The following is a 229,195-nucleotide window of genomic DNA, read 5'->3' on the forward strand; positions in this document are numbered from 1 at the left end:
CGTACCCAGATGGGGGCGATCTCGGTCGGCGCCGCCGCGGGTGTGTCGGCGGCGCTGAACGCCGGTGCCGCGTACGGCCGGGTCGAGAACAGCCTCAAGAACGACGGCTCGGTCGAACTCGACATCCACGCGACCACCTCGTACGGCGACATCGTCGCCCGCAGCCTCTGACGCTCAGGCCCCAGGCCGGGCGCACAATGCCGCCGCGTTCGGCCTGATCACAACCGCGCGTTGTCGGCGGTAGGTGGAGGGACGCCGCCGGGGTGTGGGGGCCGCCGACCGCCGTGTCGTCTAGACATTTATGTTGATCAATGATTTGCTCGGTGCACCCGCGACAGCGTTGTGCTCGGGTGGGCGGAGGTTGCCGCTGATGAAAATCGTGGTGCTGGTCAAACATGTGCCGTGCACGCTGCGCGGCATGACGTTCGGTGTGGATCACACGCTGGACCGCGCCGCCCGGCGTGGCCAGCTCAACGAGGCCGACGAGTACGCGGTCGACCAGGCGCTGCGGATCGCGCGACGGCGGCGTGACGTGCAGATCACCGCGGTGACCATGGGCCCGGCCGCGGCCGTCGGGGCGCTGCGCAAGGCGTTGATTCTCGGCGCAGACGACGCGGTCCACGTCCTTGACGACCGGCTGCATGGCAGCCACGCGCTCGCCACCGCGCGGGTTCTGGCCGCAGCCGTGGGCCGGCTCGGGTTCGACCTGGTGCTGTCCGGCTCGGCGTCGTCGGACTCCGGCATGTCCGCGGTGCCGGCCATGGTCGCGGAGCTGCTCGGGGTCCCGGTGCTTTGCTTCGCCGACACCCTGCGGGTCGGGGAGCACCGGGTCCAGATCGGGCGGGACGACGGCGCCGGCCTGCAGGTGTTCGCCGCCGCGCTGCCCGCCGTGGTCGCGGTCACCGAACGCTGCGGCGAGCCCCGGTGGCCCACGTTCACGGCCACCGCCGACGCCCACCACAAACTGATCCGGACCTGGACGCTGGCCGACCTCGGCGTCGCCGGGAACGACGCCACCACGACCGTCGTACGCGCCGTGACCGCGCAGCCAGGAGGCGCCACACCGGTCCTGCTCGCCGGCGACCCCACGGTCGCGGCCATTCGGGTGGCGGACTTCCTGGCGGTCCACCAATTCCTGTAGTCGCTGCGCACCCGTGAGGAGGCGTCATGGGATCGGTACTGGTGCTCGTGGACCGCGCGGCGACCGACGGTAGCGTGTGCGGCTCCACCTGCGCGCTGCTCACCCTCGCTCGCCGGCTCGGCTCGCCCACGGCGGTCCTGTGCGGTCCGGCCGACGCGGCCAGCGTCGCCCGGCTGGGCCGGTTCGGCGCGGACACCATCAAGACCATCACCAGCACCGACCTCGACGAGCATCCCGCCGCCGCCCGCGTCGAGCTGCTGTCCTACCTGGTACGCCGGACAGCGCCCGATGCCGTTCTGATCACCTCCCACCGGCTCGGCCGGGAGATTGCCGCCCGACTCACCGCTCGGCTGGGATCCGGTCTCATCAGTGACGCCATCGACCTGCGGATGGACGCCGACGGGCCGGTCGCCGTCCAGTCGGCGCTGCTGGGCGCGTACCGGGTGGAGTCCAGGGTGCCGTGCGGTACCCCGGTGTTCACCGTGCGCGCCGATGCCGTCCGGGCGGTGGCCGCGCCGGCGCGGCCCGACGTCCAGCGGCTCCATCTCGCCTTCTCGCCCGGTGTCCGCGCTGTGCGCCGGATCGCCCGGCGGCCGGTCGGTGGCGAACTGCGACCGGATTTGGCCACGGCGGCCATCGTCGTCGCCGGCGGTCGCGGGCTGGGCTCACAGCAGTCTTTCGGCCTGGTCGGCGCGCTCGCCGAGGCGCTGAGCGGGACCGCCGGTGGCTCGCACGCCGCGACCGAGCTGGGCTGGTGCGCACGGCGCGAACAGATCGATCAGCTGGGCACGATCGTCCATCCCCGCCTGTACCTGGCGCTCGGCATCTCCGGTTCGGTCCGTCATCGGGCCGCCATGCAGCACGCGGAGACGATCGTGGCGATAGACCGGAACCCGGCCGCCCCCATCTTCGACCTGGCCGACCTCGGTGTGGTCGGCGACGTGCACCAGGTGGTGCCCGAGTTGCTCGCCGAGATTCGCCGACGCAGGGCCGACCCGATGATCAGCCACAGCGAGGAGACGACGTGACGATGCGACTGGTGCTCGGGTTGACGCTGACCGCGGTCGCTTTCGCGCTGGCGGGGCGGCGGATCTTCACCCTGGTCCGGCTGGCCCGTACCGGGCAGCCGACCGAACCCGAGCGCACCAGGGAGCGGGGCGTCCGTCTGTGGGCGATCGTGACCGAGGTGCTCGGCCAGCGCAAGCTGCTGACGTGGAGCGTGCCCGGCCTCGCGCACTTCGCGGTGTTCTGGGGGTTCGTGATCCTCGGCGCGACCATCGTGGAGGGCTACGGCGCGCTGTTCGACCCGGACTTCCACCTGCCGTTCATCGGTACCCAGGCGTGGCTCGGCTTCCTCGAGGACTTCTTCATCGTGGCGGTGCTCGTCGGGCTCGTGGCCTTCGCGATGATCCGCCTTCGGCACCGGCCGCGGAGCGAAGGACGGCGGTCCCGGTTCTTCGGGTCCCACCTGGGCGCGGCGTGGCTCGTACTGTTCATGATCTTCAACGTGATGTGGACGTTGCTGCTCTACCGTGGCGCCCAGGTCAACACCGGCACCTTCCCGTTCCCCGACGGCGCGTTCGCCTCGGAGGCGGCCGGCCGGCTGCTGGAGCCGCTGGGACCCGACGTCAACCAGGTCCTCGAGACGGTCGGCCTGCTGGTCTCGCTCGGCGTCGTGCTGGCGTTCCTGGTCCTCGTCGTGCACTCCAAGCACCTGCACATCGGGCTCGCTCCGCTCAACGTGCTGTTCTCCCGCCGCCCGCGCGGGCTCGGGCCGCTGCTGCCGGTGTACTCGGCCGGCGTGCCGGTGGACTTCGAGGACCCGGACGAGGACGACAAGATCGGCCGCGGCGCGATCGAGGACTTCACCTGGAAGGGCATGCTCGACTTCGGCTCCTGCACCGAGTGCGGCCGGTGTCAGTCGCAGTGCCCGGCCTGGCACACCGACAAGCCGCTCAGCCCCAAACTGCTCATCATGAGCCTGCGCGACCACGCGCTGGCGAAGGCGCCGTACCTGCTCGCATCCTCCGACGCCGAGCGGGACAAGCTGCCCCGTGACGTCCTCGCGGAGGCGGCCCGGCCGCTGGTCGGGTCGGCGCAGGACGGCGGCGTCATCGACCCCGACGTGCTGTGGTCCTGCGTGACCTGCGGCGCTTGCGTCGAGCAGTGCCCCGTCGACATCGAGCACGTCGACCACATCGTCGACATACGGCGATACCAGGTGCTCATCGAGTCGCAGTTCCCGAAGGAGGCCAACGTCCTGCTGCGCAACCTCGAGCGGGCCGGAGACCCGTGGGGCCGCGGTGCCAATGCTCGTCTGGAGTGGACGGCGGGGCTGCCCTTCGAGGTGCGCGTCTTCGGTGCCGGCGGCGAGGAACGGCTCCCCGACGACGTCGAATACCTTTTCTGGGTGGGCTGCGCGGGTGCGCTGGACGAGAACGCCAAGCGCACCACTCGCGCTGTCGCGCAACTGCTGCACGAGGCCGGCGTCGAGTTCATGGTGCTCGGCGGCGGCGAGACGTGTACGGGCGACTCCGCCCGCCGTCTCGGTCAGGAACTGCTGTTCCAGGAGCTGGGACGGCAGAACGTGGAGACTCTCGATACCGTCGGTGCGCGCAAGATCGTGGTTACCTGCGCGCACTGCTTCAACACGATCGGTAACGAGTACCGCCAGCTCGGTGGCGACTACGAGGTGGTCCACCACACCCAGCTGCTTTCTCAGCTGGTGGCCGACGGCCGGCTGCGCCCGGCGCACCCCGTCGACACCGCGGTCACCTACCACGACCCCTGCTATCTCGGGCGGCACAACCGAGTCTTCACCCCGCCCCGTGAGGTGCTGGGCAGCGTGCCCGGACTGCGGTTCACCGAGATGGAACGCAGCCGCGAGACATCGTTCTGCTGCGGGGCCGGCGGCGCTCGGATGTGGATGGAGGAGCCGATCGGCACCCGTATCAACGAGACCCGCACCGACCAGGCGCTGGATACCGGGGCGAGCGTGGTCGCCGGCGCATGCCCGTTCTGCATCAGCATGCTGACCGACGGTGTCGCGACCCGCAAGCAGCAGGGCAGGGCGGCAGAGGAGGTCCGGGTCGCGGACGTGTCCGAGCTGCTGCTGCGATCCGTGCGCGGTGACGGCACGACACCCGGTACGCCGCAGTGACGTGGCGTCCGGAGGGCAGGCGGGCAGGCCGGCTCAGGCCGTAGCGGCGATCCCTCGTAGAGCTGCCGTCAAGGCGTTCGCCGTTGCGGTGCGCTGGCAGGAACCGCTGGCCGGCGGCGGGATGCTGCGATGGGTGCCCCGTCACAGTCGCCCGAGGGGGTGTCGGTGTGCCGGGACGCCGGTGGCAACGTACGGGGCAAGCGTGGCCGGGTCGGCCGGCCCTCGGTACCGGCGAGGCAACACCATGAGCTTGTCCTACGTCACTCACTGCGCGGCGATCGAGCGGGAGACGCACCGGATGGTGCGGGTCGTGTCCGGTGCCGACCCCACGACTGCGGTACCCACCTGCCCGGACTGGAACCTGGCCGCCCTGATGCGGCACACCGGAAGTCTCCAGCGCTGGTTCACGGTCCTGCTGCGTGATCGGGTGCGGGAGCGGCCTGCCCGTCCCACGGCCGTTCCGGACGTGCCGACCGATCCGTCGGCGTATCCCCGCTGGTTGACCGAGGGCGCCGCGGCGGCCGGCGCGGTGTTGCGGGTCACCGACCCGGACACGCCCATGTGGGCGTGGGGCCCTGACCAGCATGCGCGGTTCTGGGCCCGCCGGATGCTGTTCGAGACGCTGGTCCACCGGGCCGACGCGGAACTGGCCCTGAGCCTGCCCGTCGACATCGACCCGGTGCTCGCCGCCGACGGTGTCGACGAGTTCCTCACCAACCTGCCGTCCGCCGCGGCATTCGCGCCGCAGGTGGCAGGGCTGCGCGGCGCCGACGAGGTGATCCGTTTCGAGTGCGTCGATCTCGACCGGCAGTGGGCAGTGCGGCTGCGCCCCGACGGGTTCGGCCTGGACCCGGACGCTGCCTCTGCGCACGCGACGGTCCGGGCGGACGCCGCCGAGCTGCTGCTGTTCGTGTACGGCCGACGCGACAACACCGTCACCCGCAGCGGCGACGCGGCGCTGCTGTCTCGCTGGTCTGCGAACTCGCGGTTCTGACCGGTACCCGGGTCCGCGAAGGTCACGCGGCTGCCATCCGGGTTCTGCAGGGGGACGGAAACCCTCGCCGTCCGCTGTGTCGTCGGCTGGGTGGCCGTCGGGATGGGGGACCAGATGGCTCAGTAGCATTCCCGATCATGATCGAATTTCCGGTGATCACGGCAGGGTCGCGGGTCGCTCCCGAACATTTCCACGCCCGATGGTGTGACGTGTCGACGCATCCGGAGTGGGCACCCGGCATGGAATACATCCGGCTCGACGGGCCGGTGCGTCCCGGCGCCCGCGGGGTGATGAAGACCCGGGCAGGGCAAGAGACTCCGATGCTGGTCAGCGATGTCGTTCCCGGGGTGGCCTTCCAGGACACCGTCTTCCTCGACGGCGGTACCTTGACAGTCCGCCACGAGTCGCACCGTGACGGCACGGGCAGCCGGCTGGAACTGCGCGCCTGGATCGACGGGCCGCAGGCGGCGGAACTCGCGGCGAGAATGGCCGGCCTCGAGGAAGTGCTTGCTGCCGACCTGGCCGGCTTGATCGCCCTGGTCGAACGCGAACACTGAACCGACGAGGGTGGCTACGGCACGGTGGGTACCACCGGCCCGAGCGGCAGCCGCTCGCCGAGCGCAGTCTCGCTGCTGGAGCGGCATGCCCTGGAAGCGCTGCACGTGGAACTCGCCGTTGAACCGGTGATCCGGGACTTCACCGGCACGGCGCCAGCGGATAGGGTTCGCCGATGACCTCGTTCGCGGTGGTGGGCGCCGGGTGGCGGGCCGAGATGTTCTGGCGGATCGCGGACGGCCTGCCCGGCCTGCGGTGCGTCGGCGCGGTCGTGCGCAGCCCGCGGGAACTACCCGTGCCGGCCTTCACATCGCTGTCGGCCTGCGTGGCCGAGGCGGCGCCGGACTTCGTGGTGACCGCCGTGCCGTGGCCGGCCACCCCATCGGTGATCGTCGAGGCCGTCGAGCGCGGCCTGCCGGTTCTGGCCGAGACGCCGCCCGCGCCGGACGCCGCCGGGCTGCGCGCGCTGTGGGCCGCCGTCGGTGACTCCGGCCTGGTCCAGGTCGCCGAGCAGTACCTGCTGATGCCCTCGCACGCGGCCCGGGCCGCCGCGGTGCGCGCCGGGCTGATCGGCACCCCCACCCAGGTCCAGGTCTCCTCGACCCATCAGTACCACGCGGTCTCGCTGATCCGCGGCCTGCTCGGCGCCGGGCGCGGGCCGGTCCGGGTGCGGGCCACCCGCAGCACGGCGCCGCTGGTCGACCCGCTGACCCGGGACGGCTGGACCGAAGACCCCGACCCGAGGCCCGCCACCACCACGATCGCGACCCTCGACTTCGGCGACGGCCGCTCCGGGGTGTACGACTTCACCGACAACCAGTGGCACAACCACCTGCGCTTCCGGCGGCTGCTGGTGCGCGGCAGCCACGGCGAGTTGCGCGACGACGAGCTGATCCGGCTCAGCCAGCCGCGCACCCTGATCCGGTCCGCGCTGGTACGCCGTCAGACCGGCTACGACCTGGACCTCGACGGCTTCGACACGGACACCATCACCCTCGACGGCGAGGTGCTCTACCGCAACCCGTACCCGGGGCGCCGGTGGAGCGACGAGGAGATCGCCATCGCGACGCTGCTGGACGCCACGGCGGCCTGGGTGCGCGGCAGCGCCCCGGCGCCGTACCCGCTGTCGGACGGGGCTCAGGACCACCTCGTCGCGCTGGCCATCGAGGAGGCCGCCGACACCGATCGCACGGTCACCACCGCGGTGGAGGCTTGGGGATAGCCGGCCTGGGCTCACGACCGGTGAAGGCCGCGCGCTCTCCGATCTATTGAGCCTTTCCACCCTGCATGGCGGTTGGTGTCCAGGCGTCGCCATCTGGATCGATGCTGGTTGCGGTGGTTCCGGATGAGTTCGGCGAGTACGAGATCAGGTGGCCAGACCGAGCATTTCGTACGTCTGCGGGTGACGAAGGCCCGTCAGCGATCGTGGTGGAGCCGGAGAGTGGCGAGCGCGGCGACAGAGCAGACCACCATGGTGACGCCCATGGCGGTGGCGGTCACCTGGCCGGAAACGGTCATGGCGGAGGCGGCGAGGCTGCCGACCAGGAACTGCAGCAGGCCCTGCAGCGACGAGGCGGCGCCGGCGGCCGAGCCGTGCCCGGCCAGAGCCAGCGAGGTGGCGTTGGCCAGCACGATGCCGAGCATGGAGACGAGCAGGAACAGGCAGACCAGCAACAGCGCCAGGGGAAGGTGGAGCAGGGCGCAGGCCAGCACCCCGGCCGAGCCGAGGACGGCCACCGACAGGCTGACGCGCAGCAGGGCGTGCTCGTCGGCGACCCGGCCCACGAGCACGCCGCCGATCTGCCCGAAGACGACGATGCCGATACCGTTGAGGCCGAAGACGAGGCTGAACTGCTGCGCGGAGAGTCCATAGGCGTCCTGCAGGACGAACGAGGATCCGCTGATGTACGCGAAGACGGCCGCGAACATCAGCGCGGCGGCGAGGACGTGGCGCAGGTAGTACCGGTCGGTGCCGAGCGTGCGGAACGACCGCAGGATCGCGCGCGGGTGGGCCGGTGTCCGGCGCTCGTCCGGCAACGACTCGGGCAGCGTGAAGGCCACCGCGACCAGCAGGATCGCCCCGATCGCGCCGAGGACCAGGAACACGGCCCGCCAGGTGGTGAACGTCAGAAGCTGGCCGCCGAGGACCGGCGCGATGATCGGCGCCATCCCGTTGACGACCATCAGGGTGGAGAAGAAGCGGGTCATGGCGGTGCCCTGGTACAGGTCGCGCACGATGGCCCGGGCCAGGACGGTGCCCGCCGCGGCACCCAGCGCCTGCAGGATCCGCCCGGCGAGCAGCCAGCCGACGCTCGGTGCGAGCGCGCACCACAGGGAGCCGGTCACGTACAGCGCCATCCCCGCCAGCAGGGGGCGGCGCCGGCCCCAGGTGTCCGACAGCGGTCCGACGATCACCTGGCCGACGGCCAGTCCGACGACGAAGACCGTCAGCGTGAGCTGGACGAGCAGCGCGCTGGTGCGCAGCTCGTGGGCCATGCCGGGCATCGCGGGCAGGTACATGTCGATGGTCAGCGCGCCGAACGCGCTCAGCGAGCCCAGCACCAGGGCCAGCCACGCCCGACGCCCGGGCCGGGCCGGAGCCGTCACTTCGCGGTCCTGAGTTATGCGCACATAATTATGCTGCCATAATCCACTAGCATGGCGCCATGCCCCGTGAAGAAGCCGACGCCGCCCTGGCGGACCTGGCCGATCTGATCCTCAACGTCGGCCGGCTGGTGCGCGCCCGGACTCCCGACGAGAGCCCGGGCGTGGTGCCGTTGACCGAGACCGAGCGGCAGGTCATGCGGGTCGTCGACCTCCACCCGGGCGCCGCGCCCAGCGAGATCGCCCGGCGAACCCGGCTGCAGCGCACCAACGTCAGTGCGGCGCTGCGGAGTCTGGAGAGCAAGGGGATGGTCTCGCGGGCCGCCACCGTGGGTCGCGGCGTCGCCGTGCATCCGACCGAGCTCGCCGCGTCCAACCTGCGGGTGCTGCGCGCCGCCTGGGCGCGGGAACTCGCCGGCGGCCTCGGCGACGACCTCGACGCGGTCCGGCAGTGCACCGGACTGCTCAGCCGGTTGGAACGGCAGCTCACCGCTGACGAGCCCTGACGGGCCCTGACCTGCCGGGGGATCGGCCGGCTACCCGGAATGGCCGTGGGCGGAGGCGTACCGCGGTAGCGCCGGGGCCTGGGTCCGGTAGCGCCGTTCGAGGGCGGACGCCGCACGTAGCAGCGGCAGCCGGGCGGCGGCGTTGCGCAGCGCGATCCCGGCCGGTGTCCTGGGCGCCATGAGCTTCAGGTTCGGACCGATCCGCTGCCGATCGCCGACGAGTTCGCGGTGGCCCTCGTGGTAGCGCGAAAAGGCGGTGCGGTGGTCACCGCGGGCGGCCGCCAGCTCTCCGGCGAGCCGGTACGCGCCCACGAGCGCCAGTTCGGCGCCCGCTCCGGAGACCGGGGAGGCGCACCAGGCGGCGTCCCCGACCAGCGTCACGCGCCCGGCCGACCACGAGTCCAGGTGGACCTGACTGAGGGCGTCGAAGTAGAAGTCCGGATCGTCCACGGCGGTGGCGAGCAACTGCGGGACGCGCCAGCCGGTCTCGCGCGCGAACGCCTCGCGGACGATCCGCTTGTGCGCGTCGAGGTCGCGGTGGTCGTAGGTGATCGGCGTGGACCGGAACACGAAGTAGGCCTTGGCCTGCGCGTGGTTTCCGGAGCGGTAGAGGCCCGCCATCCGGCCGGGCCGGTTGAACATGCTGACCCAGCGGTCCTCACCCAGCGCCGCGTCGGCATCGGCGAACGCGAAGTAGTGGTCGCGGTGCCGGACGAAGTCCGATTCCGGCCCGAACGCCAGCCGCCGGACCGTGGAGTGCAGGCCGTCGGCGCCGACGACCAGGTCGAAGCGGCGGTCGGGCCCGTGCTCGAACGAGACCGTCACGCCGTCGTCGTCCTGGGTCAGGCCCCGGACGGCGTCGCCGAAGACGTACTCGACGCCGTCGCCCGCCCGGTGCAGGAGGGCGACGAGGTCGCCGCGCATGATCTCGATCTCGCCGGCGCCGGTGATGTCGATCCGGGCGACGGTGTTGTCGCGTGCGTCGACGAACCTCATCCCCTGGACGTCGGCGGCGGCGGCGCGGATCCGCGGCAGGATGCCCATCCGGTCGACCACCTCGACGGCGTTCTCCCGGACGTCCACGCCGTTGCCGCCGGGGCGTGGGGCGCGGGCGCGTTCGACGACGGTGGGCCGGAAGCCGTACCGCGCGAGCCAGTGCGCGGTGGTGAGGCCGGCGATGCTGGCTCCGGCGATGAGGATCCGCTCGTTCATCGGCGCACCATCTTCCCGTACGATAAATGGAATAGCTGTTCCAGTTGACTATGTGGAAGGAGCGTTCCAGATGTCAAGCGCGCCCGTGGGTGGACGCAGGGCGGACGCGGTACGCAACCGGCACCTGGCCCTCGAGGCGGCCACCGCGTTGGTGAGCGAATCGACGGCGACCTTGACGGTCGAGGCGATCGCCAAGCGGGCCGGTCTCGGTGCGGGCACCGTCGTGCGGGCCTTCGGCAGCAAGGACGCCCTGCTCGACGCCGCGGTCTCGGATCTGTTGCGACCCGTCGTCGACCGGGCGAGGGAGCTGCTCGCGCGGGCCGAACCCGACCGGGCGCTGCGTACCTTCCTGGCCGAGCTGATGGACTTCCAGTCGGCCCACCACGGCATCAGCAACGAGCTTCGAGGACTGGCCGTGCCCACGACCACCGAGCTGCGCGCGGAGCTGGAGCAGGCGGTACGAGCGATGATCGCCGGCGCGCAGCGGACCGGGACGATCCGCACCGACCTGGCCCCGGACATCCTGGCCGACCTCATCGGGCAGACAGCGTTCGCGATCGCACGACTCGGCACCGGCCTCGCCGACGCCTACCTCACCGTCCTGATGGACGGCCTACGCCCACCCACGAGCGCAAATGCGGAACCGACGGTCAGCCCGGCCTGACAACCTCGGCTGGGCCCGCTGTCGCCCGATCCGCGGTCGCGCCGAACCATCGCTCGGCCGAGCGCTCGAACCCCGCACCGTCCCCATCGTCCGCGGCTGCCCAGGCGACGACGCCGTCCGGGCGGACCAGCACGGCCCGCAGCCCGAGGTCGTCGCGGGCCGGACCGGCGACATATCGGATCCGGTCCGGCCAGCGGCCCGCCGCCGCACGCAACGGCCGGTCGGCGTCGAAGTCCAGCACCACACCGAGTCCCCGCTGCAGCAGCTCACCGAGCGCGGTGCCGTCGACGAGCCGCAACTCCGGAGCGTTCCGGCCGATCAGCGGCCGGTCGGAGCCCAGGTCGTAGCGCAGCGACGTCCCGGACAGCCGGTCGTACACATAGGTTGTCGCGTCCCGGGTCTCGAGCAGTTCACGGAGCAACCCCTGCAGGGCGGGGGCGTGCGCGCCCGGCCGCATGACCGCCACCTGGGCCCGGGACCAGTCGAGGACCCGCGCGCCGACCGGATGCCGCTCGGCGGTGTAGGTGTCCAGCAACCCCGCCGGCGCGTGCCCCCGAACGGTCGCCGCCAGTTTCCAGCCCAGGTTCATCGCGTCGCCGATCCCGAGGTTGAGCCCCTGCCCGCCGAGCGGCGAGTGGATGTGCGCGGCGTCGCCGGCCAGCAGCACCCGTCCCCGCCGGTAGCTGGTCGTCTGTTTGGCCCGGTCGGTGAAGCTCGACGCGAGCCGCACCCCGGTCAGCGTCACGTCGGTCCCGGAGATCCGCCGCAGCACCGCCTGCAGATGCTCGCGGGCCGGCGGCCGCGACCGGTCGTACGCTCCGCCGTCGAAGTCCATCATCCCGAGATGCCCCGGCGTCCGCATCCGCAGGTACATCCCGTGCGGTGTCAGATTGAACCCGGGCCGCAGCTTCTCCAGGTCGGCGACGTCGGCGAGCGCGACATAGCCGGTGAGCTGCGGTTCGGTGCCGACGAAGGCGAAGCCCGCGAGCCGCCGCACCGTGCTGCGCCCGCCGTCGCAGCCGACCAGCCAGCGCGCCCGGTACTCGTCCTCGCCGGCCCGCGCCGTCGCACCCTCGTCGTCCTGCGCGATCGCGGTGACCGGCACACCGCGCCGGATCTCCACACCGAGCTTCACGGCCCGCTCGGCGAGCACCGTCTCGACGGCGTCGAGGCTGGTCATCATGCCTTCCATGGCCGGGCTCGGCAGCCGGAACGGCAACGCGCCGTCGTCGATCGCGGCGGGATCGAGCATCATGCCGGCGAAATGGCCCGCGGCCCTCGGCGACGGACCCCGCACGTCCGAGGCCGCCAGCAGAGCGGGCAGCATGCCACGCCGGTAGAACGCCTCGACCGACCCGGCGGACAGCCCTCGCATGCCGAGCGGCATCACCCGCGACGGGCTGTGCGGCTCCGCCTGGCGTTCCAGCACCAGCACCGAGCACCCGGCCAGGCCGAGCTCACCCGCGAGGAACAGCCCGACCGGCCCGGCGCCCGCGATCATCACGTCGTACATCTCAAAGCTCCTTTGTGAACAGCGACAGGTCGATGGAGTCGGCGAGCGCGCGATAACCCGCGTCGCTGCCGTGCACGTCACCCGCGTGGAAGCCGTCGAGGACCCGGCTGGGGTCCGCCGGATCGCGCCACACAGCGTCGAAGTCCAGCACCGCGTCGAAGGCCCCACCGGTCCGGATCCAGGCGTTGACCGCCTGCCGCACGCTCTCCCCGGAGACCGAGAAGATCTCATCCCTTCCGTACGGGGTGAGCGTCGCGCCGTACACCCTGATTCCGCGCTCCCGAGCCCGGGCGATCAGCTGCCGGTACCCGCCGATGAGGTCGTCCGCCGTGACCGGCTCCCCGGGAAACATCCTCAGGAAATCGGTCAGCGGACCGTCCGGGTCCCGCGGCGCGTAGGAGATGCCGAGGTCACCGAGCCCGATCGCCACCACCAGATGACCCAGCCCCGGAGTGGCCAGCACATCCCGGTCGAACCGGGCCAGTGCCGCGTCCCCGTGCCCCTCGTTCAACAGCCGGTTACCGCTGATGCCCTGGTTCACCACGCAGATCCCGGCGAGCCGCTCGGCCAGCCGATCCGGCCAGCTGTGGTCGGCGTCCGGCGCGGAGCCGATCCCGTCGGCGATGGAGTCGCCGAGCACCACCACGACCTGCGTCGGCCTGTCCGGGAGCACCTCCACCGCCGAGATCAGGGCCCGCACCGGCAGCGGCGTGGCGTTCTGCGGGAGCGTCCGGGCGTCGACGGCGTTGCCCGGGATCATCCAGCTCGCCTCGACCGGCCTGCCGTGACCCGTGCAGACCTCCACCCGGCCCGGCAGGTAGAGGCTGATCGTCAGCCGGGCCAGATCGGGCACCGGCAGGTCCACCGGATCGCTGAGCAGCGGCGCGCCGACCGGCACGGTCACCGACTCGCGGCCCGCGAAGGTCAGCACCCGGTCGCCGGCCCGGGCCGCGCCGATGGTGAGCGGCGTCGTGCCGTACTCGTTGGTGAAGCGGACCCGCACCCGGCTGCCGCCGCCGCTGACCCGCACCACCTGGCGCAGCGTCGCGTCGGCGAACGGATCCAGCGCGGCGACCGCCGCGCCGGGCGCCTGCGGTGCGGCGCCCCAGGTCCGGACCCAGCCATGGTCCGTGGTCTCCGTCATCGATACCTCCCTGGTTCGTGTGCCGGGAAGACTGTTCCGGCCCGCTCACACGGCGCTGGCACGGCGCTGGTTTGCGATGATCGCGGGATGGACCGGCTTCGAATCGCGGCGCTGGGGACCCTCCGGGTCTCTCGCGACGAGACGGATCTGACCGTTGCCGGCTCACGACTGAGAGCGCTTCTGATCCGCCTGGCGCTGGCCGGCGGTCACCCCGTCGCACCGCCCGTCCTGGCCGGCGCGATCTGGTCCGGGGAGTCTCCCGCCGACCCCGCCCACGCGCTGCAGGCTCTCGTCTCCCGCCTGCGCCGCGCGCTCGGCGAACCCGGCGACGTCGTCCAGGTGGCCGGCGGCTACCGGCTCGCCGTGGACCCGGCCGACGTGGACGTACTGCGCTTCGAACAGCTGGCCGCCGCCGGTCGCAGCCGGCTGCACGCCGGTGATCCGCGGGCCGCCGCGGCCGCGCTCACCGAGGCCGTGGCGCTCTGGGGCGACCAGCCCGGTCTCGAACCGGCTCCGGTCGCCGCGGCGGCACCCGCCGTTGCGACCCGCCTCGCACGCCTTTCGGCCGAGGTGGTCGCCGACCTCGCCGAGGCGAAGGCGCTCACCGACCGCGTCGAGGCCGAGACGACGCCGGCCCGCGCCGAGGTGGCCGTTCCCGGTCGCCTGCCGGCGCCGTCGACCAGCTTCGTCGGCCGCGTCGGCGACCTGGCCCGGATCGGCCTGCTGCTCGACGCCGGCCGCCTGGTCACGGTGGTCGGGCCCGGCGGCGCCGGCAAGACGCGGCTCGCCGTCGAGGCCGCTCGCCGGCGCCGCCACGACTACCGGGACGGGGCCTGGCTGGTAGACCTCGCCTCGATCACCGAGCCGGCCAAGGTCGGCGCGGCGGTGCTGGCCGGGATCGGGCTGCGCGGCGCGACGATGTTCGAGGCGCGCGGGCGGGCGCCGGGCGACGAGCCGGCGGTGCTGGCCGAGCGGCTCGCCGGGCGGGAGATCCTGCTGTTGCTGGACAATTGCGAGCACCTGATCGACGCGGCGGCACGGCTGGTCGAGGGGCTGCTGATCCGGTGTCCCGGGGTGCGGGTGCTGGCCACCAGCCGCGAGCCGCTCGCGATCGGCGGGGAGGCGCTGGTGCCGCTCGGCCCGCTCACCCTGCCCGGCCCCGACGACGGGGTCACCGAGGCACGGCGGGCGGCGGCGGTGCGGTTGTTCGTCGAGCGCGCCGCGGCCGTACGTCCGAAATTTGTTCTTGATCGAAAGACGCTGCCCGACGTGCTCCGGGTGGTCCGGGGGCTCGACGGGATGCCGCTCGCGCTGGAGCTGGCCGCGGCCCGGCTGCGCGCACTGTCGCCGCGCGAGCTGGCTGACCGGCTGACCGATCGGCTGGGCCTGCTCAGCGGGGACGACGCCTCGCCCGCGCGGCATCGCACGCTGCGCGCGGTGATCGGGTGGAGCTGGGAACTGCTGGGCGAGCCGGAACGTACCGTCGCGGAACGTGTCGCGATGCTGCCCGGCGGCGTGACGGCGGCCTCGGCCACCGCGATCTGTGCCGGCACCGCGGTGCCGCCGGCTGAGGTTCCCGAGGTGCTGGCCGGGCTCGTCGATCGGTCGCTGCTGCAGCTGGTGCCCGATTCTGATCGCTACCGGATGCTGGAGACGATCCGCGACTACGGCATCGCCCAGCTGGCCGATCCCGGTGTCGTCCGGGACCTGGCCGCCGGCTACTTCGAGGCGCTGGCCGGCCGGCACGACTCGCGGTTGCGCGGACCCGGCCAGCTCACGGCCCTGCGACTCGTCACCGCCGAGTACGACAACGTGCTTGCCGCCCTGCGCCGGCGGTGCGACATCGGCGACGCCGGCGCGGCGGTCCGTCTCGCGCTGCGGCTCGCCTGGTACTGGCAGCTGGTCGGCCGCGAGGCGGACGCGGTCTACTGGCTGGGCGAGGCGCTCGCGGCGCCGGGCGGCGAGCCGACGGCCGACCGTGCCTGCGCCGAGGCGATCCACCTGCTGAGCCGGGCCGTGGCGGGGACCGCCGACCGATCGCGGATGCGGGAACTGGCCGATCGACTGTCCGCGGAGACGGAGCTGCCGGGCCATCACCGGGCGCTCGGGCCGGTCCTGCTGATGTTCCTGGACGAGGACGCGGCGGCGCTCGCCGGATTCGCGGAGCTCGCCGCCGGCGATGACCTCTGGCTGGCCGGGCTCGCCCGGCTGTTCCGGGCTCAGCTCGCCGAGAACGCCGGTGAGCTCGAGCAGGTGCGCACCGATGTGGAGGCGGCGCTTGCCGGTTTCCGGCGGGCCGGCGACCGCTGGGGACAGGCCGCGGCGCTGCCGCTGCGCGCCCAGCTGCGGCAGTACGCCGGCGACCTGGACGGGGCGCTGACCGATCTGCGGGAGGCCCGGGCACTGGCCGCGGAGTTCGGGTCGCTCGGCCTCGCCGACCAGGTGCACAGCGACCTGCGGTGGATCGATCTGCACCTGCGGCGCGGGGAGGCCGGGACGGCCGAGGCGATGCTCGACGCGGCACGGGAACGGGCGGTGCGGGCGGCCTCCGCGGAGATGCTGGTGCTGCTCGACACGCGGGAGGCCGAGTTCCGGCTGCGGCTGGGTGACCCGGTCCGGGCCCGGCGGCTGCTCGACGACGCCGAGCGCGGACTGCCCGGCGCGACCGGGCTCTCGAGCAACCACGCCCGGACGCTGATCGGCTGTGTGCGGGCCGCGCTGTGCCTGGAACGGGCCGATGCGGCCGGCGCGGAACAGGCGTTGCGGACCGCGTACGCGGCCGGGACGGCAGCCCGGGACCTGCCGATTCTCGGGGTGGTGGCGGTTCACTCGGCGGCGCTCGCGCAGCTGCGCGAGCGGCATCGCGAGGCCGCCGTTCTGCTCGGCGTCGCCTCGCGGCTGCGCGGCGCGCACGATCACAGCGATCCGCTCGGCAACCGGATCGACCGCCGGGCACGGGCCGCTCTGGGGGACGACGGCTTCGGTACGGCGTACGCGGAAGGCTGGAACCTCGACCCGAGAACCGCCGCGGCCGCCGCTGATCCCGACCGCGGTGACCGAATCTGATCGAATCCGACCAGGTCACCGGGTAGGTCGGGTGCTCGCATCCTTGTGAGCCGGACCCACCCGCACTGAAGGATCGGTCCACTGCTCGAGCTCGGTGAAAGCGGTGACGAACCGTGGCAGCACCGGCTGGAACACGGCCGGAGCGAGGGCAACCAGCCCATCGGTGTGGGCCCCGCCCGGCACACGGTGCTCGCGGTGCAGGGCGGTCCGGCCGGCCTTCGCGATCAGGCGGTCATAGGTGTCCGCATAGCGCGACGGCGGGGTCAGCGCGTCGAGGGTTCCCTGCACGCTGACGAGGGGCCGGCGCAGGTGGCCCGACAGGCTGAGGCGGGCGACGGCCGCCCGGACCGACGCCGGCCGGGACGCCAGATCGTAGGCCGCCTCGTCGCCGTCGTAGGACGGGTCGAGCTCGGCACGAATCTGATGCTGGAGCGGTGCCCACAGATTGGTGTAGCTGAAGCCCCAGGCCGGTTCCGAACCGGCGGGATATCCCGCGGCCAGCAGTGCGCCGTGCCCGGCCGTATCGCCGTTCGCGTACGCGGGGTAGGCGCGCAGTGCGGGCGGCAGGGTGGTGAGCAGGTTCGTCCCAGGGGTGAAGATCAGAGCGTTCCAGTCGATGCCGCCGGTATAGAGCTCTGGATGGTGCTCGAGCTGCCACCGCACCAGGTAACCACCCGCGGACAGTCCAGCCGCGTAGGTCCGGGCCGGCGTGCGTCCGTAGTGGCGTGCGGTCACGATGCGAGCGGCACGCGTCAGTTGGGTGAGGCGCCGGTGCCACTCGAGGATCGCGTCACCCGGGCGTGCCCCGTCGGACGCCACGTCCGGGCCGGTGTTGCCTTTGTCGGTCGCGGCGTAGGCGTATCCGCTGGCGAGCACCGGGTCCGAGATGATCGGATCGTTGGCGTACTGCTCGCGTGTGCCGGGTGGGCCCGCGACGACCAGCCCACCGTTCCAGCGATCCGGTAACCGCAGCACGAACTGGGCGTCGTGATTCCAGCCGTGGTTGGTATTGGTGCGCGAGGTGTCGGGAAAGAAGCCGTCGACCTGGACTCCCGGTATCCCGGACGGAGGGACCGCGCTGGGCGTCACCAACCCGGCCCAGTCGGCCGGGTCGGTGAACCCGGCCGGGGTGGTGCCGGTCGTGGTCAGATCGGCGAGGCAGGCGGTGACAGCCCGCTCGGCGCCGGGCACCGTCACCCCGGGACAGCCCTTCTCCACAGTGGTGGCGGCGACCGGGACCGCTCGCCCTGGTGGGATCCTGACGCAGCGAACACGACAGCCGACACGGTCGCCGCCAGCGCGGCGGCGAGGAGTCGTGCGGGACCGGCACGCAATCGCATGATGTGGCCTTTCTTGTTCCGGTATCGGGCTTGTCCCGGCATCGGGCGTACCGATGTCCGGACTGCGCCGTCAGACCGTCGACAGGACGCCCCAAACGCTAGGAACCGCTGGTCATGCCGAGTAAGTGCGCCGCGACACCGTCCACATCCGCCGTTCGGCACATGCCCTTCGGCACTGCTGCCGCGGGTGACAGCTCGCCTAGGCTGGTCGACGACACCGGAGGAGGCCGAATGTCGCACCCTGTTCCCTGGGTGCCGCCAATCCTGTACGGCGTGGTCCTCGTCGGCGGCCTCTACTACGCGTCGATCAGTCACGCGCCGATCCACCGCATCGCCGCGTTCGCCGCGCTCCTGATCATCCTGATCGGGCTGGACTCTGCCGCCGGCCGCCCGCGGGCTGCCCGGATCCGGCTGCCGTGGCCGTCCGGGCCCACCCTTTTCGCGGCTCGGATCGTGCTGCTGGGCGCCGTGGCGGCGGTCGACGTCTCCGGCTTGGCCCGGATCCTGTTCGTCCTGGTGCCCTTCCTCGGCCTCTTCGTGTTCGGGATCCGCGCGGCGGTCGCGCTCGGCGTGGGATGCGTGCTGGTCCTGGCGTCGGTGTTCACCGTGTCGGTCCCGTCCTGGTGGTACCGCGAGGACTACATCACTGATCTGCTGATGTTCACCCTCGGCATCGCGCTGGCGACGAGCATGGCGGCGGTGGCCCTCCAGGAGCGGCAGGCGCGGGAGCGGGTCGCGGACCTGTCGGCGGAGCGGGAGCGGAACCGGATGGCCCGGGAGATCCACGACAGCCTCGGACACCACCTGACCGCTGTCGGCGTGCAGCTGGAGACGGCCGAGGCGTTCGCGGGGATCGACGCCGAGAGGTCCGCCCGGGCAGTCGCCGGCGCCCGCTGGTCGGCGACGCAGGCGCTGGAGGAGGTCCGTACGTCGATACGGGCCCTGGGCGAGGGGCCCACCGATGTCGGTGGGGCGCTGGCCGATCTCGTCCAGCGGCTGGACGGCGGAGGCCGCAAGGTCACCCTGACGGTCACCGGGGTGGAACGCCGGCCGATGCTCGTGTTGTACCGAGTAGCGCAGGAGGGCCTGGCCAACGCCCTCCGGCACTCGGAGGCGACCGAGATCGAACTGGTTGTCACCTACGACGAACGGGGCGCTCGGCTGCGACTCAGCGACAACGGCCACGGCTTCGCGGACACGGCCGAAGCCGGCAAGCCGGCCGTGACCGCGGTCGGCACCACGACCGGGGACGGTGTCTCAAGCGGGTTCGGGCTGCGTGGCTTGCGGGAGCGGGTGCGTCTGGCGGACGGCACCTTCGAGATCGCCACCTCCCGAACCGGAACAGTGCTGGAGGTGGTAATCCCATGGTGAGTACGGTGAGTGTGCTTGTCGTGGACGACCAGGATCTCGTCCGCGACGGGATCGCCGCGCTGCTCAGCCTGCAGCAGGGCGTTGAGGTGGTGGGAACCGCGAGCGACGGCTCGGCGGCGGTCGAGATGGCGCTGCGAGTCCGGCCCGATGTCGTTCTCATGGACGTGCGGATGCCCGTGATGGACGGTGTCGCCGCCGCGGCGGCCCTCCGCCGGTCGCTGCCCGAGACCCGTGTACTGATGTTGACCACCTTCGACGACGACGAGTACGTGAACCGGGCGCTGAGAGCTGGCGCTGCCGGCTACCTGCTGAAGAACCTGCCCGCCGCGGAACTGGCCGCTGCGATCCGCCTGGTCAACGCCGGCGTCGCGCAGTTGGATGCGTCCGTCGCCGGTCGTCTTGCCGCCGGGTTGACCGATCCCGAACCGCTCACGCCGCGCGAGACCGACGTGCTGCGCCAGGTTGCCGCTGGAGCGACCAACAGGGAGATCGCCGCCCGCCTCTACCTCAGCGAGGGGACGGTCAAGAACCACATCTCCCGCATCCTCACCCGGCTCGGCCTGCGCGACCGCACTCAGGCCGCCCTCTACGCGAGAGACAATGGCCTGCTCTGAGCGGGGTTCAGGTAGACCGATGCGGTGTACTGCCTGATCAGGGTCGGTCCGGGTCGATGGCGTGCAGGATGCGACGGCCGATCCGGTCCAGTTGTCGTTGCTGGGCCTTGGTCAGTGAGTCGAAGACCAGGCGTCGCACCTCGGCGACGTGCCCCGGAGCGGTGGCGACGAGTTTGCCGAGACCGCTGTCGGTGAGGGCGGTCAGGGTGGTCCGGCCGTCCTCCGGGTCCGGGTGGCGTTCGACCCAGCCGCGTTTCTCCAGGCGGGAGACGACCTGGGAGAGCCGGGACAGCGAACCGTCGGCCATCGTCGCGAGGGCGCTCATCCGCAGCGTGTGGCCGGGCGCGGCGGAGAGGCAGGCGAGGACCTGGTACTCGAAGTGGGTCAGCCCGGCGCCGCGCTGCAGTTGTGCGCCGAGCGCCGCCGGGAGCCGGGTGAGCAGCAGGACGAGCGTGAACCAGGTTTGTTGCTGGTCGGCCTCCAGCCATCGCTCGTCTCCCACGTCATGATCATAACTTCACTTCAGGTCTTAAGTAATTCTTAGCCGGGAAAGCTTGAGGCTTGAAGTTACGGCGGCTTAGTTTCACTTCAAGGTTGAAGCGATTGAGAGGGGCTCCAGATGGCCGCCACCGCACTGCCCGCCACCCGCGTGACCTGGAAAGCGACCCTGACCGCGCTCGGCATCGCCGTGGCCGGTGCCCTGGTGGTCAACACGGTGATCGCGCTGGTGGCCCGCGCGCTCGGGGCGCCGAGCGAGTTCATGCAGCTCACCCTGCCGGTCTACGGACCGCTGACGGTGATCGGGACGCTGATCTCGGCGATCGTCTGGCGCGAGGTGGTCAACCGTAGCGCCGACGCCGGCCGGGTGCTGCGCGTGCTGGTGCCGCTCGTCCTGGTCCTGTCGCTCATCCCGGACGTCATGCTGCTGGTCTCCAAGTCGCAGCCGGGCACCACCACGGGCGGCGTGATCGCGCTGATGCTGATGCACTTCGGCGTGGCCGCGGCGGCCGTCCCGGCCTACCGGAAGCTGATGCCGCCGCGCGGCTGAGGTACCGCGAACGCGTAGGTGAGTCGAATCGGGTGGAGGGTAGGGCGGCGGCCGCCGATTCCGGGGGTGTCGGCGGCTCTGAACGCCGGTGCCGGTTACGGCCGGGTCGAGAACAGCCTCAAGAGCGACGGCTCGGTCGAACTCGACATCCACGCGACCACCTCGTACGGCGACATCATCGCCCGCAGCCTCTGACGCTCGACCCGGACAGGCAGTGGGCGCGGATCGGCGTTCCGGACCATCGGAACGCCGATCGCCGCGACTCATTCGCTCAGGGGATGGCGTCCGAGGTCTTGGACGGTCCGGGCGAAGGCTCGGATGAGATCGTTCTCCGACTCGCTGTGCCATAAGATCGCGTACGGCAGCGGGGTGATGTCCCGGATGGGCCGGTAGACGATGTCCGGACGGGCCGAGTACCGGATCATATGGGCCGGATAGGGCGTGACGAGCTCTCCCGTACTGATCAGGGTGAGGACCTCTTCGTTGTTGCTGACGGTGCGGCTGCGCTCGATTCTGCGGCCGCGCGGGCTGTAGGGCGGAATGTAGGCGTCGAACCAGTAGTCCGGTGCGTTCACACCGCCGGGAAGCTGAAAGTCGCCGGCCATCTCCAGGGTGACCGAGGTATGACGGGCGAGTTCGTGCTCCGCGGCCACGGCGAGCACCCGGGGCTCGGCGATCAGGACCGGCCCCACGGTGAGGTCGGGCTCCTCGACGGGAAGCCAGCCGACCAGAACGTCGATGTCACCGCGGCGAAGCCCGGCGAACGGGTCGGTGAAGGGCGCGTGCTGGATCCGCAGCTTCCACTGCGGGTGCCGGGTGCGGAACGTCTCCCAGTAGGCCCGATAGTCGTGGGCGTTGATCGGCAGCATGCCGACGCGCAGGACGCCCGTGATGCCCTGAGCGGCCAGGCGGGCGCGTTCCATCGTCTTCTGCAGACCGGCGTACACCGGCTGAAGGTCGTCGCGCAGCTGCTGGCCGAATGGGGTCAATTGGGTCTGGCGGCGATTGGACCGGTCGAACAATGGGGCGCCGAGAAGCCGCTCCTGCCGGCTGATCGCCTGGCTGACCCGGGCCTGGGACACGTGCAGCCGAGCGGCGGTACGGCCGAAGTGCAGCTCCTCGGCCAAGGTGAGGAACAATTCGATGTCCCGCAGCTCCACCCGCACCCCTCACCCGGTTCGATCCCGAAACGCTACCAAGGCGACAGCGCCGCAGACCGCCCCTGTCGAGGCGCTCAGACCTTAGCCCACAGTGGATGGACCCGCGGGCTCAGATCAATCGGAATCGTTCGCGAGTTCGACCGAGCGGTATGCCGGTGGCCCTGGCGGTGGCGAGTGCGGTCGGCCCTATCCGAAACCCGGTACGCCGCTTGCCGCGTACATCCTCGATGGCGGCCGGCCGAGTGGCGGAGTTTGAGACCGAGGCAGCGGTCCGGTGGGCGAAACAGATTCGCAGAATGGTGGATTCTCGCCGGGCACCGCTGAGACTCCCGGGGTGAGGCCCTGCTGTCCTGACCGCTGACCGGGGCCGCGAGGATCCGACTCTTGGGCCGGGATATCGCTCGTTCGGGTGGCGGGTCGCGGTTCGGTCGGTCGGTACGGTGGTTCGGGCGGTCCACAGTGGGATGCGGCTGGTCGGGGAGGGGATGGCTCGTGCCGGTGGTGGAGGCTTCGGTGGTCGCCGGGATGGTGATCGCTTGGGCGGTGCGCAAGGCGCGGCGGGCCGCGGGCCGGATGGACGAGACGGTGGACGCGGCGATCGACGCGGGCGCGGATCGGTTGCACGAGGTGGTGCTGGCCCGGTTGGGTGAGCCGGTGCAGGAGGATCTGGCGGCGGAGGCTGCCAGCGAGTCGGGGCAGGTCAGTGAGTTGACTCGGCAGCAGGTCGAGCTGGCGGTGACCGCGGCCGCGCGCCGGGACGAGAAGTTCGCCGTGATGGTGGCGGAGTTGGTGGCACAGGTGCGGGCGACGCAGCACCCGGCGGGTACACAGGTGCTGGCCGGGCCGGGATCGACGGTCTTCACCGGGGCGGCGAGCGCGACCGCGCATGATCACGGGACCGCGTTCGCGCAGGTCAGCACGGTCAACATCGGCCAGGTCGGGCCGGGTGACGGGGCGGGCCCTCAGATGCCGGGTCGGCCCGGCCACTGACCGGACCCGGTGACGGCGGCACCCTTGACGGGCGGCCGCGGTGGCGGGCTGCGGCGGCCGGCGGGCCGGCCGTGGTCGGGTATGGCGAGCACGGCGGGATCGGGGTCGGTACGGCCGGGGTCGTGAATGTGTTTCTGTCCGGGGCGGGGCCGTCGGCGGCGGCGCGGTCGGCCTATCTGGCGCAGGTACGCCGGATCGCCCCACCCGAGTTGCAGGACCGAGACCCGGAGTTGGCCGAGCTGGCCCGGTTCTGTCTGGACGACCATCGGGGCCCGTATGTGTGGTGGCAGGCGGGGCCGTGGGCGGGTAAGTCGGCGCTGCTGTCGACCTTCGTGCTGAACCCGCCCGCGCAGGTCCGGGAGCGGGTGCGGGTGGTGGTGTTCTTCATCACCGCCCGGCTGGCCGGTTCCGACACCCGGGCGGCGTTCACGGCGGCGGTGACCGAGCAACTGGTGGCGTTGACCGGCGAGAAGCCGCCCCCGGTGGTCGATGAGGGGTCGCGGGAGAGGTGGATGCTGGACCTGCTGACGCGGGCGGCCGCGACCTGCCTGCGGCGGGAGACGCGGCTGGTGTTGCTGGTGGACGGCCTGGACGAGGACCGCAGCACCACCGGCGGCGACGGCGCGCACAGCATCGCCGGGCTGCTGCCCGCGAACCCGCCGGCCGGGATGCGGATCGTCGTGGCCGGCCGGCCGGACCCGCCGATCCCCGACGACGTGCCGCACTGGCATCCGCTGCGGGATCCGGGCATCGTGCGCCGGCTCACGGCGTCCCCGTACGCACAGAATCTGCAACATCTCGGCAGGGACGAACTCAGACGTCTCCTCAACGGCACCCGCGTCGAGCAGGACCTACTCGGTCTGCTGACCGCGGCCCGTGGGGGCCTGTCCGGTGCGGATCTGCGGGAGTTGACCGAAGCCGATCCGCTCGACATCGAGGACGTGCTGCACACCGTGGCCGGGCGTACCTTCACCCGCCGCGCCGCGCACTGGGATCCGGTCGCCGGACCGGAGGTGTATCTGCTCGGCCATGAGGAACTGCAGCAGACCGCCGCCGGCTACCTCGGCGAGTCCCGGCTCGCCGCCTATCGTGCCCGCCTGCACGCCTGGGCCGACAACTACCGCACCCCCGGCGACACGCGTCCGGCCTGGCCGGCCGGTACCCCGGAATACCTGATGCGCGGCTACCCACGCGTGCTCGCCGACACCCGGGATCTGCCCCGGCTGGTCGACCTGGCCACCGACTCGGTCCGGCACGACCGGATGTTCGACCTCTCCGGCGGAGACACCACCGCCATCAACGAGATCATCCTTGCCCAGAACCTCGTGCTCGCCGAACCCGAACCCGACCTCGAAGTCATGGCGCTGCTCTCGATCCGCCGCAACAGCCTGGCCGACCGCAACACCAAGATCCCCACCGATCTGCCCGCCGTGTGGGCGCAACTCGGCCATCCCGCCCGCGCCGACGCGTTCGCCCGGTCCATCCCCGGCCCGGACCAGCAGGCGGAGGCGCTGGCCGCGGTGGTGCCGGCGGTAGCCGCTGCCGGCGACCCCGACCACGCCGAAGCCCTCGCCCGTTCCATCCCCGACCAGTCCCGGCAGGCCGCGGCGTTGACCATGCTGGTCAAGGCGGCGGCCGCGGCCGGCGACCACGGCCGGGCCTGGCGGCTCGCCGCCGACGCCGAGCAGATCGCCCGGTCCATCCCCGTCTGGTACCACCAGGCCACCGCCTTGACCATGCTGGTCAAGGCGGTGGCCGTGGCCGGCGACCCCGATCGGGCCGAGCAGATCGCCCGGTCCGGCCCCGACCCGTACCAGCGGGTCGAAGTGCTGACCGCGCTGGCCGTCTCCGGCGACCACGACCGGGCACGACGGCTGGCCGCCGACGCGGAGCAGATCGCCCGGTCCATTGCCGACTCCTACTGGCGGGACCAGGCGTTGAGCGAGGTGGCCCCGGTGCTGGCCGCGGCCGGTGACCGCGATCGCGCTGAGCGGATCGCCCGCGCTCTCACCGATACGGGTATGCGGGAGTCGGCACTGACCGAGGTGGCCCGGGAGATGGCCGCCGCTGGTGAACACGACCGGGCCGAGCGTGTCGCCCGCTCCATCACCGACCGGATCCAGCAGGTGCTGGCACTGGCCGATGTGGTCCGGGAGGTGGCCGCGGCCGGTGACCACGGCCGCGCTGAGCAGATCGCTCGCTCCATCCCCGACCCGTACCTTCCGGGGCGGGCGCAAGCGCTGGCCGATGTGGTCCGGGAGATGGCCGTGGCCGGTGATCACGATCGTGCTGAGCAGATCGCCCGCTCCGTCCCCGACCCGTACTGGCAGGTCCAAGCGCTGGTCATGGTGATCGGTGCGGTGGCCGGGACCGGTGACGACGACCGGGTCCGACGGCTGGCCGCCGACGCGGAGCAGATCGCCTGGTCCGTCTCCGACCCGAAGGAGCAGAGGCAGGCACTGATCGTCGTGCTCCGGAAGGTGGCGGCGGTCGGCGACCACGATCGCGCCGAGCAGATCGCCCGTGGTCTCACCGAGCCGTACCAGCAGGCCGAGGCGTTGACCGTGGTGGCCCGAGCGGCGGCCACGGCCGGCGACCACGATCGGGGACGGAGGCTGGCCGCCGACGCCGGACGGATCGCACGGTCCGTCGCTGACCCGTACCGGCAGACCGAGGCGTTGATCGCGGTGGTCCGAGCGGTGGCCGTGACCGGTGATCACGCTCGCGCTGAGCAGATCGCCCGCGGACTCACCGACCCGAACCGGCAGGCCAGGGCGCTGGCCGTCGTCGCCGGGGAAGTGGCCGGGACTGGTGACTACGATCGCGCCGAGCAGGCCGGCCTGGTCCACAACGCCCTTCCGATCAGCCCGCTCGAGGCGTTGCTCGCGAATATCGAGGCGGTGGCCGGGGCCGGCGAGCATGACCGGGCCGAGCAGATCGCCCGCGCCACCACCGACCCGCACGATCAGGCCAGGGCGTTGGCCACACTGGCCGGCGCCTTGGCGGTGGCCGGCGAGCATGACCGGGCCGAGCAGACCGCCCTCTCCATCACCGACCCGTACGAGCAGGGGAAGGCGCTGACCGCGCTGGCGCGGGTCGTCGGTCCGCCGGGCGCGTATCGATTGTTGGGCGAGGCGTTCGCGGCAGGTCCGTGGTGGATACCGTTGCCGGTGGTGGCGCGGATCGCGCCGGACGTGGTGATCAGCGTTGCGGATGTGGCGACCGAAGACGCGATCTTGCCTGCCGCGTAGCCGGCGCCGCATGCTCGTTCGATGAACGGCCCGGCCGCTTGCTCGTCGTGGCGGCCTACCGGGCCTGGCCGCCCAGGAATCGTTCGGCGACTATCCTGAGCGGCCCCGGCAAGCTGCCTACAGGGCGTAGATCTGTCCGGTCTGGGCGCCCTCGACGGAGCGGATGTAGGCCTGGGCGACGCGGGCCAGATCGACCGATTCCATGCCGGGGAAGAAGTCCGCGTACGCGTCGAGGCTCTCGGTGAACACGGTGGGGCTGATGGCGTTGACCCGTTGCGGAGCGATCTCGATGGCGGCGGCCCGGACGAAGGCTTCGATCGCGCCGTTGGCCATGGAGGCGGCGGTGCCGGTGGGGATCGGCTCACGTGCCAGGACGCCGGTGATCAGCGTGAAGGAGCCGCGTTCGGCGACGCGCGAGATCCCCTGGCGTACCAGTTCGATCTGGCCGGCCACCTTGCCGTGGAAGGCGGCCAGATAGTCGTCCGGGGTCATCTCGGCGATCGTCCTGTACGGCACGTGGCCGGCGGCACTGACCACCGCGTCCAGCTCGCCGGCCGCCTGGTACATCGCGGCGACCTGGGCCGGGTCGGTGATGTCGTAGCGCAGGGCGCCGCCGCTGCGGGCCACCGTCACGATCTCGTGTCCGCGGTCGGCGAGCGCCGTGTGGAGGAACGCACCGAGTTTGCCGGTCGCCCCGGCGAGAAGAATCCGCATGCCGACGACGGTAGCGCCGCCTTCGAGCGGCGGGGAAATGCTCGGCGCTGTGTCGTCGCTCCTGGTTGGCCCGGCGGATGGGCCGACCGTCGCGCGCCGTCCTGATGCCGGCGACTGCGGTGTTTCACAGTTTTCTGCTCCTCGCTTCGGCGGCGAGGGTCCAGAACGTTGACGCGGGTCGATGAGGCCGGAAGGATTTCCGTTCAGTTTCTTAACTATTTCGACTCAGTCGAGAGGCCCGTCGAATGACCCGTCCCCGTTCTGCCGGCCTGTTGGTGGGCCTGCTCGCCACCGCGGGCCTGTTCGTCCCGCAAGCCGCCCAGGCGGCCCCCGCCGCGAGCGTGCAGGCCTGGTTCAGCTCCGAGTCGCGCACCGCGGGCTACGAGCCGAAGAACGCCAACTGGTACACCAGCCCCGCCACCGGCCTGGCCGGCACCCCGTACCAGCTCAGCAGGCAGGCCGACATCGCCACCGCGGCGGCCGGCGGCACCGCCACGATCTCGGTCGACACCGATCAGAAGTTCCAGACCGTGCTCGGCGTCGGGTCCTCGCTGGAGGAGTCGACGATCTTCAACCTGGCCCGGATGAGCGCGGCCGGCCGCACGAACGCCCTGCGCGCACTGGTCGACCCGAACGCCGGGGCGGGCTTCAACGTCGCCCGGATCACGTTCGGCACCAGCGACTTCACCTCGCACGATTTCTACACCTACGACGACGGCGCCGCCGATCCGTCGCTGTCGCGCTTCTCGATCCAGCGGGACCTCGATTACAAGATCATTTCGACGGTACGCGAGGCGCTCGCGATCAACCCGAACCTGAAGATCTTCGCGAGCGCGTGGTCGGCTCCACCGTGGATGAAGTCCAGCAACGCGATCATCACGGGCAGCCTGCTCGACCAGTACATCCCCACGCTGGCGACCTACTACCGCAAGGCGATTCAGGCGTACGCGGCACAGGGCATCCCGATCTACGGCCTGACCCTGCAGAACGAGCCGCTGTTCGAGCCCGCCGACTACCCGGGCATGAAGGTCACGGCCGATCAGGAACGGCGTCTCGCGATCGCGCTGCGCGCCGAACTCACGAACAACGGGCTGGGCGCCACCAGGATCTGGGCTTTCGATCATAACTTCAGCGAGGGTGTGTCGTACGCCCAAGGGGTCTTGACCAATGACGCACGGTCCTCGGTCGACGGGATCGCCTTCCACGACTACGCCGGTGACCCGTCCGCGATGGCGACCGTCAAGGCGCAGTTCCCCGACAAGGACGTGCTGATGACCGAGCGCTCGGTCTGGGGCACCTCGGGCGCGGACCGGGTCGTCCAGTATTTCCGCAACCAGTCCACCCTCTACCAGGGCTGGGTCTCGATGCTCGACCAGAACCGCTCGCCGGAGCGCTGGAGCGGCTCGCCCGACCCGACGATGCTGGTGCAGAGCACGTCGAACCCCGACACGTTCTGGAAGACCCCCGACTACAACATGATCGCCCAGTTCTCGAAGTTCGTGCAGCCCGGCGCGAAGCGCGTCGCCACCGGCTACGGCTCGACCGGAACGGTCACCGATGTGGCGTTCGTGAACCCGGACAACTCCCTGGTCACCGTCGTGGTCAACCAGACCGCGTCGAACCAGACCTTCACGCTGCGCGCCGGTAGCCGCCAGTTCACCAGCACCCTGCCGGCGAAGACCACCGGCACCTACGTGTGGGCGGGCGCGGGCGACGCCGGCACGAGCCCGTCGCGTTCGGGTCAGATCACCGGCTACGGCGGCAAGTGCGTCGACGTTCCCGGCGCGTCTTCCGCCAACGGCACCCAGGTGCAGCTTTACACCTGCAACGGCACCTCGGCGCAGACCTGGACCGTCGGCTCGGACGGCACGATCCGCGCTCTCGGCAAGTGCCTCGACGTCAACGCCGCGTCCAGCGCGAACGGCACCAAGGTCCAGATCTACGACTGCAACGGCACCGCGGCCCAGCAGTGGACCGCGGGAACCGACGGCACCCTGCGATCCCTGGGCAAGTGCCTGGACGCCACCGGCCCGTCCTCGGCCGACGGCACGAAGCTGCAGATCTGGGACTGCTTCGCCGGCGACAATCAGCGCTGGACCCTTCCGTAGGTCGGCCTCCGGCGCCGCCCACCAGGGGCGGCGCCGGACCGCTCGCGGCTCTCGCCCAGGTAGCCGAGCGGCGCTTGATCACCGCGCGATATGCCGTTGCGCCAGGGGCCGTTCAGCTGTCGAGGAACTCGGTGCCGGCACGACAACAGCGAGACGGTCCCGTTCGGCGCGGCGCTGGACGTGGTCCGGGAGCTGATCGACCACAACCGGTGGCCGGCCACGGTGGCCTGGCAGGGCGATCGCGGCTGAACGCTCCCGCCGGCTCGCCTGATCAGAACGACAAAACCCGGACAAAATGGGTTTAAACTGCCGGTTGTCGGCAATCACTGGGGGAGGGCGTCGAGGGTCGGGAGACGTGGTGCGCGTGAGCGACGACGGACGGCGGCGCGGCGAGCGCCGTCCCGCGACACCGGAGCCGGACGACGCCTGGCTGGTCGGCGTGGCCGAAGGGGCCAGTGGCGACGCCGGTGGGGTCCCGGTGGAGTTGCTCGGCGACTACCTGCCCCTGCTGGCCGGCGCCGCGACGTACGGGCGCCAGGCCGAGCGTCGCGAACTCGACGCGGTGGCCCTGCTCGGCCGCCAGGCCGCTGAGCAGGGCGTGTCCGCGGGCCGGGTGGTGCAGCTCTACCTGTCCGCGGCGCGGCGGCTGTGGAACGAGTTGCCGATGGTGGTGCGCTCCCGTGACCGGGAGGCGGTGCGTGCGGCCGCGGCGGCGGTGCTCCAGGTCGTCGACGACGCGGTCGCGACGCTCGCCGAGGGGTACGCGGTCGCCCGTCGTGACCTGGTGCGCCGGGAGGAATCGCTGCGCCGGGAGTTGATCGACGACCTGCTGCGCGGCGACTCCGATCTGGGCACGCTGGTGGAGCGGGCCGAACCGTTCGGGCTCGACCTCGCCCGGGTTCATCAGGTGGTGCTGGCCGCGCCTCGCCGGCGGCTGCCGGACACCGACGCGGCGATCAGCTCCTTGGAGGCGGTCGTCCTCGACCGGCTCGGCGACCGTGACGTGCTCGTCGCGGCCAAGGACGGTCTGCTGGTCGTGCTGGCCCCGGCCGACGCCGGGGTGGTGGGGCGGCTGTCGCCCGCGCTGGAGGCGGCCGACGAACTGGGCCGGCTCACGTACCGGGAGCTGAGCCGGCTGCCCCGTGGACGGCCCTGGCGCGTCGCTGTCGGGCGGCCCTACCCCGGTCTGTACGGCATCGCCCGCTCCTACGAGGAGGCCCGCGAGGCGCTCACCATGGCCGGCAGGTTGCGCACGGACACGCCGGTCATCAATGCGCAGGACGTGCTCATCTATCGCGTTCTGGTGCGCGACCAGCCGGCCATGATCGACCTGGTGCAGGCCGTGCTCACTCCGCTCGGCCAGGCGCGCGGGGGAGCGGGGCCGCTGATCGACACGTTGCACGCCTACTTCGAGACCGGGGCGGTCGCGACCGAGTCGGCGAAGCGGCTGCATGTGTCGGTGCGTACGGTCACCTACCGTCTCGACCGGGTCAAGACGCTGACCGGGTACGACCCGGCGGACCCCGCGCACCGGTTCACGCTGCAGACGGCGGTGCTCGGTGCCAAAGTGCTCAACTGGCCGCAGGAGCCACTGCCCGTACCGGCGTGATCCGGCACCGCCCGGGCCTAGCCTGCCGCAGCGAACGGCCTGCGGCGCTCGCAGGAGGCGCACCGAGTTGCCTGCGGCCTGGCTCGCAGCCGGCCGAGCGGGATCGCCTGATCGCAGTCCCCGCAAAGGCCGTAGGAGCCCTCGGACATGCGCCTGAGCGCCTGTGCCGTCTCGGCGATCCGCCGCCGGACGGACGTGGTCTGGATGGCCAGCGTGCGCAGGTCACGACCGAAGCGCTGGGGGAGCGCGGCGTGCACCGTCATCCGCGTCAGCCGGTCGGTGTCCACGGCGTACTGCTCCTCGAGCATGCCGCGCAGCAGCTCCATCAGCTCGGCTGAAGCAACGCCTGGCGCCTGCAGTGTGGTGGTCATCATGCCTCCCGAAGCGTGATCCGAGTCCGGTGTCATCTCGCCGCGGCGTCCTGGCGCCGCGGGCACCGGCTGCCTGTCCCCGACCGCCGGTTGATGCCGGCCGGCGGGGGCGAATCGGCGCTGAACGGGTGGAACGGGAGGTCGGCACCCACGGTCTTCGTCTCGTGTCTGGCCTCGCCCTGCATGTCGGCACCTCCTGGAACTGCCGCGGCCCGCGGTCGCGCGCGGACCGACAGTCGAAAGGAAAGCGGATGGCTCCCGTCAAGCATCGCCGCCCGGTCACTCGGTGACCACGTTCCGCAACGGCGACAAATCGCGCCATTGGTTGCCGACCGTCGGCAACCAGCGGCGGCCCGCGAGTGCCAGCGGCGAATATGGGATGAACAAGATCTTAATCATGAACTGCGCATATTGATGTTGATGAGTGTCGCTGCGAGGGTCTGCGAGGAAGGCCAGATTCGGGGACCGAGATCAATTCCCGCTCGGTAACGGTCGACTTGGAGGGCTCTTGAAGGCACTGACGGTTCAACGGGGTTCATTCGCCCAGCGTGTTCGCACCTGGGCGGCGATGACTGTCTCGACGATCGTGGTGGTCATCGGCGCGTTCGGGACGCCGGCGCAGGCGGCGTCGGTGGTCTGGCAAGGCCGGCTCGTCAGCTGGTACTACGAGGACAAGTGCCTCAGCAACAACCTCAGCACCGACGTTTACACGACGCTCTGCAGCGGCGTGCAGTACCACGTCTGGAACCTGATGTCGGACGGCCAGTTGATCAACACGGGTAGTGGGGACTGCCTCAGCAGCAACCCCAACGGCACGGTGTACTCGGTTGCCGCCAGCACCTGCGCCACTCATACCACCTGGCACAAGTGGAAGAAGGCGTACTACACCGGCAACCTCACCCTGATCCAGAACACCGACTCGAGGCTGTGTCTGTCCAGCAACGCCACGGATGTCTTCGGCACCTCCTGCGACACCACCCACGACCAGCAGTTCTGGTGGTGGAGCTGACCCGCTGTGGGGTGAGATCCCGCCGCCCGTCCCCGACCTCGGGGACGGGCGGCGCCTCACACGGCACGGCCCGCCGTTCACCTCGCGGGGGCCTGAACCACCCGGGGAGCGTTCGCCGGCCCGAACGCCAGCGCACCGATCGGTGCGGGGACGCCGGGCTGTGGTGGCCCGAGGACCGCAAGCGTCTCGATCCAGTAGCGGACCAGCGCCCGGCTGGTGCTCTCCTCCCGGGTGACACCCGCGTCGAGCCGCCCGCGGGCGGCGCCCGGATCGGACAGGGCGAGGTCGGCGGCGAACAGGTCACCCCAGACGCTGGGCCGGCTGCCCAGCTCCCGCTCGCGGGTGGCCGACGGCCCGCGGTAGAACGCGCCGAAGGTCAACGGCAGCAGCTGGATTCCGAGGACGGACTCCGGCTTCGGGTCGAACCACGTCGCGTAGTCGATCTTCGCGTCCCAGACGATGCCGGCTGTGGTGTGCGCGTATCCGGGCTGGCGGGTCAGCCCCACACCGAGCCAGTACATCCGGGCGGTAGCGGCCTCGAGGGCGTAGTGGCCGACCCCGTACGCGATCATCTCCGGGTTGCCGCGGACCGTGCCCCAGCGGACCACGGCCTCCCAGGCGGCCACCGCCTCGCCGGACGACTCCTGGTTGTTGCCGTCCGCGAAGGGTGCGAACCCGGAGGCGGCGGAGCTTCCCAGGTAGGCGTTGAAGGCGCGGAACGGCGGCAGCCCGCTCGCCGGGCCGATCGCCAGGGACCCGGCGTAGTCGCGGACGATCAGGTCGACCACGTCGCCGTAGTCGCGGGCGAACGCGGGGTCCGCGGTGGCCAGGACGGCCGCGGCGCGAACCAGGTAGCCGTACTGGAAATGATGGTCGTTGTAGTCCTGGGCGCCGAACTCGGCCGGTACCGCGATCAGCCCGCCCCAGCTCCGGTCGTAGCCGAAGTAGCGTCCGTCGGTGGGTCCTCCGTAGGTCAACCAGTCGACCAGTTGCGGCCTCAGCCGGGCGAGCGCCGTCGTACGCTGGGCGTCCGCACCGGCGGCGGCCGCCACTTCGGCGATGCTGGCCAGCCGGCCGAGCTCCTTGAGGCCGAAGTAACTGCCGCCGGCGCCGGGTGGGTCGGCCAGGTCCCGGTCCAGATCGGCCCGCACGGCCCGCTTCGGGGCCGAGTCCAACGGCGTTTCCGGTACGCCGGTGAGCAGCCCCGGCATCGGCACCTCGATCCGCACCGAGGCCGCCACGACGAGGGACATCGACCCACGCGCGTCCGGATAGGAGCCGGCCAGCGGGGCCGGTCCGGCGACCAGGCCGGCCCGCTGGTGCGGCAACAGGGCCCAGACCCCCGTGCCGCCCGAGGCTCGCCGGGCGGTGAGCGTCTGGGTGACCGTCCCGCGCACCGCGTCGTACGCCGTCGTGGCCGTGGTCTGCACGACCGGATCGCCGGTGCCGGCCTGTTCCCAGCTCGCCCGGTCGGCCCCGTCGGGCACCCGGGCGACGGCGAGTTGGTCACCCGAGCCGATGATGGTGGTGCCGGTGAGCGTCAGGCCGGCGCCGAGAACGTCCCAGCGTCCGCCCGCGATGTCGAGGCGGGCCCGGGTCGCCGAGCTGCCGAGGTCGCGGAACGCGCCGGTCACGGTCGGTGCCGCCGCGTGGAAGCGCAGCCAGAGAACCGGGCTGCCCTGGGTGAGCGTGACGTCGACCCGGCCGCCACCGGTCAGCTCGACCCGCAGGACGACGTGGAACGCGCCGTAGCCCGCGACGCTGACGGCGCCGGTGGCGGAGCCGACGGTGAGGGCGGGCAGGAACGCGGTGGTGATGGCGTTCGCGGTGGCGGTGACGGCTCCGCCGCTGATCTGCAGACCGTCGGCCGTGGCCCGGACCGCCAGCGGGTGGGTCCAGATCGGCTGGGTGCGGGGTCCGGTCAGCGCGGAACTCCACCACTGGTTGGTCGGCACCGCCTGGCCCGTGAGGTCGCCGGCCTGGGTGGGTGCCCTGGTCGGCGCGGAGCCCGCCGGCAGGGTGCCCGCGATGCTGCCGCGGCCGGTCACCGCGGGAACGGCGAGCCGCGTCGTCGCGGCGTCCTCCGTGACCTGGCCACCCTTCTGCGCCGGCGGGTCCGGGCGGTCGCCGTCCGGTGCGGGGGCGAAGCTGCACGCGGTCAGCGCGATGAGCGCCGCGACGGCGGTCGCGATCATCCGGGATCGCATCACGCGCTGTTCACCGCGGGGGTACCGCCGACCGCCGTGGTGGTGTCGACGACCACGTCGAACCGCAGCCCGGGCACCAGCGTCCGTACGGTCGTGAGATCCGCCGCCTCGGGCCGGAGCACGACGGTGAGCCGGTCGGATGCGGCCGTGGGCCGGTCGGTGTCGACCTTCGGCTTGACCTGCTGCAGCGTCGTGGCGATCCGGCCGGGCAGGCCGGGCCCGGCCACGTAGGCGGTCATCCCGAGCCGCAGTTCACGGAGCGTCTCGAGCGGCACGTCGACCTGGAAGTCCAGTTTGGTCGGGTCGTACAGGGTCACGATCGGTTCGCCGGCGCGGGCGATCTGCCCGGGTGCGACGTTGATCTCGGTGACGATGCCCGCGGCGGGGACCCGCAGCTGCTGCACCCGCGGCGCGCGGCCGTCAGCGGTCAGTGTGATCGTCGCCAGCACCGCCCCGGCGGTCACGCTCTGGCGCTCGGTGACCAGCACCCGGGTGACGACGGCGGCGTCGGCCGAACCCGCGGTGATCGGCTGTGCGGTCAGCACGGCGGTGCCGGCGTCCACGAACGCCCGGTCGGCGAGGCGCTGGCGCACGATGTAGGTGCCGCCGGCCACGGCCGCGCCGACCAGGCTCAGGACCACGACGAGCGTACGCAGGAACCGCAGTGCCGTGCGCAGCCGGCGTCGCCGTGGCGCGGCCGGCGCCGGGCCGGGCGCGACCTCGCGGCTCTGCGCGGTGGCGGGGTTGTCGTCCTGGTCGGTGACGGTGTCGATCGCTGTGCTCATGACGTGCCTTTCTCGGCCGTTGTGGCCTGCTCAGCGGTTGTCGCCGGGGTGGTCGGGATCAAGCGGCAGCGGCGACCGGGCGCGGCTGTGCGCCGGCGGGCGGCTGGTCGCTCGGGGATGACGCCGTGGGCGGGGCCGCGTGGTGCCGGATCCGGCCGCCCGTGACCGATTCGAGGATCATCCGGCCCAGGATCAGCACGATCATGGCGGCCCAGCCGACGGACAACCAGGTCGGCGCCGGGTCGGCCATGACCAGCACGCCGACGACGATCGCGGTGACGTTCAGCACCAGGAGCGCGACCAGGGGCATGACCGCCCACAGTGACCGGGTGCCGTCGCCCCCGGCGTTGGTGACCTTCCACTTCGCCGGCCGGCCGAGCAGCACGCCGCCGAGCGCCCGCAGGTGAACGGGTGCGGCGCCGATGCTGGCCACGATCGCCGACAGCTTGAACCCGCCCGACTGAAGCCAGGTGACCAGCAGCACGGTCGCCTGGAACGGCAGGTAATGGACGGCCCAGACGACGCCGTCGGCCCTGATCGGGCTCAGCGCGAAAAGCAGATAGAGCGCCGGGAACAGCATGAAGGTCAGCATTGCCATGGACAGCAGGTAATGCGTTCCGCAGAACAGATATTGCAGGCGCTGGTCGATGGTCAGGCCGCTTCCGCGTTTGAACAGCCGGCCACGCAGCAGAACCTCGAATCCGCCACCGGCCCAGCGCAACTGCTGTTTCAGGTACGACGGGACGTCCTGCGGCGCCAGCCCGCGAGCCAGTACCTGCGGCACGTAAATCGATTTCCAACCGCGCTTGTGCAGCTCGATCGACGTCCAGATGTCCTCGGAGTTGCTGCCCGTCCAGATGCCGCCGATGCTGTCCAGTGCCGCCCGCCGGAACATCACGTTGGTGCCGACGCAGAACGCGGCGTTGAAATGGTTCTTGCCCGGGCAGACGAGCTCGTAGAAGATCCGCTGGGCCTCGCCGGAGCCGGTGGCGACCAGGTTGACGTTGTTCGTGTACGACTGTGGGGACTGGACGAACGCGACGTCCGGGTCCTGGAAGTGCGGCAGGATGCTGATCAGGAAGTTCGGCTCCGGCACGTGGTCGGCGTCGAAGATGACCACGAACTCGCCGTCGGTGCGGGCCAGCCCGGCGTTGACGTTGCCGGCCTTGGCGTGCGCGCCGCCCGCGCGCCGCAGGTAACCGACGCCCGCCTCGTCCGCGATCCGGCGCAGCTCGTCGCTGTCGCCGTCGTCGAGCAGGAAGGTGCCGTGCGCCAGGTTCATGTCGCGCGCCGCGACCACGGTGCGGCGGACCAGCGCCGGCTCCTCCCCGTACGCGGTGATGAACACGTCGATGGACGGGACCTCGCCGCCGGCCAGCAGCCGGTTGCGCCAGACCGTGGCGTTCACCGGCTCGGACCGGTCGTCGTGGGCCAGGATGGTCCACCACGTGCCGACCAGGTGCAGGGCGGTCAGGCCCTCGGCGGCCAGCATGGTCACCCACAGCCAGCCCGGTCCGCGGTACGCCGGGTTGAGCAGGAACAGTTGGTAGAACACGGTGGCGGCGAGCGCGCCGATGATCGCGACGCGCGTCGAGCGCTGCAGCGGCCGCCATGCCAGGCGCGTGCCGGGCCGGGCCGGTGATGCGGACGGTGTCGTCATGGATGCTCCCGGAAACCTTGATGCCCGGCACCGTGGATTCGGTGCCGCCATCCAGACAACAGGAAGATCCGGCGATTCGCGAGCGGGCGGCGGAACATTTCATTCAGGTCACCGATTTGATATTCGAAAATGAACTACAAATTTGTTCATCGCAGTTTCTTGCTTCGTGCTCCAGGCTTCGCTGAGCTGCGGCTAAACCTCGCCGGAGTTGAAATCAGCAAGAACCGATAACATTTTCGACTCGCCGTGAACAGTCGATCAGTGAGCGACGTTACAGTGGCGCGAGAACCTGGCGGCCGGCTTTATCAACGCACCAGAAACATTGACGCAACCTAATTCCTTCGGGGGGTGGCCATCGGCTTCGGAGGTTCGGCTGAGCCCGAGGTCGTTCCCCGCGTACGCCCGCCGTGCGCGCCGGCAGGTGGTGGCGTGAGCCGTCGCTATGGCTGACCCGCTGAACCCTACGCCGGCACCGAACGGGTTGAACGTGAAGTGGGTAGCATGCTGCCATGCAGCCTGTCACCGGACCGGAACGCCGGATGGTGACCGCGGTGGCAGGACCGTTGGCGGCTGTGGCAGACCGGCTCCGCCGGCTGCCGCCGGTGGTGGTCGACAGTGGACTGGCGCTGGCCGCGCTGGCCGCGCAGCTTGCGCCGTTCGTCTCGGCGGATCCGCCGGCCGGCCGGTCGTGGCCGGTGGGCGGTTACCTGGTGGCGGTCGCCGTGTCGTTGCCGGTGATCCTGCGGCGCCGGTTCCCGTTCTGGATGCTGATGGCGAGCGAACTCGCCGCGGCGGCGTACACCCTGGTCCCGGACGGTCCGCGGCAGCCACTCTGGTACGGCGCGCTGATCGCCATGTTCACCGTCGGCGCGCGGGCGCCGAGATGGCAGCGGATCAGCGCCATCGTGATCATCGCGTGGGGCGCGTTCATCTTCACCGGCTCGCTGGAGACGGCCGCCCGCGGCGCGTTGTTGTGGACCGCGGCGTACGCGATGGGCCGCGCCTGGGCCTCCCGTCAGGAGCACGTCCGGATCCTGCAGGAACGCGCGCTGCACCTGGAACGCGAGCGGGAACTCGAGGCCGAGCGGGAACGGTCCCGGATCGCCCGCGACATGCATGACATCCTCGCGCACGGGGTGAGCATCATGATCGCCCAGGCGGAGGCCGGCCCGGTCCTGATGGGCAAGGGCCCGGAGCGCGCCGAGGCCGCCTTCGACGCGATCGCCGCGGCCGGCCGGGACGCCATGGGCCAGCTCCGGCGCATCCTCGGCGTGCTGGAGGCCGGCGGGGAGAGCCTCCGCGCTCCGCAGCCGACCCTGGCCGACATCCCGGAGCTGGTCGAACGGGTGTCGAGCAACGGTTCCGTACCGGTGACGCTCACCGTGTCCGGAAACCCTGGAAAGCTGACCGCCGACGCCGAGATCGCGGCGTACCGGATCGTGCAGGAGGCGTTGACCAACGTGATGAAGCATGCGCGGGCCCGCACGGTGACCGTGGCCCTCGACTGGAGCGGCGGCGACCTGGCCGTCACCGTCGTCGACGACGGTGACGGCGCGGTGGCGGGTGACGGTCTGGGCCGTGGGCTGAACGGCATCCGGGAACGCGCGGTGAGCTGCGGCGGATCGGCGACGGCGGGCGCTGTGCCGGACGGCCGTGGCTTCCGGGTCCGGGCGCTGCTGCCGGTGGCGGCGGCCCGATGAGCATCCGCGTCGTCGTCGCCGACGACCAGGAGCTGATCCGCGGCGCGTTCGCCATGATCCTCGACGCGGAGCCGGACCTGGAGGTCGTCGCCGAGGCGTCCGACGGCGCCGAGGCGATCGCCGCGGTCGTCGAGCACGCGCCGGACGTGCTGGTGCTCGACATCCGGATGCCCGGCATGGACGGGATCGAGGCCACCCGGCGGCTCAACGGCGAGCCGGTCCGGGTGCTCATGCTGACCACTTTCGGCCAGGACGACTATGTCTACGACGCGTTGCGGGCCGGGGCGAGCGGCTTCCTGCTCAAGGACGTCCGGCGGGCGGAGCTGGTCCAGGCGGTCCGGGTGGTCGCGGCCGGCGAGTCCCTGCTCGCCCCGGCGATCACCACCCGGCTGATCGAGACGGCGGTCCGCGGGCAGAGCGCGCCGGCCGGGTCGTGGGCGGGGCTCGACCGGCTCACCCCGCGAGAGCGGGAGACCCTGCGGATGCTCGGCCGGGGGCTGTCCAACACCGAGATCGCGGCCGCCATGGTGGTCAGCGAGCACACCGTGAAGACGCACGTCAGCAGTGTGCTGGCGAAGCTCGGGCTGCGCGACCGGGCGCAGGCGGTGGTGGCCGCCTACGAATCGGGTCTCGTGGTGGCCGGTCGGCCGTCTCCCTCTGGAGAGTGAGAGCGGAATCCCTCTCGCCACCGATCGGAGTCCGCTCCCGGCGGCGATGGAACGGCATGTGAATTCTTCGATGATCGTTCCATGTTCAGACGATGCCTTCGAGTCCTGGCCCTCCTGCCGCTGGTCCTGGTCGCGGCGCTCACGCTGACCGCCGGTCCGGCGGCCGCCGATTCCGCCGCCGGCCTGACCACGGTGGAGGTCGCGATTCCGGTCTCCGGTGGCAAGACCCTCGCCGGTACGGTCTACGCGCCCCGCGACGCGGCCGGCCCGCTGCCCGGTCTCGTGCTCGTGCACGGCTCCGGCAACGGACGGCGGGCCGGAGTCACCCCCGAGGCGATCGCCTTCGCCCGGCAGGGCCTCGCCGTCCTCGCCTACGACAAGCGCCCCCTCGACCAGCCCGACTACTCCCTGCTCGCCGACGACGTGGTGGCCGCGGCCGGTGTGCTGCGCGCCCACCCCGGCGTGAACCCGGCCGCGGTCGGCGTGTGGGGCATCAGCGAGGGCGGCTGGGTCGAACCGATCGCCGCCGGACGCTCCGCCGACATCGCCTTCCTGGTGCTGGCGTCCGCGCCGGCGCAGTCCCCGCTGCGCGTCCAGAACTGGAACATGCGCAACAAGCTGGCCGCGGCCGGCGTCACCGGCGCCCTCGCCGACACCCTGTCGGACCGGCTCTATCGGCTCGCGAACGACGCCGGCCTGTTCGCCGAGGCCGATCACGACCCGATCCCGGCCCTGTCGGCGCTCACGAAGCCGGTCCTCGCGGTCTACGGCACCGACGACACCCAGGTCCCGCCCGCCGAAGGCGCCGCGCAGCTGCGCCGCACCGTCACCACGCCGCTGACCGTGCGGTTCCTTCCCGGGGCCGGGCACACGCTGCGGGTCCTCGATGAGGACGGCATGTTCACCGACACCCTCTTCCCGGGCTACGCGGAGATCGTCGGCGAGTGGGTCCGCGCGGTGGCCGCGGGGGAGGTCCCGCCCGCGCATTCCGACCCGGCTCCGGCCCAGTCGGCGCTCAGCACCGCCCTCAGCCCGTCGGCGTGGTGGGAGTCGTGGCCCGCGCAGCTGGCCGTGCTCGCCGTCCTGCTCGTGACCTTCCTGGCCTACCCGATCATCGCGGCGGCCCGCCGGATCCGGCGGCGCACGGTCGCCGTGACCCGGCCCGCCCGGGTCCTGGCCTGCACGGGCGTGCTGGCGGTCCTCGGCTTCACCGGCTACTTCGTCACGGTCGTCGACAGCGCGAACTGGCGCGGCGTCTCCCCGGGGCCGATGCTCGCCGGGCGTCCGGTGCTCTGGCTGGCGCTGCAGGTCCTCGCCCTGATCACTCTGATCGCCACGGCGAGGACGGCCTTCGCCTGGCGTACCGCGACCGGCGACCGGCTGCGTCTCGGTCTGCTGATCACCGGCGGCGCCCTCTTCCTGCCGTGGTCCCTCTACTGGGGCCTGCTGCTTCCCTGACCCGCCCGCTCCCCGCGCCCGCCTCCCGGAAGGATCACCATGAACCCCGTCCGCTTCACCATCCCGGCCCTCCTCACGGCGATGCTCCTCCCGCTCACCGCCTGCGAAGATCAAAAGCGGACCGAGACCAGGTCGTACGACCTGAGCAGCGCCGTCACCGCGATGGCCGTCCACAGCTTCGGCGGCCGGATCACCGTCACGGCCGCCGCCGGCGGCACGATCCACGTCACCGAGACGCTGCGCTACACCGGTGCCCGGCCCGCACCCGAGTACCGACTCGACGCGGGCCAGCTGACGTTCACCTCCGGCTGTCAGGGACACCAGGGCGATTGCGGAGTCGACTACCGCATCGAGGTGCCGGCCGGCGTGCACACCACGATGGACAGTGCCGGCGGCGCGATCGCCGTCGACGGGCTCGCCGGCCGTCTCGACCTGTCCTCCGGCGGCGGCACGATCGACGCGACCCGGATCGCCTCGGCGAGCCTCACCGCCCGTACCGGCGGTGGCGCCTCGGTCCTGGATTTCGCCGTGCCGCCCGGCGCGGTGCGCACCGACAGCGCCGGGGGCGATGTCACCGTCCGCCTTCCCGCGGAGCGTTACGCGGTCGACGCCCGGTCCGACGGTGGCGACACCCGCATCGAGGTCACCGTCGACCCGGCCGCCTCGCACCGGATCGACGTGCGGGCCGGCGGCGGCGACATCCTGGTCGCTCCGGCCGTCCGTTGACCCGCAAGGCGCGGTCAGTCGACCGGCCTTGCGAGAAGGCATTGGTAACCTTCAGCGTCGCCCGGCAGGTGACCGGGCGTACACGGGGGAGGAACATCGATGCGTCGTATGCTGGCGCGATTCTTGGTACCACTGTTGGCGGCATCCGCGGCGGTCGTCGCCGGCCCGGCCACGCCCGGCCGGGCCGCGGATCCGTACACCTTCACGTCCGCCGATGTCGGCTTCATCGACGGCAGTCACGAGGCGGCCCGGGCGGCCCGGATCCCGGCGATGGACGACTACGCCGGCGACAAGAAGCCGATCATCCGCCTCGACCTGAGCTGGGACCGGGTGCAGCCGAACGCCCCGGTCGAGGCGGCGGACTGGGACGATCTCTACTGGGGTCACCTCGACGGCGTGATCGACGCCGCCTACCAGCGGGGCATGCGGGTCCTGTTGATCCTCGACTACACACCGGCCTGGGCCAATGGCAATCGGGAGTCGAACTGGCTGCCGACCGGCGATGCCGACTGGGCTCAGATCGTCCGCAAGACGGTCGAGCACTTCGGCCCCAAGGTGCAGGCGTACGAGATCTGGAACGAGCCGAACTTCGCCCGGTTCGCCAGTTACGGGGACAACAGGACCGAGACGCGGATGGCTCGCTACTGGGACCTGACCGAGATCGCCTACCCGGTCATCAAGCAGGGCTGCCCGCAGTGTCCGGTGCTGGCCGGCGGATCCGGCGGCGGTGACGCGTACGAGTCCGGTGGCGTGATCTACAACGACAACGAGGCCATCGACTGGCTGGAGTACGCGTACCGCACCGGCCAGGCCCGCTTCATGGACGCGGTCACCTATCACCCCTACCCGGATTGGACCGGCGGCAACCTGCCCTCCTACGCGCAGGACCCCTGTCACGGCACCGTCAACTGGTACCGGTACTGGTCCGGATTCGGTCCGGACGACCCGACGTGTGGCGGGCTGGCCATGCTGCGCGACGTCATGGTGCGCAACGGCGACGCGGACAAGAAGATCTGGGGCACCGAGTTCGGCTTCCCCACCGAGGGATCGCGTTCGCCGCAGTCGATCGAACAGGTCCGGGACGCCTTCGAGGAGGGCATCCGGAGCTGGCGGGCGCGTCCCTACACCGGCCCGCTGTTCCTCTACTCCTTCCAGGACACCGAGAAGACCCATCCGATGTGTGTCGCGAACCCGCACGACGGCGAGTGTCACTTCGGGCTGCGCGACGCCGACGGCAAGCCCAAGGAACCGCTCTACAGCGACGTCCGGGAGGTGCTGATCGGGGAGAACTGGCTGCCGGCGCTCGCCCCGGGCCGGTCGCTGTTCCGCGGCGCGGCGTTGAAGTCGGTCAACGGCCAGTTCACGTTGTGGCTGCAGTCCGACGGCAACCTGGTCCTCTACGACGTACGATCCGGAACCCCGAAGGCGATCTGGTCGCAGGGGAACCTCAAGGCCTACCGGCTGGTGAACCAGCAGGACGGCAACCTGGTCCTGTACGACTACGCCAAGCGGGTGCTCTGGGCGACCGACACGGCCGGCCGAGGCACCTCCACACTGGCGCTGAGCGACGACGGCGCGCTCGCCCTCACCCCCGCCGGTCAGACCGAGCCGACCTGGAACTCCACCGACCTGTTCGCCAGCGGGCTGGAGCCCCACCAGGCCGGCAACACCTGGACCAGCACGGTCTCGGTCGACGCGCCGGGCGGCGGGATTCGCAACGTGGTCGGGGTCTGTTGCTCGTTGACCGGTCCGGAGCTGTTCAACGGGACCAGCCCGACCGGCGCCCACACGGGTGACCGGGTGTTGATGTACTCCGGCAAGGACAACAGTGGGACCTCATCGTTGGCGTACACCAAAGTGTTCCGCCTCGACGGCCTGGCGGTCACCTCGACCAGTCGGCTGTCGTACTGGATCTACCCGCAGAGCAACGCGCAGAGCTACGGGTACGCCACCGGCAAGAACAGCAGCTGCGTGGCGGTCGACCTGATCTTCGCCAGCACAGCGGGAGTCAAGAACAGCCTGCGTGATTCCGGCGCCACCGACCAGCGCGGCAACCGGGCGCATCCGGCCTACCAGTGCGCCAAGCTGACCCTGGACGTCTGGAACCATGTCAGCGTCCCCATCGGCACGGTCGCCGCGGGCAAGCGTGTCGTCCAGCTCGACATCGGCTACGACCAGCCCACTTCGACCGGCGGTTACCGCGGTTTCGTCGACGACATCAGGATCACCCGGTAGCTGATCAGTTGCCGCCGGGCTCATAGGCCCACCTCGACGGCAGCCGGCCGAACCGGACGGCCGGCTGCCCTTCACCGGACCAACCGTCCACCGAGGCTGCGCAGTGCGTCCCGAGGCACCGCGCAACGGACAGATCCGGATGATCACCTTGGTGGGTGGATCGTCGACCGGCAAGACCCGGTCCTGCTGGGAGTTCACACCGGCCCGTCCTCGGCCGACGGCACGAAGCTGCCGATCTGGGACCAGCGCTTTTGTAGCTGTCCGGGCTATTCGTCGCGGACGGCGCGTGTGAGCAGGTGGCGTAGCAGCCTGGTGGCCACGTCCCGGTCCCGGCTGAATCGGTAGGTGTAGGTGTCCTCTGTGTCCGGATCGGCGGTGGCGACCAGCGCCGCGGCGGTGGACGGGGTGAGCACGGCCATGACAGTGTGGTTGAACAGCGAGTCGTCGTTCGGCAAAGTCGCCATGTGCACGCGTCGAATCGGGCGTAGCTCCGCGTCGGGAGCGAGCAGGACGGTCATCGCGCTGGTACGGGCGAGGTGGCTCGCGGCGGCGAACGGCGCTCCGGAAGGGAAACGGCCGTCTGGGCAGACGATGGCCATCGCGGCCGGGACCTCGCTGCTTGCGGCGGTTCGTTCCAGGCGCGCGGCGAGTTCCCGCACCAGGGATCCCGGTGCGACGATCTCCTGGCCGGGCAGAACGAGCGATTCGGGGTCGGTGCTGTCGACCGCGGCCAGTGGCGGCAGGGTGATGTGTCCGACGCTTTCGCTGGACAGCTGGGGTACCGTCGCGGCCGCGCCGAACAGGTAGCCCTGCCCGAGCCGCGCACCCAGGCCGGCGGCGAACGGCATTTGGTGGTCGTGTTCGACGCCTTGGGCGACGACGAGCGCGCCGGTGGTTTGGCGATAACTGGCCACGGCGTCCAGCACCATCGCGGCGTGGGCGTTGGGGGCATGAGCCAGCAGGCCCATGTCGAGTTTGATCACGTCAGGTGCCAGTAGCGGCAGCAACGCCAGCGCGTCGGCGCTTGCGCCGAAGTTGTCGATGGCCACCCGTACGCCGAGGGCGCGGACCTGGTCGGCTGCGACCAACGCGAGGAGCGGGTCGCCGGTGAGCACCGCATCGTCGATCTCGGCGACGACCGTATGCCGGTCGATGGCCCTGCGCAGCAGGCCGGCAAGGTCGTCGGGGATGTCGGCGAGCAGCCCTTGGGGCAGGGCGTTGACGAACAGCAGCGTGTCGTCGGGCAGGTCCACCTTGAGAACGGCGTCCGCCGCGACCGAACGGGCGACCGTGTCGAGCTGGGCGAGCAGGTCCGACGCCGCCGCGGCGGTGAACAACGCGGCAGGAGAGGCGAACGGGGTGTTGACCGGGCCCCGGGCGAGGGCCTCGAAGCCGATCACGCGCCGGTTGTCCAGACTGACCACCGGCTGGAACTCGGCGGTCAACAGCCGCTGCTCCACGATCTTCTCGATCGTCGTGCCTTCGGTTGGCCGCGGTGTCCCCATCCGGCCGGCTGCGGCGGTCACCGAGGTGGGCAGTGGCGCCTCGCGCCGGAAGAGCACTGTCATGACGGTCTTCCGCCCCTTCGTCTGCAGATTGCGGCCGCGCCTGGGTCGCGCCCGGCCCACTGCCAGTTCCGCTCTCCCCTCTATCGGCATACCCCCGACTCGCCTGCGACGCGGGCGAGTGACCTCTCGCACAGCCGAACGCCTCCTACCGGGGGACGGCCAGGACTTCCAAGCGCTGGGGCACGACGAGCCAGGTGGCCCGGGCCGCAGGTCGACGGCGACCGGCCGGTAGCGGCCGGGCCGATGCCGCAGGGCGGTCCGCCCTGCGGCATCGGCCGGTCGGTGTCAGCTGACGGTGAGGGCGGTGTCGTCGACGACGAAGGACGTCTTCAGGCCGGAATCCTCGACCCCGGTGAAGGTGAGGGTGACGGTCTGCCCGGCGAAGGCCGCCAGGTTGTACGAGCGCAGGGTGTAGGCGCCGGCGTTGAGGTTGGAGAACACCTGCAACGTGGTGCCGCCGACCTTCACGGTCAGCTTGTCGTACTGGCTGGTGGTGGTGGTCTCCGCGGTGACGATCTTCAGATAGAACGACAGGGCGTAGGAGCTGCAGCCGCTGGGCAGGGTCACCGACTGGGACAGGGTGTCGGTGTGCGTCGAACCGTAGCCGTTGAGCCACGCGTCACGGGTGCCGGTTCGCGGCGCTCCGTCGCCGGTGTTCGCGCCGATGACTCCGCTCGAAGCGGTCCACGATGTCGTGGTGTTCTCGAAGCCGGGATCGCCGAGCTTCTGGCCGGCGCCGGTGCACCCGCCGCCGGTGCCGTTGACCGTCAGCGTGTACGAGGCGGTGTGGGTCGCGGAGCCTGTTCCCGTCACCGTGATGGTGTACGAACCAGCTGCGGCGGCCGTGGTGGTCGCGACGGTCATTGTGGACGACCCGCCGGACGTGACCGACGCCGGGCTGAAGCTCACCGTGACACCGGTGGGCGCACCGGAGCTGGTCAGCGCGACGGTCTGCGCGCTGCCGGAGGTGGTGGCGGTGCTCACGGTGGCCGTGGCCGAGGCGCCCGGGGTCACCGAGGCCGCACTCGGGCTGAGCGACACCGAGAAGTCGTTGGCCGGCGACGTGCCCGTGGTGAGGTTCCAGACGGCGTACAACTCGGCGTTTGCCCAGCGGCCCAGCGAGGTGCTGTTGATGTTCGACGGGTAGGAGTCGCAGGCCTTGTGGTAGCAGGAGTCGTACGCCTTCCCGGCGGTGCCGCCCCACTTGGTCACCTGGGCACTGGTCTTGGTGTAGCTGGCCCCGGTGGAGTTGATCGACGACGCGATGCCGGCGTTGCGGAACGAGTCGTCGTCGCTGCAGCACTCGGTCGACGTCTCGGTGGCCACGCTGATCGAGGTGAAGTACGCGCGCAGCTTCACGGCGATCGCGTCGGTGCCGGTCACGAAGTAGCCGCCGTTGGTGGAGGCGACCATGTCGAAGGTGCCGTACGCCTTGATCGCCGTCTTCTGGGCCGTGGTCAGCGAGTTGACGTAGAACTTGGAGCCGATCAGTCCCTGCTCCTCGCCGGCCCACCAGCCGAACCGCACGTGGTTGGTCATGGTCGGATTGTTCGCGGCCAGTTGGAGCGCGGCTTCCAGCAGTGTGGCCGTACCGGAGCCGTCGTCGTTGATGCCCGGCCCGGCCGACACGCCGTCGGAGTGCGCTCCGAACAGGTAGGTGTTGCTGGTGTCGCCGCCCGGCCAGTCGGCGATGATGTTCTTCGCGGAGCCGCTGCAGGTGGTGCAGGTCTGTGTGGTGACGGTGAAGCCGGCCGCCTGCAGCTTCTGCTGCAGATAGGTGGTCGTCGCGGTGTGCCCCGCCGTGCCGGTCGCCCGGTTGCCGCCGTTGTTGGTGGCGAAGGTCTGCAGTTGCTGCAGGTGGGCGTTGACGTTGTTGACGTCGACGGTCGGCGCGGCGGCCAACAGGGCGGCGCTGTTCGCCGCCGCGGGTGAGCCGGACGATCGCGCACCGGTCGAGGCCGTTGCCGGCAGGGCGCTGAGCGCTACCGTCGCCGCGACGAAAACAGCTAGGGCAGATCCTGCCGTCACCGTTCTGTGTCTCATGGGGGGCTCCTAGAGTCGAGGCCGATTCACGGCCGGCCCGTAGGAGAACAGGAAAATGCCACCAAGCACAAGATATCGAAATACTTATATTCTTTTGCCGGTACGGGCCGCAGTGCCGGTGCTCTGGTGGATCGGATCAGCGTCACGGCGCTGCGGCGGTACGGGCAGTTACTGGAGACGGAACGACTGAGCGGCGGTGCCGTTGCAGGCGTACTGCACCAGTTGCACGCCGTCGGTCCGGCTCGCGGCCGGGGTGTCCAGGCACTTGCCGCTGTTGCGGTTGATGAAGTGGTACACGCCGTCGCCCTCGGCGACCGGTTCCCATTGCTGGTTGGCGCCACCGCCGTAGGACCAGGTCTGGATCGGTGCGTTGTCGGCGGTGGAGACGCCGGTGACGTCCAGGACCTGGGCGCTGTTGCCGCGGTTGCTGATCCGGACGTACCGGTCGGTGATTGTCTCGAACCGGTACTGCTGTGCGTTCGTACCGTTGCAGGTGTACTGCTGGATCGCTGTGCCGCTGGTGGTGCCGGCCGCCCGGGCGTCGACGCACTTGCCGCTGTTCACGTTGACCACGGAGTACCAGGTGGTCGGCGAGATCGGGCCGGTGCTCGGCGGAGTCGTCGGCGTGCCGGTGCTGCCGCCGAGCCAGAGCAGGCTCTGGGTCAGCCACTGGTTCTGCTGGGCGCTGTCGAAGGTCGACGACGTGCGGGTGTTGGTGCTGTAGTTCATCGCGTTGTGGCCGAAGTTGGTGTACACCATCTTGTACTTCTTGTTCGTCCAGCTGATCGGGTAGAACCCGCTGCGCCACTGCTGGTTCGGGTCGGTGCCGACCGGGAAACTGCCGGCGTCGATCGACGTCAGGATGTCGATGTCCGGGTTCTGCCGCAGGTCCCTGCTCCACGAGTACCACTCGCTGACCGAGGACTGGATCGTCGCGGGCAGCCCGGCGGTGGTCGGGTGGTCGCGGTCCTCGATCTTGAGAGTCTCGGCGGTCGGGCCCCAGGTGTTGGTGGCGAAGTTGCCCGAGCCCAGGAACGTGTTGTAGTACCAGTTCCACTCGCCGGCGGCGTCGGTGGTGAACGCGCTGACGTGGAAACCGAGCCAGCCCCCGCCGTTGTTCATGTACCGCTGGAAGCCGGCCCGGTCGGCGGCCGCGTGCGGCGCGTCGTCCAGGAACATCACGACCTGGTAGGCGGAGAGGTCACCGGCGAGGCGGCCCCAGTCGGTGGTGGCCTCGAACGTGAAGCCGTTCTGTGATCCGGTCCGGGGGAACCAGGTGAGTGCTTCCTTCACGTAGTCGTTGTGGGCCGCGTCGCCGCTGTCGGTGTCGTGGAAAGCGAGCACCCTGAACGAGGCGGCGGCGGTCGCGGGCGGGGTGGAGATCCCGACGACAGCGGCGGTGGCGGCGAGAACCGTGGCGAGGGCATGCCTGAGCAGCTTTGTGGACATGGGGATCCTTGCTCGAGATCGGGGGAGCATCCGTTCGGTAAGGATTGTTAACTCTTAAGATGCTTTATGAACAGCATTCGTCGATGGCTGACCGGCTCGATCGGCGGAAATCGATGAAACACCGCAGCGGCCCCGGCCGGCCGCCGGGCTCACCCGTCCGCCAGAGGCTGATAGGGCGAGCCTTCCCGGACTCCAGGAGCCGACATGATCATCCCTGAACGACCCTCATGGGGGCACAATCGGTGTGTGATCCGCACCATCGACCTCGGGCGGCGGCTCTGATGGGCCGCCTTCCCCCGGAGCGGCTCGAGCTGATCCGGCAGGTCCTCGAAGAGGAACTCCGGAAGGCGTACGGCGACGCGCTCGATCGTGGCGTTCCCGCGACCGCGGTGGAGGACGTGATCGCCGACCGCGCCCGGGTGCTGGGGGCGTTAGCGCTGCGGTTCGCCGCGGACGATCCCGAGCACCCGGTCGACGATGCCGGTGAGGGCGACGGGGTCGTCCAGAAGCGCTGAGAGACGCCGGTGACGCTGGTCGTCGCCGGCCGAGGGTGTCCGGTCGAATTCGTCGGACCCGGCGCCGCCGAGGAACAGCCGCGTCAGCACCTCGATCACGGTTTCGGTCGGATCGTGGTGATGGTCGAGGCCGATCCGGATGGCCTCGACGGCCGTCCAGGCCAGTTCGCTGATCCGCCGGTCCTCGATCTCCTCGGGCGTCACGGTGACCAGCGGGCGGGGGTCGGTGACGCCGTCGCCCGGCGGTGCGGCGAGCGGGGCAACTTTGCGGCCGAGCGGCCGCTCGACAAAGTCCTCGTACCACTGTGGCCGGCGACGCATCGCGGCCAGCACCCGCTCCACATCGGCCGCCACGCGCGCGGGCGTGCTGCCGGCGTGGTCACCGGTCCGCTCGGCCCGCATCTGCGCCCACCGGTCGAGCGGCCACAACTCGGCGCCGGCGCCGGTGGGCAGGCCCACCCACACCAGGATCTTCAGCGCGAGCTCGCTCAGCCACGGGTCGTCGTTCAGGTCGGTGGCAAGGGCCCGGGTCATCCGGGGTCGCTGCAGGGCTCCGCGCTCCCCGCGCCGGCGCCGATGGCCGTCGATGGCCGCCTTGGGTGCCCAGTGCGCCAGCCAGCCCTCGAGGTCCTCGATCGGCTTGGTGCAGGCCAGGAGGTAGTCGATCAGTGCCTCGACGTCGTCGTAGTAGCCATCGAGGCAGGCGCCGTCCATGAACGGGACGCACCACGTGTGCCCACGGTTGCTCAGCTCGAGCCTGCGGGTGACGACGTCGAAGACGATCTGGTAGCTCACCGCGAACGCCGCCCGGCTCAGACGCGCGCCCTGACCGGCGGCGATGGCGGGGCCCAGCTCGCCGCGGCGGGCCAGGTCGCGCAACCAGGCCACGTCGTTCCCCCCGTCGCCCGGTCCGGACGGGACCGGACGCGCGTACCGGTTCCGCTGGTTGGGGATGCGGGTGGAGACCGGCCCGGCGGCAACGCCGGGCCGGTTGGTGTTGCCGGGGGCCGACGACGCCCCGTCCGTACTTCTCACCGTTGCCGTCCTATCGTCGGACCGTGCCGTTGCGGCAAAGCGGTCATTTGCACTGAGTAGTGATATTCCGCAGTCGAGTGTCGAAGTCCGATGCGCTTGGTCGCCATGGACCGGGCCGAGGTCTGACCTTCTGCTCCGAATGAATGACGGACAGGATCAGCGCGTCAGCCGGGCCGGGCTCGTGCCAACCATCTCGGGCTAACCCGTTCGGTGGTCCACACGCGTTTCGCCGGTCCTGCGATCGGCCGGTCACCCGGCCATCGTGGAGGAACTCGATCGGCGACTTTCCGCCAAACGGCGGGGTCCACCGGCCTCCCGGCGTGACCTTGACGGTTGGTGACCACGCGGTCGCCCAAGGTCCCGAATCCGGTGATTTTCCGGGCGCCCATACCAGCTTCCCGGAACGACGAGAAGTCGCGTATCCGACAGGCCCGCGGGGCAGCCCGACCGCCGGTCCGTCAGAGACAGGTGACGTCCACTGCGGAAGGTGAATCAGGATGGCCGACGAGGAACCGCTGGCCGACGGCGATCTGCTGGCTGTCTGCCCGCTGGAGCCGCTCGATGACCGTGGCGCGCCCGGACCGGCCGACGGGCGGTCGAGCCGGGTCCGGTGCGGACGCCCGCTGGTCTATCCGGTGCCGGTACGGGACCTGCCGCAGCCGCTGCGCCGACGGGCCGAGCAGGGCAACGATCGGTACGCCGGGGTCTTCTTCGCATTCGATCTCGACGTGCTGCCGCCCGGCCTGCGGTACACCGGCGCCCGGCTCGACGTGACGCTGGCCGCTCCCGGGGCCAGGGCCGTCCAGTTGGCCGCCGACGGTGACGAGTTCGGGCTGGTGCACGGCGAGGCCGCGTCCGCGCTGGCGTTGCGCGCGATCTCCGCCGCTCGCTCGCGCCCGGCCTGGCTCCGACGCCTGGCCCGCCGGTCCGGTTCGCCACGGGCGTGGACGACGGGCGTGCAGTCCGGGACCTTCGGCTGGGTGTATGACGATCCCCGCGGCGCCACGCTGCTGCCCCGTACCTACGGGATGCATGCCCTGATCGAACTTCCGTCCCCGGTGACCGAGCTCGCCGGCCTTCTCACCGTGCAGGCCGAGGTGTCCGGCGCGACGCTGATGACCGCCGCCGTCGACTTCCGTGAGGCGTTCACCGGCGCCGAGGTGCCGTCCGGCGCCGCCGTCCGCCTGTGCCTGGCCGCCGACGTCGTGGGTTACAGCCGGCGCCGGGGCCCCGGGACCGAGAAGCTCCAGCGTGACCTGGTCGATGTGCTGGCCCGGGCCCGCCGGGCGGCCGGCATCGCCGACTCCGCGGTCCGCCCGCAACCGCAGGGCGACGGCCAGTTCACCGTGCTGCCGGTCGGCATCGACGAGTCGGTGGTGATGCCGCGGATGATCGGCGCGCTGCGGGCCGGTCTGCTGGACCGTGATCGGGGCCGCGCGCCCGATGAACGGATGCGGCTGCGGGTCGCCCTGCACCGGGGGCTCGTCAAGGAGGCGGCCAACGGCTGGGTCGGCACGGCGGCCATCGCTGTTCACCGCATTCTCGACAGCCCGCCCCTGCGTGCCGCGATCACGGAGAATCCGGAGGCCCCGTACGTCCTCGGGCTTCCCGACGTGCTCTACCAGGACGTCATCGCCCACGCCGTCGAGCCGCCGCTGGCCGTCGACTTCCAGCCGATGACCGTACGGCTGCCGGAGAAGGATTTCACCGAGCGGGGCTGGCTGACCGTCGGAAGGGCCCGATGACCACGCTGTACGCGCTACTGGTCGGCATCAACCGGTACGCCGCGCCGGACGTGCCGGATCTGCGCGGCTGCGTCCGCGACGTGGAGAGCGCGCACGCCTACCTGACCCGGACGGCCGGAGGCGCGCGGCTGTGCGTCAAGACCCTGCACGACGGCCAGGCCACCCGGGACGCTGTGGTCGAGGCCATCCGGACGCATCTCGGGCAGGCCACGTCCGAGGACACCGTGCTGTTCTGGTTCAGTGGGCACGGGTCCTCCGCGCCGTGCCCGCAGTGGGCCTGGTTCGCCGAGCCGACCGAGCGGCTGCAGACCCTGGTGTGCGCGGACAGCCGCACCAGAACGGTCCCTGACCTGTGGGACAAGGAGCTGTCGGTGCTGCTCGACGAGGTGGCCCGGCACTGCGCCCACACGGCTGTGGTGCTGGACAGCTGTCACTCCGACGGCGCCACCCGTGAGTCGCCCTCGGACGAGACGTCGGTCCGCTCCGTGCCCGAGGCCGCGCCGCGGGGCCTCGCGTCGCTGATCCCGGAGTTGATTCGCGCGACCGCCGACCCCGATCGGCCCGAGCACGTCGCGGTGGCCGCCTGCCGCTCGACCGAACAGGCCAGGGAGGCCACGCTCGACGGCGCGATCCGCGGCGTGTTCAGCTGGTCCCTACTGCGCGCCCTGGATCGTCTGGGCCCGCTCGCCACGTACCGGGAACTGGTCCTGGCCGCCCGGACCGAGGTCGAGCAACGGGTGCCCGGCCAGACGCCGCAGCTGCGACCGGCGGCCTCGGCACTGGCCGGCCACGCCTTCCTGTCGCCGAGGCCCGGGAGCTCCGGCACGGCGATCCGGATGCGGTTCCTGCGCGGCGACTGGGAGATCGACGCGGGCGCGGTGCACGGGCTGCCGCCGGACCACGGGCTCAGGGTCGGGGTACACGGCGGGTCGCCGGCGCAGGAGGCCGCGGTGACCACCGTGCAGGCCCACCGCAGCCTCGTGATGCCGGTCAGCGGCTGGGCGCCGGCCCGCGACCGGCAGTACTCCATGGTGGTGACCCACGTACCGATGCCGCGCCGCACCGTGTCGGTGAGCGGGCGCGACACCGAGGCGGTCCGGAGGCTGCTGCTGGATCTGCACACCTGCGGGCCGGGCGGCGGCCCCTCGCCGCACATCCGCGACGTCGCACCCGGGTCGGCCGCCGATCTGCGGGCCGAGGCCGATTCGACCGGGATGGTGCGGGTCGCCGACGACCGCTCCCACCGACTGGCCGAGGTCCGCGCCGAGGAGGCGGTCGCCACGCTGGAGCACATCGCCCGGTGGACCCTGCTGTCCACACTGACCAATCCGAGGTCCGAGCTGACCGGAGCTGTCCGGATCGAGGTCGTCACGGCCGATACGCCGGTCGCGCCGCGGACGGGTGGACGACTGCTGGAACCGGCCGGCGGCGCGCTCACGCTGAGCTACGTGCGGGACGGTTCGGGCTGGCGGGCGCCCGAGGTGTTCATCAGGCTGCACAACACCTCGCAACGCCCCCTGTTCTGCGTGTTGCTCGACCTCACGCCGCGGTTCCGCGTTCATGCCGAGCTCTTCGCCGGTGACTTCATCGCGCCACAGGCTCGCGGCGCGGCCTTGGCGGGCCGGCGCATCCGGGCTCACCTCCCGGACGACCTGTCCCCGGCGCCCGGGGTACGCGTTCGCGACAAGCTCGTCCTGCTCGTGGCCGAGCAACAGTTCAGTGCCGAGCCGTTCCTGCTGCCGGCGCTGGGTGGACGGGTGACGCCCGAGCGCGGGGCCCTGACCTCCCGCGGGCTGCTGGAGCGGCTCGGCGGTCGAGTGGTGCTGCGCGACCTCGGCGACGCCGAGCCGGACGGTGCCGCCTACGACTGGACCACCGAGACGGTCACGCTCCTCATCGAGGTACCCGGCTGAGCCGTGATCATCGCCATTCGGCCTCGTCGGCCAGCGCCCGCAGACCCGCCACGTCCAGCACCACGATCCGCTTGTACCCGGTCCGCAGCAGGGCGAGCCGGCGAAGCGTCCGCAGCCCCCGCTGCACGGTGTCCTCGCGCGCCCCGACCAGCGTGGCCAGCTCGGTCTGGCTGAGCTCGACGCCGATCAGCAGACCGTCGCCGATCGCCTCACCGCAGCTGGCCGCGATCTCGCTGAGCACCCGGGCCAGCCGTACGTGCACCGGGAACGCGGAGAATTCCGAGCGCCGTTCGTTGGCCCAGCGCAGACGCCGCCCGACGGTCACCGTGACCTGGGCGGCCACGTTCGGGTTGTGACCGATGAAGTCCAGGAACTCCATCTGGTGAATCACGGTGGACACCACCTCGCCGCAGGTGGTGACCGTGGCGCTGCGACCGCCGCCGTTGAACGCGGCCAACTCCCCGACCAGGTCGCCGGGCAACCGGATGGCCAGCAGCTGCGGCATTCCACCGACCGAGGTGGAGACCTTGACGTGTCCCTGGCGGATGACCTCCACGTGCGCGTCGAGACGACCCTCGACCAGCATCTGGCGGCCGGGCGGCAGCCGCCGCGTGGTACCCAGGGCCAGCAGTTGCTCCCGCTCGTCGTCGCCGATCAGCGAGAGGAACGATCCGGGCGCCCAGACCGGGTCGGGGCCGGTCATGATCGGGCCGTCGCCTCGTCGCCCTCGGCGATGATGGACAGCGCGGTCGTCACGATCCGGTCCAGCCGCCCGCGGCTGGCCAGCGCACCGGTCACGCCGCCGACCGGGTCGGCCACGCTGTGCGGCGCCCGGTCGAGCGTGCCGGTGAAGACGCCGCCGAAGACGTCGCGGATCACGTCGGTCACGGTCGCGTGGGCCTCCTCGCCCTGGGCGACCCGGCGATCGATGAGGCTTACCGCCCGCCTGGCCAGCCGGAGCAACTCGAGGTCCACCTCCTGGTCGGGCTCACCGAGCGCGAGGGGAGTGGTCTGCTCGCCGTACCGGTCGGCGGCGGCCGAGACCACCGGCGCCCGCTTGGCGCCGAGCGGACGCTCGACGAACGACTCGTACCAGGCCGGGCGCTTGCGCATGGCCCCCAGCACGGCCTCGATCTCGCGGGCGACGGTGGCCCGGTCGCTGCCCGGCCAGTCGCCGACGCACCGGGCCCGCTCCTGCGCCCAGGACTCCAAGGGCCACACCTCGCTGCCGGCCGTATCGTCCACGCCCACCCAGACCAGGACCTGCGTCGCCAGCGTGGTCAGCCACGGGTCCCGGCCCAGTTCGTCGGCCAGCCAACCCGGCAGCCTCGGACGCTGCAGCGCGCCACGCTCCCCGCGCCGGCGGCGATGGGCGTCGACGGTGGCCGCACCGAGCCGAGCCGCCACCCAGGCCTCGAGGTTCTCGACGGGCCGGCGGGCGTGGGTCAGGAGGTCTTCGACGACCGCCTCGACATCGTCGTGGAAGCGGTCGAGGCACTCGTCGGCCAGCTTTCCCACGCCGGAGGCGCAGGCCATGTGTCCCCGCATCTGCTCGAAGCGACGGGTCAGTCGAGTGAAGACGATCGGCCAGACCAGGTCGTACGCGGCGCTGGAAAGCTCCAGCCGGTCATATCCCCGGGCCGCCGCGGCGTGCTGGGCCAGGACGCCCTCCGTGGCCAGGCGGCGCAGCCGCTCGCCGGCGAGGCGGCCGTCGGGCCGCACTCGGGCGGCACGGGACCGGTACAGGCTGCCGCGGGCGTTGCCGGGCCGGCCCGATACGGTCCTGATCTGGTCGTATCTCAGACGCACGGTTTCTCCGCCGGGACCGCCCATCGACAGCTCCTTCCGAGGCTTCGCACAGCAAATGCGAAACGGCGTACGAGACACTGCCAAAGGCGACAAGCGTCAATGAATCAAGCTTGGCCCAGGCGCCTACCGCGCTCCAGAGATCACCGGTGGTTACACCGGTTCGCCGACCTATTGCGGACAAAGAGGCGAACGCGGGGCGGATGATCGTCCTTCGTCGATCACCGGGTGAGGACCGCCTGAACGAGCCGATCGGTGGATGTTCAGGATGTTCCGTACTGCTCGCCCCGGCGCAGCAGGATCGCGGTGAAGGTTAGGCCCTTCAGCGCGGCCGCGCCCTTGCCCTCGGCGTACGCGTCCGGGACGTCCCGCCCGGCGCCGAGCGCGTCGTAGAAGCCCCGCGTGAACTCGATCGCGGCCGGGTCCGACAGCGGGCCGTCGGTCGCGATCGTGAACTCGGTACCGATCGCGCTGATCCGGCCGACCGACAGCGAGTAACAGGCGTTGAGCACGGCAACCTTGATTCCGCGACGCGCGAAGAGCTCGGCCAGCGCCGAGCTGGGCGGCTGGAAGATCCGGCCGGCGTCGTCCTCGAAGACCAGCCCCCGCCTCGTGCCGTGCCCGGAGAAGTGCACGATGTCGAACCGCCGGTTCAGCAGGGCCCGGCGCAGATCATCGATCGTGACCGCGTTGAGGGTCTCGATGTCGATCCGGTCCCGCTCGGCCGACAACCTGATCGACTGTCGCAGCGTCCGGTCCTCCTCGCCGGTGCGCAGCGCCTCGCTGCCGCGCGGATTGGCGCACGCGAGCAGGATGTTCAGCCTGGGCCCGGCCGCGGCGGCCGGACCGGCCGGGGACGAGGTGGTGTTGAACGAGCCCGAGACGGTACTACGGTTCACGAACGTCGCGTTGTCGCCGACGTTGATGACGTCGCCCGTCACCGACACGAACATCGGACGGTCGCCGGCCACGGGCGCGGGCGGCAGACGCCAGGCTGACGCCGCCTCGCCCGCGTCCATCGTCTCGGCCAGCAGCCGCAGGCCGGTCGGGACCTCGAGGTGCCCCAGATAGCGCCGGTCCCAGCGTGCGTTGTCCAGGGTCGTCACGTTGCGCCAGGCGACCTCCCGCTCGTCGGGCTCGGGCGCGACGACGACGTGTGTGGTCTCCTGATCGCCGCGCGGCGCGCAGATCGTCGCCGCGACCCGCGCGACGAGCGGTTCCGGAAGCGGAGCGGGTGAGGCGAGGGTGATCCGGGCCCGGAAGACCGCCGACTGGTAGCGCCGCCAGGCGTCCTCGAAGTGCCCGGAGGCGTACCTCGCGAACGGGTCGGCGGGCAACTCGTAGGTCCGCTGCCGCAACGCACTCGGCCCGGACCGGCCCGGTACGGCCAGCCGGCCGTACCGGGTGGCCAGGTCGGCGAGCATGCCGACGAACGGGGCCGGCGGCGCGTACGGTTCCAGTCCGACCGTCAGCATGAACGGCTGCGGCAGATCGGCGACGCTCTGCCAGAGCGGGTCCCAGCTCGTCGCCCCGGCGGCGAGCCTCGGCACGGCGAGGTAGTAGTGGACACCCGCGTCCGGGCGGACCGGCCGCCCCGCCCGGATCTGCTTGCGCACCTCGACCAGGCCGGCCGGGTCCGCCCGGAACGGATCCAGCAGCTTCAGCACGTCGGCCGCCGACTCGACCGGCACGGCACGCACATGCGCCGGCAGCGCGCCGAGCCGGTCACGCAACCGCAGGGCCGCGCCGATCGCGGCGTCCCGTGTCGGCGCCTGCACCCGGCCGAGCAGCACACATCGCAGCCGTTCGCCGGGCCGGTGCAGATAGCGCAGCTCCAGCCGGGCCCCGGCGGACGGGTCCCACTGTCCGGCGAGCCATCCCGCGTCGGCGATGGCCTCGTCGGCACGGCGTCGCTCCCTCGAAGGGTCGCCGGACTCCCGGCCGGACACCGGTTCCACGAGCAGGGCGACCCACGAGCAGAAGCCGTACGGGCCGGCCACGGTCAGCGCACCCGCGGCCGGCTCCGGACTGTCCGGGACCCCCTGCAGATCCCGGTCGAACATCGCCGTCATTCCCGTCAGCCCGCCCGGTGAGCCGGCCCGCCCGGGGGCATCGCGGGAACCGCCGCCGTGGCCGACATGGATTCGATCGGAATGTCATAGCCGAACGTGGTGGTGATCGGCAGCTGGAGGTCCTCGACGGCCGCGTCCACACCCTCACGCACGGCGGAGTGCACGGCCTCGCGCGTCGCCCGGACACGTTCGGTACGCAGCATCTGGTTGATGATCCCGGTACGCCCGAGCATCCTGCCGAGCAGATCCTTGAGGAACTGGCCGATGAGCGAGTAACCCCGGCGGTCGCGCCACATCGTCCAGCCGACGTAGAGCGAGGTCCCGAAGGCGAACACCGAAACGTACGCCACGTAGGAGCGCTCGGTGATGATCAGCCGGTTGTTGACCGCCTCGGCCATCACGTCGCTGCGGATCCGGCGGGCCGACACGCCGACCGGGATCCGGCGGCGGGCCAGCGACCGGTAGATCGCCGCGTAGGACGACTCGGCCGCGGTCGCCTTGCCCTCGATCAGCGTCTTCCACTCGGCGACCGGCTCCTGGATCTTGACGAAGAGCAGCACCGCCCAGAAGACCCCGACCGCGACGACGGTGCCGAAACCGAACAGGCCAGAGAAGATCGAGAAGGCCCCGGTCCCAGCCGACGCACTGCCGAGCAGTGTGAAGATGGAGAGCACGAAGAACACCGCGTACACCAGCATGCTGGCGAGCACGGCGTAGAGCCACAGCTGGAACATCGCCCGGAACGACACCGACTCGTCCAGGGCGGTTTCCATTTGGGTGAACCTGAGATTCTGCGTACGGTAGGCGATGTCCTCATCGGCTGGACCGTTCGAGGACCATCGATCGCCCATCGGGTTCGAGATGGTCAACATTCCCCCCTTGTCATCAGTAGCCGAGCGCGATGGCGATCGCGCCGTCCTCGCCGATTCCGACGCTGCCACTGACATCGATCGGCACGGTGCCGGTCTCGGTCTTCTTGGCCCCGCTGAAATCGGTGTAGGTGATCGTGTAATCCGCCGAGCCCGAGGTCCCGGTGGCGAATCGCATCCGGGCCCGCCCCTGATCCCCCGAGGAAACCTGGACCTGCGGGTACGCCGTGATGGCCCAGGAGGTGGTCTGACTCCACGACATGGACGGCGCCTGCAGCGGGCACTGGGACGTATACGACGAGGTTGACGTCGACGGGTTGACGCAGTTCCCGTCCAGGTACTTCTCGGTCGCCGCCTGCACGGCCCCCTGCGCGCCCGGCGCCACGTCCAGTCGCGCGAGATCGATCTCGACCGTGTCGCCCTGGTTCCCGACGCTGTACGTCGCGGCCCGGGTGGTCCCTTCGAACAGTGCGTTGCCGCTGGTGGTCGCCTGGTACGCCGCCGGGAACACGGGCGTGCCCCGAGCCACCGTCGCCGCGTCGACCGCGACCCCGTTCACCGCGACGTCCAGCCCGCCGGGCAGGGCCACGGTCAGGTACAGGAAGGGCTTCTGCAGCAGGTACGGCGTCTCGTCGTCCCCGGTCTCGACGACCGCGAAATCCTGCTCCACCGGCTGCTCGCCGATCGTGTACCTGGCCGTCACCACCGTGTAGCGGCTGCCGGCCAGGTACGGCTGCGCGGCCGTGACCTCGACGTCGGCCGGCCGGTTCCCGGCGTTCGCCAGCGCGGCCGCCACCAGCAGCGGCGCTTCGTCCGGCGAGAACGTCCGGCCGGTATCGACCAGCGCCAGCGCGGCCTCGGTGTCACCGGAACCGAGGCGGTCGAAGTATTCCTCAACGGTTCCGGCCGGGCTCGGCGGATCCGGCCAGAACAGCACGAAGGCCACCAGTGCGAGCACCACGGCCGTCCCGGCGGCGCCGACGGTGAGCCAGCCCTTCGGGCTCAGTCGCGGCCCCGGCGCGACCACCGCCGGCTCGAACCGGTAGTCGGACCCGTCAGCCGTCGTGACCGGCGCCGACCGTCCCTCCGTCGCGGCCCGCGCTCCGCCCGTCGCGGCGAGGTAGTGGGCGGCTTCGCCCGGGTCGCGTCCTGAAGGGCCGGCCGCGCCGTTCAGCGGCGAGCCGCAGTGCGGGCAGGTCCCCGAGTCGCCGGTAGCGATCTGACCGCATCGCCGGCACAGCGTTGGCGTAGCACTCGTCGATCCGTTCATCCGTCCACCGATCCTCGCCCCGACGCCCTCGGTGACTTCTGACGGACAGAGTTCAATCCCGCGTCGCGAGCCTCTGGGGAGGGCGCCGGCAGCGCGGTCAGTAGGGGGATGCCGTGTTGCTCTCAGCCCAGAGTTTCTCGGCGTCGGAGCCCGCCGGTGGCGGTGCGATCCCGTTGATCATCCAGAGGTCCTCGCTGGTCTCGTCGACGTGGAACTCCCAGTGCAGCCCCGCGTGCCGTTCGAGGTAGGGCTGCAGCATGCCCTTGATCCACTGGGTGTTCCGGCGCCGGCTGTCCCGATCGGGGCTGCGGCGGGCGATGTGGTCGATGGCGATGCGGACCCCGGCCGGGGTGGGTTCCCCGCCGACGTAGAAATCTTCGGCCCGGGTCTCGTGGAACACCGTGACCACATAGAACCGGGGCAATCCGGCTCGTTGGTAGTGGTCGGCTATGTGCGAGGCGAGCCGGCGCTTCTCCTCGGCGGTGAAGATCCCGGGTGTGTGATGAATGGCCCAGAACGGCATGACGGCACCCCATCTGAATAACGATCTCGTTACCCAGATCGAATCACTCCCTGCTGGATAACACAAGCGTTAGTTACAGTGGCGGGGTGGCGATGAACTTCGAGGAGCGGCTGAGCGACCGGGAGGCGTGGTCGATCGGCGACGGATGCTCGGCCGGACGGGTGCTGGACCTGCTCAGCACCAAGACGGTGTTCCTGGTGGTCCGCGAATGCCTCTACGGCACAACCAGGTTCGACGACTTCGTGGCACGGGTCGGGACCTCGGCACCCGCGGTGTCGCGAGCACTCAAACAGCTGAAGGCCGCCGGTGTCGTCGAGCCCGTTCCCTACCGGGAGCCGGGCAACCGGGCCCGCGACGGGTACCGGCTGACGCGGGCCGGCGAGGACCTGCTGCCGGTGTTCCTGTCGCTGATGCAGTGGGGCGACAAATACCTGCAGGACGGCCGCCCGCCGCTGTCGTTCGTCGAGGCCGGGACCGGCCGTCCGGTGCGGGCCCGGGTAACGGCCGAGCCGGCGCCGGAGGCGATCTCCGACGCCATCGAGATCCGGCTGAACCCCGCCTGGCGGCGCGGCTAGTCGGCGATCCGAGCCAGGCGTCCGGCAGCGGGGGACGGCGGGCACCGTTCGAGGGCGGTGCGCAGGGACCGCTCGGCGGCGGTGGCCCCCAGGGTGTCCAGGGCGAGCAGGGCGGCGCCGGCCACCGGCGGGGTGGACAGCACCGTGACGTCCACCGAGGGAGCCAGCGCCCGGGCACCCGCGACGATCTGGTCGTGCAGCTGGGGATGGCGGGCCTGCAGTACGCCGCCGCCCAGGACCAGGGCGTGCCGGGTCGCGAGCAGGTCCAGCCGGGTGGCGGCGACCCGGTACTGCGCCAGGATCTCCTCGGCCTGCCGGGTGACCAGCGCGGACGCCACCTCGTCACCCTGCGCGGCGACCGCGAACAGCAGTGGTGCCAGTTCCGGGATCCGCTCCATCGGCAGGTCGCCGAAGTGCAGGGCGAGGCTCACCGCCTCGACCGTGGGCAGGTCGAAGTGCGCGGCGACCGCGGCGGACAACGCGGTCGGGCGACCACGGCCGTCCTCGCCCCGGGCGGCGTCCCGCAGGGCCTGTTCGGCCAGGTCGTGGCCGCCACCCCAGTCTCCCGAGATCGGGCCGAGGGCGACGAACCGCGCGGTGCACCCATCGGCCGCCCGGCCCACGGCGTTCGTCCCGGCGCCGCAGACCACCGTGACCGCGTCCGGCATCGAGGTGCCGGCCCGGAGCAGGGCGAAGCAGTCGTTGTCGACCTGCGTACGACGTGCCCAGCCCCGCGCGGCGACGGCCTCGTGCAGGCGGGCCACCTCGATCGGCAGGTCGGCGCCGGCCAGGTAGACCGCGACGGCCTCGATCGGCTCGTCCGGCGGCAGACCGGCCTGGGCGCGGGCGGCCGCGATCAGCGCGCCGAGCACCTCGACGGTGCCGGTCAGGCCGACGTTGTGCGGGGAGGACGTGCCGCCGCGGACGAGGGCCAGCACCTCGCCGGACGTGTCGCCGAGGAGCACGTCCGTCTTCGAGTTGCCGCCGTCGATCGCCAGGTAGCGAGCGCTCATCTGGCCCACGCGAGGTGCGCGCGGCCGGCGGCGATGAGCCGGTCGGCGAGGGCGTCGGCGGGTTCGTGCTGACCGATCAGCGGGTGGGCGAGCAGCGCCCGGTAGACCCGGTCGCGGCCGCCGCGCAGCGCCGCGTCGAGCGCCAGTTCCTCGTACCCCCAGGTGTGTGCGATGAGGCCGGCCAGGTCCGGCGGCAGTGCGGTGACCGGCAGCGGTGCCGGGCCGTCGAGGCCCGCCCGGGCCGAGACCTCGATGACCGCGTCGGCCGGGAGGAACGGCAGAACGCCGTCGTTGCGGACGTTGACCGAGTGGACGGCGCGGTCATCGAGGCCGAAGAGTGAGGCGAGCAGGCCGACCGCGGCCTCCGAGTAGTAGGCGCCGCCGCGCTCGGCGAGCAGGGCCGGCTTCTCGACGAGGGTGACGTCGCGATACAGGTCGAGCAGGGTGGCCTCGATCTCGGCGACGCGCCGGCCCCGGGTGGGGGCGCCGAGCGCGTCGCGAACATGACGATCGTGTCCGTAGAAATACGACAAATAGTAGGAAGGGACCGCGCCCAGCATCGAGATGATCGAGGCGGGGATGTCCACTTCACCGGAGATTTCGGACAGGTGCTCCTCGAGGAGCGCGGGCAGTCGATCGACGCCGTCGACATAGGCCGCCCGCTCCCAGGTCAGATGGTTCAGCCCCACATGATCGAGCACGACCGAGGCCGGATCGACGTCGAGGTAGTTCGCGAACCGCCGCTGGAACCCGATCGCCACGTTGCACAGGCCGACCGCCTGGTGACCGGCGTCGAGCAACGCCCGCGTCACGATCCCCACCGGGTTGGTGAAGTCGACGATCCACGCGCCGGGCTTGGCCCGGGCCCGCACACGTTCGGCCACGTCCAGGACCACCGGGACGGTCCGTAGCGCCTTGGCCAGTCCTCCGGCCCCGGTCGTCTCCTGCCCCACGCAACCGCAGTCCAGCGGGAACGTCTCGTCGGTGATCCGCGCCCGCTGCCCACCCACCCGCAGTTGGATCAGCGCGGCGTCCGCGTCGGTGACGCCGGCGTCCAGGTCGGACGTCCAGGTGACCTTGCCGGGGTGGCCGTGGTGCGCGAGGATTCGCGCCGCGAACGCCCCGACGACGTCGAGCCGCTCGGCTGCCGGATCGATCAGGACAAGCTCGGAGACCATCGTGCCGAGCCGGGCGAACCCGTCCACGAGCTCCGGTGTGTAGGTGGATCCACCACCGATGACAGCGATTTTCAACCCTTGAACCCCGTGAGCGTGATGCCCTGCACGAACGCGCGCTGGGCGAAGAAGAAGATGATGATCAGTGGCGCCATGGCCAGCACCGTCGCGGCGGTGACCAGGTTCCAGTCGATGTGGTGGACGGTCCGGAACGACGCCAGGCCGAGCGTCAGGGTCCAGGAGTTCTCGTTCTCGCTGGTGTAGAGCAGCGGCCCGTAGTAGTCGTTCCAGCAGAAGAAGAACTGGAACAGGCCGGCCGCCGCGATGCCCGGCCGGGCCATCGGCAGCACCACCCGCAGCAGCGTGCGCCACTCGCCGCAGCCGTCGACCCGGGCCGCGTCCAGATATTCGCCCGGGATTGTCAGCAGGAACTGGCGCAGCAGGAAGATGCAGAACGCGTCACCGAACAGCGCCGGGATGATCAGCGGCGCGAGCGAGCCGGTCAGGCCGTAGCGCGCCCACATCAGGTAGAGCGGGACGGTCACCACCTGCGGTGGCAGCATCATCACGCAGATCACGACGAGGAAGAGGGCGTTGCGGCCGCGGAATCTCAACTTCGCGAGGGCGTACGCGGCGGGCACGCTCGACGCCAGCGTCAGCACCGTCGCCGTCACTGCGTAGAGGACCGTGTTGAGCAGGTAGTGCGGCAGCGGGGTCGCTTCGAAGACCTTGACGTAGTTCTCCGGGTGCCACGTGTTCGGCCAGTAGTCGCTGGTCAGCGCCTGGTTGCTGGTCATCAGCGAGAGCAGGACGAGGTAGGCGACCGGGGTGATGAACATGACGGCCAGCGCGATCGCGATGCTGTGCCGCGCGACCCAGGCGAGCCGGATCTGCCGTCTCTCCCGGACCGCGACGCGCGGCCGTTCCAGGACCATGGTCACGATTCCTCCCCGGAGAACGCCTTCGCGCGGCGCAGCAGGATGACGGTGACCGCGAGCGCGACCACGAAGAGCGCGATGGCCAGGGCGTTCGCGTAGCCCAGCGCGTTGTAGCGGAACCCGGAGGTGTAGAGCCAGAGCGGGTAGGTGAACGTGGAGCCCTCCGGATAGCCGAAGGACTGGGAGATGCCGGCGCCGACGGTGGCCTGCCCGCTGGCGATCGAGCCGGCCACCGCCGCCTGGTCGAAGTACTGCAGCGTGTAGATCACGCCGGTGACCGCCGCGAAGAGGATCACCGGGCGGATCGACGGCAGCGTGATCGACCGGAACTTGTGCCAGGCGTTCGCGCCGTCGAGTGACGCGGCCTCGTAGAGGCTCTCCGGGACGCCCAGCACCGCCGCCAGGAAGATGATCATCAGGTCGCCGCAGGCCCACAGGCCGAGCAGGACCAGCGACGGCTTCGCCCAGGCCGGAGAGTTGAACCAGAGCGGGCCGTTGATGCCGATCTTCTCCAGCAGATGGTTCACCGGGCCGGTGCCCGGTTTGAGGAGGTAGACGAAGGCGATGGTGGCGGCCACCGACGGGACCAGCGACGGCAGGTACAGGATCGTACGGAAGAAGCCCGCCCCTCGCTTGAGCTGCGCCAGCAGCATCGCCAGCCCGATGGTGAAGATGATCCGCACCGGAACGAAGACCATCACCATCCACAGCGTGTTACGCACCGCCTGGAGCAGGAACGGGTCGTCCGCCATCTGCCGGTAGTTGCTCAGCCCCACCCACTGCGGCACGGAGAGCAGGTCGAACTTCGTGAACGAGAAGTAGACCGCCGAGATCAGGGGATAGCCGAAGAACACCGCGATGCCGATCAGCGCGGGCGCCAGGAACGAGAACGTGGTCAGCCCCCGGCGCAGCCGTACGCCGTCCATGGCTCAGCCGCCCAGCGTCATGACGCTGTTGATCTGCTTGTCCGCGTCGGCCAGCCCGCCGTCCAGGTCGGCCACCTTGCCGGACTGGTACTTGATCAGGAACTGCTGGAACGTCTCCTGATAGGCGGGGCCGGACGCGGACGGCGGCGAGGTCATCGAGTTCGGGTTGTTGAAGATGTCGATGAACGCCTTGAAGTCCGGGTCCGCGTTCAGGGCCGGGTCGGCGATCGACTTCGTGGTGGTCGGCACGTTCTTGATCAGCCCGGCGAGCTTGGTGACCGCCGCGTCGTCCGTGGTCAGGTACTTGATCAGCTCCCAGGCCGCCTCGGGGTTCTTGGCGTTCTTGGAGATGCCCATGATGTTGCCGGTGACGTAGCCGCCGCCGTAGCGGGCCGGGTCGCTGGTCGGCAGCGGGGCCACGCCGTACTTCAGCTTCGGCGCCTGGTCCTTGAGGAACGCCAGGCGGTACTCGGCATCGATGTTGATCGCCACCTGACCCTTCTGGAACGCGTTGTCGGCGCTGAACTCGTCGCCGAGGCCGGCCTTGAATTTGGTCAGGTTGTCGTAGCCGTACCAGTCGACCAGGTCTTTCTGCCAGGTCAGCAGCGTCTTCCAGTTCGGGTCGGTGCCGACCGCGCTCTTGCCGTCGCCGGTCAGCCACTTGGCGCCGGTGGCCGGTGCCAGGTGCGCGGCCGCGTTCTCGTAGAAGTCGTAGAGCGGCAGGAAGCCGACCTGCTTGAGCGAGCCGTCCGGGTTCCTGACGGTCAGCTTCTTGGCGTCCTCGGTGAGCTCGGCGAGGGTCTTCGGCGGTCCGGCGATCCCGGCCTTGGCGAACAGGTCCTTGTTGTAGTACATCCCGTACGCGTCGGCCAGGAACGGCATCGCGCACCGCTTGCCGTCGAACTCGGTGTACGACCTGGTGGTCACGTTGAGCTGCCCGAGATCCACCCTGTCCCGCTCGAGGTAGGGCTTCAGGTCCACCCACGCCCCGGACGAGCAGAACTTGCCGACGATGTCGGTGGAGTAGGAGAGCCCGACGTCCGGCCCGTTGCCGGCGCCGATCGCCTGGGTGACCTTCGAGTCGTCCTGTCCGGACTTGACGGTCACCTTGATGGCCGGGTGGCCGGTCTGGAAGTCCGCCACGACCTGCTCGATGGCCTGGGCCTCACGCTCGGTGAAGAAGTGCCACAGCTCGACGTTCCCGGCGACCCGGGTCCCGGGATCGGCGACCTTGTTCTCCTTCGGGGCGGGGGTGCAGGCGGTGGTCAACAGAACGGCGGTACCCAGGGCGAAAAGGGTACGAGGGATCCTTGTGTTCACTTTGACCTCTCAGAGGTGAGGGTTCAGCTGTCGCGGATGGCGGCGATCAGGGCGTCACGTACCGTGGCGAGTCCGGCGTCGAGCGCGCCGAGCAGCACGGCGTCGTCGTCGACGGTGGTGACCGCGACCGAGCACTCCAGCGGGGCGGCCCGGCGGAACGCGTCGGTCACGGCGGTGAGCAGCGGGGCGCCGCCGGCCTGGGCGATCGGGCCGGCCAGCACCACGAGGTAGGGGTCGAGGACCGCGGTGACCGCGGCCAGACCGATCACGATCCGGTCGGCCAGGGCGGTCAGGAACTCGCCGGGCTCGGCCGCCGCGACGGCGACCACCTCGGCGGGGGTGTCGCCGCTGATCCCGTTCTCCCGGGCCAGGTCCAGGATCGCGCCACCGCCGAACAGGTCCTGCAGGTCGAGCTTGCGGTGGCTGGAGTCGGGGGAGTAGAGCGGCATGTAGCCGATCTCGCCGGCGCCGCCGCGGGTGCCGCGCAGCAGCGTTCCGTTGATGTCGATGGCCAGACCGAGGCCGTCCTGGCCGATCCAGAGCAGCGCGAAGCCCTCGGCGTCGCGGCCGGTGCCGCGTTCGCGCTCGGCGACCGCGGCCAGGTTGACGTCGTTGTCGACGCCGACATCCGTGCCGAGCGCGGCGGCGATCTCCGGCACCAGGCCGGGGCGGGCGAAACCGGGCACGTCGACGAGGCGGATGGTCTCGGTCTTCGGGTCGTACGAACCGGGAACGCCCAGTCGCACGTGCCGGATCCGGTCGCCCGGCACCGCGGCCCGCTCGCGAAGTTGGTCGACCACGTCGGCCAGGGCGGCCACCGGGTCGGCGGCGAGGAAGTCGACGCGGGACTCGAACCGGGCCCGAACCGCGCCGGTCAGGTCGCAGAGCGCGGCCGCGACCGACGGGGTGCGGCTGGTGCCGATGTCACGCACGGAGACGGCCGCCACGTACGCCGCGTCCGGGTTGGCCGAGTAGATCTCCGCGTTCGGCCCCGGGCGGCCGCTGTCGTGCCCGACGATGTGGACCAGTCCGGCCTCGGTCAACCGGCGCAGCATCTCGGAGATGGTCGGTGTGGACAGCGCGGTCAGCTTGCGCAGATCGGTCCGGGTGAGCATGCCCGGGTCGAGCAGAAGCGCCAGCGCCGCGCTCTCGTTCATGGCGCGGAGCAGCTTGGACGAGCCGGCCAGACGCGTCAACGGGGCCCCCGGAGAGATAGGCAAACTGTTTAACAGTTGGCTCATAGTTAGGCACTGCTCGATCCGTGTCAAGAGCCGAACCCATCGACGGTTCAGGATTGATAAAGCTACTTAACAGTCGTAGAGTCCGTCCCCAACGCGCGCGCCGTCCCCCTCACCCCCTCCATCGAGGAGCGCCATGAATCGCGTCAGGACAGTCGCCTACGCCGCATTGTCCCTGGTCATCCCGGGTGCCGCCGTGGTCTTCGGACTACTCCCGGCCAGCGCTGCCACGGCCGGGCCGATCAGGGGCCTGGGCGGCAAATGCATCGACGTCGCCGGCTCCGCCACCGCCAATGGAACCGCCGTTCAGCTCTACGACTGCAACGGCACCGCCGCGCAGCAGTGGACCGTCGGGAACACCGACGCGACCATCCGCGCGCTGGGCAAGTGCATGGACGTCACCGCCGCCTCGACGGCCAACGGCGCCAAGATCCAGCTGTACGACTGCAACGCCACCGGCGCGCAGAAATGGACCGTCAGCAACGGCACACTGATCAACACCGCGTCGGGCAAGTGCCTCGACGTCACCGGAAAGAGCACCGCCAACGGGACCAGGTTACAGATCTGGACGTGCGCCGGTGGCACGAACCAGACTTGGACCATGCCCGGTGGATCCACCCCGACCGGTAAGAATCTGGACGATCCCGCGAAGAAGGACGTCGCCATGCAGATCGTCTCCGCGGCCGAGAACTCCTCGCTCGACTGGCGGGCCCAGTTCTCCTACATCGAGGACATCGGCGACGGCCGCGGCTACACGGCCGGCATCATCGGCTTCTGCTCGGGCACCGGCGACATGCTGGAACTGGTCGAGGCGTACACCGCCACGAAGCCGTCCAACGTGCTCGCCAGATACCTGCCCGCGCTGCGCGCCGTCAACGGCACCGACTCGCACGCCGGCCTCGACCCGAACTTCCCGAGGGACTGGCGGACCGCGGCGGCCGACCCGGTGTTCCAGGCCGCGCAGGAGTCCGAGCGGGACCGGGTGTACTTCAACCCGTCGGTCCGCGACGGCAAGTCCGACGGCGTCCGGGCGCTCGGCCAGTTCGCCTACTACGACGCCGCGGTCGTGCACGGGTACGAGGGCATGCGGGCGATCCGCAGCCGGGCCCTGGCCAAGGCCAGGCCGCCGGCCCAGGGCGGCGACGAGCGCGCCTGGCTCAACGCGTTCCTGGACGAACGGGTGGTCGAGATGAAGAAGGAGGAGGCGCACTCGGACACCAGCCGGATCGACACCGCCCAGCGGGTCTTCCTCAACAACGGCAACTTCGACCTGAACACACCGCTGGACTTCAAGGTCTACGGGGATCCGTACCACATCGGCTGACCGGCCTGAACGTGCCGATCGGGGGCCGGGGAACACCTCGGCCCCCGGTATCCGGTCCACTCTCACGTCAGTCACAGGCGGTGCCGTCGCCGTCGGCGTCGAGCCCCTGAACGTCCCGGCCGGCCACGATCAGGCCGGTGAAGCCGTGCGCCGCGAGCCAGGAGCACTTGCCCGCGGCGCCGGTGACACCGTCGGGGAAGGCCAGCGGGACGCACTGGGTCCGCGTTCCGTAGTTGTGGTCGCAGCCGTCGACGAAGGCCGGGACCTTCAGCGGGGCCGTCGGGGATCTCCGCATGGGCTGCGGGCCGGCGGTGGGTCCGTCGGCGAAGTGCTGGACGAACGGGGCCGGCGAGACGGCGGGCACGGCGGAAGCCGTCGCGGTCCGGCCCGGCCGCGCGGCCGGCGGCGGTGAGCCCGATTCGGCCGGTGCGGGCGAATAGTACGGCCAGGTCGAATCGGTGACAGCCGGAGCGGCCGCCACCGAGGACGGCGTGAGCGCGGCCCGGCCCAGCGTCACCAGCACCGCCGCGGCGGCTGCCACCAGGGCGACCACCCCGGCCAGCGTCAGCACGCGCCGGATCCTCATCCGACGTGGACCCACCGGGCGACCGACGGGACCCCGTTCGTGCCGACCACGAACAGCATGTACCAGCCGGGCGGCGCGATGTTCGGGTTCGAGGTCAGGTTGAGCCCGATCGTGTCGCCGTTCACCGACATCGGCAGGTCGACGAACCGCTGGTTCGGGTCGCTGGAGTGGGTCACGGCCCCGGGGCGGATCAGTTCGGCCCTGAGGATCGGGTCGTCGACCGTGATGGTGTGGGTGGACCCGTACGCCCACTCGTTCTCCGAAATGTGAAGGATCTGCGGCCGGGCGCCGTGGAACAGGTACGGCGGCGAGTAGATCGACAGGCGCATGTCGAACGAGCCGTTGCCCGGGTTGTCGCCGACCGACATGACCCGGCCGTCGGGCAGCAGGAACGCGGACGAGTGGTAGGTGCGCGGCACCGGATCGGTGGCCAGGCCGGGAGTGAACGTGTTGGTGGCCGGGTCGTACATGGACGCCTCATACACCGGATCGGCTCGGTTGTGCAGTCCACCGCCGGTCTCGAAGACCTTGCCGTCGGGCAGCAGGACGGCTGAGACGTACATCTTGCCCTGGGTCGAGGTCTGCGGGACGCCGCCGGTCAGCGTTCCGGTCGGCAGCGGCGGCCCGGCCGTGTAGGCGGGATCGGCCCGCTTCAGGTCGATGAGGTCGGTGAGCCGGTTGGCGTCCGGGTTGCTGTCGATGTTGCCACCGCCGATCGTGAGCACCTTCTGGTCCTGGGCGGGCGGGAGCAGCACGCTCATCGACTGGTCGCGCTGGTCCTTGTTCTGCAGGCCACCGACCGGTGTGATGGTGTTCGCGTCGTAGTCGTAGATCGACGAGCCGGTGCCCGGCAGCCCGTTGCCGAACACGTGGCTGCCCGTGTAGAACAGCCGTCCGTCCTGCATGAGGATCATCGACGGGTACAGGCCCCAGAAGTTCCACGTCTGGTTCGCCTCGTTCAGGCTCAGCCACCGCGACTCGCTGGTCTTGAAGTACTGGGTGGCGACCGTGCCGGACGAGTCCTCGCCGAGACCGCCCAGCGCGATCACGTCGCCGTTGCCCATGATCGTGGCCGACGGGTACCAGGAGCCGGCGGTCATGTCGTTGACCCGCGAGTACGAGCCGGTGGCCGGATCGAAGACGTACGAGTTCTTCAGGCCCTTGTAGCCATGGCTGCCGTCCGCGGCCGGATAGTCCTTGTTGCCGCCCATGATCAGCACCCGGCCGTCGGCCAACTGCACATGGCCGGAGCAGAACAGGTCGGCCGGTGTCGGCACGTTGCTGAACGTCCCGGTCTCGGGACGGTAGACGGCCGTGGTGAACGTCCCGGCCGCGAACGCGTCGGGGTCGTTGCCGGAGCCGGCCACCAGGAGCACGTTGCCGTTCTTGAGCACGACCGCGTGGATGGCGCGGACCGGGGAGTTGAACGGCAGCACCTGCCAGACGCCCCTGGTGCAGGCGTCGCCGGCGCTGCAGGACTGCTCGGGCGCCGGCTGGGTGGCGTCGTTCATCTCGTAGTCGTCGGTCTGCAGGGTGCCGACACCGTAGATGGTGACGCCCCAGACGATCTGGTCGGTGCCGGCCGGCACCTCCGGCGTGCGGACGGTCTTCCGCGTCCAGGTCGAGGTGACCGGCAGCGTGGCCAGGTCGGTCCAGTACACCCAGCCCTGCGCGACGTCGTGCCGGAACATGGTCATGACCGTGTTCGCGGTGGTCGTCGTGTACCAGGCGGAGAGGTCGTACCGGTGTCCCGGCGTGACGTTCGGCGCGCACGACGGATTCTCCAGCATCATCGCCTTGCGGTCGCCGTTCGGCGAGGTCGTGAGCGTGACCCGGATGGCGTTGGCGCCGGTGTGACCGGGGCTGGCCAGGCCGAAGGTGAAGCTCTGGTCACCCCAGCCGGACCTCTCCCAGCACACCGGGAACCCGGTCGGATCCAGCCCCTCGAGGCCCGGATTGGCGATCAGGTTGGCGCTCGCCCGCGCCGCCCCGGCCGGGACGACCGCGGCTGTCGCCGCGATGAGCACGAGGATCAGGGCCTGCGCGATTCGCCCGCGGTCCGCGCGACTCAGCCATGGTCGATTCCGGTACGCGATCAGCACCGTCCCACCGCTGCTCACGCCGTCACCTGTTGCAGGACCCGGGCCCGGTAGATGACCTTGTCGGAGATGAGGAAACGGGCCACGAAGGAGATCATGAGCGTGACCAGGTTCGCCCAGAGGACCCCGAGGTGCGCGCCGCCGACCAGCAGCGCCAGCAGCGGGATGCGCAGCAGCAGGTCGGCGTTGCCGAGCAGGAAGAACCGGCTGAACCGGCCCGAGAAACTGCGGTGCGACCGGCGGGAGCGGTAGAGCAGCGTGTCGGTGAGGGCGAAGTTCCACCCGACCGCCACCATGTTCGCGAGCACGGCCGCCGGCAGGTAGTGCACCCCGGCCAGGTGGTTGAGCGCCCAGAGCGCGGCCTGGTTGGGCAGCAGCCCGGAGACGCCGATCAGCCCGAACATCAGCATCCGCGACCGCTGGGCGCCGAAGCGCAGCATCCCGAGGTGCTTCAGGAAGCGGACGCCCTCGGCCATCGACGACTTGGACTCGCCGGCGTGCCGCGGCTGGAACGAGTACGGCACCTCGACGATCCGGCCGGGACGGTTGCGTACGACCAGCTCCAGCAGGATCTTGTAGCCGAGCGGGCGTAGCTCCTCGACCCCGAGCGAGCTGGCGCGGATCGCGAATAAGCCGCTCATCGGGTCACTCACCCGCGACAGCGAGTTCCGGAAGAGCATCTTGGTGACGACGGTCGAGCCGCCGGAGACGATCCGCCGGTATCCGCCGGACAGGCCACCGCGGCTGCCGCCGCCCGCGTACCGGCTGCCGACAACCAGGTCGGCGCCGTCCCGAGCACCCGCCGCGACCAGGTCGGGCACGATCTCCGGCGGGTGCTGCAGGTCGGCGTCCATGACCACGATCCACTCGCCGCGGGCCAGGCGCATGCCCTCGACGACCGCGCCGCCGAGCCCGCCGGCGCCGTTCGCACGGTGGTGCACGGTCACCGGGATCGGGCAGGCCTCCGCCACCTGCCTGATCACCTCGGGGGTGTCGTCGGTGCTGTCGTCCACGAACACGATCTCGGTCTCGCCGGCCGGCAGCGCCGCGGTGAGCCGTTCGAGCAGCGTGGCGATGTTCTCCCGCTCGTTGAAGGTCGGCACCACGATGGTCTGGCGCGGCGTGGTCCGCACTGGCAGCTCGCCGATGGTCCCGCGCAGCCTCGCGCGGACCCGATCGGGTCGGATCTCGGTCGGGTCGCTGGTGATGGTCAACAGGGTGTCTCCTTGTCCACACGGCGGATCTCGATCCGGCCGTCCTGCGGGCCGAACGAGGCGATCACGGTCGAGTTCGTCAGCAGGGTCCGCACGGTGGGCAGGCTGTTCGGGTCCTGGCGCATGGCCGGCGTCGAGACGATGTAGTCGACGTCGCACCAGCCGCCGGGCAGCCGCTTCGCGACCGCCGAATCGAGATCGATCTTGTAGAACCAGATGACCCTGTCAGGAGGGTGTCCGGCGTTGACATAGTCGAGCCAGAGCACGTCGTCGACCACGACGGTCGCGTCGTCCCGCCCCGGCCACTGAGCGCGGATGTAGTCGGCGGCCTGCGCGTACGGCGCGTTGTCGTCCGTGCTCAGCGCCCGGCGGTCCCCCACGTACCAGCGCGGGGCCACCACCGCGACCGCCAGCGTGATCGCCGCACCGAGCACGGCCCACCGCCACCAGACGAGCCCCGGGCGCAGGGCGACGACGGCCCAGGCGATCACGCCGGCGATCGCCATCGCGAAGAGCGGGAGGACCTGGACGACGTACATGGCGGGGAGGTAGCCACCCGGTCGCAGGGCGACCAGGACGAGGATGACACCCGCCAGGGCGATCGGCCGCACCCGGCGCAGCGCGAGACCGGCGAAGCTCGCCACCGCCCCCGCGATCAGGATCACCGAGTCGTAGTAGAGCCACGAGTGCAGCAGCGACGACGCGCCCGACCCGGACGTGAAGACGCTGCCCGAACTCGAGCGGGAGCCGAGCTGGAACTGCCACGCGCCGATCAGCGAGACGTGCCCCGGGCCGGGGAACAGCTCGCCGCGCAGCATCGCGTAGAGCGGATAGAAACAGCCGACCAGCACGAGGCCGCTCACGAAGGCGCCGAGCGCCCAGGGCCGGGTCGAGCTGCGGGCCGAGTTCTGCCACAGGGCCACGAGCACGGCCGGCAGGATGACGGCGATCGTCTCCTTCGACAGGACGGCCACCGCGGCCGCGCCGCCGGCCGCCGCGAAGTGCCACAGGTGCTTGCGCGGTGACAGGGCCAGCGCGAGCGCCCCGAGGAGCCAGACGACCGCGAACGAATCGAGGTAGATCTGCCGGCCCATGGTCAGGTAGAGCGGCGACAGGCCGTACGTGATCAGGGCCAGCGAGGCCGCCCAGCGCGGCATGCCGACGCGCCGGCTCACCAGGTAGACCAGCAGCAGGCCGACCGCCTGGACCGGCAGCATCGCGATCCGTCCGGCGGCCACCGCGGTCAGCGTGGGGGCGAGCAGCGCCGGGATCCAGGAGAGTCCGGCCAGCTGGATCCAGGCCAGCGGCGGATGGTCGTACCAGTAGGTGTAGTGGGCCAGCCCTCGGCCGTGCTGCACGGCCCAGGCCTGCGCCAGATAGGTTCCCTCGTCGTCGCTGGCCGCCGGGAAGCCGGTGATGTTCCAGGCCAGCAGCGTGACGATCATCGCGGTGAGACCCACGGCGATGACCAGGTCGGTGTTTGCCTTGCGCTTCTTCGCGCGTACGTCGTCGGTCCCCGCCACGACGACGGAGGGTGGCTCGGCGAGCTCGATCGTGGTCACGCCGGCGCCGCCTCACGCAGGTGCGCCCCCACGTGGGAGGTCAGCTCCCAGTTGCGGCGGCCCGTGTACTCGCGCCAGACGGCTCGTAGCGCCGCCAGGGCCAGGACAATGGCGTACGGGAAGGCGCCGAGGATCAGGCGGGCGTAGTGGTGCCACCTGATCCTCAGGTCGTACTCCTTGCCGAAGTCGCGCAGGCCGATCACCTGGAACAGCAGCGTGGCCGCCATCGGCAGCACCGGCAGGAAGGTGAACAGGGCGACGAGCACGGGCAGTTCGGCCCAGAGCGCGATCGCCACGCCGACCGGGATGACCACGCCGGAGAACGCCTGCACGAACGGGCCGGTCAGCGTGTAGCGGGCCAGCAGCCGCTGGCGCAGCGCGGGCAGCCGCCGCCACTCGCCCTTGCGCAGGACCTGGAGGAAGCCCTGGTGCCACCGGGTGCGCTGTTTGAGCAGGCCGTGCAACGAGTGCGGCGTCTCCTCGCGGGTGACGATCGTCGAGTCGTAGGCCACGACCACCTTGGACCCCCGGCTCGACAGGCGCACCCCCAGGTCACAGTCCTCGGCCAGGCAGGTGCCGTCCCAGCCGTTCGCCCGGCGCAGCACGTCGGTGCGAACGAAGACCGTGTTGCCGCCGAGCGGGATGAAGCCTTTCTTGGCGTGCAGGTGCAGCCGGCTGCGGAACCAGAAGAAGTACTCCAGGCAGTTGTGCAGGCTGTACCAGCTCGAATGGAAGTTGATCAGCTGGACGCCGCCCTGGACGACGTCGGCGTCCGTCGCGCGGAACGCGTGGTCCACATGCTCCAGCAACTCGGGGTGCACCTGATCCTCGGCGTCGAACACGCCGACGACGTCGCCGCGCGCGTACGGAAGCGCGGTGTTGAGCGCCCGGGGCTTGTTCTTCACCTCGTTGTGGTCGGTCACCACCAGGATCCGCCCCGGTGCCGTGCGTGCGACCCGGTCGGCCACCTCGGCTGTCTCCGGGTCGTCGTGCCCGACGATGATGATGATCTCGAAGGCCTCGTGCGTGGACTGGAGCAACCTCTCCACGGTGTGCTCCAGGACGGCCTGCTCGTGCCGGGCCGGAACCAGGAGCGAAAAGGTCAGGTGTTGTTCCCCGTCCGGCGGTGCGAACCGCGTGGCGGCCAGGGTCTCCGGCGTGCGCCAAGCGTGCATCGTCCACCACAGCGTGACCGCTGCGAAGGCCGAGAGAACCACCGAGACGAAAACCATGACGGCGGCAGCCAATGTCTTATGCCTCTTCCCGAAATCGGCGGGCCCCACTCCCGCCGTTCAGGAAATACACTAACCGTCGTACGTCGATGCCTTTCAAGTCCGCTGTCGACAATTTTGCAGTACGCTCTGAAAGGTTTTCGAAGCCGAAACATGGCCGCAACGCTAACTCGGACATCCCGGAAATGGTCGGTCAAATGCGCTGGTAGATCCCCTCTCGGGAGAGCGGATTCCACTGTTGAACTGCGGTAATTGGGCCGAACGGATGACCGGGCATCGATACTTTAGCGGATCTCGGCAGGGCTCGGCCGTTAATTTCAGAAATGTTGCGCCAGATGGCGTCGGATCTTCTTTCCGAAACATTCGATGAGTATGGCCGAGCCTTTTTCGTGCTCCCGCACCTGGCTCGTCGTCATGGGTGCGTCCGCCGCCCGCAGCGCGGTCATCACGGCCGCTTCCAGCGCGCCCGGCCGTCGCCTGTCCCTCGGCACGATCCCGACCTCCGGCATCAGGATCTCGGGCAGCCGGGAATGGTCCTGCCGGTCCAGAGGTCCGATTACCGCCAGCGACTTCCTCCGATACTGAGCATGATCCTCGGCATGCATGTCGCCATTGACCTGAAAGTGCTGTACTTCGGAACTCCCGTCGTGCTCATCGGCTCCCGCAATCCCGATGGCACCGCCAACATCGCCCCGATGTCGTCGGCCTGGTGGCTGGGGCGCAGTTGCATGCTGGGTCTGGGTAACAGCGCGCAGACCACCGCCAACCTGCTGCGTGAACGCCAGTGCGTGCTCAACCTGGCGCCGTCGACGATGGCCGGTGCGGTGGACCGGCTCGCGTTGACCACGTCGGCACCCCTCGTCCCCGTCCACAAGGCGGCGATCGGATACCGGTACGAGAGCGACAAGTTCGCCACCGCCGGGCTGACCGAACAGGCCGGCGAGGTCGTCGCGGCACCGCGCGTCGCCGAGTGCCCCATCCAGCTGGAGTGCGAGGTGGCCGCGGCGCATCCGTTCGGCGTACCCGAATCGCACGCCACGGCGTTCCAGGTGAATGTGGTCCGGGCACATGTCGAGGAAGATCTGCTGGTGCCGGGAACGCATTACGTCGACCCGTTGCGCTGGGACCCGCTCATCATGAAGTTCTGTGAGTTCTTCGGCGGTGGCGCCGATGTGTATCCGTCACGCCTGGCCGCCGGATGGCGCATGCCGCACCGACTCCGGCCGGCCCCCGCCTGAGGGACTCGACCTCCTCAGCGGCCGCCTTCACGGGTCAGCCAGCGGACGATCGACGGGGTCAGCAGGACCACGACGAGCAACCGGATGCAGAGCTCTGGTCAGCCGATGCTGATCCAGGCATCGTCGAGCGCCCCCTGGAACGGGTCGCTGTCCGGGCCCAGTCCCTTGCCGCCGAGAGTCAGCGGGGCGGTGTTGTCGACCGTCAGATCGGCCGGCAGGACGGTGCGGCCATGGACCACACCGTCGACCAGGACACTCAGAGCGGTGCCCGAACGGACGCACTCCACGGCGTGCCACGCGCCATCCGCGATCGTCACCTCGCTCTTCGCGAAATGGATTCGCCTGCTCTCCTGCGACGACCCGGTGCCGTCGCTGACCATGGTGCAGCTGGGATGGCCGGGAAGCTTGTCGACCTGCAGTTTGTACTGCCCGCCGCTTTCGGAGTAGCCCTTCTGCAGGATGTTCTGGCCGTCGCTGGTCTGCCCCGGCGCGAGCCAGACGGTGGCACCGAACCGGATCGGCAGGGTCCCCGGATTCAACTCCGGGCTGCTCGGGGTCTGCAGCACCAGCCGCGGGCAGCGTGACTGCCCACAGGCCTGCGGGAACAGCATCGCCTGCCCCGTGCCGTGGGCGACCAGGCGCGGCAGGCCCCCGTACCGGGCTCGCGCGGAAAGCGGATGACCGTGTCCGCTGCTGTCGGCCAGCGTGCCGTCCGGCTCGAAGGCGTAGGACGCGACGAGGGACGGTGTCGTGGGCGGTGTCGTGGGCGGTACGGCGTCCTCGAGGATCGGGCTGACCTGGCGGGATTCGACGCGGACCAGGCTGGCGTACCGTTTGCGGATCCGGCCGGCGATGGTGGTGAAGTCGCCACCCGCACTGACCTGCCCGAGCGACGGAATGGCGGTCATGGTGCGGACGCCGACGATGCCGTTGGCCTGCGGCGCCCACCCGGTCAACCGGCCCTGCCGGTCCAGCGCCGCGAGCTTGACCCGGGGCACCGAGCCGTCGATGCATACGCCGTGCAGGCCGTTGTTCGGGGTGGTGCAGGCGTGATCGAAGTGCCCGCCCACGTAGACGTCGTCGCCCAGGACCGTGACCGCCTGCGCGTCACCGTCGAAGACCCGGACCCAGCGGGTCGCACCGCCGGGGCCGTAGGCGGTGACCCGGCCGCCCCGCCCACCCTGCGCGGCGTACACCGTGCCGGAGTCGGCGGCGATCCCGTGAACGACCATCGTCGGATTCGGCCGGAACGACGGATCCAGCGCACCGGTGACCCGGTCGACCGCGGTCAGCCGCATCGTCGTACTGACGCCGTTGGTCTTGTGGAAATTGCCACCCACATAGACGCGGTTGCCGGCAACGGCCAGGGCGTTCACGGTGTCGTCCGTTCTGGCGCGCCACGGCGCCACCGTGCCGCTGGGCAGTGAAAAGGCGACGAGGTTGTTTCGCGCCTGACCGTCGACCGCGGTGAACCGGCCGCCCGCATAGAGCCGGTCACCGGCGACCGCCAGAGTGTTGACGTCGCCGGAGAAGCCGTGCCGGAAACCGCGTACCGTCCCGGAGCCGGCGTCTATTCCGACAAGGCCGACGCCGTCGACGTCACCGGCCGCATAAACCGTCTTCTCGGCGATCGCCAGCGCTCGCACCGAACCGCCCGCATCCGGGTTCCACGGCAGCAGTGCTCCGGTGCGAGCGTCGAACGCCGCGAGCCCGCGCCGCGCGATCCGCCGGCCCGCCACGATCGCCACGGTGAACGCTCCACCCACATACACCGTGGTCCCCAGCGAGGCCACCGCCTGCACCGACGCGTCGAACCCCGGGGACTGGCCGACGAGCTCACTAAGCGGCGAACTCGCCGCTGCGACCACGGGGGACCCGCACAGGGCCAGCGTGGCCAGCGCCGCCAGGGTTTTCCGAAGTCCCATCAATGACCGCAAACGTTCAACCAGCACGTAACCGTTGGTAACACGGCCTTTCCCGCCGCTGGGCACAAACGCCAGACGGTTGCACCTATCGGTAACGCTTTGGGCAGGCGCGATGGGCTGAGACACGATCGGGCCGCCAAGGCGAACCTTGGCGGCCCGATCGCCGGGGGAACAGGTGGCTCAGGAGAGCGCGGCCAAGCTGTCCACCAGGACGGTCGGCCGGCCGGCGGTGCCGACCACGACGATCTTGATCGTGTGCGTGCCGGGGGTAGCGGCACCGAGCCACAGCACCTGACGGTTCGCGGCCGTCCCACGGGTGTCCACGGTGGCGACCTTCTTGTCGTCCAGGTAGACGGTGGCCGCGCCGGAGGTCGTACTCCGGGATCCGATCCAGGCGATCTGGCTGCCCGTGAAGGTCATCAACACGGCCGCGCCGGCCGTCGACGCGGAGGCCGCCTTACCGCCGTCGTAGTCAGCCCCGCTCAGCGAGGTCCAGGCTCCGCTGAACTGCCCGGCCGTCTCCGCCGCCGAGGTCATCGACACGGGGTCGGTCCGGGTGCTCACGTTGCCGGCGCAGTCCGTGGCGGTTACCACGACACTCGCGCCGGCGGGCAGCACGGCGGACACACTCAGCGTGGCCGTCTTGGCCGTTCCGATCGTCGTACCGTTCGCGGTGGCGGTGATCGCGCACACGCCGCCGGCGTCGGTCGCCGAGGCGGTCAGGGTGACCGGCACCCCGCCGGCGGCCGATCCGGTGCGCAGCTTGACGGTCGACGCGGCGATCGTGGGCGCGACGGTGTCTGCGGTGATCTTCACTGCCGCTGACGTGCTGACCAGCCCGGTGGGGTCGACCGCCCGGATGGCGATGGTGTGCGCGCCCGGGGCGAGCGGCACGGTGGCGGTGGTCGCGGTGGCCTCGGCGGTGCCGGCCGGCTGACCGTCCAGCAGGATCTCGTAACGGGCGAGCCCGCCACCGTCGATCGCCGGTGCCCAGGTCACGGCCACACTGGCGGCGTTGGTCAGCTTGCCCGAGGAGGGCGAGGTGATCCGCGCGGCAGTCGGTGCCGTCGCCGTGGCCTTGACGGTGGTACCGAGCGCGTCGGCGACCGTCGAACGCAGACCGTTGCCGTTGACCGCGATCACCCCGATGTGGTGGTCGCCGTCCGGCACCACGACCGTCGCGGTGCGCACGGTGCCGGCCACGCGGGCGACCTGCACGTGATCGACCTCGACGACGTACGCCGCGATCCCCGACTGTGAGTCGGTGGCGGCGACCCAGCCGACAACGGCCTTGTTGCCGGTGACCACCGCGCCCGCCCGGGGCGAGGACACCTTGGGCTGGCTCGGTCCGGTGGTGTCCAGGACGGCCTTGACGATCGCAGTGCTGGACACGTTGCCGATCTCGTCGCGGGCCCGAACGCCCACGACGTGCGCGCCGTCGGCCAGGCCGTTGGCCAACCGCCAGCTGATCGCCGTCCCCGGCACCGTCGCCTTGGCGACCCCGTCGACGAAGATGTCGTAGCCGGTCGGCTGGGTACCGATGGGCGCGGTCCACGAGACGAGCGAGCCGTCCGGGTCGCCCACCGCCTTCAACCCGGTGGGCGCGTTGACGACCCGGGCCAGCGTCAGGGTGGCCGTCGCCGGCTTGCTGCGGTTGCCCGCCCGGTCGATCGCGGTGACGGTCAGCGTGCGCTGGCCGTTGGTGATCGGCGGGAAGGTCACGTTCGCCTCGGTGGCGGGCGCGTTCACGGTGCTCACCGTGGTCCCGTCCAGCAGGATCTCGTAGCTGGCGACACCGGAGCCGGCGTCGGTCGACGCCGTCCAGCGGACCGTCGCGGTGCCGGCGACCCTCTGACCGCTGAGCGGCGCCTTGATGACGGGTGCGGTCGGGGGAGTGATGTCGCCGAGCTCACGGATGCGTACGTCCGCTCCGGAGGCGTCGATCCGCTCCACGGTGAGGGTGAGCGTCGTGTCCGGAACGGCCCAGGTGGCGCCGACCGGCAGCGCGCGGCTGTCGCCCGCCGACGGGTTCATGTTGAGGATGCGGGACTGGTTGTCGGCGTTGAGCAGCTGCCGGACCTGAAGGCCTCCCCAGCCGCTCGGCTGGCTCGCGTCACGGCCGGTGGCCGGCCGGTACTCCAGGTAGAGGGTCGACCCGGTCAGCGGCACCTTGACCGCCCGGGCGGCGGTGATCGACGTGACCGCGGGCAGTTTGACCAGGCTTCCGGCGCTGGCCGTCACCGGGTTGTTCAGCGTGCCGAGCACGTCGGAGAGCGCCGTGTTCAAGCTGTAGCCGTCGCCGTAGCGGGCGTAGCCCATCACGTCGTAGTCCGAGTACGCGCTGACGGTGCAGGACGTGCTGAACGTGACCGTCGCCGTGCTCTGCGTGCAGTTGAGGGCGTTCGCGTGGCCGAGGCCGAGGTTGTGCCCGAACTCGTGCTCCCAGGCGTCGCCATAGCTGTAGCCGTTGATCCAGATCTGACCGCCCGGCATGCTGCCGAGGCCGGTCCAACCGCAGGAGCTGTATTTCGGGAAGTAGACGAGCACGTGGTTGCGGCTGTCCACGGCCGGTGTGCCGTTCGCGGCGCGCGCCGCGTTGAAGATCGTCGAATAGTCGCAGGAACCCGGGTTGGCGATCTGCACCCAGTTCCGCACGTCGATCGTGGGCACGGTGATCCCGGCGGCGGTCTGCTCGGTCCAGTACGCGGCGGTCTTGTCGGCCGTCGCGCGCAGGGACGCCGGGGTCTGCGAGTCGGGCGCGGTCCAGTACACCGGCAGCACGGTCAGCGTGTGTGCGCCCGCCTTGCCGGCCGGCAGCGCGGGGGCGACCACGACGGGATCGGCGTCGAGGATCCGCGCCTTCCCGTCGTCGACCGCGGCGGCGACCTCGGCGGGCGTGTCGACGCCGGCCGGGGCGCTCACCGTCACCTCGACCTCGGAATCAGGGCGCAACCCCGCCGCGGCGGTGACGGGCAGCGGCAGCACGGTGTCGTCGATCGTGACGATCGGCTGCGTCACCGTGCCGGTGGCCTGCTCCCCACCAGGGGTGGACAGGTCACCGTCGACCACGACACGGGAGAAGGTGCCGGTCACGGTGGTCGTATAAGTAGCGGTGGCCGCAATGGCGGCGGTCGGGGCGACGAACACACCGAGCGCGGCCGCTGTGACGACGGCGATATTCCGGGAGGTCGGGCGCATGGCGCGACCATCGGAGAGCCTGTGCCGGACCTGAGAACTTTCTCAGGCTCGCCGGGCCGGTGGCGGAATTCCCGAAATCCTTGCTTGAACCCTGGATGCAACCGATAGAGAACGCGAAACCCGTACTGGCTCATTCGGAAGGACCGTCCAGGTCATGAAGCGTCAGATCACCGCAGGCTTTCTCGCGGCCGCGGTAGGGGTGTTCGGGCTCAGCCCGGCCGCCTACGCCGACACCACCACCACGCTGACCGCCACCGAGATGGCCGCCGCGGTGGACGCGATCGTCACCGCGACGAAAGCGGCGAGTGTTCCGGGCTGGACGGCGGATGTGCGGTTCGCCGGCGACGACGTTCAGAGCAAGCTCAGCGTCGATGCGCCCAACGGGCACGCCTCCGTGAGCTACAACGGTCAGGTCCAGGTGTACGCCGTCGACCACCAGGGCATGTACGGCGTCATCAGCAACGCGACGCAGCGTGCCGCGCTGAAGTCGATCGGCCGTCCGGGGGTGCGCTATGTCTACGAGGTGGACAAGAGTGTCGACCTCGGCACCCCGGTCTCCTTCGCCGGCTCGGACACGTTCAGCACGATCAGCGCGTCGAAGGTGTCGCACGACGACGGCACCACCGACTACACCGGCGAACTGGACGAGCAGAGCACCATGACCTGGCGGGTCGACGCCGCCGGCGTGCTCACCGGCGTGGACCTGACCGACGAGTTCACCTTCGCGTTCAGCTACGGCCCGCAGGCCGTGACGATGCCGACCGCGGCCCAGTCCATCAGCACCAGCGGCCTGCAGCGGGTGACGGCCGCCTACCAGATGCCGGCGAACCTCAAGAACGCCGCGAACAGCGCCGCGTCCGCCGGACGCGCGAAGTCCGGCAGCCGTACGACCAAGGTCGCCGCGGTTCGCGCGCAGGCCCGCAAGCTGGCCCAGCGCCTCGGCGGCGCGGACGCGGGCACGGACATCGTCCGGGTCACGAACATCAGCAATGGCGTGCGCATCTACGGCACGAACCCCTACACCAAGCAGAAGATCAGCTACCAGGTGACCGTCTCCTCGTCGAAGAAGGTCTCGGTAAAGAAGGGCTGAACCCGTCCGGTAGGCCCGGCTCCAACCGCACAGCCCCTTCGAACCGGCGAATCATTCCGAGTTCTCAACCAGGTGGGGCGGCGATCGGCTACCGCGTCGACGAGAGGCTGTGGCCGGTAAATACCCGGGTCGCCTGCTCGCAGTGCTACCAGGGGTGCTTCGACACCCTCGAACCGGTAACCCTCGGTCGGGCGGGGTGCGGTGCTTCCCTTCGGCGTCGCGTCCCGCCGCGCCGAAGGGAAGCACCGCACTTGCGGGAACTCGCCGACGCTGCTGACCGCTGGGCTCGCCATCGGGGTACTGGTTCCACGAGGTGAGGCTCGCGTAGCGATTGACTTCGAGGTGGGGTCGACGAGCGATCTCGTTCGCCGAGGCCGCTGGCCGGTAATCGGTCGAATACCCTCGCGAGCCTGATGGCGGGGCCTACCGTCGATGTGTGGCTGTCGTGGTTCAGGGTCGGATGGTGCACGTCAGAACCGGCCCCAAGACACAGACCGTCAACATCTGCACCGAGGCGAACCGCAAGGGGATCTACGAGAGCGTCTACGAACTCGACGTGCGGGAGAAGGTGACCGACGACCAGGTCGCCCGGCGGAGCGATCTGGCGGACCTGCGGGCCTGGCTGGAGAGTCTGGGCGGTTTCGACCGCGGGCCACGGGGCGGCGAGCCGCCGGCCGGTCGACCGAAACTCGAGCCCAGGCTGATCGGTGCCGACGTCGACGATGAATGGTTCGACAACGCGCGCCGGGTGGTCGAGGTCGCCATCGACTCGCTCGTGCTGGAGTTCATCGACTTGCCATACCTGCACCGGGTCGAACATTCGCTGCACGCGCGCCTCTACGGCATCCTCGCGGCGCACCCGATGTTCGCGCATCTGCTGCCCATCGGCGACACCGGGTACTCGACTCAGCCCGTACACAAGGAATGGCCAGAAACGACGGCCCGCGAGTCGAAGGACGGTCGTCGGGGGAATTTCGATCTGGCGATCCTGAGCCGCCGTCAGCTCGAATCCGCGACTCTGGACGATTTCCGCGAGGGCCGGATCGCGGCCGCGATCGTCATCGAGATGGGCCTGGACTACCGGTTCGACCACCTCAGGCAGGACCACGACAAGCTGATCAACAGCAAGGTGTCCGCGGGGTACCTGGTCGATCTGCTGCGCAACCGTCCGGCGGACGAACGCACCGAGCAGCTGATCCTCAACCCGAGCGCGAACGTGCGGACCGCCTACGCCCGGCACGCCCCGACCGGAGAGTGCGTCTACAAGACAGTCGGTGCCGCAGCCCTCCAGCGTCGAGCCGGCGGTGACGGTGGTGGCATGCGACCCGGCCCGCGCCGGTGACCTTCACTTGGACCCGGACCAAATTGGACCCTCGGTACCGCTGCCGCGGCTGCACACACGTAATCTGTGCCACGATGCCGGACATCAATCGATCTTGACGGCGTACGCTGACGGCCCGTCGAGGAGTCTGGATGAATTGGTACCTGGCAGCGTTACGTAACTTCGCGAACTTCAATGGTCGTACCCGTCGGAGCGAGTACTGGATCTTCCGCCTCGTCGACTTTCTGATCGGCGCCGGTCTGCTGGCGATGGCCATCGTGGTGAGCAGGATCCTCCACGATCGTGCACCCGCGGTCGGAGTCAGCGTCACCGTGCTCTTCCTCGCGTACGAACTGATCATGGTGCTGCCCAACTGGGCGGCGAGCGTTCGTCGTCTGCACGATACGAACCGGTCCGGTGCGGCCCTCCTGCTCGGCCTGATTCCGTTCGTCGGCGGCATCATCCTGCTGGTCCTGCTCAGCACGGCCGGAACCCGGGGACCCAACAGCTATGGCCCGGATCCCACGATGCCCTTCGACCCCAACCAGGCGGGGTGGCCGGGTCTGGGTCCGGCGCAGGCGAGCGCCGCGTCGCCCTATTCGGGATATGACGCTTCCGTGCCCGGACCGCCGGCCTACGCCGCCCAGCCTTACCCCTACACGCCGCCCCAGCCCTTCATCCAGTCGGTGCCGAAGTTTCTGCTGCGTCTGGTCCTCGTCCCGGTACTCCTCTTGCTCCTGTGCATGTTCGGCGGTGCGGCCCTGTCCGATCTGGCGCGAGGGCACTGAGGAGCACGCACCCGGCGCGCTGAGTCCTATTCCGCGCGGTAGACGGCTCGGTCGAAGTCGGCGTAGCCGCCCTCGGCGCCCAGGTCCTGTACCCAGAGTCCGACGAAGGCACCGGTGAAGCCCCAGGCCTCGGGCTCACCGGGGACCGCGGTGGCGACGTACTCGTCGGAGAGGGTGGTGGCGTCGAAGGCCCGGCCAAGCTCGTGCCAGCCGGATCCGGCGTCAGGGCTGGTCGTATAAGCGAAGGTCAGGGCCGGCCCGTCCATGCGAAGACGAAGACCGATCCGCCGTACGTCGCCGAGCGGGATCCGCATGCCCGGTGCCGCCGTGACGCGGCCGGTGTCGCAGCACAGCACGTCGAGTACCGGTGTGCCGTCGTCGTCGGCGGTCACGTGCAGGTAGTACCAGTTGCGGGTGTTGTAGTACGCGGTGATACCCGCCAACTGCCGATAGTTGTGCGGCTCGAACTCGCAGACGGCTTCGAAGGTGCACCGTTGTGCTGTCACCCGCCGAGCCACCAGACTCGGCCGGTGCCGGCTCATCGGCGACTGACCGCCCCGGATCCGCAGGTACGAGGGGCGGGCGGACAGCTCGACCCAGTCCGGTGTGGCCGGCCGGCGCAGCGTCGACCAGTTGGCGCCCAGCGTGGGGGCGTCGAAATGGTCGTCCTCGGCCTGCTCGGTGGAGACCGGCCGGGGCGCCGTGGTGACGCCGGCAGGGGCCGGAATCTGCTCGGCCGGTGTGCCGCCCTGGACGCGGGGCCATCCGCCAGCCGGCCATTCCACCTTCTGCAGGGCGGTCTCGCGTCCGAGGACACACCGGCGCGACGGCTGGTACGGCCGGGCGGCCAGGTGCGCCAGATACCACTCACCGGCCGGGGTCTGCACCAGACTGCCGTGTCCGGCTTTCTGCAGCGTGAGGTCCGGATCTCCGGCTGAGGTCAGCATCGGCCCGGCCGGATCCACCTCGTACTCGCCGAGTAGCCGCCGGGATCGAGCGACGGTGACCTGATGCGTCCAGGTCGTGCCGCCTTCCGCGGTGACCAGGTAGTACCAGCCGTCCTTGCGGTAGATGTTGGGCGCTTCGGTGAGCCCGACCTCGGTGCCTTCGAAGATGATTTGTTCGGGACCGACCAGCCGGCGTTCCCGATGGTCGTACCGCTGAATGGAGATGCCCGCGAAGCGGTTACGGCCGGGCCGCCAGTCGGCCCGCATCGACAGCATCCAGGTCGTGCCGTCCTCATCATGGAACAGCGACGCGTCGAAGCCCCGACCGTGCAAGACCACCGGGTCGGACCACGGGCCGGTGATGTGCCGTGCGGTGACCAGATAGTTCTGTGGGTCCCAGTATCCGCCCGCGAACGTCGCCACGTCGGTGTACAGCAGGTGGAACAGCCCGTAGGCGTAGGTGAGGTTGGGCGCCCAGACACCGCCCGAGTCCGCGGCGCCGGTGAGATCCAGAAGACGCTTCTCGCTCAGCACACCGCCCAGCGGCCGCCAGTCGACCAGGTCGGTCGAGTGATGCACCCGCACGCCCGGATACCACTCGAACGTCGACGTCGCGATGTAGTAATCGGACCCGACCCGCAGGATCGACGGATCCGGATGGAAGCCCGGCAGTACCGGATTCTGGATCATGTGGTGGCCGGTCCCGCCATCACCGTCGATGGAGGTAGCTGTTTTGGCGATCGTCATCGAGGAACCTCCACGGAGGGTGGCGCGGCGGTCGAGGCCGCCGCGCCACAGGTTGTGATGTCAGGGAGCGGGTCGTTGTCAGCCGGCTCGGCAGGTGATCGTCGGCCAGGTCCAGTTGCCGTTGGCCATGATGGTCACGCCGAAGTTGTTGCCGCTGCCGTTGGGCCGGGCGGTGATGGCGCCGCTCGTGCCGGTGACCGAGGCGTTCCAGCTGTTCTGCAGGGTCTGGCCGCCGTTGAGGTTGAGCGTGACGGTCCAGTTGGTGGTGCCACTGACGGCGACGTTGAGGTTGAACCGGTCGCCGAACTGCTGGCCGGCCGAGAGCGTGGCGGTGCAGTTGCTGCCGCCCGTGGGTGGGGTGGTCGGGTTGGTGGGGTTCGTGGTTCCGCCCTCGCTGACGGTGATGTCCGAGCTGCCGCTGCTCTGGTACCCCTCGGTCGCCATGATCTGGTAGGCCCAGCTGCTGCCGAGGTTCAGGCCGGCGCGGGCCCACGCGTCGAAGTGGTTGGCCGTGGTGATGGTGCCGGAGCTGCGCTTCTGCTGGCGCACGCTCCAGTACTGGTAGAACGTGGCGGTGCCGTCGATCGACGGCTGGTTGACCCGCTGGGTGCGGTAGATGTCGTACGTGCTGCCGTCGGTGGTGACCGAGCCCATCCGGGTGGCGCCGGTGCTCGGGTTGTACGTGCCGAAGTTCTCCACCACGTAGTACTCGATGAGCGGGTTGCGCGTCCATCCGTACAGCGCGAGGTAGCTGTTGCCGCTCGGGTTGTAGCTGCCCGAGTAGCTGACGGTCCGGCGGCTGCCGGTGGCCCAGCCCTTGCCGCCGACCCAGTTGTTGGTGCTGTTGCTCCAACTGCTGGAGTACCGGCCGTCGGCGCGCAGCGTCATGCTGGCGTTGCCGCTGTCCTTCCAGAACGAGAAGTAGTAGCCGTTGTGGGTGCCGGTGGTGTTCGAGCTGACGGTCCGGTCGGACTCGGCCTGCGCGGCGCCGGGCAGCGTCATTCCGGCGACGGCCAGCGCTAAGGCGCAGGCGGCGCCGGCGAGCAGGCGGATGCGGCCGCGCCGGCGGGGCTTCGGGTGGACGAGATCTGCGGTCATGTGAGTGCGTCCTCCTGGTGGAAAGGCTGACGGGGAACAGCCCCACGGACACGACGACCACATCGGGGAAATGCCGGTGACGAAGACGGTGCCACCGGTGGATCGGTGTCGTCCCTCGTGGCGGGGGTGGCGGCCATCGAGGGCCGTCATTGCGAGATGGTGGCCCGCCGGTTGCCGGCTTGTCAACAACTTCTGTCCAAAACTATCGGCCGAAATTTCGTAACTTCCGAAAGCTTGGCATGCGACAACCACCCCCGCTGCCGGCAAGGAGTTTCCGACTATTTACCCCCTTTGGTCGTACGCGAAATGGAGTAATTGGGGCGACGGCTGGTTACGTACCGTCTTCATTGCGTTCGGATGAACATCTTGACATGCACATCTCCCTATCCCTAACTTGAGCGCCATCTCCCGAAAATCTACCGAAACTTTCGATAACGGAAGGTGAGCTTCATGGCACCTCATAAGACCTTCGCAGTGGCTGCCGTGCTGGCGTTGAGCGTCATGGGCCTGGCCGCCTGCGGGGGAGACGACGACGAAGGTGGCTCCGGTTCCGGCGGCAACGTCACGATGGAGCTGTGGCAGAACGCCACGACCGGTCCCGGCAAGGCGTTCTGGGAGAAGACGGTCGCTGACTATCACACCGCCCACCCGAACGTGACGATCAAGCTGCAGTCGATTCAGAACGAGGACCTCGACGGCAAGCTGCAGACCGCGCTGAACTCGGGTTCGGCGCCGGACATCTTCATGCAGCGTGGCGGTGGGAAGATGGCCGCGATGGTCGAGGCGGGCCAGCTCAAGGACATCACCGGCGAGATCACCGACGCGACCAAGCAGGCGGTCGGTGAGGCCGCGCTCAAGACGGGGCAGGTCGACGGCAAGGCGTACGAGATCCCGGTCTCGATCCTGCCCGGCGGTCTCTGGTACAGCAAAGACCTGTTCCAGAAGGCCGGCATCACGGCACCACCGGCCACCCTCGACGACCTGAACACGGCGGTGAGCAAGCTCAAGGCCGCCGGCACACCGATCGCGCTCGGCGCCAAGGACGCGTGGCCGGCCGCCCACTGGTACTACTTCTTCGCCCTGCGCGCCTGCAGCCCGGCCACGCTCGACGCGACCGCCAAGAGCAAGACCTTCGACGATCCGTGCTGGACCAAGGCTGGTGAGGACCTCAAGGCCTTCGCCGACACCAAGCCGTTCGCCGAGGGGTTCCTGACCACCTCGGCCCAGCAGGGCGCGGGCAGCTCGGCCGGTCTGGTGGCCAACCACAAGGCGAGCATGGAGCTGATGGGCGCCTGGAACCCGGGCGTCATCGCCTCCCTGACCAAGGACGCCAAACCGCTGCCCGACCTGGGCTTCTTCCCGTTCCCGGCAGTTGCCGGCGGGCAGGGCGACCCGGCCGCGGTGATGGGCGGCGCCGACGGTTACTCCTGCTCGGCCCAGGCGCCGAAGGAGTGCGCCGACTTCCTCAACTACATCGTCACCAAGGACGTTCAGGAGGCGTTCTACAAGGGCTTCAACGCGCTGCCGGTCAACAAGCAGGCCCAGGGCGCGATCACCGAGGACTACCTCAAGGCGGTCCTCGACGCCTACAACAAGGCGCCGTACGTCTCGCAGTGGCTCGACACGCTCTACGGCCAGAACGTCGGCAACGCCCTGAACGTCAGCGTCGTGAACCTGCTCGCCGGCAAGGGTGACGTCGCCGGAATCGTCAAGGCCGTGAACGACGCGGCCAAGAAGGGCTGAGGGTGACCGGCAGCTCCGTGGCCGCCGACCAGGTACGCGCCGGGGGTGGCGTGCAGCCGCCGGCCCCGGCGCGTCGGCGCCGGCGCGGCATCGGCTGGGCGCAACGTCTGGAGATCGCGGCGCTGTCCGGTCCGGCGATCCTGATGTTCCTCGGCTTCGTGATCTTCCCGGTGCTGATGGCCGGCTACTACGGCTTCTACAAGTGGAAGGGCTTCGGGCGGCCCACCAACTTCGTCGGGCTCGACAACTACCGCACCATCCTGCAGGACACGTCGTTCCACGAGGCCCTGTTGCACAACGGCCTGATCGTCGTGCTGTCGCTCGTCCTGCAGGGACCGATCGCGCTCGCCCTCGCCCTGCTGCTCAACCGGCGGATGCGGGGCCGATCGATCATCCGGGTGCTGATCTTCGTCCCGTACGTGATCGCCGAGGTCATCGTCGGGACGTCCTGGAGTCTGCTGCTGCAGACGAACGGGGCGGTCAACGGCGTCCTGAGGTCGATCGGCCTGGACGGCCTGACCCAGGACTGGCTGGCGAACCCGAAACTCGCCATCTGGTCCCTGATGCTCATCCTGACCTGGAAATACATCGGGTTCGCCGTGATCCTGTTCCTCGCCGGAATGCAGAACATCCCGGAGGAGCTGTCCGAGGCGGCCGCGGTCGACGGCGCGTCCTACTGGCAGACCCAGCGACGGATCACCCTGCCGCTGCTCGGGCCGACCATCCGGATCTGGGCCTTCCTGTCGATCATCGGGGCCCTGCAGCTGTTCGACCTCGTCTACATCATCTGGGGCCAGTACGTCGCGTCGACCGCCGGCACCTCGACCATGGCGACGTACATGGTCACCGAAGGCCGGAACGCCGGCAATTACGGGTACGGCAACGCGGTGGCGGTCGTGCTCTTCGCAATCTCCATGATCATCGCGTTGCTGTACCAGCGTTTCGTGCTGCGCCGGGACACTCAGGGCGCACTCACCGAAGGACGGTAGGACATGCCCGGATCGAAGAGGGACAGCGTGATCGTCTATGCCGCCGCCCTGACCCTGATCGGCTTCATGCTCGGACCCGTCCTCTACATCATCACCGGCGGCTTCCGGACCAACTCACAGATCACCATCGACCCGGCGGGCCTGCCCGACCCGTGGGAGTTCGGCAACTACACCGACGTCCTGACCGGCGACGTCTTCTGGCGCCAGGTCGGCAACTCGGCGATCGTCGCGATCGCCACGACCGTCGGCGTCGTCGTGCTGGGTGTGATGGCCAGCTACGTCCTGGCCCGCTACCGATTCCGGGGCCGGGCGGCGATGTACGCGCTGTTCGCCGCGGGCCTGATGTTTCCGGCGACAGTGGCCATCACCCCGCTGTACATCCTGGTGAAGAACCTGGGACTGGTGAACACCCTGCCCGGCGTCATCCTGCCGCAGATCGCCTTCGGACTGCCCACGACGATCATCATCCTGGTCCCGTTCCTGCAGGCGATCCCCAAGGAGATCGAGGAGGCCGCCGCCATCGACCGGTGCAGCCGGCTCGGCTTCTTCTGGCGGATGGTGCTCCCGCTCTCGGTGCCCGGACTGATCACGACCGGGATCCTGGCGTTCATCGGCAGCTGGAACAGCTACCTGCTGCCGCTGTTCATCCTCAACGATCAGGACACGTTCACGCTGCCGCTGGGTGTGCAGGCGTTCGCGTCACAGTACTCGGTCGACACCGCGAAGGTGCTGGCCTTCACCTCACTGTCGATGATCCCGGCGCTGATCTTCTTCAGCCTGTTCGAACGCCGCATCGTCGGCGGCCTCACCGGCGCGGTCAAAGGCTGAGCCCGTAGCCGGACAGCCGCCGGCGGACCATGAGAACCAGGTGAGGACGGCCGCGGGCTGCTCCGGACCGGGTGGCCGGTCAGCCCTGACTAAGGTGGGCTCCATGCCCGAGCGCCGAAGCGATGCGGAAGCCGTCGATTGGGCCTCGCTCGAGGTGTACGGTCCGCCCGAAGAGGTACCCGTGGCCCTGACCGCGATCTGGTCGAGTGACCAGTCGCGGCGGATGCTCGGCTACCGGTACCTCGGCGATCGGCTCGTGCACCAGGGATCCCGCTATCCCGCCTCGGCCGCGGCGGCACCGTTCCTCATCGACGTGGTCGCCGATCCGGCCGCGCCGGACCGGTTCGCCGCTTGTCAGGTGCTGCTGCTGATCGCCCTGGGCGAGGAGGAGTTCACGCTCAACGTGCGGCCGGACTTCGCGCACCTGCGGCAGGAGACAGCCCGCCGGGCCACCATGACCGTCGACGAGTTGGAAGCGGAGCGGGCCGCCTGGGTTGCCGCCGCCACGGATCCGAAGGTACGCGCCGCTCGCGCACTGACTGCCCTCTCCGCGGACGTCGAACTCGACCGGTTGGGTGAGCGCTGGAACGTCGAGGCCTATGACGCCGTGCGAGCCGGCGTGCCCGTCTATCTCGCCGCGCTGTCCGCCGACCACCCCGGCACGCAGATCTACGCTGCTCAGCTACTGGCGTACTTCCCGGAGGACGCGGCGTCGGTGATCCCGGGCCTGCTCCCGCTGATCGGCGGGGAGGACCCGATCGTGGCGTCGGCCGCCATGGTGGCGGCCGGAATCTGCGCCCGTGGCACCGAGGACCCGCACGCCGCAGCGGCGCTCACCGCCCGCCGGGAGCGTACCGAGAACCTGGCCGAACGCTGGGCCGCCGCGATCGGCCTGGGCCAACTGCTGAACAACCTCAGCCCCGAGATCCTGACGGACATCAAGGCCGCCATGGAGGCACCGGCGCCGGTCCCGCACTTCCCGTTCCTCGACGGCGACATCGCGGCGGTCGCCGCGTACACACTGGACCGCCTCGAGGATCGGCACACCCTCCCGTCCGGCCCCTGGTCCGCCTGATCGCTGGAGAACGCCAAGCGCCGAGACCGTACGGCCTCGTTCACAAGAATGGGGTTTTGGTACATGAAATGTGGAGGTGCCACCCGGTTTGTTCTAGGCCGCAGGCATACTGCCGATTGTGGGGGTCATCGTGCGAGTCTTTGAGTACTCCGGGCAGCTCGTCTCGGAGGTCGCCGGCGAGTGCGATGTGAAGGCCATCTGCCAGGCCGCGTCCTCGAATCCAGCTCGATACCCGCTCTTGGCCGGGGTGGACGAGTACGACGATACGACGTTCAATCCGCGTCAGGCGGTCATGTTGATCGCTGAGTTGGGGAGATTGACGGCTGCGGCGGACGATCCGTATTTGAGTGACGCCGTCGCGGCACTGATCACCTTGGCGGAGCTGCTCCTGCCGGCTCGGCGACGACCACCCCACAGGCGATTGGTTTTCAACGGCGACTAACGAGAGCAGGCAGCGATCACCTGCGACTCCTGCTGGCCTCAGTGCGGGAACTGCTCGGCCTCATCGTGGCGAGCGACCACGCCGCGGCCAAGCGTCCCACCAAGGATTGACCGCACCTCTCCCGCCGGCGGGCGGGAGACCTCGAACACCGGCCCCGGACCGGTAGGTTGATCCCGCTGGTCAGGGCCCGAGTTCGACCGGGGCGCCGTGGTCGTCCTTCGCCGTGTACCGCCAGGTTTCGGTGTCGTCAGGAAACGCGATGACGAAGAACTTGGCCGCTCCGGAACCCGCGGGCATCGACTTGGCCGACACGGTCACCGCGTTCTGCCCGGGTGCCGTCGCGGTCACCGTCGCCACCGGTGCCTTCAGCAGCCCGTAGGCGAATTCGCTCCGGCCCGGGCCTTTGCCGTCCATGTAGCGCCCGCCTGTGGGGTCGTCGTTCCACGGGCCGCACCCGCCGCTGAGGTCCGGATTCTCACGCATGCCGGCGTCACGCAGCTCCAGGCACGTCTCGCCGTCGGCATTGTGGAAGGTGACCAGCGTCCAGCCGGCGCCGTCCACGGCACCCTCGTCGATCTTCACCACATCGGTCGGCTGAAATGGCTCGGGATCTCCGGCAGTAGAGCAACCGGCCAGTGCCGTGACCGTCATGAGGACGGCGACGGCCGGGGAACGTTTCATAACTACTCCACTCGTGATCCGGGCTCGGGCTGACCGCCGACGATTATTGCGGAGGATGTCCAGGTCCTTTCAAGATCGAAAGACCGGCAATTCCCTCAGCCGTACGATCACGCCCAGAGCGGGACTAGCCTGGAAGGCATGGCGGCCGCCGAGCTCAGCCTCCGCGACCCGTACACGGTGCCCACGAACCACTGGCACCACCTGGACGACGGGCGGGTCCAATGCGACGTCTGCCCACGCGCCTGCAAGCTGCGCGAGGGGCAGCGCGGGCTGTGCTTCGTCCGGGGCCGGGTGGACGACCAGGTGGTCCTGGCCAGCTACGGCCGGTCGTCCGGCTTCTGCGTGGATCCGATCGAGAAGAAGCCGCTCAACCACTTCCTGCCCGGCTCCGCGGTGCTGTCGTTCGGCACCGCCGGCTGCAACCTCGCCTGCCGCTTCTGCCAGAACTGGGACATCTCCAAGTCCCGTGAGACAGACACGCTGTCCCAGACCGCATCACCGCAGGCCATAGCGGCACAGGCGGAGCAACTGGGCTGCCGCAGCGTCGCCTTCACGTACAACGATCCGGTGATCTTCATGGAGTACGCGATGGACGTCGCGGACGCCTGTCGCGAGCGTGGCATCAGGGCGGTCGCGGTGAGCGCCGGCTACATGAACCCGGCACCCCGGGCGGAGTTCTACCGCCACATGGACGCGGCCAACATCGACCTCAAGTCCTTCACCGACGCGTTCTACCAGAAGGTCACCTTCGCCAAGTTGTCCGCGGTCCTGGACACCCTGGAGTTCCTCGCGCGCAGCCCCGTCTGGTTCGAGATCACCACGTTGCTCATCCCCGGGCACAACGACTCGGACACCGAGATCGCCGCGGAGTGCGAGTGGCTGATCACCCACCTCGGACCTGACGTACCGCTGCATTTCACCGCGTTCCACCCCGACTTCAAGATGCGCGACGTGCCGCCCACCCCGCCGGCGACCCTGACCCGCGCGCGACGGATCGCCCTCGATGCCGGACTGCGATACGTCTACACCGGCAACGTCCACGACCGGGACGGGCAGACCACCACCTGCACCGGCTGCGGCGCGGCGGTCATCGTGCGCGACTGGTTCCTGCTCGAGACGTACGCGCTCGACGACGACGGCCGCTGCCAGCGCTGCCACACCCGGACACCGGGACGGTTCGACGGGCCGGCGGGTAGCTGGGGGCCACGACGCCTACCGATACAGCTGGCGGGGAGAGGCGTCCACTGAGCCTGTTCTTACAGCTCAGCGGTGCTGCAGATATCGACCGTCCGGGACCACCGGGGAGCGGACCCGCTCGGCGGCGCCGCCACTGACCAACCCGAGAAAGATCAATCGGATTAGGCCTATCAGGGGACTACGCCCTGACGCTTCCGTCGGTTATTCGGGCCAGTGAGCTATGGCACCATTCGGTGGATGAACGGCGCATCCTCCACTCCGGATTCCGAGACGCTCGTCGCGCTGGTGAGGGTCACCGACCGGGGCGACGATCCGGAGCATCTCGTCGCTGTGACCGACAGCCTGCGGCTCGACATCCTTGCGATCGACACTGTCAAGGTTTCGCCCCTCGCAGCCGATCCCGATGGCATACCGGACGGTGCCCGCGCCGTCGACCCGGCAGCGGTTGGCCAGTTGATCGTCCAAGTGGGATCCTCGGCCGAGGTAATTCGGCAGCTCGTCACGACAGTCGCCAACTGGTGGGGTTCGAGGCAGGGCGCACGCAGCGGCTCCGTCGAGGTGCAGATCGGGGATGCCCGCATCGCCATCGCCCATCCCACGCCCGAGCAGCAGGAGCGTCTGGTCAACGCGTTTGTCAGCGAAGTGAGCGACGCCGATCGATGACCGGACGCCGTCTTGCCCTGCTGATCGCGGTCGACACCTACCTCAACCCAGGGCTGAGCCAGCTGTATGCACCGTTGGTGGACGCCGCGGCGCTCGCCGATGTCCTCGGAGACGAGTCGCTCGGCGGGTTCACGGTCGAGATCTCTCACAACGAGAGCACCGAGGACATCACCGGGCGGATCGAGAACCTTCTCGCCGACCTGATCGCGGACGACACCGTCCTGTTGCACTTCGCCGGGCATGGCCTGCGCAGTGACGAGAACGAGCTTTACCTGGCGGCCACCAATACGCGGCCGGACCGTCTGTTGACCACCGGCATCGACTCACGTCTCGTGTCGCGCCTGATTCGTCGCAGCCGGGCCGGGAGTGTCGTGCTTCTGCTCGACTGCTGTTACGGGGCGGCGTTCGCCAAGGATTTCGTCGGACGCGCCGGCGACGAGGTCGACGTGGGATCGCGGTTCCGGGTCGACGATCTGTCCGGTGGCCGGGGATACGTGGTCATCACCGCCGCCCGGGAGACCGAGTTCGCGGTCGAAAGCGGCGGAGCGGTCGAAACGACAGGGGGAAGGTCGTCCATCTTCACAGAGGCGCTGATTCATGGCATCGCCACGGGCGAGGCCGACTTCGATCAGGATGGCCGTGTCGCGGTCAACGAGCTCTACGAATACGTCTATCACCGGGTCCGCGCCGCCCGCCCACAGCAGACGCCCAATAAGTGGGAGTTCGGCGTCCGAGGTGGCCTGTTCGTCTCGCACAGCCCGCGCCGCCGGATCCTGCCGGCCGTGTTGCCGCCCCACCTGCGAGAACTCCTCGATGACGATCGGTCCACGGCTCGACAGGTGGCCGTGCACGAGCTGGTGGAGCTCCTGGACGCTGGCGACCTTCCGCTCGCGGCCACCGCACGTGCGACATTGGAGAAGCTGGTCGGCGACGACAGCCGAAAAGTGTCGGCGGCCGCGGCCGCCGCCCTCGGCGAATCGGCGATCAGCCTGGCGGTGGCCGAGGTCGACCTGGGCGTCCTGGCCGGTCGCACCGTCCGTCGCACCGTCGACGTCCCGATCGGCGGTGGACCGTTGGCCCTCGCTTCGTCGGTCCGCCCGGCCGCCGGGATACGGGCTCGCATCGTCGACGGCGTTCTGCGCGTCGCCATCAGCGAGTCCCGGCCCGGACCGGTGGACACCGTGCTGACGATCAGTGGCCTGGCAGGAGAGGCTGAGCTACGGGTTCGCGGCTACGTCGCCTTGTCGCCTCGGCACGCGGCCGACTCGGCGGCTGTCATCGCGCGAGAGCCCACCGACGACCCGATCGAACAGGTGGTGCGGCTGATCGCGGCGGGCTGGGCCGCGTTCGTCACCGGCAGCCACGGCGATGCGATGGCACTCCTGGCCGCGGCTGAGGAGGCCGCGCAGCGAATTCCGGAATACGAATTGCACTTCGGCGCGCTCACGGCGATCCACTGGATAGGCGCTCGCTGCGGGGATGAGCGGCGCTCGGTCCAAGTCCTGGACAACGTTGCCGCCCTCATTCGCACGCTCCTGCTGGAACCGGCCGACCGGGCAGCCGCCCTCGCGGCGCTGGCCTGGCTCGGGCATCTGGCCAAGCCGCCGGCGGCCGGCGAGCACCCGTGGACCGTTGCACTCGCCGGCGTCGTCCGGGCTGTGGCGGGTCCCATCGGCATGTCACCTCGCCTCGACAGTTTGCTGCCGGAGGCGGACCGGACGGCCGATGCCATCGAGTCGGACGAGACCAAGACCTTCATCAAGATCTTGGTCGACTGGTGCGGTGCGCTCAGCGGTCGGCAGGATCGCGCGGATCGGCTTCTGCCTCGCCTCGCCGATTCGGTGCTGGGCCTTGATGAAACCCCGGCGTTCACAGCCGCGATCCTGCTGCCCATCGTGCTGGCTGAGGTGGCCGCCGCCGCGCCCGCCACGGCGCTCGCGGCACGGCCGGAAGATCAGCTACTGCTACAAGCCGCGAACGAGGACCTCATCGCGTTCGTCGCCGGCAGTCGGCAGATCGCCGCCGATCGAGATCAGGTCATCGCGCAGGTGGCGTCGCTGACCGCCAAGCTCGCGGAAGGTTCGCCACTACTGAGCCAGTTGGCCGACGCCCTCGTCCTTCACCTGCGTGGCGATGCGGCCGGCAGCGCACGTGCGGTCGAACGTGTATCAACTGATGACGACACGGAGGTGGGCAGACTGCCGATGCTGACGGCTCTGGCCGCCATCCAGCACGCGGGCGGTGACAGCGCCGCAGCCCGTGCGAGCCTCGGGTCGGCCTACGCCGCGGCGGCACGAGTCGAGGACAAGACAACCCTGTGCCTTCAGCTTCTCCTGGGCTCCGTCGTCGCCCGTCTGATCGGGGACGACGGCATTGCGCGGCATTTCGCGCTCACCGCCAAGGACGCGGCGGCCCAGGAAGATCCGGCTTCCCGGTCGATAGCACACGTCTTCGCCGCCTTGGCGTCCGCCGCCGCTGGTGTCGGCAACAACAAGCTCCTCAAGGCTGCAATGGCTGACCTGAAGGAGATCAGCCATCCAAGAGCGCGCGCGATGACCCTCGTGCTGATCACCTGGGCGGGCCGCCGCGATGCCGGCGCGGAGTGGAGCCAACGTCTGTTCGACGGTCTCGCCGACGCCTTCGAAACGAGCGCCGAAGGGGAGAAGGACGACCAGCACCTCAGCGCGGTTCTTCTCGCCGTCGTCGCTCTACTGGCCGCGTTGTCCGCCGCCGGCCAGGTCGCCGACTTCCCGGGCTCTCGGTTGCTCGCCTGGCTCGTCGGTTCCCACGAGGACCGCGAGCACGCGACGGTGCTGTTCTCTCGGGCAATGGACGCGGTCAAGAAGCTGGAGACGAACGAGCGGCTGCCGGCGGTGCTCGTCCTCGCCTTGGCCGCGCACTGCCTCAAGGCCGAAGACCTGCGCTCGACGCTGCTGGAGGAGGCCAGCGCCCTGCTCGGCTCCACGTTGAACATCTACCCAGCCGGCTGTTGGGCCATCAGGGTGGGATTCGCCTGGATCATGACACTGGTCGGTGAAATCACGGTGTTGCCAAGAACGGCCGAGGCCCTTTTGGCACACATCAGCGACATCGACGACGATGAAGAAGCTGCCCTGCTTCTGACGCTCGCCGCCCTCGCCTTGGCCGCGGCCGGGCAGGGAGACCGGGCACAGCAGGCGCTCGTCACCGCTCAGACGGCGATCACCGAGCTAGACGATCCGACCGGGAAGGCGGTGCTGCTGGCCCTGGCCGCATGGGCCGGAACCCTCGTCGCCGACTGAGCGCTGTGCGCAACCTTTGGCGGGCATGGGGCCGGGGGCTCTCACCGCGTGAGCTCACGCATCCAGGCGACCGGCAGGGCCCGGGTTGCCGCCGGCTGTCTGTACCAGGCCACCACCTGCACCGGCCGCGGCGCGGCGATCATTGACGGCCGAAGTCGGCCGGAACCTCGATCGCCTTCGCTTGGAAAGCACTGTCCAACACGTCGCCGTCGATCAGATCATCGAAGTCGTCGTCGGTCGGCCACGAGTCGGAGCTCTCGCCCTTGAGACTGCGCCCCAGGATGTCTTCCAGAAGCTCGGCAGTCGCCGTCAGCCCGAAATAATGCAGGGCCTCGACGGCGCGCCTGACCCGGAAAGGTTCGTTGACCTCCAAGGCGAAGGCCAGGCCCCCACCCATCACGGAACCGTGGATGCGCAGCAAGGAAGCAAGGTGCTCGATACCTGGGGGAGTGTCTTCAGGAACTTCCCCGTCCGCCCCGTAGTCGCAGGCGTCATTCCAGATCACGTCGAGGTCATCCAACATGCTGACATGGGCAAGTACCTGCGAGAGCACGGCGATCGTCTGACTTGCCCCGGCGGCGTCAGGGTCCTTCGACCGTTCCTGGCGCCACCGGTCGGCGACAGAGTCGAGTGCTTCGAGCGCTGCACTGAATGCCAGGCCCTGCGCCGGCGTGGGCAGTCGAGCATCGAGGGCGGGATCATTCGCGGCCAACGCTTGGAGACGCTCGTCGAACTGCTCTCCTCCGAGAGAAGTCGCCGCGACGATCGCGGCAGCGGCGACTACCTGATCCGGAAGGAAGTTACGTCCGACCAACTCGGGCTGGTTCTTCACGGAGTGGAACAGACGTTCCAGCACTCCGACACGCCGCTCAGGGGTCTCTTCGGCGAGTTCCTTCAGGAACTCCATGGCCCTATCGCTGGAGAAGGCGCCGGCTCCGAACACTGTCATGCCTCGCAACCTCCTCCCGCAAGACGGTCACCGACGTGAACCTACAAGATCAGACCGATCGGCAACGGCCTTCCCCATCATGCTTGGTACGCTTCGCGCTCCAATAAGGAGGGACGCCGTGGGCATCCTGGACCGGTTCCGCAAGCGCGCTGACCCGACCGACGCGCAGACGGCCGACGCCATGCGCGGTCTCGCGGAAGCTTTCAGGGGCGGGATGACGGCAGAAGGCGTGCCGTTCGGGTGGGAGTCGACCGAGGCATCACGACTGGACGACATCTGCGACGCCTTCCTCGCGGACAAGCCTCCCGCCGCCTACCGCCACAGCATGATCATGAGCATGGGGGCGTACCTGGGCGAGTTGCTGGTACGTCACGGCGGCGGTCGCTGGACGTATGACCCCAAGGAGAACGCGGCGGTAGTCGAGATGCCGGACGGGATGCGCGCCTACCCCCACAACAAGGTGGCCAAGCGACTCAGCCACGGCCCCGAGCACAATCTCTTCCAGTTCTACTGGTACGGCCTGACCAAGGAGACGCCTCCGGGCACGAACGTCAGGACAGAGCCTGGGGAGTCACCCGCAGGGCCGTCCACGAGCCATTAGCCGACCAGTCGGTGCGTTCTTTCAAACCGGATGCTTGGTCGTACGTCCGGGGCTATCCGTCGACTGACCTGCGGGTCGCCACGACATATCCGGCGGTGGTCACGCCGACGGCCACGCCCCAGCTTAGGAAGACCAGCAGCGTGGCGACCGTCGCCCAGCCCTCACGGACCTGCGCCCAGCTCTGCTCCCCGTCCAGCACCTGCCCGGCGAACACCCCGAAACTCAGCACTCCGTAGGTCACCAGCGTGATCGCCACGGTCCCGGCGGGCAGCACCGCCAGCAGCCGCGGAACCCGCCGGCCGCCCAGCCCCGGCACCCACCGCGGGAACCGCTGCCCCCACCGCTGCACCAGCCCGAGTACGAGCAGCCCGGCCAGGGGCGGCACCACGGTGATCGCCACCCCGGTCGCCGTCGACAGGTCCCCGTCGGCGCCGCGCAGCTTCTGCTCGGAGATCCCGAACGGCACCCCGAGCACCCACAGCCCGTGCGGCACGGCCCAGCCCACGATCGGCAGCGCCACCGCCACGTGGGCCCAGCGTCGCGCCCACCCCGGCGCCGGCCGGAACTCGGTCGGCGCCGGTCCGCGCGGTGGCCCCACCGCGTTCGCCAGCCCGGCGAAGGCGATGCCGCCGGCCAGCAACGCGACCCGGCCACCGATATCCCGCCAGTCGGTGGGATGCCCCGCGACTCCGGCCGGAATCTCGAAGAGCAGATGCAGCGGAAAAGCCAGGACCAGCAGAATCGCGGCCGCGACCCAGGTGACGGCGGCTTTCCACCGATCCGCGTACGCGATGAGCACCGCAAGGGCGACACAGAAGCCGAGCGCGCCCCACCCGGCCCCGAACGGCACCGTGGCAACCTGGTCGGCGCCACACCCGCCGGCCGGATGATCTCCGAGGTCGGTCCGGTCGCAGGCGGTGTACCCCCAGCGACCACCGGCGATCCAGGACAGCCGGAGCACCACCTCACCGACGACGAACACCCCGCAGGCGACCGCAGAAACACGACGTAACGACATGCGCCGATCCTGTGACGTGCCCGCTGGGAACCGGCTGAGCCGTCCTCAGCCGATTCCCAGCGTCGACTGGTTGTGCGCGTCGCAGCAGTTCTGCCCCGGCCGCCGGCGTGCGCAGGCAGGCGGTCACGGTCAGCCGGTGATCTATGGACGTACGGCCAGGTCGTGTCGCCCGCCGACTGGCTCGAGGTCGGGCGCGGCCGGCGCCGAAGGGCCGGTTCCGGCCAGTACCCAGCGCCCACGCCCGAGCCGCTTGGCCTGATACATCGCCTCGTCGGCGGCGCGCAGTGCCCCCGTCGAGCCCCCGGCCCCTCCGTCGTGCATCGCGATGCCCACGCTCGCGCCGACCACCAGGCGTTCCCCGGCGAACGGCACCGGCGGCGCCACGGCGCGCAGGATCCGCTCGGCGAGATCGGTTCCTTCGGCCATGGACGCGCCAGGGCAGGCGACCACGAACTCGTCGCCGCCGATCCGCGCGACGAGATCGTCCGCCCGGACCGCGGTCGAGATTCGTGCCGCGATCGCGGTCAGCACGGCGTCTCCGGCTTCGTGCCCGTGCAGGTCGTTGACCGCCTTGAAGCCGTCCAGATCGAGATAGAGCAGTACGGCGGGTCCACCGCTGCCGAGGATCTCACCGAGGACCGTACGATTCGCCAGCCCGGTCAACGGGTCGAGCCGAGCCTGGACGGCCAGTTGTGCCCGGCCGCGTTCCTGCTCCCGTACGGCGATCATGAACCGGATCAGTACCAGGGCCGAGCACACGGCGGTGGCGACCAGTACGGCGATTCGTTCGCCGGTGTGCAGATCGGTCCGTACGGTGCCCAGAACCGGAGCGGTGAGCAGGGCGACGCCGAGAAAGACCAGCCGCGCGGGGTGCATCCGGCTCAACTGGGCGCCGGCCACCGTCAGCTCCCCCCGGTCGGGATGCAGGACGACGGCGGCCATCAGCACGAGTCCCACCACCGCCAGGTTGGAGACCAGGCCCACCCACTCGTCCGCACCCACACTCGGCAGGAGGTTGAAGGCGACGTTCGCTGTCAAGCCCAGGCCGGCCGAGGCCAGTTGCAGAAGAACCGGCGCCCCACGGCGCCCCGGTGTGAACAGCAGAACCAGGACGGCGGCCAGCAAGAGCACGTCGCATATCGGATAGGCGGCCGGAACGATCGTCTCGAGCAGGGTCGTTCCCCCATCGGCGAACAGCGGTTCGATGAAGAAGAGGTACGAGCCCAGGGCCGCCGCGGTCGTCATGGTCAGCGCGTCCAGGGTCACCGCGCTCAGCTGGCCGGCTCCTCGCCGGCGGGCCATCATCGCCATGGCGGTGATCTGCGGCGCGTACGAAATCAGCCACAGCACGTCGGCGAGCCCGACCACCGGGACCTCACCGAAGTAGTGCTGCCACGCCTGGACGCAGTCACCGGCGACGGTCAGGTTCAGCGTCAGTGCGAGCAGACCCCACACCTGCCGGGCGTTGTCCCGGCGCGGGCGCAGCGCAGCCCACCACGCCACCCCACAGAGCGGTACGACGAACGCGAAGTACAGCAAGTGACCGGAGACCGGACCGAGGACGAACGCCCGCACCAGGAACACGACGACGCTCAGCAGGATGAGGGCCCATACGCCGCGCCTGGTCATGCCGGTTCCTGTCGGCACCCGGGGTCCGCGGTTGAGCCGAATGGTCGCCCTCGAGGCGGAGAGCTCGCCAAGAGCCTGGAACACGTGCCTGCAGCCTGTAGTCCGACCTGTCCTGCGGTGACGCCGGGGGACCGCCTGACACGGCGCCCCGGGCGTCACGGCCTGGTGCTACTGAGCCCCGCCACGTAGAGCCGGGCGAGCTCGGTCAGCATCCGGCGTGGCTCGACTCCCTGCTCATCGGCGAGACGGTCACCCATGCCGTAGACCCGTTGGGCGAGGCCCAGGTAGGCGTTGGTCAGGGTGGAGGCGGTCAGTTCGGGTGACGAGGTCAGGGTCAGGGTGCCGTCGCGCTCGCCGTCGCGGAGGATCTCCACGATCGGCCTGAGCAGGTCACGGACGGTGGCCCGGAACTGCACGCCGAGGTCGGTGTCGTCGTCGCCCGCCGGTTGGGCGTCGAACACGCGGGTGAACCGGACTTCGTCGGCGATGTCGTCCATGAGCTGCTCGATGTCGGCGAGCGCGGCGCGGAGACGGTCGGCGCCGGTGCCTTGCCAATCGGCGCTGCGCTGGTCCAGCATGCGCGCCCATCCTTGCAGGACGTTGACCTCGACGGCGAGGGCGACCTGCTCGCGAGTGGCGAAGTAGCGGTAGACGGTGCGCCGGGTGACGTTGCACCGGTCGGCGATGTCGTCGATCGTGACGTGTTCGACGCCGCGATCGAGGAAGAGCTCATGCGCGGCCGCGATCAGCGCTTCGCGCCTTCTCTCTCGTACGCCCACGGCTCAGCCGACCACCCGTCCGCTGCCGCGCCTCGACGACATGGTGCGCTTCAGGGCGCGTTGCACTGGGTCCTCCCACCTGATGGCGACGTCGGCGCCGACTCGGCAGTACTCTACGAGCCCGGCGGCGCCGACCCGGGGTAGCCCGCACGCCGCATCGGGCCGGTCACCCGACGGACTGTTCCTCCAGCTCACGAACCAGCTCTGCGTGGCGCTGTTCGTCCAGTCGATACCAGATCAGCGGGATCGCGGCGAGGGCGCCGATCACCCCGGGAACGATCGTCATCGTCGCGTGCAGGCCGTCGAGCGTCGTGGTGCTCTGTCGCGCTCCGGCCACGTACCCGAAGGCGGCCAGTAGCGCGAGGCCCAGCGACGCGCCCAGCGCCGAGGCGACCTTGGTCTTGAAGATGTTGCTGGAGAAGACCAGCCCTTCCGTACGGCGGCCGGTCCGCCAGTGGCCGAACTCCACGGTGTCGGCGAGCATCGACAGCAGCGTGATGTTGGTGACGCCGTAGCCGATTCCGGTCACCGCGATCCAGGCCATCATCGGCGGGAGCGACTGGTACCCGGTGAGCCAGGAGCCGACCGCCGTGATCGTGGTGACGGCGAGCCCGGCCAGGGCGGCCTGACGTTTGCCCCAGAGCCGTGCGGCGACCGGGCTCAGCAGCGAACCGGCGATCGTGGTGACGGCGAAGACGCCGACGAACACCGGCACCAGAGCCTCGGCGTCGAAGTTGTACCGCAGGTAGTAGGCCGGGATGATGCTGCGTACGGTGAAGGCGATCTCGGTCATCAGCATGGCGGCCAGCAGCAGTTGCAGCGGCCTGTTGCGCAGGAACAGGCGCAGCATCTCCACCGCCTCGTACCGCGGCGACGGTACGTAGTCCTCGCGTTCACGCACCCGGGCGAAGGTGATCCAGGTCAGCGCGACGGCCGTCAGCGCGTAGAGGACCGCGACGTTGCGCCACCCCTGTTGCGCGCCGGCGCCGAAGGAGAGCGCGGTGACCAGCGGCAGCGTCACGATGTTCACGCCGATGAAGCCGATGCTGGCCAGCGTGCGGGGGACCATCACGAGCGACGTTCGCTCCCGGGTGTCGAGCGTGAGCGCCGCCGACATCGACCAGTACGGCACGTCCATCGCCGAGAACGAGATACCCCACAGCAGGTACGTCACATACGCCAGCACGAGGGTCGTCGAGTGGTCCAGCCGCGGGACCGAGAACGCGATCACCGTGAGAAGCGCCAGTACCGGCGGCGTGAACAGCAGGTACGGCCGGAACCGGCCCCACCGCGACGTCGTGCGGTCCACGAGCATGCCCATGATCGGGTCGAACAGGGCGTCGACCACCCGTACGACGAGGAACAGCATTGCCGCCGCCGCGGCGGCGATGCCGAGCACGTCGGTGTAGAAGAGCGCGAGATACGTCGCGACGAAGCCGTACAGGATGTTGTTGCCCAGGCTTCCCCACCCGTAGGCGAGCTTGGTCCGCCAGCTCACTGTCACGATCGCCTCCGCTATGACTGTCACGCAGCGGCCAGAAAAATAACACACGTGTGACATTTTCCGGAGCCCGAGTTTCGGCGCCTCGCACGCCTCACCGGTGAGTGCCCGTCCACCTATGCCGAGCGGGCACAACAGGTGCTCGCGGCGCTCGTGGTCGTGGCCGCCACCGGCGACACCGCCGAGGTCCTGCCCAGCTTGCGCGCGCTGCTCGTCCGCGACTTCTACGGCGTCGCCGACACCGCGGAACTGCTCGCCGATCTCGCCGGCCCCGACCACGAACTACTGCACCGCATCGACTTGCTGCTCGACGGCGACCGCATCATCCGGGGTGGGCTGGCCGTCGACTTCATCTGGATCGACGAGGCGATCAGCGTCCGCCTGGCAGCGGTACGCGACCGCCTCCGGGCGCACACCTGATTCTGACGGTCTCCGCTGGGTTCTGGCCCACATTTAGGGAGCCGAGGCGGCCCCGTCGAGGCCTGCTCTTGTCCACTGTGTAGCTTCTCGGGGTCGTGGATCTTGACCTGACGGTGCTTCTGCCTCATCTCAGCGAGGTCGAGCTCGAGCAGGTCGAGGTCACCGAGGACAGGGTGGTGATCCACTTCACCTGCTGCCGGCGAAGCGGGCCGCGCCCGGTGGCGAGCGACGTTGTGACTTGATGGATCAACGCCAAGGGCAACAAAACCTGCGATGACTACGCTGAGCTACGGGTTGGAGAAGTTCCTGGCGCGCGACTCGCGGCAGATGCGGTTACTCCTTCGAAGAGCCGGCATAGCGCTGCACACGGACAGTTGATCACGCGCCCATGCTGCCAACGCCGGCGGCTTCAACCGACCCCACTGGCGACCGCGATTCGACATCCGGACATGCCGTGATTCGCTCATTACGGAGCAATCGTGACCATTCGTGTCGACGCCACCGGCACAGCTCGTCCCACCGCGCGCGAGGAACCGCAAGGCAGCAAAGCCATACGCCGCCACTTGGCGCCCCGCGGGTTGGTGAGGATCCGCATCCATCGAAATCGTCCAGTCTTCAGCACAGATCTGACCCCAAGGGTTTCGAAGTCTTCGTCGGTACGGGACAGGGCGCGGGTTCGAGGAACGGGACACCACAGTCCCGGCCGAGCTGCAAAATGAAATAACCGGCAAGGAGTCCACCAAAACGGACCGTTCGCTCGACGACAGCACGGTATCGGCTTGACGAACGGGCGCGCTGCCTGCCCTGTTGCCGACTCGGGCCAATCGCGCACAAACCACTTCAGGAGTCGCAATGCGTCGCTATGCTGCCGAGGCCATCGGCACGTTCTTCCTGATGTTCGTCATCACCACCACTGGCCTGCTCGCCACCGGTGCCGCACCGTTCGCCATCGCGGCCGTGTTGGCGGTCATGGTCTACGCGGGTGGGCACCTCTCAGGCGCGCACTACAACCCGGCAGTCACGATCGCCGTGGCCGTACGCAATCGGCTCCCCTGGCGCAACGTCCCGGCCTACTGGACCGCCCAGATCCTCGGAGCCCTTGGTGGTGCCGTCGTCGCCCGGTATATCGTCGTCGACCACGCCGCCGCGCCGGCGTTCACCGCGAGCGGCAGGGCACTCTCCGCGGCCGCCACGGCGGAACTCCTGCTGACCTTCGCCCTCGCCTACGTGGTGCTGAACGTGGCTACCAGCAAAGAAACGTCGGGCAACTCGTTCTACGGCCTCGCCATCGGGGGCACGGTCCTAGCCGGCGCGTTGGCGGTCGGCGGCGTCTCCGGTGGCGCATTCAACCCGGCCGTCACCGTCGGTGCCGCCACCGCCGGCCTGCTGAATTGGGGCCTGGTGGCGCTCTACCTCGCCGTCCAACTCGCCGCAGGCGCCCTCGCCGGACTGGTGTTCCGGGCACTGAACCCGGACGACATCGCCGAGGTCGTGGCCCCGGAAACGGACCTGGAAACACAGCTGGCCGACATAACCACCGGCCTCGAGTCGCTCACCATGGCCTTTCAGGGGCTGCCAGAACGGCGAGCCGACAGCCCCCGCGGCCCTGTATTCCCAGAACTGTCGCACGGCGATCGCTGACACCACGTGACACCAGCGCAGGCCGCGGTCGACGCGCCGGACGATGCTTCACCACCCGGCTCTGCCGGGCGCGGTGCGCACCGCGCCCGGCCCATATCCACACCAAATTTGAGCCGGTGCCGGGGTTAAAGGACGTAAAACGCCGGTTCCTCGCGTAGTCCTCTCCAGTTCGCCCACCGAACCCGCATCATCTGGCAGTACTGACACGTCCCGGTTTTGTCAGGGCTGCTGCGCCCTCCCAGGCAAAGCCCTGGACCAGGCTGCCCTCAGCTCCTGCCCACCTGCTGCGACAGGCGAACGGCGAAGGTCTCTCACCCTCCACTCGAATCACGGCGTAAGCATTACTTTCGGCATGTCCAGACGCCAGCAGCACGGCCGGAGTGTTACCCAGGGTAAATCCGAGACGCCCTTGACCTGCGCGGCAGGGCATCTCGACGGACAGAGTTCACTGGCAAGAACCCCACGTCGCCCGCTCTTCATTGGCGCGGACACACTTCGTTGGCAAAGAACAAAAGTGTTGATCAGGGTGCGGGTTCGGCGGTTTGGTTCTGACGCTCTCCCGTGGCCCCACCCGGACGGTTTAGGTTCGAGCGGTCGTCGCAACACCTGACCCCGTTCAGGAGTTGCCGTGCCAAAGCCCCGGCGTCCGCGTAAGCCACCAGGTGCCGGTCCGGAGCAAGCGAAACGTGATCACTACCTTCGCCTCATGGCGCAGGGCATGAACAACTCGGCGGCCTGCCGGGAGGTCGGGATCAACCGTCGCACCGGCACCCGCTGGCGATACGGCCGGACCATCAACAGCGCGGACGGCGAGCCCAGGATCTACCCGCCGATCGCTGCACCGAAGCGGGCCGTCTCGACCCGCTACCTGTTCGAGGACGAGCGCATCACCATCGCCGATGAGCGCCGGGCCGGCAGCTCAATCCGGGCCATCGCCGCGCTGCTGGACCGAGCGCCATCCACAATCAGCCGGGAGATCAATTGCAACAACGAAAACACCAGCGGCCTGCTCCGCCAAGACTTCCCGAAGAGCAGCGACCTCAGCGTGCACACCGCCGAGGACCTGGCCGCGGTGGCCGCCGAACTCAACAACCGTCCGCACAAGATCCTCGGTTGGGACACCCCTGCCTAACGGTTCACCCGATTGCTCGCCGGAGCCTCATGATCACATTTACTGATCCGATGAGCGGACACTCGATTATGCTGCTGGTTCCTGTGATGTCCTGGGCCATGGAAGCTGAGGACGCCCGACGGATCGTCGCGATCCCGTTGGGGCAGGCTATTGGAATCGCACGTGTCCTGGAGAGCGCCGTGATCTCGCTGGATCGGATCGGCTGCCGTCCACAGGGCACGGATGACCTAGGTCAATCCCACCAGAACGTCCAGCGCGAGGCCGGCGCCTGCCGACTGGCCACGTCGCGCACGTCGCCGAGAGTTTGCGCCAGGTCGTAGCAGTAGGCGGACTGTTCGATCGCGCAGACCGCGGCGGAAAGCGGGTCGCTTGGCGGGCGCTCGACGGCGAGCTCCAGCGTGCCCTCGACCCGGCCGTAGAGCTGGGCGCCCCATCGCCGCTCCCAGTACTGCAGGACGAGGATGTGGTCCATGTACTCGAGATCAGGGTGGGACGGGCCGCCGCTCCAGTTGTTGATGATCGCGATGATCTCGGCGGGGACCAGGGCCAGGACCTCGTGCCCGGCCGCAGCCGGCACGAGCAGCACGTCGGTGGGCGGGTACACCCAGTCGGTGCCGCCGGAGTTCCGGGCCGGTGTCTCGCCGAGGTCGCCGACCGCTGCGGCGACGCGGACCGGGTCGAAGTCGGCCTCGAACTCGAGGTAGAACGGGTCCGTCGGCTCCATGCCCTTGACGCAGTCTTCCCAGACGGATCGAACGATCAGCGCCATCCGCTCGGCGGGGTCGATTCGCCGGGTCAGGGCGAGCAGTTCGGCGCCCTGGGGCCCCACGGAGGTCCAGGCATACGAGCACTCGGCGGCGCCGTGAGCTGTCGAGCCGAGCACCGGCCAGAGACCGGTGCGGCTGTGCTCCGCGCGCAGGGCCCGCCAGACCCGGTCGTGCTCACCGGGTGGGAACGAGCCGCTCACCAGTGGCACACCAGTCACCGTCTCGGCCCGCTGGATCTTGGACAACCGGCTCAGCACACTCTCCACGGTGCCGCAGCCTACGCGGGTGGTCCGGCGATCAAGAGCGCGGAGACCGGAAGCCAGCCGATACGCCAGGCCTGGTCGAGCAGGTCACGTAACCGCAGCCGGAAGTCGCCGCACCAGCATCCGACTCTGCCGCGATCCGCGCACTACAAGGTGTGACGGCGCGGTGAGGCATCCGTTTTTCCCCCGTTCGCGGGGACGGCTGGGGACCAAGCTCTGCGTTTTGGGCTATTCGTGCGCCGGTAGCCTCAGCGCGTGCAGATGCAGCTTGGCCGCGGCGATGACTCCAGCGGAGTTGTCCGAACCGATCCGTTACTGGTGACACGGCTGACCATTGTGACCATGGTGGAGGCCGGTGACTGGGCAGTCGAGCTGCCGCACCCGTTACTCTTTCATCCCGGTGAGCATGTCTGGGTTGCCGGCGCAGCAGTCTACGTTCGGCGGCCGGGTGGGGAGGTTACCCGACACGACGGAGACGGCGTCTGGCTATGCCGGTAGCAACTCCACTCGCTCTATCGACATACGGATCTGCTGCGATCCGCGCGTCTGGCGAGCCGGCGATGGCCCGTCGACGAGGGTGCTGTGGCCGCATCGCTAAACTCAGCCTCGAAGCTGCTCAGCTGGAGTGTTGCGACGACCGCCAGAATCCGCCCGGCTTGAAGTGGCCCCACTGGTCGAGTGAATCGGAATTTGTGCCAGCTTGATTTGGCCCCACCGCGCGGGGAACTGGGAGGATCGACTCTCTGTAGTGGAGAGGCTGTCGGATGGCCCGTTCGCGTGTGGAGCTGTCCGAGGCGATTCGCCGGGACTACCGGCGGGGCGTCTCGCTTCGTGGCCTCGCGGAGCGGTATGGGGTGCATCGGCGGGTGGTGCGGCAGGCGGTCGATTCGGCGGAGCCGCCGTAGGCGCGGAAGGCAAGAGTGCCGGTGGCGCCGAGGCTGGAGCCGTTCAAGGCATCGATCGACGCGATGTTGACGGCGGATCTGACCGCGCCGCGCAAGCCGCGCCATACGGTGCGCCGGGTGCTGGCGCGGTTGGTCGCGGAGAACGCGGCCGGTGATCTGTCGTACTCGACGGTGCGCGACTACGTCGCGGTGCGGCGGCGGGAAGCGTCCAGATACCCGATCACTGCGGAAGGGGACACCACGCGGATGCCGTCGCCGGGAAGTCCGGCTGTCCGACGGCGCCTCGGCAACCAGTCCGGGCAGTGGGGAATTCAGGCTGTCCCGGCTGTGGCGCGTGGTCGAGCATGCGGCCTGCTGAGTCGCCCGTGAGGTCTCAGAATGTCGGAGCGGGGACGTATGGTGCCGGGGTGACGCAACCCATGAATGCTCCCCACCGTAGCCGACCGGCCATGCCGGCCGGCTACGGTCTGCCGACCACCGACGATGGCATGCTGGCCTGGGCGGATGTGGAAGCCAGACTGGTGACGGCCACCGCCTACTGGCTGGCCACCGTCCGGCCCGACGGGACCCCGCACGTGGTACCCCGCTGGGGCGTGTGGCTCGATCACCGTTTCTGGTATGACGGCGCCCCCACCACCCGACACGTCAGGAACCTGGTGGGCAACTCGGCGTGCGTACTGCACCTGGAGAGCGGCACTGAGGCCGTGATCGTCGAGGGGACCTCTACGGCGACCCAGGCACCAGTCGCGACACTCGGCACTCGGCTGGCTGAGGCGTTCGTGAAATACCACGACCTCGGGTATCAGCCGGCCGCTGACGCCTGGGCCGGGGTCGACGGCGGTGGTCTGCGGGTGCTCACCCCACGGCGGGCCCTTGCCTGGTTCAGCTTCCCGAGCGACGCCACTCGGTTCACCTTCCCCTCTCCCGCGGCAGCGTCCTCCTGACCGCTGCCTCGACGGACGGACTCGCCTGCCCAATCCACTCCGTCAAACCGGGAAATGCATCCTCATGCCCATGCGCGGATTTGCCGCGAGCCGCTTGCACGGCAAGTTCAGGTTTCCGGCTCGTCCAGGCCGAATGTGGCAACCCGCGCATGACGCGATCCCTCGTCGTCGAGCCATCGGACTTGCAGGACTTCATCGCGATAGGGAAACCGGCCGTCTTGCCAGCTGTCGAGTTCGTCGGCGATGGTGTCCGCATCCTCGACAAAGTCATCGAATCCGCCGGAGGTAAGCACGATATATCCGTGTACCTGCTCACGCGGTTCGGACCATCTGCGCCACCAGAGTCGTCCGCCGGTCTGCCACCAGCAAGTTTCTATGCGAAGGTAGATGATCCCAAAGTCATCGCCCTCGGCGGAGAGTAAACCGGCTCGCTCTCGGTAAGGGTCCAGGCGAGGATCCGGTTCGGCACGGCCAGGCGGCGGGCGAAACGGCACGCCATTCATGGTGTCGTACATACCGTTCGGTGGCCGCCGAACGCTTGACATCGGCAACTGGATCTGCCGCGATCCGCGCGCCCAGCGGGCCACTATCGACCCGTCGCTGATGGCGCTGCGACCGTACTCGCTAGGCTCAGGGTTGTAGTCGTTCACCAGCAGTGTTGCGAGGACCGCCTGAATCCGCCCCGTCCGGGTGGGGCCACGGGAGCGTCAGAACCACACACCCGCTGACCGGTGTCGAATACGCCGGCGTGCAGTCAGGGTCGCTGGTGGCCACAGTCGAGCTCATTGCCGTCAGGGCCGGTGACCCACCCGACGGCGCCGTTGAAGTGCACCTGGATGAAGTCAGGGTGAAAGTCGACGCCGAACGGTTCGCTTTCCCGCGTGGTGCCCGCAGTGTGAACGATCAGTGTCTCATCGGACCGAAGGTGGTAGTCACGACCGTACGGCTCGAGCACCACTTCGAGCAGTTCACTGCCGTGATTGTGAATCGGCAACCGAGCCACTGTCTCATCCACCACGCGCGCCATTGTCGCAGAGGCCACTTCAAGGGTGCTGGCGCTTCTTCCGCGGCAGTCCAGGGCGCCCGGGCTGCCTCGACCAGGATTCTCCGGGTGCCACGCAGGCGGCTTCGCGGCAGTTCAAGCGCCATGGTCATCCCGGCCACGCAGAGCAACCCGATACCCCATAGGTCAGTGACGAAGAACCACGTCGGGCGCTCAGCCGCGAGCTGCGGCCCTGTGGAGACCGCCTGCCCGGCATCGCCTCCGAGTGCCCAGTATGAAGTGCAGGATCGCGAAATCGCCGGCCCAATTCCCGCCACCAAGCTACATCGCCGGCGCGGCCCGGTGCTATCGTGAGCGGCTCGTTTCTGCAGGTGGGAGGCTATTTCGTGACGGGTTTCCCAGAGGATTCCGGCCGGTGGCGCGCGGCTGCGGCCGCTCTGGCGATGGCCGGCGTCGTCGTCCAGGCCGTTGCCTCGCTGCGCCCGATCCTCTTCGAGGCGGTGTTCGCGGTGCGCGCCCCGGGTTCGCCTTTCGCCGTGCCGGTCCCGATGTGGTTGCGGGCGGCCGTCTGGGTGGCGATTGCCGCCGCCGTGGTGCCGCGGCGGCGGGTCCTGGCAGTGCCGGCCGTCTGGGCCGGCGTGGTGTTCGAGTTCGCCGTTGTCGATCGCGTCGCCAACGACGGTCTGAGTGACGGCGTGCTTCACGATCCGAGATGGTGGCCGGTGCTGGTCTCCGTGGTCGTCGCGTTGTTGTTGAGCGTCGCCGGCCCGCTCGGTGCCGTGGCCCATCACCTCGGGCCTCGCGGTCGTCGACTGCTGGCGGCAACCGCGGGGGTGATCGGGTTGACCGCGGCGGTGGAGCCTCTGCTGTGGGATTACTACGGCTCGCCAGACCCGCCGTCGGTCGAAGAGCCGATCGATGCCGGGTTCGTTGCGATCGCTTCGATCGACTCGAGTTCGTACCTGACGATCTTCTGGGTCACGGTCGTGGCGGTGGGGATCCTGATGGGCATGACAGTTCTGGCCGTGGACCCGAGAGTTCGGTCCCGCGTGGTTGTGCTGCTGGCGGCCGGCATGACCGTCCTCGCCGTGGTGCGGCTGGGATTCACGTGGCCCGTCGAGGAGGTGCTGGCCGGGCCGGTGTTGTCCTACCGAACCCAGCCGGTCGTGCTAGGGGTCGCGCTGGGCCTGATCGGCGGCCTGGGATGGTGGTGGATCCGCCGTACGGAGCGCGTCGTACCTGGAGCCTCGTGAGCGGCGGGCCGTTGTCTAGCCCTCCGGGTGCCGGGCTGTCGGCTGCGATCGGATGGCCTCCGGCGCGTTCCACATCGCCAGCAGTTGCATGGCACGCTGCGCTTCGCTGCCGGGCTCGGGGAAGAACACGACCAGGCGCTGCCCGCCGTCGGGCAGGTTGAAGTTCTCGAAGCGCAGCGGGACCTCGCCCACCAGCGGATGATGGAACCGCTTCACTCCGTGGGTGCGTTCACGCACGTCGCGCTGGGACCACAGGCGGCGGAAGGTTTCGCTGCGCATGGTGAGCTCGCCCAGCAGGGTGGCAAGGCCCTCGTCGTGCGGGTGCCGCCCGGCGGCGAGGCGTAACTGGCCCACTGTGGCGCGGGCGACGTCGTACCAGTCGACGAAGCGCTGCTGCGCGAGCGGATCGAGGAATCCGAAGCGGGCGAGGTTGCGGCCCTTGGGGGAGGCTGTCTCGAAGTCGAAGAAGAGCGTGGCGGCCAGCCGGTTCCAGGCAAGCACGTCGAACCGGTAATTGATCAGGAGGGCGGGCACCGCCTCGAACGTCGCCAGGAGCTGGACGAGTTCGGCGCGGGCGGTGTCGGTAGCGGTCCGCCCGCGTGGCACGGCGCGCCGCGCGCGGGACAGGTCCTGCAGGTGGAGGCGCTCGGTGTCGTCAAGCTCGAGCGCGTGGGTCAGGGCGGCCAGCACCTCGTCGGACGGCCGGTTGGCCCGGCCCTGTTCGAGCCGGACGTAGTACTCCACGCTGATGCCGGCCAGCTGGGCGACTTCCTCACGGCGCAGACCCGGCACGCGCCGCCGGCCGCCGGTCAGGCCGTGGTCCGCCGGTTTGACACGAGCACGACGGGACTTCAGGAAGCTTCCCAGTTCGCGGTGTCCATCCATGGCGAGAAGTATGCCGATCCCGGCACCGGGGAGGATGACCCTGCCAGTACCAGGATCGGCCGGTACCGGTTCTGGCAGTGGTCTGGTTACCTCGCGCCGGCGGCCGCAGGGTGTGGTCATGTGCCATTCCACTGACAGCAAGCCGCCCGCCGCGCCGGTCCTCGGGACCGTGACGCACTCGGAGCATCTCGCGCTGACCTCACCCGACGGAACCAAGGTCGGCGCGTACCTGGCCCTCCCGGCCGAGCCCAACGGCCGCAACGTGGTGATCCTGCCGGATGTCCGCGGCCTGCACGCCTACTACCAGGAGCTCGCCGAGCGGTTTGCCGAGGCCGGCTTCGGGGCGATCGTCGTCGACTACTACGGCCGTACGGCCGGCGTCGGCGTGCGCGACGACGAGTTCGACTGGCAGTCGTACCTGACGCAGGTGAAGCCTGAAGAGGTCGCGCTCGATGTGCGGGCCGCTATCGACCAGCTAGGGCGAGCGAACCCCAGCTCCTTCTTCACCGTGGGTTTCTGCTTCGGCGGCGGCCTGTCGTGGCGCCTGGCCGCCGGCGACCTGCCGCTCGCCGGGACCATCGGCTTCTACGGCCGTCCCGCCCTTGTCACCGACGTGCTCGACCGAATCCAGCGGCCGATGCTGCTGCTCGTCGCGGGCGACGACGTCGCGACGCCGCAGGAGGATTTCCGGGCCCTCGACGCGGGCCTCACCGCCGCCGGCGCCGACTACGAGCTGGTCACCTACGACGGCGCGCCGCACTCCTTCTTCGATCGCGCGTACGGCGAATGGCGCGAGACCTGCGACGATGCGTGGCGGCAGATCATCGCCTTCACCGAACGACACGGCGCCTCGCGGTGACCGGCACGGATGGTGCCGAGCGTGGCCGTTTCGCCCGGGGAGCGGCGCGGATCGCGGAACTCGAGGGAGACCGCCCGCAGCCGCGGCGGGAGGCGTATCGCCTGCTCGCCGAGGTCGCCCCCGATCTGCCGAGACTCGCCGTCGAGTTCGCGTACGGTGACGTGCACAGCAGACCGGGCCTCGACGCCGCCCGCCGCGAACTGGTCACGATCGGCGTGCTGATCGCGCTGGGCGACACCGAGCGACAGCTGGTCTCGCACCTCACCGGTGGCCTGAACGCGGGGCTGACCTCCGGTGAGCTGGTCGAGGCGGTCCTGCAGGCCCTGCCGTACGCGGGCTTCCCGCGCACGATCAACGCCATGCTGGTCGTCCGTCAGGTCCTGCAGGACCGCGCTGACCCGCCGGTGCCGGCACCCCCGACCACGGAAGCGCCGCCGACATAGATCAAATGCGCTCGTAAACCTGAGCCTTCGGTGGTCAGCCCGCCAGGCCGTCTGGGCCGAACGCCTCCTCGATCATCTCCGCGTACTCGGCGTCGGTCGCGCCGCGCCACTCGCCGGTCGTCGGGTCCTGGACCAGCCACGGCTGGTACAGCGTGCCCTCGACCCACTTGGAGAACCAGTCGACGATCGTCATGTGCTGCGGGAACGTGCAGGACACGCCGTCTGGAGCTGGGTTCGGGTCGTAGCCCCAGATCTGGCCGTCGGCGAGATTGAGCTCACTGCTGATGCCACAACCCCAGTCGCACAGAGTGAGGTAACCGCCCTTGAGCCCGGCCAGTGCGTCCGTACCGCCGGTTCGGTGCCCGTCCCTGAGGCCGAGGAGACCGTAACCGGGGCCGAAGCCCCCGTTGCCGACCTCCAGGTAGAGCCGGCGCAGCAGCGATGGCAGTGGCCGGCCGGCCAACTCCTCGGCCTCCACGACCGCGGCAGGCGGCGCGGGTCGCAGCGGCGCCAAGCTGTCGGCCGCTACCTCGTCGATGTATCCGCCAGCGGCGATCCGTCGGACCACCGCATCGAACACCTGACCCTCGCCTGTCGACATGGCCCGCAGCGTAGCGGCACCGGTCAGGTGGTGGTGAAGTGGCGAAGCGCCTCGACGACGAGCGCGTGGTCGTCGGCCTGCGGCAGGCCGGACACCGTCACCGTTCCCACGGCGCCGACCCCGGCGATGACGATCGGGACCGAGCCGCCGTGATCGGCGTACTGCAGCGGGTCCATTCCGCGTTCCAGCGGCGACCGGCCGGCCAGTCGGCCCCGGGCACCGACGAGGTACGAACTGTCGCCGAACCGGGCGACGACCCTGCACTTGCGCTCGATCCAGGAGTCGTTGTCGGCCGAGGTGCCGGGCAGCGCGTAGTGGAACAGTTGGTGGCTGCCACGACGGATGTCGATGGTCACCGCGGCGCCGCGCTCGCGGGCCAGATCGACCAGCAGGACGCCGAGACGCCAGGCGTCGTCGTTGTCGAAGCGGGTGAGCACGAGCTCCCGCTGTTCGGCTTCCAGCTGGACGATCAGCTCGGCCACTGCCGTGCTTCCGGTCGCTGTCATCGGCCGGCTCCGGGAAGTGTGACGACGCGCTGTTCGTCGGCCGAGCGGCGTGCGGCTTCCAGAACGGTGAGTGTGGCGATCGCGTCGGCGGGATCGACCGGGGGCGGTGCGCCGTCGCGAAGCATGGGTACGACCTTCGCGTAGAAGTCCGGGTAGGCCCCGGGCAGGCTGGGCACCGGCTCGCTGTGGCCGTCGACGATCAGTCGTCCCCATCGATCGACCGGTTCCTGTCCCCAGTCCGGCCCGGGCAGCCGCCCGGCGCGCAGCGCCTCCTCCTGGCCGTCCATGCCGAAGGTGACGTAGGCACCCCGGTCGCCGAGCAGCCGTAGGCGCGGCCCGGGCTCCGCGGCGACGGAACTCATCCACAGATGCGACTGCGCGCCGCCCGCGTGGTGCAGTGCCACGAAGACGTCGTCGTCCACGCGTGCCCCCGGGCGTCGCCGGTCGAGCTCGGCGTAGACCTGAGTCGCGGGCCCGAGCAGTTGCAGCGCCTGATCGACGAGGTGACTGCCGAGGTCGTAGAGCAGACCACCGGCCTCGGCCGGGTCGCCGTGCTCCCGCCAGCCGCTGCCCGGCACCGGCCGCCATCGCTCGTAGCGCGACTCCAGGCGGTGCACCCGGCCGAGGCTGCCGTCGGCCACCAGCTGCCGGACGGTACGAAAATCGCTGTCCCACCGCCTGTTCTGGTACACCGTCAGCGGCACGCCGCGGGCAGTGGCGAGCTCGACCAGGGCAAGCCCGTCGGCCGCGGTGGCCGCCAGCGGCTTGTCCACCACGACCGGCAGCCCCGCCTCGACGGCGGCCCTGGCCAGCGGCACGTGGCTGCGGTTCGGCGTGGCGATCACGACCAGGTCGAGATGTTCGGATCCGGCCCACAGGTCTTCGACGCGGTCGAGCACCTGGGCGCCGGGATGGTCGCGGCGGACCTCGTCCTGCCGGTCGCGCTGGGAGGTGACCACGGCGCTCAGGCGCAGGCCGGCGGTCGTACTGATCAATGGGGCGTGGAAGGTCGAGCCGGCCAGGCCGTAGCCGACCAGACCGACCCGTAACGGCTCGCTCATGCCAACCAGTTAATCAACAGCGTGTACTTACGGCAAGTAGGGGTGAGAATAGGCTCATGCCTGTTCCCGTGCGCCGCCTCGCCGGGGCGAACCTGCCCCTTGTGCGTGATCACAACTCCGCTCTCGTCCTCGACCTGGTCCGGCGCAACGGCGCGATCAGCCGGGTCGAACTGGCGGCCGGCACCGGCCTCAGCGCTCAGGCCATCACCAAGATCGTGAACCGGTTACTGGCCGACGGGCTCGTCACGGAGGCCGGTCGCACCGGCGCGACCGGCGGCAAGCCACGCACCCTGCTGCGGCTGGAGCCCACCGCCCGCTACGCCGTCGGGGTCCACCTCGACCGCGCCGACACCACCGTCGTACTGACCGATCTGACCGCGCACCCGGTGGCCCGGCGGCGGCTCCCGCAGGGCATGGCCGCCACCCCCGAGGACGCCCTCACCGCGATCGCCGACGCCGTGCACTCCGTCCTCGCCGAAATCCCCGACACCCGGCGCCTCGTCGGCGTGGGCATCGCCTGCCCCGGCCCGCTCGACCACACCACCGGGATCCTGCACCGGGTGACCGGGCTGCCCGCGTGGGACGGCTTCCCGCTGCGGGCCAGGGCCGCCGGCCGGTTCGGCGTGCCCACCGTCGTGGACAAGGACTCCAACGCCGCCGCGCTCGGGGAATCCCTGTCGGCCGCGGGCACGCCGGACGACTTCGGGTACCTGTATCACGGACAGGGGCTCGGCGCCGGCTTCGTGCTCGGCGGCCGTGTCTACCGCGGCCGGCGGACCAACGCGGGCGAGTTCGGCCACCAGATCATGGACCTGGACGGACCCCGGTGCCCATGCGGCAACCGCGGCTGCCTCGAAGCGCTGTGCCGGGCGGCCCTCGAGGCCGGCGATCCCGCCCGCGCGGCCCGCCTGGTAGGAACCGCCGCGGTGAATCTGGTGCGCCTGCTCGACTTCGAGCATCTCGTGCTCGGCGGCCCGGTCGTCCTCGCCGACCCTGAGCGATACCTCCGCGAGGTGACCACCACCATCGGTGCTCTGCTGCCCGAGCCGACCTGGCAGCGGGTGACCGTCACCCTCACCGGCGCCCGCGCGGATGCCACCGCGGTGGGCGCGGCCGCGTTGATCCTCGCGCCGCTGTTCGACACCGGCGTCGCCCCGGCCGCCAGCTGCTGAATCCGCCCGAAGCCCGCCAGTTCACCCCCGTGGTGGGCCAGTGACGAAAACTGCGCGACCCGGGCCTGGTGGCTCGGTCGAGAAGGTAGGCGGCCGGATCGGGATCCAACCACCGACATGAGTGCGCAGGTACGAGACCCTGCCCGCGTACGGCATGGATGCCCCCGGCAACGCCTGCTTTCGTATCATCGACCGATGATCAACATCCGCAGGGCAACCGCCGCCGACGCCGCAGAACTGGTCCGGCTCCGCGGCATCCTGATCGCCGCCATGCAGGGCCATCAGTCGGAGAACGATGAGTGGCGGCAGCGGGCGCGGATGACGCTCGAGAAGCGCCTGATCGCACCCGAGCCGACCCTGGTCGCCTTCGTCGTGGAACAGCCCGACGCCCCGAGCCGGCTCGCCGCCTGCGCCGTGGGCACGGTCGAAGAGCGGCTCGGCGGGCCGGGCAACCCCAGTGGACTGACCGGGTACGTCTTCAACGTCGCGACCGACCCTGCCCACCGCCGTCGCGGCTACTCCCGCCTCTGCACCACGGCCCTTCTCGACTGGTACCGGGATCACGGCATCGCCACCGTCGATCTGCGCGCCACCGCACCGGCCGAACCGCTCTATCGATCTCTCGGCTTCGTCCGAACGACCGACCCTGCGATGCGTCTTCACATCACGGCCACGATCTGAAGCCGGCACGCGTTTCAATCACGGTGCCTTCCGGCAATTACGCGGGTCGCCGCGCCACCTCATGGTGGGTCACCGTGGTTTCCCGGTCGACCAGATACTCGTCGTCCTGAGGATAGAACACCGCCTGGGAGATGTCGTCACCGGCAAAGGCACGAATGTGGTCGAGCGACTCCCACCAGCTCAGCGTCGTCACCTCGGTCCGGCCGTCACCCAGATCCCTGGTCCACATCTCGGCGCCGAGATTCCCTGACGTCTCCCGGTATCCGACGAGCCCGGTACGAGCGATGTAGTCGACATACTCGTGAACTCGCTCGGTCCTGACCCAGCCTCGCCACATCCGCGCTATCACGCGAGGAGTCTACGAAAGGGACGATGCCGGCCAGGAGACGGCGCGCACGCGAGAATCTTGCCTATCGGCGGCGAAATCGTCCATCGCCGCCACTCGCAGTCCACACCCTGGCACCCGATCATGGCAGCGGCCGGCCAGGACCGCTGATCGCGCGGTGAGATCGCCTTGATCACGCGGTGGGATCCAGCGGCCAGGGTCCCATTTGCGGCAGTGGTCCTGCCGGGGGAGTGGCGCTCGGCAGGTTGTGAAGTGCCTGGCATAGGTGCGCTAGAAAGGGCTCGTGAGTACCGATATCGATCGAGGTGGCCCGAGTTTGTCGTACACCAAGTTGGGTGGCCTTCGGTGACCTGGTCCGACAGCGGTCTGAATCGTGAGGCCACGCGGGTGGACCGGTTGCCGCGATACGGGATCGCTGTGCTGGTGTCCTTCATCTGGCATTTCGCGGCGTTTGCGGCAGTCTGGCTGAACACCCTGGTCGACCGCGAGGATACGTCCTGTGACGACGCCCCCAGCTTCTGCTTCACCGCGAAGGACGGTGCGGAGCTGCTCCTGATGGCGGGCGGCGTGTTCCTGGTCTCGTCGATGGTCGTGTCGCTGATGACCGCGGCGTGGCTCTCACGCCGGATCCGTTCGGCGGTACTGGCCGGAACCGTGGCGGCCCTCGTCGCGGGCGTCGTCGTCATCGCGATCCTGATCGCACTGTTCCTCGCCAACATCCTGCTGTGAGCCGGCCGGCGCGGGGGGAGCGCCGGCTGGTCTGGACGGAGGCCGGGCTCATGCAGCGCGGCTGGACCATCCCCGGCGCGTGATCTCGGCGGGCGTCGGCGATGCTGTGAGCGTGGAGTACGTGTCCAGAGTGCCGCGACCGCCGCTGGACGGGCTGATCGACGACCTTTACTACCTGGCGGGTACGCCGCCGTACGCCCTGCTGACGCTGCCGCCCGCGCCGTCGGCGCTGCTCATCGTCAACCTCGGGGCGCCGTTCCGCATCCGGGCCGGCACCGACATCGAGACGGCCGAGTACGCCGACGGCTGCGTGGTCACCATGCCCACCCGCGCGTGGGAGTTCGGCTACCCACTCCGGACCCGGTCGGTCGGCGTGCACTTCAAGCCGTGGGGGCTGGCGCCGTTCCTGCCGATGCCCGCGGCCGAGCTGCGTGACCGGCCGGTGACGGTGGAGCAGGTCTGGGGCCGGCCCGCCAGTGCCGAGCTGCGAGACCGGCTGGCCACAGCGGACGGACCGCACGAGATGCTGACGTTGCTCGAGGAGGAGCTGACGCGACGGCTGTGCGACACCGCCGGCCTGGGACTGGTCCGCCATATGAGCAGCGTCATCGCGGCGACCAATGGGGCGGCGGCGATCGGCGACCTGAGCGCGGCAGCCGGTGTCAGCAGCACTCATCTGACACAACGGTTCAAGGAGCTGATCGGCGTCACGCCGAAGCGGCTGGCCCGCACCCACCGTTTCACCGCCACCGTGTTCGCGATCAACCCCGCCGGACCGATCGACTGGGGCGAGCTCGCCTATGACGCGGGCTACTTCGACCAGGCCCACTTCGGCCACGAGTTCCGGGCGTTCACCGGGCTCACGCCGACCCGGTACCTCGAAGTCCGGCGACGCTTCCTGCGCGAACATCCCGGCCACGCGATGGAGGGCTGGCCGCTGCCGGCCGATTGATTTCTTACAAGAGCGACAGCTCACGAAACGCTAGTTTGGGGCACCCCAGAGCAGAGGAGGCCCCCGTGGGCAAAGTGGTCATGTACAGCTCGGTGTCGGTGGACGGCTTCATCGCGGACGAGAACGATCAGCCCGGGCCGCTGTTCGACTGGTTGTCCAGCGGTGACGTCCCGTTGGACGAGAGCGGCGTGCTGAAGGTGTCGCAGGTGTCCTACGACTACACCCGGCCGTACTGGGACCAGATCGGGGTGACAATCGCCGGCCGTCACGTCTTCGACATGACGGACGGCTGGGACGGGACGCCTCCGAGCGGGATCGACCACGTCGTCGTCGTGACCCACCGGGGCAGGCCCGAGGGCTGGCACCCCGAGGCGCCGTTCCACTTCGTCGACGGCGTCGAGGCGGCCGTGGCCAAGGCACAGGAGCTTGCGGGTGACCGCACGGTCGAGGTCGCCGCCGGCGACGTCGGTGGCCAGGCGCTTGCCGCGGGCCTGATCGACGAGGTGCGCATGGACGTCGTGCCCGTCGTGTTCGGATCCGGCAAGCGCTACTTCGGGTCGGTCCACGCGCAGCACCTGCTGGCCGATCCCGAGGTGGTGATTCAGGGAAATCGGGTGCTTCACCTGCGCTATCGTGTGCGCCGTTCCTTGAACGCGAGCCTGCCGTCGGAGTTGATCCAGGCCGAGGTGTGAACCTCGCCGACCGTCTGAGCCCGACCGTGAAGGCCGTCGTCGCGATCGTCGCGGCGAACGGACAAGCGTCACCTTTGCGGGCGATTGGTTGAGACTCCCAGCTGACCCATCATTGGCGTACGGCCGAGGCCCGCGTCTCTGCGGGAAGCGTGGGCAGCGCCGCACGCAACGACTCAGCCGCCGCTGAACCCACAGGGTCGTGGGCGTTTTCCTACTTCGCTGGAATTGGTCGCGTCGATCGGCGCGGTCGCCGCCGGCTCCTCATTCTCAGATCTGGCCGCAAGGCGCGAACAAGCCCACGTCACACCGGCAACGGTGACCGTCCGCCGAAATTCAGCAGGAGGAACGATGCCACCTACACCGACATCCACGAGGATCGCCATGCTGGGCGCCGGCGTGCTCACCGTGGCCGCCCTCGTCGCCGGCGCGGCGTCACCGGCATCCGCGGCTTCGGCGGCGACCATCGACCCGGCGGCGGACTCGGCCGGTCTGGCCCTGGCGCCCGGCACCGTTACGGTCCTGCGAGCGGGTGACTCGCCCTTCCTTTTCAGCTACAGCTACAACAGTCACCTGAAGATCGCCGGTGGCTACTTCACCGACGGCGGCAAGGTCTATGTGGTCGTGAAACTGAACGGCGGGACCAAGAAGTTCAGCAAGAACGTGACCGCGCACACCCACCCCATCACGCCGGGCGGTGCCATCTACGTGGAAACGACAGTCGCGTCCCCGTGCGGGGCCGGCAACAACGGCTATGCCCGAGCGTACGACTACACCACCGGCCGGTGGTCACCGAGACTGCCCGTCCCGATCTGCCAGCGCATCGACTGACGTACGTCCACTAAGGGCCTTGACGCCGGCCGGAGCCGTGAACCACCGGCGGCAGATCCGGATGGGCGGTCTCAGCACAGCCACAGCCCGCGGAGGCGATGATCCGTCGCGGGGTCGATCGCTCTAGGTATAGGTCTTTCGTCGCGGTGACCGGCCCCCGGAATGGGGGCTCCGGTGAGTGTCGAGCAAGGCGAAAGTCGTGGGGTTTCGGTGCGTGCGGTATTCGCCTATGGTGCCGCCCTGGCGATGACGCAGTACCTGCTGATCAAAATCTCCTGGGTGATCGGCGCCCTGTTCGGACTGATTCCCCGGGACGAGCATTTCAGTGTGGCGGGCTTCGTGCTGCTCAACACGGTGACGATCGGTATGGCCGCGGCGGCGATAGCGCTCGCGCTGGCTCTGGTCCGGCCATGGGGCGAACGGATTCCCGCGTTCGTGGTGTTGTCGTGCGCGTGGATCGGCTGCGGATTCCTGGTTCCGATGCTTCCCTACGCTCTACTGGACACATTGATCTCCGCGACCAGCGATTCGTCCGGCAGCGCGGCTCCCGTCATGCCGGCCTGGGAATACTCGTTGCTGCAGGTCAGCTTTCTCGGGATGGGTGCGGGGCTGGCCGTCGCCCTGCCGTTCTATTTGAAGGCCCGCTGGCCCGCCGCCTTCGACGGCAGAATCGGCGCCGGCGGGACAGCGGTACGTCCGACCCGGGTGTTTCGCCTGGGAGCCGGATTGATCGCGCTGGTCGGCGCCTCTTCGGTCGGCGTGCTGAATCTGTATTGGGCGATGGGCGGCACCATCGGGTTGGATCAACCTGCCGCACGCGAGTCGAGCTGGTATCTCCAAGTGGGCAACACCGGGATCTGGTCGCTTGCCGGCGCGTGGAGCATCTGGGTGGTGACCCGTGGCCGCCCGGCGATGCCGCTCTGGATACCGGTCAGTGTGAGCTGGCTGGCGTCGGGGTTTCTCGTCGCCTGGGGTGGCTGGAAACTCCCGCTCGCGGTGATTCAGATCCTCGAGGACGATACGGGTACGGTGTGGCCGGAACAGCTCGGTGTCGCGGTAGCGCAGTTCCTGCTCAGCGTTGTCGCGGGCGCCGGGATGCTCAGCGCACTTCTGACGTTCTGTCGTTCGCGGCTGAGCCCCGCCGACGCGTCCAGGCGTGTTGGCGCGAAAGCTGGGCCGAAGAAGCGCACGGAGAGGCGGTAGTGCGGATCTGTCCGCGGCAGGAGCGGACGCCGTAAAGATCGCCGAGCAGCGTCAGCCCGTGCAACCGGGCGGTGAGCCGGGTGTTTACGAAACCCGTGCTCGGTAACCCAGGCCGGTGAGCGCAACGTCGTTGGTCTCGGTGAAATCCCGGTATCGCTCTCGTCCAGCGCGCTGAGCGCGAATCGTCCGTCATCGTCGGGCCGGCCGAGGACGACTTCGATCGTGCTGTCGTCTCCGAACCGGAGCGTGAGCGCTGGATCGAGATCATGCGCCTGCCGCAGACCGCGGCTCGGACATCGATGTTTCGCGGCACCGGCCATCCGCTCGATCAGGAGGCCGACGCCGACCGGTGGCCGGCCCGAATCGGGCCGGCCACCGGTGGGGTGGATCGTGAATTTCGGTGGGTGTGACCTCAGGTCTGGTAGGTGGAGACCAACTGCTGCAGCTCCGTCGCCATCGCCGCCAGGCTGTTCGCCGTCGCCTGGGTCTCCGAGGCACCCGACGCCGCCGAGTCCGCCGCTGTCGCCACTCCCGAGATGTTCCCGGCGATCTCGCCAGTACCCGACGCCGCCTCCGCCACGTTGCGCACCATCTCACTGGTCGTCGCGGTCTGCTCCTCCACCGCCGCCGCGATGGTCGACGCGTAGTCGTTGATCCGGCCGGTCACCTCGGCGATCTCCCCGATCGCCGAAACCGCCTGCGTGGTCTCATCCTGAATCGCCGAGATCCGTGCCGCGATGTCCCCGGTGGCCCGCGCCGTCTCCTGCGCCAAGTCCTTCACCTCGCTCGCCACCACCGCGAATCCCTTACCGTGCTCACCGGCGCGCGCCGCCTCGATGGTCGCGTTCAACGCCAGCAGATTCGTCTGCTCGGCGATCGACGTGATCAGCTGCACCACACCGGAGATCTGCGCCGAGGACTGCCCCAGCTGCATCACGATCTTGTTCGTCCGGGTGGCCGCCTCCGCCGCCTCGGTGGCCACCTTCGCCGCCTCACCCGCGTTACCCGCGATCTCGCCGATGGAGGCCGACATCTGCTCAGCGCCGGCCGCCACGGTCTGCACGTTGCCCGACACCCGATCCGCGGCCGCCGAGACCGTCCCGGCCTGCGCCGAGGTCTCCTCTGACGCCGCCGACAACTGCGTCGACACCGCCGACAGCTCCTCTGCGGCCGCCGCCACCTGCGTGGCGTTGTCGGTCACCTCACGTACCATCGCCGCCGTCGACTCGGTCGAGGCGTCCAGTGCCACGGCCAGCTGAGCCACCTCGTCGCGGCCGGTGAGCCCGGTCCGCTGGGTGAGGTCCCCGCCCTGTACCCGGATGAGCACGGAGACGCAGCGCGACAGCGGGCCGGTGATCCCACGGGCGATGAGCCAGCTCGCGAGGCCGGCCAGCAGCATCCCGAGGACGACGAACGCGATCACCATGGTCTGGGCGCTGTCGGAGGTGGCGCGCGATTCGTCGTTGCGGGCCTGCGCGGCGGCGGTTTCGGTCTCGATGAGGTCTTCCATCCCGCTGTTGAGGGCGGCGAGGAGCGGTTTGGCCTCTTTATCGCGGATGTGGGCGAACGTCTGCCGGTCGTCCTGCTCGGCGGCAGGGGCGAGCTTCGTGTCGCGCAGCTGCCGTACGGCGGCAACGGCCTGTTCGACCTGGGCGACCGCCTTCTCCCTGCCCGTCATGTCCGTGCTGGTGTAGGCCGCGAACGCCTTGTCGAAGACCGCGTCCTGGTCCTTGCTGTTCTGCAGGAACTGGCGCACCTGGGTGGAGTCGATGGACACCGCGGCGTTGAGCACGCTGTTCTGCATGAGCTGAGACGCGTATTGCATGCGTGCGAGGTCGGTGATCGGCACCAGGGTCTGGCCGTACATGTAGTCGGACTGGCTCTGCATCGCGTTCATGTTGGTCAGCGCGGCGGTGGCCACCCCGGCGGCAGCCAAAGCCATCGCGCCCACAGCCATCCCGATCTTGGTGCCGACCTTCCGGTCGGTCACCAGCCGCGCCCACTGGCCGCCGAACCTACGCGCCTCGTCTGACCTGCTCATGTGCCCCCCGCACTCGTGACCGGCCGGTAGCCGGACGTGGTGTGCACCACGTTGCGACACAGATCGGACGGGTGGCGGAATCACTGAACACTTCGGCCCTGAAATTTCGGGCACAACCGCGGCGAGTTGGGTCGGACGGCCCCTTGACAGGGCGCCTTCGCCGCTGACGGCGGTAACACGCGAACTCGAGAAAGTGCTCGGCCGGCCAGTTCAGCCGGTGGTCAGTCGCCGGTTGCGCCGTCGATCTGTTCGCGGAGGATGTCGGCGTGGCCCGCGTGCCGGGCCATCTCCTCGATCATGTGGACGTAGGTCCAGCGCAGGGACACTCGGCCGAGGTGGGGATGCGGCACGGTGTCGTCGATTGCCATGCGGGCCGCGATCCGCCTCGACTCGGTGCACGCCATTTCGTATTCGGCGACCACGTCGGCGATCGTCTCGTCCGCGGCGACCTCCCAACTGGCGTCATCGCCGCGGGAGTTCGCGTCGATCTGTTCGCGTGGCCGCTGAGCGAGATGGTGGTGGAACCAGCCGCGCTCCACGGCAGCGGCGTGTTTGACCAGGCCGATCAGAGTGGTCCGGGAAGGGACCAGACGGCAGCGGACGTCGTCGTCGGAGAGCCCGGCGAGCTTGCCGACGAGCACCTGACGGTAGTAGTCGACGAACGCTTCGAGAACCTCCCGTTCACCGGCGGTGGCGACAACTTCTTCGGCGGCGAGGGGCCGGTTGGCGCTCATCGCGATACCGTACCGGCTCACGACCAGACGCATGGGGACCAAGCCGGGTGGATTCACGCGGCGTCCGCCCGGCCCCAGCCAGGCGCCGGCGGCAGCGGCCAGATCGGAGGGTCGGGGAGCGGCGGAGCAGGCGCGGGCGTGCGGCCCGCGAGCCAGCCGAGCAGGACATGTGCCGGAGCGCGGACCACCGGGCCGCCGCCCGTGAGCTTCCAGATCCGCCCGAGGTCGGTCGCCTCGGCGCGAGCAAGCGGAAAGTCCCGTTCGGCCAGTGTGGCGAAGGTCTGGTCCAGAGCCCAGGCGACGTACGCGGCGGGCCAATCGGCGGGCTCATAGCCGGCATCCAGGTCGACGTGATGGGTTTCCAGTTCGCGCCAGCAGCGCAGAAGAGTGAACCAGGCCGGATGACGCCAGCCCGCGCGCGCCGTGACCAGGTTCTGCCAGGCGGGCACGGGCAGGGCCGGCACGCGTGCGAACAGTCGCGTCAGACTCGCGTCCAGGTCCGCGTCGGGCCCGCTGGAGTCCTCGATGCCGGCTTCGGTTCCGGTGCGGGCGACGTCCAGCAGGCGTACGTAGGCGTCGGCCGCGCCGGCCACATGGACGAGTACCTGACCGCGGCTCCAACCGTCCAGTCGAGAGGGTCCCCGCACTTCTGCGCCGGTGAGACCCGAGGCGCTCCGCATCAGCCGTTCACCCGACGATCGGATCTGCTCCAGAAGTTCCCCGGGGGACCATCCCGCGGCTATTGCATCGAAGCTCGACACTACGTACTCCTCCGGAGAATCGGCCGTGAGATCAGCGGTGCAGCCATCGGCCTTGATCATGACAGTCGTATGTGGGCGTCGTTCCCGGCCTCCGGCAGCAACACGCGGTGTTCGACCATATGTGCGAATGCTGTGCCGGATCGGCGGAGTCAGTCGCGCGCCCGACACCGCAGCGGCCCCGCTGTCCGGTACCCCTTGGACATGACCAGAATCTGGTACGACGCGCAGCACCTCAGCCCACGCCCACCCGAGCCGGCCGATCGGGCACCCCGACACCCGGTGGACATGTTTCTGCTGCTCATCGACGGTGACCAGGTTCTGCTCGCGCTGCGAGAGGGAACGGGATACGCCGACGGACAATGGAACGCGCCGTCCGGCAAGCTTGAACTCGGTGAGGACGCTTTCACCGGAATCCGGCGGGAAGCAGCCGAGGAGATCGGCGTGCGATTCGGCGGGGACGAGCCGCACTTCGCCGCCGTCGTGCATCACCGCAACCTCAAGCACGGCCGGATCGGGCTGGTGTTCACCGCCCGGTTCGACGTCCACCGCCACGGCGAGCCGGTCAACCGGGAGCCGCACAAGTGCGGCGAGATCCGCTGGTTCCCGCTCGACGCGATGCCGTCGAACACCTATCCGTCCACCGTCGCCGCCATTTCCGCGTGGCGGGCCGGTACCCCTCTGCTGTTGAGCGGCTGGCATTAGCGGCCAAACTGATGCTCGCGCCACGGCTGACCGACAGAGCCCGGAACGGAGACCGCGGAATGGCCTCGGCAACCTTCGCCATCGGCGCGACGGCGGTGCGGCGTGACGTCCTCGACGGCCGCGTCTGGAGCGCGGCCGCGCACCGGGTCCTCGACGACGACGGGCAGCGGCTGACCCTCTGCTGCTGGCCCGGCGTCACCACCTACGCGCCGACCACCTGGATCGAGTGGCTCGGCAACCGCGACGACGCCGTCCGCAAACAAGGCATCCCCGATCTGGCCGCGGGCCGGTGGGACCTCGGCGAATGGATCTGGCGAGACACGGTGCTCCTGACCTGGGTCGGTCTCGACCCGGACTTCAGCGTCCAGCGTTTCCAGGCCGTCAGCGGTGGGTCGACCCAGTGGAAGATCAACTTTGAGCGGCCGGTTCGGCGCACCGCCATCGGCATCGACACCTTCGATCTGTTGCTGGACCTGATCGCCGATCCGGCCCGCGACCGATGGAGCTGGAAGGACGAGGATGTGCGCCACGAGGCGCTGTTGTATCGAGTGGGGGTGAAAGACCCCTGCCGAGGTTCTGTCGCAGCAGAGCCTTGAAGCTGAGGGCAGCCGGACTCCGGGAACGCGGAGAACGGTGGGAGCAGCCCTGACAACGCCGGGACGGCCTGGCACTACCAGACAGGCCGGGTCCGGCAAGCAAGACGCAAAGGCGTACGCATAGAAATCGGTGTTAACGCTCCTTAAGCTTTCCGCCGACTCAAATCTGGTGGATATGGGTCGGTCAACGGTCAAGCCCTGCTTGTTTGTTCGAAGTGGGGTCGCCAGGTTTGGGCTTCATCGCTGGGCCTGGTGGGCGTGGGGAATGTCTGCGGCGTACCCACGTCGAGGGCCGTAGGGGCACAGCCGGACGCCTCCTGTGTCAATCGATCAGCAGTGAACGTGGGAACCACCGGACGTGAACCCGCCGTCGTCGCAACCTGCGGGGACGGAGATGGGAGGGCGCGTTGCCATGCCGGGGCGTTGCGGTGGGACGGAGTCCGCGTAGTAGTCCGAGGGCGGGAAAGCCGTCCACATGGCGAAGGCGGACAGCGAGGTACGTGCAGAAAGGAGACTGTCATGCCAGGAGAGACGCTGGTGAATACCGGCGTGCCGTGGCCGTCGGCGGAAGATGCTGCGGCTCGGGTACTGGAGATTCAGACCAAGCTGCATCGGTGGGCGGGCAACGATCCGTCGGCCAAGTTCGATGACTTGTTCAATCTCGTCGCTGACCCCGGCTTCCTGATGGTGGCCTGGGGTCGGGTACGCAGCAACACCGGTGCTCGTACGGCTGGGGTGGACGGCTGGACCGCCCGCCAGGTCGAGCAGCACTACGGTGTGGAGCAGTTCCTGAGCACGATCAGGGAGCTGCTGCGGTCGGGGCAGTTCACACCAAAGCCGGTGCGAGAGCGGCTGATCCCGAAGCCGGGAACCGCGAAGTTTCGCCGGCTGGGAATCCCGACCGTGATCGATAGGACGGTGCAGGCCGCGCTCAAGCTCGTGCTGGAGCCCATCTTCGAGGCGGAGTTCCAGCCGTGCTCGTACGGGTTCAGGCCGGGCCGACGCGCGCAGGACGCGATCGCCGAGATCCAACTATTCACCACCCTCCGCTACAAATGGGTGCTGGAAGCGGACATCGAGGCGTGCTTCGACACGATCGACCACACAGCCCTGATGGACCGGGTGCGTCGACGAGTTGGGGATAAGCGGGTCCTGGCCCTGGTGAAAGCCTTCTTGAAGGCCGGAGTCCTTACGGAAACCGATCAAGCATCGGGAACCTTCACCGGCACCCCGCAAGGGGGCATCCTGTCACCGCTGCTGGCCAACATCGCTCTGTCCGTGCTGGACGACCGGCTTCATGCCGGTTGGCTGCACGGCGGTCCGATGTCAACCGACTCTCGCAGGCAGACGCGGCGTCGCAAGGGTTTGCCGAACTGGCGGCTGGTTCGCTACGCCGACGATTTCGTCGTGCTGGTGACCGGTACCCGCGAGGACGCCGAGCAGTTACGAGAGGAAGTGGCCGCGACTCTGGCACCGATGGGCTTGCGCTTGTCGGAGGCCAAGACCGCGGTGGTCCACATCGACGAGGGCTTCGACTTTCTAGGGTTTCGCATCCAGCGTCACCGCAAACGAGGCACGAGCAAGCACTACGTCTACACCTACCCGTCGAAGAAATCGCTCAACTCGATTACGGCGAAGGTGCGGGCGATAACCTGGCGGAACAAGCCGGGTGACCTGGCCGAACTTCTGGGATGGGTCAACGCGGCCACACGCGGGTGGTGCAACTACTTTAAGCACGGCGTGTCGAAAGCGACCTTCAGCTACCTACGCGCCTTCACCTGGCGCCGGGTGGTCTACTGGATTCGCAAACGGCACCCGCGCCTGAACTGGGCAACCACCCGAAGGCGGTTCTTACCCGAGTGGGTGCCGACCGCCGACGGGGTCTCCTTGTTCAACCCCGGGTCGGTGGCGGTCACCCGCTACCGATATCGAGGGGCGATCCCGGCACCGTGGGCCACCGCGTGAAGCGCTCACCGAAGAACCTCGTGGAGAGCCGGATGCTCGGAAACGGGCACGTCCGGTTCGGGAGGCGGCATGGGAAACGGACCAGCAGGAATGCTGGCACCGCGCCCCATGCCGACCTTACGAGTACGACCAGGCTCGCCGACTGGGAGTGATCACCGATGCCGACCATCGGCGGGTCGGGCGGGCCCGGCACCGCGCGGTCCACCTCGTCGAAACCCGCGGGGGACCACTGGCCCAGGACTGGTCGACCTGGCGGCCCGACAGCGGGTGGCCGACACCCGTACTGCCGTCCGGGGTGAAGGATGCCGGAGCGGCCCGATGATCGAGGACACCGACCACGAAGGTCCGAAACCGATCCTGGTCGTCCTCCGAGGCAACTCCGGCTCCGGGAAGACCACCACTGCCCGCGAGGTTCGCCGCCGGTTCGGCCGCGGGTGCGCTTTGATCGAGCACGACCAGATCCGCCGCGTCGTCCTGCGCGAGCACGGCAGCAGCCGGATCGATCCGGTCGCGCCCGCCTTCATCGCCGGGATGGCACGGATGGCACTGGACGCCGGCTACCACGTGATCCTGGAGGGCATCCTGCCCGCCGCCGAGTACGGCGAGTCCCTGAGGAACCTGATCGCCGGACACCCGGGGCCGGTCGCCTGCTTCTACATGGCCGTCTCGTTCGACGAAACGGTCCGCCGTCACCAGCGCCGAGCGGAGCCGATCCCGGTCACCGCGGAAACGATGCGCGGCTGGTACGCCGAGCGGGACCTGCTCGGCATCGACGGCGAACAGATCATCCCGGAGACCGTCGACTTCGAGGGCGTCGTAACGACGATCCTGAACGCGAGCGGCCTCGGCCGGGCAAGACCCCTCACCCCATGCCCGACGAAGTGCCCAAGGTGCGCGGAGAAAGCCGCACCGCGGTGACGAAGCCGCCGGCCTCACACCGGGTGATCATGGGCGGGTGTAGCGGTGTTTCACGCCGGGCGGGAAGTACTCCGGGTCGCCCGGCGCGCGCAGCTCCACCTCCGGCAGCTGATAGCCGGCCGGTACATAGTGGGCGAACTCGCTGTTGAGCCGCACCAGCTCGGTGCGGATCGACTCGGCGACGGCGGCGGCCAGCTCGGCGGAGCCGGTCACGCCGGGTGCGAGCTCCACGACGACGGACAGCCGCCGGTCGCGGTCGGCGTCCTCGATGCTGCGTACCACGAACTTGCCGGTGACCCGCGCCGCGATGTGCGGGCGCTCGAGGCCGACCGTCACGTTTTCCGGGTAGATGTTCGCCCCGAAGAACGAGACCGTGAACAGGGACCGGCCGAAGACGTACACGAACGGGAGGTCCGGGCCGTCGCCCGGGTCGAAGCCGTGGTCGCGGCAGAGCGTGACCAGCTCGGCCCGGCCGATCAGGCCGCCCTCGTCGGCGATGTGGTACCGCATCAGCGGCACTCCGCCGTCGCCGGTGAAGGCGAGGGTGCCGTCGACGGTCTCGAAGAACCGGGTCGCCGGGTCGTACTGGACCAGGGTGGGCAGGCGGGCGTCGCCGAACAGCGGCACGGCGATCTCCGGGCGGTCGGCGAGGAACCGCCGGATGCGTACGCTCAACGGGGTCTCGTTGCCCAGCACCCCGGCGTCGGCGGTGCCGTAGAGCGAGGCCGCGTCCGTCGCCGGGTCATGCAGGCCGGCGCGGGCCGCGACAAGGTCCCGCCAGGCCTCGCTGAAGACCTCACCGGCAAGAACAATCTTGATTTTGTACGCCGGCCAGTCGACGCCCGCGGCGATCCCGGCGTCGATCACATTCTTGACGAACGGCGGATAGCCGAGCAGGACCACCTGGTCGAAGAGCGGGCCGAGTTCACCGACCACCCGCAGGATCTCGGCGACGTCGTTGCCCGGTGTGGCGACGGTGATCGGGTAGCCCTTGGCGGTCAGGTGCCGGCAGGCGGCGGTCGTGTACATGCCGCCGACCCAGTTGCCGAGCGCGAAACAGACCACGGCCAGGGTGCCGCGCTCGGCGGCCCGGAAACCGTCGGCGAAGACCTGCTCGAAGCGGGCCGCGACCGCCCGCTCGTCGAGCACCGACCGGGGCCAGACGGTGGGCCGGCCCGAGGAGCCGGAGGAGACCGCCACCATGTCGCAGCCGCTGAGGGTGCCGCCGTGGCAGCGCTGCGGTAGGTCGTACCGCGAATGGTAATTGATCTTTGTCATGAGCGGGATCTCGGAGAGGGACCGCACCGCTCCCGCCTCGATGCCGTGCCCACGCAGGAAATCGGCGTAGGCGGGCACGCCCGCCGCCATCCGGCGGAACAGCTCGAGGGGGTCGAGTGCCGGCAGCCGCCCGGTGTAGAAGTCGCGCATCCCGGCGCTGACCCGCATCCCGCTCTCCGCGTCGAACATCGGCTCCTCCTCGGCGATCCGGGCGACGCGCATCGCGCCCCGCCCGGATCGTCTCAGGTTTCGCTCCGTACGAGCGGCAATGCTCGGTAGCGGACGGTCACGCGCGTGTCAGCCACCGCGAGATTCCGGATCTGCTGGACGGCGGCACGCCGGGGGAGTCAGGGGTGACCCTCAGGCAGCGGGCGTCTCCGCGGTGGCCACGATGGTGGCGCGGCCGAGGATGTGGCCGGCCATGGTGAAGCTGAGGACGGCCGGAGTGCTCTCGGCCGGCACGCCGATCTCCTCGACGTCAAGGGCGTGCACCGTGATGAAGTACCGGTGCCGGCCGTGACCGGCGGGCGGGGCCGCGCCGATGTACTGAGCCAGGCCAGCATCGTTCGGGAATTGGACCGCCCCCTGCGGCAATCCCGGGCCCGCGCCGTCACCGGCGCCCGCGGGCAGAGCGGTCACGGCGGCCGGGATGTCGGCGACGGCCCAGTGCCAGAAGCCCGACATCGTCGGCGCGTCGGGATCGAAAACGGTCACCGCGAAGCTCCTGGTGCCTTCGGGCGCGCCGGACCAGGTCAGGTCGGGGGAGATGTCCCGGCCGCCGGGGATCCCGAAAGCACCGGACATCTGGGACGGGAGCAGGGGCTGACCGTCGGCGACCGCGGTGCTCTTGACCTCGAAGCTCGGCACCCGCGGAAGGCGGGCGAACGGGTTGTTGGCGGCAGTCATGGCGATTGCACTCCTCTAACTGGTGGACTGCGAACGCTGGAAAGCCTGCGCCGCGCGGCTACGGGCAGGGAGATCCTCGGCATGCTGGTGCCCGCAGTGCCACCCTCAGCGGTCGACGCACGGCACCGTGCCGCAGCAGACTGGGGCGATGCCAGCGCCCAGAGCCACGAACCGGCCCGAGCTGTCCGCGTTCCTGCGGGCGATGCGATCGCGCGTACGACCGGAGGACGTGGACCTGCCGGAGACGAGCCGGCGCCGGACGCCGGGTCTGCGGCGTCAGGAGGTCGCACAACTCGCGGCCGTCAGCATCGACTGGTACATCCGGCTGGAGCAGGGCCGGGTCGGCGTTCCCGGCGCCGCCGTCCTGGACGCGGTGGGCCGGGCCCTGAAACTGTCCGAGGCCGAACGTCACCACCTGCACTTGATCGCCCGGGGCGAAGCCCCGCCCGCCCGGCACGTGGCGGCGCCGGTGAGCCGGTCGCTACGGACCCTGCTGCACAGCATGCCGACGACTCCCGCCTGGATCCTGGACTTCCGGTTCGACGTCCTCGCGCACAACGCGGCCGCGGTGGCCCTGTTCGGCCCGGGCTTCGCGGTGGGGATCAACACGGCGGAACCACTCTTCCTCGACCCCGGCGCCCGCGACTTCCAGCTGGACTGGACCCGGATCGCACGCGAGCACGTCGGAAACCTGAGAGCGAACCTGGCCCGGCACCCGGACGACCCGCGGCTCAGGGCTGTGGTCGGTGAACTACGCCGGCAGAGCGGAGACTTCGCGGGCTGGTGGGACGACCAGACCGTGGAGAAGCGTACGAACGGGACCAAGCGCGTTCTGCACCCGGCCGCCGGAATGATGACCCTGCACTACGATGTGCTGGCCGTCCAGGATGGATCCGACCAGCGACTCTCGGTCGTCACTCCGGCCGACACGGAGGCCGAGAACGCTCTGCGCTCGCTCATTTTTCCGCAGAACGGACTGCGTGCGGTGAATTGAAGGCGTCGTGGTCGTCGCCGAACTCGGGCGGCAGGTCGTCGCAGAGCAGATCCTCGGCACGGCCCTCGAGCAGTTTGGCGGTCTCGGTGGAGCGCGGCAGCATGATGCCCTCGTAGGCGCGAACAGCCTCGTCGACGCTCGCGCAGCCGGCGAGCGCGAGCGCGAGGTCGCCGGCGTCGAGCATGGCGAGGTTGACGCCGACGCCGAGCGGGGGCATGAGATGGGCGGCGTCACCGAGCAGTGTGACGGTGGGATCGTGCTCCCAGGTGTGTGGAACGGGAAGCGCGAAGATCGGCCGGTCGACGTACGGACCGTCGTTGTCGTTGATCATCTGCCGCAGGCCGGGAGACCAGTCGGCGAACTCGTCGAGCAGGCGGGCGCGGAGGCCGGCGGTGTCGTCGGGCCGCAAGCCGGCGGCAGCGATCCAGTCGGCCGGGACCTTGCGGATGACGTAGACGCGGATGTGATCACCGCTGTTGCGCTGGCCCCACAGTGCGCGCCGGCCGTCGGCTCCTGTGGCGCTGCCCTGGCCGACCAGCGCGGACAGCTCGGGGTGCCGATCCTCCACGTCATGGAACCAGGCTTCGGTGAAGCTGACGCCGGTGTACCGCGGGGTGGCGGGTGAGACGACCGGGCGAACCCGGGAGAACGCGCCGTCGGCGCCGATGACCAGGTCCGTCTCGACGGCGGTGCCGTCGGCGAAGTGCAGGGTGCGAGGACCGGCGGCGGGTCCGCTGACACCGGCCAGGGTGTGACCCCACCGTACGGTGCCGGGCGTCAGGGAATCGAGCAGGAGGTCGCGTAGCTGACCGCGGTCGATCTCGGGTTTGAACAGTTCGCCCTCCTCCGGGACGAGGTGGGCCCGCAGCTCGCCGTCGGTGCCGAGGACGCGCATCTCCTGGCCCTCCGGGCGGCACAGCCGGAGGAATTCGTCGAGCAGGCCGGCCTCCCGCAGGGCGAGCTGGCCGCTGTCGGCGTGCAGGTCGAGGGTGCCGCCCTGGTTGCGGGCCTCCCGGCTGGGATCGCGGTCGTAGACGGTGACGGCGATGCCGTGCCGCTGCAGGATGCGGGCGCAGGTGAGCCCGGCGGGCCCGGCGCCGATGACGCTGATGCGGGCTTGCCTGGGTGAGGTCATGGTTCTTCTCCTTCTGGGTGACCCGGGTTGCCATCCCAGAAAAGCAGAACGAGTTCAAAAGTGCAACGAGTCAACTTAGTGCTCGGTACCACTTACCCCTATACTCGGCTCATGACCCAGACCCCTGTCGGCCGGAGAGAACGCAAGAAGGCGGCCACCCGGCAGGCGATCGCCGACGCGGCCCTTCGCCTCTTCCTCGAGCACGGCTACGACCGGGTGAGCCTGCGCGAGATCGCCGACGCGGCCGACGTGTCGACCACGACGCTGTTCAAGCACTTCTCCGGCAAGGAAGCGCTGGTCTTCGACCAGGAGCAGGACAACGAGGCGCGACTGATCGCGGCAGTGCGTGAGCGAGCCGGCGGCCAGGGCATCGTCGACGCTCTGCGCGAGCACCTCCTGAGCGCCTATCTTCCCTTCGCCCGGCATCCCCAGGCGGCCGAGTTCGTCGCCCTGGTCGACGCGACGCCGGCGCTGCGCTCGTACGCCGAACGCATGTGGACCCGGCACACCGAGACGCTCAGCGCCGCCATCGCCGCGGAGTGCGGCGCGGACCACGACGACCTGGCCTGCGTGGCACTGGCCAGATTCGTACTCGAAATCCCCGCCCTCGTCCGCGGCCGACCGGATCCTCGCGCCGCTGTCGAGGCGATCTTCGACATCCTGGCGCGCGGATGGACGCGACCGGACGGACCGCGAGCGTCGCCAGCCCGTCCGGCAGCGGGCACCTAGACCGTCACGACGATCTTGCCCTCGGGCGTTCCCTTCTCCAGGTAGCGGTGCGCCTCGACGATGTCGTCCAGGCCGAAGACCCGGTCGACCCTGGGACGCAGCGCGCCGGTGCGGACGCCGGCGGACAGGAAGGCCGCCACCCGCGACACGGTCTGCGGATCGGTCATGTCCGCGAACGCCATGTAGCGGTGAATGGTCAGCGACGGGTTCGCCGGGAACGACGCCGGCCTCGGATCCAGCCAGCCCACCACGGCCAGAGTGCCGCCGAGCCTGGCGGCCAGGGACAACTCGGCCAGGCCCGGGCCCAGGACGGCGTCCAGGATGATGTCGGCGCCCGCCCCCGCGGTGTGCCGGCGGGTGGACTCGGCCACATCCTCGCGGTCGGTGGCGATGACCGCGGCGGCACCGGCGTCGAGCAGGCTCCGGACTTTCGCGGTGTGCCGGGTGACCGCGATCGGAACGGCACCGATCTGGTTGGCGATCTGGATCGCGGCGCGGCCGACACCGCCCGAGGCCGCGGTGATCAGCACCTGGTCACCGGGCCGCATCCCGGCCCTCTCGACAAGCGCGCCGTACGCGGTGAAGTACGTGACCCAGAACGCGGCCGCATCGGTGACGTCCAGTCCGGCGGGCCGGGGCACCACCTGGCTCGCCGACACCGTGATGTACTCGGCGTACGCACCCTTGGTCGCGAATTCGGGGAGAGCGGCGAGGATGACCGGATCGCCGACCGCCAGGCCGGTGACGCCGGAACCGAGCGCGTCGATGACGCCGGTTCCCTCGACACCCAGCCGGGCGTTCGGCAGCCGCACCGGCCGCGGGCTCTGTCCGGCGCGGACCATCTGGTCGAGCGGGTTGACGGCGAAAGCCTCGATCCGGACGCGTACCTCACCCGTTGCGGGTTCGACGACCGGCTCCTCGACGACGCGCAGGACTTCCGGACCGCCGGTCTCATCGAACACGACTACCCGTGGCATGGATGACTCCTTCTGCTTCCAGTGCGATTCGACAAGCGACGCTACGGAGCTGATAGGAACCCGCTGGTAACTTTCGGTTTGTGCACGACACCTCCGGACAGGTCTTCCTCGCCGACTGCCCCACCCGCCTGGCAGTCGAGATCCTCGCCGAGAAGTGGGCGGTGATCGTACTGTTCGCCCTCAGTCTCAAGCCGCAACGGCCCAGCGATCTGGCCGAACTCATCGGCGGCATCTCGGGCAAGGTCCTCACCCAGACGCTGCGCCGGCTGCAGCGGTACGGCCTGGTCGAGCGGCACGCGTACGCGGAAGCGCCGCCACGCGTCGAGTACAGCCTGACCGCGCTCGGCGGCACCCTGATCGAGCCGATCCAAGTGCTCACCGAATGGGCACGGGACAACGGCGAGGCGATCGTCGATTTTCAGGAGAACGAGGGCCGCGAAGCCTGATCGTCAGGTGACCAGGCCGCGGCGGTAGGCGTAGACCACAGCTTGGACCCGGTCGCGCAGATCCAGCTTGGTCAGGATCCGCGAGACGTACGTCTTGACCGTCTCGTGGCTGATCACCAGCGTCGCCGCGATCTCGCTGTTGGACAGGCCGCTCGCGATCAGGCACAGCACCTCAAGCTCGCGCACGCTCAGCGGCACGTCGCCGGGGGAGTCCACGGCCGGGCGGATCCGGGCCGCGTACCGGCCGACGAGCTGACGGGTGACCTCGGGGGCGAGCAGCGCCGCGCCGGCGGCCACGGTGCGGATCCCGTGCAGCAGTTGTGCGGGCGGGGCGTCCTTCAGCAGGAAGCCGCTGGCACCGGCCCGCAACGACTCGTAGACGTACTCGTCGAGGTTGAACGTCGTCACGACCAGGACCTTGACCGGATGCGGCACGCCGGCGCCGGCCAGCTGGGCGGTGGCCTCGATGCCACCCAGACCCGGCATGCGTATGTCCATCACCACCACATCCGGCTCGAGTTCGCGGGCGAGCGCGACCGCGGTGTGGCCGTCGCCGCAGTCACCGACCACCGCCAGGTCCGGCTGGGCGTCGATGATCGTGGCGAATCCGGTCCGGATCAGCGGCTGGTCGTCACAGACGAGCACCCGGATCACGAACTCACCCCGACCGGGATCCGTGCGGTGACCAGGAAACCACCCTCCGCCTGTGGACCTGCGGTGAAGTCGCCGCCCAGCGTGCCGACGCGCTCGCGCAGCCCGGCCAGGCCGCGCCCGCTCCCGCCGGGCGACGCCGTACCCGACCCCGATCCGTCCGTGCTGATCCGCACTTCTATCTCCCTCGCCCTGTAGCGCACCGTGACGCTGGTTCGCGCGCCATGGTCGTACTTGAGGGCGTTCGTCAACGCCTCCTGCGCGACGCGGTAGACGGTGGCGTCCGCACCGCCGGGGGTGCCCGGCGAGCTGCCCTGCTCGACCAGCTCCACCGGCTGCCCGGCCCGCCGGGTCTGCTCGACCAGCACCCGCAGCTCACCGCCGTGAGCCGGGTTGAGCAGGTCGAGCAGGTGCCGCAGGTCGGTGATCGCGTGCCGCCCGGTGTCCGAGACCGCGGTCAGCGCCTCGTCGAGCCGCTCGGGTGCCGCGGTCAGGTATCGCGCCGCCTCGGCCTGCACCACCATCGCGGTCACATGGTGGGTCACCACGTCGTGCAGCTCCCGTGCGATCCGGGTGCGTTCGGCGGCCCGAGCCGTCTCCTCCGCATGCCGGCGATATTCCATCTCGGCCAGTTGGTTGCGCCGCATCCCGGCCCCGACCGCCCACATCGAAGCCAGCACCGCGTAGAACAGCACCACCACGTCGATTCCGAGCTGCCCCAGCCGAGCCAGCACGGCGGCCAGCGCGAAGAACCCGGCGGACGCCGCGATCACCGTCTCCCGGCGGTGGTGCGCCAGGTGGATGCCCGCGCTGATCAGCGCGACCGACAGCGCGGTGCCGCCGAGCGTGTTCCAACCGCAGAGCTGGTCGGCGGCGAAGCCAATGGACACCAGGGCCAGAGTGGTTATGGGCTGTTTGCGGCGGATCGCCAGCGGCAGGCACTCGACGGCGATCGCCAGCACGCCCCAGCCGTCGAACGGCCGGGCCGGCACCAGGTCGGCGAGCTGGGTGCCGTGCCGGTGCCAGGCCGGGACCAGGGCCAGCGCGGTGATCAGGAGCGCGAGCGGAAGGTCCTGGACGGTGACGTCGAGGCGGCGCCACCGCTCCCGTAGCTCGGCAACGCTGATCATCGATCGATTTTAGAGGCCGGCTCGGCGGCTCGGGTGAGCCCGGTCGGCTCGGCCCCGCGGCGCCTCGGCATCAGGTTGCCGCGGCGGCGGGCCAGCACCAGGAACGCCGCCGTGACCAGCACACCGGCCAGCACGGTGAAGATGCTCGCCTCCGGGCCGAACTGCCCGCCGCTGACCAGCGCGTTGCCGGTCGATTCCGAATTCAGGACCGCCTGTTGCACGCCGTTTCCGGAGACCTCGGAGCCGAAGATCGCGGACTGCGCGTAGTTCCAGCCGAAATGCAGGCCGATCGGCAGCCACAGGCTACGGGTGGCGACGTACGCGGAAGTCATGATGCCGCCACCGGCGATCGCGACGCAGAGCGCGCCCCACAGCGTGGCATCCTGATTGAGCAGATGTACGCCGCCGAACACCAATGCGGACACGAGCAGCGCCAGCCCCGTGCCGGTGACCTTCTCCAGATGCCGGAACAGCACGCCCCGGAAGATCAGCTCCTCGGTCGTCGCGGCCGCCGCCATGAACCCGATCAGGCCGATCGCGTTGCCCGGGTCGTCGCCGAGCCCGAGGATCCGGTAGCCGCCGCTGACCGCGATCACGCCGATCACCGCCGCGAAGATCACGACCCCCAGCAGCGTTCCCCTGATCAGCCCGGACGCGGCCCCCTGCCGCGCCAGTTCGGTCACCGTACGTTTCTCGGTGACCCGGACCACGCCGTAGTAGGCCGCCGTCAAGAACACCGAGGCGAGCACCCCTACGGACAGCGAGAGCCAGACGTTGCCGTCGGCCAGACGGACCGCCTGACCGGCCAGGAACGAGGCCGCGACCACCGTGACCAACTGGATGATGAACCGCATGACACACCCTTCGCAGAATCCGCGGCAGGCCGCCGCGGCTGCGAAGAAAATTACGGATCGGCACGGCGAAAAACGTCACCGCACGGTGGACACTTGCGTGTAGCTCGACCGAGCTACACGCCGGTACAAGGAGATTTCATGAGCATTCTCGGCTCACTTGCCCGCGTGTCTCCGGAACTGCTGGAACAATTGCGGGCTCCAGATGCGCAACCGTATGCGGTGCTCAGCGACCATGAAACGCAAATCGACCTGGACCGGTACTGGGACGTACTGCGGTTCCTCCTCGATGCGGGAGGCGTTCCGATCAACCCGATGCGCAGTGGTCGACTTTATCCCAGCGTAGAACGGGCCTGGGGCGGGCCCGATGGCGATTCGTGTCTCCTCGCTGTCGAGGAGGCCCGGCAGGTCAGCGAATTTCTTGACGCCAGGCCGTTCTCGGATCTCGCGATCCATCTGCGCGCGGCGGGGGAAGCGCCGCTGTACGGGAACAAGCAATGGGACAGGCCGGATATTCGCGACCGAGTCGAACTTCTGTACGAGGAAATGGTGCAGCTGTTCCGCGATGCCGCGGACGCAGGTGAATGCACGGTTTTTTGGGCGGCATGACCTGAATCGACCGCTCATCGCCGTGGCTCCCAGCGAAACGCCCGCACCGCGAGGGCCACGGCGGCGGTGGTCAGAACTGCCGTGGCGCTCAGCGCGGGCCAGATCGGCGTGCCGTCCTGCCATGCGGCTCGGGCCAGCTCGGCCACCGGGACGCCCGGCACCGCTCGCATCGGCCACGAGGCGTCGCCGGTGTGCAACAGCCACATGCCGCCGCCGAAGAACGCGAGCACGCCCGGTGTGGTGGTCAGCTGGGCGAGCTCGGGCACCGGTGTGAAGGCCGCGGTGGCGAAGGCCAGCGCCACGGCGAGCACGGTGCCCGTCACGGCGGTGACCAGCAGCGGCCACCACCGCGGTGGTGGGTGCAGCGCCGTCAGGACGGCGATCTGCCCGGCCGTGAGCACGGCGTACGGCGCGGCCAGACCGGAGATCACGGCGAGCGGGGGCAGCGCGGTGGTACGCATGCGCTTGAGGACCAGGTCGGCGCGGCGCGCGGCGAGCGCGGTGGTGACACCTGCGTACGGCGTGAAGGACAGCAGCATCAGCAGCTGCATGGCGGTGGTGTCGCCGTCGGTGCCCTTGCCGGTGTTCTCGGCGAGCAGCAGCCAGCCGACGCCGAGCGCCAGTGGGAGCAGCAGCGCGTTGACGACCGCGAGAGGGCTGCGGCGCAGCAGGGTGAGTTCCGCCCACACCAGGGACATCAGACGGCCGATCATGACGATCCCGCCAGCCGGCGCAGGACGTCGCCGATCGACGGCGGGGTGACGGCGAGCCGATCGAGCGGCACGGGACTCCAGCCGCGTAGCGCGGCCGTATCGGCGCCGGGCTCGGGCGTCGTCACCACCAGCTCCGCCTGCCCGCCGGGCAGCTCACGCCACGTCGCCTGCCCGCGGAGGCGGGGCGGCTCGAGCCGGCGCAGGCGGGCCGGAACGACCGTGGTGATGCGATGCGCGAGACCCGCGGTGATCTCCGCGGCGGTGCCGGCCGCGGCAACCGCACCCCCGTGTACGACGACGTAGCGGTCGGCCAGCGTCTCCGCCTCCTCCACGGCGTGGGTGGTGAGCAACACCGCGGCGCCCGCCGCCCGGCGCTCGCGGATCAGCGTCCACGCGCGCTCGCGGGCCTCCAGGTCGAGCCCGGCAGTGGGCTCGTCGAGCAGCAGGACCGGCGGATGACCGGCCAGCGCGATCGCCAGATCGAGCCGGCGCCGTTCGCCGCCGGAGAGCTGGCGTACCGGGACCCGGCGGCGGTGGGCGAGACCGGCCTCCGCCAAGCCCCGATGGGGCCGGTGCCCGCGCAGGCGGGTCCACAGCGCGTACGTCTCCTCGGTGGTGAGGCCGCCGGCGAAGCCGGGATCCTGCGGTACGACACCGACGCGCGCCGCGAGGCGGTGACGATGCCGAGCCGGGTCCAGGCCCAGCAGCCGGGCGCGGCCACCGACCGGCCGGCGATGCCCGCACAGCGTGTCCACGATGGTCGTCTTACCGGCGCCGTTCGTGCCGGCCAGGCAGAGCAGCTCACCGCGGCGTACCGCGAGACCGACCCCACCGACCGCTTCGAAGTCTCCGTATCGGCAGCGCAGGTCGTGCGCCGCGATGGCGATGTCGTCCATGCCGGAAAGGGTCCGGGCCGCAGCGTGGTGGCGGCAGTGCCGTGCTGCACGAGTCGTGATGACATCTGTCATCGATCCTGGTAGCCGGCTCGCTCGCGGTGCCGGGAGCCGGGCATCATGTGCCGGTGACCGCCGCCGGATCGGATGCCATCGTGACCGCCCCACGTGCTGCGGGCCGGCTCGCGTTGCGGCACCTGACCGGCGTGTCGCTCGTCGCCGTCTGCGCCATCGTCGCCGGGCTGTGCCTGGCCGACCTGCCCGAGTCCCCGCTCGCGGCATGGACCGCGAGCGTGGGCATGTCGCTGACCGCGGTGGCCGCGGCGGGCGCCTTTCTCGTGGCGGTCTATCGGCCAGCCCGCTACCGGTGGATCGGGCCGGTGCTCGCGCCGGCCGGGGCGGCCTCGCTCGCCGCGTGCATCGCCGGTCAGGCTGGTGGCGGCGACCTGTGGCCCTGGGTCACCCCGCCCGCGTTGGCGGCCGCCGCCGCGCTGGCCGTCGTCCCGGTGCCCCGTGTGCCCGCGACGCTGGTCGGTGCGGGCGTGGTCGCGGTGGCGACCGCGGCCACCACCGCGGACTGGTGGCGGGGGATCACCGGCGCGGTCGCCTTCGCGTGCTGTGTGGCGGCGACCCTGGCGCAGATGTGGATCTGGGAGATGGCCGAGCGGGCACGCCGCGACGCGGCCGCTGCCGCGGTCGGCGCCGAGCGCGACCGGTTCGCCGCCGAACTGCACGACATCCAGGGCCACAGCCTGCAGGTGATCGTGCTCAAGAGTGAGCTGGCGGCCCGTCTCGCCGCGACGGATCCGGACCGGGCCGTCGCCGAGATGCGCGAGGTCGAGGCGCTGGCCCGCGACGCCCTGCGCGATTCCCGCGACGTCGCCCGCGGCCTGCGCCCGGTAGCGCTCGCCACGGAGATCGCCAACGCGGTCGGCGTCCTCACGGCGGCCGGCATCGCGTGCCATGCCGACCAGATCGCCGCTGCGCCGGTACGCCAGGAACGACTGCTCGCACTCGTCGTCCGCGAGGCCACGACGAACATGTTGCGGCACAGCACCGCCACCCGGGCGACGATCACGCTGACGGCCGACCGGGGGACCGGCGTGACGCTCACAGTCGTCAACGACGCGCCGCTGCAGCCGTCCGCGACGGGAGACCGGGGCGGTCTCGACAACCTGGCAGGCCGTATCGCCACCGCCGGAGGCAGCCTCACCTGGCGGCGCGAACCGGACCATTTCCAGGTCACCGCCCGCCTGCAGGACACCACGGCATGAGCGGGCCCATCCGGGTGCTGCTCGCCGACGACGAGACGCTCGTGCGCGGCGCCCTGGCGGCGCTGCTCGAGCTGGAAGCGGACCTCACCGTCGTCGCCGAGGCGGCCAGCGGTGCCGAGGCGATCGCGGCGGCGTCGTCGGCGCGACCCGACATCGCGCTGCTCGACCTCGAGATGCCGCCCGGCGACGGCCTCACGGCGGCCGCGGAGATCCACGGCGCGCTCGGCATCCCGGTTGTGATGGTGACCCGGCACGCCCGGCCGGGCGTCCTGCGACGCGCGCTCGCGGCGGGCGTCCGCGGATTCGTACCCAAGACGACACCCGTGACGCGACTGGCGGTCATCATCCGCGAGGTGCACGGCGGCCGGCGACACGTGGACGCCGACATCGCCGCGGCCGCGCTCACCGAGCTCCCGTGCCCGCTGACCGCCCGTGAGCTCGAGGTCCTGCGCGCCGCCCGCCACGGCGCGACGATCGCGCAGATCGCCGAGGCCGTCCACCTCGCGCCGGGGACGGTCCGCAACTACCTGTCCACCGCGATGGCGAAACTGCACGCGCCCACCCGATACGCCGCCGCGCGAAGCGCCTGGCAACAGGGCTGGATCTGATCCACCGCAGCACCGCGTCAGGAGGGCCGCGGCGGTGCCTCCCGCGCTCCCTCGGGCCCGGCCTCCGGCGGGAGACCGGTGGGAGTCCGCAGATGGATCTCGGGGCTGCGTAGTTCCGCACGAGCGACCCGGTTGAACTCGCGTTCCGCGTCCCGGCAGGCCTCGATGAAGGGTTCGGGAACCTCGCCGACCTCGTGACCGGCCCTCGCCTCGGACAATCGTCCCACCGCGAGCATGAGAGCGGCCGCGGCCTGCAGCGTCGCCGTGGTGTGTGCGATCAGGCCGATCTCGGCTCGGTACCGGACGACCTGGACGCGTGCCTGGCCGCCGTCCGCGTGCGGTTGACGGGAGACCGAGGACGCCGGGAGGATCGCCACCTCCGGGCCCAGGACCGTCGCCCGCCATTCCCGGCAGGCGGCGACGAAGGCGGCGTACGTCGCACGCCGGTCCCGTATCGACATCGTGCTCTCCTGATGCTCCCAGGAAGCGCGCTGCATCCGCGCGTTGAGCAGCGAACCCAGCATCACACCGACCAACGCGCCAGTCACCGAGAGAAATGCGAGGACCACCTCAGTCATGGATCCAGAGTCACCGAGAGCGTCAACCGTCTGACCGGTCGGCCGCCGTTGGGTTCCGGCTGGAAGCAGCTCGACCGGCACCCAGGCACCCCCGGACGGCCGATCCGCTCAGCCCGCGGCCCGTTCTGCCGAAGAGTTGTTTATGGCCCAGCCCCTGCTGGCTGCGGTATTGATCGTCAAGGACGAGGCCGCGATGCTGCCTGCCTGCCTGGAGTCGCTCGCAGGCGTGGTGGATGAGATCCACGTCCACGACACGGGCTCCATCGACCGTACTCCGGCGGTGGCGGCCCTCTATGGCGCCATCGTCACCCACGGCAGCTGGCACGACGACTTCTCGGCCGCCCGCAACGAGGCGCGGCAGGGCTGCCCGGCGACCTGGATCCTCGCCGTCGACGCCGACCATCGGGTGACGGCCGACCCCGGCGCGCTGCGGCGGCTGCTGGCCGCAGTCACCGCCGAAGCTCTGCTGGTCCACGTCGACGGCGCGCACCACGCCGGTCCCCATACCCAGCTCGAGGCCCGGCTGTACCGGCCGGATTCGGTCTCCTGGACCGGCCGGGTGCACGAGCGGCTGGTCGGGCCCGACTCCTCGGCGCCGGTTCAGGGCGCCGTACCCGTGAGCACGCTGCGGCTGCACCACCTCGGCCACGCCACGTACGCGGACCGGATCCGCCGCGCCAGTCGCAACATCGCCCTGGGCAAGCTCACTCTCGACGAGCTGGCCGCCCAAGGAACAGCCGCCGACCGGCAGCAGATCGCCCGTACGCTGCTCGACCTGGGCCGTGACTGCATTGCGGCCGAGCAGCGTCAGCAGGCGGTCGACACGTTCGCCCTGCTGCTCGAGTTGTTCCCGGGCACACCGGAATGGTCTCAGGCGAACGACGCGCTGGCCCGCGTCATGGTCGAGGTCTGCCACGACCGGTTCTGCTCGACTCTGGTCGACCAACTGCAAGCTGCGAGCCGGCCGCCAGGTGCTGGTCGAGGCGGCGGGCAAGAGCCCTGACGCGGCACCCTATCCGTACCATGATCAGGACGTTCGCAGCAGGCAGCCGGGCCGCCTTTTCAACGCAAGACGCCGAGCGACACGGCTGGTCCACCCGTGGCCGGCGGGAACCGTCGTTCGCTTAGGCCCAGGATCCGCCGGAGCAAGGCGGTGTAATCCGGTCGATCTGATCCCGCGGCGCTGGGGAAGCTTTCTACCGCCACCGGTGGCGCGCGGCGGAGGTGACCGGGTGGTGAAAGAAAGGCGCCGCTGCGAATTCCACGGGGGAAGAACTCGCAACGGCGTCGATCTACAAAGTAGTCCACGGTCGGCCAACTGTCTAACGCCGCCCCTGGCGGAGTTGGCCGCGCGGGCAGGTCCGGGGCGGGGTCGTGTCGGTGAAGCGGGTGCTCGGAGCGGGTAGGACACCAGCCGTGTGGGCATGACCCGCCGGCGGCCCGGGTAGCGTCTGCTGCCGGGGCGCCCCACGGGTGCCGCTGCGCCGGGCATTTCACGGGAGGAATCGGATGACCAAGGCTCTCGTCATCGGCGGTGGCATCGCCGGTTGCGCCACCGCCATCGCGTTGCGGGCGGCGGGGTTCGAACCCGTCGTGTACGAGGCGTATCCGGCCGGCGGCGACGATGCGGGCGCGTTCCTCACCGTGATGGGCAACGGCATGGCGGCGCTGCGCTCCCTCGACGCGCATCGACCGGTGATCGCCGGGTCGTACCCGGCCGCCAGTGTGCAGATCTACGACGCCGGGGGGCGCCTGCTGGAGACCCGCGGGATCGGCGACGCGGGCGACACGGGGCCGCGCACCCTGCTGCGGTCCACGCTGTACCGGGCGCTGCAGGACGAGGCGGTGTCGCGGGGAGTGCGCATCGAGCACGGACGGCGGCTGGTCCAGGCCGGGATGCTCGCCGGTGGTGGGGTGCGGGCGACCTTCGCCGACGGCGGTTCCGCTACCGGCGACATCCTCGTCGGCGCGGACGGCATCCATTCGGCGACCCGCACCCTGATCGACCCGGATGCCCCGCGCCCGCGCTACACCGGCCAGGCGGTGGTCTACGGCTACGCGTCCGGCGCGCCGGCACCCACCGCCCCGGACGCCTACCACATGATCTTCGGTAGCCGGGCGTTCTTCGGCTACACGGCGGCCCCCGACGGGCGTACCTGGTGGTTCGCGCGGATTCCCGGGCCGCAGGCGGGACCGGAACAGGCCACGAGCACGGCCGCGCAGTGGCGCGAGCGGGCATTGCGGGCGTTCGCCGACGACGCGTCGCCGGCCGCCGCCGTCATCCGTGCCACCGGCGACGAGGTCACGGGCGGCGACTCGTACGACGTACCCACCACGCCGATCTGGCATCGCGGATCGATGGTGCTCGCCGGTGATGCCGCACACGCCGCGTCGCCGGCGGCGGCCCAGGGCGCGTCGATGGCGTTGGAGGACGCGGTGACCCTGGCGCGCTGCCTCCGCGAGCAGGCGGACACCGCCCGGGCCTTCGCCGCGTACGAGGCGATCCGCCGGGAGCCCACGGAGCAGACCGTTGCGGCAAGCGCGCAGATGAGCCGGCGCACCCGCCCCGAGGACGCGGCCGCCGCAGGCTAGCCGTTCACCGCCTGCCGCGCCTCCGCACATCGCTCGCCTTGGTGGTCTGGTGTGGCCGTTCTCCTGGGAAATCCATGTCCAGCGAGGCGCCAGTGCTGCACCAATGCTGGTCCAGTGCACTTGGCGATGCTCGTCGGGTCGTCGATTGCGGCGGCCCCGGCAGACCCCGGGCATCGTGCACGGAAGGATTCGCTGTGTTCCAGAAACTCAAGGTCTTCGCCATCCTGGTCGCCGCCGTATTCGGGCTGCTCGCCCTCGGCGCGCCCGCCCAGGCGGCATCGGGCGCCCCGAAGCTGACGGCGGCTGAAGCATCCGCGCGGTTCAAGCTGGTGCCGGTGAAGGGTGTCAAACGGCTGCCCGGCCCCACCACGCGGTTGCAGGAGGTTTGTGGGGTGTACGCCCCGGCCTGGACGGTCACCTATGTCCCGACCAACACCCCGTTGTTCACCCAGTCCACCGATGTCTCCCTCTGCATCGACCCCGCGATCGTCACGGTCACGCGCCTGCAGCAGCCGACGATCGTGACAATCCTGCAGTTGACCGGCGGGCTCAACTTCAGCTCCCCGGGCGTGATCGACAATGCGGGCCAGATCCCGGGGCGGATCTACAACGCCCAGGGCGTGAACTCGTTCACCTACTGCCCGCCGAACGCGGCCTGCGCGAGCGCGACCCACGTCGTGCAAGCCGTCGTGCAGGGTGACGGGGCGGCGTTCACCAGGGCGTTCTTCGTCTAGCCGTACCGCGCGGCCCCGGTCCTCGCGTCAGGACCGGGGCCGGCTCCTGCTTGCGCAGGCCGGGAGCGGCGTGCCCGGGCTGTTGTGCGCGGCGACCATGACGGGAGGCGGAACTTCGGCGCGCCGGGCGGTCGAGGTGCTGCTCGCTACGACTGTGGTACTCGTCGATCTCCGGGGCGGCGCCTGCCGTACCCGGCGATTAGCATTCGGGTCTCCTTTTCACTCCTCAAAGGAGACCGCATGATCCTGCTCCGCCGTGTCTGCGTGCCGATCGGCGCCGCTCTCGTCACGGCAGTCCTCGCCACACCCGCGATGGCTGCGCCGGCCTCGACGCTCTTCGAGAGCGCGCACGTCGGCTTCGACGACCCGAACACCGGTCGGACCCTGACCGTCGACCTCGGCCGCGTCAACGGGGTGGCCCAGTTGGACGTCGAGTACTGGTCCCGCTCCTGCACCGAATCCGCCGGTCTGGAGACGTGCGAGACGATCTTCCGGAACGCGTACGACCAGACGCCCTCACGAGTCAGGATGTCGCTGCAGGGCGCCTCGGCCACCGGGGTGGTGACCTACTCGCAGACCGTGCGGACGTGTACGTACGGGCCGGTCGACGAGGAGGGCGAGCGCCCGGAGTCGTGCACGGACGCCCCGGCGACCACGGGTACGACCAGCGTGAAGATCACCTGGACCGGTACCGGCGAGGTGGTGAAGGAACGCTGGAATGACGAGGAGGGCGCCCGCTACGTCACGCGGCGGCGGACCGCCAGCGTGGTGGGCACTGCGTTCGGCGAGTCGTTCCCGGTCGAGCAGTCGCTGATCACGTCGCTTAGCCGTACCCGGAAATACGCGGTGGCCTGACCGGCTCTGCCCGGTGCCTCCGCCAGGGGGCACCGGGCTCCGCCGGATGATCTGAGCGGGGAGGCGTTGACGCACTGCGGCGAACCTCGGTGGCTGCTCTCCACCACAGCTACGCCGATTTCACGAACGCTCCGGTTCGCGCCTTCGCCGGAAATACGTTTCTCCGAATGCGTGCGCTCCATAGGATCTCCGGTGATCAAGGAGGATGGCACGGTGGACGATTTCCAGCAGTTCGTGGCGGATGTAACTACACGTCTGTCCGCGATGTCCAAGGGCGAGTTGTACGTCGTCGGCGACGGCCTCGACCGGGATTCACTCTGGCTCACCTTTCTCGATTCCTTCCCCGCCGGCACCAATCCTCGGTTCCGTGAGCGGTCCGAGTACGACTGCTCGACCTGCCGCGGGTTCATCAAGAACTTCGGTAACGTCGTCGAGATCCACAACGGACGGATCCGCACCGTCTGGTCCGGGGTGTCTGCATCCGACCCGGTCTTCTCCGTCGTAGCCGCCGCAATGGACGAATTCGTCGGCACGCTGCCGTTGTCCAGCATTTTTCGGTCCAGCGAGGCGCAGTACGGGACGAGGGCGACCCGGACGCTGCGCGACGGCCAGGTCGAGGTGTGGCACCACCTGCACGGCCAGGTGGAGAAGCGGCATCGCACCAAGGACGTCGGCGCGGCACGGGGCACCTTCGACGCCTCGGTGCAGGTGTTCCAGCGTGGCCTGGCCGAGCTGACCCAGCACGCTCTGGACACCGTCGTCGACCTCATCGACGACAACACCCTCTACCGGGGCACGGAGCATCGCCGGGCGGTGACCGAGTTCCGGTCGCTGCAGAACCGGTGGACGCAGGCGACCGACGGACGGGCCTTCGTGTTCGCCAACGCCATGAACCCGGCGGCCCGGTTCCGCAACACGGTGATCGGCACCCTCGTCCAGGATCTCTCCGCGGGCGTCGACCTGGAGCAGGCGGTCCGGTCGTTCGAGGCGAAGGTGGCACCGCAGAATTACCAGCGCCCCAGGGCGTTGATCACCCCGGCCATGGTCAAGGCCGCCATGAAGACCATCGGCGAGTTGGGCATCGAGGAGTCGTTGCAGCGACGGTTCGCCCGGCTGTCCGACGTGTCGGTCACCAACGTGTTGTGGGTCGACAACGACACCCAATCGCGGATGAAGGACGGCATCGAAGGGCTGCTCATGCAGGCGGCCACCACCAGGTCGGCGGGTGCGCGCCTTCGTGACGCGAAGCCGGAGGAGATTCCCGTGGTCACCTTCATGAAAGACATCCTGCCCGGCGCCGCGAGCATCGACTTGTGGGTCGCCAACAGCCACGAACCGCACTTCGTCAGTCTCACCACCGGCCGGCACCCGGCCTCCCCGCGGCTGTTCGCCTGGGACAACGATTTCGGCTGGTCCTACGGCGGCAATGTCGCCGACTCGATCAAGGAGAAGGTCAAGCGGGCCGGCGGCAACGTCACCGGCAAGGTGCGGGTGAGCCTGTCCTGGTTCAACCACGACGATCTTGACCTGCACGTGTACGAACCCAACGGCGACCACATCTGGTACCAGGACAAGCGCAACAAGCTGGACGTCGACATGAACGCGGGCGGGGCGTTCTCACGCGAACCGGTGGAGAACGTCACCTGGACCGGCACCATCCCCGACGGCGATTACCGGATCGAGGTGAACCAGTTCAACAAGCGGGAAAGCACCGAGGTCGGCTTCGTGATCGAGACCGAGAGCAACGGGAAGATCGAGCATTACAGCCACGAGCGGGCGGTCGGTCACAAGGAGACCATCGAGGTGGGCCTGATGACGGTCGCCGGCGAGGTGATCACCGCTTTCCGGCCCGGTAAGGCCATGCGGCCGGGCAGCGCCGGCAAGGACCTGTGGGGCATCACCACCGAACAGTTCGTGCCGGTGTCCACCATCATGTACTCGCCGAACTATTTCGACGACAGCGAGGTCGGCAACCGTCACTACTTCTTCATGCTGAAAGGGTGCGTGAACGACCAGCCGACCCGGGGGATCTACAACGAGTTCCTCCGCCGCGACCTGGCACCGCATCGCAAGGTGTTCGAGGTCCTCGGCGACCGCACCAAGTGCGAGCCGTCCCCGGATCAGCTGTCCGGCCTCGGCTTCAGCTCCACGGTCCGCAGCTCTGTCGTCGCCGACGTGACCATGACCGGCGGCCGGCGCCGCCTCATCAGCATCCAGTTCTGATTCCCTGCCCAGAAATCCGAGAGAGGTCACCGTGACCGTTTTTGAGAAGGCCACGCGGGAGAAGTTCCGTTACCCGTCGACCAAGGGCCTGCTGACCACGGAACAGCTGTGGGAGCTTCCGCTGACCGCCAAGTCCGGCTTCAGCCTCGATGACGTGGCCAAGGCCGTCAACGCCGAACTCAAGGCCATCGACACCGAGTCGTTCGTGGCCACCGAGACCAATCCGGCCAAGGCAACCTTGGAGACCAAGTTGGAGGTCGTCAAGCACGTCATCGCCGTCCGCCTCGCGGAGGACCAGGCGGCGAAGGCAGCGGCGGCCAAGAAGCTTGAGAAGGAAAAGCTGCTGGCAGTCCTGGGCCGCAAGCAGGACGCGGTCCTGGAAAACCTGACCGAGGCAGAGCTGCTGGCCCGAATCAACAACCTGTAGCCGGACGGCGCAGCGCGAAGGCGCGGGGCGAGCCTCGACCGCCCGGCCGCGCCGGCGTGATCTGCGCGAGAGTCGCCGCGCGCGGCGACTCTCGCGCGCCGGGGCGGGAACGGCTAAAGTACCGACGCTGTGACCGAACCGGCCCTGCGCCTGCTGGTTTCCCTCCTGCAGGCCCGCCCTGCCCGCCGCGCCGACCTGCTCGCCCTCGGCCTCGACGACGGCCCGCTCGACGAGCTGATCCGGGCCGGGTTCGTCGCGCAGACGGGCGACCGGCTCAGCTACGACGAGCCCGCCGCGGTGCTCGCCCGGCAGGCGCGCGCGACCGCCGGCCTGATCGCGGTGCTGCCCGCCCTGACCCGGGAGTGGCAGAACCACCCGCGCACCACCGTCGGCGTCGAGCTCGTGCACGGCCACGAGGAGCAGTGGCGGGCCTGGGCCCGGCACGCCGCGCTGACCCCGCCGCGCGCCCCGATCAACCTCTACCCGTCGCTCGACGTCCTGCGCGACGTCATCGCCCCCAGCCTCGCCGACGTCGTCGGCCCGTACCCCGAGGGCATGCGGCACGCCCGCGCCGTGCTGCCCGCCGCGGCCGTGGTCACCGACGAGGACCGGGCCGTGGTCGACGTGCTGATCCGGGCGGGCCTGCGCGTCCGGCTGGCCCGCCGGGTGGAGAGCTGGCTCTACTCCGACCCCGAGGTGCTGTGCGCGCTGCCGCTGACCTGGGGCGAGCACCCGCCGCCCAGCATCATGATCGTCCACGATCCGGCGGTCCGGGCGCTCACCGCCGCGTACTGCGAGACGGTCTGGCAGGCCGCCGCGGAGTACCGGACGCCGAAGCCAGAGTTCCACGACGTGCTGCGGTTGCTCGCGCTCGGCATGTCCGACCGGGCGATCGCCACCGCGCAGTGCACCTCGCAGCGCACCGTCGAGCGCAGGATCGCCGAGGCGATGGCCCACTACGGCGTAGGCACCCGCTTCGAGCTCGGCATGGCCTGGTCAGCGAAACTGGTAGATGAAGGGTGATCCCTGCGCCTGCAGATTGAGGACACCGTCCACGCACGTGTACGTCATCGGGACGTCGCCCAGCGAGTTCTCCGGCACCGCGATCGGCGCGTTCGCCGAACGCCCGTTGATCGTGACCTTGTTGTCAATCTTGATGCCGCCGGTCCACGCGCCCTGCGGGGTGAGCGTGTTCCCGTCGACCTGCCACCCGCCGGACGCGGTCCCGGTGTGCTTCTGAGTGACCCTCATGGTCATCCCGCCGCCCAGGTCCGCCGTGATCGTCGTGGTGATGCCGTCGGTGAAGGTCGCCTTGAGCACCGGCGTCACCGTCAGGGTCTGATCGCCGGTCATGTGTACGCCGGTCACATCGATCCCGCGCATCACGCCCTGCAACTGGGTCTCCAGGTCCGGCTTGGACACGTGCCACGGGCTGCCCTCGATCAGGCACCGCAATTCGGCCGAACCCGTCAGCTCCGGGCTCGGTGCCGCTTCCGTCCCACCGGCCGCCGCGGCCGCCCCGGCCGCTTCGGGGCCTCCGGCCGCGGCCGGCTCATCGTTGCGGCATCCACCCAGGGCCACCATCGCCAGCCCCGCCATCACCATGATTGCTCGCTTCACAGCCGCAGAGCCTAAGGCCGCGGACCTGCCCAGCCGCGGGGTTCGCGCGCGGCGGACCACCGACGTGGCGGCGATCCGTCGCCCCCTCGTCGCCAGCTCTGTCGAACAGACATCGGCAGCATGCCCGACAAGATCAGTCGAGGGTCCGCCCGGACGATGCATACCCGAACGCTCGCAAAGCAGCCCCTTGAGGAGCACCGTTGGGGAAGTCAGAGCAAGGGCGAGGTTGTTCAGGTCCGGATCGCGTAGCTGCCCAGCGACGCCTCCAGAAGGTCGAACGTCCAGGTGCCGGCGCGAGTGAGTGCCGTGCTGAGCTGGTCAGGATCGTCGCCGGCGAGGGTACGGCGGACAGTCTCGTCGAACAGCGCCCGATGCGCGGCACCGAACTGCGCCGCCACGATCCGGGGCGCGAGGCTATCTCCCGTCGTCGAAAGGCCGTCATCAGCCAGCTGTTCGGCGAGCGCCAGTTCGCGCCGATCGTGAAAGTCGCGCAGCCGCGCGGTGAGGGTCGGGCTGTCGACGATCATTCGAATGAACGGGACTCCAGCGAACCCGATCACGGGGTTGCGTTGCTTGACGTCCGCGAGGAATGCTCGCCGCAGAGCAGCCAGGGCGGATTCGCCCACCGCGCGCTCGGCGACGGTCTTGGCGAGAGAGCCGATGAACGCGTCGCCCAGGTCCAGCGCCAGATCCTCCTTGCGCGGGAAGTAGTTGGTGACAGTCATCTTGGCCACCCTGGCCGCGTTCGCGATGTCAGCAATGGTCACGGCCTCGAAGCCATGCTCCATGAACAGCGCGGTAGCTACGTCCGAGATGGCTTGCCGGGTCTGCTGCTTCTTCTGATCGCGCAGGTTGATGGGAGCAGGGGTCATGTGGACAGTCTTCCATAGGCTCAACCTAAACTCATGGTTGACACATAGTTGTGCTGGACCTAAAGTTAGGTCCAGCCTAAGAAGTCTGCTGCCGGAAGGACTCCATGCAGATCACCACAACCACCGTGTCGCTCACCGTCGATGACGTCGTCGCATCGCGTGACTTTCTAACCAGCCACCTCGGATACGCGACGACGACCGAGGCGGACGGCTTTGCGGCACTCCGCCGGGAGGATGAGGCCGCCGACCTGGTCCTGCTGCGGCGAGGTATCGAGGTTCTCCCCGAGGAACAACGTGACCAGCGAGCCGCTGGTGTGATTCTCGCCTTCACCGTCACCGACCTCGATGCGGTCCTGGCGAGCTTGGTCGAAGCCTGCGTGCCGATCACGTTGCCGCTGCGTGAGGAGTCGTGGGGAGAGCGGTTGTTCCAGATCACCGACCCCAATGGCGTGGTGATTCAGTTCGTCGAGTGGGTCACCCCGGCCGCATGACGGTTACTCCAGCCGCGCATACGGTGGCCCTTGATCGGTCACCGCACGCACCCGGCTACGCCGCACCGTCGAACACCTCAACCTGGCGGATGGGTCGGCCGTGATCAGATCTTGTGGTTGCCGGGAGAGCGGGAAGCGGCGGTTCCGCCTCGCTCATTGAGTCGTCGCTCAGTGACCTCCATGGATGGGTTGCACTGTCGCCGTTTGGCTGATCACTGTCATGGCAGCATTCGGTCAACGTGAATGCCTTTCAGTGGTGCCAGGTGACCCGGTAGGACACTCGGCATGCCCTCGCTCATCCTTGATCAGCGGCGTGCTTACCGGGTCGTTCCCGGGGCGGCCGCCGCTCTCACCGTACTGTCAATGCTGGTCGCTCCGGCCGGTCCGGCGGCCGCCGGACCGGCCGGAGCGCGACCAGTTGCGTCGGTGACCTCGGTCACCCTGATCACCGGCCACCGGGTGCGGGTCACTGACCTCGGCGGCGGCCGGTACACCACCGACGTGCAGCGCCCCGACGGCGCCATCGGTGGCGTGCACGCCCAAACGATCGGCAGGGACCTGTATGTCATTCCGGACGAGGTGTTGCCGTACCTGGCCGAGAAGCGCGTCGACCGGCGGCTGTTCAATGTGACCACGCTGATCCGTGACGGCTACGACGACGGGCACAGCGACAGCCTCCCGCTGATTGTGGGCTACACCGACCAGGCCGCGGCGCGCGGGCCGGTGCCGGACGGCACCACCAAGGTCCGTTCCCTGGCCAGTGTCCACGGCACCGCGGTACGGGCGGCCAAGCGGCAGACCCGCCGCACCTGGGAGGCGGTCACCGAGCGGTCCGTCGGCCCGATCGCGGCCAAATCGGAGCCCGGCCTGCTTTCCGGCGGCATCTCGACCGTCTGGCTCGACGGCAAGGTGCACGCCGACCTCGCCGAGAGCACCGCGCAGATCGGCGCGCCCGCCGCGTGGGCCGCCGGGCTGGACGGTGCCGGCGTGCCGGTCGCCGTCCTGGACACCGGCGCTGACACCGACCACCCCGACCTGGCCGGCCGGATCAGCACCGCGGTCAGCTTCGTGCCCGGCGAGGGGGTCGAGGACCAGAACGGCCACGGCACGCACGTCGCCTCGACCGTGGGCGGTAGCGGAGCGGCGTCCGGCGGCGCCGAACGCGGCGTCGCGCCGAAGGCCGACCTGCTCATCGGCAAGGTGTTGTCCGACTCCGGCGAGGGCGCCGACTCCGGCGTGATCGCTGGGATGGAGTGGGCCGCCACGCATGGCGCCCGGGTGATCAGCATGAGCCTCGGCGGCGGCCAGCCGAGCGACGGCACCGACCCCCTGAGCACCGCGGTGAACCGGCTGACCGAGCAGACCGGCGCGCTCTTCGTGATCGCCTCCGGCAACAACGGGGCGGAAGGAGCGATCAGCGCCCCCGGTGCCGCGGACGCGGCCCTGACCGTCGGCGCGGTCGACTCCGCGAACCAGCCGGCCTCCTTCTCCAGCGTCGGCCCGCGGTTCGGCGACTACGGGCTGAAGCCGGACATCGTCGCCCCGGGTGTGGAGATTCTTGCCGCCAAGGCCGGTGGCAACGCGCAGGACGGCTGGTACCAGTCGATGAGCGGCACCTCGATGGCCACCCCGCACGTCGCGGGCGCCGCCGCGATCCTGGCCCAGCAGCACCCGCGGTGGCGGGCCGCCGAGCTGAAGAACGCACTGATGAGCTCGGCCGCCGAGGTGGCCGGGAGCGACGCCTACCAGGTCGGCGCGGGCCGGGTGGACGTGGCCGCGGCGACCGCGGCGTCGGTGACCGCCACCGGGTCGGCGTACTTCGGGTTCGTCGGCTGGCCGCATCCGGACCCGGCCGAGGCGGACCGGAGCCTGACCTATACCAACACCGGCGACGAGGCGGTGACGCTGGACCTCGAGGTGTCGGGCGAGATCGCGGGTGGGCCGTACGACACCGATCCGCGCGCCGACGCGGGCACCCCGGCGCCGGACATGTTCACCCTCTCCACGAATCAGGTCGTGGTGCCGGCCCACGGGACCGCGTCGGTCACCGCGACCGCCCATCCGAAGACGGCCGCTGACGGGCGGCGCTACCTCGGTGAGGTGACCGCGAGCCGGGGCGGGCAGGTGCGGGCGCGTACCAAGCTGGGCCTGTACTCCGAGGAGGAACGGCACGACCTGAACATCACGATCCGGGACCGGGCCGGCGCGAACGCCGAGGGCTACCTGCTGCTTCAGAAGTTCGGCGAGGTCGACCCGTACGTGATTCCGTACGGCACGTCCGGGCGGTTGGAACTGCGGCTGCGGCCCGGCACCTACAGCATCCTGACCTACCTGGACGTGCCGGGCAGCCACGGGCCGGACTCGATCGGCACGGCACTGCTCGGCAACCCGGAGATCGTCCTGGACCGAGACCGTTCGGTCGACCTGGATGCCCGCAAGGCCGTCGAAGCCACCGCCACGGTGCCCGCGAAGACCGCGGACCGAATGCTGTACCTGGACTGGTATCGCAGCGATGGCGCGGACAGCGTCCTCGCCGACCAGTACCTGCTGCCCCCCTGGGTCGACACGATGTATGCGCTGCCCACCGCGAAGGTGACCCGCGGCGAGTTCGAGTTCGAGACCCGCTGGCGCAAGACCCAGCCGCTGCTGACCGTCACCGCCGCCGGCCGGCCGATCGACTTCCTGGGCCAACCGGGGTCGCTCCTGTACAACGGGAAGACCCGGCTCCAGGCGGTATACCTGGCCACCGGTGACTACTCCGGCCGGAATGTCCGCGGCAAGGCGGTGGTCGTACCGCGTACCCCGGACCTGACCGGCAGCCAGCGGGCGCGAGCGGCGGTCGAAGCCGGCGCCGCAATGCTGATCGTCGTCAACGACGCGGCGGGCAAGCTGAACGAGTGGGTCGGTAACGACGACGGCACGCGGCAACCGATCCCGGTTCTCGGCGTCACCGCCCGGACCGGGCGGACGCTGAGCCGCACGACCTCCTTGATGGTGACCGGCTCGATCAACTCACCGTTCGCCTACGATCTGGTCGACCCGCACCCTGGCCGGATTCCGGCATCGCTGGCCTACCGGCCGCGGCCGAAGGACCTGGCCAGCGTGGACATGAAGTTCCACGGCGACACCGTCCGTGACGGCGCCGAGTTCCGCCGGGACTACCGGCCGTACCGGAGGTACTCGCTCGGTAGTGAACTGGCCATCCAGTTTCCCTCCACCCGGGTCGACTACCTTTCAGCGCAGCCGGGCACGACGTGGTCGGAGGCCGCGGTCGGTGGCGCGAACCTCGAACTGGTCTCGATCGGCGAGACGCGGGCCTACCGGCCGGGCAGCCGGACCGCAGTGCGGTTCTTCGGTCCGGTGGTGCGGCCCGCCAACAACAGCTCGTTCTGGTCGTCCACCCGTCACGAGACCTGGACCGAGTTCAACGTGCAGCCGTGGGCGGACAGCGGGACCGGGCACGCCGGATTCATGCAGACCGGCGATACCTTGCACATGGCGATCTCCGAGAACGGCAAACTGGTCAGCGAGTCGGCCTGGGCATCCGGGTTCCTGGAGCAGAACCCGCCCGGCACCACCATCTACAAGCTCGACCTGCACGCCAGCCGGGACGCAGCCGTATACCGACTCTCGCCCGCCACACACACCGTGTGGGAGGTCGTCTCCCAGCCGGTCGCCCATCCCGACGACGCCGACCTTCTGCCGGTGCTCCAGATGGACTACGGCATCGAGACCAACCTGGCCGGTGACGCCCGTGGCGGCCGTCAGCAGCTCAGGATCACCCCGACCCACCTGCCCGGCGCGGTCGGCGCCGGAAAGATCGGCAAAGTGACGCTCGCCGTCTCGTTCGATGACGGCGACTCCTGGCAGACCGTGCCGGCGACCCCCTCCGGAACCGGGTGGCTCGCCACCTTCACGGCGCCCCGCAGCGGGTTCGTCTCGCTGTCGGCGACCGCCCGAGACACCGCCGGCAACACGATCCATCAGGAGATCTCCCGCGCCTACGGCTTGCGTCCGTAGCCGCGTGGCGTGGCGGGCGGCCCCTGAGACCCTGCGGGGCCGCCCCTTCGCGTTTCGTCCTCACGAGGGGTGCAGCGTCGAAGCCATCCATCGGAGCTATCCTCACTCCCGGGGTGAGACGTCCATGCTGGAACCGATCGGTCTCGACGCTGCCGAGGAGGACGTCTACCGGCAGTTGGTGGCCCGACGCTTGGCACGAGCCGAGGATCTGGCCGAGGCCACCGGCCGGTGCGCCGCCGAGATCGGCGATGTCCTGGCGTCCCTGATCGAACGCGGACTGGCCTCCGGCGGCGACCCGGTCTTCGTGCCCGCCCCGCCGTCGGTCTCCCTCGGTGCGCTGCTCCGCCGGCGACAGGCCGACCTGCGCGATGCGGAGTTCGCCGTCGCCGCGCTCGCCGAGGAATACCGCACGTCCGGGCTCCCTAACGACGTCATCGAGATCCTCACCGACATTCAGGCCGTACGCCGCCGGTTCTTCCAGATCCAGGAGGCCGCGCGCGACGAGGTGTGCTCGATGGTCGTACCCGATCTGCGGGTTGTTCCGCACCGCAAGAACACGGCGGAGGGCGCCGCGCTCCGCCGTGGCGTGCGATATCGCGCACTATTGGACCGGCGCGCGTTCTCCGGTCCGGACATGACCGACGACATACGCGCCAGCCTCGCCGCCGGCCAACAGATCCGAGTGGTCGACACCGTGCCGATCAAGATGATGATCGTGGACGGCGAAACGGCCCTGCTCCCGCTGTACGGCGACCGGCACGACTCCCCGGCATCCATTCTGATCCACCGCAGCGGCCTGCTGTCGGTGCTGATCTCCTACTTCGAGGCCGAGTGGGAACGCGGCTACCCGCTGCGCGCAGGCCCGTCCGAACTCATCGAAACCCACCCGGACGACCTCGACGACCTGGATAGGCAGGTGCTCGCCCTGCTACTGTCCGGCCTGACCGACCAGGCGATCGCCGGTCAGCTGGGGCTGTCCGCGCGAACCCTGCACCGCCGGATCCGACAATTGATGGGCAAGGCTGGCGTGGACAGCCGGATCCAGCTGGGGTGGGTGGCCGCCCGCAAACAGTGGGCGTGACGTGCTGCGAGAGGGCGGTTACGCATGATTAGGGCGGTTTCTTATCCCTATATATTCCCGCTAGGGTCAGGGTAAAGACGGCGCGAGGGCTGTCACGGTTGGGCTGGTAGGTCGCTCAGTTGAAGGTGGAGGATCACCTTCACCGGTGCGACGCTCTCCGTCCGTCTCCTCGTCGCGGACCGTACGTGGCAGGATCCGAACCGCATACCCGCAGTTCAGGGGCCAATCGTGACCCCACCGGCCGTACGCCGACGCACACCCTGACCGTTCAGCGGCCACCACCTGCCGTAGCGCCGCCGCGCTGATCTAATCCATCAAGCAACGGCGCCACGGCCCCGGTCACCTCGACCACCACTCGTCGATCATGAAGGCGAGTGCGGTGACCGCCTGTTGTCCGATTCTCCGCCACCGGTGGCGCACGCGCTTCACTCCCGGCACGCCTGCAACAACGAGGACCCCGCCGAGCAGTAACGAGGCCGCTCGCCATCCGCGACCGACGGCGCCCCGCCGACCGAGGCGCCATCGGCATGACGCACTGTCATAGCCGATGAGCGACCGTCATAGCGGAGCGGCCAGGGAGTCAGGCGTCGCGCAGGTAGAGCCGGAAACCCTCGGCTTCCGCCTCGAAGCCGAGTGAGCGGTAGAGGTCATGTGCACCGTCGCTCGCGTGCCTCTTGTGCGTCAGCAGTTGGACCTTGAAGCAGTCCTCGCGACGGGCGGCTTCGAGAGCGCGTCCGAGCATGAGTCTTGCTACTCCTCGCCGACGATGTTCGTACCGAACCACTACGGCCTCGATGAATGCCGTCGGATGGCAGTCGTAGGTGATGTTCGGCAGAATTGACAGGCACGCCGTGCCGACCGGTTGCCCGTCGAACTCAGCAAGGTAGACCGTCACATCGGGACTGCGAGCGATCCGGCTCCACATCGCGATCTGCCGACTCGAGGGAGAGGTAGCAGGGGCAGGTAGTTCCATTGGCCGGCTGGATTGGTTGTCTGCCAGCACTGCAAGTACCGATGCGAGGTCGCCGTCGGTGGCAGGACGCACCGAGTACGCGCGAGTCATGCTTTCAGTATCCGTCGACCTGCCACTCGTCGCGGAGAGGCCCAGGTCTGCCGCTGTCCGCGCGCTGGGTGCCGACGGCCAGATGGGATCATTCGCGACGGTGCAGGGATCATCCCAGCCGCGCCGACGCCAGCTGTCCAGTTCGGACCAGTTCGTTGCGCCACGATCTGACCAGACTCCCTGCGCACCTGGAGGTCGATCAGCTCGTCACGGTAGCGGCACGCACTTGTCCAAGGTCAATCACGGTGTTCGCGCCAGAGCCTCGTTCTTACGAACGAAATCAGTCCTGTGACAGCGCATCGTCCTCACTGAGATCGCGCTGACCTGGGGTGAGGAATATTGAGTGGCGAGCTGGTCGGCGGTCGCTGCCATTGGGTTTTTCTGGTTTTCGTGGATGGTTGGCGGCCGTCTCGGCCTTCCAGTTCGTGGTCGTGCCAGGGGTCGTGTGACCGAGTTTCCGTAGCGAGAATGCGGCTATGGCGTTGTCGACGGGCTTTACGAGGTTGTTCGGGGTGCGGCATCCGATTGGGCTGGCGCCGATGGGTGGTTCGGCGGGGGGTGCGCTGGCCGCGGCGGTGTCTCGTGGTGGCGGGCTCGGGATGGTGGGTGGCGGGGACCGGGAGTGGTTGGATCGTGAGTTGCCGATCGTTGCCGCGGACGGCGACCGGCCGTGGGGTGTTGGCTTTCTGACCTGGGCGGTCACGTCTGCTGTTGTGGAGCATGCGCTGGAGTACGGCCCCAGCGCGGTGATGTTGTCGTTCGGTGACCCGGCGCCGTTCGTGAAGGTCATCCAGGAGGCCGGGGCGGCGCTGATCATCCAGGTGACCGACCTGGAGGAGGCTCGGCAGGCGGTGGATCTGGGGGCTGATGTGATCGTGGCGCAAGGCACCGAGGCCGGTGGCCACGGTGCTCGGCGTGGGCGGTCCACGTTGCCGTTCGTTCCGGTCGTGGTGGATCTGGCGGGGCCGGTGCCGGTGTTGGCGGCCGGTGGGATCGCTGACGGCCGGGGAGTAGCCGCGGTCCTGGCGCTGGGCGCTGCCGGGGCGCTGGTCGGTACTCGTTTCCAGGCCACGGTAGAGGCTTTGGTCGATCCCGCGGTCGTCAACGCGATTGTCGAGGGGCGGGGCGGGGACACCGAGCGCAGCGTGGTGCTGGATATCGTCCGCGGCTCCGCGTGGCCGGGGAAATACACCGCCCGGACTCTTGGTCATCCGTATCTTGACCGGTGGCGTGGCCGAGAGGATGAGTTGGTGGGTGATCCGCTGGCCAGGCGGGACTATCAGAACGATGTCGAGCGGGGCGTCATCCCGCCGCTACCGGTCTGGGCCGGCGAGGGCTTCGATCTGGTCGCCGACGTGCCCTCCGCGGCCGATCTGGTCGCCGACCTCGCTGCCCAGGCTGAGGTCGCCCTGGATCGGGCGGGACGGAGTTGACCGCCGTCGGGACTTGAGGATCGTTGCGGCGAGGGCGACGGCATCGGGGTAGATCGCGGCGTGGGTGATGGGCCGTTAGTGGCTGTCTCGCAGCACGCTGGAATCTACGGTTCCCGATGCTTCTCGACGGTGGGGACCAGGGTCCACCGTCTGTGACGTTCCTCAGCATCGCTCAGACTGGTCACAGGGCCGCTGTCGTTCACTTCGACGGTGACGAATGACGTTCGGGGGCCGATCGGCGTGCCGTTCGGGTGGTGGCGACGGTGGCCGTCGTGGGTCGGCGCAAGCGCTGCCGAGCTGCCCGTGGCGCAGCAATGGTTCCGCTTCACCAACCCGGACGAGCGCACCATGCTCATCGAAGAGCCACACGCCCATGAGCTGCTCAGCGCGAACGCCTGGCATCTGCGCGGCCGGGACCGCGACCTGCTCATCGACTGCGGGCTCGGCGTCACCGCGTTGACCCCGATGCTTCGCGAGCATTTCGATCGTGAACCCGTGCTCGTTCTGACCCACGCGCACCTGGATCACATGGGCTCAGCGCACGAATTCACCGAGGTCTGGGCGCACCCGCTGGAGCAGGTCGGCAACCCGGCAGCAGGCTCGTTGCACGGCCCGATCCTGGCCGCCGAACTCGGCCTGAACGAGCCCCTGCCGCCATTGCTGCTCACCGCCCTCCCGCACGCCGGCTACCAACCCGCGGCGTACCGGGTGCAGCCCGCGACAGTGACTCGGGCACTCACCGACGGCGACGTCGTAGACCTTGGCGACCGGACTCTCATCGTCCTGCACCTGCCCGGTCACAGTCCCGGCAGCATCGCCCTTTTCGACCCGGCCGACGGCACGCTGTTCAGTGGAGACGTCATCTACGACGGTGGCCTGCTGGACTCGCTGCCCGGCAGCGACCCCGAAGAGTACGCCCGATCGTTGCGTCGGCTGCGCGACCTGCCGGTACGCGTGATTCACGCCGGGCACGGACCCAGCTTCGACCGGGACCGCTTGCATCGACTCATCGACAACTACCTCCAAGCCTGAACGCGGCGCCAAACCGCCGGGGCCTCGCGTTCCTTGCACTTTCCGACTACCAGGCAGGCGCCAAGGCCCTGCTCGGATCCGCCTGATCACCCGCAGCTCAGGGGCCGATCGTCACGGGTATCGGCCGTACGCCGCATGCCCTGGCCGGTTACCGCTCAGCCGCCGTAGCGCCGCCCCGCTGATCCAATCCATCATCAGCACCGGCGGTACGGCCGCGGTCGCCCGGCGACCGTTGTTGAAGCATGACAGTCAACGCCGCAACCGCCTGCTTCCGGCTCTCGGCCGAACGACTGATCAGGGCTCCGTCGTTGACGCCACGCGGGTACGGTATGGGTGATTGTGGCATTCTTCACATAGAGCCCAAGGGGGGCCTCGGGTCGCGCGCGTGAACGGCTGAGGCTGCCGGTGCGTGGGGGTCCGGTCATGTTCCACATATCAACGCGTTGGCGCCGCCTGCGACCCGCGCCCGCTCACGACGCGGAGCGCGGCTTGATGTTGTCGTCGACAACCGTGTTGATCGTGGCCGTGGCGGCCGTCACCGTGTCGGCGATCGCAGCCGTGGTGGTACCGGCAACGCAGCAGCTGTTTTTCAGCATGTTGGCGGTCGGACCGTGCCTGGCCGTAGGTTCCGCCAGGCCCCGCGCTGTTGCCGCCATCGGCGTTTGCATGATGGTGCTTGCCCTGTGGATCTCCACCCCCGACGTGCTGGCGCTCAATTCTCTTGAGATAAAGCGCCTGCTGCTTGCCGCCTGCATCACTGCGGTGTGCGTCGGTTTGGCGCGCAGCCGGCAGATCGCGGAGCAACAGGCGGTTAGAGGCCGGGCGAGACTGGCGGAGATCGTCCGGTCGTCACGCGATGCGATCATCACCGCCTCCCTGGACGGCACCATAACCGGATGGAATCCAGCCGCGGAACGCATCTACGGCTACACGGCGCAGGAGGCGATCGGGGGCAGTGTCAATATTCGGGGTCACGGCGGACGAAGTCTCCCGGACGGTGCGGCTAATTCGCCAGCATCGGATCGACGATTTCGAGACCGAGCGGAAACGCAAGGACGGCAGCCACGTGGCCGTGTCCGCCAGACTGGCGGGCCTGCACGGCAGCGACGGTGGCGTCTTCGAGGTCTGCATCACCCACCGGGACCTCACCGAGCAGCGGGCCATGGAGGCCCGCGAGCGGCTGTTGAGTGAACGGTCGGCCCAGGCCGAACGGCTGGAGAGCCTGGGCCGGCTCGCCGGTGGCGTGGCACACGACTTCAACAATCTGCTCGCGATCATCCTCAACTACACCGACTTCGCCATCGAACAGGGCGCCGGCGTCGGCAGTGCGCAGGACGACCTCGCCCGGGTGCGCGCCGCCGCCGACCGCGCCCGGATGCTCTGCCGCCAACTGCTGATCTTCGCCAGGTGCGAACCGACCCAGGCCGAAGCGATAGACCTGAACCTGATTCTCGCCGACTCCCACGACCTGCTCGCCCCGATGCTCGGCGAGCACATCGAACTGATCGTGCGACAGGCACCGGAGCCCCTGATGGTCGAGGCCGATCGAATCAAATTGGAGCAGGTCATGCTCAACCTCATCATCAACGCACGCGACGCCATGCCGCAGGGCGGCACCGTCGTCGCGGAGGCGAGCAAGACCGAGGTCGACGAGGAACCGCCCGGCATCAACCCGGCAATACCACCCGGGCTCTACGTCCAGCTACTGATCCGAGACACCGGCACGGGCATACCCCCGGAGGTGGCCGCCCGCATCTTCGAGCCGTTCTTCACCACCAAGCCTCAGGACCGCGGTACGGGCCTGGGGCTGGCCACGGTCTACGGCATCGTCACCGAGGCCGGCGGTGGCATCGGCGTCGAATCCGAACCAGGCGCGGGAACCACGTTCCGGCTGTTGTTCCCGGTCGCCGCCGAGCCCGCGACAGAGATCGACGCCCCGGCTCCGGTGCGCCCGCCCGTCGCGCACGGCCAGCATGTACTCGTCGTCGAGGACCAGGACGGCGTTCGGGACCTCGTCGTGCGCATCCTCAGGGAGAACGGCTACACCGTCACCGCAGTCGGCGACGGACCGAGCGCGCTCCAGGAAATCGAACACAAACGCTTCGACCTGCTGCTCAGCGGCGTCATCATGCCCAACATGTCCGGCCCGACCCTGGCCGAGCTCATCCAGCAGAGCCAACCCCGGCTACCCGTGCTCTTCATGTCCGGGTACACCGAAGGCGTGCTGGCCGCCGAGCATGGCATCGATCCCGACATCGAGCTGATTCAGAAGCCCTTCACCGCCGACGAGCTGCTCGACCAAATCCACCATCTGCTCACCGCTGCGGTCACACCCGACACCGACCGCCCACTGCCCGGGCACGATGGCATCGGCATCCGTCGAGGCTAAGCGGGTGCGGGTGGTCGGCGCACATGGCGCGGGCTGTGCTCTTGATGCCGAACCAACAGCGAAGAACCGCCTGTCAGGTCTGGCAGGCGATTCGAATGCGGCTTCTCGTGGGCGATACCGGGTCGAACCGGTGACCTCGCCGGTGTGGCGTACGGGTCAATAGACCCAGCGCAGAGCCGCCGCCACCTCCTCCGGATCGGCGTCCCGGAAGCGGGCCGCCTCGGCCCGGCGTACCGCCACGACCGCGTCGAACAATGTCGTCCCGAGCGCCTCCCGCAACGTCTCATCCGCCGCGAACGCGTCCACCGCCGCGTCCAGCGTCGTCGGCAACCGCGGCGCGTCCGGCAGATTCGTCGGATCGCCGGCGACCGGCTCCGGCAGCGGCCGCCGGCCGGCGAGCCCGTCCAGCGCCGCCGCCACCAGCGCGCCGAGCAGCAGGTACGGGTTCGCGGTCAGGTCGAAGCACTTCACCTCCAGGTTCGCCGCCCCGGCCAGACCCGCGGTCCCCGGCACGAACCGCAGCGCCGTCTCCCGGGTCTCCACGCCCCAGCAGGCGAACGCGCCCGCCCACCGCGACGGCACCAGCCGCAGATAGCTCGCCGGGGTGGGTGCACCCACCGCGAGCAGCGCCGGAAGGTGGGCCAGGATGCCGGCCGCCGCGAATCCGCCGGCGCTGGACGGGAAACCGGTGAACAGGTTGGCTCCGTCGCGCCACGCGGACAGGTGGACGTGGCCGCCGTTGCCGACCCGCCCGGCGAGCACCACCGGCGCGAACGACGCACGCAACCCGTGCCGGTGCGACACCGCGCGGATGGTCTGGCGTACCAGGACATTGTCGTCGGCCGCGCCGAGCGGATCGGTGGCGGCGATGGACACCTCGAACTGCCCGGCCGCGTACTCGGGATGCAACTGTTCGACCTGGACGCCCTGCTCTTCCAGCGCGATCAGCACGTCGCGGGCGTAGTCGCTCAGTTCGACCAGGCGGGTCATCCCGTACGCCGGGCCGCGGCACGCCGCGACGAAGTCGTCCTCGTCGCGCCCGACCGCCCACTCGACCTCGATCGCGGTCCGGAACGACAGGCCCTCGGCCGCCGCCCGGCTCACCATCCGCCGGGTGAATCCGCGCTGGTCGGCGATCCACGGCTCGCCCTCCTGGGTGAACCGGTCGGCCGGCGCCCACGCCCAGCCGGGCTGCCCCGCCAGCACCACGAGCCGGTCGAGATCCGGGCGCAGGCGCAGGTCACCGTCGGGGCCACCGAGCCGGTCGGTGCTGGTGGTCGAGTCGTCGGCGAGGAAGACGTCGAACACCGGCGAGATGCCGACACCCCATTGGACGGCGTGCTCCAGCCGGGACAGCGGCACGGTCTTTATGCGGTTGATGCCGGCCGTGTCCACGTACGAAAGGATGACGCCGCGTACCCCTCGCTCGCGCAACTGCAGCACCCCGGGCATACCCACCTCCCTTTCATAGCCGGTATACCCGCTGGGCGTTACCGGATCCGACGAGGTCTCCCACCCGGGTGGCGTCGGCCGCCGACCATCGTCCCGCACGGACCCACCCGCCGGTGACCGTCTCGAACGCCTGCCGGAACGCCAGCGCGCCGAGATGATGCAGTTCGGCCAGCCCGAACGCGTCGGAGGAGTAGAGCACCTTGTGAAAGGGGGCCAGTTCGAGCGACTCGGCCACGACCGCCGGGGCACGGGCACCCACATGGTTGACGGCCAGCCCGACGTCGACGTACACGTGCGGGAACACGTGCGCCAGGTAACCGGCCTGGCGGTGGAACGGATAGCAGTGCAACAGCATGACGCTGACGTCCCGGTCGCGGGTCGCCCGCAGGAAGCCGGTCAGCAGCAGCGGGTCGCAGCGCGCCAGGTCGAGGTCCGGGTCGCCGAAGCCGACGTGCAGCTGCAGGGGCAGGCCCCGCTCCACACCGGCCCAGATCAGATGGCGCAGCAGCACCGGGTCGTCCAGCCGCGGCCGGCCGCGGCGCAGCCATCTTCCCGCGGCCCGGGCCACCTCCCGCCGGCTCGGCGGCAGCGGATCGAAATCCAGGCCGTACCGGTACGCGACGATCGACTTGACGCCGACGGCGCTCGCCACGGCAAGGTCGAGGGCGGCTGAGAGGGCATCGGCGAAACCCGCCGCGGTCACCTCCGGCAACGCCTCGGCAACGGCTTCCAGGCGTACGATCCCGCGGACCTCCGCCCCGGCGGCCGCCGCCATCTCCGGCCCGTCCAGCAGCTCACCGGGGCGGTACCCGGAGTCGACCAGGAACATGTCGACGTCGGCCGCCCGCAGCAGCCGGCGGTTCACCTCGGCCGCTCCCAGCTCCCGCCGCCGGGCCAGGTAGGCCTCCGGATCCGCGTGCGGCTCGAGGTCCAGAACCGGTGCACACCAGCGCCGCACGGCGAAACCCAGCTGTGAGTCGAACATCGAGCAGCCCGGTGGCGCCGGGCGGTCCGATTCGGTCGCGAGCGACTCGAACCTCGCCCGGTCGAGCGGGTCGGTCACCGCGCCGTGACAGTGGTGATCGATCAGGCGCACCGGTCCAGTATCGCGGCCGGCCCGGATCCGGGGGCCGAACGCTCACTCTGGTGTCCGACGACGGCGTGGGCCTGCACGAGCCGGCCGGCAGGCCCACGAGCGTCGTCAGCCGGCCTGACAGGCCGGCGTGGTGGTGGGTCCGTTGCCGGTGCCCTGGAATCCGAACTCGGTGCTGCCGCCGGCCGCGACGGTGCCGTTGTAGCCGGCGTTGCGGAAGCTGACCGTGCCGGAGCTGCCGGTCGCGGTCGCGCTCCAGGTGTTGGTCACGGCGCTGCCCGACGGCAATGCCACGGTCACGGTCCAACCGGTGAGCGCCGCCGACCCCGCGGTCACCCGTACCGTGGCGACGTAGCCTCCGGTCCAGGAGTTCAGCGACACGGTCGCGGTGCAGGCGCCGGACGCCGGCGGCGTCGTGGTGGGCGGCGTCGTGGGCGTGGTCGGGGTCGTGGTCGTACCGTCGAGGCCGAAGAAGGAGATCACCATCTTGGCCATGCCGCTCAGCGGCAGGGAGTGGCCGACGCCGGCGACGCTGATGCCCTCGACGGGCGCCTGGACGATGTTCGTGCCGTAGCGGGTGCGGGTCCAGCCGGACTGCGGCGTGTCGGTGGCGACCGGTGTCTGGCTGACGCCGAGCACGTTGGTCCACTGCTTGATCTCTTCGCCGAAGTTCGGGTACGCCAGCGTCGTGTCCGTGGCACCGTGGAACACCTGCATCCGCGGACGCCGGCCGGTGTAGCCGGGGTAGGCCGCCCGGACGAGATCGCCCCAGGCCGCCGGGGTTTTGATGAGTTGCCCGGCCGAGCAGGTGCTGTTCCAGCCGGCCTGGTTGGCGGGGTTGGTCGGGTCACCGGCGGTGGCGGCGAAGCAGCCGAACGGAACGCCCATGAACGCGGCACCGGCGGCGAACACATCGGGGTAGTCGCCGAGCAGGACGTTGGTCATCATGCCGCCGGACGAGGCACCGGTGACGAACGTGCGGTTGACGTCGGTGTTGTAGTGCTGCTGAACGTATCTGACCATCGAGAGGATGCCGGCCGGGTCGCTGGTGCTGTTGTGGGTCAGGGCGCCCGGGCTGGAGACGTCGAAGCAGTTGCCCGAGCGGGTGGCGGACGGGTAGATCACGATGAAGCCGTACTGGTCGGCGAGGGATTTGAACTCGGTGCCGGAGTAGAACGCCGGGCCGGAGCCGGTGCAGTAGTGCACGGCGACCAGCACGGCCGGGTTGGCGGGGCGCTGGTCCGGCACGTAGAGGTGCATGCGCAGGCCGGTGGGGTTGCTGCCGAAGCCGGTCACCTCGGTCAGCGCGGCAGCGGAGGCGGGGGCGGCCGGCAGGGCGACGGCCGCGGCGAACGCGATGATCGCGGCGAGCAGGGCTAGCCAGATTTTCTTCATGCGACGTCCTTCGGGAGCGGATGGGAGCCGTCACGGCCGGTGCACGGCAAGGGCCCTCCCAGCGATGGATGTAAATGCCCCGCATCGTAACGGGAGCGCTCCCATGCATTCAAGAAACGGCTGACGAGGTACGACCTGCCTGCCCGGCGCCACATAACAGCTTTTCAGTGACGTCTTTCGATTGAACATCTGGGAGCGCTCCCGTAACGTCCCTGGCACGGCCGCTGGACGCCCTCCGAGCGCGCGGGCCGCCATCCCCTCAGGAGAGCAAGCGCTATGAGCAGATTCAGGACGACCAATGTCAGGCTGGCGTCGGCCGGCGTGGTTGCGCTGGCCTTCGCGACGGTCGCCGTGGCATTTCCGGCCAACGCGGCGGCTGCGGGCTGCTCGGTGAAGTACACGGTGACGTCCCAGTGGGCCGGTGGATTCGGCGCCGAGGTCGCGATCACCAACCTCGGTGATCCGCTTACCGGCTGGACGCTGAACTGGTCGTTCGGTGCGGGGCAGACGGTCACCCAGGCGTGGAACACGACACTGACCCAGAGCGGATCGGCGGTGACCGCGAAGAACGTGAGCTACAACGGCGCGGTCGCGACCAACGGCACGGTCACGTTCGGCTTCAACGGGGCGTGGACGGGCAGCAATCCGGCGCCGGCGAACTTCGCGGTGAACGGGGTGACGTGCACCGGCGGCACGACACCGCCGAGCACGCCGACGACCAGCGCGCCCACCAGCGCCCCGACCAGCGCCCCGCCCGGCACGTGCACGCTTCCGTCGACGTACCGATGGTCGTCGACGGGCTCGCTGGCGACCCCGAAATCGGGATGGGTCTCGCTCAAGGACTTCACCAGCGTCGTCCACAACGGCAAACACCTGGTCTACGGATCGAACGTGTCGACCGCCGGTACGTACGGCTCGATGAACTTCAACACCTTCACGAACTGGTCCGACATGGCCTCGGCCGGCCAGAACGGCATGTCCTCGGCCACCGTCGCCCCCACCCTGTTCTACTTCGCCCCGAAGAACATCTGGGTGCTCGCCTACCAGTGGGGTGCATACCCGTTCCTGTACCGGACGTCGAGCGACCCCACCAACGCCAACGGCTGGTCAGCGGCGCAGCCACTGTTCACCGGAAGCGTCTCCGACGCTCCGTACGGACCGATCGACCAGACCCTGATCGGCGACGGCACCAACATGTATCTCTTCTTCGCCGGCGACAACGGCAAGATCTACCGGGCCGGCATGCCCATCGGAAACTTCCCCGGCAACTTCGGCTCGTCGTACACGACGATCCTGAGCGACTCCACGAACAACCTGTTCGAAGCGGTGCAGGTCTACAAGGTCCAGGGGCAGAACCAGTACCTGATGATCGTCGAGGCGATCGGCGCGAACGGGCGCTACTTCCGCTCGTTCACCGCCACCAGCCTCGGCGGCACGTGGACGCCGCAGACCACCTCCGAGAGCAACCCGTTCGCCGGCAAGGCCAACAGCGGCGCCACCTGGACCAACGACATCAGCCACGGCGATCTGGTGCGCACGAACCCCGATCAGACGATGACAATCGATCCCTGCAACCTGCAGCTGCTCTACCAGGGCCGTGACCCCAGCTCCAGTGGCGACTACAACCTGCTGCCGTGGCGGCCGGCGGTGCTGACCCTGCAGCGGTAGTCGCACAGCCCCCGCGCCGTGAAAGGACCTGTCATGCGAAAACCGATGCGCCTGCTCGTCAGCGCGGCCGCCACGGTGGCCACCCTCGTCGCCGCGACAGCCCTCGCGGCCGGCGCGGCCAGCGCGGAATCCAATGGTGGGGTACGGGTCATGCCGCTGGGGGACTCGATCACCGACGGCTTCAACGTTCCCGGCGGCTACCGGATCGACCTGTGGCAGAAGCTTGTCGCCGGCGGTTACACCGTCGACTTCGTCGGCTCGGCGGCCAACGGGCCGGCCGGCCTGGGCGACCACGACCACGAAGGCCACTCCGGCTGGACCATCGCCCAGATCGACGCCAACATCGTCAACTGGCTGCAGACCTACACGCCGCGCACCATCCTGCTGCACATCGGCACCAACGACATGTACGGCAGCGACCCCGCCGGCGCCCCGTCGCGGCTGTCCACCCTGATCGACCACATCACCACCCAGGCGCCGCAGTCCGAGCTGTTCGTGGCCACGATCACCCCGCTGTCCTGCTGCGACGCGACGGTGCGTACCTTCAACGCCCAGCTCCCGGGGATCGTGACCAGCAAGGCCAACGCCGGCAAGCACGTGCACCTGGTCCAGATGTACAACGCGCTGACCACCGCCGACCTGGCCGACGGGGTGCACCCGAACGCGGGTGGCTACAGCAAGATGGCCACGGTCTGGAACGACGCGCTGCGCTCGGTGCCGGGCAGCCTCACCCCTGTCACGTCGACACCGAGCAGCCCCACCACCCCGGCGAGCACACCACCGGCCAGCCCGACCGGTGCCTGTACGGCCGGCTATCGGTTGACCAACAACTGGGGCACCGGCTACCAGGCCGAAGTGACCATCCAAGCCGGAACCGCACCGGTCAGCGGCTGGACGGTTCGCCTGACCCTGGCGAGCGGGCAGAGCATCACCAACCTCTGGAACGGCGTGAACACCGGCACCGGCGGCGCGATCAGCGTGAAGAACGCCTCCTACAACGGTGCTCTGCCGGCCGGCGCCTCGACCACGTTCGGGTTCGTCGCCACCGGCAACGGCGGTAGCGCGCCCACCGCCATCAGCTGCACCAGTCCCTGAACGCCGGTACTGCCCTGACCCACGGCGCCACGCTGCCCCGTACCGGCTCCCGCGACCGTAGCCAAGATCCGGGGCCTTGTGCGATCAGAAATCGCAGCGTATAGACGGACATCATCATGCCGAGTCAAGGGAGACCTGCATGCGCCCGTTTCGCGCCGCTATCCGAACTGTCCTGATCCTCGCTGTCGGCCTTGTCCCGGCAGTGCCTGCCGCCGCCGCGGAGCCCACGCCGGGCGCGTACTACCTGCAGAGCGTCACCACCGGCCTCGCGGCCGCGGCCGCCGGCGACACCGTGCAGCAGCACCACCCCAAGGGCGACGAGGACCACCAGCAGTGGACGCTGCGCGCCGACGGCGCCGGCCACCGATTGGAGAACCTCGACCAACCCGGCCGTTGCCTCGGCCGGTCCGCCACCGCGCCGGCCGTTCTGGCCTGCACGGATCCGGCCACGATGTGGCAGATCAGCGCCGCGGGCACCGACCAGTACACGGTCAGGGACCCCGACGCCGACCGCTACCTGACGGTGGTGCCCAGCGGCGACGTGTGGGCCACCGAACTGGGCCTGGGCGCCGACGGCCCGCCGGCGCATTGGTACCTGACCCCGCTGACGCCCGTCCGGACGCCGCTGCCGCCCGACGGCGACCGGACTCTCGACCAGGTCACCTTCCTGACCGCCCACAACGCCTACGCCAACGGCGTCGACGGCGGCTTCGCGCCGCCGATCATCAACTTCTTCCCCAACCAGGTACGCGGCATCGACCGGCAACTCGCCGACGGCGTACGCGGGTTCATGCTCGACCTCCACCAGACCCCGGACGGCGCGATCCTGTGCCACAACAGCTGCACCCTGGTCTCCCGGCCGGTGGCGCTCTGGGTCGACCTGCGCCGGATCACCACGTTCCTCAACGCCCACCCGGACGAGATCGCCACCGTCTTCCTGGAGGACTACGTCGCGCCCGACGTGCTGCGCGCCGAACTGGCCCGCGTTCCCGGCCTGGCGGACCTGCTGATCCGGCCCGACGTCGAGGGCGTGCGCGACCACGGCTGGCCGCGCCTGGCGGACCTGCGGGAGCGCAACAAGCGCCTGCTGATCTTCAGCGACCACGATCGCGGCTCCGATCGGGCGGCGGGCCTGACCCGCGACAGCTTCGGCGTGCAGTACCAGCGCGAGTGGACCGTGGAGAACTACTGGTCGATGGGCTCCGGCGCGAGCACGTCCGACTGGTCGTGCTTCAGCCGCTGGTACGGCGCCGGCGCGGCGAACATCCCGCTCACCCGGACCGAGCCGGGCTTCCGGCCGCTGTTCGTCATGAACCACTTCCGGGATGCCACCGTGTCGGCCACCGCCTCGGCCGACAACGGCAAAGTGCTCAACCGGGCCGAGCGCTTCTGTGCCCCGGCCGCCCGCAAGAAGCCCAACTTCGTCGCCGTCGACCGCTATGACCTGGGCTCACCCGCGGGGGCGGTGGCACAGCTCAACACGTACGCCTACTGACCAGGGCGCAGGGCAGCGCAGATCTGGGGGAGGGCCGTACCGATCGGCTCCCGGATCACCTCGACGGCGATTTCGTCGTACGGGGTCGGATCGCGGTTGACGATGACCAGCCGGTTGCCGGCGTTGACCGCCACCGCGCACAGCGAGGCGACCGGCTCGACCCGCAGCGAGCTACCGGCCACGATCATGAGCTGGGTGTGCGCCGCGATCCGTTCGGCCAGGCCGGTGACCGACGGGTCGAGGTGCTCGCCGAAGAGCACCACGGCCAGTTTCAGGATCGCTCCGCAGTCGACACAGCGAGGGTCGGCATCGCCCGTCCTGACCCGCGCCATCGTCTGCTCGCTCGGTGTGCGCCGCCGGCAGCCGGTGCACACGACCTCGTGCATCGAGCCGTGCAGTTCGAGTACCTTCCGTGCGCTGGAGCCGGCACGCTGGTGCAGCCCGTCGACGTTCTGCGTCAGGATGCGTACCGCGACGCCGGAGCGCTCCAGATCGGCGAGCGCCCGGTGTGCCGCGTTCGGCTCGGCCCGCCAGGCGGCGTGATCGAGATAGGTTCGCCAGAACGCCGCCCGCACCGTCGAGTCGGCCATGAACGACTCGTAGGTGAACGCCTTGACCAGCGCGGGGTCGCGGGTCCACACGCCCTCCGGCCCCCGATAGTCGGGAATGCCGGAATCCGTCGAGACACCCGCGCCGGTCAGGACCGCCACCCGCTCGACCCCGTCGGTCCAACTCTTGATCATGGTCGCTGATGGTAGGTCGTCGGAGATTCCGCGACGACCCAATAAGCGGCCGGTCAGAAGATCCACATCAGAGGTGCGGTACGGGCACCTGGCAGAGTGGCAGTGTGAATCTTGACGAGGGCGCCGGCCTGCTGCACCGTCTCACGTCGTACGTTCCGGAACGCGAGTGGACCGTCCCGGTGGACGACGCGCGGGTGCGCCACGACCTGATCCCGAACGACCCCGACACGCTGCCGCCCCAGATGAAGGTCTACGCGGACGATCTCGAGGCGCTGACTCTGCCACGCGAGCTACCCGACCCGCAGGTGAGCGCCACGGCGGTGCTGGCGGGTGTCGCCGCCCCGGCCCTGCCGCTGGACGCCGCCCAGCTGGGCCGGGTGCTCTTCCTGGGCGCCGGTGTAGTGCGCAGCGGGATGCGAAACGGGTGCCGGGTCCTGTACCGGGCCGCCGGGTCGGCCGGGGCCCGGTTCCCGCTCGAGGTCTACGTCAGCGTCCGTGGCGTGGCCGGGGTCCCGGACGCGGTGTACTGGTACGACGCGGTCCGGCATGCCCTCGTCCGCATCGCTCCCGCCGCTGCCGGCACGGTGACCACTCTGATCGTGACGGGTGTGCCCTGGCGGACCGGCTGGCGCTATGCCGAGCGTGGCTGGCGGCACCTGTACTGGGACGCCGGAACCGTGCTGGCCCAGCTGGAGGCCGCTGCCGGCAGTGCGGGCCTCGCGCCCCGGGTGCGCTCGCAGTTCCCGGATGCCGCGGTGCGCGACCTGACCGGCGCCGACGGTGTGCACGAATACCCGCTGGCATTGCTCTCGCTCGGCGGCGGCGATCCGGCGATCCGGCCGACCGGCCCGGCAACCCGGGGGGAGTTGCCCGAGGTGGAGCTGCCCCTGTGCACCGCCGCGCAGCGCAGCGGCGAGCGGGACACTCTGGGCGAGCCCTGGCGGGTCGGCCCGGCGCTGCCGGAGGTGCCGCCGTCCGCCTCGCTCGACGAGGTCGTCCGCCGACGCGGCTCTCAGCGACGGATGGACCGCTCTCGGACGCTGACCCCCGAGCTGTTGCGGTGGCCACTGGCCGCGGCCCTGCGCGGTGTCCGGCTACCGCATTGGGTCGTCGTGCACGGCGTCGACGGCGTCACGCCGGGACTGTACCGGTGGCCAGACCTGGAACAGCCGGTGCACGCCGCGGACCTGCGCGACGAGCTCTTGCGGATCTGCCTCGACCAGGCACTGGCCGCCGACGCGGCCTACGTGGTGATCGCGGCCGCACCGCTTGCGGGGCTCGACGACCGGAGCTACCGCGATGCCCAGCTGGTGGCCGGGCTGGTGGAGGGCAGACTGCACCTTGCCGCGTACGCCCTGGGCGCCAGCGCCTCCGGAATGACGTTCCTCGACTCGGAGGTACCCGCCCTGCTGGGCGAGCCGGACGAGTTGGCGACGCTGCTGTTCACCTGCGTGGGCGTCCCGGAGTACCGCTCCCGGCCGGGCGGGGGACCGGGCGACCCCGTCGCCGTCCGCCCGGTCGCTCCCCGCCTGGGCAGCTCCTGACACCACTTGCGAGGGCCCGCACCATCGGGTCCCAGCGACCCACAGCGTACCGAAAGGTCGACCGTCATCATTGCCGCGGCAGCCCTTTGCGCCTATCTGAGGAGATCACGCTGTTACGCCGCAACATATACGCCGTCCTGCTGGGCGGCACCATCGTGCTGGCCGGCACCGCCGGTGCCGGACCGGTGCTCGCCAGCAGTTTCGGACCGGCGCCCGCCCGGCCGACGGCCACGCCCACGACGCTGCGGCCCACGTCGTCCCCGGTGACCCCGCCCGTCAGCCCGTCGCCGACGCCGGTGTGCAGAACGGAATCGAGTTCCGCGCCGACCTGGACGCCTACCCCGGGCACCACGGCGCTGTATCGGAAGCGGCCGCCGAAGCCGTCAACGACCACGGTGCCTCCACGGCCGACTTCATCGCCCACGTCGGCGCGGCCGACTTCATCGCCCACGTCAGCGCGGCCGACTTCACGGCCCACGTCGGCGTGGCCGACTTCGCCGCCGCCCACGTCGGCCCCGCCGAGTTCCCCGCCGACGTGGGAGCCGCCTCAGCCGTCCTCTCCGGAGCCGTCGTGGGAGCCGGTTCCGAGCAGCCCGGCGCCGGACACCACCCCGTGCGAGCTGGGTCCGACCCCGCCGGCTGTCTGCGACGACAACCCGAGCCCGCAGCCGAGCAACACGCCGAACCCGGATCCCACCATGACCCCGAGTCCGGACCTGCCGTCCTGGGACCCCTCGGCGACTCCGGACGCGACCAGCGCGGCCCTGTTCGGCAAGCGCCGTCCGACCCCGCGCCCGTCCCTGACCTCGCCGCGAACGTGGCCTACCAGGCCGCCGACGGCCGGCCCCGCACCCAGTAGCCCCGTGCCCACCTGCGTGCCCTGACCCCTGAATGCGCCGGCGGCTCCCGAGTCCGCGAAGCCGCCGGCGCATCCGGTCAACGCACGGTCGGTAGCAGCAGCCCGTGCTCGTACGCGTTGATCATCAGGTGGACGGGTTCACCGGCCCACGATCCGGTCCGGCGCCGGGACGTGCCCGGCTCTGATGTCGCTCGGGGCGGGAATCCGCACGCCGCTACCGTCCTGAGGGATGGCTCGCGGGCTGGGCGTCCAGGGTCCGGTCGTGGTGCAGGGAGGAGCCGGCGGTCTCGCGGGCCAGCAGCACGGCGACCACGGTGAACACCGACGCCACCGTCATGTAGATCGCCACCGCCGTGGTGTTCGGCTGGGCGACGTCCCCGAGCAGCTTCAGGGCGATGATCGGAGCGAGCGCCCCGGCCAGGATGGACGCGAGCTGGTAGCCGACCGACGCGCCGGTGTAGCGCACCGACGTCCCGAACAGCTCGGAGAGGAACGCGGCCTGCGGTGCGTACATGAGCGCGTGCAGCACCAGCCCGACGACCACCGCAAGAATGATCTTCGGCTCGGAGCGGCTGCCGACCAGGTTGAAGAAGACGAACGACCACAGTGCGAGACCGACGGCCCCGGTCAGGTAGAGCGGGCGGCGCCCGACCCGGTCGGAGAGCGCGCCGATCGCCGGGATGACGAAGAACTGGACGGCGGAGCCGATCAGCAACGCGGTCAGGATCATGCCCTTGTCGGCGGCGGTGCCGGCGAACTTCGTCAGGTAGGTGATCGAGATGACGGTGACCAGGTAGTACCCGATGTTCTCGGCGAGCCGCATGCCCATCGCCAGCAGGATCTCCCGTGGGTAGCGGCGGACCACCTCGAGCAGCGGCTGGTGGTCGCGGCCGGCCAGGTCGGCCCGAGCCTGCCGGAACACCGGCGACTCCTCGATGGACAGCCGCACCCAGAGGCCGACCAGCACGAGCACGGCGCTGAGCAGGAACGGGATGCGCCAGCCCCACGCCTGGAACGCTTCGTCCGGCTGGACCAGCGCGAGCAGCCACAGCACGCCGGTCGCGAGCAGGTTGCCGAGCGCGACCCCGGCCTGCGGCCACGAGGACCAGAAGCCGCGCCGGGCGTCGTCGCCGTGTTCGGCGGCCATCAGGACGGCACCGCCCCATTCGCCGCCGACCGCGAAGCCCTGCAGCAGGCGGCACACCAGCAGCAGGACCGGTGCGGCGACGCCGATCGTGGCGTACGTGGGGAGCAGGCCGATCGCGACCGTGGCCAGGCCCATCACCAGGAGTGAGACGACCAGCATGCGTTTGCGGCCGATCCGGTCACCGAAGTGCCCGAAGACCACCCCGCCGAGCGGGCGGGCCACGAAGCCGAGCGCGTACGTGCCGAAGGCCAGCAGGGTGCCGGTGACCGGGTCGGAGGTGGGGAAGAACAGGGTGCCGAAGACGAGGGCGGCCGCCGAGCCGTAGAGGAAGAAGTCGTACCACTCCACGGCGGTGCCGACCAGTGATGCCAGGACGACCTTGACGATGGGGGCGCGGCCGGTGTCGGCCGGCGTTGCCGAGGTGGTGGACATGGGGCGGATCCTCTCTGCGGGGTGCGGTACCGGGACGCTATTCCGGGTGCCGTCGCCCGCCCATGTCGTGGGGAACCACAATGAATACCGGGGCGGTGTCGGTCAGCCACGCAGGTTGTGCAGGCGCAGCGCCAACTGCAGGTCGAGCACCCGGCCCGGCTGGTGCCAGTCGTCGCCGAGCAGCCGCGCGATCCGCTCCAGCCGCTGGGTGACGGTGTTGACGTGCACGTGCAGCGCTTCGGCGGCTTTCGTCAGTCCGCCGCCGGCTTCGAAGTAGGCCTCCAGGGTGCGGACCAGGGCGGTGCCGCGGCGGGTGTCGTAGTCGATGACCGGGCCGACGACGCCGTGCACGAACGCGGCCACGTCGCGGCGCTCACCCAGCAGCAGGCCGACGTAACCGAGCTCGGTCGTACCGCCGCCGCTGCCGCCTCGACCGAGTGCCACCAGTGCGCTGAGGCACTGGCCGGATTCCAGGCTGGTGGATGCGACAGCATCCGGCCGGCGGGCCGGGCCCGCGCCGCCCGCGGTGACCGACCGGCTCAGCGTGCGGCCGAGGTCCCGGCTGACCAGCCGGGCGGCGGCCGCCGCGTCCTCGCCGGGCAGCAGCAGGACGATGCGGCCCTCGCGGGCGACGGCCAGGCCCTGGCGGGCGGCGGCGAAGGTCCGGGCCCAGGAGATCGCGCGCTGGCCGAGGCCCTCGCCGTTGTGGTCACCGGCCGTGACGACGACGTACGGCGCGTCGATGTCGAGGCCGAGCCGTCCGGCGCGGGTCCGGACCGCCTGCGGGTCGCGGACCGGGCGGCTGATGAGGTCGTCGAGCAGGTCGCCGCGGACCTGGGCCTCGGCTTCGGCGACGGTCCGGCGGAACAGCAGCAGCAGGGCGGTGACCTGGGCGCCGCGTTCCAGGATGCGTTCGTCGGCGTCGGTGAGGGGGTGGGCCGGGTGCAGCACGAGCGCGCCGAGGTCGTCGGCGCCGGCGACGACGGCGGCGATGGCGAGTTCGTCACGCCGGACGGTGCCGCCTCGGCCCCGCGAGGCGGCCACGGCCTCCTCGACCAGGGTGGCGGCGGGTTGCGGCAGGTCGGCGGCGTAGCCGGGGGTGCTGGCGGTGGCCAGCGTTCGGCCCTGCGCGTCGATGACCAGCAGGGTGCCGTGCAGGACGTCGACCAGGTCGGCGGCGACCTCGTCGACCTGGCCGCCGCGCAGCACGACGGCGGTCATCCGGTCGTGGGCGGCGGCGGCCCGTTCGACCGACTCGCTGTGGGCGCGGATGACGGCGTTGGCGGCGGAGAGTTCGGCGAGCGCGGCCTGGGTCTCGCTGAGCAGGCGGGCGGTGTCGAGGGCGACGGCCGCGTGGGCGGCCAGCGACTGCAGCAGGTCGACCTCGTCGCGGGCGAAGGGCCGCTCGGCGCGGTCGGCGGCGAACAGGACGCCGATCACCGACGATCCGAGCCGCATCGGTACGCCGAGGATCGCCACGAGGCCCTCCTCGGTGACCCCGTGGTCGATGTCGGCCTTGTGTTTGAAGCGGCTGTCCGTCGGATAGTTGGCGGTGGCGTAGGGCGCGCCCGTGAGCGCGACGAGCCCACCGAGGCCGGCGCCGGGTTCGAGGCGCAGCCGCTGGAAGCTCGCCGCGACGGAGCCGTCGGTGACGCGCATGTAGGTGTCGCCGCGTTCGCTGTCGTTGAGCGTCATGTAGGACACGTCGACGTTGAGCAGGGTGCGGGCGCGGTGCACGATCGCCCGCAGCACCGCGTCGACGTCGCGGAGCCCGGCCAGGTCGCCGGCGGTGTCGTAGAGCGCGGACAGCTCCTCCTCGCGGCGGCGTCGCCGTTCCAGTAGCGCCCGGACCCGCAGGGCGAGCAGTTTGGCCTGCTCGACCTCGACGAGGGCGGCCCCGGACAGGCCCGCGGAGCGGGCGTCGACCAGGGGCCGCTCGAATTCCACGAGCGTGGCCTCGCGTGCCAGCAGTTCCAGGAAGTCCCGTTCGTGAGGCACGGCGGCAGTCACGCGATCCTTTCCCCTGGCCGGTTCAGCATCGTCCGTCGGCGAGGACGTAGTAGTTCGGTCCGGTCTGCTGGAGTGTGCGCACGGTGAACGTGTTCCACAAGCCCATCGCCTGGCCGGATCCGTTGGCGTAGGTGTATCCGCCGGACTGCCGGGCGCGTCCCGCGGTGGTGTGCGCGTAGTTGCTGGCGGTGAAGCACGGCTGCCCGGTCGGCGACGGCGACGGTGCGGGGGCCGACGGCGACGGCGCCGGACCGCTCAACTCCCAGGACCGCGCGATGTAGTAGGAGGAGCAGACCGAGTTCAGGAAGTACGAGCCTGCCGTCCCGCACTGGTTCTCGGCGCCGCCGGGCGCGACCGGGGTGCCGTGCCCCAGGCCCTGCACGCGATAGAGGCTGACGGCCGGCCGGCCCCCGCTGTCGTGGTAGTACTCGACGGCGGTCGGCCCGGGCAGGGTCGCGCTCGCCGATGCGGTCTGCGGGATGCCCCAGACGTCGGTCCACTGGTCGCGCAGTTCGGTGGCGTTGGCGGGGACCACCGTGCTGTCGGTGGTGCCGTGCCAGATGCCGACGCGCGGCCAGGGTCCGGTGTATCCGGGGTAGGCGGCCCGGACCAGGTCGCCCCACTGCGCCGGGGTCCTGGTCTGCGCCTGGCCCTGGCAGACGGTGCCGCAGTTGTACGGCAGCCCGGCGATGACCGCGCCTGCGGCGAACACGTCGGGATAGGCGGCCAGCATCACCGCGGTCATCGCACCCCCGGCGGACAGGCCGGTGACGTAGACGCGGTGCGGGTCGGAGCCGTACGCCCGGATCGCGTGATCGACCATCTGCTTGACGGAGAGTGCTTCGCCCTGGCCACGGGCGATGTCACCGGCGTTGAACCAGTTGAAGCAGGACAGCGCGTTGTTGGCGGAGCTCTGTTCGGGGAAGACGACCGCGGCCCGGTACAGGTCGGCGTACTTGGGCCAGCCGGAGTTGGCGTAGTAGGTGGCGGCGCTCTGCGTGCAGCCGTGCAGGGCGACCACCAGCGGCCGGCCGGCGGGCAGGTCGTCGGGGACGTAGGCGTACATGCGCAGTGCGCCTGGGTTGCTGCCGAACGAGCCGACCTGGGCGAGGGTGGCGGCGGCGTTCGCGGGGGTGAACGGGGCGGCGGCGAGGCCGGCGGCGGCCAGCAGGAAAGCGGCCACCACCGGCAGATATCTACGGGGATTCATGTCGCGGACGTTACGGTCATGTTTCCGGCAATCCCATGTACCCACTGCCCACTTCGATTCCCAGTGATGTATGGATTCGCTCCGCCACACGCGCGGCACCGGCTCCGGCCAGGATCGTGTAGTGGTTGACGTCCGGCACCAGCTCGGCGTCCAGGCCGGCGAGCTGCTCGGCCCGGTACAACCCGCCCTCCTCGTCCATCAGCCCGCGCGGCGCCCACAGCAGCGGGAAGTCCGCCGGCCGTGGGTCGCGCAGCATGTCGGCGGCGTCGCCGCGGATCGCCGCCAGGGCGCAGGACGACCCGGATCCGGTGAAATCGCGCAGGACGTACGCCTCCAGGTCCGAGTTCCAGTAGCGGCCCAGCGCGGGATTGGCCCGGAAATAGTCGAGGTACGCCTCCGCGGACGGGAAGGTCATCGACAGCCGTCGCATGGCCGGGCCGATGACCGCCTCCAGCGCCGTGTCCACGTCGAGGTGCGCCGGTACGCCCAGCGCGACCCCACCGTCGACCATCAGCACGGGACCGAACCGGCCGGGGTGACGGGCCGCGGTGGCCGCCACCACGAACCCGCCCATCGAATGGCCGACCAGCGGCGCTCGCGTGACACCGAAGTGGTCGGCGACGGCGAGCAGGTCGTCGGCGTGCGTGTCCAGGCCGTACGGGCCGGGCAGCCCCGCGCTGCCGGCCCGGCCGCGCAGATCCGGGGCGACCAGGTGGACGCGACCGCGCAGGGCACGGGCGACCGGGGCCCAGGCCAGGGCGTTGGCGGTGATGCCGTGGGCCGCGATCACCGTCGGGCCCTCCGCGGGCCAGCTCACGACCCGCAGCGTGCCGCCGGCCACCGGTACATCGATCTCCGTCATATCGATCATGGCGTCAGTGTGCCGTCCAGCCGCCGTCGATGACGATCGACGACCCGGTGATCAGCGAAGCCGGCGGGCTGCACAGGTAGGCGACGATCTCGGCGACCTGCTCCGGCTCGATCAGCCGCCGGATGGCGGCGCGCTGCAGCATGATCTTCTCGATCACGTCGGCCTCCTCGATGCCGTTGATCTGCGCCTGGTCGGCGATCTGCCGGTCGACCAGCGGGGTACGCACGAACGCCGGGTTGACACAGTTGGAGGTCACCCCGTGGGCCGCCCCCTCCAGCGCGGTGACCTTGGACAGACCCTCGAGGCCGTGCTTGGCGGTCACATAGGCGGCCTTGTAGGGCGAGGCGATCAACCCGTGCACCGAGGAGATGTTCACGATCCGGCCCCAGCCGCGCTCGTACATGTGCGGCAGCGCCGTCTTGATCAGCCGGAACGGCGCCTCCACCATGACCCGCTGGATCAGGGTGAACTTGTCGGCCGGGAAGTCCGGCAGCGGCGCGACCACCTGCAGGCCGGCGTTGTTGACCAGGATGTCCGCCGCCGGCAGCGCGTCGACCGCACCGGGGTCGGACAGGTCGGCCGGCACCGCCCGCCCGCCGATGGCCGCCGCCACCTCCTTCGCCGATCGCTCGTCGATGTCCACCGCCACCACCTCGGCGCCGGCCGCGGCCAGCCGCTCGGCGCAGGCCCGGCCGATGCCGCTGCCGGCACCGGTCACCAGCGCGGTCCGCCCCGTCAGGTCGAGATCGACCACTCGTGCCGTCGTCATGGCGGTGACCGTACGGCGCACCGGTGGCCGCTGATATGTGGCCGGCCCACAGAGAACCGGCCATCCATGTGTGTCCGAGCTGGATGGCCTGGGTCACACCCTCCCTCCTAGCTTCTAGCGACAACGAACAGATTCCTTACGGAAGGCGTCCGATGAATGGTTCGACGACATCCCGGCGCGCGATGATAAGTGCGGTCCTGGCCGCCGTCACGGTCACCGCGACCGGCTGCGGCAGCCCACAGGCCGCCGGCAACGGCTCCGGCTCCTCCGCGCCGATCGACGTCGGTGTGGTCTACGCCCAGTCCGGACCGCTGGCCGGCTACGGCGCGCAGTACGCCGAAGGCTTCAAGGCCGGCCTCGCCTACGCGACCGGCGGCACCGGCAAGATCGGCGAACGGCCGGTCAGTGTCACCTGGACCGACGACGCCGGCGACCCGGTGAAGGCCGTCTCCGCGGCCAAGGACCTGATCGGCAAGGGCTACAAGGTGCTCGCCGGCTCCACCAGCTCCGGCGTCGCCGTACAGGTCGCACCGCTGGCGGCGCAGAACAAGGTGCTGTTCGTCTCCGGCCCGGCCGCCACCGACGCGGTCACCGGCGCCAACAAGTACACCTTCCGCTCCGGCCGGCAGTCGTACCAGGATGTGCTGGCCGCCCGGGCGTTCCTCGGCACCGGGAAGAAGGTCCTGGTCTTCGCCCCCGACTCGGCGTTCGGCAAGTCCAACGTCGAGGCCGTCAAGAAGGTCCTCGGCGGCGCCGGCGCGACCGTCACCGACCTCGCCGTCCCGGCCACCGCCACCGACTTCACCCCGTTCGCCAACCAGGTCAAGGCCGCCGCCCCCGACCTCGTCTTCGTCGCCTGGGCCGGCACCACCGCCGCCGCCATGTGGCGGGCCCTCGACCAGCAGGGCGTGCTCGCCTCCAGCAAGGTCGTCACCGGCCTGGACCTCCGCGCCTCCTGGCCCGGGTTCGGCGCCGGCGGCGCGAAGCTCAACCTGCTCGCCCACTACTTCGACGGCGCCACCGACAACGCCGCCTACCAGGCCCTCAAGGCCGCGGTGCCGGGCGGCCGGACCGACCTGTTCCACCCGGACGGCTTCGCCGCCGCCCAAATGATCGTGCACGCCCTGCAGAGTTCCCCGGACGACACCGACAAGATGGTCGCCGCCCTGGAAGGCTTCAGCTTCGACTCGGTCAAGGGCAAGCTCACCGTCCGCGCCGAGGACCACGCCCTGCTGCAGCCGATGTTCCAGGCCAGACTCACCGGCACGGGCGACGCGCTGAGCGCCACCTCGACCGGCACCATCACCGCGCAGGACGCCGCCCCGCCCGTGACCACGATGAAGGGCTGACCGGCGATGCCGACCGCTACCACCGTCGCCGCCCTCGCGGTGCGGGGCGCGTCCTGGCGGATCGGTGCGGTACCGATCGTCGACGACGTGACCCTGGACCTCGGACCGGGCGAGTTCGTCGCCCTGATCGGACCCAACGGCGCCGGCAAGACCTCGCTGTTCAACCTGATCAGCGGGCTGCGCCGGCCCAGCGCCGGCCGGATCCTGCTGGGCGGTCACGACGTGACGGCCCTCGCCCCGCACCTGCGGGCCCGCCACGGCCTGGGCCGTACCTTCCAGACCTCGGCGGTGTTCGGCTCGCTCACCATCGCCGAGAACATCGCCCTCGCGGTGCAGGCCCGCCGGGGCGGTGCGATGCGCGGCTGGCGGCGGTCCACCGACCGCGACATCGCCGCCCGGGCCGAGGAGATCCTTCAGCGGGTACGGCTGGAGCGTCACGCCACCCGTATCGCCGGATCCCTGGCCCACGGGGAGAAACGCAAGCTGGAGATCGCCCTGCTGCTCGCCGGGGAGCCCCGCGTCCTGCTGCTGGACGAGCCGATGGCCGGCGTCAGCCTCGAGGACGTACCCGCGCTGGTCGAGGTGATCCGCGGCCTGACCGCGGGCAGCGGCCGCAGCGTGCTCATGGTCGAGCACCACATGGACGTGGTGCTCGACCTCGCCGACCGGGTCGCCGTGCTGCACCACGGCGCCCTGCTCGCCTGCGACACCCCCGAGGCCGTGATGGCCGACCCCTTCGTCCAGCAGGCGTACCTCGGGGAGCAACTGTGACCGCACCGATCCTGCGCGTCGCCGGCCTGTCGGTCCGTCTCGGCGGATCGCACATCCTGCAGGGCGTCACCTTCGACGTGGCCGCCACCGGCGTGACCGCGCTGCTCGGCCGCAACGGCGTCGGCAAGACCACCACGCTGCGCGCCATCCTCGGCGAGATCCCGGCCGAGGGCGGCGTCGAGTACGACGGCGTGCCGGTCCTCGGCCGCCGCACCCACCGGCTGATCCGCGACGGCCTCGCCTACGTGCCCGAGGACCGGTGCGTCTTCGCCGGCCTGACCGTCGCCGAGAACCTGCGACTGGCCGAACGCGTCCCGAACCCCGACTACCGGCTCGTGCACGAACTGTTCCCCGAGCTCGAGGCCCGGGCCGCCCAGCGCGCCGGGACCCTCTCCGGCGGCCAGCAGCAGATGGTCGCCGTTGCCCGGGTGCTGCTCAACCCGAACCGGCTGCTGCTGGTCGACGAACCGACAAAGGGACTCGCGCCCGCCGTGGTCACCTCGGTCGCCGCCGTCCTCGGCCGGGTCGCCGAACGCGTACCCGTGCTGCTCGTCGAGCAGAACCTGGCCGTCGTCCGCAAGCTCGCCACCGACGCCATCGTCCTCGAGGCCGGCCGGGTCGCCTGGCAGGGCCGCGCCACCGATCTGCTCGGCGACGCCGAAGCGACCAGATCGCTGCTCGGCGTCGGATCCACCGCCGGGAGGCACTGACTTGTCCACCGTGGTCCTGCTGACGCTGACCGGGCTCGGCCTGGCGGCGCTGTACTTCCTCATCGCCTCCGGCCTGTCGCTCGTGTTCGGCCTGGCCGGCGTCCTCAACTTCGCGCACGGCCTGTTCCTGTCCGTCGGCGCCTACGCCACCTGGTGGGCCGCCCCGCACTGGGGCCTGCCCGCCGCCGTGGCCTTCGGCGTCGCCGCCGCGGCCGCCACCGGCGCCCTGGTCGAACTCGTCCTGATCCGGCCGCTCTACACCCGCCACACCGAACAGGTGCTGGTCACCGTCGGCCTGTCCCTGGCCGGGGTGGCGCTGCTCCAGTCGCTCTGGGGCGCCGACGCCCGGATCTTCCCCCGGCCCGCCTGGGCCGCCGAGGTCACCGGGGTGCTCGGCGCGAGCGTGCCCGTCGACCGATACCTGCTCATCGGCGCCGCCGTACTCGTGCTCCTCGCCCTGCTCGCGTTCCTGCGATTCACCCGGTACGGCCTGATCATCCGGGCCGGCGTCGAGAACCGCGCCATGGTCAGCGCGCTCGGCATCGACGTCCGCATCGCGTTCACCCTGGTCTTCGCGATCGGCGGGGCGCTGGCCGGGCTCGCCGGGATCCTCGGCGGCATGTACTTCAGCGCGATCTCGCCCGGCCAGGGCGCCTCGCTGCTGATCTTCGCCTTCATCGTCGTGGTCATCGGCGGTCTCGGCTCGGTCACCGGGTCGGCGATCGCCGCCGTCGCGGTCGGCCTGCTCCAGCAATTCGTGAACTACTACGGCGCGCCCGGCGCCGGTGACGTCAGCGTGGTCGTGCTGCTCGCCGCCGTGCTGCTGACGCGCCCGGCCGGCGTCGCCGGAAAGGTGGCAACGGCATGACGGCACGACTGAAGCCCTTCGCACCGCTGCTGGCCCTGCTCGTGGCGGCGGTACTGCCCTGGTCGACGCTGTCGGTGCCCGGGCTCTTCGACGGCGCGCTCAACTCGCCCGGAACCCTGCAACTGCTCGCCGTCTGCCTGGTCTTCGGTGGGCTCGCCCTCGGCTACGACCTGCTGTTCGGCCGGGCCGGGCTGCTCTCCTTCGGTCACGCGCTCCACGTCGCCGCCGGAGCGTACGGCGTCGACATCCTGGTCAGCCACTACGGCTGGCCGCTGTGGAGCGCCGCGCTGACCGCCGTGCTGGCGGCCGCGGTGCTCGCCGCCCTGCTCGGTTCGGTCGCGTTGCGTACCTCCGGAATCGCCTTCTCGATGGTCACCCTCGCGTTCGCGCAGGTCGCTCAGATCACGGTCAACCGGGACCCGGGCGGCCTGACCGGTGGTGAGGAGGGCCTGCCGATGAGGACCTCCGGCCTGCCCGCCGGCCTCGTCGGCGTGCTCAACACGGTCAACCTGTACTGGCTGGCGCTGGCCTTCCTCACGGTCGTGGTGCTGGTCGTGCACACCATCGACCGGGCGCCGCTGGGCCGCACCCTGATCGGCCTGCGCGACGACGAGCGGCGCATCGCGGTCCTCGGGCTCTCGCCGTACCGGCTGAAGCTGGTCGCCTTCGTGACCGCCGGCGCCCTCGCCGCGCTCGGCGGCGTCACCTACGCCCTCGTCGCCGGCGGGGTCTCCCCGCACATCGCCTCGTCCGAACTCACCCTGTCACTGATCGTGATGGCGGTCCTCGGTGGCGCCGGCACCCGATGGGGAGCGCTGCTCGGCGGCATCCTGTACGCCTACCTCGACCAGCGGCTGGCCCGCCTCGGCGGTGGGCTGCCCGGGCCGTTCGGGCAGCCGCTGTTCGTGCTCGGCACGCTGTTCATCCTGGCCGTCTACTTCGTGCCGGGCGGCCTGGCCGGCCTGAGCCGTCGCTGGCAGACCCTCCTCGGCTCGCTGAAACCGAGAACCGGCTGACCGTTGCCCCGAACGCTGCCCGAAGGGCTGACTTAAGTAGACCCGGGGTATACCTCCGGCCGCTGCTGAGCGGCCGGTCCCGACCCTACGGTCGGCTGATGACGAGCGGTACGCGGACACGACCACCCGGGCCGACCGAGCCGGCGGCCCGGGCCCTGGGGCCGGACCTGGCACGAGGCTTCATGCTGTTGTTCATCGCGCTGGCCAACACGCACTACTTCCTGCGCGGCCCCTCTGTGCTGGGCGGCTATCCGCATGCCGGGTCAGCGGTCGACGCGGCGGTGACGTGGCTGCTGGCGACGTTCGTGGATGGCCGGGCCTTTCCGATGTTCGGGCTGCTCTTCGGTTACGGTGTCGCGCAGATCGCACGACGGCAGCGGGAACGCGGGGCGCGGGGCGTACGCCGTCTGCTCTGGCGCCGCAGCGCCGCGCTCGTGACGGTCGGCCTGACCGACGCCCTGCTGTTCTTCGTCGGCGACATTCTCGCCGCCTATGGTGTGCTGTTGTTCCTGGGCGTCTGGTTGATCCGTTGGAAGGACCGCTGGCTGCTGGTGTTCGCCGTCGCGTTCCTGGCGCTGAACGCGTTGCCGAGTGGTGACGCGTCCACCATCAGCCGTGAGCCGGCGGATCCGTCGATGCTGCCGCCGGACCTGAGCGCCATGCTCACGCACCGGGTGCCGGTAGCGCTGTTCATCGCCGCGCTCGGGCCGATCGGGTTCCTCGCGCCGTTCGCGGTGGGCCTCTGGGCGGGCCGCCGCCGCATCCTGGAGCAGCCGGAACGGCACCGGCGGGCGCTCACCGTCGCCGCCGTGGCCGGCCTGGGCGCCGCGGTGCTGGGTGCCCAGCCGATCGCGCTGCTGCTCGCCGGGATCATCGAGGAGCCCGGTCAGCAGACACTCGCGTGGCTGGCCTCGCTGCACGGCACGACGGGAACGCTGGGTGGTCTCGGATATGCCGCCCTGATCTCGTTGCTCGCCGTGCGCCTGGCCGGTCGGCGCCGTCCGATCGTGGACGCGATCGCGGCCACCGGTCAGCGGTCGATGACCTTCTACCTGATGCAGTCGATGACGTGGGCGGTGGTGTTCACGCCGTTCCTGCTCGACCTCTCCGGAACGCTGACCGTCCTCGGCACGGCATTGCTCGCCGCCGCGACGTGGGCGGCCGGCGTGGTCATCGCGGACCGGATGCGCCGAGCCGGATGGCGGGGCCCGTTCGAGGTGCTGGTGCGGCGTGTCACGTACGGGAGGCGAGAGGTCCAGGCGACGTAGCGGAGGGCCTTGTTGAGATTCCCGCACCGGCGCCACGCCGCGGTTCGCCCGTCGAGAAAGTGGATCGTCGCCGGCGGCCGGCTTCCGGCGACGATCCACGGATGGCCGGGCCGGGGTTCAGCCGACGCGCTCGATGACCGCGCGGCGGATCAGGAACTTGCCGGGCTCGCGGACCTGCTCGAACGCGGCGTTGTTGAGCAGGATGCAACTGCCCGACGGGGAGGTGACCTTGACGATGGTGCTCTTGTTGTTGTCCAGGTTGGTGACCTTCAGGGTGGTGCCGATCGGGAAGGCGTTGCTGGACGCGCCCGGCGCGCCACCCTCACCGGAGAGGGTGACGGTGGAGCCCTTGCAGACGACTTCGCCGGCCGCGGCGTTACCCGCGTCGCCGTTGTTGCCGCCTGCCGGGGTGGTGGTGGCCGGGGTTGTCGGGGCCGGCTTGTTCTGTCCCTGACCCTGCCCCTGCCCCTGCTCCTGCTCCTGTCCCTGGGTGGGTGCGGGCTGAGCCGCGGCGCCGCCGCCGACCTCGGCGGCGATGTTCTTGGTGCACCCGGCGACGGCGCGCCGCTGGTTGATCAGATCCACTACCGCCTGCCGGTTGGCGATACGCGCCGCCGACTGGGCGTCCGGGGCCGCCTGCTGAGCCGCGATGAACTGCAGGTTCTGGCGCAGCGCCTGGTCAAGACCGTCACAGTTCTCACCCGCGCTGCTGATCCCGGTACTGACCGCGAAGGCGCCCCCAGCCAGGGTCACGGTGGACAGCCCGATGATCACCTTGCGGGTGGTGGCGGACATCTTGTTACGCCGGGTGCGGTACATGGATCTGCTCCTTCGCGTTCCGTGCTGCAGTGGTGCAACACTCACAGTTACGCGGGCGGAGGAGTTGGCGGATCGAAGCAGAACCTTAAACATCCTTAAAAGCGCGAATCCCCCGGACCGGTCATCCGGAGATGCGAAGGCCGCCGACCATCGGATCACGACGGCTGCGTGCCGGGCCGGCGGTCCCGCGACGACCCGGATACAACTGAGTGCCGCTATCCGTTCCAGGCGGCCCACAGCTCGCTGTACCGGCCGCCCGCCCGCAGCAGGTCGTCCGGCGAGCCCTCCTCGACGACCCGGCCCTGGTCCAGGACGAGCACCCGGTCGGCGGACGCGGCCTGGGTGAGCCGGTGCGCCACGATCAGCGTGGTCCGGCCCGCGGTGGCGGCGTCCGCCGCGCGTTCCAGGTCGCGGGCGCCGGAACTGCCCGCCTCGGCGGTGGCCTCGTCCAGCACGGCGACCTCCGGATCGGCGAGGACCAGGCGAGCCAGGGCGAGTTGCTGGGCCTGGGCCGCGGTCAGCCGGTGCCCGCCCTCGCCGACGTGCGTGTCGAGCCCGCCGGGCAGCGCCCGGAACCAGCCCGTCGCACCGACCAGGTCGAGCGCGCCGCGCAGTTCGTCGTCGCTCGCGTCCGGCCGGGCCAGCCGCAGGTCGTCGCGGAGCGGACCGGCGAAGACGTGCACCTCCTGGCTGATCAGGGCGATCCGCTGCCGGGTACGGACCTCGCCCAGTTCGTCGAGGGGCACGCCGCCGAGCCGTACGGTGCCGTCGGTCGGTGCGACGATGCCCGCGGCCAGGCCGGCCAGAGTGCTCTTCCCGGCCCCGCTCGCCCCGACCAGCGCCACCCGCGATCCCGCGGCCAGCCTCAGCGTGATGTCGGCGAGGACCACCGGCCCGTCGTCGTAGTGATGCTCGGTCACCACCACTTCGAGATCGTCGCCGGTCACGCCGGGATCAGCACCGGCGGCGACCGGGGCCGCGGGCAGGGAGGCCACGCCGACCAGGCGGGCCAGGCTCGCCCCCGCCTGCAGCACGGTATCCGCCTCGAGCAGCAGCATCCCGATCGGATTGAACAGCCGGTGGAAGTAGAGTGCCGCGGCCGTCGCCGCTCCGACGGTCGCCATCTGCCCGCGGACCAGCAGGAACCCGGTGATCAGCACGGCCGCCAGGCCGATCAGCTCGGCCCGGTTGATCCGGGACACGAACCGGGTATAGACCTGGAAGACCTCCAGCGTCAGGTCGCGGGTGGTCGCCGAGGACGCGGCGACGTGCGCCACGTGGGTCTCCTCGATGCGGTACGCGCGGGCTGTCGCCGCACCTCGAAGGGCACCCGCCAGCGCCTGGGTGCGTTCACCCGACGCGATCCGCTTCTTCATGTAGTACGGCGCCGATCTGGGCAGATACCACCGCAACGCGAACACGTACCCCGGCGCCGCCACCAGCCCCGCCAGCCCCAGCCGCCAGTCCAGGGCGAACAGCCCACCCGCGGTGAGTACGACGGACAGGGCCGCGCCCACGACCAGCGGCCCACTCCCGGTGATCGCCGACGCCACCACCGTGGCGTCGTCACCGGTGCGCGACACCAGGTCCCCGGTCCCGGTCCGTTCCAGGGTGGCTGAGGGCAGGTGCAGCGCCCGGTCCAGCACCCGTTCCCGCAAGCGGGCCAGCACCGTCTCGCCGAGCCGTGCCGCGACCGCCGTGGCGGCGGTGGTCAGCGCCCCGCCGACCAGGGCCGCCCCCGCGATCACCGTCGCCCAGTAGGCGACCCGGCCCGCCCCGGCCCCGGTGATCACGTCGTCCACGAGCAGGCCCAGCACCCACGGCGCGACGAGACCGGCGGCCGACGCCGCCATCAGCAGCGCCGCCGCGGCCGCGCTGAGCCCGGGCAACCGGGCGAACTCCGCGCGGATCGCCGCCCAGGTCTGCCGCGGCGTGGCGGTGGGCAACAGGATTCGTGTCATCGCAGCACGGCCTCTCGATAGGACGGCTCGGCCGCGACCAGATCGTCGTGCGTGCCCTCCGCGCAGATCCGCCCGTCCTTCAGCACCAGCACCCGGTCCGCGGCCCGCAGCAACGCCGGACTGCTGGTCACCACGACGGTCGCCTGCGGTCGCGCTCGGCGAGCCGCGGTGAGCCGTTCGGCGATGAGCGCCTCGGTCACCGGGTCCACCGCGGTGGTCGGGTCGTGCAGCACCAGCACCGGTGGCGCGGCCGCGACAGCCCGGGCGAGGGCCACCCGCTGCCGCTGGCCGCCGGAGAGGTTGGCGCCCCGCTCGACCAGCACCTGATCCAGGCCACGGTGGTGAAGGACGTCCTCCGCGGCGGCCACCCGGATCGCTGCCAGCAGGGTGTCGTCGTCATCGGCCCCACCGGCGGCCAGATTGTCCCGCAGGGTCCCCTCGAAGAGCGCGACGTCGTGCTGCTCCACGAGCACGACCCGCCGCAGTTCCGCGAGCCGCAGCGACTCCGCCGGGGCTTCGTCGATCCGCACCGAACCCTGGTAGTCCTCGCGCGACACGGTGCCGGCCAGCACCGCCAGCAGGGCTTCGGCGTCACGCGGGTCGTAGGCCACGATCCCGACGGTTTCACCCGCCGGGATCCGTAGGCTCAGACCGTTCAGCGTCCCGTACCGCAGGCCGGTCAGAACGACCCGCTCGCAAGCCGGCGGCGCGGCGCTCTCGGTGCCCGGACGCACCGCCGGCGCCGCCTGAAGGACCTTGGCCACCCGTCGGGCCGACGCCCGCGCGGTCGCGAGCGACTGCACACACCAGCCCAGCACCTGCACCGGCTCGGCGATGAACTGCGCCAGCCCGACCACCGCGACCAGCTCGCCCACCGTGATCCGCCCGTTCAGCGCCAGCCATCCCGCCGCGCCGGTCACCGCGGCCAGCAGCAGCCCGTTCACCGCGCTGGTGAGGCCGAGGTGCAGACCTTTCGTGGTGGCGGCGCGCAGGGTGGCGGAGAGGGCGTCGTGGCTGGCCGCCGCGAACCGGCCGGCCGCGTGGTGCTGCGCGCCGATGCCGCGCAGCACGCGCAGCCCGGCGACGAGATCGACGGCGAGCGCGCTGGTCTCGGCCAGGGATGCCTGCTGGGCCTCACTGCGGCGGGTGAGCAGCGGCGCGAGGCGCTGCAGGCCCATCAACACCAGCGGTACGCCCACCAGCACGCCCAGACCGAGCGCGAGATCGACCATGATCAGCGAAACCGCCGACACCAGCAGCGCGCTGCAGGCCGCCGCGGCGAGACCGGCCGTCCGGATCGCCCCGGCCGACTTGTCGGCGTCGGAGGCGGCGACGCTCAGCAGTTCCCCGTCCCGCAGCCCGGACCGCTGGCCGCGCGGGTCGAGGGCCCGTTCGGCGAGCCGTACCCGGGCCAGATGAGCCTCGTGCTCCTTGGCGGCGTAGGAGAACCGGGCCCCGAACCGCCAGGCGAGCGCGAGCACGGTGAAGAGCAGGGCGAGCGCGGCCAGCGAGAGCAGCAGCGCGCCGGTGTCCGAGGTCGCCACCGCCCGGTCGATGACCACGCCGATGGCCACCGGCACCAGGGCCTCGGTGGCCTGGTGCAGGCAGAGCAACGTCACCCCGGCCGCCAGCCGGCCCCGCTGCCGCCGCAGCGCCGGTCGCAGCAATCGGTCTCCCACGTGATCAGGATGCGGCCGGCTGTGCGAGCACAGGGCCCATCCGGTCGGCGAGCCGGATCCCGGCATGGGCGGCGATCGTCGTGTGGATCAGTGATGGCTTCACGAACTCGGTTCTCGTTCCGGCGGCACGGTGAGGGCAGGCGAACCTAACAAAACGACCGGGTTGAATCGCCCGCTGCCCGCCGATTCGAGGCCGGGATCTCTCCCGCGGTCAACCGGCTGACCGGGCGCCGCGGGCGGAGCGGGCCGCGGGAACCACAAGCGGCGTGTGGGTCTGTGGATCCGGGATCACCTGGCAGGCCAGCCCGTACACATCCTCCACCAGCTCCGCCGTGATGATCTCGCGAGGGTTGCCCTCCGCGACGATCTTCCCGGTTTTCATGGCGATGAGGTGGGTCGCGTACCGGCACGCCTGGTTCAGGTCGTGCAGGACGGCCACGAGTGTGCGGCCCTGCTCGTGCAGGTCGGCGCACAGGTCGAGCAGGTCGATCTGGTAGGCGATGTCCAGATATGTCGTCGGCTCGTCCAGCAGCAGGATGTCCGTCTGCTGCGCCAGCGCCATGGCCATCCAGACCCGCTGACGCTGGCCACCGGAGAGCTCGTCGACGGCCCGGTCCGCCAGCTCGGTGACCCCGGTCGCCGCCATGGCCCGCGCGACCTGGAACTCGTCCTCCGGGGTCCACTGGCGCAGCAGTCGCTGGTGCGGGTATCGGCCCCGAGCCACCAGGTCCGCCACCGAGATGCCCTCCGGCGCGGTCGCCGACTGGGCGAGCAGGCCGAGCCGGCGAGCGACCTCCTTCGCGCGGTACGAGCTGATCGCCGCCCCGTCCAGCGCGACCGTCCCGTGTCTCGGCGCCAGCAGACCGGACAGCGCACGCAGCAGGGTCGATTTGCCGCACGCGTTCGGACCGACGATCACCGTGAAGGAGCCGTCCGGGATCCGGACGTCCAAGTGCTCGGCCACCACCCGGCGGTGGTGGTCGTAGGCGAGGGTGAGATCCGAGCCGGACAGCCGCGATGTCATCCGTTCCCCTTCCGCCATTGCACGCTGAGCAGCCAGGCGAGGTAGGCCCCGCCGACCGCGCCGGTCACCACGCCCACGGGGAGCTGGGCGGGGGCCAGGATCCGTTGCGCGATGAAGTCGCTGAGCACCATCAGCAGCGCCCCGGTGATCGCCGCCGGCAGCAACTGCACCCTCGGTGAACGGGTCAGTCGCCGGGTGACCTGTGGGGCGGCCAGGGCCACGAACGCGACCGGGCCGGTCGCCGCGGTCGAGACGGCGCAGATCGCGACCGCCAGGACCATCAGCGACAGCCGGGACCCGGCTACCGGGACACCGAGGGAGCGCGCCGAGTCCTCACCCATCGCGAGCATCTGCAGCCGCCGGCTCAGCAGCAGCAACGGCGGTGTCAGGATCGCCAGTGCGATGCCGAGCAGGCGTACGTAGTCCCAGGTCCGTCCGTTGAGGGTGCCGACCAGCCAGACCGCGGCGGACTGGGCGGCGTCCAGGCGGGCGCGGCTGATGAGGTAGCTGTTGACCGCGACCAGCATCGCCGCGATCCCGATACCGACGAGGACCAGCCGACGGACCGAGCCGCCGCCCCGGGCCGTCAGTCCGTAGACGATCAGGGCGGTGGCGATACCGCCGACTACGGCGGCGAAGGCGGAACCGACCGGCCCGGCGCCGAACACGACGATCGCGAGCACCGCTCCGGTGGCCGAGCCCGTCGTGAAGCCGACGATGTCGGGGCTGCCGAGCGGATTGCGGGACAGGCTCTGGAAGACCGCGCCGGAGACCGCCAGGGCGGCGCCGGTGAGCAGACCGAGACAGACCCGCGGCAGGCGGAGATCGAGCAGTACGAATCGGTCGGCCCGCCGGCCACCACCTCGCAGGATCTCGGCGATGTCGGCGAGGGGCAGCCGGATCCCCACCGCGACAACGGTGAGCGTGACGGCCGCGAGCGCGGCGAGCAGCAGCGCGCCGCTGACCCACAGGGTGCGCGCGTCGAGCCGCAGCGCGATGCCGGGCGCGCGGAAGGTGAGTCGGCGGCTCACAGTGGCACGATCCGGCGGTGCAGCACGACGGCGAGGAAGATGGGCGCCCCGAGGAAGGCCGCGACCAGGCTGGCCTCCAGTTCGCCGGGACGCGCGATCACCCGGCCGATGACGTCCGCGACCAGCAGCAGGATCGGCGCGAGGACCAGTGAGTACGGCAGCAGCCAGCGCTGGTCCGGTCCCACCAGGGTGCGGGCGATGTGCGGAACGGCGAGTCCGACGAACGCGATCGGGCCGACCGCCGCCGTGGCGGCGCCGCAGAGCGCGGTGACGGCCACCGCGCAGAGCACGCGGGTGCGGTTGAGGTTGGCGCCGAGCCCCCGGGCGGTGTCCTCACCGAGCGCGATGACGTTCAGCGAGGGCCCGAGGCCGACCGCGAGGAGAGCACCGGCCAGGATGAACGGCAGGACGCCCCAGAACACGGTGAGGTCCCGGCCGGCGAGTGACCCGACGGTCCACAACCGGTACCGGTCGAAGGTGGTCGTGTCCAGCAGCGCGACGGCGTTGGTCACCGCCAGCAGGGCGGCGCCGACGGCCGCCCCCGCCAGCGCGAGACGTTCGGGCGACGCGCCCGCGTGGCCACGGGTGCCGAGCAGGTAGACCACCAGGAACGCGCCCGCGGCGCCCGCGAACGCGAACCAGATGTAGCCGGTCAGCGAGGCGACGCCCAGGATCCGGATCGCGAGCACCACCGCCACCGCCGCGCCGGCGTTGATGCCGAGAATTCCCGGGTCGGCGAGCGGATTACGGGTGAGCGCCTGCATGAGCGCTCCCGCCAGGCCCAGAGCGATCCCGGCGACCAGCCCGATCAGCGTACGGGGGATGCGCAGGTCGAAGACGATCCGGACATCCTCGGTGCTCGCGCCGTGGGAGAGCAGCGCGTCCCACACCGTGCCGAGCGGGATGGGTTTGGCACCGACCGCGATGCTGACGGCGGTGACCGCGACGAGGACCGCCACGGCCGCCAGCAGACCCAGAGCACGCGCGGTGAGCCCGCCCCGGGCACGGACCCGTGCCTGTGGCGGAAGGTATCCGGCCCGCTCGGCCGCCGACGTCACGCCAGCGTTTCCTTCACCATCGGTACGAATCGCTCGATGGTGTAGGGGGTGCTCAGCACCGAGTTGGTGGAGAACGCGTTGACCAGGTCGGCGTCGTCGAGGATGAGCAGCCGGCCGTCCTTGGCCGAGGCGATGCTGTTGAGCACCGGGTCTTTCTTGAGCTGCTCGCCGGCGCCGATGCCGAAGACGACGGTCAGGTCGGCGTCGAGCAGGCCGACCTTCTCCTTGGAGATCGGGGCGTAGAAGTTGGCCGGCTTCAGGTCCTCGATCTTCGGGGAGTTCACGAAGCCCAGGGCCTCCATGAACTGCACTCGCCCGTCGCCGCGCGTGTAGGCGCCGTACTGACCGCCGAACGCGGCCGCGACGACCACGCTCTTGCCCTGGAAAGCCGGGTTTGCCGCCTTCGCGTCGGCGAGCGCCTTGTCGTTGGCGGCGACCAGGGCCTCGCCTTCAGGCTTACGGCCCAGCGCCGCGGCGATCATGACGGTCTGGTCCTTGAGGGTGGTGCCGTACGGCGGGGTGCCGGCCGGGCCGGAGAGCGTTGGCGCGAGCTTCTCGAGCTGTTCCCAGGTGGCCTTCACGTTGTCGCTCTTGGTGAAGGTGATGAAATCGGGTCGCAGCGCCGCCACGCTCTCGAAGTTGATCTCCGGGCCTTTGAGCACGGTGGGTTTCGCACCGTTCAGCCTGTCCTGTGCCCATGGGCCTACACCGGTCGGCCAGGCCTGGAACCAGTCGAGGATGCCGATCGGCACCACGCCGAGGGCGAGCAGGGCGTCGGCGTCGGCCCAGCCGAGCGAGACGACCGCTTTCGGCTCCTCCTCGACGGTCGTGCTGCCGAACTGGTTGGCCACCGTGGCCGGGAACGTCGCGCCGCCGGCCGCCGGGGACGAGCCCGCGGACGGGGCCTTCCCGTCGTCGCTGTCGCCGCAGGCCGCGAGTAGTCCGGCAGCCGCGACACCCGCCGCGCCGAAGAGGAGATTTCGGCGTGCGATGGACGGGGTGGTCGCCATACGTTCCTCCGATTAGTGAAGTTTGCTAGGCATATACCGACTTAGGTAATCCTCACTTCAGTGTTAGGCAAAAAACTCTGAATTCTTGAGGTTCGGCACAGATGAGCGATCGATCCGGTATCACCGAATAATGGGTAACTGGGCGGACCGCCGGCGCCCATCTCGAGAAACGGCCGGCGATGGATGATCCGGGGCCGCCCCGTGCGGTGCGCGCCGCCTTCGGTGCCGACGGCACTGCGATCCGGCTGGCCGGCGGCAAGGGCGGCACCTGGCGGGTCGGCGATGTCGTCCTGAAGCCGTCAGAGGGCGACGACGAGGTCCGCTGGCGCGCCGAGGTGCTGATCGCCCTCCCCGAGTCACCGCGGTTCCGGATCGCCCGCCCGGTGCGCGCCGCTGACGGCGACTGGCTGGCCGGCGGCTGGGAGGCGACCGAGGCCGTCGCCGGACACCCCGACCAGCGCCGTGTCGACGACGTCATCCGGGTCGGTGTCGCGTTCCATGAGCTGGTCGCGGCGGTGCCGCGCCCCGCGTTCCTGGACACCAGGCACGACCCCTGGGCGTACGGCGAGCGCCTCGCCTTCTCCGACGTCCCGCCGCCGGGACCGCGCCGCCCCTCGAGGCTGCTGGACGAGCTGCTCGCCCTGCGCCGGCCGGTGGTCCTGCCCGACCAGATCGTCCACGGTGACCTGCTGGGCAACGTCCTGTTCGGCGATGGCCTGGCACCCGCGGTGATCGACTGGTCGGCGTACTGGCGGCCGCCGGCCTGGGCGTCGGCCGTCGCGGCGGTGGACGCGATGGTGTGGCACGGCATCGGCCCCGAGGTGATCGGCCGTTGGGCACACCTGCCGGAGTGGAACCAGATGCTGGTCCGGGCCGCGATCTACCGGTTGGGCACCTGGGACGCGGCGGGCTGGCCACAGGAGCCCGAGGACGCCTACTGCCCGGTCGTGGCGACGATCGCCCACCTCGCCGTGCCTCCCTCCTGACCTGGCACCAAACCGGACTATCCTCCTAGGATGCTCAAGGCGATGTGAGCGCGGCCTATGCCACCGTTCCCCGCTCCGGGGCACCTGCGGACCCTCCTGTCCGCCGTATCCTCGAGTCGCGCCCGCGGCGGCCGTCCAGCCGGGCGAGAGGCGCGCCGGAGGAGAGGGGCAGCATGCGGATCACCGTGCTCGGCGCCGGTTCGTGGGGGACCACGGTCGCGTCCGTTCTCACCCGCCGCGACCACGAATCGCTGATCTGGGCGCGTGACCCGGCCACCGCCGACGAGATCAACGCCAAGCACACCAACGACCGCTACCTCGCCGGATTCCCGCTCCCGGCCCGGCTGCGCGCCACCGCCGACCTCTCCGAAGCGGCCGCCCACGCCGAGCTGCTCGTCGTCGGCGTCCCGACCGGCGCGTTCCGCGACACCCTGGAACGGATCCGGCCGGATCTGCACCCGTGGATCCCCGTGGTCAGCCTCAGCAAGGGTCTCGAACGTGACTCGCTGCTGCGGATGACCGAGGTGATCAAACAGGTGCTGCCCGGCCATCCCGCGGCCGCGCTCACCGGCCCCAACCTGGCCAAGGAGATCATGGCGGGCATGGCGGCGGCGACCGTGATCGCCACCGAGGACCTCACCGTCGCCACCGAGATCCAGCGCGTGTTCCGGCGCGGCCTGCTGCGCGTCTACACCAATCACGACGTGATCGGCTGCGAGGTCGGGGGAGCGCTGAAGAACGTCGTCGCCATCGCCACCGGCATCGCCCAGGGCCTCGGCGTCGGCGACAACACCCGGGCCGGCGTCATCTCCCGCGGGCTCGCCGAGCTGACCACCCTCGCCGTCGCGATGGGCGGTGAGCCGAGCACTCTCGCGGGCCTGGCCGGGATGGGTGACCTGGTCGCCACGTGCATCAGCCCGCACAGCCGCAACCGGCACGTCGGCGAGCAGCTCGGTCGCGGCCGCGGCCTGGACGACATCCTCGCCGAGATGGGCCAGGTCGCCGAGGGCGTCAAGACCGTCCACGCCGCGGTCCAACTCGCCGACCGGCACGGCCTGGCGATGCCGATCACCCGCACCATCCACCGCGTCATCCTCGGCGAGATCACCGCCGCGGACGCCTACGAGGGGCTGCTGCGCTCCCACCCGGCGAGCCACGAGTCCGAGCCAGGCTGACGCCCGCCCGCCGCGCGGGTGTTCCTCAGCCGAGCTGCCACAGGGCGGCCGGGGCGGTCTGGTCGGTGCCGACCATCAGCCGGTCCGGATGTTCCGCGGCGAAGACGAGGGTCCGCTGCTCGGCGCCGTCGGTGAAGCCGGTCGAGCAGGCCGGGTTCGCGATCGCTTCGGAGCCGTCCGAGCCGAGCAGGACGAAGGTGGTCAGCGGCAGGCGATCCGCGCCGCCCGTCGCCTCCACCCGCAGGTCGATGGTCACCAGCGTGCCTGGCGCGCAGGCGGCGGCCCCCGTCGTGAGCCGGCTCGGCGTAACCCGGAAGTCGGTGTTCCCCTTTCTCAGGACGATCGGCTCACCCAGCGACCGGTTCAGGGCGTTCGCGCTCTTCGCATACACGCGGTCACCACCCGAGAGAAGATCGGCGATCTCCGCTGCGCCGGCGGTGTCGCCCGTGGACGCGCCGTCGTCGCCGACCTGGAGCACCTTGCCGCCTCCGGAGGCGACAACGACGGTCGGCAAGGTGGTGTTATCGCTGCTCAGCGCCCGGATCACGGTGATCCACAGCAGCAGAATGGTCGCCAGCCCGGCCAATCCACGAACCACCCGTGCGGGGGTGAGTTTCCTGCGCTCTTCGTCCGTCATGCCGCCTCCAAGATCATCAAGACGGTGGTGAATGGTAGAGGAGGTGGGCGGTCCGCGTACACCGGCTTCGATCTCGTCGCGGTTCAGATTCTGTGTCTACCGGCATCCAAGAGATCGCGATGGGTCGATGTGGGCCTACCCTCGTCCTATGTCGGCGGATCGTGACACCTACCGGGTGGGCGGGAGCCTGGCCGAGACGTCCCGGGCGACCGGATTCGCCATCGTCACGCTGACCTACGTCGTGGCCGGGCTGGCCGCCGCGGCCCTGGTCGCCGCGCTGCGGGCCGGGCATCCGCTGCTGCTCACCCTCTACGGCGACATCCTGGCGACGCTCGTGGTGTTCGCGGCGAGCGTGGCCGTCGCCAACGCGAGCGTCTACGACCCGTACTGGAGCGTCGCCCCGCCGGTGATCGTGATCGCCTGGGTGGTGTGGCGGACCGGCGGTGACCTCGCCGACGTGACCGTACGGCAGGTGGCGGTGCTGCTGCTGGTGCTGGCCTGGTCGATCCGGCTGACCGCCAACTGGGCGCGGTCCTGGCCGGGACTCAGGCACGAGGACTGGCGTTACGTGCGGCTGCGCGAACAACGCCCGGCCCGGGTCCCGTGGTGGCTGATCAACCTGACCGGCATCCAGCTGATGCCGACCCTCGTCGTCTTCGCCGGCCTGCTCGCGGTCTGGCCCGCGGTGACCGTCACCGGCCGGTCGTTCGGCCTGCTGGACGTCGCCGCGGTGGCCGTGACCGCCGGCGCCGTCACGGTCGAGACGGTCGCCGACCGGCAACTGCGCCGGTTCGCCGCCGATCCCGGCAACCGCGGCCGGATCATCGACAGTGGCCTGTGGCGCTACTCCCGGCACCCCAACTACTTCGGCGAGGTCCTGCTCTGGTGGGGCCTGTGGCTGTTCGGCGTGGCCGCGGCGCCCGGCTGGTGGTGGACGATCGTCGGCCCGATCACGATGGTTCTGCTGTTCGTCTTCGTCAGCGTGCCGATGATGGAACGCCGTTCCGAGGCCCGCCGTCCGGGATACGCCCAGCACAGGCAGCGGGTGCCCGCCCTGTTCCCGCGCCCGCCGCGCGCCGGCTGATGCGCCGGGTCAGTCCAGATCGAGGTCGGCGTGATCGGAACCGGCGTGCGCCGGGGGTCATGGGTGTCGTAGATCGGGCACAGGGTTTCTCGCTTGCCGCCCAGACACCGTGCCGGAAGATGCCGCCTCCGATGCAGAGTGCTTGCAGGGCGGGGCAGAGCAGCACCTAGTCCAGCTTGTTGCGGGCGGTGCAGTTTCCGCACGTGCCGGGCCGGCCGCCGTCGTCGAAGTTGGGCAGGGCGGAGACGTCCACCAGATCGGTTCCGTCCAGCGGCGGGGGCGAGTGGTTCACTGTTCGGTCGTCCCGCCGGCGAGGTCATCGGTGTGGATCAGCTTGTGCGAACGGGCGACGGATGGCGCATCAGGCACCGGAAGATCTCTCGTCGCTCCGAGCCTGGACGCGGCGTCGAACTGCCCATCTTGTCCGGCTGAAGGCGGCGGCCGGCCCTCGATCGGGCCTGGCTGCCCTGCTTCGTGCTCATCCTCGCTCCGGTGGGTTTGACCTGTGTTCCGAAAATACGGTGACGGGCACAGGCCACGAGACCTACGATCGCACGCGGACGCGGGCTCGGATTTGTCGCCGAGGGCAACGGTGGCCATCTGGGAGACTGATTTGTCCCGCACCCCCGCGCCCCTCGTAAGAGTCGCCCGGGATCCTCGCGCAGTCGGCTGTCGACCTACCTGCTGCGACCCGGGCGGTGGTCATGCCGCGGTGCCGGGCTGGCGAAGCTGGGGGAGCGGAAGGCCGGCCGCGAAGAGCCTGGCCGCGATGTGGCTCGCCGGATTGTGGACGTACACGGCGACTTGATGGTCCTCGCCGAGAGCGTACGCGGCGGCAACCGCACCAACGTTGAGTGCGTCGAGCCGGCATACGGCGGTGAGGTCGAGGACGATTCGGGGTGGCCGGATCTTGCGGACGGTGTGGACGAGAAGCTGCCGCAGTTGCATGGCGTGGTTTGTCTCGATGTCTCCGTGGGGCCGGATGATGACGGTCCCGTCGCGCTCTGTGCGTACCTCGAATGCCGGCGTGCGCATTCCTTTCACCTTTCGTCACTCCTTATTCAGAGCCAAGGTATTGAGTTTCCTCGATGCTTCTGGTTGTGTCGAGGGCAGGCCCGGGGCGGCTCTTCGGGCCAGCGGGGGAGAGTGTTCTCTTCTGGGTCATCAGGGCTCGACTGAGCGGATCAGCGGTCGACGACGAGGGCGCTTGGCTGGGCGAATATCGCAACTCCCGGGTGGGAGTGGTGTGGTGCGCGCGGAACGTGCTGTCGTGGTCATCCGGGGGCGCTGAAGGCGATCACGACGGTCTCACCATGCAATGTGAAGAGATCGACGCGCGCGAAACGCGAGATGGCTAATAGGTGAACGATAAGTACTGGATCATGGGCGGTACGCCTGGCCAGGACTTTCCGCGCCGGGCCGCGACACGCCGGGACGGGGCACGGACACCGCAATGGACGTTGCCGCTCGCGACTCGTCCCCGAACGAGTGACCGCGGGATGCCGCGCTTCAACCGGGCGTTGGATTGTCCGAAGCGCTGCGAGGCGGCTTGAATCGCAGTGTGACTGACGATGCGGAAGCTGAAAGTCAGGTACCGGATGCCGAGGACGGGGCGCTGATCGAGATCCTCTCCGTCCTGAGGCAACACTTTCCCGAAGTCGACGACGCCACAGTGGTGGAGCACGTCAATGACATCCACAAGCGCTACGCCGCCGCGCCGGTGCGCGATTTCGTGCCACTGCTCGTGGAACGCGAAGCCCGAGCCACGCTGACCCGTCTTACCGGCGAGACCGTCCCCGCTCCCGATCAACGCGCCGAGTAGGGCACCCCGTTGAAATGACGTGACGGCCACCCTCGTACGAGGGCGGCCGTCTTTGATCTTGATCAGTTGTCGCTGGGTGAGGTGACGTGGCGGGTGGTGCCGACCGCGGCGCTCGGGATCACGGTGCCGCGTCGCTTCGGCCGCATGGTTCGTCGGCCACCTCGTGCCGGCGGCCTCAGGCCGTCGGCATCGAGCGTGCGGCTGCTCCTGCCCGCCGGACAAGGCCACTCGCATCAGTCGTCGGGTCGAACGCGTCGACGTTGAGCGAGATCGCTTCGGTCGAACGTGCGATCGGGGCGGCCAGCGCTGTCACCGCCCGCCCGCTACGCTCGACCAGCACCACAGCCTGCGGCAGATATCCGGCCAGCATCGCCTTGAAAATCATATGGTTCGACGCGAGATACTGCGTCACCAGAGCATTCACGAATGCGGCGAAGGCCTCCGGATCGACCGTGTACGCGTCGATCTGCAGATCCACGACACCGCACGGCCGGCCAGCGACCGGTACCAACGCCTCGGTCATCCGGAAGAAAAGCTGCGCCACCCTCGTCGCCGGATTCCACAGCGTTTCCCCGGTCGACGCGTCGTCGAAGTACTGACTCACCGCCCCATGATCGCAGCTGTGCTCGGGCACCATCGAGTCCCGCCTCGAACCGCCGACGCCGATCGATCGCTACGGTGAGTAGCTGAGAAAGGGCTGCTGACGTCTGGTCAGGCCGGGATCAGTGCGTTTGGGGCGGTAGACAGGCGGTCCAAGGCGCCGGTTGGCAGTGCTAGGCTCGCCCCATATATGTCGTTGACGATCCTCGGCTGACTGAGCGTGCGCGCCAATTTCTGCAGGATCGGTCCCACCGCAGCCCACATGTGAGTGAGTCTGCGATCCGGTCGTCGGCCGCGACCTGGCTCGGAGCGCATGAAGAAGTGGCCGCCGAAGCACTTATCGAGTCACTAGTCGGATTCGCAGAGCGCTACGGTGGCCTGTCCTACTCCGTCCTCGGCAATAACAAGATGGAGTACGGCCTCGATAGCCTCCCATTGATCAACAGCACCCCGCTCGGACCGGCATTCACTGGAATCTTGGATGGCGATTGGACTTGGGGTCTCGACGTCCTTCTCGACGGCCGCACTGCCATGGGACCTGGCCGATGGCCATACCGTGTCATCGACCGAACCATCGATCAGAGGATTGAGCGACACGCACTTCTGGTCGAGGTCCGCGGATGGTTCCATCGAACTTTCGAATGCACCACCCCGTCGTACGTCCCGCCGATGACGGACGAAGAGACACTGCCGCCACCGGTACCCGATGCCACCGGTCCGGCCGAGTATTGGTGGAGCGAACAAGACGTCGCCGTTCAGGCGCAACTCAGCGGATGGCCCATTGGGCGGGACCGCTGGACGGTGCGCTACTTCGCCAGAACACCCCAGCAGGCAGCCGAGGCCAATCACACTGTCTACGCCGCGGCGGGGCACGAAACGGTCCCTGCAACCTGGTGCACGCTCTGCACGCAGGCTGTCGTCCCAGGTCGGACATGCCTGCGCGGATCCCACGGTTAGCGACGCCTTCTCATGCCGCGAGTCGCGCTCGCGGCGGACGATGCGCGCTCAGTCGCCGACGAACACGAGTTCGCCGCGCTCCTGGGCGCAGCGCTCGGCTATCGCGCGAAGCCGCATGAGCGCACGGTGCTGGGCGCCGGTTGTTGCCTGGGCGAGTAAGCGAAAACTGCATCAAGGTGGAGCTTGCAGCAGCGATGATCCGGGAGCAGGCACCAGTCGATCCCAGGGGTCGCAATACCGTGCCAACGCGTGCAAAAGTCCCTTGACCAGGAGCCACTCGTGTCCGACAGACCTTCCCCGCCGGGCGATGACGTCCCGGACGACGTCGACAACCTCATGATTCTCAGCCCTGAGCAGTACGAGGTACTGCTGAAGGCACGCGAGGAGTTGGGGCATGATCTGAGCCGCGGGCAGGTGGAGGCCTTACTCAAGGAGCTCGAAGAACGGTCCTGACGCGGCACCTTTCGCTGAGTCCATGAAGCTACTCAAGCGAACGCCAGTGGGTTGCGGCCACCATGCCCCGCCGGGTGAGCTGGACGAGGCCAAGGTGAAGCGCCGCACGTGTAATGGCGATGCGCGCCCTGGTGGTCCGCTGTAACGATGCTCGTCATGGCCGAGCGCGTGATGTTCATACAGTTGAAAACCGGTCACAGCACCGATAAAGGGCCCGCTTGGATCAGCCGCGTGCGCTTCAACAGGAGTTGGAAGACGGCCTACTGGCACGGCAGGACTCTCCGCCGCTGGCCGGGCCTGTTCGACGCGAACTTCTACGACGTCGAAAGCCGCGAGGAGTACTGGCTTTCAGGGCCGCGCCGCGATCAGGCCGACACTCGCTACAGCATCATCCGGCCGAAGGTCGACGACGATGTCCGTGAGATGTACGAGGCGTTCCTCCGCGGGGCACCCCTGCCGGGCCGGGAGCGCGGTTAGGGAGCAACGTCGTTCATGTCCGGCCCCGGCTCGCCCGCTCATAGCCGATGAGCGGTCGTCCGGCCGCGGTGGCGGACTGTCAGGCGTCGATGGGCGGCGCTGGCTGGTCGTGTTCCAGGGTGTCCTGATTGATGATGTGCAGGAGGCTGACGGCGAGCCAGGGGCCGCTGTACCAGTACCCTGGCCCGAGTGCACGCGGCGTGCCCTGCCGCAGGTGTGCGGCGTACTTGCGCACGAACGGCGCCGGGTCGGCGATGAGCAGCTGGCCGCCCGGGCGTAGCACCCGGATCGCCTCGGCCAGCGCGCGGTGCCGTCCCGCGGCCGACGAGATGTTGTGGATGGCCATTGCGCTGGTCACGATGTCGAACGAGTTGTCCGGGAAGGGCAACGCTGTCATGTCGGCGCTGCGTACGTCGACACGGTTGGCGACCCCGGCCGCGGCGGCGTTCGCGAGGGTGGCCTCGGGCCGGTTGCCGCTCTGGTCGGCCGACCACAGGTCAACGCCGACGGCGCGTCCCTGCGGGAGTCGGCGGGCTGCCGCGACCAGTACGGCGCCGCGCCCGCAGCCCAGGTCCAGCAGGTGCTCGTCACCCCTGAGGGCGGCCCGGTCGAGGATTTCCTCCCAGGCGCGGAGCTTGCCGCGCAGCGTGGTGTGCAGGTAGATGCCGGTGCCGGCGAGCAGGACCGCGCTGGTGACGGCCAAGGGCGTCCGGCCGGTGTGCCAGCGGGTGGCGGCCGCGGCGGAGGCAACTGCTGCCGCGCCGAGCAGAGCCGGAATCGGCGGCGCGTCAATGCCGTAGTGGGGACGGGTGCGTGTTGGCCCAGCGATCACTTCGGGGGTCCTTCCTGGTCGTCGGGTTTGACGGCGGCAGGGCGGTCAACGCTGCTCTCGCTATCTTTTACAAGATGTAAGCGTTGCTGAAGTCTTACAGCATGTCAAGAATGCTGAGAGCCGATAACATGCCACGTGATGACCGATGCACCCGAAGCCGCCACACCGGCCCGTCGCCGCCGCTCCGACGCCCGGCGCAGCATCGACGCCATCCTCACCGCCGCTCGCACGCTGCTCGGGGAACGGCCTGACGCCAGCATGGAGGAGCTCGCCAACGCGGCCGGCGTCACCCGCCAGACCGTCTACGCCCACTTCCCGTCGCGGGACGCACTGATCGGCGCGCTGATCGAATCCGCGGGAGCCGAAACCGTCGAGGCTGTCGACGCGGCAAACCTCGACACCGTTCCGCCGGTCACAGCGCTACGCCGGTATCTCGACATCGGATGGCAACTCATCCGCCGCTATCCATACCTGCTCGCGCCGGCACTCGCTCGCACCCCGCCCGGCAACGAAGCCACACACCTGGCCGGCACCGCGCAACTTGAACGGCTCGTCCGGCGTGGTCAGCGTACCGGCGATTTCGACCCCGCGTTGCCGGCCGGCTGGCTGGCCGTCGCCGTCATCGGGCTCGGCATCACCGCCGCTGACCAGGTCGCCGCCGGGCACCTCACCGCCGACGAGGCGTTCACCGTCTTCTCCACGAGCGCGCTGCGACTGTGCGGCGCCGCCAGTGAGCCCTCGGCCTCCGGGTAGTCGAGCCAGCGGACTCGCGGGACTTCGCCGCAAAAGCGAAAGCGGCCAGCGCGAGGTATCCGTGGACCGCCTCATACGGTTCGGGCCATCTGCGCCAACAGAGTCGTCCGCCGGTCAGCCGCCACCGCGCTTCTACGCGTAGGTACACGACGCCATCCTTCGGTGGACGCCGAACGGCGCGGGCATGTGGTCGCTGTTGCCCGACCCACCACTCAGGAGGAGTCCGGAACTGAGGATTTCTGACCGTGGCACCGAAAACGTTTCGGTATCGCTTCTGTGCGCCGTACAAGGCAAAGCTCGATCGGTTATCAAATCCCTGGCACAGCTACAACATTGACAAAGATGGATGAGATGGTACGGTCCTGAAAAGGTTTTCGAGGCAGTGCCCGTTCCAACTCCATCCCCAGTGCCAACCGCCCCGGGTCGGCGGCTGCAGGGTTCCGGACTCACGGTCGCCCGAAATCCCCGGGCGACCGGAATCGCTTGGCCTCGCACGGTGGTAACCCCCATCCCCGTGATGTCCGCTCGGTGCCGGTGGCGCGCATCCCCCGAAGGGACAGCCCCGTGTCCGCAGAGATCAACCCGCCTCCCGAGTCGCCGACCCCAGCGGCTCGCCCCGCGAGACGTACCCGGCTCCCGCGTCTGATCGCCGGGCCTGCCGTGCTGCTCGCCGCGGCCGGCTTCGTCATGCTCGCGGGGAACCCCGCCGACGCGGCCGCCGGCTGCCGCGTCGACTACACCGTCAACCAGTGGAGCACCGGCTTCACCGGCAACGTCACCATCACCAACCTGGGCAGCGCCATCAACGGCTGGACCCTGCAGTTCGACTACGCCGGCAACCAGCAGATCACCCAGAGCTGGAACAGCACCTACACCCAGTCCGGGCAGCACGTCACGCTCCGCGACGCCGGATACAACGCCGCGGTCGCGACAAACGCCAGCGTCACGGCGGGCTTCAACGCCACCTACTCCGGCGGCAACGCCGCTCCCACCGCCTTCACCCTCAACGGTGTGGCCTGCACCGGCGCCACGACGCCGACCACATCGCCGACCACGACGCCCACGACCGCACCCACGACCACGCCCCCGACGGGCGATCCGTGGAACCCGCCGGCGCAGTACGTCACCCCGCTCGCGAACACCTGGAAACATCAGGAGGACACGTACGGCGACCTCTACGGCTTCCGGAACTACCTGTTCGACCAGGTGATGGCGGCCAACGGCAGCATCAACTACTGCGTCCGCTGGGAGTCGACCGCGACGGTCACGGCGACCCTGCGCGACCAGATCCAGACCGCTCTGCAGCGCCAGTTCCAGAAGTGGGTCGACCAGCTCAACGAGAACGGCACCGGCTGGAACAACTGGCCGTACAAGCAGATTCCGGTCAAGGTGGTCGGCTGGGCCGTCCGTGATCGCAGTCAGCTGCAGTGGTCGGACAGCTCGGTGGACATCTACGTCAACGACCTCAACGAGGGCGCGCCGCAGTGCAGTCCGCCGTGCGGACGCTTCTTCCACCAGGACGGCAACTACTCCGGCTGCCCGGGCGGCGCCGCACACCACTACGACATGTCACTGTGGCTCACCGACGGGATGACCGGCGGCGCCGGCGGCGACTGGGGCCAGCGCATCGGCAAGGAGTACTACGTCGGCGCGCTGAGTTCGGAGAACATCCACATCTTGCTGCACGAGATCGGTCACAGCTGGGGTCTCAACGACTTCTACGACTTCGACCCGCTGCCGAGCGAGGGGTTCGTCATGAAGGCCGGCAGCGCCACCCAGATCACCGTGTTCGACAAGTGGATGCTGCGGGACTTCTGGCGCCACCTCAAGAACCGGTACGGCTTGTAAGTCTCGTTCGGATCCGAACGATCAGTCGCTTGTGTGCCGCCACCCGCATCTCGTCCCGCCGACGACGTCGTGACACCGCGTCTCGGCCAGCCGGACGGTGGCGGGTGGCGAGCCGCCGAGGCGGTCACCATCACCGGCTGTCCGGGCTGGTACGTCGGGGCGCAGTGGCATCCGGAGGACAGGATCCTGCCCAGGCTCGGCTGTTCCGCGCGTTCGTCGACGCCGTGGCTTCAGCCGGTGGGGAGCCCGAAGCCGGGTACGACAGAAATCAGGCGAGCAGTGCCGTCACCCGTGCGTCGACCCGGGTGTTCGCCGCATCGAGCGCCGGACTGCCGTCGAACGCCACGTCACGCACATCCCGGGGGAAGATTCGACGGATGTCCGCCGGATAGGTGCTCTCGCCGTCCCGAGGCACCTCGACGTGATTGGTCCGCCCGAGTCGTACCGCGATCGGGACCACTGCCCCGGACAGATCCCGCGCGGTCAGTCCGGCCCGCTGCCCGGCCGGGGGCAGCCACTTGCAGGAGACCCACGCGTAGACGCTGCGCACCTGACCGACATCGCGTGCATCGACCGGGTCGAGGCCGAAGAGGGCTGCCTCGCAGACCGGCTGCCGGCCCGGTTCCATGGTGATCTCGTTGGCCCAAGCCAGGTCAGCTTCCAGGAGTCGGACAACCCTGGCGGTCAGATCGTCGTGCAGGGCCGCCGGGACCGGCGCGTGCCGCCGGGTCGCGGACCAGGCGGCGACCCCGCCGCCCGACACAACGAGCGCAACGACTGCCGTGACGACCCACAATCGCGTGCGCATTCTCGTCCCCAATCCCGCCCCGTGGATGATCACGATAGGGCTCGACGTCGAGCACTCCAAGCAGGGCGGAGGTCGTCACGCTACGTGACGACCTCCGGGGGCGCAAGCCAAGCTCGTTCCTGCCCGGGCCAGCACCGGTCGCGGTCAGAAGATGTAGTAGCTGTAGCTGTACGGGTGGCCCCGCTCATAGATGGCACGCAGCCAGGGCTGCCTGACCTCGGGCAGACGGGCCAGAACGCTGAGGAAGATCTGGCCGTCCGGCTTGAGCTGGTAACCCGGGAGCAGTGCCGGCGGAGCCTCCGGCAGGATCGGGACCGACCGCCCGACCGGCTTCGGATCACGGTGGAACGCGAGATGCCGCCAGACGTCCCAGGCCAGCGGGACCGGCTTCACCGCCCGGCCCACCGGCCAGTGTTCGCCGGTCTGCGGATGTTCCGGGACGACGGCCAGGTCGCCGCTGACTGCCGGAAGGCCGGGCCCGGCCAGGACCAGGCTGCGCTGCGGCCCCGTACCGACCGGGTCGAGGAGACGGTCGAGAACTCGCCGGAAGACTCCGGCGAGCCGGGGATCCGGGGTCAGAATCCGGTCCCCATTCGAGGCGGCCAGCAGGTGCGCCAGCGTCGAGCCGAGGGCGGCCTCCCACATAGGGTGCCAGCCACCGTCCGGCTCGGAGGGCGGGACGCCGGGCCGCTGGTCGACCAGCTCCGCCCAGTCGAGCACCGGGTACGGGCCGGGACCGTCCTCGATCACGCGGGTCGTCAGCGGGTCCAGCCACACCGCCTGCCGCAGGCCGCAGTCGTCGATCCGGGTGGCAACCGGCGTGCCGCAGGTGACGCAGACCATGTTCGGCTCGCCGCCGACGAGGCCGCAGCATCCGAAGTCGCCGACCAGCGCCGGGTCGATGACGGCGTTGCGGACGTCTCCCGGGGCGAGTAGCACCCGGCCGGCCGGCCCGTCGGAAATGTTGAACCTCGGCGCATACCAGCCAAGTGCCTCGGCCTCACCGGCTTCGAGCTCGGCCCACGGGCGCCACGGCGAACCGTAGGGCAGCGGATCCACCGCGAAGGTGCCAGGCTCCAGCGCCGGCTCGAGTGAACCCGGCCCGTTGCCGTACTTCTGGTGCGCGTGGACGGGAAGCGCCACCTTGGACACCGGCACCGTCAGAGCGGCTCCGCAGGTCCGGCAGCCGAGAACCGTCATGTGACCCCCGTGCTTCGACTGCGGTCAATCTAGATCATCGCCGCATCCCGCCGCCGTGGTTTTTCTCGCTTGCCCGTGCCGATGGGTGCAGGCTTGACACAGCTCGGCGTTTCGCAGCGGCGCCAGCGCCCACAGGTCCTGCGAGGGCAGCACCTGTTCGGCGTCTCTTGAGCATTCCGGTGCGGTGCCGCCCTCTCGGACCGCGTGGGCCACCATGCGATGACCGTCGGGGACGGTGAACCTGAGGTTGCTGTAGTCATCGGCCGCCGGGCCTCCGTCCACCGTGTCGACGCGGATCGGGTTGAAGATCGCGTACCAGGTCAGGAGGTCGGATTGGTCGATCGTCCGGGCGGCGAGCCCGGGATCGACCTGCGAAGTGTTCAGCCACAGCAGCGGGTCGCGCGCGTGTTCCGCGTCGACTCCCGGCCGGTGGAGGTCGACTACCCGCCACGAGACATCGGGCGCCGCGTCGCGAACGGCGTCCGCTTCCGCCGCGTGCCGGCGACGCAGGACCGGCACCTTGCCGGACTCCCGCAGCACGTGATCGACCAGTACGTACCGCGGGTCAAGGTCCTGCAGTGCCTCCGCTACGGCGTCCACCCCGTACCCGTAGAGGATGACGCCCTGCCGCTGTTCACTCACTGAGCCATTCTCGACCCCGCCACCCCGCCGGTGCCATGATCAAGCACCAGATCCGGGGCTACCGCGACGGTACGCATGCGGTGCGAGCGTACTGTCGCGGAGCAGGGAGAAGATCCCAGAGTTCAGGCCCCGGGCGGCCGTACATTGAAGGCCAGACGTTCCCCGGGCGCGAGCTCGTCTCGCCAATAGCGATAGACGGTGCCGACGACGACCTCGACTGATTCTGCCGCGACAAGACAGGGGAGAAGTCCGTACCCCTCTTCCGACTCCACATCGAAGGCCACGACCAGCGGTGGCTCCTCGCCGGCGAATCGGCGCGCCAGATCGCGCTCGGCCCTGGTCGGTTCCCGGAATGCGGGGTCCGAGAACTGTGTCGGGCACGCCAGATAGGCGACGTCGGTGAAGATGACCTCAAGGCCGTGGTAGTAGGTCAAATCGTAGTTGGCGGCCAACCGGAGTCGCGAGTTGTTGAACTCGTGAAGGTCCCAGTCCCACCACGACCCTTGGGGAAGCTCGAGCACGCGCTGATCATCGCACTTGCCGTCTGCCGCCGGTCGCGTGCGGACCCCGTACGGCTCAGCTCGAGCGCAGGGCGGTCATCGAGAGGAAGAGCATCGCGGTGATCGCGCCGACCGCGAGGGTCAGCGTGCCGGCCGCGCCGCCCGACATCGCCCACAGGTCGCCGACCAGCAGAGCGGTTCCCGAAATCGCCGCGGCCGTCGCCCAGCCCCGCGTCGTGGCACGCTTCGCCAGCACGTAGCAGGCGGCGATCAGCGCGGTGAACGTGACCGTGCCGCCGGCCATGTGCCCGATCGCGTGCCAGCTCATCGTCGTCGGCACCTCGGGGTGACCGGCCGGGAAGCCGCCGCCCGGGTCCATCACCAACAGCCCGGCGGCGATCATGCCGAAGCCGGCGATCCGGGTCAGACGCGGCGCCCACCTCCCGTCCAGGCCACCGGCGCCCACCACCATGAGCAGGCCGGCCACCACGAAGTTGGCGATCTGCACCCATCCGAGCGAACCGGTGCTGAGCAGGCTGAGCGGGTGCCGCATCAGATCGAACCCGTCGCGGGTGGCGACCTGGGCGAGCGACACCACCGCCCACAGCGGTCCGGCGACAGCGAGGGCTGCCCGGCGCGACGAGACGGCGACGGTGCGGGTGGCGAGTGCGGTGGTCATCTTCGAGCTCCTTCGTCAGTTGTCGCCCAGACGTCGAATCGGCTCATGTGACAGGTAATGCTCGGATTACCTGTCACATATGCTCGTTCGACGCCGGTGCGGAAGCAGACCTGACGAAACGGAGAACACCATGCGTTACCTGATGATGCAGAAGGCCGGCGGAGCCGAACCGGACGCCAAGCTCTACGCCGACATGGCCGCGTTCGTCGAGGAGCTGACCGCCTCCGGGGTCCTGCTCGCCACCGGTGGCCTGGACCCGGCCGGCTTCAAGATGACCTCGGTAGGGGATGAGATCACGGTGACCGACGGGCCGTTCACCGAGGCCAAGGAGGCTATCGGCGGGTTCGCCCTGATCGAGGTCCGCTCGAAGGAGGAGGCGATCGAGCTCGGCCGCCGGTTCCGCAGGATCGTCGGCGACGGGGAGAGCGTGATCCACCAGGTCTACGGTCCGTGACCGACCTCTCGGCCACGGTCGGCGCCGTCTGGAGGCAGGAGTCCGCGCGGATCGTCGCGGGGCTCCTGCGTCTGGTGCGCGACGTCGGCCTGGCCGAGGAGCTGGCGCAGGACGCCCTGGTCGCAGCCCTGGAACAGTGGCCGGTGACCGGGATCCCCGACAACCCCGGCGCGTGGCTGACGACCACGGCCAAGCGCCGTGCCGTGGACCACATCAGGCGGTCGCGGAATCGGGAGCGGCTCGCCCCCGACCTGGCCCGGCCGCCGGAACCGACCGAGGACGACGTTCTCCGGTTGATGTTCACGTCCTGTCACCCCGTACTTCCGACCGAAGCCCGGGTGGCTCTCACCCTGCGCGTCGTCGCAGGTCTGAGCCCCGCGGAGATCGCCCGGGCCTTCCTGGTCAGCGAGCAGGTGATCGCCCAGCGGATCGCCTCGGCCAAACGCACGCTCGCCGAGGCGGGGGTGGCCTACGAGCCGTCCGCGCAGCTGTCGTCCGTCCTCGAGGTCGTCTATCTGATCTTCAACGAGGGCTACGCGGCCACCTCGGGCACCGACCTGATCCGCGCCGATCTCTGCCTCGAGGCGCTGCGGCTCGGCCGGATGCTCGCCGGGCTCGCACCCGACCAGGCCGAGGTCCACGGTCTCGTGGCGCTCATGGAGATCCAGCAGTCCCGCTCGGCGGCGCGTACCGGGCCCGCCGGGGAGCCGATCCCGCTGCACGAGCAGAACCGGGGCCGCTGGGATCAGCTGCTCATCCGCCGCGGCTTCGCCGCGATGCTGCGCGCCCGCGAGGCGGGCGGCCCGCCCGGGCCCTACGTGCTGCAGGCGGCCATCGCGGTCTGCCACGTGGAGGAGAAGACTGATTGGGTACGGATCAGCGCGCTCTACCAGGCCCTGGAGCGACTGCTCCCGACCCCGGTCGTCCGGTTGAACCGAGCGGTGGCGGTGGCTTTCGCGTATGGTCCGCAGGCCGGCCTCGACCTACTCGACGAACTGCACGCCGACCCGCAGATGGCGAACTACCACCTGCTGCCAGGCGTCCGTGGTGACCTGCTGATCCGGCTCGGCCGCCTCACGGAGGCCCGCGGCGAACTGGAGCGGGCGGCATCCCTGGCCCGCAACACCGCCGAGCGCGACTTCCTGCTGCGCCGAGCGGCGGCTCTGGACGTGCCCGAGAAGCAGGGCCGCTTGCTCGGCCCGTCGGTGGCCGAGTTTCTCGCCCCGCTCAGTCCCGCTACCGCCCGCGCCTACGGTCAGACCCTGCACCGCGTCGCCCGGCTCGCCGGCGATCGCACCCCACTGGCCGACCTGACCCCCACCCGGCTGGCCGAGATCTCCGCCCTGAGCTGGCCGGACGTATCGCCGCGCACCTGGAACCGCCACCTGGCCGCGATCCGTTCCTTCAGCACCTGGTCCGGTGAACCCTCACTCGCCGCCGCCCTCCGGCCCCGCCCACTACCCACCGCCCCCGCTGACCCGAGCGAGCCGGGCCCCGAGCCGGTCGCCGGCACAGCGGGCACACCGGCGCTTCGTGAGCGCGCGCTCTGGTCGCTGCTGCGGGAGTCGGCCGCGAAGGTCGGGGCGGTGCTCGCGCTCAACGTCGAGGATCTGAATCTGGACGACCGCAGCGCCCGAGACGGAACAATCGTCTGGCGTTCCGGAACGGCCGGGCTGCTCCCGGACCTGATCGCCGGCCGGACCCGTGGCCCGCTCTTCCTCTCCGACCGCCGCCCCGGCCCCGGCCGTCCGCCCGCGCCGGCCGATCTCTGCCCGGACACCGGACGGCGGCGCCTCTCCTACGAACGTGCCGCCTACCTCTGCAAGCGCACGACCGGCTACACCCTCGACCGCCTGCGAAGTCGAACGCCGCCAGGATGAAAGATCGGAGACTGGTGGGGTCTTTCCAGCCTCCGGCACGATGCAACCGCAGGGCAACTGCCGGGAACCTGTTCCAAAACGCTCAACTGGTCGGATGCCGCGGTGACATCTTCGGGCAGCGGGCCTCAGACCGCTACGGCGCCGGCAGCGCCGCGCACGCGCGGGTCGCTGGCCTGGGCCGTCTGGTGCGTCGTGGCGTCGGTGCCGGCTCTTTGTCACTTTCTCATCCCGGCGTCGCACGCCATCGCGCAGTCGGTGTGCTACTGCCTGGTGAGCCTGGGCACGGCGATCGCGATGGCGGTGGGCCTGAGGCTGCACCGGCCGGCGGGCCGGGCCATCTGGCGGCTGCTGGCGTGCGGCCAGATGATGTACGTCGGCGGCGACGTCGCCTACTTCACGGCCACCGCCGGGGGCGACACCAGCTATCCCGTACTGGCCAATCTCCTGTACGTCTCGCAGTACGTCTTCGTCGCCGCCGCGCTGGTGCTGCTGGGCCGGCGGCGCTCGCCGCAGCGCAACGTCGCCGCCCTGGTGGACACCGCGATCCTCACGGTGGCCGCCGGGGTGCTCTGGTGGGTGTTCCTCATCCATCCGGCCGTCACCGGGCCGGGTTTCTCCGCGCTGGACCGCGTCGGGGCCACCATTTATCCGATCATGGACCTGTGCCTGCTCACCGTGGCGATCCGGCTGCTGCTCGGCGGCGGCGCCCGGCAGCGGTCGTACCAGCTGTTGCTGACGTTCCTCGGCCTGACGCTGTTCGCCGACACCGCGTACGCCCTGATGAGCCTGCACGGGGTGTACGAGGTCGGCGGCTGGTCGGACGCGGTGTACCTGACCAGCTACGTCGCGCTCGGCGTAGCCGCGTTGCACCCGTCGATGCGGCGGATGGCCGAGCCGGTGGAGCGCCGGTCGGGCGCGACGCTGTACCGCGTGGTGCTGCTGGCGATGGCCACCTCGACGGCTCCGGCCGTACTGATCGTGCAGAACCTGCGTCACGACGAAAGCTCGGACCTGGTCGTGGTGACGGCCTCGGCGGTGCTGTTCCTGTTGGTGCTCACGCGCATGGCCGGTCTCATCTCGGCGCAGCGCCGGATCGCCATGACCGACGGCCTCACCGGCGTCTACAACCGCCGGTTCCTCTCCGAGGCGCTGCGCGCCCGGAGCGAGCGGGCGGTCCGGCACGGCGGCACGCTCGCGATGCTGCTGGCGGACGTGGACCACTTCAAGAACATCAACGATACGTACGGTCATCCGGCCGGCGACCAGGTCCTGAGGGAGGTGGCTCGCCGGCTGCGGGACACCTGCCGGGGCACCGACGTGGTCGCCCGGTTCGGCGGCGAGGAGTTCGCGGTGCTCGTGACCGGCGAGGTCCCCGACGGCCTGCCCGCGCTGGCGGAGCGCCTGCGGGAGCGGATCGCCGGGGCGCCGGTGCTGGTCGACGACGGTACGGCGATCGCGGTGACCGTTTCCGTCGGTGCCGCGGTCCTGCCCGGCTCGGCCTCCACGGAAGAGCTGCTCATCGCGACCGACGCGGCGCTGTACGCGGCCAAGCGGGGCGGCCGCAACCGGGTCGTCACGAGCGATCCGGAGCGGGCCACGCCGACCGGCAGCGACCCGGCCGACATCGGCCCCGCCGACATCGACCGGCAGATCCAGCGTTGGACCACGGTGGTGAGCGAGAGCCTGCGCCGCCACGCGGACGACCCGGGCGTGCCCGCCAGCATGGTGGCCGGCGTCTGCGCCGCCTGGGCGCTCATGCGCACCGCGGGCCCCGGGCGACCGGCCCTCTCCGCGGAGCAGGCCCGAGCCGAACTGCTGCGCTGCCGTGGCGTGCACTTCCATCCGCGCGCGCTCGACGAGTTCCTCGCGCTGGAGAGAGCCGGGGTGATCGACACACCGGAAACCGCGGCGGCTCCGCAGCTCGCGGCGACGCTCGGGTAGCCCGAAGGATCGGACGGCGCGCACATCAGGTGTGGGGTGTCGCCTTCGCCTTGCGGCGCTGATCAAGCTCTTGAAGGAGCCGATCGAATCTGTCACGGCGCAGGACCGGGCCGACATTCTTGGTGACCACGATCGATCCTGAACCTGCATCCGCGCGCCGCCGCACCGGGGTTTCGACCCGTTCGCCGTCACCCAGATGGCCGCGCGGGAGGTCGGCAGGTCAAGCGGGCGAGCCGGTGCGGCCTCGACGGCATCGGTCTGCGACCACGTGTACGTTCGCGTTCTCAGCAGCCACCGGACCCGGATCCCGGAATCGCTTGTGTACATGCCGGTACGCATCGTCCGCCAGGCAAAGGTCAACCCCGCACCGAGCAGCGCGTACAGACCGAGCAGCCCGGGCAACGCCTGGGGTGGGCGCCGCGAGCCGAGGAGGACGGCCATTCAGTCCCAGAAGCACGTCGCGCCGGCGAAGTATGGCGCATCGACCCGGGTCGGCCTCAGGCGACAGCAAGTTCCTGCCTGGAACGAGCGTCCGTTCCGGCGATTCACGATTGTTCGAGGTCTACGCCCGGAGATGGCCAGCCGGAAGCTGACCCGTGGGCATCGATAGGATGGCCTGATATCTGCCGAAACTCCTTTGATCTTACGAACTCGGCAATTGGTTTGGCTCGTCGCCAGTGCTCGTTGAACCGAGCCTGAAGGAATGCGGTATGCTTTCCGCCCGGCGGCCGGACGCCGCCAACCTGGTCTGGTGTCGCACCAGCAAAGGAAAGGTACGCCGAAGTGCCGTCCAGGATGATCACATTCATGGGTTCAACGCCACCGGAACCTGGATTGAGCACTCTGACATTTAGTCGAGGTACGGTCTCGGCCAACCTGGCTTGCTCGAGGCACCAATCGGTCAACTGAGGATTGTCCACCTTGATTATGCGCCGAACAGTGCCCTTCGTACGCGCGAAGTCAACTACCTTCTTGAAGTAGCGCCTCGCCTCCTCGCCGACCGCTGGACTGGGTGGGGTATCCCGGAAATAGGTGGCGCAGATCTCATGTCTGGTCTCCACTATCGCACTTATCACCGAGGAGTAGAGCTGATTTCCGGTCGGATAGTAATCTTCCTGGAACTCCTTATTCCGAAGGTCGATTCGCAGATCCCGAAGCTGACGGAGTATCAGGAAGACCGCCGCGAACAAGGCGGCTGTCAGGCCCTTGTCGAGCCAGGGGAAGACATCCTTGAACAGTGCGAGAAAAAAGCAGAATCCCACAAAGGCCCAGGTAACCCAATCCTCCACGGTGTCAGACTTGATCCGATCCGGAAGTAGCATCCGGCTCCTCCCCGTCAAGAACGCAGCCCTCAGTACTTGAGGGTTTAGAGTAATTTATGATCAATGCGTCGACAATCGACCGAGGGGATTCGGTTTATGGCCGGCGCCCATCCCGTCGAGGTAGCAGATGATCACCGGATACGACAGTGTCGTCATCGCCAGAACACCGGTCGGCGCCGGTGTCCGGGCCATGTTGGACGGCGTGCACACCAGCTGGCCGGACATGCTGGTTGCGATCGGAGAAGCCGAAGCGTTCCTGCCATGGCTTCAAGCGCGTCGTGCGATCCCGGCTGAGGCAGGAGAGCTGTACGTCGCTCGTGATGCGGCGATGGAGCAGGAGTGGGACGAGGTGGGCTACGCGCTCATGGCGGGTGGCGAGGGCCCGTTCGCCGTTCTGTACCAGCCGTCACCGCAGCCCACGATCGCGATCCAGGTCAACGAGAACCCGTATGAGCATCGGGGCTTCGGCTTCGACCCGCACGCGGCAACCTTGATCACTACCGGTCTGTCCCTCGTCACGATCGTGACACCTGACGAGGAGAGCCCGTTCAGCAAGAACCTCCGCGCCCTGCTCAACCGGTCGATCATCGAACAGCTCCGGCACTGAGCTTCCGGAAGGGCAGGACGATCGACAACCGGGCTGGGGGAGGGCGTCAGTGGGGGAAGGGGACTCTCGGCCGGGGCTCGATCTCGTCCCTGAATCGTTCGATGATGTGGCTGACCTGGAGCATGTCGTCGGTGGTCCGGATGCGGTCCAGGTACAACGAGTGTGCCGCCAATCCGGCCAGGTCGAACGTGAAGTACATCGCCATCAGCGGATTGACGAACAACGGTGTCCCCGCCGTTCGCCCGTCCAGCGGCACGTCTCCGGCGGTTCCGGCCAGTGCCGCGGCGATCTGGCCGTTGACGATGCTTGCTCGGCCGGGTGTGTTGATCCGGGCATGCTCGACCGCGTCGCGATAGAGCGCGGCCTCCCGCCCGTGCGACGGTACGGTGAAAGCTCCCAGGTAATGGCCGGCGCGGTCGAGCGCGGCGATGTTCTCCAAGACCTGGACGTGATTGATCCCGTGGTAGGCGTCCACTCCGAACCCGATGGACGCCACCAGCTTGGTCGGCACCGATGTGCCGACTGCCGCGGCAAGGCTTGTCGCGTCCTCGACCGGTGTCCCCAGCGCGGCCTCGTCACCGCGCATGAGGATGTCGGTGCCACCGTCGACGAGCACGATCGCGTCGAGATCAAGCCGTTTCGCGAGTCGCCGATAGGCGCTGCGAAGTGGCCGCACCCCGGTCCGAGGAAACGCGTAGACGGTGGAGGGCAGTGCGTGCAACGCCAGCCAGCGAGCGAGAGTCCGCTCCGGGAAGTAGCTCTCGTGAGCGGCCGTCTCCCCGGTTATCGCCGCCACGCCGGGCTCCAACCACACGCCCTTGTCCAGGGCGTGCAGGTTCACCAGTGACAGATTCCCGAAATGCACCGTCTTGCCCGCGCCGAGGAGAGCCAGTCCGAGTGGCAGACCGGCGTAGACGTCGAAACCGCCTCCGGCTCCGGCTATCAGAACGCGCTGCGCATTGCCCAGCGCTTCGAAGAACGGCAATCGCCACATCCGGCCATGATCTCCACAGACGGCCTCGGGCCGCACTTGAATATCCATGGCCGGCGAGCAGGCGCGGTTCCGGCCGGGACGCCGCGCCCGGCTCCGGGGGGATCCGTGCCATCGCGCTGCGGTTGTCCAGCCTCCAGTCGATCAGCCACGGCCCGAGGAAGTGCAGGTGGAAGCCGGAGCCGCCGTCGATCGGGATGACGTTACCCAGGGGGCTGGTGGAGAAGGCCGGCCCGCAGAAGGGACGCCGCCGGAGGCGGGTGCCGACCACCGTACAACATCTAATAAATTAATAATCTAATCTTGACACGCCCGTGAGGGCCGTCCGATGCTGGGCGCTCCACCGGGCGGTAGCGACACACCGCCCTCGCTGACTCCAGCAGGACGGACATCCGCATGATCAATAGAAGGCAGTTGCTCGGCTTCGGCGCGGCGGCCACCCTGGCCCTCGCGGCCGGCTGCACCGGCGGGGCCGGCAGCGACGACACCGCCACCGGCGACTTCTCCGGCGAGGTCAAGGGCAGTATCACCGTGCTGACCAACCGGACCGACCTGGTCGGCACGACGCTGCCGGAGTACGCCAAGAAGTTCGAGGCCAAGTATCCCGGTACGAAGGTCACCTTCCAGGGCGTGACCAACTACGACAACGACGTCACCACCCAGCTCAGCAGCGGCGACTACGGCGACGTGCTGATGATCCCGAACACTGTCGCCCTCGATCAGTACAGCCAGTTCTTCGAGCCGCTCGGGACCGCGGCCGATCTCGCGGCGAAGTACCGGTTCACCAGCCCGGCGACCCTGAACGGCCAGGTGTACGGCCTGTCGCTGGGCGGCATCGCCAAGGGCTTCGTCATCAACAAGCGGATCTGGGCGCAGGCCGGGATCACCGCGCCGCCGAAGACGCCGGAGGAGTTCGTCGCCGGGCTCAAGGCCGTCGCCGCGAAGACCGGGGCCGTGCCGTACTACACCAACTACAAGGACGCCTGGCCGCTGGGCGAGTGGAACAACCAGCGCGCCGTCTTCGCCGACCCGCAGATCAACGACAAGTTCCCGGCCGACCCGAACCCGTGGCAGCCCGGCAAGATCCAGCACATCACCGACGGCCTGCTCTTCGACATCGTGAACCAGAAGCTCAGCGAGAAGGACCCGCTGACCACCAACTGGGAGAGCTCCAAGCCGATGCTCGCCACCGGCAAGATCGCGACCATGCTGCTCGGCTCCTGGGCGGTCCCGCAGATGCAGGACGCCGCCAAGGCCGCCGGCTCGAACCCCGACGACATCGGCTTCTGGCCGTTCCCGTATCGGACCGGCGGGAAGTTCCACGCCACCATCGACGGCGACAAGCTCGGCGCGGTCAGCAGGAACTCCGGGAACAAGGCCACCGCGAAGGCCTGGCTGGACTTCTTCGTCAACGAGTCCGGCTTCGCCACCGATCAGCAGGCCATCCCGCCGGCCATCGACCAGCCGCTGCCGGCGAGCCTGCAGGCGTTCACCGCGACCGGCGTCGAACTGCTGGAGGTCCCAGCGGCGACCACCAACTCCGGCAGGGAGGACGAGATCATCAAGGAGTCGGAGATCGACCTCAAGGGCGAGATCTACCGGCAGAAGCTGGTCGACGTCGCCCGCGGCGCCGCCAAGGGCGACAAGGACTCCTTCTTCGCCGACCTGAACAAGCGGTGGAGCGCCGCCCGATCCCAGGTCCTGAAGTAATGTCCGCCCAGCTCACCGCCGTCCGGCCCGCCGTCCAGGCGGGCCGGGCCCGGCCCGGGACCAAGATCTTCCGGACCCCTGGGCTGTACGTCCTACCGGCGCTGATCCTGCTGATCACGTTCACCTACGTACCGGTCGGCAACATGCTCTGGTACAGCTTCCACAAGTGGGACGGCCTCGATCCCACGATGGACCCGGCCGGCTTCGACAACTACGCCCGCGTGTTCACCGACGACCAGTACCGGCGGGTCTTCCTGATCGGCCTCTACTACTTCGCCGCGTCGTTCGCGCAGATCGCGATCGCCCTCTACTTCGCGGTCGTGCTGTCGTTCAACGTCCGGTTCCGCAACCTGTTCAAGGGCATCCTGTTCTTCCCCTACCTGCTCAACGGTGTCGCGGTCGGCTTCGTCTTCCTCTACCTGTTCCAGCCCGAAGGCACCCTCGACACGCTGATGGGAATGCTCGGCCTCGGCGAGCACACCCGGCTGTGGCTCGGTGACCCGGACCTCGCCAACATCTCCCTGGCCGGTACGTCGGTGTGGCGGTTCACCGGGCTCAACTTCGTGCTGTTCCTCGGCGCGATCCAGTCGATCCCCGGCGAGATCTACGAGGCCGCGGAGATCGACGGCGCGAACCGGTGGCACCAGTTCCGGCACATCATCGCGCCCGGCATCCGGCGGATCATCAGCCTCTCCTTCATCCTGGCGATCTCCGGCAGCCTGAGTGTCTTCGAGATCCCGTTCATCATGACCGGCGGCGCGAACGGCACCCGCACGTTCGTCGTCCAGGCATATCAGACGGCCTTCCAGTTCCGGCAGATCGGCCTGGCCTCGGCCATGGCGGTCGTGCTGCTGCTGATCGTGCTGCTGCTGACCTGGATCCAGCGCCGGGTGCTACCCGACGAAGAGGTGACCCTGTCGTGAGCAGAGTGGCGCGCGCCGCCAAGTACGCCTCCCTGATCCTGGCGTCGCTGGCGGTCCTCATCCCGCTCGTGGTCGTGCTGTTCGCGGCGTTCAAGACGCACGCCGAGTACAACACCACCGGCCCGCTGACCCCGCCGAGGAACTGGCTCAACTTCCATAATTTCGCGACCGCGTGGACCGCCGGCGACATGCTGCGCGGATTCTGGAACACGACGTTCATCCTGGTGGTCTCACTGACCGGCACCGTCGCGGTCGGGACGCTCGCCGCGTACGCCATAAGCCGTTTCGTCTTTCCCTTCAAACGTCTCGTCCTCGGCCTTTTCCTGGTCGCGGCGCTGGTGCCCGGAGTCACCACCCAGGTCGCCACCTATCAGATCGTCAAGTCGATGGGCCTCGTCAACACCCCGTGGTCGGCCATCGTGCTGTTCATGGGCACCGACATCGTGTCCATCTACATCTTCATCCAGTTCATGCAGTCCATCCCGCAGAGCATCGACCAGGCCGCGATGATCGACGGCGCCAACCGGTTCACCGTCTACCGCAAGGTGATCCTGCCGCTGATGAAACCGGCGATCGCCACCGTGGTGATCATCAAGGGCATCGCGATCTACAACGAGTTCTACATTCCCTTCCTCTACCTGCGCTCGCCGAACCTGAGCGTCATCTCGACCGCGCTGTTCCGCTTCAAAGGCCCCTACGGAGCGCAATGGGAGACGATCGCCGCCTGCACGATGATCGTCATCATCCCGACCGTGGTGATCTTCCTGCTGCTGCAGCGCTTCATCTACAACGGCATCACCGCCGGAGCCACCAAGTGACAAAGGACGTGCACATGCTGCATATCGAAGACCTCGGCGGACCCTGGGAACTGCGCGAGAAGGCCGACGACCCCGCCATTGCGGCGACCGTTCCCGGCTGTGTGCACGTCGACCTGATGAACGACGGCCGGCTGCCCGATCCGTTCCTGGACGACAACGAGAAGGCGGTCGCCTGGGTCGGGCGCACCGACTGGCAGTACCGGCGCGACGTGGCCTGGACCGGACCCGCGCACGAACGCGTCGACCTGGTCTTCGACGGCCTCGACACGGTCGCCGCGATCGCACTCGGTGGGGTCGAGATCGGCACGACCCGCAACATGCACCGCAGCTACCGCTACGACGTCACCGGCCTGCTCGCCGACGGTCCGCAGCCGCTGAACGTGCGGTTCACCTCGGCGTACACCGAGGCCGAACAGGTGCGTGACCTGCTCGGGGCGCGGGACAACGCGTACCCGGAGCCGTTCAACTTCATCCGCAAGATGGCCTGCGGTTTTGGCTGGGACTGGGGGCCCACGCTCGTCACCGCCGGCATCTGGCGGCCGGTGCGGCTCGAGGGCTGGAGCACCGCACGACTGGCGTCGGTGCGGCCCCTCGCGACCTTCGACGGTGCCGGCCGGCTCGACCTGAGCGTCGACATCGAGCGCACCCGTGCACGGGACCTGCGCGTTCGCGTTCTGCTCGGCGGGCGGGAGATGTCCGTACTGGCAATCGACGGTCTTGAAAAGAATGCGCACGCGAGCGTCGAGGTCGGTGCGGTGACTCCCTGGAAACCGCTCGAGGCGGCTCTTCACGACCTGCGGGTCGAACTGCTCGACGGCGATTTCGTGCTCGACCGATGGGAGCGGCGCATCGGCTTCCGAACCGTCACGATCGACCGGACCGGCGGCGGATTCGTGTTCCACCTCAACGGCGAACCGGTGCTGATCAAGGGCGTCAACTGGATCCCGGACGACATCTTCCCGTCCCGGATGACCCGCGAACGCTACGAACGGCGGCTGCGCGAAGCGGTCGACGCCGGCGTCAACCTGATCCGGGTGTGGGGTGGCGGCATCTACGAGAGCCGTGACTTCTACGAGGTCTGCGACGAACTCGGGCTGATGGTCTGGCAGGACTTCCTGTTCGCGTGCGCCGACTATCCCGAGGAGGAACCGATCTTCTCCGAGGTGGTCGCGGAGGCCCGGGAGAACGTGGCCCGGCTCGCACCGCACCCCAGCCTGATCACGTGGAACGGCAACAACGAGAACCTGTGGCTGCACGGCGCTATGGGGTGGGGCTCCTCTGGAGCGACCTGGGGCTCGCTCTATTACCTGGAGACCCTGCCGGCGATCGTGGCGTCACTTGATCCGTCGCGGCCCTACCAGGCCGGCAGCCCGTGGTCCGGATCCTGGGAGCACGAGCCGAATTCCACGGAATACGGCACCTTCCACTCCTGGGAGGTGTGGAACCGTGAGGACTATCTGAACTACCGGAACTCGGCGCCACGCTTCGTCGCCGAGTTCGGCTGGCAGGCGCCGCCCGCGTGGACGACGCTGCGCGAAGCGGTCTCCGACGAGCCGATGCTGCCCGACTCGCCCGGTGTGCTGCACCATCAGAAGGCCGAGGACGGCAACGGCAAACTCGCCCGCGGCCTCGCCCCGCACTTCGGCACTCCCTCCTCGACCGAGGCGTGGCACTACCTCACTCAGCTCAACCAGGTGCGGGCCGTCCGGACCGGTGTCGAGCACTGGCGATCGCACTGGCCGCACACCGGCGGCAGCATCCTCTGGCAGCTCAACGACCTGTGGCCGGTCACCTCCTGGGCGGCGATCGACGGCGCCGGCCGGTACAAGCCGCTCTACTTCGCGCTACGCGAGATGTACGCCGGCCGGGCGCTCACCATTCAGCCGCGTGACAGCGGCCCGGTGCTGGCCGTCCTCAACGATGACGCCGCCGAGTGGGCCGGGACCGTGCACCTCACGTCGGTGGACGGCTCCGAGATCGCGACCGAGCGGGTGAGCGTACCGGCCCGGTCGGTGGCTCTGGTGCCGGTGCCCGATGTCGACGCGCTGGTCGCGCGCCTCGACGGGACACGTGCGTTGTTCTTCAAGGCCGATTTCTCGTACGACGATCCGGGCCTCACCGTCGATGTGGAGACCGTGCCCGGCGGCCTCGACGTACGGGTGCACGCCGCGGGCCTGGCCCGCGACCTCCTGCTGCAGCCCGACCGTATCCACCCGCGGGCGACCGTCGACCAGGGCTTCGTCACCCTGTTGCCCGGCGAGTCGACGGTGTTCCACGTGCGCGCGCCGATCGAGCTCGCCCCGGCCCTGGTCGAGGCGCCGTGGGTGCTGACCGAACTGTCCACAGTGATGAGCCGTTCGTGAATTCGCACTGTCTGACCGCGGGCTGACGGGTCGGGCCCGGGCCGTTAGGTTGCCGGGCATGACTGTCGATCTGTCCTCGGCCGGGCCGGCGTGTGGCGTCAGGTTGCCGGGCATGGCCGTCGATCTGTCCTCGGCCGGCTCGGCGGCCTGACGTGCGCGTCGAGCGGACCGCGGACGGCGTCGCCCTGATGCGGGCGCTGGAGCAGCATGCCCCGCGGCGGCTGTTCGACGACCCGCTGTCGCCCCGGATGATCTCCGGCTGGCCGTCGGTGATCGCCGCCCGCCGCCCGCTGCGATGGCTGTTCCTGCACGCGCTGGAACGGGCCGGGCCCGGCCTCTACGGTGCGGTGATCTGCCGAACCCGGGCCATCGACGACGCCTGCCGAGCGGCCCTCGCCACCGGGATCAGCCGCGTGGTGATCGTCGGCGCGGGCATGGACACCCGCCCCTACCGGATGCCGGAGATGGCCGCCGCCGAGGTCTGGGAGTTCGACCTGGCGTCGACGCAGGCCGTCAAGAAGGCGACCCTGGCCCGGGCTTTGGACGCGCTGCCGGCCAACGTCAGCTACATACCGCTGGACCTGACCGCGCCGGACGCGGCAGACGTGCTGGCCGGCGCGGGCACCGGCCGTACCCTGCTGATCTGCGAGGCCGTGACCATGTACGTCACCGGCGAGGCGGTCGATCGCGTGCTCGCCTACGCCGGCGGGCTGGCCGCGGGCAGCCGACTGATTCTCACCTATCTACCGCGGGCCGAGGCCGACCGGAGCGAGAACCGCCGATGGTCGCGGCGGCTGGGCTGGCGCAGCGCATATCACCCGGCCGAGTTCGCCGACCGCCTGCGCGCGTACGGCCTGACTCCGCTCGCCGACCTCGGCGCCGACGACCATCAGGCTCAGCTGCTCCGTCCCGCCGGCCGCGAGCTCGCCGTCTTCCCCGGCGAACGCATCGCCGTCGCCGCCGTGAACACGGTAGGACCGTGAGGTTTCGCGCCGTCGATGCCGGAGTCGTCGTGGCGGTTGAGATCAGCTGGTCGGCACCCAGAACCGCAGCTTCTCGCCACGCTGATCCGCGAAGACGCCGCCGTTGGCTTCGATCACCTTGCGCGAGGCGGCGTTGGTGAGGTCGCACGTCACCAACGCCGATGCGATACCCAGACCCCGCGCCACCGGCAACGCGGCACGCAGCATCGCGGTCGCATGGCCACGACGCCGTGCGGACGGTCGCACGTCGTATCCGATATGACCGCCGGCCTCGAGCAGCGACGCGGTCAAGCGATGCCTGATCGCCAGCCGGCCCAGGTAGTGCTCATCCTCGACCCACCACAGCGTGGTCGACGGCACGAAACCCTCGGGCCGGGGCGAGTCCGCCAGCGCTTGCGAGTGCAGCCAGCCGACGTACGCGCCGAAGCCCTCGGGCGACGCCCACCGATGCCCGAACTCGCGTATCTCTCTGCCG

210 protein-coding genes (1 of these 210 cut by a window edge) are annotated in these 229,195 nt (G+C 69.9%); 110 read left to right on the top strand and 100 right to left on the bottom strand.

Translation table 11 applies throughout. From position 1 onward, the window contains the following. The first annotated feature begins 370 nt into the window (after positions 1-370). From CHC09_RS15060 to CHC09_RS15085, 6 genes are all read left to right on the top strand, one after another. Complete coding sequence (locus CHC09_RS15060) at positions 371-1,141, top strand: electron transfer flavoprotein subunit beta/FixA family protein (protein ID WP_179277104.1); 771 nt, start codon at positions 371-373, stop codon at positions 1,139-1,141. Between the two features lie 26 nt (positions 1,142-1,167). Next, a complete protein-coding gene (locus CHC09_RS15065; protein ID WP_089293730.1) occupies positions 1,168-2,169 on the top strand; it encodes an electron transfer flavoprotein subunit alpha/FixB family protein in 1,002 nt (333 codons plus the stop codon). Between the two features lie 2 nt (positions 2,170-2,171). Beyond that, complete coding sequence (locus tag CHC09_RS15070; RefSeq protein WP_203833103.1) at positions 2,172-4,301, top strand: (Fe-S)-binding protein; 2,130 nt, start codon at positions 2,172-2,174, stop codon at positions 4,299-4,301. A 244-nt stretch (positions 4,302-4,545) separates the two neighbouring features. Continuing rightward, on the top strand, positions 4,546-5,295 hold the full coding sequence (locus CHC09_RS15075; RefSeq protein WP_089293732.1) for a maleylpyruvate isomerase family mycothiol-dependent enzyme: 750 nt from the start codon (positions 4,546-4,548) through the stop codon (positions 5,293-5,295). 137 nt (positions 5,296-5,432) lie between these two features. After that, a complete protein-coding gene (locus CHC09_RS15080; protein ID WP_143232338.1) occupies positions 5,433-5,852 on the top strand; it encodes an SRPBCC family protein in 420 nt (139 codons plus the stop codon). 173 nt (positions 5,853-6,025) lie between these two features. After that, positions 6,026-7,072 (top strand): Gfo/Idh/MocA family protein, encoded by a 1,047-nt coding sequence (locus CHC09_RS15085; RefSeq protein WP_089293734.1) that lies wholly within the window; start codon positions 6,026-6,028, stop codon positions 7,070-7,072. 194 nt (positions 7,073-7,266) lie between these two features. Here the strand turns inward: CHC09_RS15085 and CHC09_RS15090 are convergent, their stop codons facing one another. Continuing rightward, entirely contained in the window at positions 7,267-8,481 is a 1,215-nt protein-coding gene (locus tag CHC09_RS15090) for a multidrug effflux MFS transporter (RefSeq protein WP_239138217.1), read from the bottom strand. A gap of 35 nt (positions 8,482-8,516) precedes the next feature. Here CHC09_RS15090 and CHC09_RS15095 point away from each other — a divergent pair, with 35 nt between their 5' ends. After that, positions 8,517-8,960, top strand: coding sequence for a MarR family winged helix-turn-helix transcriptional regulator (locus CHC09_RS15095; protein WP_089293736.1), 444 nt, complete (start codon positions 8,517-8,519; stop codon positions 8,958-8,960). A gap of 30 nt (positions 8,961-8,990) precedes the next feature. On the opposite strand, the gene CHC09_RS15100 is transcribed toward CHC09_RS15095, so the two are convergent. Then, a complete protein-coding gene (locus CHC09_RS15100) occupies positions 8,991-10,172 on the bottom strand; it encodes an FAD-dependent monooxygenase (RefSeq protein WP_089293737.1) in 1,182 nt (393 codons plus the stop codon). Positions 10,173-10,242: 70 nt separating this feature from the next. Between CHC09_RS15100 and CHC09_RS45155 the strand changes: the two genes are divergently transcribed. Further along, complete coding sequence (locus CHC09_RS45155) at positions 10,243-10,836, top strand: TetR/AcrR family transcriptional regulator (protein WP_179277105.1); 594 nt, start codon at positions 10,243-10,245, stop codon at positions 10,834-10,836. Here the strand turns inward: CHC09_RS45155 and CHC09_RS15110 are convergent. Then, positions 10,823-12,349 (bottom strand): FAD-dependent oxidoreductase, encoded by a 1,527-nt coding sequence (locus tag CHC09_RS15110; protein ID WP_089293739.1) that lies wholly within the window; start codon positions 12,347-12,349, stop codon positions 10,823-10,825. The two genes, CHC09_RS45155 and CHC09_RS15110, sit on opposite strands and share 14 nt — an antisense overlap. Position 12,350: 1 nt before the next feature. Then, complete coding sequence (locus CHC09_RS15115; protein ID WP_089293740.1) at positions 12,351-13,493, bottom strand: SGNH/GDSL hydrolase family protein; 1,143 nt, start codon at positions 13,491-13,493, stop codon at positions 12,351-12,353. A gap of 87 nt (positions 13,494-13,580) precedes the next feature. Between CHC09_RS15115 and CHC09_RS15120 the strand changes: the two genes are divergently transcribed. Continuing rightward, positions 13,581-16,559 carry an ATP-binding protein gene (locus CHC09_RS15120; RefSeq protein ID WP_089293741.1) on the top strand — a complete coding sequence of 993 codons (2,979 nt, stop codon included), beginning with the start codon at positions 13,581-13,583 and terminating at the stop codon, positions 16,557-16,559. 15 nt (positions 16,560-16,574) lie between these two features. Here CHC09_RS15120 and CHC09_RS15125 read toward each other — a convergent pair whose 3' ends face one another. Beyond that, positions 16,575-17,756 (bottom strand): tannase/feruloyl esterase family alpha/beta hydrolase, encoded by a 1,182-nt coding sequence (locus tag CHC09_RS15125; protein WP_239138218.1) that lies wholly within the window; start codon positions 17,754-17,756, stop codon positions 16,575-16,577. A 374-nt stretch (positions 17,757-18,130) separates the two neighbouring features. On the opposite strand from CHC09_RS15125, the gene CHC09_RS15130 reads away from it, so the two are divergent. Continuing rightward, a complete protein-coding gene (locus tag CHC09_RS15130; RefSeq protein ID WP_179277106.1) occupies positions 18,131-19,270 on the top strand; it encodes a sensor histidine kinase in 1,140 nt (379 codons plus the stop codon). Further along, positions 19,264-19,884 (top strand): response regulator, encoded by a 621-nt coding sequence (locus CHC09_RS15135; RefSeq protein ID WP_089293744.1) that lies wholly within the window; start codon positions 19,264-19,266, stop codon positions 19,882-19,884. The genes CHC09_RS15130 and CHC09_RS15135 overlap by 7 nt, the downstream gene beginning before the upstream one ends. Before the next feature lie 37 nt (positions 19,885-19,921). Here the strand turns inward: CHC09_RS15135 and CHC09_RS15140 are convergent, their stop codons facing one another. Beyond that, entirely contained in the window at positions 19,922-20,386 is a 465-nt protein-coding gene (locus CHC09_RS15140; RefSeq protein ID WP_089293745.1) for a MarR family winged helix-turn-helix transcriptional regulator, read from the bottom strand. Between the two features lie 117 nt (positions 20,387-20,503). Between CHC09_RS15140 and CHC09_RS15145 the strand changes: the two genes are divergently transcribed. Next, complete coding sequence (locus CHC09_RS15145) at positions 20,504-20,932, top strand: DUF6069 family protein (protein WP_089293746.1); 429 nt, start codon at positions 20,504-20,506, stop codon at positions 20,930-20,932. A 66-nt stretch (positions 20,933-20,998) separates the two neighbouring features. Further along, complete coding sequence (locus CHC09_RS48415; protein WP_275407861.1) at positions 20,999-21,127, top strand: hypothetical protein; 129 nt, start codon at positions 20,999-21,001, stop codon at positions 21,125-21,127. Between the two features lie 68 nt (positions 21,128-21,195). On the opposite strand, the gene CHC09_RS15155 is transcribed toward CHC09_RS48415, so the two are convergent. Further along, positions 21,196-22,092: a LysR family transcriptional regulator gene (locus CHC09_RS15155; RefSeq protein ID WP_089294172.1), complete on the bottom strand. Its 897-nt coding sequence runs from the start codon at positions 22,090-22,092 to the stop codon at positions 21,196-21,198. Positions 22,093-22,584: 492 nt separating this feature from the next. On the opposite strand from CHC09_RS15155, the gene CHC09_RS15160 reads away from it, so the two are divergent. Both CHC09_RS15160 and CHC09_RS15165 read left to right on the top strand, forming a co-directional pair. Further along, positions 22,585-23,082, top strand: a complete 498-nt coding sequence (locus CHC09_RS15160) for a chromosome partitioning protein (RefSeq protein ID WP_179277107.1) — start codon at positions 22,585-22,587, stop codon at positions 23,080-23,082. Between the two features lie 122 nt (positions 23,083-23,204). Next, the gene (locus CHC09_RS15165; protein WP_143232340.1) at positions 23,205-26,333 is read left to right on the top strand and encodes a P-loop domain-containing protein; all 3,129 of its coding nucleotides are present in this window, start codon (positions 23,205-23,207) and stop codon (positions 26,331-26,333) included. Positions 26,334-26,450: 117 nt separating this feature from the next. On the opposite strand, the gene CHC09_RS15170 is transcribed toward CHC09_RS15165, so the two are convergent. Beyond that, positions 26,451-27,047 carry a short chain dehydrogenase gene (locus tag CHC09_RS15170; RefSeq protein WP_089293748.1) on the bottom strand — a complete coding sequence of 199 codons (597 nt, stop codon included), beginning with the start codon at positions 27,045-27,047 and terminating at the stop codon, positions 26,451-26,453. 245 nt (positions 27,048-27,292) lie between these two features. On the opposite strand from CHC09_RS15170, the gene CHC09_RS15175 reads away from it, so the two are divergent. The 3 genes from CHC09_RS15175 (at position 27,293) to CHC09_RS15180 (ending at position 30,764) form a co-directional block, all read left to right on the top strand. Beyond that, positions 27,293-29,155 (top strand): ricin-type beta-trefoil lectin domain protein, encoded by a 1,863-nt coding sequence (locus CHC09_RS15175; RefSeq protein ID WP_089293749.1) that lies wholly within the window; start codon positions 27,293-27,295, stop codon positions 29,153-29,155. 90 nt (positions 29,156-29,245) lie between these two features. Further along, positions 29,246-29,404 (top strand): hypothetical protein, encoded by a 159-nt coding sequence (locus CHC09_RS46280; protein WP_179277108.1) that lies wholly within the window; start codon positions 29,246-29,248, stop codon positions 29,402-29,404. A gap of 115 nt (positions 29,405-29,519) precedes the next feature. Beyond that, positions 29,520-30,764, top strand: coding sequence for a PucR family transcriptional regulator (locus CHC09_RS15180; protein WP_239138219.1), 1,245 nt, complete (start codon positions 29,520-29,522; stop codon positions 30,762-30,764). 17 nt (positions 30,765-30,781) lie between these two features. Here CHC09_RS15180 and CHC09_RS15185 read toward each other — a convergent pair whose 3' ends face one another. Continuing rightward, entirely contained in the window at positions 30,782-31,135 is a 354-nt protein-coding gene (locus tag CHC09_RS15185) for a TraR/DksA family transcriptional regulator (protein ID WP_179277109.1), read from the bottom strand. A 568-nt stretch (positions 31,136-31,703) separates the two neighbouring features. Here CHC09_RS15185 and CHC09_RS15190 point away from each other — a divergent pair. Continuing rightward, positions 31,704-32,144, top strand: coding sequence for an RICIN domain-containing protein (locus CHC09_RS15190; protein ID WP_089293752.1), 441 nt, complete (start codon positions 31,704-31,706; stop codon positions 32,142-32,144). A 77-nt stretch (positions 32,145-32,221) separates the two neighbouring features. Here the strand turns inward: CHC09_RS15190 and CHC09_RS15195 are convergent, their stop codons facing one another. From CHC09_RS15195 to CHC09_RS15205, 3 genes are read right to left on the bottom strand one after another with little or no spacing between them, the layout of a single operon-like run. Next, on the bottom strand, positions 32,222-34,339 hold the full coding sequence (locus CHC09_RS15195) for a glycosyl hydrolase (RefSeq protein WP_239138220.1): 2,118 nt from the start codon (positions 34,337-34,339) through the stop codon (positions 32,222-32,224). Between the two features lie 11 nt (positions 34,340-34,350). Next, positions 34,351-35,136, bottom strand: coding sequence for a biotin/lipoyl attachment domain-containing protein (locus CHC09_RS15200; protein WP_089293754.1), 786 nt, complete (start codon positions 35,134-35,136; stop codon positions 34,351-34,353). Positions 35,137-35,194: 58 nt separating this feature from the next. Beyond that, a complete protein-coding gene (locus CHC09_RS15205; protein ID WP_239138221.1) occupies positions 35,195-36,796 on the bottom strand; it encodes a glycosyltransferase family 2 protein in 1,602 nt (533 codons plus the stop codon). Between the two features lie 2 nt (positions 36,797-36,798). Between CHC09_RS15205 and CHC09_RS45160 the strand changes: the two genes are divergently transcribed. The 6 genes from CHC09_RS45160 (at position 36,799) to CHC09_RS15230 (ending at position 43,583) form a co-directional block, all read left to right on the top strand. Beyond that, the gene (locus CHC09_RS45160; protein ID WP_143232341.1) at positions 36,799-36,981 is read left to right on the top strand and encodes a hypothetical protein; all 183 of its coding nucleotides are present in this window, start codon (positions 36,799-36,801) and stop codon (positions 36,979-36,981) included. Between the two features lie 324 nt (positions 36,982-37,305). After that, positions 37,306-38,496 carry a sensor histidine kinase gene (locus tag CHC09_RS15210; RefSeq protein ID WP_203833077.1) on the top strand — a complete coding sequence of 397 codons (1,191 nt, stop codon included), beginning with the start codon at positions 37,306-37,308 and terminating at the stop codon, positions 38,494-38,496. Next, positions 38,493-39,164: a response regulator gene (locus CHC09_RS15215; RefSeq protein WP_089293755.1), complete on the top strand. Its 672-nt coding sequence runs from the start codon at positions 38,493-38,495 to the stop codon at positions 39,162-39,164. Before CHC09_RS15210 ends, CHC09_RS15215 begins: the two co-directional genes overlap by 4 nt. 81 nt (positions 39,165-39,245) lie before the next feature. Then, positions 39,246-40,622, top strand: a complete 1,377-nt coding sequence (locus CHC09_RS15220; protein ID WP_089293756.1) for an alpha/beta hydrolase family protein — start codon at positions 39,246-39,248, stop codon at positions 40,620-40,622. Positions 40,623-40,661: 39 nt separating this feature from the next. Then, positions 40,662-41,348, top strand: a complete 687-nt coding sequence (locus CHC09_RS15225) for a DUF4097 family beta strand repeat-containing protein (RefSeq protein WP_089293757.1) — start codon at positions 40,662-40,664, stop codon at positions 41,346-41,348. A 135-nt stretch (positions 41,349-41,483) separates the two neighbouring features. Continuing rightward, complete coding sequence (locus CHC09_RS15230; RefSeq protein ID WP_203833078.1) at positions 41,484-43,583, top strand: cellulase family glycosylhydrolase; 2,100 nt, start codon at positions 41,484-41,486, stop codon at positions 43,581-43,583. 266 nt (positions 43,584-43,849) lie between these two features. On the opposite strand, the gene CHC09_RS15235 is transcribed toward CHC09_RS15230, so the two are convergent. From CHC09_RS15235 to CHC09_RS15245, 3 genes are all read right to left on the bottom strand, one after another. After that, the gene (locus CHC09_RS15235; protein ID WP_179277111.1) at positions 43,850-45,151 is read right to left on the bottom strand and encodes an EAL domain-containing protein; all 1,302 of its coding nucleotides are present in this window, start codon (positions 45,149-45,151) and stop codon (positions 43,850-43,852) included. Positions 45,152-45,436: 285 nt separating this feature from the next. Then, positions 45,437-47,194 (bottom strand): M20/M25/M40 family metallo-hydrolase, encoded by a 1,758-nt coding sequence (locus tag CHC09_RS15240; RefSeq protein ID WP_089293760.1) that lies wholly within the window; start codon positions 47,192-47,194, stop codon positions 45,437-45,439. Between the two features lie 168 nt (positions 47,195-47,362). Beyond that, positions 47,363-48,643 carry an RICIN domain-containing protein gene (locus CHC09_RS15245; protein WP_089293761.1) on the bottom strand — a complete coding sequence of 427 codons (1,281 nt, stop codon included), beginning with the start codon at positions 48,641-48,643 and terminating at the stop codon, positions 47,363-47,365. Between the two features lie 281 nt (positions 48,644-48,924). Between CHC09_RS15245 and CHC09_RS45165 the strand changes: the two genes are divergently transcribed. Next, positions 48,925-49,158 carry a hypothetical protein gene (locus tag CHC09_RS45165; protein ID WP_143232342.1) on the top strand — a complete coding sequence of 78 codons (234 nt, stop codon included), beginning with the start codon at positions 48,925-48,927 and terminating at the stop codon, positions 49,156-49,158. Here CHC09_RS45165 and CHC09_RS15250 read toward each other — a convergent pair. Then, a complete protein-coding gene (locus tag CHC09_RS15250; protein WP_089293762.1) occupies positions 49,075-50,193 on the bottom strand; it encodes a hypothetical protein in 1,119 nt (372 codons plus the stop codon). The two genes, CHC09_RS45165 and CHC09_RS15250, sit on opposite strands and share 84 nt — an antisense overlap. 497 nt (positions 50,194-50,690) lie before the next feature. Here CHC09_RS15250 and CHC09_RS15255 point away from each other — a divergent pair, with 497 nt between their 5' ends. Continuing rightward, positions 50,691-51,938, top strand: a complete 1,248-nt coding sequence (locus CHC09_RS15255) for a hypothetical protein (protein WP_089293763.1) — start codon at positions 50,691-50,693, stop codon at positions 51,936-51,938. Beyond that, complete coding sequence (locus CHC09_RS15260; protein WP_089293764.1) at positions 51,935-53,851, top strand: caspase family protein; 1,917 nt, start codon at positions 51,935-51,937, stop codon at positions 53,849-53,851. Before CHC09_RS15255 ends, CHC09_RS15260 begins: the two co-directional genes overlap by 4 nt. A 7-nt stretch (positions 53,852-53,858) precedes the next feature. Here CHC09_RS15260 and CHC09_RS15265 read toward each other — a convergent pair whose 3' ends face one another. The 6 genes from CHC09_RS15265 to CHC09_RS15290 form a co-directional block, all read right to left on the bottom strand. Then, positions 53,859-54,554 (bottom strand): Crp/Fnr family transcriptional regulator, encoded by a 696-nt coding sequence (locus CHC09_RS15265; RefSeq protein WP_089293765.1) that lies wholly within the window; start codon positions 54,552-54,554, stop codon positions 53,859-53,861. After that, a complete protein-coding gene (locus CHC09_RS15270; protein WP_203833079.1) occupies positions 54,551-55,660 on the bottom strand; it encodes a hypothetical protein in 1,110 nt (369 codons plus the stop codon). Before CHC09_RS15270 ends, CHC09_RS15265 begins: the two co-directional genes overlap by 4 nt. Before the next feature lie 260 nt (positions 55,661-55,920). After that, positions 55,921-57,729, bottom strand: coding sequence for a CHAT domain-containing protein (locus tag CHC09_RS15275; RefSeq protein ID WP_089293766.1), 1,809 nt, complete (start codon positions 57,727-57,729; stop codon positions 55,921-55,923). Between the two features lie 5 nt (positions 57,730-57,734). Further along, on the bottom strand, positions 57,735-58,502 hold the full coding sequence (locus tag CHC09_RS15280; RefSeq protein ID WP_143232343.1) for an adhesin: 768 nt from the start codon (positions 58,500-58,502) through the stop codon (positions 57,735-57,737). A gap of 112 nt (positions 58,503-58,614) precedes the next feature. Then, positions 58,615-59,868 carry a hypothetical protein gene (locus CHC09_RS15285; protein WP_089293768.1) on the bottom strand — a complete coding sequence of 418 codons (1,254 nt, stop codon included), beginning with the start codon at positions 59,866-59,868 and terminating at the stop codon, positions 58,615-58,617. A gap of 97 nt (positions 59,869-59,965) precedes the next feature. Then, positions 59,966-60,391, bottom strand: a complete 426-nt coding sequence (locus CHC09_RS15290; protein WP_089293769.1) for a tautomerase family protein — start codon at positions 60,389-60,391, stop codon at positions 59,966-59,968. Positions 60,392-60,483: 92 nt separating this feature from the next. On the opposite strand from CHC09_RS15290, the gene CHC09_RS15295 reads away from it, so the two are divergent. Further along, positions 60,484-60,966 (top strand): winged helix-turn-helix transcriptional regulator, encoded by a 483-nt coding sequence (locus CHC09_RS15295; protein WP_179277157.1) that lies wholly within the window; start codon positions 60,484-60,486, stop codon positions 60,964-60,966. On the opposite strand, the gene CHC09_RS15300 is transcribed toward CHC09_RS15295, so the two are convergent. From CHC09_RS15300 to CHC09_RS15325, 6 genes are all read right to left on the bottom strand, one after another. Beyond that, complete coding sequence (locus CHC09_RS15300; RefSeq protein WP_089294175.1) at positions 60,963-61,979, bottom strand: N-acetylglucosamine kinase; 1,017 nt, start codon at positions 61,977-61,979, stop codon at positions 60,963-60,965. The two genes, CHC09_RS15295 and CHC09_RS15300, sit on opposite strands and share 4 nt — an antisense overlap. Beyond that, positions 61,976-63,232: a family 4 glycosyl hydrolase gene (locus CHC09_RS15305; protein WP_089293771.1), complete on the bottom strand. Its 1,257-nt coding sequence runs from the start codon at positions 63,230-63,232 to the stop codon at positions 61,976-61,978. The genes CHC09_RS15300 and CHC09_RS15305 overlap by 4 nt, the downstream gene beginning before the upstream one ends. After that, positions 63,229-64,089: a carbohydrate ABC transporter permease gene (locus CHC09_RS15310; protein ID WP_239138267.1), complete on the bottom strand. Its 861-nt coding sequence runs from the start codon at positions 64,087-64,089 to the stop codon at positions 63,229-63,231. The genes CHC09_RS15305 and CHC09_RS15310 overlap by 4 nt, the downstream gene beginning before the upstream one ends. A 2-nt stretch (positions 64,090-64,091) precedes the next feature. Continuing rightward, complete coding sequence (locus tag CHC09_RS15315; RefSeq protein ID WP_089293773.1) at positions 64,092-65,018, bottom strand: carbohydrate ABC transporter permease; 927 nt, start codon at positions 65,016-65,018, stop codon at positions 64,092-64,094. A gap of 3 nt (positions 65,019-65,021) precedes the next feature. After that, a complete protein-coding gene (locus tag CHC09_RS15320) occupies positions 65,022-66,287 on the bottom strand; it encodes an ABC transporter substrate-binding protein (protein ID WP_239138223.1) in 1,266 nt (421 codons plus the stop codon). Positions 66,288-66,361: 74 nt separating this feature from the next. Next, positions 66,362-67,534 (bottom strand): ROK family transcriptional regulator, encoded by a 1,173-nt coding sequence (locus CHC09_RS15325; protein WP_089293775.1) that lies wholly within the window; start codon positions 67,532-67,534, stop codon positions 66,362-66,364. A gap of 178 nt (positions 67,535-67,712) precedes the next feature. Between CHC09_RS15325 and CHC09_RS15330 the strand changes: the two genes are divergently transcribed. Beyond that, entirely contained in the window at positions 67,713-68,900 is a 1,188-nt protein-coding gene (locus CHC09_RS15330) for a chitosanase (protein ID WP_239138224.1), read from the top strand. A 67-nt stretch (positions 68,901-68,967) separates the two neighbouring features. Here the strand turns inward: CHC09_RS15330 and CHC09_RS15335 are convergent, their stop codons facing one another. The 6 genes from CHC09_RS15335 to CHC09_RS46285 form a co-directional block, all read right to left on the bottom strand. After that, positions 68,968-69,486, bottom strand: a complete 519-nt coding sequence (locus CHC09_RS15335) for a hypothetical protein (protein ID WP_143232344.1) — start codon at positions 69,484-69,486, stop codon at positions 68,968-68,970. After that, positions 69,483-71,606 carry a galactose oxidase early set domain-containing protein gene (locus CHC09_RS15340; protein WP_203833080.1) on the bottom strand — a complete coding sequence of 708 codons (2,124 nt, stop codon included), beginning with the start codon at positions 71,604-71,606 and terminating at the stop codon, positions 69,483-69,485. The genes CHC09_RS15335 and CHC09_RS15340 overlap by 4 nt, the downstream gene beginning before the upstream one ends. After that, on the bottom strand, positions 71,603-72,799 hold the full coding sequence (locus CHC09_RS15345; RefSeq protein WP_089293777.1) for a glycosyltransferase: 1,197 nt from the start codon (positions 72,797-72,799) through the stop codon (positions 71,603-71,605). The genes CHC09_RS15340 and CHC09_RS15345 overlap by 4 nt, the downstream gene beginning before the upstream one ends. Continuing rightward, positions 72,796-74,361, bottom strand: a complete 1,566-nt coding sequence (locus CHC09_RS15350; protein ID WP_089293778.1) for an ArnT family glycosyltransferase — start codon at positions 74,359-74,361, stop codon at positions 72,796-72,798. The genes CHC09_RS15345 and CHC09_RS15350 overlap by 4 nt, the downstream gene beginning before the upstream one ends. Further along, complete coding sequence (locus tag CHC09_RS15355; RefSeq protein WP_239138225.1) at positions 74,358-75,578, bottom strand: glycosyltransferase; 1,221 nt, start codon at positions 75,576-75,578, stop codon at positions 74,358-74,360. Before CHC09_RS15355 ends, CHC09_RS15350 begins: the two co-directional genes overlap by 4 nt. A 332-nt stretch (positions 75,579-75,910) precedes the next feature. Then, positions 75,911-76,198 carry a hypothetical protein gene (locus CHC09_RS46285; protein WP_089293780.1) on the bottom strand — a complete coding sequence of 96 codons (288 nt, stop codon included), beginning with the start codon at positions 76,196-76,198 and terminating at the stop codon, positions 75,911-75,913. Here CHC09_RS46285 and CHC09_RS15365 point away from each other — a divergent pair. Continuing rightward, on the top strand, positions 76,193-76,831 hold the full coding sequence (locus CHC09_RS15365) for a flavin reductase family protein (RefSeq protein WP_089293781.1): 639 nt from the start codon (positions 76,193-76,195) through the stop codon (positions 76,829-76,831). The two genes, CHC09_RS46285 and CHC09_RS15365, sit on opposite strands and share 6 nt — an antisense overlap. Before the next feature lie 98 nt (positions 76,832-76,929). Here the strand turns inward: CHC09_RS15365 and CHC09_RS15370 are convergent, their stop codons facing one another. Then, positions 76,930-78,756, bottom strand: a complete 1,827-nt coding sequence (locus CHC09_RS15370; protein ID WP_089293782.1) for a LamG-like jellyroll fold domain-containing protein — start codon at positions 78,754-78,756, stop codon at positions 76,930-76,932. A 180-nt stretch (positions 78,757-78,936) separates the two neighbouring features. After that, on the bottom strand, positions 78,937-81,954 hold the full coding sequence (locus tag CHC09_RS15375) for an Ig-like domain-containing protein (protein WP_089293783.1): 3,018 nt from the start codon (positions 81,952-81,954) through the stop codon (positions 78,937-78,939). A 154-nt stretch (positions 81,955-82,108) separates the two neighbouring features. On the opposite strand from CHC09_RS15375, the gene CHC09_RS15380 reads away from it, so the two are divergent. From CHC09_RS15380 to CHC09_RS15390, 3 genes are all read left to right on the top strand, one after another. Continuing rightward, complete coding sequence (locus CHC09_RS15380) at positions 82,109-83,044, top strand: hypothetical protein (protein ID WP_089293784.1); 936 nt, start codon at positions 82,109-82,111, stop codon at positions 83,042-83,044. A 436-nt stretch (positions 83,045-83,480) separates the two neighbouring features. Further along, positions 83,481-84,386 (top strand): hypothetical protein, encoded by a 906-nt coding sequence (locus CHC09_RS15385; protein ID WP_143232345.1) that lies wholly within the window; start codon positions 83,481-83,483, stop codon positions 84,384-84,386. Between the two features lie 131 nt (positions 84,387-84,517). Next, positions 84,518-85,153 (top strand): DUF805 domain-containing protein, encoded by a 636-nt coding sequence (locus CHC09_RS15390; protein ID WP_089293786.1) that lies wholly within the window; start codon positions 84,518-84,520, stop codon positions 85,151-85,153. Positions 85,154-85,179: 26 nt separating this feature from the next. On the opposite strand, the gene CHC09_RS15395 is transcribed toward CHC09_RS15390, so the two are convergent. Then, positions 85,180-86,847 carry a glycoside hydrolase family 43 protein gene (locus CHC09_RS15395; protein WP_239138226.1) on the bottom strand — a complete coding sequence of 556 codons (1,668 nt, stop codon included), beginning with the start codon at positions 86,845-86,847 and terminating at the stop codon, positions 85,180-85,182. Between the two features lie 78 nt (positions 86,848-86,925). Beyond that, on the bottom strand, positions 86,926-87,945 hold the full coding sequence (locus CHC09_RS15400; RefSeq protein WP_089293787.1) for a glycoside hydrolase family 11 protein: 1,020 nt from the start codon (positions 87,943-87,945) through the stop codon (positions 86,926-86,928). Positions 87,946-88,395: 450 nt separating this feature from the next. Here CHC09_RS15400 and CHC09_RS15405 point away from each other — a divergent pair, with 450 nt between their 5' ends. The 5 genes from CHC09_RS15405 to CHC09_RS15425 all read left to right on the top strand — a co-directional run bounded on the left by CHC09_RS15405 (position 88,396) and on the right by CHC09_RS15425 (position 93,022). After that, positions 88,396-89,688 (top strand): ABC transporter substrate-binding protein, encoded by a 1,293-nt coding sequence (locus CHC09_RS15405; protein WP_089293788.1) that lies wholly within the window; start codon positions 88,396-88,398, stop codon positions 89,686-89,688. A gap of 2 nt (positions 89,689-89,690) precedes the next feature. Continuing rightward, positions 89,691-90,677: a carbohydrate ABC transporter permease gene (locus CHC09_RS15410; protein ID WP_239138227.1), complete on the top strand. Its 987-nt coding sequence runs from the start codon at positions 89,691-89,693 to the stop codon at positions 90,675-90,677. Between the two features lie 3 nt (positions 90,678-90,680). Next, on the top strand, positions 90,681-91,505 hold the full coding sequence (locus CHC09_RS15415; protein ID WP_089293790.1) for a carbohydrate ABC transporter permease: 825 nt from the start codon (positions 90,681-90,683) through the stop codon (positions 91,503-91,505). 103 nt (positions 91,506-91,608) lie between these two features. Continuing rightward, positions 91,609-92,580 (top strand): hypothetical protein, encoded by a 972-nt coding sequence (locus CHC09_RS15420; RefSeq protein WP_143232346.1) that lies wholly within the window; start codon positions 91,609-91,611, stop codon positions 92,578-92,580. Between the two features lie 118 nt (positions 92,581-92,698). Further along, positions 92,699-93,022, top strand: coding sequence for a hypothetical protein (locus tag CHC09_RS15425; RefSeq protein ID WP_089293792.1), 324 nt, complete (start codon positions 92,699-92,701; stop codon positions 93,020-93,022). A 180-nt stretch (positions 93,023-93,202) separates the two neighbouring features. Here the strand turns inward: CHC09_RS15425 and CHC09_RS15430 are convergent, their stop codons facing one another. Continuing rightward, positions 93,203-93,703: a hypothetical protein gene (locus CHC09_RS15430; RefSeq protein ID WP_143232347.1), complete on the bottom strand. Its 501-nt coding sequence runs from the start codon at positions 93,701-93,703 to the stop codon at positions 93,203-93,205. Between the two features lie 138 nt (positions 93,704-93,841). Between CHC09_RS15430 and amrS the strand changes: the two genes are divergently transcribed. The 3 genes from amrS to CHC09_RS15445 all read left to right on the top strand — a co-directional run bounded on the left by amrS (position 93,842) and on the right by CHC09_RS15445 (position 98,844). Next, the gene (gene amrS, locus CHC09_RS15435) at positions 93,842-94,951 is read left to right on the top strand and encodes an AmmeMemoRadiSam system radical SAM enzyme (protein WP_089293794.1); all 1,110 of its coding nucleotides are present in this window, start codon (positions 93,842-93,844) and stop codon (positions 94,949-94,951) included. A 186-nt stretch (positions 94,952-95,137) separates the two neighbouring features. Further along, positions 95,138-95,563 carry a hypothetical protein gene (locus CHC09_RS15440; RefSeq protein WP_143232348.1) on the top strand — a complete coding sequence of 142 codons (426 nt, stop codon included), beginning with the start codon at positions 95,138-95,140 and terminating at the stop codon, positions 95,561-95,563. Further along, complete coding sequence (locus CHC09_RS15445) at positions 95,560-98,844, top strand: caspase, EACC1-associated type (RefSeq protein ID WP_089293796.1); 3,285 nt, start codon at positions 95,560-95,562, stop codon at positions 98,842-98,844. The genes CHC09_RS15440 and CHC09_RS15445 overlap by 4 nt, the downstream gene beginning before the upstream one ends. 139 nt (positions 98,845-98,983) lie before the next feature. On the opposite strand, the gene CHC09_RS15450 is transcribed toward CHC09_RS15445, so the two are convergent. After that, entirely contained in the window at positions 98,984-99,793 is an 810-nt protein-coding gene (locus CHC09_RS15450; protein ID WP_089293797.1) for a DUF4259 domain-containing protein, read from the bottom strand. Between the two features lie 118 nt (positions 99,794-99,911). On the opposite strand from CHC09_RS15450, the gene CHC09_RS15455 reads away from it, so the two are divergent. Beyond that, a complete protein-coding gene (locus CHC09_RS15455; RefSeq protein WP_089293798.1) occupies positions 99,912-100,394 on the top strand; it encodes a hypothetical protein in 483 nt (160 codons plus the stop codon). Positions 100,395-100,446: 52 nt separating this feature from the next. Here CHC09_RS15455 and CHC09_RS46290 read toward each other — a convergent pair whose 3' ends face one another. From CHC09_RS46290 to CHC09_RS15480, 4 genes are all read right to left on the bottom strand, one after another. Further along, positions 100,447-101,412, bottom strand: a complete 966-nt coding sequence (locus CHC09_RS46290; RefSeq protein ID WP_179277112.1) for a hypothetical protein — start codon at positions 101,410-101,412, stop codon at positions 100,447-100,449. A 141-nt stretch (positions 101,413-101,553) separates the two neighbouring features. Continuing rightward, on the bottom strand, positions 101,554-103,041 hold the full coding sequence (locus tag CHC09_RS48420; protein WP_089293799.1) for a GGDEF domain-containing protein: 1,488 nt from the start codon (positions 103,039-103,041) through the stop codon (positions 101,554-101,556). Between the two features lie 155 nt (positions 103,042-103,196). Then, the gene (locus tag CHC09_RS15470) at positions 103,197-103,820 is read right to left on the bottom strand and encodes a TetR/AcrR family transcriptional regulator (protein ID WP_089293800.1); all 624 of its coding nucleotides are present in this window, start codon (positions 103,818-103,820) and stop codon (positions 103,197-103,199) included. A gap of 166 nt (positions 103,821-103,986) precedes the next feature. Continuing rightward, the gene (locus CHC09_RS15480; RefSeq protein ID WP_179277113.1) at positions 103,987-105,324 is read right to left on the bottom strand and encodes a glycoside-pentoside-hexuronide (GPH):cation symporter; all 1,338 of its coding nucleotides are present in this window, start codon (positions 105,322-105,324) and stop codon (positions 103,987-103,989) included. A gap of 135 nt (positions 105,325-105,459) precedes the next feature. Between CHC09_RS15480 and CHC09_RS15485 the strand changes: the two genes are divergently transcribed. The 4 genes from CHC09_RS15485 (at position 105,460) to CHC09_RS48830 (ending at position 108,514) form a co-directional block, all read left to right on the top strand. Further along, a complete protein-coding gene (locus CHC09_RS15485) occupies positions 105,460-105,741 on the top strand; it encodes a hypothetical protein (RefSeq protein ID WP_089293803.1) in 282 nt (93 codons plus the stop codon). A gap of 95 nt (positions 105,742-105,836) precedes the next feature. Further along, entirely contained in the window at positions 105,837-105,983 is a 147-nt protein-coding gene (locus CHC09_RS46295) for a hypothetical protein (RefSeq protein ID WP_179277114.1), read from the top strand. Between the two features lie 610 nt (positions 105,984-106,593). Then, positions 106,594-107,382: an MIP/aquaporin family protein gene (locus CHC09_RS15490; RefSeq protein ID WP_089293804.1), complete on the top strand. Its 789-nt coding sequence runs from the start codon at positions 106,594-106,596 to the stop codon at positions 107,380-107,382. Between the two features lie 718 nt (positions 107,383-108,100). Continuing rightward, entirely contained in the window at positions 108,101-108,514 is a 414-nt protein-coding gene (locus CHC09_RS48830) for a helix-turn-helix domain-containing protein (protein WP_275407866.1), read from the top strand. 232 nt (positions 108,515-108,746) lie between these two features. On the opposite strand, the gene CHC09_RS15500 is transcribed toward CHC09_RS48830, so the two are convergent. Next, positions 108,747-109,547, bottom strand: coding sequence for a DUF4253 domain-containing protein (locus CHC09_RS15500; RefSeq protein WP_089293806.1), 801 nt, complete (start codon positions 109,545-109,547; stop codon positions 108,747-108,749). A gap of 761 nt (positions 109,548-110,308) precedes the next feature. Between CHC09_RS15500 and CHC09_RS46300 the strand changes: the two genes are divergently transcribed. The 3 genes from CHC09_RS46300 to CHC09_RS15510 all read left to right on the top strand — a co-directional run bounded on the left by CHC09_RS46300 (position 110,309) and on the right by CHC09_RS15510 (position 111,393). Continuing rightward, entirely contained in the window at positions 110,309-110,449 is a 141-nt protein-coding gene (locus CHC09_RS46300; RefSeq protein WP_179277115.1) for a hypothetical protein, read from the top strand. Positions 110,450-110,470: 21 nt separating this feature from the next. Further along, a complete protein-coding gene (locus CHC09_RS15505) occupies positions 110,471-110,818 on the top strand; it encodes a hypothetical protein (RefSeq protein ID WP_143232349.1) in 348 nt (115 codons plus the stop codon). 80 nt (positions 110,819-110,898) lie between these two features. Beyond that, a complete protein-coding gene (locus CHC09_RS15510; RefSeq protein ID WP_203833081.1) occupies positions 110,899-111,393 on the top strand; it encodes a pyridoxamine 5'-phosphate oxidase family protein in 495 nt (164 codons plus the stop codon). 107 nt (positions 111,394-111,500) lie between these two features. On the opposite strand, the gene CHC09_RS45180 is transcribed toward CHC09_RS15510, so the two are convergent. Both CHC09_RS45180 and CHC09_RS15520 read right to left on the bottom strand, forming a co-directional pair. Next, a complete protein-coding gene (locus CHC09_RS45180; protein ID WP_143232350.1) occupies positions 111,501-112,043 on the bottom strand; it encodes a hypothetical protein in 543 nt (180 codons plus the stop codon). 104 nt (positions 112,044-112,147) lie between these two features. Beyond that, complete coding sequence (locus tag CHC09_RS15520; protein WP_143232351.1) at positions 112,148-112,411, bottom strand: hypothetical protein; 264 nt, start codon at positions 112,409-112,411, stop codon at positions 112,148-112,150. 371 nt (positions 112,412-112,782) lie between these two features. Here CHC09_RS15520 and CHC09_RS15525 point away from each other — a divergent pair, with 371 nt between their 5' ends. Further along, positions 112,783-113,649 (top strand): hypothetical protein, encoded by an 867-nt coding sequence (locus tag CHC09_RS15525; protein WP_143232352.1) that lies wholly within the window; start codon positions 112,783-112,785, stop codon positions 113,647-113,649. A 15-nt stretch (positions 113,650-113,664) separates the two neighbouring features. On the opposite strand, the gene CHC09_RS15530 is transcribed toward CHC09_RS15525, so the two are convergent. After that, positions 113,665-114,534: a helix-turn-helix domain-containing protein gene (locus tag CHC09_RS15530; RefSeq protein WP_089293812.1), complete on the bottom strand. Its 870-nt coding sequence runs from the start codon at positions 114,532-114,534 to the stop codon at positions 113,665-113,667. A gap of 118 nt (positions 114,535-114,652) precedes the next feature. Here CHC09_RS15530 and CHC09_RS15535 point away from each other — a divergent pair, with 118 nt between their 5' ends. Then, positions 114,653-115,393, top strand: a complete 741-nt coding sequence (locus CHC09_RS15535) for a dienelactone hydrolase family protein (protein ID WP_089293813.1) — start codon at positions 114,653-114,655, stop codon at positions 115,391-115,393. Beyond that, entirely contained in the window at positions 115,390-115,836 is a 447-nt protein-coding gene (locus tag CHC09_RS15540) for a carboxymuconolactone decarboxylase family protein (protein WP_179277116.1), read from the top strand. The genes CHC09_RS15535 and CHC09_RS15540 overlap by 4 nt, the downstream gene beginning before the upstream one ends. 34 nt (positions 115,837-115,870) lie before the next feature. On the opposite strand, the gene CHC09_RS15545 is transcribed toward CHC09_RS15540, so the two are convergent. The 3 genes from CHC09_RS15545 to CHC09_RS15555 are packed head-to-tail and all read right to left on the bottom strand — an operon-like array spanning position 115,871 to position 118,004. Further along, positions 115,871-116,437, bottom strand: coding sequence for a hypothetical protein (locus CHC09_RS15545; protein ID WP_143232353.1), 567 nt, complete (start codon positions 116,435-116,437; stop codon positions 115,871-115,873). 23 nt (positions 116,438-116,460) lie between these two features. After that, positions 116,461-116,943: a heme-degrading domain-containing protein gene (locus tag CHC09_RS15550; RefSeq protein ID WP_089293816.1), complete on the bottom strand. Its 483-nt coding sequence runs from the start codon at positions 116,941-116,943 to the stop codon at positions 116,461-116,463. Continuing rightward, positions 116,940-118,004, bottom strand: a complete 1,065-nt coding sequence (locus tag CHC09_RS15555; RefSeq protein WP_089293817.1) for a Gfo/Idh/MocA family protein — start codon at positions 118,002-118,004, stop codon at positions 116,940-116,942. The genes CHC09_RS15550 and CHC09_RS15555 overlap by 4 nt, the downstream gene beginning before the upstream one ends. 56 nt (positions 118,005-118,060) lie before the next feature. Here CHC09_RS15555 and CHC09_RS15560 point away from each other — a divergent pair, with 56 nt between their 5' ends. After that, positions 118,061-119,176: an ROK family transcriptional regulator gene (locus tag CHC09_RS15560; RefSeq protein WP_089293818.1), complete on the top strand. Its 1,116-nt coding sequence runs from the start codon at positions 118,061-118,063 to the stop codon at positions 119,174-119,176. A 195-nt stretch (positions 119,177-119,371) separates the two neighbouring features. Continuing rightward, the gene (locus CHC09_RS15565; RefSeq protein ID WP_089293819.1) at positions 119,372-119,857 is read left to right on the top strand and encodes a GNAT family N-acetyltransferase; all 486 of its coding nucleotides are present in this window, start codon (positions 119,372-119,374) and stop codon (positions 119,855-119,857) included. A gap of 37 nt (positions 119,858-119,894) precedes the next feature. On the opposite strand, the gene CHC09_RS15570 is transcribed toward CHC09_RS15565, so the two are convergent. Further along, on the bottom strand, positions 119,895-120,206 hold the full coding sequence (locus CHC09_RS15570) for a hypothetical protein (RefSeq protein ID WP_179277117.1): 312 nt from the start codon (positions 120,204-120,206) through the stop codon (positions 119,895-119,897). 342 nt (positions 120,207-120,548) lie between these two features. Between CHC09_RS15570 and CHC09_RS15575 the strand changes: the two genes are divergently transcribed. From CHC09_RS15575 to CHC09_RS15595, 5 genes are all read left to right on the top strand, one after another. Then, positions 120,549-120,932, top strand: a complete 384-nt coding sequence (locus tag CHC09_RS15575; protein WP_089293821.1) for a hypothetical protein — start codon at positions 120,549-120,551, stop codon at positions 120,930-120,932. A gap of 112 nt (positions 120,933-121,044) precedes the next feature. Next, complete coding sequence (locus CHC09_RS15580; protein WP_239138228.1) at positions 121,045-121,884, top strand: helix-turn-helix domain-containing protein; 840 nt, start codon at positions 121,045-121,047, stop codon at positions 121,882-121,884. Between the two features lie 65 nt (positions 121,885-121,949). After that, positions 121,950-122,576: a dihydrofolate reductase family protein gene (locus CHC09_RS15585; protein ID WP_089293822.1), complete on the top strand. Its 627-nt coding sequence runs from the start codon at positions 121,950-121,952 to the stop codon at positions 122,574-122,576. Positions 122,577-122,924: 348 nt separating this feature from the next. After that, complete coding sequence (locus tag CHC09_RS15590) at positions 122,925-123,404, top strand: hypothetical protein (protein ID WP_143232354.1); 480 nt, start codon at positions 122,925-122,927, stop codon at positions 123,402-123,404. Positions 123,405-123,578: 174 nt separating this feature from the next. Then, positions 123,579-124,607, top strand: a complete 1,029-nt coding sequence (locus CHC09_RS15595) for a hypothetical protein (protein ID WP_179277118.1) — start codon at positions 123,579-123,581, stop codon at positions 124,605-124,607. A gap of 412 nt (positions 124,608-125,019) precedes the next feature. Here the strand turns inward: CHC09_RS15595 and CHC09_RS15600 are convergent, their stop codons facing one another. From CHC09_RS15600 to CHC09_RS15610, 3 genes are all read right to left on the bottom strand, one after another. Further along, the gene (locus CHC09_RS15600; RefSeq protein ID WP_089293824.1) at positions 125,020-126,648 is read right to left on the bottom strand and encodes a methyl-accepting chemotaxis protein; all 1,629 of its coding nucleotides are present in this window, start codon (positions 126,646-126,648) and stop codon (positions 125,020-125,022) included. A gap of 221 nt (positions 126,649-126,869) precedes the next feature. Next, positions 126,870-127,382, bottom strand: a complete 513-nt coding sequence (locus CHC09_RS15605) for a DinB family protein (protein WP_089294180.1) — start codon at positions 127,380-127,382, stop codon at positions 126,870-126,872. A gap of 53 nt (positions 127,383-127,435) precedes the next feature. Next, positions 127,436-128,203, bottom strand: coding sequence for a maleylpyruvate isomerase family mycothiol-dependent enzyme (locus tag CHC09_RS15610; protein WP_089293825.1), 768 nt, complete (start codon positions 128,201-128,203; stop codon positions 127,436-127,438). 141 nt (positions 128,204-128,344) lie between these two features. Between CHC09_RS15610 and CHC09_RS15615 the strand changes: the two genes are divergently transcribed. The 4 genes from CHC09_RS15615 (at position 128,345) to CHC09_RS15630 (ending at position 132,324) form a co-directional block, all read left to right on the top strand. Further along, positions 128,345-128,845 carry an NUDIX domain-containing protein gene (locus CHC09_RS15615; protein WP_089293826.1) on the top strand — a complete coding sequence of 167 codons (501 nt, stop codon included), beginning with the start codon at positions 128,345-128,347 and terminating at the stop codon, positions 128,843-128,845. Beyond that, positions 128,803-129,441 (top strand): DUF402 domain-containing protein, encoded by a 639-nt coding sequence (locus tag CHC09_RS15620; protein WP_143232355.1) that lies wholly within the window; start codon positions 128,803-128,805, stop codon positions 129,439-129,441. Before CHC09_RS15615 ends, CHC09_RS15620 begins: the two co-directional genes overlap by 43 nt. Positions 129,442-129,960: 519 nt before the next feature. Further along, positions 129,961-131,406, top strand: a complete 1,446-nt coding sequence (gene ltrA, locus CHC09_RS15625) for a group II intron reverse transcriptase/maturase (protein ID WP_089293828.1) — start codon at positions 129,961-129,963, stop codon at positions 131,404-131,406. 318 nt (positions 131,407-131,724) lie between these two features. Next, the gene (locus CHC09_RS15630) at positions 131,725-132,324 is read left to right on the top strand and encodes an AAA family ATPase (RefSeq protein WP_089293829.1); all 600 of its coding nucleotides are present in this window, start codon (positions 131,725-131,727) and stop codon (positions 132,322-132,324) included. A 27-nt stretch (positions 132,325-132,351) separates the two neighbouring features. On the opposite strand, the gene CHC09_RS15635 is transcribed toward CHC09_RS15630, so the two are convergent. Then, entirely contained in the window at positions 132,352-133,824 is a 1,473-nt protein-coding gene (locus CHC09_RS15635; protein ID WP_203833082.1) for a phenylacetate--CoA ligase family protein, read from the bottom strand. A 138-nt stretch (positions 133,825-133,962) separates the two neighbouring features. Beyond that, positions 133,963-134,508 (bottom strand): YbhB/YbcL family Raf kinase inhibitor-like protein, encoded by a 546-nt coding sequence (locus tag CHC09_RS15640; RefSeq protein ID WP_089293830.1) that lies wholly within the window; start codon positions 134,506-134,508, stop codon positions 133,963-133,965. Positions 134,509-134,656: 148 nt separating this feature from the next. Here CHC09_RS15640 and CHC09_RS15645 point away from each other — a divergent pair, with 148 nt between their 5' ends. Beyond that, entirely contained in the window at positions 134,657-135,502 is an 846-nt protein-coding gene (locus CHC09_RS15645) for a helix-turn-helix transcriptional regulator (RefSeq protein ID WP_089293831.1), read from the top strand. Here CHC09_RS15645 and CHC09_RS15650 read toward each other — a convergent pair. After that, positions 135,465-136,637: an FAD-dependent oxidoreductase gene (locus CHC09_RS15650; RefSeq protein ID WP_089293832.1), complete on the bottom strand. Its 1,173-nt coding sequence runs from the start codon at positions 136,635-136,637 to the stop codon at positions 135,465-135,467. The genes CHC09_RS15645 and CHC09_RS15650 overlap by 38 nt on opposite strands. Positions 136,638-136,748: 111 nt before the next feature. Between CHC09_RS15650 and CHC09_RS15655 the strand changes: the two genes are divergently transcribed. Beyond that, entirely contained in the window at positions 136,749-137,366 is a 618-nt protein-coding gene (locus CHC09_RS15655) for a TetR/AcrR family transcriptional regulator (RefSeq protein ID WP_089293833.1), read from the top strand. Here CHC09_RS15655 and CHC09_RS15660 read toward each other — a convergent pair. After that, a complete protein-coding gene (locus tag CHC09_RS15660; RefSeq protein WP_089293834.1) occupies positions 137,363-138,343 on the bottom strand; it encodes a zinc-dependent alcohol dehydrogenase family protein in 981 nt (326 codons plus the stop codon). The genes CHC09_RS15655 and CHC09_RS15660 overlap by 4 nt on opposite strands. Before the next feature lie 80 nt (positions 138,344-138,423). On the opposite strand from CHC09_RS15660, the gene CHC09_RS15665 reads away from it, so the two are divergent. Then, positions 138,424-138,789: a winged helix-turn-helix transcriptional regulator gene (locus CHC09_RS15665; protein ID WP_089293835.1), complete on the top strand. Its 366-nt coding sequence runs from the start codon at positions 138,424-138,426 to the stop codon at positions 138,787-138,789. Between the two features lie 3 nt (positions 138,790-138,792). Here the strand turns inward: CHC09_RS15665 and CHC09_RS15670 are convergent, their stop codons facing one another. Genes CHC09_RS15670 through CHC09_RS15680 form a run of 3 tightly spaced genes read right to left on the bottom strand, consistent with a single transcriptional unit; the run spans position 138,793 to position 141,424 of the window. After that, positions 138,793-139,443, bottom strand: a complete 651-nt coding sequence (locus CHC09_RS15670) for a response regulator (RefSeq protein ID WP_089293836.1) — start codon at positions 139,441-139,443, stop codon at positions 138,793-138,795. Then, complete coding sequence (locus tag CHC09_RS15675; protein WP_089293837.1) at positions 139,440-140,570, bottom strand: sensor histidine kinase; 1,131 nt, start codon at positions 140,568-140,570, stop codon at positions 139,440-139,442. Before CHC09_RS15675 ends, CHC09_RS15670 begins: the two co-directional genes overlap by 4 nt. Continuing rightward, entirely contained in the window at positions 140,567-141,424 is an 858-nt protein-coding gene (locus CHC09_RS15680) for a CPBP family intramembrane glutamic endopeptidase (RefSeq protein WP_089293838.1), read from the bottom strand. Before CHC09_RS15680 ends, CHC09_RS15675 begins: the two co-directional genes overlap by 4 nt. 138 nt (positions 141,425-141,562) lie before the next feature. On the opposite strand from CHC09_RS15680, the gene CHC09_RS15685 reads away from it, so the two are divergent. Further along, positions 141,563-142,030 carry a DUF1877 family protein gene (locus CHC09_RS15685; RefSeq protein ID WP_089293839.1) on the top strand — a complete coding sequence of 156 codons (468 nt, stop codon included), beginning with the start codon at positions 141,563-141,565 and terminating at the stop codon, positions 142,028-142,030. A 14-nt stretch (positions 142,031-142,044) separates the two neighbouring features. On the opposite strand, the gene CHC09_RS15690 is transcribed toward CHC09_RS15685, so the two are convergent. Both CHC09_RS15690 and CHC09_RS15695 read right to left on the bottom strand, forming a co-directional pair. Then, positions 142,045-142,743, bottom strand: coding sequence for a hypothetical protein (locus CHC09_RS15690; protein ID WP_089293840.1), 699 nt, complete (start codon positions 142,741-142,743; stop codon positions 142,045-142,047). Then, on the bottom strand, positions 142,740-143,639 hold the full coding sequence (locus CHC09_RS15695; RefSeq protein ID WP_179277119.1) for an ABC transporter ATP-binding protein: 900 nt from the start codon (positions 143,637-143,639) through the stop codon (positions 142,740-142,742). The genes CHC09_RS15690 and CHC09_RS15695 overlap by 4 nt, the downstream gene beginning before the upstream one ends. 125 nt (positions 143,640-143,764) lie before the next feature. Here CHC09_RS15695 and CHC09_RS15700 point away from each other — a divergent pair, with 125 nt between their 5' ends. Then, positions 143,765-144,910, top strand: a complete 1,146-nt coding sequence (locus CHC09_RS15700) for a sensor histidine kinase (protein WP_179277120.1) — start codon at positions 143,765-143,767, stop codon at positions 144,908-144,910. Continuing rightward, positions 144,907-145,518: a response regulator transcription factor gene (locus CHC09_RS15705; RefSeq protein WP_089293843.1), complete on the top strand. Its 612-nt coding sequence runs from the start codon at positions 144,907-144,909 to the stop codon at positions 145,516-145,518. The genes CHC09_RS15700 and CHC09_RS15705 overlap by 4 nt, the downstream gene beginning before the upstream one ends. 17 nt (positions 145,519-145,535) lie before the next feature. On the opposite strand, the gene CHC09_RS15710 is transcribed toward CHC09_RS15705, so the two are convergent. Further along, the gene (locus CHC09_RS15710; RefSeq protein WP_089293844.1) at positions 145,536-146,096 is read right to left on the bottom strand and encodes a hypothetical protein; all 561 of its coding nucleotides are present in this window, start codon (positions 146,094-146,096) and stop codon (positions 145,536-145,538) included. 142 nt (positions 146,097-146,238) lie between these two features. On the opposite strand from CHC09_RS15710, the gene CHC09_RS15715 reads away from it, so the two are divergent. The 7 genes from CHC09_RS15715 (at position 146,239) to CHC09_RS15745 (ending at position 153,950) form a co-directional block, all read left to right on the top strand. Next, a complete protein-coding gene (locus CHC09_RS15715; protein ID WP_089293845.1) occupies positions 146,239-147,099 on the top strand; it encodes a glycosyltransferase in 861 nt (286 codons plus the stop codon). A gap of 506 nt (positions 147,100-147,605) precedes the next feature. Further along, on the top strand, positions 147,606-148,688 hold the full coding sequence (locus CHC09_RS15720; RefSeq protein WP_089293846.1) for an FAD-dependent monooxygenase: 1,083 nt from the start codon (positions 147,606-147,608) through the stop codon (positions 148,686-148,688). A gap of 194 nt (positions 148,689-148,882) precedes the next feature. Next, positions 148,883-149,422, top strand: a complete 540-nt coding sequence (locus CHC09_RS15725; protein WP_089293847.1) for a hypothetical protein — start codon at positions 148,883-148,885, stop codon at positions 149,420-149,422. 240 nt (positions 149,423-149,662) lie between these two features. Next, positions 149,663-150,277: a hypothetical protein gene (locus CHC09_RS15730; protein WP_089293848.1), complete on the top strand. Its 615-nt coding sequence runs from the start codon at positions 149,663-149,665 to the stop codon at positions 150,275-150,277. Between the two features lie 213 nt (positions 150,278-150,490). Then, positions 150,491-152,500 (top strand): hypothetical protein, encoded by a 2,010-nt coding sequence (locus CHC09_RS15735; RefSeq protein WP_089294182.1) that lies wholly within the window; start codon positions 150,491-150,493, stop codon positions 152,498-152,500. Between the two features lie 31 nt (positions 152,501-152,531). Further along, the gene (locus tag CHC09_RS15740; RefSeq protein WP_089293849.1) at positions 152,532-152,927 is read left to right on the top strand and encodes a hypothetical protein; all 396 of its coding nucleotides are present in this window, start codon (positions 152,532-152,534) and stop codon (positions 152,925-152,927) included. A 129-nt stretch (positions 152,928-153,056) separates the two neighbouring features. Beyond that, the gene (locus CHC09_RS15745) at positions 153,057-153,950 is read left to right on the top strand and encodes a helix-turn-helix transcriptional regulator (RefSeq protein ID WP_089293850.1); all 894 of its coding nucleotides are present in this window, start codon (positions 153,057-153,059) and stop codon (positions 153,948-153,950) included. On the opposite strand, the gene CHC09_RS15750 is transcribed toward CHC09_RS15745, so the two are convergent. Beyond that, positions 153,924-154,547, bottom strand: coding sequence for a hypothetical protein (locus CHC09_RS15750; RefSeq protein ID WP_143232357.1), 624 nt, complete (start codon positions 154,545-154,547; stop codon positions 153,924-153,926). The two genes, CHC09_RS15745 and CHC09_RS15750, sit on opposite strands and share 27 nt — an antisense overlap. A 230-nt stretch (positions 154,548-154,777) precedes the next feature. Beyond that, a complete protein-coding gene (locus tag CHC09_RS15755) occupies positions 154,778-155,419 on the bottom strand; it encodes a TetR/AcrR family transcriptional regulator (protein WP_089293852.1) in 642 nt (213 codons plus the stop codon). A gap of 125 nt (positions 155,420-155,544) precedes the next feature. On the opposite strand from CHC09_RS15755, the gene CHC09_RS15760 reads away from it, so the two are divergent. The 3 genes from CHC09_RS15760 to CHC09_RS15770 all read left to right on the top strand — a co-directional run bounded on the left by CHC09_RS15760 (position 155,545) and on the right by CHC09_RS15770 (position 161,011). Further along, positions 155,545-155,910 carry a VOC family protein gene (locus CHC09_RS15760; RefSeq protein WP_307833929.1) on the top strand — a complete coding sequence of 122 codons (366 nt, stop codon included), beginning with the start codon at positions 155,545-155,547 and terminating at the stop codon, positions 155,908-155,910. 285 nt (positions 155,911-156,195) lie between these two features. After that, positions 156,196-159,930, top strand: coding sequence for a S8 family peptidase (locus CHC09_RS15765; RefSeq protein ID WP_089293854.1), 3,735 nt, complete (start codon positions 156,196-156,198; stop codon positions 159,928-159,930). 124 nt (positions 159,931-160,054) lie between these two features. Continuing rightward, on the top strand, positions 160,055-161,011 hold the full coding sequence (locus tag CHC09_RS15770) for a helix-turn-helix domain-containing protein (protein WP_179277121.1): 957 nt from the start codon (positions 160,055-160,057) through the stop codon (positions 161,009-161,011). 580 nt (positions 161,012-161,591) lie between these two features. Here the strand turns inward: CHC09_RS15770 and CHC09_RS15775 are convergent. Further along, a complete protein-coding gene (locus CHC09_RS15775) occupies positions 161,592-162,074 on the bottom strand; it encodes a GNAT family N-acetyltransferase (protein WP_089293856.1) in 483 nt (160 codons plus the stop codon). A gap of 512 nt (positions 162,075-162,586) precedes the next feature. Between CHC09_RS15775 and CHC09_RS15780 the strand changes: the two genes are divergently transcribed. Continuing rightward, complete coding sequence (locus CHC09_RS15780; RefSeq protein ID WP_239138229.1) at positions 162,587-163,507, top strand: nitronate monooxygenase; 921 nt, start codon at positions 162,587-162,589, stop codon at positions 163,505-163,507. A 210-nt stretch (positions 163,508-163,717) separates the two neighbouring features. Continuing rightward, a complete protein-coding gene (locus CHC09_RS15785; RefSeq protein WP_203833084.1) occupies positions 163,718-164,539 on the top strand; it encodes an MBL fold metallo-hydrolase in 822 nt (273 codons plus the stop codon). Positions 164,540-165,009: 470 nt separating this feature from the next. Here the strand turns inward: CHC09_RS15785 and CHC09_RS47590 are convergent, their stop codons facing one another. Further along, positions 165,010-165,405 (bottom strand): hypothetical protein, encoded by a 396-nt coding sequence (locus tag CHC09_RS47590; protein ID WP_239138230.1) that lies wholly within the window; start codon positions 165,403-165,405, stop codon positions 165,010-165,012. A 131-nt stretch (positions 165,406-165,536) separates the two neighbouring features. Between CHC09_RS47590 and CHC09_RS15795 the strand changes: the two genes are divergently transcribed. Beyond that, complete coding sequence (locus tag CHC09_RS15795) at positions 165,537-166,928, top strand: PAS domain-containing hybrid sensor histidine kinase/response regulator (protein ID WP_239138231.1); 1,392 nt, start codon at positions 165,537-165,539, stop codon at positions 166,926-166,928. A gap of 156 nt (positions 166,929-167,084) precedes the next feature. Here CHC09_RS15795 and CHC09_RS15800 read toward each other — a convergent pair whose 3' ends face one another. From CHC09_RS15800 to CHC09_RS15810, 3 genes are all read right to left on the bottom strand, one after another. Then, entirely contained in the window at positions 167,085-168,380 is a 1,296-nt protein-coding gene (locus CHC09_RS15800; protein WP_089293860.1) for a type I glutamate--ammonia ligase, read from the bottom strand. A 13-nt stretch (positions 168,381-168,393) separates the two neighbouring features. Next, the gene (locus CHC09_RS15805; protein ID WP_239138232.1) at positions 168,394-169,476 is read right to left on the bottom strand and encodes an amidohydrolase family protein; all 1,083 of its coding nucleotides are present in this window, start codon (positions 169,474-169,476) and stop codon (positions 168,394-168,396) included. Between the two features lie 105 nt (positions 169,477-169,581). After that, positions 169,582-170,868, bottom strand: a complete 1,287-nt coding sequence (locus CHC09_RS15810; RefSeq protein ID WP_089293861.1) for an extracellular catalytic domain type 1 short-chain-length polyhydroxyalkanoate depolymerase — start codon at positions 170,866-170,868, stop codon at positions 169,582-169,584. A gap of 276 nt (positions 170,869-171,144) precedes the next feature. Between CHC09_RS15810 and CHC09_RS15815 the strand changes: the two genes are divergently transcribed. The 3 genes from CHC09_RS15815 to CHC09_RS15825 all read left to right on the top strand — a co-directional run bounded on the left by CHC09_RS15815 (position 171,145) and on the right by CHC09_RS15825 (position 175,126). After that, positions 171,145-172,536: a non-reducing end alpha-L-arabinofuranosidase family hydrolase gene (locus CHC09_RS15815; RefSeq protein WP_089293862.1), complete on the top strand. Its 1,392-nt coding sequence runs from the start codon at positions 171,145-171,147 to the stop codon at positions 172,534-172,536. 33 nt (positions 172,537-172,569) lie between these two features. After that, positions 172,570-173,631 (top strand): cellulose binding domain-containing protein, encoded by a 1,062-nt coding sequence (locus tag CHC09_RS15820; protein ID WP_089293863.1) that lies wholly within the window; start codon positions 172,570-172,572, stop codon positions 173,629-173,631. Positions 173,632-173,770: 139 nt separating this feature from the next. Then, on the top strand, positions 173,771-175,126 hold the full coding sequence (locus tag CHC09_RS15825) for a PI-PLC domain-containing protein (RefSeq protein WP_089293864.1): 1,356 nt from the start codon (positions 173,771-173,773) through the stop codon (positions 175,124-175,126). Here CHC09_RS15825 and CHC09_RS15830 read toward each other — a convergent pair. Further along, positions 175,120-175,869, bottom strand: coding sequence for an SIR2 family NAD-dependent protein deacylase (locus tag CHC09_RS15830; RefSeq protein WP_089293865.1), 750 nt, complete (start codon positions 175,867-175,869; stop codon positions 175,120-175,122). The two genes, CHC09_RS15825 and CHC09_RS15830, sit on opposite strands and share 7 nt — an antisense overlap. Positions 175,870-175,973: 104 nt before the next feature. On the opposite strand from CHC09_RS15830, the gene CHC09_RS15835 reads away from it, so the two are divergent. After that, complete coding sequence (locus tag CHC09_RS15835; RefSeq protein ID WP_239138233.1) at positions 175,974-177,413, top strand: nitroreductase family protein; 1,440 nt, start codon at positions 175,974-175,976, stop codon at positions 177,411-177,413. Positions 177,414-177,480: 67 nt separating this feature from the next. Here CHC09_RS15835 and CHC09_RS15840 read toward each other — a convergent pair whose 3' ends face one another. The 7 genes from CHC09_RS15840 to CHC09_RS15870 all read right to left on the bottom strand — a co-directional run bounded on the left by CHC09_RS15840 (position 177,481) and on the right by CHC09_RS15870 (position 184,711). Beyond that, positions 177,481-177,921 (bottom strand): hypothetical protein, encoded by a 441-nt coding sequence (locus tag CHC09_RS15840; protein ID WP_089293866.1) that lies wholly within the window; start codon positions 177,919-177,921, stop codon positions 177,481-177,483. A gap of 39 nt (positions 177,922-177,960) precedes the next feature. Beyond that, complete coding sequence (locus CHC09_RS45185; RefSeq protein ID WP_143232359.1) at positions 177,961-178,188, bottom strand: hypothetical protein; 228 nt, start codon at positions 178,186-178,188, stop codon at positions 177,961-177,963. A gap of 298 nt (positions 178,189-178,486) precedes the next feature. Further along, on the bottom strand, positions 178,487-179,851 hold the full coding sequence (locus CHC09_RS15850; RefSeq protein WP_089293868.1) for an MFS transporter: 1,365 nt from the start codon (positions 179,849-179,851) through the stop codon (positions 178,487-178,489). A gap of 102 nt (positions 179,852-179,953) precedes the next feature. Next, on the bottom strand, positions 179,954-181,849 hold the full coding sequence (locus tag CHC09_RS15855) for a helix-turn-helix domain-containing protein (protein ID WP_089294186.1): 1,896 nt from the start codon (positions 181,847-181,849) through the stop codon (positions 179,954-179,956). 34 nt (positions 181,850-181,883) lie between these two features. Then, complete coding sequence (locus tag CHC09_RS15860; RefSeq protein ID WP_089293869.1) at positions 181,884-183,071, bottom strand: extracellular catalytic domain type 1 short-chain-length polyhydroxyalkanoate depolymerase; 1,188 nt, start codon at positions 183,069-183,071, stop codon at positions 181,884-181,886. A gap of 16 nt (positions 183,072-183,087) precedes the next feature. Further along, positions 183,088-183,942 carry an alpha/beta hydrolase gene (locus CHC09_RS15865; RefSeq protein WP_089293870.1) on the bottom strand — a complete coding sequence of 285 codons (855 nt, stop codon included), beginning with the start codon at positions 183,940-183,942 and terminating at the stop codon, positions 183,088-183,090. A gap of 4 nt (positions 183,943-183,946) precedes the next feature. Then, positions 183,947-184,711, bottom strand: a complete 765-nt coding sequence (locus tag CHC09_RS15870) for a 3-hydroxybutyrate dehydrogenase (RefSeq protein WP_089294187.1) — start codon at positions 184,709-184,711, stop codon at positions 183,947-183,949. 152 nt (positions 184,712-184,863) lie between these two features. On the opposite strand from CHC09_RS15870, the gene CHC09_RS15875 reads away from it, so the two are divergent. The 6 genes from CHC09_RS15875 (at position 184,864) to CHC09_RS15900 (ending at position 190,693) form a co-directional block, all read left to right on the top strand. Further along, on the top strand, positions 184,864-186,060 hold the full coding sequence (locus CHC09_RS15875; protein ID WP_089293871.1) for a substrate-binding domain-containing protein: 1,197 nt from the start codon (positions 184,864-184,866) through the stop codon (positions 186,058-186,060). Positions 186,061-186,066: 6 nt separating this feature from the next. Beyond that, complete coding sequence (locus CHC09_RS15880; RefSeq protein ID WP_089293872.1) at positions 186,067-186,831, top strand: ABC transporter ATP-binding protein; 765 nt, start codon at positions 186,067-186,069, stop codon at positions 186,829-186,831. Continuing rightward, positions 186,828-187,541: an ABC transporter ATP-binding protein gene (locus tag CHC09_RS15885; protein ID WP_089293873.1), complete on the top strand. Its 714-nt coding sequence runs from the start codon at positions 186,828-186,830 to the stop codon at positions 187,539-187,541. Before CHC09_RS15880 ends, CHC09_RS15885 begins: the two co-directional genes overlap by 4 nt. 1 nt (position 187,542) lies before the next feature. After that, positions 187,543-188,409, top strand: coding sequence for a branched-chain amino acid ABC transporter permease (locus CHC09_RS15890; protein ID WP_089293874.1), 867 nt, complete (start codon positions 187,543-187,545; stop codon positions 188,407-188,409). Further along, positions 188,406-189,425 carry a branched-chain amino acid ABC transporter permease gene (locus CHC09_RS15895; protein WP_089293875.1) on the top strand — a complete coding sequence of 340 codons (1,020 nt, stop codon included), beginning with the start codon at positions 188,406-188,408 and terminating at the stop codon, positions 189,423-189,425. Before CHC09_RS15890 ends, CHC09_RS15895 begins: the two co-directional genes overlap by 4 nt. 98 nt (positions 189,426-189,523) lie before the next feature. Continuing rightward, entirely contained in the window at positions 189,524-190,693 is a 1,170-nt protein-coding gene (locus tag CHC09_RS15900; protein WP_089293876.1) for a DUF418 domain-containing protein, read from the top strand. Positions 190,694-190,810: 117 nt separating this feature from the next. Here the strand turns inward: CHC09_RS15900 and CHC09_RS15905 are convergent, their stop codons facing one another. The 7 genes from CHC09_RS15905 to CHC09_RS15935 all read right to left on the bottom strand — a co-directional run bounded on the left by CHC09_RS15905 (position 190,811) and on the right by CHC09_RS15935 (position 199,275). Beyond that, positions 190,811-191,512 (bottom strand): RlpA-like double-psi beta-barrel domain-containing protein, encoded by a 702-nt coding sequence (locus CHC09_RS15905; RefSeq protein WP_089293877.1) that lies wholly within the window; start codon positions 191,510-191,512, stop codon positions 190,811-190,813. A 215-nt stretch (positions 191,513-191,727) separates the two neighbouring features. Then, on the bottom strand, positions 191,728-193,473 hold the full coding sequence (locus tag CHC09_RS15910; protein ID WP_089293878.1) for an ABC transporter ATP-binding protein: 1,746 nt from the start codon (positions 193,471-193,473) through the stop codon (positions 191,728-191,730). Continuing rightward, positions 193,470-195,152: an ABC transporter ATP-binding protein gene (locus tag CHC09_RS15915; RefSeq protein WP_239138234.1), complete on the bottom strand. Its 1,683-nt coding sequence runs from the start codon at positions 195,150-195,152 to the stop codon at positions 193,470-193,472. The genes CHC09_RS15910 and CHC09_RS15915 overlap by 4 nt, the downstream gene beginning before the upstream one ends. 211 nt (positions 195,153-195,363) lie before the next feature. Beyond that, positions 195,364-196,176 carry an ABC transporter ATP-binding protein gene (locus CHC09_RS15920; protein ID WP_089293880.1) on the bottom strand — a complete coding sequence of 271 codons (813 nt, stop codon included), beginning with the start codon at positions 196,174-196,176 and terminating at the stop codon, positions 195,364-195,366. Continuing rightward, entirely contained in the window at positions 196,173-197,207 is a 1,035-nt protein-coding gene (locus tag CHC09_RS15925) for a FecCD family ABC transporter permease (protein ID WP_218827166.1), read from the bottom strand. Before CHC09_RS15925 ends, CHC09_RS15920 begins: the two co-directional genes overlap by 4 nt. Then, positions 197,204-198,265: a FecCD family ABC transporter permease gene (locus CHC09_RS15930; protein ID WP_089293881.1), complete on the bottom strand. Its 1,062-nt coding sequence runs from the start codon at positions 198,263-198,265 to the stop codon at positions 197,204-197,206. Before CHC09_RS15930 ends, CHC09_RS15925 begins: the two co-directional genes overlap by 4 nt. Continuing rightward, positions 198,262-199,275: an ABC transporter substrate-binding protein gene (locus CHC09_RS15935; RefSeq protein WP_089293882.1), complete on the bottom strand. Its 1,014-nt coding sequence runs from the start codon at positions 199,273-199,275 to the stop codon at positions 198,262-198,264. The genes CHC09_RS15930 and CHC09_RS15935 overlap by 4 nt, the downstream gene beginning before the upstream one ends. 179 nt (positions 199,276-199,454) lie before the next feature. On the opposite strand from CHC09_RS15935, the gene CHC09_RS15940 reads away from it, so the two are divergent. Both CHC09_RS15940 and CHC09_RS15945 read left to right on the top strand, forming a co-directional pair. Next, positions 199,455-200,261, top strand: a complete 807-nt coding sequence (locus tag CHC09_RS15940) for a TIGR02569 family protein (protein WP_143232360.1) — start codon at positions 199,455-199,457, stop codon at positions 200,259-200,261. A gap of 173 nt (positions 200,262-200,434) precedes the next feature. After that, the gene (locus tag CHC09_RS15945) at positions 200,435-201,436 is read left to right on the top strand and encodes an NAD(P)H-dependent glycerol-3-phosphate dehydrogenase (RefSeq protein WP_089293884.1); all 1,002 of its coding nucleotides are present in this window, start codon (positions 200,435-200,437) and stop codon (positions 201,434-201,436) included. Between the two features lie 25 nt (positions 201,437-201,461). Here CHC09_RS15945 and CHC09_RS15950 read toward each other — a convergent pair whose 3' ends face one another. Then, the gene (locus CHC09_RS15950) at positions 201,462-202,073 is read right to left on the bottom strand and encodes a hypothetical protein (protein ID WP_143232361.1); all 612 of its coding nucleotides are present in this window, start codon (positions 202,071-202,073) and stop codon (positions 201,462-201,464) included. Between the two features lie 148 nt (positions 202,074-202,221). On the opposite strand from CHC09_RS15950, the gene CHC09_RS15955 reads away from it, so the two are divergent. Next, entirely contained in the window at positions 202,222-203,157 is a 936-nt protein-coding gene (locus CHC09_RS15955; RefSeq protein ID WP_089293886.1) for a DUF1295 domain-containing protein, read from the top strand. Positions 203,158-203,323: 166 nt separating this feature from the next. On the opposite strand, the gene CHC09_RS48430 is transcribed toward CHC09_RS15955, so the two are convergent. Both CHC09_RS48430 and CHC09_RS15960 read right to left on the bottom strand, forming a co-directional pair. Further along, positions 203,324-203,449: a hypothetical protein gene (locus tag CHC09_RS48430; RefSeq protein ID WP_275407862.1), complete on the bottom strand. Its 126-nt coding sequence runs from the start codon at positions 203,447-203,449 to the stop codon at positions 203,324-203,326. Positions 203,450-203,859: 410 nt separating this feature from the next. Then, positions 203,860-204,192 (bottom strand): STAS domain-containing protein, encoded by a 333-nt coding sequence (locus CHC09_RS15960; protein WP_089293887.1) that lies wholly within the window; start codon positions 204,190-204,192, stop codon positions 203,860-203,862. Between the two features lie 526 nt (positions 204,193-204,718). On the opposite strand from CHC09_RS15960, the gene CHC09_RS15965 reads away from it, so the two are divergent. Further along, positions 204,719-204,979: a three-helix bundle dimerization domain-containing protein gene (locus CHC09_RS15965; RefSeq protein WP_089293888.1), complete on the top strand. Its 261-nt coding sequence runs from the start codon at positions 204,719-204,721 to the stop codon at positions 204,977-204,979. A gap of 175 nt (positions 204,980-205,154) precedes the next feature. Here CHC09_RS15965 and CHC09_RS15970 read toward each other — a convergent pair whose 3' ends face one another. Next, complete coding sequence (locus tag CHC09_RS15970; protein ID WP_143232362.1) at positions 205,155-205,583, bottom strand: DUF6086 family protein; 429 nt, start codon at positions 205,581-205,583, stop codon at positions 205,155-205,157. A 1,232-nt stretch (positions 205,584-206,815) separates the two neighbouring features. Between CHC09_RS15970 and CHC09_RS46305 the strand changes: the two genes are divergently transcribed. Continuing rightward, the gene (locus tag CHC09_RS46305; RefSeq protein ID WP_179277123.1) at positions 206,816-206,989 is read left to right on the top strand and encodes a hypothetical protein; all 174 of its coding nucleotides are present in this window, start codon (positions 206,816-206,818) and stop codon (positions 206,987-206,989) included. A 156-nt stretch (positions 206,990-207,145) separates the two neighbouring features. Further along, on the top strand, positions 207,146-207,466 hold the full coding sequence (locus CHC09_RS15980; protein WP_089294189.1) for a hypothetical protein: 321 nt from the start codon (positions 207,146-207,148) through the stop codon (positions 207,464-207,466). A 79-nt stretch (positions 207,467-207,545) separates the two neighbouring features. On the opposite strand, the gene CHC09_RS15985 is transcribed toward CHC09_RS15980, so the two are convergent. Further along, positions 207,546-208,298 (bottom strand): class I SAM-dependent methyltransferase, encoded by a 753-nt coding sequence (locus tag CHC09_RS15985; protein ID WP_089293891.1) that lies wholly within the window; start codon positions 208,296-208,298, stop codon positions 207,546-207,548. A 138-nt stretch (positions 208,299-208,436) separates the two neighbouring features. On the opposite strand from CHC09_RS15985, the gene CHC09_RS15990 reads away from it, so the two are divergent. Together CHC09_RS15990 and CHC09_RS15995 are read left to right on the top strand one after the other, a co-directional pair. Then, the gene (locus tag CHC09_RS15990) at positions 208,437-209,051 is read left to right on the top strand and encodes a TetR/AcrR family transcriptional regulator (protein ID WP_089293892.1); all 615 of its coding nucleotides are present in this window, start codon (positions 208,437-208,439) and stop codon (positions 209,049-209,051) included. Positions 209,052-209,615: 564 nt separating this feature from the next. Next, positions 209,616-210,899: a cellulose-binding domain-containing protein gene (locus CHC09_RS15995; RefSeq protein WP_239138235.1), complete on the top strand. Its 1,284-nt coding sequence runs from the start codon at positions 209,616-209,618 to the stop codon at positions 210,897-210,899. A gap of 268 nt (positions 210,900-211,167) precedes the next feature. Here the strand turns inward: CHC09_RS15995 and CHC09_RS16000 are convergent, their stop codons facing one another. The 5 genes from CHC09_RS16000 to CHC09_RS16020 form a co-directional block, all read right to left on the bottom strand. Further along, positions 211,168-211,707, bottom strand: coding sequence for a hypothetical protein (locus tag CHC09_RS16000; protein WP_143232363.1), 540 nt, complete (start codon positions 211,705-211,707; stop codon positions 211,168-211,170). Positions 211,708-211,851: 144 nt separating this feature from the next. Further along, on the bottom strand, positions 211,852-212,907 hold the full coding sequence (locus tag CHC09_RS16005; protein ID WP_089293894.1) for a hypothetical protein: 1,056 nt from the start codon (positions 212,905-212,907) through the stop codon (positions 211,852-211,854). Positions 212,908-212,931: 24 nt separating this feature from the next. Next, complete coding sequence (locus tag CHC09_RS16010; RefSeq protein WP_089293895.1) at positions 212,932-213,549, bottom strand: hypothetical protein; 618 nt, start codon at positions 213,547-213,549, stop codon at positions 212,932-212,934. 122 nt (positions 213,550-213,671) lie between these two features. Then, positions 213,672-214,070 carry a hypothetical protein gene (locus CHC09_RS16015; RefSeq protein WP_089293896.1) on the bottom strand — a complete coding sequence of 133 codons (399 nt, stop codon included), beginning with the start codon at positions 214,068-214,070 and terminating at the stop codon, positions 213,672-213,674. 55 nt (positions 214,071-214,125) lie between these two features. After that, positions 214,126-214,728, bottom strand: coding sequence for a DUF998 domain-containing protein (locus CHC09_RS16020; protein WP_089293897.1), 603 nt, complete (start codon positions 214,726-214,728; stop codon positions 214,126-214,128). A 130-nt stretch (positions 214,729-214,858) separates the two neighbouring features. Here CHC09_RS16020 and CHC09_RS16025 point away from each other — a divergent pair, with 130 nt between their 5' ends. The 3 genes from CHC09_RS16025 to CHC09_RS16035 all read left to right on the top strand — a co-directional run bounded on the left by CHC09_RS16025 (position 214,859) and on the right by CHC09_RS16035 (position 219,003). Further along, the gene (locus CHC09_RS16025; RefSeq protein WP_089293898.1) at positions 214,859-215,182 is read left to right on the top strand and encodes a YciI family protein; all 324 of its coding nucleotides are present in this window, start codon (positions 214,859-214,861) and stop codon (positions 215,180-215,182) included. Then, the gene (locus tag CHC09_RS48695; RefSeq protein WP_089293899.1) at positions 215,179-217,062 is read left to right on the top strand and encodes a DUF6596 domain-containing protein; all 1,884 of its coding nucleotides are present in this window, start codon (positions 215,179-215,181) and stop codon (positions 217,060-217,062) included. Before CHC09_RS16025 ends, CHC09_RS48695 begins: the two co-directional genes overlap by 4 nt. A gap of 270 nt (positions 217,063-217,332) precedes the next feature. Continuing rightward, positions 217,333-219,003, top strand: a complete 1,671-nt coding sequence (locus CHC09_RS16035; protein ID WP_143232364.1) for a GGDEF domain-containing protein — start codon at positions 217,333-217,335, stop codon at positions 219,001-219,003. A gap of 545 nt (positions 219,004-219,548) precedes the next feature. Here the strand turns inward: CHC09_RS16035 and CHC09_RS45190 are convergent. Beyond that, entirely contained in the window at positions 219,549-220,325 is a 777-nt protein-coding gene (locus CHC09_RS45190) for a hypothetical protein (protein ID WP_143232365.1), read from the bottom strand. 127 nt (positions 220,326-220,452) lie between these two features. Here CHC09_RS45190 and CHC09_RS16040 point away from each other — a divergent pair, with 127 nt between their 5' ends. Continuing rightward, complete coding sequence (locus CHC09_RS16040) at positions 220,453-220,932, top strand: hypothetical protein (RefSeq protein WP_089293901.1); 480 nt, start codon at positions 220,453-220,455, stop codon at positions 220,930-220,932. A 46-nt stretch (positions 220,933-220,978) separates the two neighbouring features. Here CHC09_RS16040 and CHC09_RS16045 read toward each other — a convergent pair whose 3' ends face one another. Beyond that, positions 220,979-221,926, bottom strand: coding sequence for a DUF1152 domain-containing protein (locus tag CHC09_RS16045; protein WP_089293902.1), 948 nt, complete (start codon positions 221,924-221,926; stop codon positions 220,979-220,981). A gap of 393 nt (positions 221,927-222,319) precedes the next feature. Here CHC09_RS16045 and CHC09_RS16050 point away from each other — a divergent pair, with 393 nt between their 5' ends. The 5 genes from CHC09_RS16050 to CHC09_RS16070 all read left to right on the top strand — a co-directional run bounded on the left by CHC09_RS16050 (position 222,320) and on the right by CHC09_RS16070 (position 228,720). Beyond that, positions 222,320-223,633 carry an ABC transporter substrate-binding protein gene (locus CHC09_RS16050; protein WP_089293903.1) on the top strand — a complete coding sequence of 438 codons (1,314 nt, stop codon included), beginning with the start codon at positions 222,320-222,322 and terminating at the stop codon, positions 223,631-223,633. Beyond that, positions 223,633-224,556 carry a carbohydrate ABC transporter permease gene (locus CHC09_RS16055; protein ID WP_089293904.1) on the top strand — a complete coding sequence of 308 codons (924 nt, stop codon included), beginning with the start codon at positions 223,633-223,635 and terminating at the stop codon, positions 224,554-224,556. The genes CHC09_RS16050 and CHC09_RS16055 overlap by 1 nt, the downstream gene beginning before the upstream one ends. Further along, positions 224,553-225,374 carry a carbohydrate ABC transporter permease gene (locus tag CHC09_RS16060; protein ID WP_089293905.1) on the top strand — a complete coding sequence of 274 codons (822 nt, stop codon included), beginning with the start codon at positions 224,553-224,555 and terminating at the stop codon, positions 225,372-225,374. Before CHC09_RS16055 ends, CHC09_RS16060 begins: the two co-directional genes overlap by 4 nt. A gap of 14 nt (positions 225,375-225,388) precedes the next feature. Beyond that, on the top strand, positions 225,389-227,737 hold the full coding sequence (locus tag CHC09_RS16065) for a glycoside hydrolase family 2 protein (RefSeq protein WP_089293906.1): 2,349 nt from the start codon (positions 225,389-225,391) through the stop codon (positions 227,735-227,737). A 152-nt stretch (positions 227,738-227,889) separates the two neighbouring features. Beyond that, a complete protein-coding gene (locus tag CHC09_RS16070; RefSeq protein ID WP_089293907.1) occupies positions 227,890-228,720 on the top strand; it encodes a class I SAM-dependent methyltransferase in 831 nt (276 codons plus the stop codon). Positions 228,721-228,762: 42 nt separating this feature from the next. Here the strand turns inward: CHC09_RS16070 and CHC09_RS16075 are convergent, their stop codons facing one another. After that, positions 228,763-229,195: the 3' portion of a GNAT family N-acetyltransferase gene (locus tag CHC09_RS16075; protein ID WP_089293908.1), read on the bottom strand. It continues 107 nt past the right edge of the window; only the last 433 of its 540 coding nucleotides appear in the window; the start codon falls outside the window, past its right edge — the gene reads right to left on this strand; it ends in the stop codon at positions 228,763-228,765.

The sequence above is a fragment of the Actinoplanes regularis genome (assembly GCF_900188005.1).
GTDB classification, from domain to species: Bacteria; Actinomycetota; Actinomycetes; order Mycobacteriales; family Micromonosporaceae; genus Actinoplanes; species Actinoplanes regularis.

Coding starts and splice junctions, on each gene's coding strand:
- CHC09_RS16005 (WP_089293894.1), bottom strand. CDS start 212,907: ATGACGGTTCTCGGCTGCCGGACCTGCGGAGCCGCTCTGACGGTGCCG.
- CHC09_RS15215 (WP_089293755.1), top strand. CDS start 38,493: ATGAGCATCCGCGTCGTCGTCGCCGACGACCAGGAGCTGATCCGCGGC.
- CHC09_RS15235 (WP_179277111.1), bottom strand. CDS start 45,151: ATGACAGTGCTCTTCCGGCGCGAGGCGCCACTGCCCACCTCGGTGACC.
- CHC09_RS15375 (WP_089293783.1), bottom strand. CDS start 81,954: ATGCGCCCGACCTCCCGGAATATCGCCGTCGTCACAGCGGCCGCGCTC.
- CHC09_RS15130 (WP_179277106.1), top strand. CDS start 18,131: ATGTCGCACCCTGTTCCCTGGGTGCCGCCAATCCTGTACGGCGTGGTC.
- CHC09_RS15990 (WP_089293892.1), top strand. CDS start 208,437: ATGACCGATGCACCCGAAGCCGCCACACCGGCCCGTCGCCGCCGCTCC.
- CHC09_RS15690 (WP_089293840.1), bottom strand. CDS start 142,743: ATGATCGGCCGTCTGATGTCCCTGGTGTGGGCGGAACTCACCCTGCTG.
- CHC09_RS15810 (WP_089293861.1), bottom strand. CDS start 170,868: ATGAAGAAAATCTGGCTAGCCCTGCTCGCCGCGATCATCGCGTTCGCC.
- CHC09_RS15205 (WP_239138221.1), bottom strand. CDS start 36,796: ATGACGACACCGTCCGCATCACCGGCCCGGCCCGGCACGCGCCTGGCA.
- CHC09_RS15175 (WP_089293749.1), top strand. CDS start 27,293: ATGACCCGTCCCCGTTCTGCCGGCCTGTTGGTGGGCCTGCTCGCCACC.
- CHC09_RS15800 (WP_089293860.1), bottom strand. CDS start 168,380: ATGCCCGGGGTGCTGCAGTTGCGCGAGCGAGGGGTACGCGGCGTCATC.
- CHC09_RS15075 (WP_089293732.1), top strand. CDS start 4,546: ATGAGCTTGTCCTACGTCACTCACTGCGCGGCGATCGAGCGGGAGACG.
- CHC09_RS15775 (WP_089293856.1), bottom strand. CDS start 162,074: ATGACTCGCGCGTACTCGGTGCGTCCTGCCACCGACGGCGACCTCGCA.
- CHC09_RS15135 (WP_089293744.1), top strand. CDS start 19,264: ATGGTGAGTACGGTGAGTGTGCTTGTCGTGGACGACCAGGATCTCGTC.
- CHC09_RS15280 (WP_143232343.1), bottom strand. CDS start 58,502: ATGGAAACCGCCCTGGACGAGTCGGTGTCGTTCCGGGCGATGTTCCAG.
- CHC09_RS15295 (WP_179277157.1), top strand. CDS start 60,484: ATGAACTTCGAGGAGCGGCTGAGCGACCGGGAGGCGTGGTCGATCGGC.
- CHC09_RS15440 (WP_143232348.1), top strand. CDS start 95,138: ATGAACGGCGCATCCTCCACTCCGGATTCCGAGACGCTCGTCGCGCTG.
- CHC09_RS15510 (WP_203833081.1), top strand. CDS start 110,899: ATGCCGGCCGGCTACGGTCTGCCGACCACCGACGATGGCATGCTGGCC.
- CHC09_RS15110 (WP_089293739.1), bottom strand. CDS start 12,349: ATGTACGACGTGATGATCGCGGGCGCCGGGCCGGTCGGGCTGTTCCTC.
- CHC09_RS46290 (WP_179277112.1), bottom strand. CDS start 101,412: ATGTCGTTACGTCGTGTTTCTGCGGTCGCCTGCGGGGTGTTCGTCGTC.
- CHC09_RS15300 (WP_089294175.1), bottom strand. CDS start 61,979: ATGAGCGCTCGCTACCTGGCGATCGACGGCGGCAACTCGAAGACGGAC.
- CHC09_RS15765 (WP_089293854.1), top strand. CDS start 156,196: ATGCCCTCGCTCATCCTTGATCAGCGGCGTGCTTACCGGGTCGTTCCC.
- CHC09_RS15645 (WP_089293831.1), top strand. CDS start 134,657: ATGCCAGCGCCCAGAGCCACGAACCGGCCCGAGCTGTCCGCGTTCCTG.
- CHC09_RS15635 (WP_203833082.1), bottom strand. CDS start 133,824: ATGCGCGTCGCCCGGATCGCCGAGGAGGAGCCGATGTTCGACGCGGAG.
- CHC09_RS15285 (WP_089293768.1), bottom strand. CDS start 59,868: ATGAACGGATCGACGAGTGCTACGCCAACGCTGTGCCGGCGATGCGGT.
- CHC09_RS15950 (WP_143232361.1), bottom strand. CDS start 202,073: ATGACGGACGAAGAGCGCAGGAAACTCACCCCCGCACGGGTGGTTCGT.
- CHC09_RS15980 (WP_089294189.1), top strand. CDS start 207,146: ATGGCCGAGCGCGTGATGTTCATACAGTTGAAAACCGGTCACAGCACC.
- CHC09_RS15380 (WP_089293784.1), top strand. CDS start 82,109: ATGAAGCGTCAGATCACCGCAGGCTTTCTCGCGGCCGCGGTAGGGGTG.
- CHC09_RS15850 (WP_089293868.1), bottom strand. CDS start 179,851: ATGTCCACCACCTCGGCAACGCCGGCCGACACCGGCCGCGCCCCCATC.
- CHC09_RS15265 (WP_089293765.1), bottom strand. CDS start 54,554: ATGACCGGCCCCGACCCGGTCTGGGCGCCCGGATCGTTCCTCTCGCTG.
- ltrA (WP_089293828.1), top strand. CDS start 129,961: ATGCCAGGAGAGACGCTGGTGAATACCGGCGTGCCGTGGCCGTCGGCG.
- CHC09_RS16000 (WP_143232363.1), bottom strand. CDS start 211,707: ATGCGCACGCGATTGTGGGTCGTCACGGCAGTCGTTGCGCTCGTTGTG.
- CHC09_RS15200 (WP_089293754.1), bottom strand. CDS start 35,136: ATGAGCACAGCGATCGACACCGTCACCGACCAGGACGACAACCCCGCC.
- CHC09_RS15900 (WP_089293876.1), top strand. CDS start 189,524: ATGACGAGCGGTACGCGGACACGACCACCCGGGCCGACCGAGCCGGCG.
- CHC09_RS15275 (WP_089293766.1), bottom strand. CDS start 57,729: ATGACGGCGATGTTCGACCGGGATCTGCAGGGGGTCCCGGACAGTCCG.
- CHC09_RS15395 (WP_239138226.1), bottom strand. CDS start 86,847: ATGACGATCGCCAAAACAGCTACCTCCATCGACGGTGATGGCGGGACC.
- CHC09_RS15880 (WP_089293872.1), top strand. CDS start 186,067: ATGCCGACCGCTACCACCGTCGCCGCCCTCGCGGTGCGGGGCGCGTCC.
- CHC09_RS15080 (WP_143232338.1), top strand. CDS start 5,433: ATGATCGAATTTCCGGTGATCACGGCAGGGTCGCGGGTCGCTCCCGAA.
- CHC09_RS15710 (WP_089293844.1), bottom strand. CDS start 146,096: ATGACTGAGGTGGTCCTCGCATTTCTCTCGGTGACTGGCGCGTTGGTC.
- CHC09_RS46280 (WP_179277108.1), top strand. CDS start 29,246: ATGCCGTTGCGCCAGGGGCCGTTCAGCTGTCGAGGAACTCGGTGCCGG.
- CHC09_RS15545 (WP_143232353.1), bottom strand. CDS start 116,437: ATGTCGACAGGCGAGGGTCAGGTGTTCGATGCGGTGGTCCGACGGATC.
- CHC09_RS15945 (WP_089293884.1), top strand. CDS start 200,435: ATGCGGATCACCGTGCTCGGCGCCGGTTCGTGGGGGACCACGGTCGCG.
- CHC09_RS15680 (WP_089293838.1), bottom strand. CDS start 141,424: ATGCGGTTCATCATCCAGTTGGTCACGGTGGTCGCGGCCTCGTTCCTG.
- CHC09_RS15145 (WP_089293746.1), top strand. CDS start 20,504: ATGGCCGCCACCGCACTGCCCGCCACCCGCGTGACCTGGAAAGCGACC.
- CHC09_RS45160 (WP_143232341.1), top strand. CDS start 36,799: ATGCTCCCGGAAACCTTGATGCCCGGCACCGTGGATTCGGTGCCGCCA.
- CHC09_RS15600 (WP_089293824.1), bottom strand. CDS start 126,648: ATGAGCAGGTCAGACGAGGCGCGTAGGTTCGGCGGCCAGTGGGCGCGG.
- CHC09_RS15070 (WP_203833103.1), top strand. CDS start 2,172: ATGCGACTGGTGCTCGGGTTGACGCTGACCGCGGTCGCTTTCGCGCTG.
- CHC09_RS15530 (WP_089293812.1), bottom strand. CDS start 114,534: ATGGATGGACACCGCGAACTGGGAAGCTTCCTGAAGTCCCGTCGTGCT.
- CHC09_RS15210 (WP_203833077.1), top strand. CDS start 37,306: ATGCAGCCTGTCACCGGACCGGAACGCCGGATGGTGACCGCGGTGGCA.
- CHC09_RS15330 (WP_239138224.1), top strand. CDS start 67,713: ATGAATCGCGTCAGGACAGTCGCCTACGCCGCATTGTCCCTGGTCATC.
- CHC09_RS15875 (WP_089293871.1), top strand. CDS start 184,864: ATGAATGGTTCGACGACATCCCGGCGCGCGATGATAAGTGCGGTCCTG.
- CHC09_RS15370 (WP_089293782.1), bottom strand. CDS start 78,756: ATGGGACTTCGGAAAACCCTGGCGGCGCTGGCCACGCTGGCCCTGTGC.
- CHC09_RS15640 (WP_089293830.1), bottom strand. CDS start 134,508: ATGACTGCCGCCAACAACCCGTTCGCCCGCCTTCCGCGGGTGCCGAGC.
- CHC09_RS16040 (WP_089293901.1), top strand. CDS start 220,453: ATGATCACCGGATACGACAGTGTCGTCATCGCCAGAACACCGGTCGGC.
- CHC09_RS15730 (WP_089293848.1), top strand. CDS start 149,663: ATGATCCTGCTCCGCCGTGTCTGCGTGCCGATCGGCGCCGCTCTCGTC.
- CHC09_RS45190 (WP_143232365.1), bottom strand. CDS start 220,325: ATGCTACTTCCGGATCGGATCAAGTCTGACACCGTGGAGGATTGGGTT.
- CHC09_RS15650 (WP_089293832.1), bottom strand. CDS start 136,637: ATGACCTCACCCAGGCAAGCCCGCATCAGCGTCATCGGCGCCGGGCCC.
- CHC09_RS15615 (WP_089293826.1), top strand. CDS start 128,345: ATGACCAGAATCTGGTACGACGCGCAGCACCTCAGCCCACGCCCACCC.
- CHC09_RS15605 (WP_089294180.1), bottom strand. CDS start 127,382: ATGAGCGCCAACCGGCCCCTCGCCGCCGAAGAAGTTGTCGCCACCGCC.
- CHC09_RS15815 (WP_089293862.1), top strand. CDS start 171,145: ATGAGCAGATTCAGGACGACCAATGTCAGGCTGGCGTCGGCCGGCGTG.
- CHC09_RS15685 (WP_089293839.1), top strand. CDS start 141,563: ATGAGCATTCTCGGCTCACTTGCCCGCGTGTCTCCGGAACTGCTGGAA.
- CHC09_RS15060 (WP_179277104.1), top strand. CDS start 371: ATGAAAATCGTGGTGCTGGTCAAACATGTGCCGTGCACGCTGCGCGGC.
- CHC09_RS15770 (WP_179277121.1), top strand. CDS start 160,055: ATGCTGGAACCGATCGGTCTCGACGCTGCCGAGGAGGACGTCTACCGG.
- CHC09_RS15415 (WP_089293790.1), top strand. CDS start 90,681: ATGCCCGGATCGAAGAGGGACAGCGTGATCGTCTATGCCGCCGCCCTG.
- CHC09_RS15190 (WP_089293752.1), top strand. CDS start 31,704: ATGACTGTCTCGACGATCGTGGTGGTCATCGGCGCGTTCGGGACGCCG.
- CHC09_RS16025 (WP_089293898.1), top strand. CDS start 214,859: ATGCGTTACCTGATGATGCAGAAGGCCGGCGGAGCCGAACCGGACGCC.
- CHC09_RS15935 (WP_089293882.1), bottom strand. CDS start 199,275: ATGGCGACCACCCCGTCCATCGCACGCCGAAATCTCCTCTTCGGCGCG.
- CHC09_RS15245 (WP_089293761.1), bottom strand. CDS start 48,643: ATGTCCACAAAGCTGCTCAGGCATGCCCTCGCCACGGTTCTCGCCGCC.
- CHC09_RS15195 (WP_239138220.1), bottom strand. CDS start 34,339: ATGATCGCGACCGCCGTCGCGGCGCTCATCGCGCTGACCGCGTGCAGC.
- CHC09_RS15535 (WP_089293813.1), top strand. CDS start 114,653: ATGTGCCATTCCACTGACAGCAAGCCGCCCGCCGCGCCGGTCCTCGGG.
- CHC09_RS15225 (WP_089293757.1), top strand. CDS start 40,662: ATGAACCCCGTCCGCTTCACCATCCCGGCCCTCCTCACGGCGATGCTC.
- CHC09_RS15115 (WP_089293740.1), bottom strand. CDS start 13,493: ATGACGGAGACCACGGACCATGGCTGGGTCCGGACCTGGGGCGCCGCA.
- CHC09_RS15100 (WP_089293737.1), bottom strand. CDS start 10,172: ATGAACGAGCGGATCCTCATCGCCGGAGCCAGCATCGCCGGCCTCACC.
- CHC09_RS48420 (WP_089293799.1), bottom strand. CDS start 103,041: ATGACCAGGCGCGGCGTATGGGCCCTCATCCTGCTGAGCGTCGTCGTG.
- CHC09_RS16045 (WP_089293902.1), bottom strand. CDS start 221,926: ATGTGGCGATTGCCGTTCTTCGAAGCGCTGGGCAATGCGCAGCGCGTT.
- CHC09_RS15870 (WP_089294187.1), bottom strand. CDS start 184,711: ATGACGACGGCACGAGTGGTCGATCTCGACCTGACGGGGCGGACCGCG.
- CHC09_RS15920 (WP_089293880.1), bottom strand. CDS start 196,176: ATGACATCGCGGCTGTCCGGCTCGGATCTCACCCTCGCCTACGACCAC.
- CHC09_RS15860 (WP_089293869.1), bottom strand. CDS start 183,071: ATGAATCCCCGTAGATATCTGCCGGTGGTGGCCGCTTTCCTGCTGGCC.
- CHC09_RS16050 (WP_089293903.1), top strand. CDS start 222,320: ATGATCAATAGAAGGCAGTTGCTCGGCTTCGGCGCGGCGGCCACCCTG.
- CHC09_RS15185 (WP_179277109.1), bottom strand. CDS start 31,135: ATGACCACCACACTGCAGGCGCCAGGCGTTGCTTCAGCCGAGCTGATG.
- CHC09_RS47590 (WP_239138230.1), bottom strand. CDS start 165,405: ATGATCGCATCGCGTGACGACCGGACGATCTCCGCCAGTCTCGCCCGG.
- CHC09_RS15715 (WP_089293845.1), top strand. CDS start 146,239: ATGGCCCAGCCCCTGCTGGCTGCGGTATTGATCGTCAAGGACGAGGCC.
- CHC09_RS15170 (WP_089293748.1), bottom strand. CDS start 27,047: ATGCGGATTCTTCTCGCCGGGGCGACCGGCAAACTCGGTGCGTTCCTC.
- CHC09_RS46285 (WP_089293780.1), bottom strand. CDS start 76,198: ATGCATGCCGAGGATCATGCTCAGTATCGGAGGAAGTCGCTGGCGGTA.
- CHC09_RS15590 (WP_143232354.1), top strand. CDS start 122,925: ATGCCACCTACACCGACATCCACGAGGATCGCCATGCTGGGCGCCGGC.
- CHC09_RS46300 (WP_179277115.1), top strand. CDS start 110,309: ATGGCCCGTTCGCGTGTGGAGCTGTCCGAGGCGATTCGCCGGGACTAC.
- CHC09_RS15555 (WP_089293817.1), bottom strand. CDS start 118,004: ATGAGCGAGCCGTTACGGGTCGGTCTGGTCGGCTACGGCCTGGCCGGC.
- CHC09_RS15240 (WP_089293760.1), bottom strand. CDS start 47,194: ATGAGACACAGAACGGTGACGGCAGGATCTGCCCTAGCTGTTTTCGTC.
- CHC09_RS16020 (WP_089293897.1), bottom strand. CDS start 214,728: ATGACCACCGCACTCGCCACCCGCACCGTCGCCGTCTCGTCGCGCCGG.
- CHC09_RS15865 (WP_089293870.1), bottom strand. CDS start 183,942: ATGATCGATATGACGGAGATCGATGTACCGGTGGCCGGCGGCACGCTG.
- CHC09_RS15695 (WP_179277119.1), bottom strand. CDS start 143,639: ATGGACGACATCGCCATCGCGGCGCACGACCTGCGCTGCCGATACGGA.
- CHC09_RS15390 (WP_089293786.1), top strand. CDS start 84,518: ATGAATTGGTACCTGGCAGCGTTACGTAACTTCGCGAACTTCAATGGT.
- CHC09_RS15560 (WP_089293818.1), top strand. CDS start 118,061: ATGCCTGTTCCCGTGCGCCGCCTCGCCGGGGCGAACCTGCCCCTTGTG.
- CHC09_RS15630 (WP_089293829.1), top strand. CDS start 131,725: ATGATCGAGGACACCGACCACGAAGGTCCGAAACCGATCCTGGTCGTC.
- CHC09_RS15335 (WP_143232344.1), bottom strand. CDS start 69,486: ATGAGGATCCGGCGCGTGCTGACGCTGGCCGGGGTGGTCGCCCTGGTG.
- CHC09_RS15675 (WP_089293837.1), bottom strand. CDS start 140,570: ATGATCAGCGTTGCCGAGCTACGGGAGCGGTGGCGCCGCCTCGACGTC.
- CHC09_RS15405 (WP_089293788.1), top strand. CDS start 88,396: ATGGCACCTCATAAGACCTTCGCAGTGGCTGCCGTGCTGGCGTTGAGC.
- CHC09_RS15960 (WP_089293887.1), bottom strand. CDS start 204,192: ATGCGCACGCCGGCATTCGAGGTACGCACAGAGCGCGACGGGACCGTC.
- CHC09_RS15910 (WP_089293878.1), bottom strand. CDS start 193,473: ATGACACGAATCCTGTTGCCCACCGCCACGCCGCGGCAGACCTGGGCG.
- CHC09_RS15290 (WP_089293769.1), bottom strand. CDS start 60,391: ATGCCGTTCTGGGCCATTCATCACACACCCGGGATCTTCACCGCCGAG.
- CHC09_RS15310 (WP_239138267.1), bottom strand. CDS start 64,089: ATGGTCCTGGAACGGCCGCGCGTCGCGGTCCGGGAGAGACGGCAGATC.
- CHC09_RS15565 (WP_089293819.1), top strand. CDS start 119,372: ATGATCAACATCCGCAGGGCAACCGCCGCCGACGCCGCAGAACTGGTC.
- CHC09_RS15065 (WP_089293730.1), top strand. CDS start 1,168: ATGGGATCGGTACTGGTGCTCGTGGACCGCGCGGCGACCGACGGTAGC.
- CHC09_RS15940 (WP_143232360.1), top strand. CDS start 199,455: ATGGATGATCCGGGGCCGCCCCGTGCGGTGCGCGCCGCCTTCGGTGCC.
- CHC09_RS48830 (WP_275407866.1), top strand. CDS start 108,101: ATGAACAACTCGGCGGCCTGCCGGGAGGTCGGGATCAACCGTCGCACC.
- amrS (WP_089293794.1), top strand. CDS start 93,842: ATGGCGGCCGCCGAGCTCAGCCTCCGCGACCCGTACACGGTGCCCACG.
- CHC09_RS15095 (WP_089293736.1), top strand. CDS start 8,517: ATGCCCCGTGAAGAAGCCGACGCCGCCCTGGCGGACCTGGCCGATCTG.
- CHC09_RS15365 (WP_089293781.1), top strand. CDS start 76,193: ATGCATGTCGCCATTGACCTGAAAGTGCTGTACTTCGGAACTCCCGTC.
- CHC09_RS15830 (WP_089293865.1), bottom strand. CDS start 175,869: ATGATCAAGAGTTGGACCGACGGGGTCGAGCGGGTGGCGGTCCTGACC.
- CHC09_RS15825 (WP_089293864.1), top strand. CDS start 173,771: ATGCGCCCGTTTCGCGCCGCTATCCGAACTGTCCTGATCCTCGCTGTC.
- CHC09_RS15445 (WP_089293796.1), top strand. CDS start 95,560: ATGACCGGACGCCGTCTTGCCCTGCTGATCGCGGTCGACACCTACCTC.
- CHC09_RS15655 (WP_089293833.1), top strand. CDS start 136,749: ATGACCCAGACCCCTGTCGGCCGGAGAGAACGCAAGAAGGCGGCCACC.
- CHC09_RS15120 (WP_089293741.1), top strand. CDS start 13,581: ATGGACCGGCTTCGAATCGCGGCGCTGGGGACCCTCCGGGTCTCTCGC.
- CHC09_RS15255 (WP_089293763.1), top strand. CDS start 50,691: ATGGCCGACGAGGAACCGCTGGCCGACGGCGATCTGCTGGCTGTCTGC.
- CHC09_RS15895 (WP_089293875.1), top strand. CDS start 188,406: ATGACGGCACGACTGAAGCCCTTCGCACCGCTGCTGGCCCTGCTCGTG.
- CHC09_RS15755 (WP_089293852.1), bottom strand. CDS start 155,419: ATGACCCCTGCTCCCATCAACCTGCGCGATCAGAAGAAGCAGCAGACC.
- CHC09_RS16065 (WP_089293906.1), top strand. CDS start 225,389: ATGCTGCATATCGAAGACCTCGGCGGACCCTGGGAACTGCGCGAGAAG.
- CHC09_RS15420 (WP_143232346.1), top strand. CDS start 91,609: ATGCCCGAGCGCCGAAGCGATGCGGAAGCCGTCGATTGGGCCTCGCTC.
- CHC09_RS15660 (WP_089293834.1), bottom strand. CDS start 138,343: ATGCCACGGGTAGTCGTGTTCGATGAGACCGGCGGTCCGGAAGTCCTG.
- CHC09_RS15820 (WP_089293863.1), top strand. CDS start 172,570: ATGCGAAAACCGATGCGCCTGCTCGTCAGCGCGGCCGCCACGGTGGCC.
- CHC09_RS45165 (WP_143232342.1), top strand. CDS start 48,925: ATGGGCCGCCTTCCCCCGGAGCGGCTCGAGCTGATCCGGCAGGTCCTC.
- CHC09_RS15610 (WP_089293825.1), bottom strand. CDS start 128,203: ATGATCAAGGCCGATGGCTGCACCGCTGATCTCACGGCCGATTCTCCG.
- CHC09_RS15260 (WP_089293764.1), top strand. CDS start 51,935: ATGACCACGCTGTACGCGCTACTGGTCGGCATCAACCGGTACGCCGCG.
- CHC09_RS15430 (WP_143232347.1), bottom strand. CDS start 93,703: ATGAAACGTTCCCCGGCCGTCGCCGTCCTCATGACGGTCACGGCACTG.
- CHC09_RS15905 (WP_089293877.1), bottom strand. CDS start 191,512: ATGTACCGCACCCGGCGTAACAAGATGTCCGCCACCACCCGCAAGGTG.
- CHC09_RS15220 (WP_089293756.1), top strand. CDS start 39,246: ATGTTCAGACGATGCCTTCGAGTCCTGGCCCTCCTGCCGCTGGTCCTG.
- CHC09_RS16055 (WP_089293904.1), top strand. CDS start 223,633: ATGTCCGCCCAGCTCACCGCCGTCCGGCCCGCCGTCCAGGCGGGCCGG.
- CHC09_RS15490 (WP_089293804.1), top strand. CDS start 106,594: ATGCGTCGCTATGCTGCCGAGGCCATCGGCACGTTCTTCCTGATGTTC.
- CHC09_RS15550 (WP_089293816.1), bottom strand. CDS start 116,943: ATGACAGCGACCGGAAGCACGGCAGTGGCCGAGCTGATCGTCCAGCTG.
- CHC09_RS15085 (WP_089293734.1), top strand. CDS start 6,026: ATGACCTCGTTCGCGGTGGTGGGCGCCGGGTGGCGGGCCGAGATGTTC.
- CHC09_RS15315 (WP_089293773.1), bottom strand. CDS start 65,018: ATGGACGGCGTACGGCTGCGCCGGGGGCTGACCACGTTCTCGTTCCTG.
- CHC09_RS15400 (WP_089293787.1), bottom strand. CDS start 87,945: ATGACCGCAGATCTCGTCCACCCGAAGCCCCGCCGGCGCGGCCGCATC.
- CHC09_RS15450 (WP_089293797.1), bottom strand. CDS start 99,793: ATGACAGTGTTCGGAGCCGGCGCCTTCTCCAGCGATAGGGCCATGGAG.
- CHC09_RS45155 (WP_179277105.1), top strand. CDS start 10,243: ATGTCAAGCGCGCCCGTGGGTGGACGCAGGGCGGACGCGGTACGCAAC.
- CHC09_RS15705 (WP_089293843.1), top strand. CDS start 144,907: ATGAGCGGGCCCATCCGGGTGCTGCTCGCCGACGACGAGACGCTCGTG.
- CHC09_RS15955 (WP_089293886.1), top strand. CDS start 202,222: ATGTCGGCGGATCGTGACACCTACCGGGTGGGCGGGAGCCTGGCCGAG.
- CHC09_RS15720 (WP_089293846.1), top strand. CDS start 147,606: ATGACCAAGGCTCTCGTCATCGGCGGTGGCATCGCCGGTTGCGCCACC.